At 70.5% G+C, this 230,686-nt stretch carries 205 protein-coding genes, 5 tRNA genes and 1 riboswitch (2 of these 211 only partly in view); of the genes, 65 read left to right on the plus strand and 145 right to left on the minus strand.

Annotation, left to right across the window (positions count from 1 at the left end):
- The 6 genes from ACZ7M7_RS33200 to eccB all read right to left on the minus strand — a co-directional run.
- Positions 1-47: the beginning of a hypothetical protein gene (locus tag ACZ7M7_RS33200; protein WP_472123427.1), read on the minus strand. 1,405 nt of this gene lie to the left of the window's left edge; only the first 47 of its 1,452 coding nucleotides appear in the window; its start codon is at positions 45-47; its stop codon lies beyond the left edge, outside the window.
- Positions 48-86: 39 nt separating this feature from the next.
- Positions 87-437 carry a hypothetical protein gene (locus ACZ7M7_RS33205; RefSeq protein ID WP_406196470.1) on the minus strand — a complete coding sequence of 117 codons (351 nt, stop codon included), beginning with the start codon at positions 435-437 and terminating at the stop codon, positions 87-89.
- A 55-nt stretch (positions 438-492) separates the two neighbouring features.
- Positions 493-1,764 (minus strand): type VII secretion-associated serine protease mycosin, encoded by a 1,272-nt coding sequence (gene mycP / locus ACZ7M7_RS33210; RefSeq protein WP_472123430.1) that lies wholly within the window; start codon positions 1,762-1,764, stop codon positions 493-495.
- Positions 1,765-2,079: 315 nt separating this feature from the next.
- Positions 2,080-2,370, minus strand: a complete 291-nt coding sequence (locus tag ACZ7M7_RS33215; RefSeq protein WP_383607321.1) for a WXG100 family type VII secretion target — start codon at positions 2,368-2,370, stop codon at positions 2,080-2,082.
- Between the two features lie 82 nt (positions 2,371-2,452).
- On the minus strand, positions 2,453-2,764 hold the full coding sequence (locus ACZ7M7_RS33220; protein WP_328422753.1) for a WXG100 family type VII secretion target: 312 nt from the start codon (positions 2,762-2,764) through the stop codon (positions 2,453-2,455).
- A 286-nt stretch (positions 2,765-3,050) separates the two neighbouring features.
- A complete protein-coding gene (gene eccB, locus ACZ7M7_RS33225) occupies positions 3,051-4,637 on the minus strand; it encodes a type VII secretion protein EccB (protein ID WP_472123433.1) in 1,587 nt (528 codons plus the stop codon).
- Between the two features lie 522 nt (positions 4,638-5,159).
- Here eccB and eccE point away from each other — a divergent pair.
- The 3 genes from eccE (at position 5,160) to ACZ7M7_RS33240 (ending at position 11,186) form a co-directional block, all read left to right on the plus strand.
- The gene (gene eccE / locus ACZ7M7_RS33230) at positions 5,160-6,482 is read left to right on the plus strand and encodes a type VII secretion protein EccE (RefSeq protein ID WP_383607323.1); all 1,323 of its coding nucleotides are present in this window, start codon (positions 5,160-5,162) and stop codon (positions 6,480-6,482) included.
- Complete coding sequence (locus ACZ7M7_RS33235; RefSeq protein ID WP_427839669.1) at positions 6,482-7,318, plus strand: hypothetical protein; 837 nt, start codon at positions 6,482-6,484, stop codon at positions 7,316-7,318. Before eccE ends, ACZ7M7_RS33235 begins: the two co-directional genes overlap by 1 nt.
- A 253-nt stretch (positions 7,319-7,571) precedes the next feature.
- On the plus strand, positions 7,572-11,186 hold the full coding sequence (locus tag ACZ7M7_RS33240; RefSeq protein WP_472123436.1) for an SCO5717 family growth-regulating ATPase: 3,615 nt from the start codon (positions 7,572-7,574) through the stop codon (positions 11,184-11,186).
- 67 nt (positions 11,187-11,253) lie between these two features.
- On the opposite strand, the gene ACZ7M7_RS33245 is transcribed toward ACZ7M7_RS33240, so the two are convergent.
- From ACZ7M7_RS33245 to rimP, 9 genes are all read right to left on the minus strand, one after another.
- Positions 11,254-12,201, minus strand: a complete 948-nt coding sequence (locus tag ACZ7M7_RS33245) for a bifunctional riboflavin kinase/FAD synthetase (RefSeq protein WP_470945915.1) — start codon at positions 12,199-12,201, stop codon at positions 11,254-11,256.
- A gap of 145 nt (positions 12,202-12,346) precedes the next feature.
- Positions 12,347-16,171 (minus strand): trypsin-like peptidase domain-containing protein, encoded by a 3,825-nt coding sequence (locus ACZ7M7_RS33250; RefSeq protein WP_472123439.1) that lies wholly within the window; start codon positions 16,169-16,171, stop codon positions 12,347-12,349.
- 288 nt (positions 16,172-16,459) lie between these two features.
- Entirely contained in the window at positions 16,460-17,365 is a 906-nt protein-coding gene (truB, locus tag ACZ7M7_RS33255) for a tRNA pseudouridine(55) synthase TruB (RefSeq protein WP_472123442.1), read from the minus strand.
- The gene (gene rbfA / locus ACZ7M7_RS33260; RefSeq protein WP_453823088.1) at positions 17,362-17,835 is read right to left on the minus strand and encodes a 30S ribosome-binding factor RbfA; all 474 of its coding nucleotides are present in this window, start codon (positions 17,833-17,835) and stop codon (positions 17,362-17,364) included. The genes truB and rbfA overlap by 4 nt, the downstream gene beginning before the upstream one ends.
- A 50-nt stretch (positions 17,836-17,885) precedes the next feature.
- Positions 17,886-18,182 (minus strand): DUF503 domain-containing protein, encoded by a 297-nt coding sequence (locus ACZ7M7_RS33265; protein ID WP_383607558.1) that lies wholly within the window; start codon positions 18,180-18,182, stop codon positions 17,886-17,888.
- 205 nt (positions 18,183-18,387) lie between these two features.
- Entirely contained in the window at positions 18,388-21,540 is a 3,153-nt protein-coding gene (gene infB, locus ACZ7M7_RS33270; RefSeq protein WP_383607330.1) for a translation initiation factor IF-2, read from the minus strand.
- Between the two features lie 147 nt (positions 21,541-21,687).
- Positions 21,688-21,984 (minus strand): YlxR family protein, encoded by a 297-nt coding sequence (locus ACZ7M7_RS33275; RefSeq protein ID WP_328878873.1) that lies wholly within the window; start codon positions 21,982-21,984, stop codon positions 21,688-21,690.
- A gap of 102 nt (positions 21,985-22,086) precedes the next feature.
- Positions 22,087-23,073, minus strand: coding sequence for a transcription termination factor NusA (gene nusA, locus ACZ7M7_RS33280; protein WP_328422777.1), 987 nt, complete (start codon positions 23,071-23,073; stop codon positions 22,087-22,089).
- A gap of 2 nt (positions 23,074-23,075) precedes the next feature.
- Positions 23,076-23,582 carry a ribosome maturation factor RimP gene (rimP, locus tag ACZ7M7_RS33285; protein ID WP_369273750.1) on the minus strand — a complete coding sequence of 169 codons (507 nt, stop codon included), beginning with the start codon at positions 23,580-23,582 and terminating at the stop codon, positions 23,076-23,078.
- Between the two features lie 222 nt (positions 23,583-23,804).
- Between rimP and ACZ7M7_RS33290 the strand changes: the two genes are divergently transcribed.
- Genes ACZ7M7_RS33290 through ACZ7M7_RS33300 form a run of 3 tightly spaced genes read left to right on the plus strand, consistent with a single transcriptional unit; the run spans position 23,805 to position 25,747 of the window.
- On the plus strand, positions 23,805-24,356 hold the full coding sequence (locus ACZ7M7_RS33290; RefSeq protein WP_472123446.1) for a hypothetical protein: 552 nt from the start codon (positions 23,805-23,807) through the stop codon (positions 24,354-24,356).
- Positions 24,353-24,820 (plus strand): ferritin-like domain-containing protein, encoded by a 468-nt coding sequence (locus ACZ7M7_RS33295; RefSeq protein WP_472123449.1) that lies wholly within the window; start codon positions 24,353-24,355, stop codon positions 24,818-24,820. Before ACZ7M7_RS33290 ends, ACZ7M7_RS33295 begins: the two co-directional genes overlap by 4 nt.
- Before the next feature lie 27 nt (positions 24,821-24,847).
- Positions 24,848-25,747 carry an aminoglycoside phosphotransferase family protein gene (locus tag ACZ7M7_RS33300; RefSeq protein ID WP_472123452.1) on the plus strand — a complete coding sequence of 300 codons (900 nt, stop codon included), beginning with the start codon at positions 24,848-24,850 and terminating at the stop codon, positions 25,745-25,747.
- A 154-nt stretch (positions 25,748-25,901) separates the two neighbouring features.
- Here the strand turns inward: ACZ7M7_RS33300 and ACZ7M7_RS33305 are convergent, their stop codons facing one another.
- Genes ACZ7M7_RS33305 through ACZ7M7_RS33320 form a run of 4 tightly spaced genes read right to left on the minus strand, consistent with a single transcriptional unit; the run spans position 25,902 to position 28,552 of the window.
- Positions 25,902-26,477, minus strand: coding sequence for a hypothetical protein (locus ACZ7M7_RS33305; protein ID WP_472123455.1), 576 nt, complete (start codon positions 26,475-26,477; stop codon positions 25,902-25,904).
- A 28-nt stretch (positions 26,478-26,505) separates the two neighbouring features.
- Positions 26,506-27,060 carry a WhiB family transcriptional regulator gene (locus ACZ7M7_RS33310; protein WP_472123458.1) on the minus strand — a complete coding sequence of 185 codons (555 nt, stop codon included), beginning with the start codon at positions 27,058-27,060 and terminating at the stop codon, positions 26,506-26,508.
- Positions 27,057-27,965, minus strand: a complete 909-nt coding sequence (locus tag ACZ7M7_RS33315) for a BN159_2729 family protein (protein WP_472123461.1) — start codon at positions 27,963-27,965, stop codon at positions 27,057-27,059. Before ACZ7M7_RS33315 ends, ACZ7M7_RS33310 begins: the two co-directional genes overlap by 4 nt.
- On the minus strand, positions 27,962-28,552 hold the full coding sequence (locus ACZ7M7_RS33320; protein WP_472123464.1) for a sigma-70 family RNA polymerase sigma factor: 591 nt from the start codon (positions 28,550-28,552) through the stop codon (positions 27,962-27,964). Before ACZ7M7_RS33320 ends, ACZ7M7_RS33315 begins: the two co-directional genes overlap by 4 nt.
- 300 nt (positions 28,553-28,852) lie before the next feature.
- On the opposite strand from ACZ7M7_RS33320, the gene ACZ7M7_RS33325 reads away from it, so the two are divergent.
- Together ACZ7M7_RS33325 and ACZ7M7_RS33330 are read left to right on the plus strand one after the other, a co-directional pair.
- Positions 28,853-29,275: a helix-turn-helix domain-containing protein gene (locus ACZ7M7_RS33325; protein WP_472123467.1), complete on the plus strand. Its 423-nt coding sequence runs from the start codon at positions 28,853-28,855 to the stop codon at positions 29,273-29,275.
- 189 nt (positions 29,276-29,464) lie between these two features.
- Positions 29,465-29,710: a hypothetical protein gene (locus ACZ7M7_RS33330; protein ID WP_369273741.1), complete on the plus strand. Its 246-nt coding sequence runs from the start codon at positions 29,465-29,467 to the stop codon at positions 29,708-29,710.
- A gap of 92 nt (positions 29,711-29,802) precedes the next feature.
- Here ACZ7M7_RS33330 and ACZ7M7_RS33335 read toward each other — a convergent pair whose 3' ends face one another.
- The 7 genes from ACZ7M7_RS33335 to ACZ7M7_RS33365 form a co-directional block, all read right to left on the minus strand.
- Positions 29,803-31,506: a proline--tRNA ligase gene (locus ACZ7M7_RS33335; RefSeq protein WP_472123471.1), complete on the minus strand. Its 1,704-nt coding sequence runs from the start codon at positions 31,504-31,506 to the stop codon at positions 29,803-29,805.
- A gap of 72 nt (positions 31,507-31,578) precedes the next feature.
- Positions 31,579-32,145, minus strand: coding sequence for a GNAT family N-acetyltransferase (locus ACZ7M7_RS33340; protein ID WP_383607340.1), 567 nt, complete (start codon positions 32,143-32,145; stop codon positions 31,579-31,581).
- A gap of 139 nt (positions 32,146-32,284) precedes the next feature.
- Positions 32,285-33,133, minus strand: a complete 849-nt coding sequence (locus ACZ7M7_RS33345) for a GNAT family N-acetyltransferase (RefSeq protein WP_383607341.1) — start codon at positions 33,131-33,133, stop codon at positions 32,285-32,287.
- 298 nt (positions 33,134-33,431) lie between these two features.
- Positions 33,432-34,589 (minus strand): flavodoxin-dependent (E)-4-hydroxy-3-methylbut-2-enyl-diphosphate synthase, encoded by a 1,158-nt coding sequence (gene ispG, locus ACZ7M7_RS33350; protein ID WP_383607342.1) that lies wholly within the window; start codon positions 34,587-34,589, stop codon positions 33,432-33,434.
- A 203-nt stretch (positions 34,590-34,792) separates the two neighbouring features.
- A complete protein-coding gene (locus ACZ7M7_RS33355; protein ID WP_383607559.1) occupies positions 34,793-36,085 on the minus strand; it encodes a M50 family metallopeptidase in 1,293 nt (430 codons plus the stop codon).
- A gap of 8 nt (positions 36,086-36,093) precedes the next feature.
- Positions 36,094-37,350, minus strand: a complete 1,257-nt coding sequence (dxr, locus tag ACZ7M7_RS33360) for a 1-deoxy-D-xylulose-5-phosphate reductoisomerase (RefSeq protein WP_472123475.1) — start codon at positions 37,348-37,350, stop codon at positions 36,094-36,096.
- A gap of 106 nt (positions 37,351-37,456) precedes the next feature.
- Positions 37,457-39,391, minus strand: a complete 1,935-nt coding sequence (locus tag ACZ7M7_RS33365; protein WP_383607344.1) for an acyl-CoA dehydrogenase family protein — start codon at positions 39,389-39,391, stop codon at positions 37,457-37,459.
- Positions 39,392-39,748: 357 nt separating this feature from the next.
- Between ACZ7M7_RS33365 and ACZ7M7_RS33370 the strand changes: the two genes are divergently transcribed.
- From ACZ7M7_RS33370 to ACZ7M7_RS33380, 3 genes are all read left to right on the plus strand, one after another.
- Positions 39,749-40,765 (plus strand): LacI family DNA-binding transcriptional regulator, encoded by a 1,017-nt coding sequence (locus tag ACZ7M7_RS33370; protein WP_427839684.1) that lies wholly within the window; start codon positions 39,749-39,751, stop codon positions 40,763-40,765.
- Between the two features lie 95 nt (positions 40,766-40,860).
- Entirely contained in the window at positions 40,861-42,909 is a 2,049-nt protein-coding gene (locus ACZ7M7_RS33375) for a glycoside hydrolase family 31 protein (RefSeq protein WP_472123478.1), read from the plus strand.
- 107 nt (positions 42,910-43,016) lie between these two features.
- Positions 43,017-44,204 (plus strand): sulfotransferase family protein, encoded by a 1,188-nt coding sequence (locus ACZ7M7_RS33380; RefSeq protein ID WP_472123481.1) that lies wholly within the window; start codon positions 43,017-43,019, stop codon positions 44,202-44,204.
- Between the two features lie 36 nt (positions 44,205-44,240).
- Here ACZ7M7_RS33380 and ACZ7M7_RS33385 read toward each other — a convergent pair whose 3' ends face one another.
- From ACZ7M7_RS33385 to ACZ7M7_RS33415, 7 genes are all read right to left on the minus strand, one after another.
- Positions 44,241-44,957 carry a glycoside hydrolase family 12 protein gene (locus ACZ7M7_RS33385; protein ID WP_472123484.1) on the minus strand — a complete coding sequence of 239 codons (717 nt, stop codon included), beginning with the start codon at positions 44,955-44,957 and terminating at the stop codon, positions 44,241-44,243.
- A 36-nt stretch (positions 44,958-44,993) separates the two neighbouring features.
- Positions 44,994-47,210 carry a glycosyl hydrolase family 95 catalytic domain-containing protein gene (locus ACZ7M7_RS33390; RefSeq protein ID WP_472123487.1) on the minus strand — a complete coding sequence of 739 codons (2,217 nt, stop codon included), beginning with the start codon at positions 47,208-47,210 and terminating at the stop codon, positions 44,994-44,996.
- Positions 47,207-49,186 carry a beta-galactosidase gene (locus ACZ7M7_RS33395; RefSeq protein ID WP_472123490.1) on the minus strand — a complete coding sequence of 660 codons (1,980 nt, stop codon included), beginning with the start codon at positions 49,184-49,186 and terminating at the stop codon, positions 47,207-47,209. Before ACZ7M7_RS33395 ends, ACZ7M7_RS33390 begins: the two co-directional genes overlap by 4 nt.
- On the minus strand, positions 49,174-51,387 hold the full coding sequence (locus ACZ7M7_RS33400; RefSeq protein ID WP_472123492.1) for a 1,4-beta-glucanase: 2,214 nt from the start codon (positions 51,385-51,387) through the stop codon (positions 49,174-49,176). The genes ACZ7M7_RS33395 and ACZ7M7_RS33400 overlap by 13 nt, the downstream gene beginning before the upstream one ends.
- A 76-nt stretch (positions 51,388-51,463) precedes the next feature.
- Positions 51,464-52,417, minus strand: a complete 954-nt coding sequence (locus ACZ7M7_RS33405) for a carbohydrate ABC transporter permease (protein WP_472123495.1) — start codon at positions 52,415-52,417, stop codon at positions 51,464-51,466.
- Positions 52,414-53,466 carry an ABC transporter permease gene (locus tag ACZ7M7_RS33410; RefSeq protein ID WP_383628440.1) on the minus strand — a complete coding sequence of 351 codons (1,053 nt, stop codon included), beginning with the start codon at positions 53,464-53,466 and terminating at the stop codon, positions 52,414-52,416. The genes ACZ7M7_RS33405 and ACZ7M7_RS33410 overlap by 4 nt, the downstream gene beginning before the upstream one ends.
- A 27-nt stretch (positions 53,467-53,493) precedes the next feature.
- Positions 53,494-55,188, minus strand: coding sequence for an extracellular solute-binding protein (locus ACZ7M7_RS33415; protein ID WP_472123498.1), 1,695 nt, complete (start codon positions 55,186-55,188; stop codon positions 53,494-53,496).
- Between the two features lie 345 nt (positions 55,189-55,533).
- Here ACZ7M7_RS33415 and ACZ7M7_RS33420 point away from each other — a divergent pair, with 345 nt between their 5' ends.
- Positions 55,534-58,371, plus strand: coding sequence for a glycoside hydrolase family 3 C-terminal domain-containing protein (locus ACZ7M7_RS33420; RefSeq protein ID WP_472123501.1), 2,838 nt, complete (start codon positions 55,534-55,536; stop codon positions 58,369-58,371).
- A 113-nt stretch (positions 58,372-58,484) separates the two neighbouring features.
- Here ACZ7M7_RS33420 and ACZ7M7_RS33425 read toward each other — a convergent pair whose 3' ends face one another.
- The 3 genes from ACZ7M7_RS33425 to ACZ7M7_RS33435 form a co-directional block, all read right to left on the minus strand.
- A complete protein-coding gene (locus ACZ7M7_RS33425; protein ID WP_383607356.1) occupies positions 58,485-59,930 on the minus strand; it encodes an aldehyde dehydrogenase family protein in 1,446 nt (481 codons plus the stop codon).
- 223 nt (positions 59,931-60,153) lie between these two features.
- The gene (locus ACZ7M7_RS33430) at positions 60,154-61,833 is read right to left on the minus strand and encodes a PucR family transcriptional regulator (protein ID WP_472123504.1); all 1,680 of its coding nucleotides are present in this window, start codon (positions 61,831-61,833) and stop codon (positions 60,154-60,156) included.
- A gap of 142 nt (positions 61,834-61,975) precedes the next feature.
- Entirely contained in the window at positions 61,976-64,075 is a 2,100-nt protein-coding gene (locus ACZ7M7_RS33435; protein WP_472123507.1) for an ATP-binding protein, read from the minus strand.
- 252 nt (positions 64,076-64,327) lie between these two features.
- Between ACZ7M7_RS33435 and gabT the strand changes: the two genes are divergently transcribed.
- A complete protein-coding gene (gene gabT / locus ACZ7M7_RS33440) occupies positions 64,328-65,662 on the plus strand; it encodes a 4-aminobutyrate--2-oxoglutarate transaminase (protein ID WP_472123510.1) in 1,335 nt (444 codons plus the stop codon).
- Positions 65,663-65,884: 222 nt separating this feature from the next.
- On the plus strand, positions 65,885-66,727 hold the full coding sequence (locus ACZ7M7_RS33445) for a phosphatase PAP2 family protein (RefSeq protein ID WP_472123867.1): 843 nt from the start codon (positions 65,885-65,887) through the stop codon (positions 66,725-66,727).
- Here ACZ7M7_RS33445 and ACZ7M7_RS33450 read toward each other — a convergent pair.
- From ACZ7M7_RS33450 to ACZ7M7_RS33485, 8 genes are all read right to left on the minus strand, one after another.
- Positions 66,666-68,459: a chitinase gene (locus ACZ7M7_RS33450; protein ID WP_472123513.1), complete on the minus strand. Its 1,794-nt coding sequence runs from the start codon at positions 68,457-68,459 to the stop codon at positions 66,666-66,668. The genes ACZ7M7_RS33445 and ACZ7M7_RS33450 overlap by 62 nt on opposite strands.
- Before the next feature lie 174 nt (positions 68,460-68,633).
- Positions 68,634-69,077: a hypothetical protein gene (locus ACZ7M7_RS33455; RefSeq protein WP_472123515.1), complete on the minus strand. Its 444-nt coding sequence runs from the start codon at positions 69,075-69,077 to the stop codon at positions 68,634-68,636.
- Positions 69,078-69,204: 127 nt separating this feature from the next.
- Entirely contained in the window at positions 69,205-70,632 is a 1,428-nt protein-coding gene (locus tag ACZ7M7_RS33460) for an NAD(P)/FAD-dependent oxidoreductase (RefSeq protein WP_383607362.1), read from the minus strand.
- A gap of 22 nt (positions 70,633-70,654) precedes the next feature.
- Complete coding sequence (locus tag ACZ7M7_RS33465; RefSeq protein ID WP_383607363.1) at positions 70,655-71,455, minus strand: ABC transporter permease; 801 nt, start codon at positions 71,453-71,455, stop codon at positions 70,655-70,657.
- A 2-nt stretch (positions 71,456-71,457) separates the two neighbouring features.
- Complete coding sequence (locus ACZ7M7_RS33470) at positions 71,458-72,387, minus strand: ABC transporter permease (RefSeq protein ID WP_383628452.1); 930 nt, start codon at positions 72,385-72,387, stop codon at positions 71,458-71,460.
- Positions 72,387-73,532, minus strand: coding sequence for an ABC transporter ATP-binding protein (locus ACZ7M7_RS33475; protein WP_383607365.1), 1,146 nt, complete (start codon positions 73,530-73,532; stop codon positions 72,387-72,389). Before ACZ7M7_RS33475 ends, ACZ7M7_RS33470 begins: the two co-directional genes overlap by 1 nt.
- A 5-nt stretch (positions 73,533-73,537) precedes the next feature.
- Entirely contained in the window at positions 73,538-74,785 is a 1,248-nt protein-coding gene (locus ACZ7M7_RS33480; protein ID WP_328878907.1) for an ABC transporter substrate-binding protein, read from the minus strand.
- Positions 74,786-74,925: 140 nt separating this feature from the next.
- A complete protein-coding gene (locus ACZ7M7_RS33485) occupies positions 74,926-76,461 on the minus strand; it encodes a gamma-aminobutyraldehyde dehydrogenase (protein WP_383607366.1) in 1,536 nt (511 codons plus the stop codon).
- A gap of 221 nt (positions 76,462-76,682) precedes the next feature.
- Between ACZ7M7_RS33485 and ACZ7M7_RS33490 the strand changes: the two genes are divergently transcribed.
- On the plus strand, positions 76,683-77,237 hold the full coding sequence (locus tag ACZ7M7_RS33490) for an NADAR family protein (RefSeq protein WP_472123520.1): 555 nt from the start codon (positions 76,683-76,685) through the stop codon (positions 77,235-77,237).
- Positions 77,238-77,390: 153 nt separating this feature from the next.
- Here the strand turns inward: ACZ7M7_RS33490 and ACZ7M7_RS33495 are convergent, their stop codons facing one another.
- Positions 77,391-77,636 (minus strand): DUF4190 domain-containing protein, encoded by a 246-nt coding sequence (locus tag ACZ7M7_RS33495; RefSeq protein WP_362384096.1) that lies wholly within the window; start codon positions 77,634-77,636, stop codon positions 77,391-77,393.
- Between the two features lie 214 nt (positions 77,637-77,850).
- Between ACZ7M7_RS33495 and ACZ7M7_RS33500 the strand changes: the two genes are divergently transcribed.
- The 3 genes from ACZ7M7_RS33500 to ACZ7M7_RS33510 all read left to right on the plus strand — a co-directional run bounded on the left by ACZ7M7_RS33500 (position 77,851) and on the right by ACZ7M7_RS33510 (position 80,232).
- Complete coding sequence (locus ACZ7M7_RS33500; protein ID WP_383607368.1) at positions 77,851-78,039, plus strand: hypothetical protein; 189 nt, start codon at positions 77,851-77,853, stop codon at positions 78,037-78,039.
- 370 nt (positions 78,040-78,409) lie between these two features.
- Positions 78,410-79,471 (plus strand): adenosine deaminase, encoded by a 1,062-nt coding sequence (locus ACZ7M7_RS33505; protein WP_383607369.1) that lies wholly within the window; start codon positions 78,410-78,412, stop codon positions 79,469-79,471.
- A 65-nt stretch (positions 79,472-79,536) separates the two neighbouring features.
- On the plus strand, positions 79,537-80,232 hold the full coding sequence (locus ACZ7M7_RS33510; protein WP_472123523.1) for a glycerophosphodiester phosphodiesterase: 696 nt from the start codon (positions 79,537-79,539) through the stop codon (positions 80,230-80,232).
- A 5-nt stretch (positions 80,233-80,237) separates the two neighbouring features.
- Here the strand turns inward: ACZ7M7_RS33510 and ACZ7M7_RS33515 are convergent, their stop codons facing one another.
- Both ACZ7M7_RS33515 and ACZ7M7_RS33520 read right to left on the minus strand, forming a co-directional pair.
- The gene (locus ACZ7M7_RS33515) at positions 80,238-81,935 is read right to left on the minus strand and encodes a sigma-70 family RNA polymerase sigma factor (protein WP_472123526.1); all 1,698 of its coding nucleotides are present in this window, start codon (positions 81,933-81,935) and stop codon (positions 80,238-80,240) included.
- 239 nt (positions 81,936-82,174) lie between these two features.
- Positions 82,175-82,711 (minus strand): hypothetical protein, encoded by a 537-nt coding sequence (locus ACZ7M7_RS33520; RefSeq protein WP_383607372.1) that lies wholly within the window; start codon positions 82,709-82,711, stop codon positions 82,175-82,177.
- A 125-nt stretch (positions 82,712-82,836) separates the two neighbouring features.
- On the opposite strand from ACZ7M7_RS33520, the gene ACZ7M7_RS33525 reads away from it, so the two are divergent.
- The gene (locus ACZ7M7_RS33525) at positions 82,837-84,186 is read left to right on the plus strand and encodes a diacylglycerol/lipid kinase family protein (protein WP_472123529.1); all 1,350 of its coding nucleotides are present in this window, start codon (positions 82,837-82,839) and stop codon (positions 84,184-84,186) included.
- Positions 84,187-84,211: 25 nt separating this feature from the next.
- On the opposite strand, the gene ACZ7M7_RS33530 is transcribed toward ACZ7M7_RS33525, so the two are convergent.
- The gene (locus tag ACZ7M7_RS33530) at positions 84,212-85,402 is read right to left on the minus strand and encodes a polyamine ABC transporter substrate-binding protein (protein ID WP_472123531.1); all 1,191 of its coding nucleotides are present in this window, start codon (positions 85,400-85,402) and stop codon (positions 84,212-84,214) included.
- A gap of 182 nt (positions 85,403-85,584) precedes the next feature.
- Entirely contained in the window at positions 85,585-87,024 is a 1,440-nt protein-coding gene (locus ACZ7M7_RS33535) for a gamma-aminobutyraldehyde dehydrogenase (protein ID WP_383607375.1), read from the minus strand.
- Positions 87,025-87,192: 168 nt separating this feature from the next.
- Between ACZ7M7_RS33535 and ACZ7M7_RS33540 the strand changes: the two genes are divergently transcribed.
- The 7 genes from ACZ7M7_RS33540 (at position 87,193) to ACZ7M7_RS33570 (ending at position 93,924) form a co-directional block, all read left to right on the plus strand.
- On the plus strand, positions 87,193-87,708 hold the full coding sequence (locus ACZ7M7_RS33540; protein WP_383607376.1) for an Lrp/AsnC family transcriptional regulator: 516 nt from the start codon (positions 87,193-87,195) through the stop codon (positions 87,706-87,708).
- A gap of 19 nt (positions 87,709-87,727) precedes the next feature.
- Positions 87,728-89,101 (plus strand): aspartate aminotransferase family protein, encoded by a 1,374-nt coding sequence (locus ACZ7M7_RS33545; protein ID WP_472123534.1) that lies wholly within the window; start codon positions 87,728-87,730, stop codon positions 89,099-89,101.
- 184 nt (positions 89,102-89,285) lie between these two features.
- Positions 89,286-90,026: an ABC transporter ATP-binding protein gene (locus tag ACZ7M7_RS33550; RefSeq protein ID WP_383607378.1), complete on the plus strand. Its 741-nt coding sequence runs from the start codon at positions 89,286-89,288 to the stop codon at positions 90,024-90,026.
- Entirely contained in the window at positions 90,008-91,369 is a 1,362-nt protein-coding gene (locus ACZ7M7_RS33555) for a hypothetical protein (RefSeq protein ID WP_472123537.1), read from the plus strand. The genes ACZ7M7_RS33550 and ACZ7M7_RS33555 overlap by 19 nt, the downstream gene beginning before the upstream one ends.
- A 139-nt stretch (positions 91,370-91,508) precedes the next feature.
- A complete protein-coding gene (locus tag ACZ7M7_RS33560; RefSeq protein WP_383628466.1) occupies positions 91,509-91,928 on the plus strand; it encodes a VOC family protein in 420 nt (139 codons plus the stop codon).
- 37 nt (positions 91,929-91,965) lie between these two features.
- Positions 91,966-93,090, plus strand: coding sequence for an LOG family protein (locus ACZ7M7_RS33565; RefSeq protein ID WP_383628467.1), 1,125 nt, complete (start codon positions 91,966-91,968; stop codon positions 93,088-93,090).
- Between the two features lie 177 nt (positions 93,091-93,267).
- Positions 93,268-93,924: an LAETG motif-containing sortase-dependent surface protein gene (locus ACZ7M7_RS33570; protein WP_472123540.1), complete on the plus strand. Its 657-nt coding sequence runs from the start codon at positions 93,268-93,270 to the stop codon at positions 93,922-93,924.
- 93 nt (positions 93,925-94,017) lie between these two features.
- Here the strand turns inward: ACZ7M7_RS33570 and ACZ7M7_RS33575 are convergent, their stop codons facing one another.
- The 11 genes from ACZ7M7_RS33575 to ACZ7M7_RS33625 all read right to left on the minus strand — a co-directional run bounded on the left by ACZ7M7_RS33575 (position 94,018) and on the right by ACZ7M7_RS33625 (position 104,745).
- Positions 94,018-94,815 carry a maleylpyruvate isomerase family mycothiol-dependent enzyme gene (locus tag ACZ7M7_RS33575; RefSeq protein ID WP_472123543.1) on the minus strand — a complete coding sequence of 266 codons (798 nt, stop codon included), beginning with the start codon at positions 94,813-94,815 and terminating at the stop codon, positions 94,018-94,020.
- A gap of 24 nt (positions 94,816-94,839) precedes the next feature.
- Positions 94,840-95,859: an ABC transporter ATP-binding protein gene (locus ACZ7M7_RS33580; RefSeq protein ID WP_472123546.1), complete on the minus strand. Its 1,020-nt coding sequence runs from the start codon at positions 95,857-95,859 to the stop codon at positions 94,840-94,842.
- Positions 95,860-97,461, minus strand: a complete 1,602-nt coding sequence (locus tag ACZ7M7_RS33585; RefSeq protein WP_472123870.1) for an ABC transporter permease — start codon at positions 97,459-97,461, stop codon at positions 95,860-95,862. It abuts the gene before it with no gap.
- A gap of 92 nt (positions 97,462-97,553) precedes the next feature.
- Positions 97,554-98,657, minus strand: a complete 1,104-nt coding sequence (locus tag ACZ7M7_RS33590) for a thiamine ABC transporter substrate-binding protein (protein ID WP_383628473.1) — start codon at positions 98,655-98,657, stop codon at positions 97,554-97,556.
- Between the two features lie 79 nt (positions 98,658-98,736).
- A riboswitch (TPP riboswitch) is annotated at positions 98,737-98,842 on the minus strand.
- Positions 98,843-98,887: 45 nt separating this feature from the next.
- Positions 98,888-99,994 carry a dual-specificity RNA methyltransferase RlmN gene (gene rlmN, locus ACZ7M7_RS33595; protein WP_472123549.1) on the minus strand — a complete coding sequence of 369 codons (1,107 nt, stop codon included), beginning with the start codon at positions 99,992-99,994 and terminating at the stop codon, positions 98,888-98,890.
- Positions 99,995-100,297: 303 nt separating this feature from the next.
- Positions 100,298-100,822: a hypothetical protein gene (locus tag ACZ7M7_RS33600; protein WP_472123552.1), complete on the minus strand. Its 525-nt coding sequence runs from the start codon at positions 100,820-100,822 to the stop codon at positions 100,298-100,300.
- 85 nt (positions 100,823-100,907) lie between these two features.
- On the minus strand, positions 100,908-101,240 hold the full coding sequence (locus ACZ7M7_RS33605; RefSeq protein ID WP_472123555.1) for a PadR family transcriptional regulator: 333 nt from the start codon (positions 101,238-101,240) through the stop codon (positions 100,908-100,910).
- A 729-nt stretch (positions 101,241-101,969) separates the two neighbouring features.
- Positions 101,970-102,404, minus strand: a complete 435-nt coding sequence (locus tag ACZ7M7_RS33610) for an NUDIX hydrolase (RefSeq protein ID WP_472123558.1) — start codon at positions 102,402-102,404, stop codon at positions 101,970-101,972.
- Between the two features lie 16 nt (positions 102,405-102,420).
- On the minus strand, positions 102,421-102,906 hold the full coding sequence (locus ACZ7M7_RS33615) for an NUDIX domain-containing protein (protein WP_472123561.1): 486 nt from the start codon (positions 102,904-102,906) through the stop codon (positions 102,421-102,423).
- An 18-nt stretch (positions 102,907-102,924) separates the two neighbouring features.
- A complete protein-coding gene (locus tag ACZ7M7_RS33620) occupies positions 102,925-104,139 on the minus strand; it encodes a helix-turn-helix domain-containing protein (RefSeq protein ID WP_472123564.1) in 1,215 nt (404 codons plus the stop codon).
- Positions 104,140-104,373: 234 nt separating this feature from the next.
- Positions 104,374-104,745, minus strand: a complete 372-nt coding sequence (locus ACZ7M7_RS33625) for a winged helix-turn-helix domain-containing protein (RefSeq protein ID WP_472123567.1) — start codon at positions 104,743-104,745, stop codon at positions 104,374-104,376.
- Between the two features lie 150 nt (positions 104,746-104,895).
- Here ACZ7M7_RS33625 and ACZ7M7_RS33630 point away from each other — a divergent pair, with 150 nt between their 5' ends.
- From ACZ7M7_RS33630 to ACZ7M7_RS33680, 11 genes are all read left to right on the plus strand, one after another.
- Positions 104,896-105,249, plus strand: coding sequence for an SCO3933 family regulatory protein (locus ACZ7M7_RS33630; protein ID WP_472123570.1), 354 nt, complete (start codon positions 104,896-104,898; stop codon positions 105,247-105,249).
- Positions 105,250-105,251: 2 nt separating this feature from the next.
- Complete coding sequence (locus ACZ7M7_RS33635; RefSeq protein ID WP_472123572.1) at positions 105,252-106,607, plus strand: FtsK/SpoIIIE domain-containing protein; 1,356 nt, start codon at positions 105,252-105,254, stop codon at positions 106,605-106,607.
- Positions 106,608-106,692: 85 nt separating this feature from the next.
- Entirely contained in the window at positions 106,693-107,364 is a 672-nt protein-coding gene (locus tag ACZ7M7_RS33640) for a DUF2637 domain-containing protein (protein WP_472123575.1), read from the plus strand.
- 17 nt (positions 107,365-107,381) lie between these two features.
- Positions 107,382-107,564, plus strand: a complete 183-nt coding sequence (locus tag ACZ7M7_RS33645) for a hypothetical protein (protein WP_472123578.1) — start codon at positions 107,382-107,384, stop codon at positions 107,562-107,564.
- A gap of 5 nt (positions 107,565-107,569) precedes the next feature.
- Complete coding sequence (locus ACZ7M7_RS33650; protein ID WP_093746057.1) at positions 107,570-107,761, plus strand: mobile element transfer protein; 192 nt, start codon at positions 107,570-107,572, stop codon at positions 107,759-107,761.
- A 12-nt stretch (positions 107,762-107,773) separates the two neighbouring features.
- Positions 107,774-107,929, plus strand: coding sequence for a hypothetical protein (locus tag ACZ7M7_RS33655; protein WP_093746058.1), 156 nt, complete (start codon positions 107,774-107,776; stop codon positions 107,927-107,929).
- 24 nt (positions 107,930-107,953) lie between these two features.
- Positions 107,954-108,274, plus strand: coding sequence for a SpdD-like protein (locus ACZ7M7_RS33660; protein WP_472123581.1), 321 nt, complete (start codon positions 107,954-107,956; stop codon positions 108,272-108,274).
- 90 nt (positions 108,275-108,364) lie between these two features.
- Entirely contained in the window at positions 108,365-108,547 is a 183-nt protein-coding gene (locus ACZ7M7_RS33665; RefSeq protein WP_472123583.1) for a hypothetical protein, read from the plus strand.
- Positions 108,540-109,916: a replication initiator protein RepSA gene (repSA, locus tag ACZ7M7_RS33670; RefSeq protein WP_472123586.1), complete on the plus strand. Its 1,377-nt coding sequence runs from the start codon at positions 108,540-108,542 to the stop codon at positions 109,914-109,916. The genes ACZ7M7_RS33665 and repSA overlap by 8 nt, the downstream gene beginning before the upstream one ends.
- A gap of 1 nt (position 109,917) precedes the next feature.
- A complete protein-coding gene (locus ACZ7M7_RS33675) occupies positions 109,918-110,115 on the plus strand; it encodes a helix-turn-helix transcriptional regulator (protein ID WP_472123589.1) in 198 nt (65 codons plus the stop codon).
- Complete coding sequence (locus tag ACZ7M7_RS33680; RefSeq protein WP_472123592.1) at positions 110,115-111,350, plus strand: tyrosine-type recombinase/integrase; 1,236 nt, start codon at positions 110,115-110,117, stop codon at positions 111,348-111,350. Before ACZ7M7_RS33675 ends, ACZ7M7_RS33680 begins: the two co-directional genes overlap by 1 nt.
- A 235-nt stretch (positions 111,351-111,585) precedes the next feature.
- On the opposite strand, the gene ACZ7M7_RS33685 is transcribed toward ACZ7M7_RS33680, so the two are convergent.
- The 5 genes from ACZ7M7_RS33685 to rpsB form a co-directional block, all read right to left on the minus strand.
- Entirely contained in the window at positions 111,586-112,752 is a 1,167-nt protein-coding gene (locus ACZ7M7_RS33685; RefSeq protein ID WP_383628500.1) for a phosphatidate cytidylyltransferase, read from the minus strand.
- Positions 112,752-113,309 carry a ribosome recycling factor gene (frr, locus tag ACZ7M7_RS33690; protein WP_062666818.1) on the minus strand — a complete coding sequence of 186 codons (558 nt, stop codon included), beginning with the start codon at positions 113,307-113,309 and terminating at the stop codon, positions 112,752-112,754. Before frr ends, ACZ7M7_RS33685 begins: the two co-directional genes overlap by 1 nt.
- Before the next feature lie 168 nt (positions 113,310-113,477).
- On the minus strand, positions 113,478-114,236 hold the full coding sequence (gene pyrH, locus ACZ7M7_RS33695) for a UMP kinase (RefSeq protein ID WP_328422897.1): 759 nt from the start codon (positions 114,234-114,236) through the stop codon (positions 113,478-113,480).
- 195 nt (positions 114,237-114,431) lie between these two features.
- The gene (gene tsf / locus ACZ7M7_RS33700; protein ID WP_365057781.1) at positions 114,432-115,268 is read right to left on the minus strand and encodes a translation elongation factor Ts; all 837 of its coding nucleotides are present in this window, start codon (positions 115,266-115,268) and stop codon (positions 114,432-114,434) included.
- A 183-nt stretch (positions 115,269-115,451) separates the two neighbouring features.
- Positions 115,452-116,375: a 30S ribosomal protein S2 gene (rpsB, locus tag ACZ7M7_RS33705; protein WP_383607389.1), complete on the minus strand. Its 924-nt coding sequence runs from the start codon at positions 116,373-116,375 to the stop codon at positions 115,452-115,454.
- 372 nt (positions 116,376-116,747) lie between these two features.
- Here rpsB and ACZ7M7_RS33710 point away from each other — a divergent pair, with 372 nt between their 5' ends.
- Entirely contained in the window at positions 116,748-117,314 is a 567-nt protein-coding gene (locus ACZ7M7_RS33710) for a murein hydrolase activator EnvC family protein (protein WP_472123597.1), read from the plus strand.
- A gap of 440 nt (positions 117,315-117,754) precedes the next feature.
- Here ACZ7M7_RS33710 and ACZ7M7_RS33715 read toward each other — a convergent pair whose 3' ends face one another.
- From ACZ7M7_RS33715 to proS, 18 genes are all read right to left on the minus strand, one after another.
- A complete protein-coding gene (locus ACZ7M7_RS33715; RefSeq protein WP_383628669.1) occupies positions 117,755-118,312 on the minus strand; it encodes a TetR/AcrR family transcriptional regulator in 558 nt (185 codons plus the stop codon).
- 95 nt (positions 118,313-118,407) lie between these two features.
- Entirely contained in the window at positions 118,408-119,250 is an 843-nt protein-coding gene (whiG, locus tag ACZ7M7_RS33720; RefSeq protein ID WP_328422905.1) for an RNA polymerase sigma factor WhiG, read from the minus strand.
- A gap of 293 nt (positions 119,251-119,543) precedes the next feature.
- Positions 119,544-120,704, minus strand: coding sequence for a DNA-processing protein DprA (dprA, locus tag ACZ7M7_RS33725; protein WP_472123600.1), 1,161 nt, complete (start codon positions 120,702-120,704; stop codon positions 119,544-119,546).
- A complete protein-coding gene (locus ACZ7M7_RS33730; protein ID WP_472123603.1) occupies positions 120,701-122,326 on the minus strand; it encodes a YifB family Mg chelatase-like AAA ATPase in 1,626 nt (541 codons plus the stop codon). Before ACZ7M7_RS33730 ends, dprA begins: the two co-directional genes overlap by 4 nt.
- 1 nt (position 122,327) lies before the next feature.
- Positions 122,328-122,705: a YraN family protein gene (locus tag ACZ7M7_RS33735; protein ID WP_451172487.1), complete on the minus strand. Its 378-nt coding sequence runs from the start codon at positions 122,703-122,705 to the stop codon at positions 122,328-122,330.
- A gap of 107 nt (positions 122,706-122,812) precedes the next feature.
- Positions 122,813-123,121: a DUF2469 domain-containing protein gene (locus tag ACZ7M7_RS33740; RefSeq protein WP_003993268.1), complete on the minus strand. Its 309-nt coding sequence runs from the start codon at positions 123,119-123,121 to the stop codon at positions 122,813-122,815.
- A 56-nt stretch (positions 123,122-123,177) separates the two neighbouring features.
- On the minus strand, positions 123,178-123,723 hold the full coding sequence (locus ACZ7M7_RS33745; protein WP_427839723.1) for an NUDIX hydrolase: 546 nt from the start codon (positions 123,721-123,723) through the stop codon (positions 123,178-123,180).
- Positions 123,724-123,733: 10 nt separating this feature from the next.
- The gene (gene lepB, locus ACZ7M7_RS33750; RefSeq protein WP_383628511.1) at positions 123,734-124,510 is read right to left on the minus strand and encodes a signal peptidase I; all 777 of its coding nucleotides are present in this window, start codon (positions 124,508-124,510) and stop codon (positions 123,734-123,736) included.
- Between the two features lie 128 nt (positions 124,511-124,638).
- The gene (gene lepB, locus ACZ7M7_RS33755) at positions 124,639-125,607 is read right to left on the minus strand and encodes a signal peptidase I (protein WP_472123606.1); all 969 of its coding nucleotides are present in this window, start codon (positions 125,605-125,607) and stop codon (positions 124,639-124,641) included.
- Positions 125,495-126,586, minus strand: a complete 1,092-nt coding sequence (gene lepB, locus ACZ7M7_RS33760) for a signal peptidase I (protein WP_383607397.1) — start codon at positions 126,584-126,586, stop codon at positions 125,495-125,497. Before lepB (ACZ7M7_RS33760) ends, lepB (ACZ7M7_RS33755) begins: the two co-directional genes overlap by 113 nt.
- Positions 126,579-127,295: a signal peptidase I gene (gene lepB / locus ACZ7M7_RS33765; protein WP_383607398.1), complete on the minus strand. Its 717-nt coding sequence runs from the start codon at positions 127,293-127,295 to the stop codon at positions 126,579-126,581. Before lepB (ACZ7M7_RS33765) ends, lepB (ACZ7M7_RS33760) begins: the two co-directional genes overlap by 8 nt.
- A 60-nt stretch (positions 127,296-127,355) precedes the next feature.
- The gene (rplS, locus tag ACZ7M7_RS33770; protein WP_004924850.1) at positions 127,356-127,706 is read right to left on the minus strand and encodes a 50S ribosomal protein L19; all 351 of its coding nucleotides are present in this window, start codon (positions 127,704-127,706) and stop codon (positions 127,356-127,358) included.
- Positions 127,707-127,840: 134 nt separating this feature from the next.
- The gene (trmD, locus tag ACZ7M7_RS33775) at positions 127,841-128,674 is read right to left on the minus strand and encodes a tRNA (guanosine(37)-N1)-methyltransferase TrmD (protein ID WP_472123610.1); all 834 of its coding nucleotides are present in this window, start codon (positions 128,672-128,674) and stop codon (positions 127,841-127,843) included.
- Positions 128,674-129,225: a ribosome maturation factor RimM gene (gene rimM / locus ACZ7M7_RS33780; RefSeq protein WP_383607400.1), complete on the minus strand. Its 552-nt coding sequence runs from the start codon at positions 129,223-129,225 to the stop codon at positions 128,674-128,676. Before rimM ends, trmD begins: the two co-directional genes overlap by 1 nt.
- 116 nt (positions 129,226-129,341) lie before the next feature.
- On the minus strand, positions 129,342-129,581 hold the full coding sequence (locus ACZ7M7_RS33785; RefSeq protein ID WP_003973401.1) for an RNA-binding protein: 240 nt from the start codon (positions 129,579-129,581) through the stop codon (positions 129,342-129,344).
- A 2-nt stretch (positions 129,582-129,583) separates the two neighbouring features.
- A complete protein-coding gene (gene rpsP, locus ACZ7M7_RS33790) occupies positions 129,584-130,003 on the minus strand; it encodes a 30S ribosomal protein S16 (RefSeq protein WP_427839728.1) in 420 nt (139 codons plus the stop codon).
- 350 nt (positions 130,004-130,353) lie between these two features.
- Positions 130,354-130,950 carry a hypothetical protein gene (locus ACZ7M7_RS33795; RefSeq protein ID WP_328422929.1) on the minus strand — a complete coding sequence of 199 codons (597 nt, stop codon included), beginning with the start codon at positions 130,948-130,950 and terminating at the stop codon, positions 130,354-130,356.
- A 261-nt stretch (positions 130,951-131,211) separates the two neighbouring features.
- Positions 131,212-132,627, minus strand: a complete 1,416-nt coding sequence (gene proS, locus ACZ7M7_RS33800; protein ID WP_472123613.1) for a proline--tRNA ligase — start codon at positions 132,625-132,627, stop codon at positions 131,212-131,214.
- A 196-nt stretch (positions 132,628-132,823) separates the two neighbouring features.
- On the opposite strand from proS, the gene ACZ7M7_RS33805 reads away from it, so the two are divergent.
- On the plus strand, positions 132,824-133,690 hold the full coding sequence (locus ACZ7M7_RS33805) for a type 1 periplasmic-binding domain-containing protein (protein ID WP_472123616.1): 867 nt from the start codon (positions 132,824-132,826) through the stop codon (positions 133,688-133,690).
- 3 nt (positions 133,691-133,693) lie between these two features.
- On the opposite strand, the gene ftsH is transcribed toward ACZ7M7_RS33805, so the two are convergent.
- The 6 genes from ftsH to nsdA form a co-directional block, all read right to left on the minus strand.
- Positions 133,694-135,631: an ATP-dependent zinc metalloprotease FtsH gene (gene ftsH / locus ACZ7M7_RS33810; RefSeq protein ID WP_383607405.1), complete on the minus strand. Its 1,938-nt coding sequence runs from the start codon at positions 135,629-135,631 to the stop codon at positions 133,694-133,696.
- A 128-nt stretch (positions 135,632-135,759) separates the two neighbouring features.
- Entirely contained in the window at positions 135,760-137,310 is a 1,551-nt protein-coding gene (ffh, locus tag ACZ7M7_RS33815) for a signal recognition particle protein (protein WP_383607406.1), read from the minus strand.
- Positions 137,311-137,394: 84 nt separating this feature from the next.
- Positions 137,395-139,842: a [protein-PII] uridylyltransferase gene (locus ACZ7M7_RS33820; RefSeq protein ID WP_472123619.1), complete on the minus strand. Its 2,448-nt coding sequence runs from the start codon at positions 139,840-139,842 to the stop codon at positions 137,395-137,397.
- Positions 139,843-139,870: 28 nt separating this feature from the next.
- Entirely contained in the window at positions 139,871-140,209 is a 339-nt protein-coding gene (locus ACZ7M7_RS33825; RefSeq protein WP_003997576.1) for a P-II family nitrogen regulator, read from the minus strand.
- Positions 140,206-141,552 (minus strand): ammonium transporter, encoded by a 1,347-nt coding sequence (locus tag ACZ7M7_RS33830; protein ID WP_383607408.1) that lies wholly within the window; start codon positions 141,550-141,552, stop codon positions 140,206-140,208. Before ACZ7M7_RS33830 ends, ACZ7M7_RS33825 begins: the two co-directional genes overlap by 4 nt.
- 338 nt (positions 141,553-141,890) lie before the next feature.
- A complete protein-coding gene (gene nsdA, locus ACZ7M7_RS33835; protein ID WP_472123622.1) occupies positions 141,891-143,384 on the minus strand; it encodes a transcriptional repressor NsdA in 1,494 nt (497 codons plus the stop codon).
- Positions 143,385-143,842: 458 nt separating this feature from the next.
- Here nsdA and ACZ7M7_RS33840 point away from each other — a divergent pair, with 458 nt between their 5' ends.
- The gene (locus ACZ7M7_RS33840) at positions 143,843-144,499 is read left to right on the plus strand and encodes a bifunctional DNA primase/polymerase (protein ID WP_383628521.1); all 657 of its coding nucleotides are present in this window, start codon (positions 143,843-143,845) and stop codon (positions 144,497-144,499) included.
- Between the two features lie 127 nt (positions 144,500-144,626).
- Here ACZ7M7_RS33840 and ftsY read toward each other — a convergent pair whose 3' ends face one another.
- Positions 144,627-145,838 carry a signal recognition particle-docking protein FtsY gene (gene ftsY, locus ACZ7M7_RS33845; protein WP_383607411.1) on the minus strand — a complete coding sequence of 404 codons (1,212 nt, stop codon included), beginning with the start codon at positions 145,836-145,838 and terminating at the stop codon, positions 144,627-144,629.
- Positions 145,839-145,943: 105 nt separating this feature from the next.
- On the opposite strand from ftsY, the gene ACZ7M7_RS33850 reads away from it, so the two are divergent.
- Positions 145,944-146,915, plus strand: a complete 972-nt coding sequence (locus tag ACZ7M7_RS33850) for an LLM class flavin-dependent oxidoreductase (protein ID WP_472123625.1) — start codon at positions 145,944-145,946, stop codon at positions 146,913-146,915.
- A 147-nt stretch (positions 146,916-147,062) separates the two neighbouring features.
- Here the strand turns inward: ACZ7M7_RS33850 and ACZ7M7_RS33855 are convergent, their stop codons facing one another.
- The 4 genes from ACZ7M7_RS33855 to ACZ7M7_RS33870 form a co-directional block, all read right to left on the minus strand.
- Positions 147,063-148,478, minus strand: coding sequence for a sugar porter family MFS transporter (locus ACZ7M7_RS33855; protein ID WP_383628524.1), 1,416 nt, complete (start codon positions 148,476-148,478; stop codon positions 147,063-147,065).
- A gap of 250 nt (positions 148,479-148,728) precedes the next feature.
- Entirely contained in the window at positions 148,729-152,337 is a 3,609-nt protein-coding gene (gene smc, locus ACZ7M7_RS33860) for a chromosome segregation protein SMC (protein WP_472123629.1), read from the minus strand.
- A 274-nt stretch (positions 152,338-152,611) separates the two neighbouring features.
- Positions 152,612-152,815 carry a hypothetical protein gene (locus tag ACZ7M7_RS33865; protein ID WP_030048901.1) on the minus strand — a complete coding sequence of 68 codons (204 nt, stop codon included), beginning with the start codon at positions 152,813-152,815 and terminating at the stop codon, positions 152,612-152,614.
- A gap of 383 nt (positions 152,816-153,198) precedes the next feature.
- Entirely contained in the window at positions 153,199-153,480 is a 282-nt protein-coding gene (locus ACZ7M7_RS33870; protein ID WP_356941691.1) for an acylphosphatase, read from the minus strand.
- A 152-nt stretch (positions 153,481-153,632) separates the two neighbouring features.
- Between ACZ7M7_RS33870 and ACZ7M7_RS33875 the strand changes: the two genes are divergently transcribed.
- A complete protein-coding gene (locus ACZ7M7_RS33875; RefSeq protein WP_472123632.1) occupies positions 153,633-154,814 on the plus strand; it encodes a CAP domain-containing protein in 1,182 nt (393 codons plus the stop codon).
- A gap of 179 nt (positions 154,815-154,993) precedes the next feature.
- Here the strand turns inward: ACZ7M7_RS33875 and ACZ7M7_RS33880 are convergent, their stop codons facing one another.
- The 4 genes from ACZ7M7_RS33880 to ACZ7M7_RS33895 all read right to left on the minus strand — a co-directional run bounded on the left by ACZ7M7_RS33880 (position 154,994) and on the right by ACZ7M7_RS33895 (position 157,809).
- Positions 154,994-155,965 (minus strand): GNAT family N-acetyltransferase, encoded by a 972-nt coding sequence (locus tag ACZ7M7_RS33880; RefSeq protein WP_472123635.1) that lies wholly within the window; start codon positions 155,963-155,965, stop codon positions 154,994-154,996.
- Positions 155,966-156,108: 143 nt separating this feature from the next.
- A complete protein-coding gene (locus ACZ7M7_RS33885) occupies positions 156,109-156,555 on the minus strand; it encodes a DUF7144 family membrane protein (protein WP_383607424.1) in 447 nt (148 codons plus the stop codon).
- A gap of 235 nt (positions 156,556-156,790) precedes the next feature.
- Positions 156,791-157,135, minus strand: coding sequence for a hypothetical protein (locus ACZ7M7_RS33890; RefSeq protein ID WP_383607425.1), 345 nt, complete (start codon positions 157,133-157,135; stop codon positions 156,791-156,793).
- An 89-nt stretch (positions 157,136-157,224) separates the two neighbouring features.
- Positions 157,225-157,809 (minus strand): flavodoxin family protein, encoded by a 585-nt coding sequence (locus ACZ7M7_RS33895; RefSeq protein ID WP_472123638.1) that lies wholly within the window; start codon positions 157,807-157,809, stop codon positions 157,225-157,227.
- A 123-nt stretch (positions 157,810-157,932) separates the two neighbouring features.
- On the opposite strand from ACZ7M7_RS33895, the gene ACZ7M7_RS33900 reads away from it, so the two are divergent.
- Positions 157,933-158,334 (plus strand): winged helix-turn-helix transcriptional regulator, encoded by a 402-nt coding sequence (locus tag ACZ7M7_RS33900; RefSeq protein ID WP_383628529.1) that lies wholly within the window; start codon positions 157,933-157,935, stop codon positions 158,332-158,334.
- Here ACZ7M7_RS33900 and mutM read toward each other — a convergent pair.
- The 8 genes from mutM to recG all read right to left on the minus strand — a co-directional run bounded on the left by mutM (position 158,307) and on the right by recG (position 165,624).
- Entirely contained in the window at positions 158,307-159,167 is an 861-nt protein-coding gene (mutM, locus tag ACZ7M7_RS33905; RefSeq protein ID WP_472123641.1) for a bifunctional DNA-formamidopyrimidine glycosylase/DNA-(apurinic or apyrimidinic site) lyase, read from the minus strand. The genes ACZ7M7_RS33900 and mutM overlap by 28 nt on opposite strands.
- A gap of 99 nt (positions 159,168-159,266) precedes the next feature.
- Positions 159,267-160,100: a ribonuclease III gene (gene rnc / locus ACZ7M7_RS33910; protein WP_328878962.1), complete on the minus strand. Its 834-nt coding sequence runs from the start codon at positions 160,098-160,100 to the stop codon at positions 159,267-159,269.
- 7 nt (positions 160,101-160,107) lie between these two features.
- Positions 160,108-160,281, minus strand: coding sequence for a 50S ribosomal protein L32 (gene rpmF / locus ACZ7M7_RS33915; RefSeq protein WP_015657589.1), 174 nt, complete (start codon positions 160,279-160,281; stop codon positions 160,108-160,110).
- A gap of 2 nt (positions 160,282-160,283) precedes the next feature.
- On the minus strand, positions 160,284-160,922 hold the full coding sequence (locus tag ACZ7M7_RS33920) for a YceD family protein (RefSeq protein WP_472123644.1): 639 nt from the start codon (positions 160,920-160,922) through the stop codon (positions 160,284-160,286).
- Between the two features lie 138 nt (positions 160,923-161,060).
- Positions 161,061-162,158 (minus strand): ATP synthase F0 subunit B, encoded by a 1,098-nt coding sequence (locus tag ACZ7M7_RS33925; RefSeq protein WP_383607429.1) that lies wholly within the window; start codon positions 162,156-162,158, stop codon positions 161,061-161,063.
- 58 nt (positions 162,159-162,216) lie between these two features.
- Positions 162,217-162,696 (minus strand): pantetheine-phosphate adenylyltransferase, encoded by a 480-nt coding sequence (coaD, locus tag ACZ7M7_RS33930; protein ID WP_328422970.1) that lies wholly within the window; start codon positions 162,694-162,696, stop codon positions 162,217-162,219.
- A 26-nt stretch (positions 162,697-162,722) separates the two neighbouring features.
- Positions 162,723-163,310 carry a 16S rRNA (guanine(966)-N(2))-methyltransferase RsmD gene (rsmD, locus tag ACZ7M7_RS33935; RefSeq protein WP_383607430.1) on the minus strand — a complete coding sequence of 196 codons (588 nt, stop codon included), beginning with the start codon at positions 163,308-163,310 and terminating at the stop codon, positions 162,723-162,725.
- Positions 163,311-163,416: 106 nt separating this feature from the next.
- A complete protein-coding gene (recG, locus tag ACZ7M7_RS33940; RefSeq protein ID WP_472123648.1) occupies positions 163,417-165,624 on the minus strand; it encodes an ATP-dependent DNA helicase RecG in 2,208 nt (735 codons plus the stop codon).
- 190 nt (positions 165,625-165,814) lie between these two features.
- Here recG and ACZ7M7_RS33945 point away from each other — a divergent pair, with 190 nt between their 5' ends.
- A complete protein-coding gene (locus ACZ7M7_RS33945) occupies positions 165,815-167,653 on the plus strand; it encodes an HSP90 family protein (protein ID WP_451172543.1) in 1,839 nt (612 codons plus the stop codon).
- Positions 167,650-170,622 carry a tetratricopeptide repeat protein gene (locus ACZ7M7_RS33950; RefSeq protein ID WP_472123651.1) on the plus strand — a complete coding sequence of 991 codons (2,973 nt, stop codon included), beginning with the start codon at positions 167,650-167,652 and terminating at the stop codon, positions 170,620-170,622. Before ACZ7M7_RS33945 ends, ACZ7M7_RS33950 begins: the two co-directional genes overlap by 4 nt.
- Before the next feature lie 31 nt (positions 170,623-170,653).
- Here the strand turns inward: ACZ7M7_RS33950 and ACZ7M7_RS33955 are convergent, their stop codons facing one another.
- On the minus strand, positions 170,654-172,345 hold the full coding sequence (locus ACZ7M7_RS33955) for a DAK2 domain-containing protein (RefSeq protein WP_472123654.1): 1,692 nt from the start codon (positions 172,343-172,345) through the stop codon (positions 170,654-170,656).
- A gap of 256 nt (positions 172,346-172,601) precedes the next feature.
- On the opposite strand from ACZ7M7_RS33955, the gene rpmB reads away from it, so the two are divergent.
- On the plus strand, positions 172,602-172,787 hold the full coding sequence (gene rpmB, locus ACZ7M7_RS33960) for a 50S ribosomal protein L28 (protein ID WP_003993230.1): 186 nt from the start codon (positions 172,602-172,604) through the stop codon (positions 172,785-172,787).
- A gap of 128 nt (positions 172,788-172,915) precedes the next feature.
- On the opposite strand, the gene thiD is transcribed toward rpmB, so the two are convergent.
- Together thiD and ACZ7M7_RS33970 are read right to left on the minus strand one after the other, a co-directional pair.
- On the minus strand, positions 172,916-173,716 hold the full coding sequence (gene thiD / locus ACZ7M7_RS33965) for a bifunctional hydroxymethylpyrimidine kinase/phosphomethylpyrimidine kinase (RefSeq protein WP_451172551.1): 801 nt from the start codon (positions 173,714-173,716) through the stop codon (positions 172,916-172,918).
- Complete coding sequence (locus ACZ7M7_RS33970) at positions 173,713-174,681, minus strand: thiamine-phosphate kinase (protein WP_328422982.1); 969 nt, start codon at positions 174,679-174,681, stop codon at positions 173,713-173,715. The genes thiD and ACZ7M7_RS33970 overlap by 4 nt, the downstream gene beginning before the upstream one ends.
- Before the next feature lie 206 nt (positions 174,682-174,887).
- On the opposite strand from ACZ7M7_RS33970, the gene ACZ7M7_RS33975 reads away from it, so the two are divergent.
- Positions 174,888-175,121: an Lrp/AsnC family transcriptional regulator gene (locus tag ACZ7M7_RS33975; protein WP_383243292.1), complete on the plus strand. Its 234-nt coding sequence runs from the start codon at positions 174,888-174,890 to the stop codon at positions 175,119-175,121.
- Positions 175,122-175,141: 20 nt separating this feature from the next.
- Positions 175,142-175,651: a DUF3515 domain-containing protein gene (locus ACZ7M7_RS33980; protein ID WP_472123657.1), complete on the plus strand. Its 510-nt coding sequence runs from the start codon at positions 175,142-175,144 to the stop codon at positions 175,649-175,651.
- 42 nt (positions 175,652-175,693) lie between these two features.
- Here the strand turns inward: ACZ7M7_RS33980 and ACZ7M7_RS33985 are convergent, their stop codons facing one another.
- The 3 genes from ACZ7M7_RS33985 to ACZ7M7_RS33995 form a co-directional block, all read right to left on the minus strand.
- Positions 175,694-176,851, minus strand: coding sequence for a D-alanine--D-alanine ligase family protein (locus ACZ7M7_RS33985; protein WP_383607437.1), 1,158 nt, complete (start codon positions 176,849-176,851; stop codon positions 175,694-175,696).
- Positions 176,852-177,011: 160 nt separating this feature from the next.
- Entirely contained in the window at positions 177,012-178,022 is a 1,011-nt protein-coding gene (locus ACZ7M7_RS33990) for an NAD(P)H-dependent glycerol-3-phosphate dehydrogenase (RefSeq protein WP_383607438.1), read from the minus strand.
- Positions 178,019-178,810 carry a lysophospholipid acyltransferase family protein gene (locus tag ACZ7M7_RS33995; RefSeq protein WP_383607439.1) on the minus strand — a complete coding sequence of 264 codons (792 nt, stop codon included), beginning with the start codon at positions 178,808-178,810 and terminating at the stop codon, positions 178,019-178,021. Before ACZ7M7_RS33995 ends, ACZ7M7_RS33990 begins: the two co-directional genes overlap by 4 nt.
- Positions 178,811-179,025: 215 nt before the next feature.
- Here ACZ7M7_RS33995 and cofC point away from each other — a divergent pair, with 215 nt between their 5' ends.
- Positions 179,026-179,682, plus strand: coding sequence for a 2-phospho-L-lactate guanylyltransferase (gene cofC / locus ACZ7M7_RS34000; protein WP_472123660.1), 657 nt, complete (start codon positions 179,026-179,028; stop codon positions 179,680-179,682).
- A gap of 10 nt (positions 179,683-179,692) precedes the next feature.
- A complete protein-coding gene (locus ACZ7M7_RS34005; protein WP_369273633.1) occupies positions 179,693-179,896 on the plus strand; it encodes a hypothetical protein in 204 nt (67 codons plus the stop codon).
- 79 nt (positions 179,897-179,975) lie between these two features.
- Here ACZ7M7_RS34005 and ACZ7M7_RS34010 read toward each other — a convergent pair whose 3' ends face one another.
- From ACZ7M7_RS34010 to leuC, 4 genes are all read right to left on the minus strand, one after another.
- Positions 179,976-180,620 (minus strand): HU family DNA-binding protein, encoded by a 645-nt coding sequence (locus ACZ7M7_RS34010; RefSeq protein WP_383607441.1) that lies wholly within the window; start codon positions 180,618-180,620, stop codon positions 179,976-179,978.
- A 137-nt stretch (positions 180,621-180,757) separates the two neighbouring features.
- Entirely contained in the window at positions 180,758-180,988 is a 231-nt protein-coding gene (locus ACZ7M7_RS34015) for an SCO5555 family protein (protein ID WP_328878980.1), read from the minus strand.
- A gap of 291 nt (positions 180,989-181,279) precedes the next feature.
- The gene (gene leuD, locus ACZ7M7_RS34020) at positions 181,280-181,873 is read right to left on the minus strand and encodes a 3-isopropylmalate dehydratase small subunit (protein WP_383607442.1); all 594 of its coding nucleotides are present in this window, start codon (positions 181,871-181,873) and stop codon (positions 181,280-181,282) included.
- A gap of 6 nt (positions 181,874-181,879) precedes the next feature.
- The gene (gene leuC, locus ACZ7M7_RS34025; protein ID WP_383607443.1) at positions 181,880-183,310 is read right to left on the minus strand and encodes a 3-isopropylmalate dehydratase large subunit; all 1,431 of its coding nucleotides are present in this window, start codon (positions 183,308-183,310) and stop codon (positions 181,880-181,882) included.
- Between the two features lie 202 nt (positions 183,311-183,512).
- On the opposite strand from leuC, the gene ndgR reads away from it, so the two are divergent.
- Positions 183,513-184,229, plus strand: a complete 717-nt coding sequence (gene ndgR / locus ACZ7M7_RS34030; RefSeq protein WP_369273628.1) for an IclR family transcriptional regulator NdgR — start codon at positions 183,513-183,515, stop codon at positions 184,227-184,229.
- A 202-nt stretch (positions 184,230-184,431) separates the two neighbouring features.
- Here the strand turns inward: ndgR and ACZ7M7_RS34035 are convergent.
- The 10 genes from ACZ7M7_RS34035 to ACZ7M7_RS34080 form a co-directional block, all read right to left on the minus strand.
- Positions 184,432-184,504, minus strand: a tRNA-Glu gene (locus ACZ7M7_RS34035).
- A 28-nt stretch (positions 184,505-184,532) separates the two neighbouring features.
- A tRNA-Gln gene (locus ACZ7M7_RS34040) sits at positions 184,533-184,604 on the minus strand.
- Between the two features lie 20 nt (positions 184,605-184,624).
- Positions 184,625-184,697: transfer RNA gene (locus ACZ7M7_RS34045), tRNA-Glu, on the minus strand.
- Positions 184,698-184,759: 62 nt separating this feature from the next.
- Positions 184,760-184,832, minus strand: a tRNA-Glu gene (locus ACZ7M7_RS34050).
- Between the two features lie 39 nt (positions 184,833-184,871).
- Positions 184,872-184,943: transfer RNA gene (locus ACZ7M7_RS34055), tRNA-Gln, on the minus strand.
- Between the two features lie 92 nt (positions 184,944-185,035).
- A complete protein-coding gene (locus ACZ7M7_RS34060) occupies positions 185,036-185,767 on the minus strand; it encodes an HAD family hydrolase (RefSeq protein WP_472123665.1) in 732 nt (243 codons plus the stop codon).
- 36 nt (positions 185,768-185,803) lie between these two features.
- Positions 185,804-188,020, minus strand: coding sequence for a FlgD immunoglobulin-like domain containing protein (locus tag ACZ7M7_RS34065; RefSeq protein WP_472123668.1), 2,217 nt, complete (start codon positions 188,018-188,020; stop codon positions 185,804-185,806).
- Between the two features lie 166 nt (positions 188,021-188,186).
- Complete coding sequence (gene gltX / locus ACZ7M7_RS34070; protein WP_472123671.1) at positions 188,187-189,671, minus strand: glutamate--tRNA ligase; 1,485 nt, start codon at positions 189,669-189,671, stop codon at positions 188,187-188,189.
- Complete coding sequence (locus ACZ7M7_RS34075; protein WP_383607447.1) at positions 189,655-190,440, minus strand: fumarylacetoacetate hydrolase family protein; 786 nt, start codon at positions 190,438-190,440, stop codon at positions 189,655-189,657. Before ACZ7M7_RS34075 ends, gltX begins: the two co-directional genes overlap by 17 nt.
- A 127-nt stretch (positions 190,441-190,567) precedes the next feature.
- On the minus strand, positions 190,568-190,753 hold the full coding sequence (locus ACZ7M7_RS34080; RefSeq protein WP_427839762.1) for a hypothetical protein: 186 nt from the start codon (positions 190,751-190,753) through the stop codon (positions 190,568-190,570).
- Positions 190,754-191,353: 600 nt separating this feature from the next.
- On the opposite strand from ACZ7M7_RS34080, the gene ACZ7M7_RS34085 reads away from it, so the two are divergent.
- The 8 genes from ACZ7M7_RS34085 to ACZ7M7_RS34120 all read left to right on the plus strand — a co-directional run bounded on the left by ACZ7M7_RS34085 (position 191,354) and on the right by ACZ7M7_RS34120 (position 201,958).
- On the plus strand, positions 191,354-195,175 hold the full coding sequence (locus ACZ7M7_RS34085; RefSeq protein WP_472123675.1) for a sensor histidine kinase: 3,822 nt from the start codon (positions 191,354-191,356) through the stop codon (positions 195,173-195,175).
- 9 nt (positions 195,176-195,184) lie between these two features.
- Positions 195,185-195,598 carry a roadblock/LC7 domain-containing protein gene (locus ACZ7M7_RS34090; RefSeq protein ID WP_093910158.1) on the plus strand — a complete coding sequence of 138 codons (414 nt, stop codon included), beginning with the start codon at positions 195,185-195,187 and terminating at the stop codon, positions 195,596-195,598.
- A 114-nt stretch (positions 195,599-195,712) separates the two neighbouring features.
- Complete coding sequence (locus tag ACZ7M7_RS34095) at positions 195,713-196,111, plus strand: DUF742 domain-containing protein (RefSeq protein WP_003997626.1); 399 nt, start codon at positions 195,713-195,715, stop codon at positions 196,109-196,111.
- On the plus strand, positions 196,092-196,667 hold the full coding sequence (locus ACZ7M7_RS34100; RefSeq protein WP_030051303.1) for a GTP-binding protein: 576 nt from the start codon (positions 196,092-196,094) through the stop codon (positions 196,665-196,667). Before ACZ7M7_RS34095 ends, ACZ7M7_RS34100 begins: the two co-directional genes overlap by 20 nt.
- Before the next feature lie 388 nt (positions 196,668-197,055).
- Positions 197,056-200,304 carry a nitrate- and nitrite sensing domain-containing protein gene (locus tag ACZ7M7_RS34105; protein ID WP_472123678.1) on the plus strand — a complete coding sequence of 1,083 codons (3,249 nt, stop codon included), beginning with the start codon at positions 197,056-197,058 and terminating at the stop codon, positions 200,302-200,304.
- Positions 200,305-200,314: 10 nt separating this feature from the next.
- Positions 200,315-200,728: a roadblock/LC7 domain-containing protein gene (locus tag ACZ7M7_RS34110; RefSeq protein WP_005479603.1), complete on the plus strand. Its 414-nt coding sequence runs from the start codon at positions 200,315-200,317 to the stop codon at positions 200,726-200,728.
- 95 nt (positions 200,729-200,823) lie between these two features.
- A complete protein-coding gene (locus tag ACZ7M7_RS34115; protein ID WP_383607451.1) occupies positions 200,824-201,396 on the plus strand; it encodes a DUF742 domain-containing protein in 573 nt (190 codons plus the stop codon).
- The gene (locus ACZ7M7_RS34120; RefSeq protein ID WP_026248371.1) at positions 201,377-201,958 is read left to right on the plus strand and encodes a GTP-binding protein; all 582 of its coding nucleotides are present in this window, start codon (positions 201,377-201,379) and stop codon (positions 201,956-201,958) included. The genes ACZ7M7_RS34115 and ACZ7M7_RS34120 overlap by 20 nt, the downstream gene beginning before the upstream one ends.
- Positions 201,959-202,103: 145 nt before the next feature.
- On the opposite strand, the gene ACZ7M7_RS34125 is transcribed toward ACZ7M7_RS34120, so the two are convergent.
- The 3 genes from ACZ7M7_RS34125 to ACZ7M7_RS34135 form a co-directional block, all read right to left on the minus strand.
- Positions 202,104-202,298, minus strand: a complete 195-nt coding sequence (locus tag ACZ7M7_RS34125; protein WP_369273619.1) for an acyl-CoA carboxylase subunit epsilon — start codon at positions 202,296-202,298, stop codon at positions 202,104-202,106.
- Positions 202,299-202,344: 46 nt separating this feature from the next.
- Positions 202,345-203,928 carry an acyl-CoA carboxylase subunit beta gene (locus ACZ7M7_RS34130; protein WP_362384238.1) on the minus strand — a complete coding sequence of 528 codons (1,584 nt, stop codon included), beginning with the start codon at positions 203,926-203,928 and terminating at the stop codon, positions 202,345-202,347.
- Positions 203,929-204,082: 154 nt separating this feature from the next.
- On the minus strand, positions 204,083-206,413 hold the full coding sequence (locus ACZ7M7_RS34135; RefSeq protein ID WP_472123681.1) for a polysaccharide lyase 8 family protein: 2,331 nt from the start codon (positions 206,411-206,413) through the stop codon (positions 204,083-204,085).
- A gap of 153 nt (positions 206,414-206,566) precedes the next feature.
- Between ACZ7M7_RS34135 and ACZ7M7_RS34140 the strand changes: the two genes are divergently transcribed.
- The gene (locus ACZ7M7_RS34140) at positions 206,567-207,121 is read left to right on the plus strand and encodes a YceI family protein (protein WP_472123684.1); all 555 of its coding nucleotides are present in this window, start codon (positions 206,567-206,569) and stop codon (positions 207,119-207,121) included.
- A gap of 56 nt (positions 207,122-207,177) precedes the next feature.
- Here ACZ7M7_RS34140 and ACZ7M7_RS34145 read toward each other — a convergent pair whose 3' ends face one another.
- From ACZ7M7_RS34145 to ACZ7M7_RS34155, 3 genes are all read right to left on the minus strand, one after another.
- Positions 207,178-207,738: a YdeI/OmpD-associated family protein gene (locus ACZ7M7_RS34145; protein WP_472123687.1), complete on the minus strand. Its 561-nt coding sequence runs from the start codon at positions 207,736-207,738 to the stop codon at positions 207,178-207,180.
- 78 nt (positions 207,739-207,816) lie between these two features.
- Entirely contained in the window at positions 207,817-208,500 is a 684-nt protein-coding gene (locus ACZ7M7_RS34150) for a DUF899 family protein (protein ID WP_383628546.1), read from the minus strand.
- Between the two features lie 98 nt (positions 208,501-208,598).
- The gene (locus tag ACZ7M7_RS34155; protein WP_472123690.1) at positions 208,599-209,213 is read right to left on the minus strand and encodes a TetR/AcrR family transcriptional regulator; all 615 of its coding nucleotides are present in this window, start codon (positions 209,211-209,213) and stop codon (positions 208,599-208,601) included.
- Between the two features lie 76 nt (positions 209,214-209,289).
- Between ACZ7M7_RS34155 and ACZ7M7_RS34160 the strand changes: the two genes are divergently transcribed.
- Both ACZ7M7_RS34160 and ACZ7M7_RS34165 read left to right on the plus strand, forming a co-directional pair.
- Positions 209,290-210,288 (plus strand): DMT family transporter, encoded by a 999-nt coding sequence (locus tag ACZ7M7_RS34160; RefSeq protein ID WP_472123694.1) that lies wholly within the window; start codon positions 209,290-209,292, stop codon positions 210,286-210,288.
- A 635-nt stretch (positions 210,289-210,923) separates the two neighbouring features.
- Entirely contained in the window at positions 210,924-211,706 is a 783-nt protein-coding gene (locus ACZ7M7_RS34165) for a S1 family peptidase (protein WP_369273609.1), read from the plus strand.
- Between the two features lie 82 nt (positions 211,707-211,788).
- Here ACZ7M7_RS34165 and ACZ7M7_RS34170 read toward each other — a convergent pair whose 3' ends face one another.
- On the minus strand, positions 211,789-212,805 hold the full coding sequence (locus ACZ7M7_RS34170; RefSeq protein ID WP_472123698.1) for a GlxA family transcriptional regulator: 1,017 nt from the start codon (positions 212,803-212,805) through the stop codon (positions 211,789-211,791).
- A gap of 179 nt (positions 212,806-212,984) precedes the next feature.
- On the opposite strand from ACZ7M7_RS34170, the gene ACZ7M7_RS34175 reads away from it, so the two are divergent.
- Positions 212,985-213,563, plus strand: coding sequence for a cysteine hydrolase family protein (locus ACZ7M7_RS34175; protein ID WP_472123702.1), 579 nt, complete (start codon positions 212,985-212,987; stop codon positions 213,561-213,563).
- Positions 213,564-213,620: 57 nt separating this feature from the next.
- Here ACZ7M7_RS34175 and ACZ7M7_RS34180 read toward each other — a convergent pair whose 3' ends face one another.
- The gene (locus ACZ7M7_RS34180) at positions 213,621-214,967 is read right to left on the minus strand and encodes a hypothetical protein (RefSeq protein WP_472123704.1); all 1,347 of its coding nucleotides are present in this window, start codon (positions 214,965-214,967) and stop codon (positions 213,621-213,623) included.
- 403 nt (positions 214,968-215,370) lie between these two features.
- Here ACZ7M7_RS34180 and ACZ7M7_RS34185 point away from each other — a divergent pair, with 403 nt between their 5' ends.
- Positions 215,371-217,260 carry a ricin-type beta-trefoil lectin domain protein gene (locus tag ACZ7M7_RS34185; protein WP_472123706.1) on the plus strand — a complete coding sequence of 630 codons (1,890 nt, stop codon included), beginning with the start codon at positions 215,371-215,373 and terminating at the stop codon, positions 217,258-217,260.
- A gap of 4 nt (positions 217,261-217,264) precedes the next feature.
- Here the strand turns inward: ACZ7M7_RS34185 and ACZ7M7_RS34190 are convergent, their stop codons facing one another.
- The 9 genes from ACZ7M7_RS34190 to ureA all read right to left on the minus strand — a co-directional run bounded on the left by ACZ7M7_RS34190 (position 217,265) and on the right by ureA (position 227,728).
- Positions 217,265-217,699, minus strand: coding sequence for a VOC family protein (locus tag ACZ7M7_RS34190; RefSeq protein ID WP_383607462.1), 435 nt, complete (start codon positions 217,697-217,699; stop codon positions 217,265-217,267).
- 55 nt (positions 217,700-217,754) lie between these two features.
- Positions 217,755-219,359 carry a citramalate synthase gene (cimA, locus tag ACZ7M7_RS34195; protein ID WP_451172604.1) on the minus strand — a complete coding sequence of 535 codons (1,605 nt, stop codon included), beginning with the start codon at positions 219,357-219,359 and terminating at the stop codon, positions 217,755-217,757.
- Between the two features lie 307 nt (positions 219,360-219,666).
- On the minus strand, positions 219,667-220,917 hold the full coding sequence (locus tag ACZ7M7_RS34200; protein WP_472123709.1) for a TolB family protein: 1,251 nt from the start codon (positions 220,915-220,917) through the stop codon (positions 219,667-219,669).
- Positions 220,918-220,943: 26 nt separating this feature from the next.
- On the minus strand, positions 220,944-223,007 hold the full coding sequence (locus ACZ7M7_RS34205; RefSeq protein ID WP_472123712.1) for a TolB family protein: 2,064 nt from the start codon (positions 223,005-223,007) through the stop codon (positions 220,944-220,946).
- A gap of 122 nt (positions 223,008-223,129) precedes the next feature.
- Positions 223,130-223,735 carry a TetR/AcrR family transcriptional regulator gene (locus tag ACZ7M7_RS34210; RefSeq protein ID WP_472123716.1) on the minus strand — a complete coding sequence of 202 codons (606 nt, stop codon included), beginning with the start codon at positions 223,733-223,735 and terminating at the stop codon, positions 223,130-223,132.
- Positions 223,732-224,223: a hypothetical protein gene (locus tag ACZ7M7_RS34215; protein WP_472123719.1), complete on the minus strand. Its 492-nt coding sequence runs from the start codon at positions 224,221-224,223 to the stop codon at positions 223,732-223,734. Before ACZ7M7_RS34215 ends, ACZ7M7_RS34210 begins: the two co-directional genes overlap by 4 nt.
- Before the next feature lie 9 nt (positions 224,224-224,232).
- Entirely contained in the window at positions 224,233-225,285 is a 1,053-nt protein-coding gene (locus ACZ7M7_RS34220) for an agmatine deiminase family protein (protein WP_472123721.1), read from the minus strand.
- Between the two features lie 20 nt (positions 225,286-225,305).
- Entirely contained in the window at positions 225,306-227,018 is a 1,713-nt protein-coding gene (locus ACZ7M7_RS34225; protein ID WP_472123724.1) for an urease subunit alpha, read from the minus strand.
- Positions 227,015-227,728 carry an urease subunit gamma gene (ureA, locus tag ACZ7M7_RS34230; RefSeq protein ID WP_472123727.1) on the minus strand — a complete coding sequence of 238 codons (714 nt, stop codon included), beginning with the start codon at positions 227,726-227,728 and terminating at the stop codon, positions 227,015-227,017. The genes ACZ7M7_RS34225 and ureA overlap by 4 nt, the downstream gene beginning before the upstream one ends.
- A gap of 129 nt (positions 227,729-227,857) precedes the next feature.
- On the opposite strand from ureA, the gene ACZ7M7_RS34235 reads away from it, so the two are divergent.
- Positions 227,858-229,309, plus strand: a complete 1,452-nt coding sequence (locus tag ACZ7M7_RS34235) for a cytosine permease (protein WP_472123730.1) — start codon at positions 227,858-227,860, stop codon at positions 229,307-229,309.
- Here ACZ7M7_RS34235 and ACZ7M7_RS34240 read toward each other — a convergent pair.
- Both ACZ7M7_RS34240 and ACZ7M7_RS34245 read right to left on the minus strand, forming a co-directional pair.
- Positions 229,306-230,394: a branched-chain amino acid aminotransferase gene (locus ACZ7M7_RS34240; protein WP_451172621.1), complete on the minus strand. Its 1,089-nt coding sequence runs from the start codon at positions 230,392-230,394 to the stop codon at positions 229,306-229,308. The genes ACZ7M7_RS34235 and ACZ7M7_RS34240 overlap by 4 nt on opposite strands.
- Positions 230,395-230,669: 275 nt before the next feature.
- Positions 230,670-230,686: the 3' end of a 3-isopropylmalate dehydrogenase gene (locus ACZ7M7_RS34245; protein ID WP_383607473.1), read on the minus strand. 1,027 nt of this gene lie beyond the right edge of the window; only the last 17 of its 1,044 coding nucleotides appear in the window; the start codon falls outside the window, past its right edge; its stop codon occupies positions 230,670-230,672.

Consider the following 230,686-nt stretch of genomic DNA (forward strand, 5'->3'; position numbering starts at 1 on the left):
GTGTCATTCACGATTTCGGGCTTGGGCAGGTCCTTTTCACCAGCCATTTTTGAACTCCTCCCTCTAACAGGTGATTCTCGATCGGACTACCTTGCAAACGAGCCGCTCGAGCTCCCCGTGTCACCACCCATTTGGTTCTTGTTCGCGTACTCCTGCTCGGTGTACTTGTCCTTGACCTTGGAGGTACTCGTGCCGAACTTATCGATCAGCCCATGCAGACTCTTGATCGCAGTTTCAAGATCGGTCTTCATGGTCCCGTGGGCCGCATGCAGATCCCCGGCCTCCCTGAAGAGGCACGTGTTCCCGAACGCATCCATCGGGATCTCCGTGTTATACCGCGACGTCTGCCCGGCCTTATCCATATCGTCCAGCAAGGTCCAGAGCTTCCGGATGACCTCATCCATCGCGCTCAGGTCAACCCGCATCCCGTTACTCATACCCCGTTGTCCTCTCCCCTGTTCCTCAAGTTGTCAGCACCCACTCGGTGCTCAGTCATCGCCCAAGTCGACCGGCGGGCGCACCGGCCCGGCCGACCCTCCGACTACGCCAGTCCCGCACAGCAACCCCGCTCCCCGCAACCACCAATGCAAGAGCCAGCCCTGTGCCCAACACATAGATGGCCACCCGGCGTTCGCGCTCCGCCTCGGTCTCCCCCATCGTCACTGCCATGGGGATGACGCCACCCGATCCGGCCGTCACCGGCGGATCCGGTGTCGGGGACGTGCCCGGTGTCGATGTCTCCGACAACGCGGCTACCGGGTCGACCACTCCCCAGCCGATGTACTGGTTGGGGCCTCGTCCCGGACGCTGGGCCGTTTCCTCGATGCGGGTGGCGATCTGCGCCGCGGTCCAGTCCGGGTACTTCTGCTTCAGGAGGGCCGCGACGCCCGCGACGTATGGGGCCGCGAAGCTCGTGCCGTCGGCGGTGCACTGGCCGCCCAACGGGACCGTGGAGACCATGCCGACGCCAGGTGCCGCGACGTCAACCATGTCGCCCGCCTGCGAGAAGAAGGCGCGTTCGTCGTTGCGGTCGGAGGCGGCCACCGCCAGGACGCCCGGGTACGAGGCGGGGTACGTGTTCGCCGGCTTGCCGTCCGCTCCGTCGTTGCCGGCGGCCGCCACGATCAGGGCTCCGTCGCCCACCGCGTTGGCCACGGCACGACGCAGACCCTCGTTGTCTTCCTTGTTCGCGGTGTCCGAAGAGATGTTGATGATCTTCGCGCCCGCGGCCACCGCGGCGGCGATCGCCTGGGACATCGTCTCCGAGTTGCCCTGCTTGTCCCCCTCTCCGCCCGTGTAGCGGTAGGAGAGGATCTCGGTGTCCGGCGCAATACCAACGAAGCCCGTGCCCTTGAGCGGGCGGGCGCCGATGATGCCGGCGACCCGGGTGCCGTGGCCCTCAATGTCCTTGGTGGCGGAACCGCCGACGTAGGACTTGCCGCCTGACACGGCACTGCTCAGCTGCTTGTTCGACCTGTCGACGCCCGTGTCGATCACCGCGACCTTGACGTCCTTGCCCGTCGCCTGTTCCCACAGCTGGTCCAGGAGGATCCGCTGGAGTGACCAGGGCGTGGACTTGATGACGTTGCCGCCGAAGGCGCATTCCGTGCTGGCCGACAGGCCGAACTCGGGGGCGTCGGAGGAGCCGGAGCCACCCGAGGCGGAGTCCCGCGAGTCCGCGAGGCGGGTGGGCGTCGTCGTGTCCGTCGGTGCCGACAGCGCGGGCGGCGCCGACGCCACGCAGATCCCCGTCACCGCGAGCACGCCGAAAACCCGCTGCAGTGCGCGGGTTCCACTGGTTCGGCTACGCGTGCGGACTGTGCGGCCCGTCACGTTCAGGCCCCTCATGTTCAGGCCCCCAGGGCTTCCTTGCTTCCTTCGAAGCTGGGTCATGTGTGTGTCACGGGTGTTGCGGTGGGTGTGAAGGTTCGCGGGATTTGCCGTGTGCTCATCCGGAGCGGATCCGTCCGGTTCCGGAGAAGCTGTGTACGACCCCGAAGCAGAGGTCGGCCCAGCGGACGCCGTGGCGTCGGCTGGGCCGATTTCCCTCATCTCAAATCCCTCGGGTCGCCTACGGGCTCAGCCCCAGGTGCCGGCGTTGCTCTTCTCAGTGGCCTGGTAGTTCTCGGCGGCGCTCTGCAGGGCCGTCGAGATCTTCAGCAGGGTCGCGTGCAGGTCCTGGGCGGTCTTGTCCCATTCGCGCTGCTTACGCTGGTAGCCCTCCTGCGCCTCACCTTCCCAGGTGCTGGCGACACGCTTGACCGCGGCCTCGAGGTCGTCGAGCTGCTGCTTGATGCGACCGGCGGTGGACTTCACGTCGGTGGACGCATTGGTGATGGTTGCGTAATTGACGAGGATCGACATCGTCATTCCCTTTCAGGAAGAATCGGAGGAAATCTGTGGAGTCTTGAACAGCACGAACAGCAGAGATGTGCCGACTGAAACGGCTCTATCAGCCGAAGTCGGACATGATCTTGCTGATCTCCGCGTTCTGCTGCTCTTCCGAGGCGGAGTAGTTGCTCCGCGTGGAGTCCACGGCTTCCTTGATGTCGTTGAGGATGTCGCTCATCCTCTTCGCGTCCGCGTTCCAACGATCCTGCAGCTGGCGGTAGGACTGCGCCGCCTGGCCCTTCCAGCCGCCGGCGATCTGGTCGATCACTCCGTTGAGGCGGCGGATCTCGCCCTGCAGCTGACCGTTCGCAGTGCTGATGTCGCCGGAGAGCTTGGTGAGTTCGTCCTCTGTTACCCGGAACTGGCCGGCCATGATGAACCTTCCCCCATGTCGTCGTTATCCGGGGACCAACGCGGGTACCCGGAGGAGCTTCGCACGCTTGAGCGCTGCAAACACTCTATCGTCAGCCTGTCACTCAACCACAGGCAAGACCAATCAGTTACACGGCTCACACACTTGGGCGATCATCTCGTGACTGTCTGGCCGTCTTACTCTCAAGTGCTGTTGCCCGCTTGCCCGTTGGCATATCGCCGGCTCGGGCCGCCGCCAGGGGCCGCGGGACAGTGCCCCCGGGCCCCAAGGCGCGACCATCATCACGTCACTGACTCTGCGGCTGCGCCGCACTCCCCGTGTCCAGCATCGGCCCCTTCGGGATGAAGGTCGCCCACGTCTGCGGCACGATCGCCATGTTGGAGTTGGAGACGGCCTCGTAGCCCAGCCGCGTGCGTGCCTTGTCCGTCTCGCTCGCGTCGCCCTGCGAAGCCCCGCTCGCGGCCGACGCGGCGGAAGCGCTGCCGCTTGACTTCGCACCGCTGTCGTTGTTCGTCGGCAGGGAGTACCGCAGGCCCGTGTCCGTCAGCAGGTACACCGCACCGCCACCGGCCTCCGTGCCGACGATCTCCCGGAAGAGCAGGCCCGAGCCGGACGAGACGTAGGCGCCCAGCGAGTCGGCGATGACCTTCTTCGGGTACGCCGAGCCGGCCCAGGCCGCGAGTTCCGGCTTCCTGTCCGCGCCGATGCCGCCCTTGTAGACGCTGCACGAGGTGGTGCGGGCCTCGCCGCTCGCCGCGTCGGTGGAGTTGGCCTGCGCCAGGACGGTCTGGGGCCAGCCCTTGTCCTGGTAGAAGGTGTCCGCCCGGCCGCCGTTGGCGTCGATGATGTCCGAGGTGCTGACCACGGTGTCGTCGCGGGCGTCCGCCCCGGTCGCCAGCTTGAGCAGGTCGGCCACGAGAGGCGTGATGGCCGCGATCTCGTCCTTGAGGACGACGTAGTACCGCTCGCCTCCCGCGTCGTTCGCCTTGAGCACGCTGCCCACCGTGCTCGCCTCCGCGGGGAGCCCTTGGACCGAGGTGGCGTTCCCGGCGCCAGGAACCGTCGGGAAGGTGAGGACGCCGCCGTCGTTGAAGGTGCTCAGCCACTCCGGGCTCACCGACTGCGGCTCGGCCTCACCACCGATGACGGCGGCGCGCAGCTTCTCCATGGTGGTGACGTCGAGGCCCGGGCGGCCCAGCAGGAAGCGGGTTCCCTTGCCGTCGATCAGGTATTCCTGCTTCGTCTTGGAGTTGGCGACGTACAGGGCCTTGCCCGTGCCGACCTTCCCCGAGTTGTTGACCGACTTTGCGTCGTCGGTGTCGAGGACGAAGACGGCGCGGTCGATGGCGTTGGCCGACCCCGGGGCCGGCCGCTCGCACACCGCCCAGGTCTTCTCCTCCTCGGCGTCGCCCTTGGCGGGCAGCCGGTCGGGGGCGTACGGGATGCCCAGGGTCGCGCCGTGCGGGATGCCGCTCTTGTCGATCTCCTTGCCGGGGACCTCGATGACGCTGCCCTTGCCCTTGTCGAGCAGGAGCTTGGCGGACGCGTAGTTGAGGACCGGGTGCAGCGTCTTCGTCTTGTCGCCGTTGGACGCCTCGTCGTTGAGGATGACGTAGCGCGTCGTGGAGTCGCTGTCGACGATGATGTACTCGCCCGGTGTGTCCCAGCCCTTGGGTGCCGCGGGCTTGATCACGCCCCACGCGATGAAGCCGATGACCAGCACCACGCCCACCGCGAGACTGGGCATCACGGTACGAACGGGACGCGGCGCGCCCTCTTCGGATCCGCCCGGCGACGGCGCCAGGAACGCTGCGACAGTGCGCTTGCGAGCGAACGTGTAGGCGGCGAGCTCATCCCGACGCTGCTTTGCCATGGTCCCCGTATCTCCCGTTTGTGATGCTCGATCGTGATGTGAGATTCGATCGCGGTTGTGTGCTCAAACGCGTCAGTGATGCTCGGTCGTGCTCGAAAGGCCGGTCCCACAAGCCCGGTTCGACCGGTCCCGTACGACCGATTCGGCCGGTCCCACAGGAGCGGTCCGGCTGCCTCGCAAGGCCGGTTCGGCCGCCTCACAAGGCCCGTTCAGCCGCGCAGGCACCCGCGCAGGGACCTACTATGCCTTGCGCCACGCGGCCACGATCCATCAGGTGCGCGGCCGCCCCCGCATCTTCACAGAGCTTCACCGCAGCGCTCCACCATGCGGGGCCGGTCCATGACAGGGTGTCCACCTGGGGTTTGGGTGTCCCCTGTGTCGCCTGGTGTTGTGCAGCGGGTACCGTGAGCCACCCGCATGGATGTTGTGGGCCAACGGTGCCCCTGGCCCGTCGCGGGGATCCCGGACAGCGGATCCCGCCCGACCGACGGCCACTACTTCGCGAAAGGGATGTCCCGGGGGATGACCAGCGCTACGAGCACTCGGCGCGGACGCCGCGCACCGCAGCAACAGGGAGGTCCGGGCGGCAGACGTACGTCCGCTGCCCCGGCCGCGCCCGCCGCCGCGTCGCCGCGCACGCTGCCCCGCCCCGGCGGACTCGGTCCGGTACGGCTGCAGCAGCTCATCCTGGTGGAGCTCGCGGCGGCGGTCATGCTGGCCGCCTGGGTCGCCGACGCCTCCTGGCTGCTGGCCCCGGCCGGTGCCGTGGCGGCGCTGCTGCTGCTCCTGGCCGTACTGCGCCGGGGCCGCCGTCCGCTGCCCGAGTGGTACGAGACGACACGCGCGCTCAGGCAGCGTCGCCGCGACGCCAAGCAGCCCGTGCCGCCCGGAACGGACGCGATGCTGGCGCCGGTCGTGGAGTGCGACCCCGCCCTGCGGACGTACTCGTTCGTGTCCCGCGACGACCGTTCGATCGGCATGATCGGCGACGGGACCTTCCTGACCGCCGTCCTCTTCGTGCAGCCGGCCGACGAGCCGCTGCGCCCCGCCGCCGCCGGACGGCAGCTGCCTCTGCGGCTGATCCAGGATGCCCTGGAGGTCGACGGGATCCGGCTCGCCTCCGTGCAGGTCGTGCAGCACACCCAGCCGGCGCCCGCGCCGCACCTGCCGCAGCAGTCGCTCGCCGCGCGCTCCTACGGCCCCCTCCAGGCGCAGGCCGGTTCCCCAGCGCTCCGGCTCACCTGGGTCGCCCTCAAGCTCGACCCGGAGCTGTGCGCGGAGGCCGTTCAGGCCCGCGGCGACGGTGTCCCCGGTGCGCAGCGCGCGCTGTTGCGCGTGGCCGACCAGCTGGCGAGCCGACTGGCCGGGGCCGGCTTCAAGGCGACGATCCTGGACGAGACCGAGCTGGTGCAGGCGCTGGCGACGTCCAGCTGTCTGAACCCGCGCGCCAACGCGCAGCACGGGCAGGACGGCCGGGCCTCCCAGCGCCGTACGGTCGAGGCGGTCCGCACCTGGCGGGTCGACGACCGGTGGCACACCACGTACTGGGTGTCCCGCTGGCCGCAGTTGGGCAACGGTGGCGTGGCGCTGCCCGAGCTGGTCACACGGCTCACCTCGCTGCCCCTGCTCGCGACGACGTTCAGCATGACCCTGAGCAAGGCCGGCAACCGGGGCGTCTCCCTCACCGGGCACGTCCGCGTCACCGCCCGCGGTGACGATGAACTCGGCCAGGTGGGGCGGGAGTTGGAGCGGGCCGCGAGTACCGCGAAGGTCGGTCTGGTCCGTCTCGACCGGGAGCAGGTTCCCGGCGCCCTCGCCACTCTGCCGCTCGGAGGTACGTACTGATGTCCCACCCCGCCACCATGCCCCCGGGGCAGCAGGGCCGGGCCCCCGGGCGCACTCCGGCACACGTGGCCTCCCCCTCCGACACCGGCATGATCCCGATCATCCGGCAGCCGGAGACGCAGCAGCAACGCCGCATCTTCAGCCCCGGCTTCGGGCTGCGCGGGCCGCGCCGCAACCGTCATGTCGTCAGCGCCGACGAGCTCGCCGCGATCAGCATGCCGCTCGGTGACGACGGTGTGATCATCGGCACCGACCCGGAGTCGCAGCCGGCCGTGCTCGGGCTGTCCCGTCCCACTCCCTTCGACATCGTGCTCGTGGGTGGCCTGTGGCTCGCCCAGGTGCTCGCGCTGCGCGCCGCGGCGACGGGTGCGCGGGTGGGCGTCGAGACCGGACGTCCGCAGGCCTGGCAGCAGTTGGCCCAGGCGGCCGGCGGCGGCCAGCAGTGCGTGACGGTGTACCCGGTGGGCCGCGTGCCCGCGCAGGGTCCGTCCGTGTCCAGTCCGGTCGTATTGTTCCGGGACTGCGGTATCCGCCCGCCGCGCGGTCGGGTGACGTCCGTGCCGTGGCAGGCCGTGGTGACGGTACTGCCCTTCGTCAGCGAGCACGCGCCGCGCTGGCTGTCCCAGGCCCATCTCGTCGGAATCCAGCGCATCTCGCCGTACGAGACCGAGGCCGTGCGGGACACCCTGGGCATCCCGGAGGACCAGCTCCAGCACCTGCCGACCCTGCATGACGGCGTCGCTCTGTGGTGCACTCGTAAGCACCAGAAGTTCGTCATGACCGACCCCACCGACGCGGAGACGGGCCTGCTCGGCGTGGCCCGCCGTATGGACTGACAGGTCGTCGTCCCCTGGGCGCGGCCCAACAAGGCCGAGCCCAGGGGGGTTTCCGTCCGCACCCATGAGGCTCTTCCGCCCACGCACCCGGAGCTATAGCGTCCGCGCCCATGGGGGCTTTTCCGTCCCGCCATGCGAGTGATTAGGCTTCTGGTGGTGCGGTGACGATCGCAGTCGAGTGGGACTCGCCACTCGGTCCGCCCGGCCGCGACGACGACCAGCTCAGCAGCAGTGGCTGACCAGGAGGCAAGCAGTGAACAGGGATCGGTCCGAGTACAACGGCGGGAGCCCTTCCTCGGACGGGGACGATCACGAGGTGGATCTCACCGGCGAGTTCGAAATCGTCTACACACCTCCCGCCTGGTACGCCCAAAGTACGCAAAGCGGTTCCTCGGCCGGTGGTCAGCAGGATTCCGGTCCGCCATCGCCACCACCGCCGACCGGTGCGCCCGTCGGGTCGCCCACCGGCCCGCCCGGCGGGCCCGCTCCCTACGCTCCCGGACCGGCGCAGCCACCGGCCCAGGGCATCCCTCAGCCGCCCGCGCAGCCGGCCCAGCCCTCCCAGCAGACTCCGGCTCAGGGCACGCCCAACACGCACCAGCAGGGCGGCCCCGCCACGGGTGGCTACGGCTTTCCGCAGCAGCAGTCCGCGCCGGACCCCGCGGCCGGCGGATACGGCTATCCCCAGCAGCCGGGCGCCGGTGCGCCTCAGCAGGGTCAAGGCCAGGACACGTCGGGTGGCTTCGGCGTTCCCCAGCAGCAGTCCGCGCCCGGTGACCCCGCGGCCGGCGCGTACGGCTATCCCCAGCAGGCTGGCCCGGGCGCGCCTCAGCAGGGCCAGGGCCAGGACACGTCGAGTGGCTTCGGCATTCCCCAGCAGCAGTCCGCGCCGGGTGACCCGGCGGCCGGCGGATACGGCTATCCGCAACAGGGGCAGGGTCAGGACACGTCCGGCGGCTTCGGCGTACCCCAGCAGCAGTCCGCGCCTGGTGGCCCGGCGGCCGGCGGATACGGCTATCCCCAACAGGGGCAGGGTCAGGACACGTCCGGCGGATTCGGCGTACCCCAGCAGCAGTCCGCGCCGGGTGACCCGGCGGCCAGCGGATACGGCTATCCCCAACAGGGGCAGGGTCAGGACACGTCCGGCGGATTCGGCGTACCCCAGCAGGGACAGAGCCAGGACACCTCCGGCGGCTACGGCGTCCCGCAGCAGGGTCACGACACGTCCGGCGGCTTCGGCGCGCCCCAGCCGGGACAGGGCCAGGACACCTCCGGCGGGTTCGGCGTGCCCCAACAGCACACGCCCGCCCAGCCCCCGGCTGCGGCTCAGCCCCAGACGCCTGCCCAGCCGCCCACCGCGCCCCAACAGCACACGCCCGCCCCGCCCCCCGGCGCCCCCGGCTTCCCCGTGCTGCGCCCGGTCGACCCCGACGCTCAGGGCGGACCGGCCTCGCCGGCCACCCCGGCAGCCGGCGTCCCGGTGGCGCCCGCGCCCGAGCAGCCCACACCCGCAAAGCCGGTGGCGGAGCCCGTGGCTGAGCCGGAGGCCGAGCTCAACCACGCCGCCGCCGACGCCGAGGCCGCGCGACTGTTCGGCGATGCCGACGACGACGTAGAGGCGGACGACGAGCGGAGCGACGAGGTGGAGTCGGCCGACTCCACCGGATCCGCGCCCGTCGCGGAGGTCGACGAGCCGGAGCACCACGCCCAGGCCGACGCCGACTCCCCCACTCAGGCCGCGCCCCAGAACGACCCCCCGGCCACCCCGGAAGCGGAGCCGGACGCAGAGGCCGAGGCGCAGGCCGCCCCCGCGCCCGCTGGTCCCGCACAGCCGCCCGCGGCCCAGGCACCGCAGCCCCAGGCTCAGCCGACCGGCCAGACCCCCATGCCGCCGCAGGCCCAGCCCACCGGCCAGGCCCCGGAGCAGCCGCAGGCCCAGCCCCACCCCAACCAGGCGCTCCCTCCGCTGCCTCAGGGCTTCACACCGGCGCAACCCGTCCAGGGAATGCCGCCGCATGCCGGACAACCTGACCAGCAGGCCGCCGCCGCTGCGCAGGCCGCCGGTTACGGCTACCCGCAGCAGGCCCCGCACGCCGGTCAGCCGCTCCCGGACCAGGCCGGCCACCCCGGTCAGCCCGGCCACCCGGGTCAGCCTCCGCACCAGCCCCCCGCCCAGGGCTCGTTCGGCCCGGCTCAGCCCCAGGCCCAGCCCGGATATCCGGCCCAGGGCGGCCAGCCCGCCCCCGCCGACCCACGGCAGGCGCATCAGCCCGGACAAGCTCAGCCCGGACACCCGCAGGCCGCCGGTTACGGCTACCCGCAGCAGGCCCCGCACGCCGGTCAGCCGCAGCCCGCACAGCCGCAGCCCCAGCCGACGCACCCCCAGGCCGACGGATACGGCTACCCGCAGCAGCCGCAACCCCCCGCGCAGCCCGGCTACGGCTACCCGCCCCAGCAAGGCGGTTACGGCTACCCGCAGGCAGCCCAGCCCCAACAGCCCGCGCCGCAGCAGCCCGCACCCCAGCAGCAGCCCCCGGCCCAGCCCCAGCAGGGCGGCGCCCCGCAGCAGCAACAGCATCCGCAGCAGAACCCCGCCGCCTACGGCCAGCCGGGCAATCAGGGCAACCAGGGCTGGAGCGCCCCGCCCGGACCTCAGGCCGGCCCCGGCGCGCCCCAGCAGCAGCAAGCCGCGCCCGGAACCCCGCTCGGCTACAACGCCGCCGTGGAGCTGTCCTCCGACCGGCTGCTGCGCAACCAGCCCAAGGCGCGCAAGAACAACCAGGGCCCGTCCCGCTTCAAGCTCGGCGCCAAGAAGGAGCAGGCGGAGCGGGAGCGGAAGCTGGGTCTGATCCGGACACCGGTGATGTCCTGCTACCGGATCGCGGTGATCAGCCTCAAGGGCGGCGTCGGCAAGACCACGACGACCATGTCGCTGGGCGCGACCCTCGCCACCGAGCGGCAGGACAAGATCCTGGCGATCGACGCCAACCCGGACGCCGGCACCCTCGGCCGACGGGTGCGGCGTGAGACCGGTGCCACCATCCGTGACCTGGTCCAGGCGATCCCGCAGCTCAACAGCTACATGGACATCCGCCGCTTCACCTCGCAGGCCCCCTCGGGCCTCGAGATCATCGCCAACGACGTGGACCCGGCGGTCTCCACCACCTTCAACGACCAGGACTACCGCAGCGCGCTCGACGTGCTGGGGCGGCAGTACCCGATCATCCTCACGGACTCCGGTACCGGCCTGCTCTACAGCGCCATGCGCGGTGTGCTGGACCTCGCCGACCAGCTCATCATCATCTCGACCCCGTCGGTGGACGGAGCGAGCAGCGCCTCGACGACCCTCGACTGGCTGTCGGCGAACGGCTTTGCCGACCTCGTCCAGCGGTCGGTCACCGTGATCTCCGGTGTCCGCGAGACGGGCAAGATGATCAAGGTGGAAGACATCGTCGCGCACTTCGAGACCCGTTGCCGCGGTGTCGTCGTGATCCCCTTCGACGAGCACCTCTCGGCGGGCGCCGAGGTGGACCTCGAAATGATGCGCCCCAAGACCCGCGAGGCCTACTTCGACCTCGCCGCGCTCATCGCCGAGGACATCGCGCGCACGCAGCAGGGCTTCGGCAACCCGAACATGCAGTACCAGCAGCACCCGCAGCAGGGCGGCTACCCGCCCCCGCAGCAGCAGCCCCAGCAGCCGTACCCCCAGCAGGGCGGTGCTCCGCAGCCGGGTCAGGGCTGGGGGCAGCCCCCGCAGCAGCCCGCGCCGGGCCAGGGCTGGCAGCAGCAGGCACCGCCGCCGCAGGACCCGCAGCAGGGCCAGCAGCCGCAGCAGGGCGCCGTACCGCCCGGCTGGACCCAGCAGTAGCCCGTGCACAACGAAGGGCGGCCGGTACCCCTGAGGTACCGGCCGCCCTTCGGCGTCGTAGGAGCGGCTACTCGGCGGCCGCCACCAGCTCGCGGCAGCGCTTGACGTCCTGGGCCATCTGCTCCAGCAGGCCCTCCAGCGATTCGAACTTCGCCTGGCCGCGGACGAAGGCGAGGAAGTCGACGGCGACGTGCAGGCCGTACAGGTCCAGGCCCACACGGTCGATCGCGTACGCCTCCACCGTGCGCTCGGTCCCGTCGAACTGCGGGTTCGTGCCGACGGAGATCGCCGCCGGCATCACCTCGCCCTGGGCGTGCAGCCAGCCGGCGTACACGCCGTCGGCGGGGATGGCGGTGTGCGGGAGGGTCTCCACGTTGGCGGTGGGGAAGCCCAGCTCCCGCCCCCGCTGCGCCCCGCGTACGACCACGCCCTCCACACGGTGCGGGCGGCCCAGGATCTCGCCGGCGCCCTCGACGTCGCCCTGGGCGACCAGGCGCCGGGTCAGGGTGGAGGAGAAGGGCTCGCCGCCGCCGGCCTCGCCGGTCACGTACAGGTCGACGACCTCGACCTCGTAGTCGTAGATCTTGCCCTGCTCGGCGAGGAACTCGACGTTGCCCGCGGCGCGGTGTCCGAAGCGGAAGTTCGGGCCCTCGACGACCGCCTTGGCGTGCAGCTTGTCGACCAGGACCTTGACGACGAAGTCGGCCGGCGACAGCTTCGAGAACTCGGTCGTGAAGGGGAGGATCAGCACCGCGTCCACGCCCAGCTCGGCCATGAGGTCGGCGCGCCGGTGGTGCGGGGCGAGCAGGGGCGGGTGGCTGCCGGGGCGGACGACCTCGCTGGGGTGCGGGTCGAAGGTGACGACGACCGCGGGGACGCCAAGCTCACGCGCGCGGTCCACGGCATGCCGGATGATCAGCTGGTGCCCGCGGTGCACACCGTCGTAGGAGCCGATGGTGACGACGCTGCGCCCCCAGTCCTGGGGGATGTCCTCCAAGCCACGCCAGCGCTGCACTGTGCCTGCTCCTTGTCGCAAAGTCGTCGAACCCGTGTCCGTCTTCGCTCATACGGTCTTACGCAGGTCTAAGGGTGCCATGCCGGGCCCTTCCGGCCCGCATCGGCATGGGTGCTGTGACCGGGTGCACGTGACAACCCGGGATTCATGCGGGGACTCGGACGCCGGCCAGGTTCTCGATCATCCGGCGGGTGCTCGGGCCCACCACCGCCGCCCAGTCCTGCGGGGTGTCGGTCAACCAGGCGGCGACCTGGGCGGCGAAGCCGGGAACGCGGCGGCCCAGGTCGACCAGGCCGCGGTCGAAGCGGGCCGCGCCGTCCTGGGTGCGGACCAGGAGCATGCCGATGTGGTGGACGAGGTCGCGCAGGCGCTCGCCCGGGCGGTCGCCGCCGCGCCGGACGGCGGCGTGCAGGAGAGCGTCGAGGACGGCCGGGGCGTGTTCGTTGGCGAGGAGGAAATCCAGGAGCTCGCGCCGCAGGGTCCCGGAGTCGGGCGTACCGGGAGTGGCGAGTACGGCGGCCAGGGCGACCCGAACCTGTTCCGTGCCGCCGTCCAGCAGACCGGTGACCAGCGGGAAGAGGATGACGCGGGCACCGGGGCCGTGCTCGAGGCGCAGGTCTACGTACACGGCCACGTCCGCGGCGGTCTCGGGGCACCGCTGCACCGCCTCCCGTACGAGGGCGGTGACCCGGCGGGCGAGGCCTGGCGTGGTGACGTCGGCGAGGGTGCGCAGTGCCTCTCCGGCATCGGGTCGGCTCAGCCGCGCCCGGAAGGCCTCGAGGACCTGGTCGGGGTGGGTCGCGAGGGCGGCGACCAGGGCGCCCGGCGGGAACTGCGGGTCGGCTGCCACGAAGTGCGCCAGCGCCTGCGGGAGATGGATGCCACGGGTGCGGGGATCCCGTACGAGGACGGCGAGCGCCCCGCCGTGCAGGGTGCAGTCGCCGGGCCGGGCGAGCAGGGCGAGGGCGGCGTAGCGGAGCAGCTCGCGGTCGGCCTCGGTGCGCACGTGCGGCGCGACGCGCAGTCCGTACGCCACCGCCGCGACGCGCCGCGCGGGCCGCTCGTCGTGCGCCCAGCGGTCGACGGCCCGGCAGATCGCGGACGGTTCCTCCTCGGCCAGTACGGCGAGGAGTTCGTCGGCCTTGCGGTGCGCGCTGTCGACGAGCGTCTCGGTGAGGTCGTCGAGGGCGCGGTGGCGGTGCGTGTGCAGCAGGGCCTGGGCGGCGTGGGCGACGGTCGCGTGCGGGGTCGCGGGCAGCGGGCGGTCGTCATCGAACCAGCGGGTGAGATGGGGTTGTACGGCGGCGGGGTCGGCGGCGAGGAGCCGCGCCACCGCGTCCAGGTACCGGGGGTGCCGGGCCTGCCCGGGGTTCAGCGCCTCCTCGGCGTCGCTCGGCGGGCCGTCGGCGAGGACTAGGCGGCGCAGCAGGTCGAGGCGCTCCTCGTCCGGGAGCGGCAGCGCGGTCCAGAAGTCGGGGCCGAACTCGGGCGGCGCCCCGCTGTCGTGACCACGCCGCGCGACGATCCGGTCGGTGAGGAGGCGCAGTACGCCCTGGTACGGCGTCGCGTCCGGGACGCGCAGCAGGGTCTCGGTGATGAGCCGGGCGGCCCACCAGCAGTGCGGGTCGGCGTCCAGCGCGTCGGCCAACTCCTCCAGCCGCAGGGCGAGTTGATGGTGACCGTGGTGCCGTGGGAGCAGCAGGAGGGCTTGGACGACGGGGCCGATGCGGTGGTGCGGTACGGGGAGGGGGTGCGCGGCGTCGGGGTGGGTGCGGCTGCGGTGGACCAGGGCGTACAGGGCCTCGTCCAGATCGAGGTGCATGCCCTGGATCCAGTCGGCGACTTCCTCGTGGGCGAAGCGGTAGCCGTTGCCCGCCGGGACCAGGAGGCCCTCCGTGAGGACGGCGGAGGCCCAGCCGGTGGCGGCGCCGAGCCGCGCGGGGGCGGGTCCCCAGGGGAACACCGCCTCGAACGACTCCCGGTCCAGCTCCCCCTGGCCCGGGCCGAGGCTGCGGCGGGCGGCCTCGTGGACCTGGCCGGAGACCTTGGCGGCGAGGCGGCGTACGGCGGTGCCGCGCAGGCCGTTCTCGGCGGCGAGGCGGACGGCGACGCGCAGGCACATGAGGTCGAGGTGGGCGGAGAGAACGTCGACGCGGTCGACCGGGACGGTGGGGGCGTCGGGCAGGGCGGCGCGCACCTCGGACAGGAGGCGGAGGGTGAGCGGGTGTCGGGCATCGGGTGCGGCGAGGATGCCGTCCGGGATGCCGTAGCCGGCGCGGGCCAGGTGGGCCTCGCCAGGGGTGAGGTCGTCGAGCCGCACACAGGGCGGGAACCGCCCGGAACTCCCGCGCTCCGACCCCTCACCGAAGCCGTACAGCAGCTCCTCCGGGAACCCGGCGCCGGCGCCCTCCCAGTACTCCGCCCTGCACGCCACCACCAGCCGCGCCCCCGTCTCCCGCAGCCACTCCGCCGTGCCCTCGGTCCACTCCGTGAGGCCGTGGGCGAGGACGGGGGGCATCTCCTCCGGGCTGTCCAGGAGGAGCAGGAGGGGCCGGCCGGTGGCGCGGGCGAGGCGGGCCAGCCGTTCGGGGCTCGTGTCGCCCAGGGTGCCGGGGTCGGCGGAGTACTGACCCGAGGCGCACGCCGACGCCGATCCCGATCCTGATACCGATGCCGATGCCGATGCCGATGCCGATGCCGCCACGATGCGGGCCGCCCGGTTCAGTGCTCGACGCGCCGCGTCGGCCACCGAGGTGTCGTCGTCCCTCAGATCGGCGCCCCGCAGCCACAGCGTGGGGGCCGGCTGCGGGCCGCGGCTGCGGCGGGCCGCCAGGGCCGCGAGTTCCGTCGTACGGCCGCTGCCGGGACGCCCGACCAGGCCCAGCACGGAGGCCCGGCTCGCTGCGAAGGCGCTGAACTCCGCTGCGGTAGAGGCGCGTTCGACCGGAGCGACTGCCCCCGCTCCCCCGGTGTCATCCCGGCCCACGTGGCCCGCCAGGGCCCCGGGCGGACCGTCCTGCCCGACCGATGTGGCCGTCAGTTCCAGTACGCCCGCGAGGTTGAGGTCGGCCCCGTACGCCGGCACCGTCGCCGCGTTCTCGGCGAGCAGCTCGGCCAGCGGGCCGTCGGACGGGACGCCGGTCTCCCCTGCCCGCGCGCGGACGAGAGCCTGCGGGAGCAGCGGTACCGCGAAGACGGCGTCACGGTGACCGGACTGCAGTGCCGTGCCGAGGACGCCCACGACGGCGCCGGTCCCGGCGTCGAGCACGGGTCCCCCGGCCGCCCCTCCGCCCAGCCGCAGCGCGTCCCGGCCGGCCGTGCCGATCGCCAACTCCAGGGCGCCGTCGAGGAGATGAAGGCGCTCCGTCGCCGGGTACGTCACCGCCACCGCGCCCAGCACCCGGGCCTCGCGCCAGCCGCCGGCCGCGATCCGGACGTACGCGCCGGTCTCGATCCGCTCCCGCACGGTCACGGGCAACGGCTCCACGCCGAGGCCCTCGGTGCGTACGAGAGCCAGGTCCAGGGCGGGCAACCGGGTCACCGCGGTCGCGTCCACCACACAGCTGCGGCCGCCCTCGGCGGCGTACAGGGCCAGCCCGGGCAGACCGTCGACGACCTCATGGCTGGTGACGACCGTGCCGTGGTGGTCGGCCACGAACCCGAGGCCGCGGGGCCGGCCGGCCGGGTCGTGAATGCGGACCAGGATCTCGTCACGGGGACGGGCGCCCCACCCGTCGCCATCCGGGCGTTCGCCGGCGCAGGACCCGTTGCCGTCCGGGCGTCGGGGGTCGGCGTCCGTCTCTGTCAAGCCGATGCCGGGCAGATCGTCCGTGGTGCTCCACGGCCCCGATGCCTCCCCCAGATCCCGAACGCCCCGCAGGGCGTCACGCGTACCCCACGCGTCTCCCGCCGTCCGCGTCCCCTCCGGCATCCGGCGGTCGCCGCCCGCCCCGGGGCCTCGTCCCGCCATCGTCGAACCTCCCCGCCGCGCGTCCACACGCTCATACGCCCTCGCCCTGTTTTTTCGACGGTAGGCGCGAAGTGATCAGCGGGAAAGATCGCTCGGCGAACGCGCCCCCTTCCGCTCCCTCGGTTCACTCCGAGCGCCTGCACGGACGGGTGAACAGGCAGGGGTCGTTGGATACACCCTAGGGGTGGGGGAACCGAGGGGGGACCGTGGAGCGGCGGGCAGAGGACTACCCCGTGACCGCCGCTCCACGGGCAGGCACCGGCAGGCGGCGCCCGTGAGCCCGGCGCCTCAGCCGAAGACGGCCAGGCTCTTGGCCTTGCCCTTGTGCTGCTCCACCAGCGCGAGGAAACGGCCCTCGGGGGCGAAGACGGCCACGGGGCCGACGCCTGCGTACTCGTCGGGCATGTCGAGGCGGACCCCGTTCGTCAGCAGCCGGGCGCGGCGGTCGTCGACGTCCCAGCGCGGGAACGCGGCCGTGGCGGCCTCGGCGATCGGCATCACCGTCAGCTCCTGCTGCAGCTGCTCCAGCGTCCTGGCGGAGTCCAGCTTGTACGGGCCGACGCGGGTGCGGCGCAGCGCCGTGAGGTGGCCGCCGACGCCCAGGTCGGCGCCGAGGTCTCGGGCCAGGGCGCGGATGTAGGTGCCGGAGGAGCAGACCACCGACACGACCAGGTCGAGGACGGCGGTGCCATCCTCGGCGACGGCGTCACGCACGTCGTGGACCGAGAAGGACGAGACGGTGACCGGCCGCGCCGGAATCTCGAAGTCCTCGCCGTCACGCGCCCGCTTGTAGGAGCGCACGCCGTCGATCTTGATGGCGCTGACCTTCGAGGGGACCTGCATGATGTCGCCGGTCAGCTTGGCGATCCCGGCGTCGATGGCCTCGCGGGTGACCTTCGAGGCGTCGGCCGACGCCGAGATCTCGCCCTCGGCGTCGTCGGTGATCGTGCTCTGGCCGAGACGGACGGTGCCGAGGTACTCCTTCTCGGTCAGGGCCAGATGACCGAGCAGCTTGGTCGCCTTCTCGACGCCGAGGACGAGGACGCCCGTCGCCATGGGGTCGAGGGTGCCGGCGTGCCCGACGCGGCGGGTGCGGGCGATGCCGCGCATTTTGGCGACCACGTCGTGCGAAGTGAAGCCCGACGGCTTGTCGACGATGACAAGGCCGTCGGGCGTGGTGTGCTTCTGCGTCATTCCGCGGTGTCGCCGTCCGTCTCGGCAGTGCTGTCCGACTCGCCCTCGGCACCCGGCTTGCGGTACGGGTCCGCCTCACCGGCGTACTTCGCGCCCGCGGACACCTCACGCACCTTCTCGTCGGACTGCCGGGCCTTGTCGAGGAGGTCCTCGATGGTCCGGGCCGTGTCCGGAAGGGCGTCGGCGACGAAGGTGAGGGTCGGCGTGAACTTCACGCCCGCAGCCGCCCCGACGGCCGAGCGGAGCACGCCCTTGGCGCTCTCCAGTCCGGCGGCCGCGGCCTTGCGCTCCTCGTCGTCCCCGTACACGGTGTAGAAGACGGTCGCCTCCCGCAGGTCACCCGTGACGCGGGTGTCCGTGATGGTGACGTGCGAGCCGAGCCGCGGGTCCTTGATCCCGCGCTGCAGCTTCTGGGCCACCACCTCTCGGATGAGGTCCGCCAGCTTTTTCGCCCGCGCGTTGTCGGCCACTGGTCCGTCTCCCGTTCTTTCTTTCTTCTGCGTTCTTTGGCTTGTGGTCGTCAGTCGTCGTGGTCGCCGTGGAACCGCCGCCGTACCGCCAGCAGTTCCACTTCCGGACGGCCGGCGACCAGCCGTTCACACCGGTCCAGTACGTCGGTGAGATGCCCGGCGTCGCCGGACACCACGGCGAGGCCGATCCCGGCCCGCCGGTGGAGGTCCATGTGGTCCACCTCGGCCGCGCTCACCGCGTACTTGCGCTGGAGTTCGGCGACGATCGGGCGGACGACGGAGCGCTTCTCCTTCAGCGACCGTACGTCGCCGAGGAGGAGGTCGAAGGACAGCGTCCCCACATACATGTGTAACCGGTTCACCCGCCGGTACGGGATCGATGGCCCTGCCATCCGTGGGGCAGGGACATCAGAACCGTACAACGAAGGGGCCGCGACGATCGACGGATATTACGCTCCGTAGACCCTCGCCGTCCGCCTTCGGTGCCGGTCGGCAAACGGCGCGCTGGCCGACGGAACCGAAGTCCCGCCGGCCAGCACAAACCGTCGGCTGTTACGCCCGCGGCTTCTCGCGCATCTCGTACGTCGCGATGACGTCGTCGACCTTGATGTCGTTGAAGTTGCCGAGGTTGATACCGCCCTCGAACCCTTCGCGGATCTCGGTGACGTCGTCCTTGAAGCGACGCAGACCGGAGATGTTGAGGCTCTCCGCGATGACCTTGCCGTCGCGGACGAGGCGCGCCTTGGTGTTGCGCTTGACCTCGCCCGAGCGGACCAGGACACCGGCGATGTTGCCCAGCTTGGACGACTTGAAGACCTCGCGGATCTCCGCCGTGCCGAGCTCGACCTCCTCGTACTCCGGCTTGAGCATGCCCTTGAGGGCCGCCTCGATCTCCTCGATGGCCTGGTAGATCACCGAGTAGTACCGGACGTCGACGCCCTCGCGCTCCGCCATCTGCGCCGCGCGGCCCGCAGCGCGGACGTTGAAGCCGATGACGATGGCGTCGGAGCCGGTCGCCAGGTCGATGTCGGACTCGGTGACCGCACCCACACCGCGGTGCAGGACACGGATGTCGACCTCTTCGCCGACGTCGAGCTGGAGCAGCGAGGACTCGAGAGCCTCCACCGAACCGGACGCGTCGCCCTTGATGATGAGGTTGAGTTCCTGCACCAGACCGGCCTTGAGGGCCTCGTCCAGGTTCTCCAGGGAGAACCGGACACCCCGGCGGGCGAAGTTGGCGTTGCGCTCACGCGCCGCGCGCTTCTCGGCGATCTGACGCGCCGTGCGGTCCTCGTCGACGACCAGGAAGTTGTCGCCGGCACCCGGGACGTTGGTGAGACCCAGGACCAGGACGGGGGTCGACGGACCCGCTTCCTCGACGTTGTTGCCGTTGTCGTCGAGCATCGCCCGGACACGGCCGTACGCGTCGCCGACAACCATCGTGTCGCCGATGCGGAGCGTGCCGCGCTGGACCAGGACCGTCGAGACGGCACCACGGCCGCGGTCGAGGTGGGACTCGATCGCAATACCCTGCGCGTCCTGCTCCGGGTTGGCCCGCAGGTCGAGCGAGGCGTCCGCGGTGAGGACCACGGCCTCCAGCAGGCTCTCGATGTTGAGGCCCTGCTTGGCGGAGATGTCGACGAACATCGTGTCGCCGCCGTACTCCTCGGCCACCAGGCCGTACTCGGTCAGCTGACCGCGCACCTTGGTCGGGTCCGCGCCCTCGACGTCGATCTTGTTGACCGCGACGACGATCGGGACGTCGGCCGCCTTGGCGTGGTTGAGCGCCTCGACCGTCTGCGGCATGACGCCGTCGTTGGCCGCGACGACCAGGATCGCGATGTCGGTCGACTTCGCACCACGGGCACGCATGGCGGTGAACGCCTCGTGACCCGGGGTGTCGATGAAGGTGATCCTGCGCTCTTCGTCGTTGACCTGGGTGGCGACCTGGTACGCACCGATGTGCTGCGTGATACCGCCGGCCTCGCCCGCGACGACGTTCGTCTTGCGGATGGTGTCCAGCAGTCGGGTCTTACCGTGGTCGACGTGACCCATGACGGTCACGACCGGCGGACGCGGCATGAGGAATTCCTCGCCGCCCTCGTCCTCGCCGAACTCGATGTCGAAGGACTCGAGCAGCTCGCGGTCCTCCTCCTCCGGGCTGACGATCTCGATGACGTAGTTCATCTCGCCGGCGAGCAGCTGGAGGGTCTCGTCGGAGACGGACTGCGTGGCAGTGACCATCTCGCCGAGGTTCATCATCACGGCGACGAGCGACGCCGGGTTGGCGTTGATCTTCTCCGCGAAGTCGGTGAGGGACGCACCGCGCGACAGGCGGACGGACTGTCCGTTGCCGCGAGGCAGCATCACGCCGCCGACCGACGGGGCCTGCATGGCCTCGTACTCCTGGCGCCTCTGCCGCTTCGACTTACGGCCACGACGCGCGGGACCGCCGGGACGACCGAAGGCACCCTGCGTACCACCACGGCCACCGGGACCGCCGGGACGGCCACCGAAGCCGGGACGGCCACCGCCGCCACCGCCGGGACCACCGGGACGACCGGCGAAACCGCCACCGCCGCCACCGGGACCGCCGGGACGACCGGCGAAGCCGCCGCCACCGCCGCCACCGGGACGACCGGCGAAGCCGCCGCCGCCACCCGGGCGACCGCCGCCGCCACCGGGACGACCGCCGCCACCGGGACCACGGCCACCGGGGCCACCGCCGCCGGGACGCGGGCCGGCAGCAGGACGCTGCGGCATCATGCCGGGGTTCGGACGCGGGCCGCCGGGGCCGCCGCCGCCGGGACGGGGACCGCCGGAGCCGCCGGGACGCGGACCGCCGCCCTGCGGACGGGGCATGCCGCCCGGCGAGGGACGGGCGCCACCCGGAGCCTGGGGACGGGGACCGCCCTGGCCCTGGCCCTGCGGACGCGGGGCACCGCCGGGGGCACCGCCGGGGCCGCCGGGACGCGGGGCGCCGCCCGGACGGGGCGCCTGCGGGCGCGCCATGCCGGTGGAGCCACCAGAGGTGAACGGGTTGTTGCCCGGACGGGGACCGGCCGGACGACCGCCGGGACGCTGGGCGCCGCCACCCGGACGCTGAGCGCCGGGACGGTCGCCGCGGTCACCACGGCCCTGGCCACCCTGGCCGGGGCCACCCGGACGCGGAGCGCCGGGACGCGGCGCCTGGCCGGCCGGACGCGGGGCGCCCGGACGCGGGCCGGAGCCCTGGGCCTGGCCCTGACCACCCTGGCCCTGAGAGGCCGCGGGGGCGGCAGGGGCGGCGGGAGCCGCCGGAGGCGCCGTGAACTCGGGCGTGGTCGGAGCCGGGGACGCCGGGGCGGGCCGCGGCGCGGGCTTCGGGCCCGGGGTGGGACGGGGGCCGGGAGCGGCCGGCGCGGCAGGAGCCGCGGGCTTCTCGGCAGCGGCCGGCTTGGGGGCCGGAGGGCGCGGGGCAGCCGGACGGGCGGCCTGCGCGGGAGAGGGGGCTGCCGGCTTCGCCGGGGCAGCCTTGCGGGCGGGGGCGGACTTGCCGCCTCCGTTGCCCTGCTGGAGGGCGTCCGTCAACTTACGGACGACGGGCGCTTCGATGGTCGAAGACGCCGAACGGACGAATTCACCGAGTTCTTGGAGCTTGGCCATGACGACCTTGCTCTCAACCCCGAACTCCTTGGCGAGTTCGTATACCCGGACCTTAGCCACTTCGCTCCTTTTAGGTCCGGGTTGCGTCCGGACCGTCGCTACTTCATGGGCGTACTCATCGCGTGCTCATCGAGTGCTCATCGCAATCTCGACCTACTTCCAACTCGCGGGGTACCAGGGCCGCGCGGGGGTTCCGCGCGACGCTTCTTACGGTGTTGCCTGCTCAGCAACTGTTGTCTGCTCGACGTACTGGCGCAACGCCTTTGTGTCGAGCGCTCCCGGGGCGCGCAACGCCCGCGTGAACGCCCGGCGGCGCACCGCCTGGTCGAGACAGACCAGAGCGGGGTGTACATACGCACCCCGGCCGGGCAGCGTACCGCGAGGATCAGGGGCACACTCGCCCTTGATCGCCACGATCCGCAGCAGATCAGCCTTGGCCGCTCGCTCCCGGCACCCCACACAGGTGCGTTCAGGGCATGCGCGGACGCGTGTCCGGCCAGACACAGCTAAGTCTACCTCCCCGTAGCGACCTCACCCCTTTGGGGCAGGATTCGAACAGTTGCCGCGCGATAACGTGACGTGATCTGAGCGACCTGCGGCCTGGATCTATTCCCCGGCCTGCTCGGTGTCGGGCCGGATGTCGATCCGCCAGCCGGTCAGCCGGGCCGCGAGACGGGCATTCTGCCCTTCCTTGCCGATCGCCAGTGACAGCTGGTAGTCGGGCACCGTCACGCGCGCGGAGCGGGCTGCCATGTCCACGACCTCCACCTTGGAGACCCGGGCCGGGGACAGCGCGTTCGCCACCATCTCGGCCGGGTCGTCCGACCAGTCGACGATGTCGATCTTCTCGCCGTTCAGCTCACCCATGACATTGCGCACCCGGCCGCCCATGGGGCCGATGCAGGCGCCCTTGGCGTTCAGACCGCTGCGGGTGGACCGGACGGCGATCTTCGTGCGGTGACCGGCCTCACGGGCGATGGCGGCGATCTCGACGGATCCGTCGGCGATCTCCGGCACCTCCAGGGCGAAGAGCTTCTTCACCAGGTTCGGGTGCGTGCGCGAGAGGGTCACGGACGGGCCGCGGACGCCCTTCGCCACTCGTACGACGTACGACCGGATGCGCATGCCGTGCGGATACGTCTCACCGGGGACCTGCTCCTGCACCGGCAGGATGGCCTCCAGCTTGCCGATGTCCACGAGGACGTTCTTCGGGTCGCGGCCCTGCTGGACCACGCCGGTGACGATGTCGCCCTCGCGGCCGGCGTACTCGCCGAGCGTCGCGTCGTCCTCGGCGTCGCGCAGCCGCTGCAGGATGACCTGCTTGGCGGTGGTGGCGGCGATACGGCCGAAGCCGGACGGGGTGTCGTCGAACTCGCGGGCCTCCTGGCCCTCCTCGAGGTCCTCGGGGTCCTCCTTCGCCCACACGGTCACGTGGCCGGTCTCCCGGTTCAGCTCCACGCGCGCATGGCGGCGGCTTCCCTCGGTGCGGTGGTAGGCGATGAGGAGGGCCGACTCGATCGCCTCGACCAGCAGGTCGAAGGAGATCTCCTTCTCCCGTACCAAGCCCCGCAGGGCGCTCATGTCGATGTCCACGGCTACGCCTCCTCTTCCTTCTCGTCCTTGCTGTCCTTGCGATTGAACTCGACCTGCACGCGCGCCTTGTCGATGTCCGCGAAGCCGAGTCTGCGGGAGGTGGCCTTGCGGCCCTTCACTCCCGGCACTTCGAGGTCGAGGCCCTCGTCGTCGACCTTCAGGATCCGGGCCACCAGCTCGCCGCCCTCGGCCAGTTGGAACTTCACCAGCCGGTCGACGGCGCGCACGTAGTGCCGGTGCTCCGTGAGGGGGCGCTCCGCGCCGGGGGTTCCGACCTCGAGGGTGTACTCCCCCTCGCCCATCGCGTCCGTCTCGTCGAGCTTCGCCGAGAGCGCACGGCTCACATCGGCGATCCGGTCCAGGTCGGCACCGGTGTCCGAGTCCACGACGACGCGCAGCACACGCTTGCGTCCGACGGAGTCCACTGCGATCTCTTCGAGGTCCAGGCCCTGAGAGCTGACGAGCGGTTCCAGTAGTTCTCGCAGCCTCTCGCTCTGGGTGGTGCTCATCCGGGTGACTCCTCGGCCGCGTGTGCTGTTGTGGGATGGGTCGCGTGTCTGGTCAAAGGGTATCGGGTCGCGAGGACTGTTGCCGTCCACCTGCGCACGGGCGGTGCCGATGAGTGGTGCCGTCCGCTTGCGCGGGTACGGTGATCACGGGCCTGCGGCCCGTTGGCCTTTGTAACCGCTTTCACAGCCGCCTTCCGTACGAGTTCCCCGAGGACGTCTGCCGTGCCGTACCCCCCGCCGCCGCGGTCCCTGAGGGGACCGCGCAGAAGAACCCTGCTCGCCTCGGCCGCCGGTGCCGCACTGCTGGTGGGCTGCTCCTCCGGCTCCGAGGACTCGGACGGCGGCACCAGTGGCAGCCCGTCGGTCGCCGAGCGGGCACGCGCGCGTGCGGCCGGGGACAGCGAGGGGCTGGTCGAGCGCTACGACGCGGTGCTCGCCGCCCATCCTGTGCTGGCGGAACTGCTGGGGCCGCTGCGGGCGGCGGCCGTACGGCATGCGGAGGCGTTCGGGGGTGGCCGGAAAGCGTCGGACAGCGCGTCGCCCTCCGGGTCGCCGGCATCTTCCGGTTCGCCGTCGCCTTCCGGGGCGCCGCCGGCCGCCGTCCCCGTCGACGAGAGGGCGGCCCTCGCCGAGCTCGCCGCCACGGAGCGGGCGCTCGCGGACCGGCGGGCCAAGGCGTTGCTGGACGTACCGGGCGAACTGGCGCGGCTGCTGGCGTCGGTGGCCGCGGCGGGGGCGGCACACGCGTATCTGCTGAACGAGGGGGCCAAGTGAGCGAGTCCGGCAAGAAGGAGCGGCTGAAGGCCCTGCAGGCGGCCCTCGCCGCCGAGCACGCGGCGGTGTACGGGTACGGCGTCGTCGGCGGCCGGATCAGCCAGGACCGGCGCTCGCAGGCACGCGCGGCCTACGACGCGCACCGGGCGCGGCGGGACGCGCTGGCGCGCGAGGTGCGTGACCTCGGTGCCGAGCCGGCCGCCGCGAGCCCCGCGTACGCGCTGCCGTTCCCCGTGTCGGACTCGCCCGCGGCCGTGCGCTTCGCCGCCGGGCTGGAGGACCGGCTGGCCGGGGTGTACTCCGACCTGGTGCGGGCGGCCGAGGGTGAGCTGCGGGGTACGGCGGCCGAGGCGCTGCGGGAGGCGGCGGTGCGGGCGGTGCGCTGGCGGGGCGAGAGCGTAGCCTTCCCTGGGCTCGCCGAGCGGGCGGCCACGACGTCCGCCTCGCCGATGCCCTCGGCATGACCCGCATCTGAAGGGAACTACTCGCGCATGGCTTTCGAACCGCCGCCGCGTCTGGTCAAGGCGCTCGGTGAGACGGCACCGGACGGTGACGACTGGTTGGTGAAGCTGCCGGAGGCGGCCCACCAGGCCGTCGCGCTACGCGAGTTGACCGTTGAGCGGGTGCAGATGCCGGGTGGGCGCAGCAGCCTGGTGGTGCTCGTGCGGCGCGCCGACGGGACCCCGGCTGTGCTGAAGCTGGCCCCGCCGCGGGCCCGTCCGCAGAGCGAGCGGGCGGCGCTGGCGCACTGGGGCGGGGTGGGGGCCGTACAGCTGCTCGACGGGCCCCTTGTCGAGGGTGTGCTGTTGCTGGAGCGGCTGCATCCGGATGTGTCGGTGCGGTCGTTGCCCGAGGCGAAGGCGCTGCTGGAGGCGGCGGGGACACTGCGGCGGCTGTGGGTCGAGCCGCCCGGCGACCACCCCTTCGAGACCGTCGCCGAACGGACCGGCCGGCAGGCCGACGCGATGCGGGCGACCGCGGCGGCGGATCCCGAGGTGACCCCCCTGGTCGACGCCGCGCTCGCCGCGCGCGAGGAGTTGCTGGCCGCGCCGCCCGAGCGGCGGTTGCTGCACGGGACGTTCCGGCAGAGCAAGGTGCTGGCCGGGGAACGGATGCCGTGGCTGGCGGTGGGGCCGGATCCGGTGGTCGGTGAGTGCGCTTTCGATCTGGCGCGGTTGGTGCGGGACCGGGTGGAGGATCTGATCGCCTCGCCGTCGGGGGCGGCGACGACTCGGCGACGGGTCAAGCGGCTTGCGGAGTCGCTGGACGTGGATCAGGAGCGGTTGCGGGGCTGGACGTTGTTCCGGGCCGTGGAGTCGGGCGTGCGCGCGCGGCGGGTCGGGCGGGCCCAGGACGCGGAGTTGTTGCTGGAGTTCGCGGGCTGGCTGTAGCGGCCCCGTACCCGGCGGCGCCGGGTGCCATGGGCGGGGCCACGCCCCCCTGCCATGGTCGGAGCAGAGGGGCGTGGTGGATCCGATCGACTTGCCTCCCGAGCCTGCCGACCGGAGTCTTCGCGGGGGCACCGGGACGGCCGTCCGGGCGCCTTCAGTGCTCGCCGGGCCGCAGAGGCATCACCTCCGCCCATGTCTCGGCCGTGGCGCCCGACAGGATCCCCTCCATCGCCAGCAGCCGGGTGTGCCGGCGGATGTGGGCGGTCGGGTCCGGGGGCGCGGGACCGTCACCGGTGGCCGGATGCGCGTACGGGACATGTGCGAACAGCGGCAGGTCGGCCGGTGACAGCCGCCATGACAACTGCCGCCCCCCGGCCTCGATACGCAGCAGGTGGGCGCCGTCCGGTCCGCAGCCGACGTCGGGCGTGAGGACGGCGGTCGCCGGGTGCAGCGCCGCCAGCCAGGCCAGGAGATGGGCGCATTCGCGCCGGGCACCGGCCAACTCCCGCTCGTAGGAGCCGGCGTGCCGCTGCCAGCGCTCGCGTTCCTGCCGGCAGTCGTCCAGGTCGCGCTCGAGGCGGTGGCGCGGTCCGGTCCTGCGCATGAGGGGCGTGCCGTGGCACCGCAGGACTCGGAGCAGGGCGGCAGCCGTGCGGCCGAGGGGTCCCGGGCCGCGGGTGTGGCCGGTACCGGGCTCGTCGGGCAGGGGATCCGGCGGGGACGAGGACATGAAGTACTCCGGTTGCGGTGAGGAAGTGTCAGCTCGGGTCGCCGGACGACCCGGCTCGGTGTCGGACGCGGGCGTTCTCGCGCTGGTCGCGGGTGGAGCCGGTACGGCGATAGCGGCCGGCCTCCCGGGCGTTGGCGGCGCGGCACGCCTCGTCGACGGGTTCGCCCCTGCGCAGGTGCCGTTGGTAGGCGGCGCGGGTGCCGCAGGGGGCGCGCCGGGTGCGCGGGGGCCCGTCCGGGGCGAGAAGTGCGGCGCGATCGGCCGGCTCGCCGGGCGGCGGTGCCTGACGGAGCTGCAGGTTCGCGGTGCGCTCCAGGTCATGGCGTTGAGGGCCGGTCAGCCCGGCCACGACGCCCTGGCGACGGCAGCGGGGAAGGCCCCTCTCCCGTTGCAGCACGGCGGACCGGCACGGGTCGAGCACGGGACAGGCCGTGCAGATCGCGACGGCCGTCGGCCAGGAACTGCGCGAGAACCACAGGTCCGCGTCCCGCTCCCCGCATGCCGCCCTCGCCTCCCAGACCCGCGAGCCGCCGTCCTCCCCCGCCTCGCCGCGGATCCACGGACCCGCCCCACGGCGCGTCATACGACCGGCCCGATCGGGCCGCACACCGATCCGGACGGCACTGCCGGCGAGGGAGCCGGCGGGGGTGACGCCCGGCCTGCGTCCCGTGAGCCGGACCGGACCGGTGACAACGGCCCCAGATGAAACGCCACGTTGGCGAGGGAGCATCGCTCGGGCCGGCCGTCCAGGGACATCAGGGGCATCCCGTCATGGCTCCGGCAGCCCTGGAAGTACCAGACGTCACCCTGCGCGTCGCGCTGCGGAAACGCCAGGTCGTAGGTGAGGCCGCCGAACCGGAAGAGACGCGTGCGCGGTCCGGGCGCGGAGGAGGCGGGGGCCGCCGGCGGGGGTGCCTCGGACGGCGACGCCGCCGATAGGGCTGCCGCAGCAGGGGACGCCACCGAGGACGGGCCTGCGGCGGACGCGGGAGCCGCGGACGGTGCTACCGAGGTGGCGCCGTGGGCCACCACAGTCACCCGGACGCCGCCCCGCTCCCCCTCGCCGACCACCGTGTGCGGGCGGGCGCCCGCTGCGACGGCCGTAATGCCCAGGTAAGCGCGCCAGCGGGCCCATGGGAGGGGGCCGTCGACGCGGAGCACGACACGCACCCGGTCGCCGTCCACGTGGACGGCGGAGGGGCCTGCGTGCCCGGCCAGCCGGCCTTCGATGGCGTGCGCGACGGAATGTGCCCGTGCGCAGGAGGCGTCCCAGGCCAGGGCCTTGCGCTCCAGCTCAGTGAGTGGGTGGGGCGCCGGCGACCAGCCGCCGTCCGACGTCCGATGCAGTACGACGCCGAAGGAGCGCCCCGGGTCGACGAGGAGACGGGCGGTGTCGAGCGCGTGCGCGACCGCGGTCGCCCGGTCGGCCCCGGTGGACTCCAGTGCCGCGCGGATCACGCCCACGGCGTGCGGGAAGTTGCTGTTCACACGGACACCGCCCCGACCGGCCGGCGCAGCTTGCGCAGGGCACGGTAGGTCAGCGTCTTGACCGCACCGACGCTCCGGCCCATCGCCAACGCCGTCTCCTGCGGCGTCAGTTCGTGGAGGAAACGAAGCTGCACGCAGTGCCGCTGCTGGGCGTTGAGGGTGTGCAGGGCGGCACGGACCGCCTCGTGGGCCTCGACGGCCTCCAGCGCGCGCAGGGCGAGCGCCTCCGCGTCCCGGCCGGTCCCCCCGGGGTCGTCGAACTCGGCGACCGGGGTCTCCAACCGGGTGCGGCCACGGCCCAGTTCGTCGAGGTAGAGGTTCTTCGCGATGGTGGTCAGCCAGGCGGCGAAGGCCGTGCCCTGCCAGGTGAAGGCGTCGATGCGCCGCAGGGCGCGGGTGAACACCTCCTGGGTCAGGTCCTCGGCCAGATGCCTGTTGTGCGTGCGGACCAGCAGGAACCTGTACACCACCCGGTAGTGCTGGTGGTACAGAGCCGCGAACGCCTCCCGGTCGCCCGTGCGGGCCCGGGCGACGAGGTCGGGTTCCGGGTCGCCCGGAGCGGTGATGGCGTTGTCCGGTAGGGACACGATCGGTTCTCCCGTCGAGTCGTTCTCTCGAATCTTCAATATTCATGTAGATGTAGATTCTCGCGCGCGGCGACGATCCGCGCCAGGAGTCGCGATCCACATCAGAGGCATCTACAGTCTTCATGTAGATGCAGATAGTGTCAAGATACCTACGGAGCGTGAAGAAAGGCGGGGCCGACGGCGGCCGGGGGCGTACGGTTGCGCGGTCGCCCACACAATGCTCCCGTGCGCTCCCGACGCCGTCAGGAGCGATCTGCGATCTACTTGCGCTTGTAGATATTGATGCCGGATCCTCGATGCGTGACGATCCAGCAGAGCAGCCAAGGAGACCCGGATCCCGGCCAGGATCCCCCTCGCCAGGACGACGACCTGGCGGCTCTGCTCGAACGTCTCCTGGCCCAGGTGCCCGACAGAACACAGAAGGACCTGGCTGCCGAGGCAGGCATCTCCTACCCGACGCTGAACGCCTGGATGAACCGCACCCGCGGCACCTCACGCATCGATCCGGAGAAGCTGCGGGCCATGGTCGAGGTGTTCCGGCGCTGGGGCGTACGGACGACACCGAGGGAGTTCTTCGAGGCGGTCGGCCGCCCCGTGCCGGGACCCAGCGGGGACGAGCGTGAGGCCCGACTCCTCAAGCTCTACCGGCAATTGCCGGAGGCACGTCAACGCGCGCTGCTGAAGGACGCCGAGGCGATGCTTCAGGTCAGCCGCATCGGCTGAGGTCAGAGGAACGTTTTCGGCCACCGGGTCGCCCCGCGGGCGTGTGCCGGGTGGGGCGGGCGCTTCCGGTGCGACGGGAGAATATGACGAAACTCCGCACGCACCCGACCGCCGTCGGTACCATCAAACAGCCGCTGACCTCCCGGAGCGGATCACTCCGTGCCGTAGTGCATCCCTGGGGAGACAGTTGTGTGCGTCCACATTTCCGTGACGGACGGTCTGGCGAGCATCGCAGTCTGGGACCCGGACGAGGTCAGCATCCGCGTCGCCAGAGGTGCCCCGGCGCGAGACGTGCTCCGGGAAGTCGCGGACATCCTCCTGATCGACCTGGGCGCCCCCGGCTCACGCGTCGGGCCCCTGCGCTGCTTCTGCGGCATGCACGTCGATCTTCCGCATGAACTCCTCCCCCGCGTGCTCACAGCCGAGGCCGGTTGAACCGGGTTCGCGACCTGACAAGCCGGACCGCCCCCCGCCGTGTGACGCTGTGTCGCACGGCGAAGGACGGTCGGGGGTTCCGCGGGGTCGCGTTACGCCGTCAGGCGCGCGATCGCCTCGTCCACCGTCAGCTCCTCGCGCTCACCGGTCCGGCGGTCCTTGAGCTCGACGACGCCCTCGGCGGCGCGCCGCCCGGCGACCAGGATCTGCGGTACGCCGATCAGTTCCGAGTCCGTGAACTTGACGCCCGGCGAGACACCCGCACGGTCGTCGCACAGGACGCGCAGGCCGGCCGCGGACAGCTTCTCGGAGACGTCGAGGGCGAGTTCGGTCTGCAGGGCCTTGCCGGCGGCGACCACGTGCACGTCGGCCGGGGCGACCTCGGCGGGCCAGCACAGGCCCTTGTCGTCGGCGGTCTGCTCGGCGAGGGCGGCGACGGCGCGGGAGACGCCGATGCCGTAGGAGCCCATGGTCACGCGGACCGGCTTGCCGTTCTGGCCGAGGACGTCGAGCTTGAGGGCGTCGGCGTACTTGCGGCCCAGCTGGAAGATGTGGCCGATCTCGATGGCGCGGTCCAGCTTGAGGCCGGTGCCGCACTTCGGGCAGGGGTCGCCCTCCTGGACGACCACGACGTCGACGTACGCGTCGACCTCGAAGTCACGGCCCGCGACGACGTTCTTCGCGTGCATGCCCTCCTTGTTGGCGCCGGTGATCCAGGAGGTGCCGGGGGCCACGCGCGGGTCGGCGAGGTACTTGACCTTCTCGCCCAGACCCTGCGGGCCGACGTAGCCGCGGACCAGGTCCGGGCGCCCCGCGAAGTCCGCCTCGGTGACCATCTCGACGACGGCCGGGGCGAAGTGCGCCTCGACCTTGTCCATGTCGACCTCGCGGTGACCGGGGACACCGACCGCGACGATCTCGCCGTCGACCTTGACGAGGAGGTTCTTGAGCGTGGCCGAGGCCGGGACGCCGAGGTGGGCGGCGAGGGTCTCGATGGTGGGGGTGTCGGGGGTCGGGATCTCTTCGAGGGCGGGCACGTCGCTCGCGTCCACGGACTTCAGCTCGTACGTGATCGCCTCGGTGTTCGCCGCAAAGTCGCAGTTCGGACAGTCGGCGAAGGTGTCCTCGCCGGCCTCGGCCGGGGCGAGGAACTCCTCGGACTTCGAGCCGCCCATGGCACCCGCGGTGGCGGCGCAGATGCGGTAGTCGAGGCCGAGACGCTCGAAGACGCGCTGGTAGGCCTGGCGGTGCAGGGCGTAGGACTGGCCGAGGCCCTCGTCGTCGGTGTCGAAGGAGTACGAGTCCTTCATCAGGAACTCACGGCCGCGCAGGATGCCGGCCCGCGGACGGGCCTCGTCGCGGTACTTGTGCTGGATCTGGTAGAGGATGACCGGCAGGTCCTTGTAGGAGGACGCCTGGTCCTTCACCAGCAGGGTGAAGATCTCCTCGTGGGTCGGACCGAGCAGGTAGTCGCCGCCCTTGCGGTCCTTCAGCCGGAACAGCTCCTGGCCGTACTCGTCCCAGCGGCCCGTCGCGTCGTACGGCTCACGCGGCAGCAGCGCGGGGAGCAGCACTTCCTGGGCGCCGATGGCGTCCATCTCCTCGCGGACGATGCGTTCCACGTTGGCGAGGACCCGCTTGCCGAGGGGCAGCCACGACCAGATGCCGGCCGCGGTGCGGCGGACGTAGCCGGCGCGGACGAGCAGCTTGTGACTGAGGACCTCGGCGTCCGCCGGGTCGTCGCGCAGCGTCTTCGCCATCAACTGGGACATGCGCTGGACCGGTGCGTTCGCCATGGTTTCCGTACTCCTGCTGGGTAAGGGTTATGGCAGGAGGTTAGCCGGGCGGGACGGGGCGGTGGAAATCGGTTAGCGGCGGCGGAGCGGGAGCGGGGCGCCCATGACGGCGTACGGCTTCGGGGCGCTCGGGAAGAGGACCTGGCGGGCGAGGTCCTGATAGCCGAGGGAGCGGTAGAGGCCGCGGGCCGGGCTCTCCACGTCGATCGCCGAGAGGATCGAGCGGGGTTCGACAGTGCCGTCCGTGATCCTGGTGATCAGGGAACGGCCGACACCGCGGTTCTGGTAGCCCGGGTGGACGTGGAGTTCCGTGATGACGAAGGAGTGGTCGAGCCAGTCGTCGTAGCCCTGGGCCCGGAGGTAGGGCTCCACGACGGTGGACCACCAGTGGGTGCGGTCGTTCGGCATGCCGTAGACGAATCCGATGAGGCGCCCGCCGCTGGTGGCGCCGAGGGCCCTTGCGCCCGGGTAGGTCATGTGGCGCAGGACGATCTGGCGGCGTACGGCCACCTCGTCGGGGCCGAGGCCGAACGCCACGGCTTGGACTGCGAGGGCTTCGTCGACGTGGGTGGCGAGGTCCAGCGGGCCGATCACGATGTCGTCTGGTTGGCGGCGGTGTGCGTGACCGGGAAGGCGCATGCGGGGAGCCTACAGGGGGGTTCGTGCTGAATTCCGGGTGCGGCATCCGTGGTTGCTCGCGCCCCCGCGGCGGAGCCGCACATCGATGGGCCCGCGCCCCTGGGGGCGTTGCCGCGCCGTCCCTCGCCGGGGAACGTCGTCAGAACAGGACGCTCATGAACGCGCCGGTCTCCTGGAAGCCCACCCTGTGGTACGTCCGTCTCGCCGCCGTGTTGAAGTCGTTCACGTAGAGGCTCACGACCGGGGCGACGTCCGCCAGGGCGTAGCGCAGCACCGCGGCCATGCCGGGGGCCGCCAGGCCCTGGCCCCGGTACTCGGGGGCCACCCAGACGCCCTGGATCTGGCAGGCCCTGTTCGTCGCGGCGCCGATCTCGGCCTTGAAGACGACCTTGCCGTTGTGGTCGAGGCGGGCGAAGGAACGGCCGGAGCCGACGAGTTCGGCGACCCGGGCCTGGTAGAGGAGGCCGCCGTCGCCGGCCAGCGGGGAGACACCGACCTCCTCGGTGAACATCGCCACGCACGCCGGCATGATCGTCTCCATCTCGTCCTTGCGGATGCGGCGGACGTACGGATCCGGGGTGATGTCGGTCGGCAGGCGGTCGGTGACCATCAGGGGCTGGTGGGCGCGGACGTCACGGGCCGGGCCCCAGTTGGGTTCCAGCAGGCGCCACAGCTGGGCGGTGGAGTCGGCGGGGCCGACGATGGAGGAGCAGCGGCGGCCTGCCCGCCGGGCCCGGTCGGCGAACGCCCTTACCGCTCGTGGACCCGCGCAGATCGGGACGAGGTTGGCGCCCGCGTAGCACAGGGAGGTGAGCATGCCGCCCTCGTACCAGCCCCACATTTCGCCGCCGAGGCGCCACGGGTCGAGGCCGGCGATCTGGACGCGGGATGTGACGAAGGCGTTCGCGACCGGCTCGCGGTCGAGGACGGCGAGCGCGGCGTCCAGGTCGCTCGGTTCGAGCACCCGTGAGGTGGTCTGGGTCAACACGTACGGGGCCTCACGCTGGGGTTCTGCTGGTCCCCGCACTGTACCTGCGGAAGCTTTGCCGCGCCGCTGCTTGGCTGCGCCGCTGGGACGGGCGCCTATGAGCTCGGCGCGCTGGGGAGAATGGCGACTGCGGGTGAGGTGAGGGCTGGCCGCGCAGTGCCCCGCGCCCCTGGGGCCTGCGGCCCCCAAAGCCCGTCCGGCGTTTGTGGACGAGGCCCGTTCAGGGCCGAAGCGGGGGTCTGGGGGCCGCAGGCCCTCAGGGGCGGGACGGGTAGGGGCGGCGGGGGCGAGAAACCTCTCAGCCCGCCACCGCCACCGACGGCTCGCCGCTCGCCACGCCGTCCGCCTCCATCTGTTCGGCCAGCTTCATGGCCTCCTCGATGAGGGTCTCGACGATCTTGGACTCGGGGACGGTCTTGATGACCTCGCCCTTGACGAAGATCTGGCCCTTGCCGTTGCCGGAGGCGACGCCGAGGTCGGCCTCGCGGGCCTCGCCGGGGCCGTTCACGACGCAGCCCATGACGGCGACGCGGAGGGGGACCTCCATGCCCGTGAGGCCTGCCGTGACCTCCTCGGCGAGCTTGTAGACGTCGACCTGGGCGCGGCCGCAGGACGGGCAGGAGACGATCTCCAGGCCGCGCTGCTTGAGGTTCAGGGACTCCAGGATCTGGATGCCCACCTTGACCTCCTCGACCGGCGGGGCCGAGAGGGAAACGCGGATGGTGTCGCCGATGCCCTGGGAGAGCAGGGCGCCGAAGGCGACGGCCGACTTGATCGTGCCCTGGAAGGCCGGGCCCGCCTCCGTCACACCGAGGTGGAGGGGGTAGTCGCACTGGGCGGCCAGCTGACGGTAGGCCTCGACCATCACGACCGGGTCGTTGTGCTTGACCGAGATCTTGATGTCGCGGAAGTCGTGCTCCTCGAAGAGGGACGCCTCCCACAGGGCCGACTCGGCGAGCGCCTCGGGCGTGGCCTTGCCGTACTTCTGGAGCAGACGGCGGTCCAGTGAGCCCGCGTTGACGCCGATGCGGATCGGGGTGCCGTGGTCCTTCGCGGCCCGCGCGATCTCCTTGACCTTGTCGTCGAACTGCTTGATGTTGCCCGGGTTCACGCGGACCGCCGCGCAGCCGGCCTCGATCGCCGCGAAGACGTACTTCGGCTGGAAGTGGATGTCCGCGATCACCGGGATCTGGGACTTGCGGGCGATGGTCGCGAGGGCGTCCGCGTCGTCCTGCGTCGGACAGGCCACGCGCACGATCTGGCAGCCGGAGGCCGTGAGCTCCGCGATCTGCTGGAGAGTGGCGCCGATGTCGGACGTACGCGTCGTCGTCATCGACTGGACCGAGACCGGCGCGTCTCCGCCGACCGCCACGGTGCCGACCTGGATCTGGCGGCTCCGCCGGCGCTCGGCGAGCCTGGTCGGAACGGACGGCATGCCGAGAGAAATCGCAGTCATCTGCTGTGCAACCCCAAGTCGTGGATCAAGATCCGGTCCCGTCAGCAGCGGGCCCCAGGCTTCGAGATTACGGCACCGGTCCTCACCCCAGCACGCCCCCACCTCGAATGCACTCGGCGGGGGGACCCCCATCGCCCCGTAAACCCACACGATGGAAGGCGGCCCGGGTCATACGATCCCGGGCCGCCTCGAACGCCATGTGACTAGGAGATTCTGACTGGGTTAACCACGTCCGCCACGAGCACGAGCAGCGTGAAGCAGACGAAGATCCCGGCCACCACATAGGCCACCGGCATCAGCTTCGCCACATCGAACGGACCGGGGTCGGGGCGGCGCAGCACCTTCGCCGTGTTGCGGCGCAGCGACTCCCACAGGGCCCCCGCGATATGGCCGCCGTCGAGCGGCAGCAGCGGGAGCATGTTGAAGAGGAAGAGGGAGAGGTTGAAGCCGGCCAGGAGGAAGACGAACGTGGCCAGCTGCTGCGAGGCCGGGATGTCCAGCGTCGCGATCTCGCCGCTCACCCTCGCCGCTCCCACGATGCCCATCGGGGAGTCCGGTTCGCGCTCGCCGTCGCCGAAGGCCGCGTTCCACAGGGCGGGGACCTTGGAGGGCAGGGCGATGAGGGAGTCGACGGCCTCGCCGACCCGGTCGCTCATCCAGGTCACCGAATCGCCGAAGTCCTGTTTGACGACGCCGGTGGCCGAGCTGAAGCCGAGGAAGCCCGCCTTGACGTACTCGCCCTCGACATAGGCGCCGGCGGCGTCCTTCTTCACGACCTGGTTGGTGGCGATCTTCGCCTGCAGGGTGACCTGCTCGCCCTTGCGGTCGACGACGATCGGCACCTCCTTGCCGGCGCTGTCGCGGATGAGGTCGGAGAGGGTGTTCCACTCCTCGGTCGGTACCCCGCCGAAGGAGACGATCTTGTCGCCGGCCTTCATGCCCGCGGCGGCGGCCGGGGACCTGGGGTCGGAGGCCTTGCACTCGTCGCGGTTCTGGGTCTGGGCGATGACGCACGGGGAGACCGAGCTCACGGTGGTCGTCTGCTGCTGGATGCCGAAGCCCATCAGCACGGTGAGGAACAGGACCACCGCGAGGATGAGGTTCATGAAGGGGCCCGCGAACATCACGATGACCCGCTTCCACGGCTTGCGCGTGTAGAAGAGGCGGGTCTCGTCACCCGGCTTGAGCTCTTCGAACGCGGCCGAGCGGGCGTCCTCGATCATGCCGCGCCAGGGGGATGTGGAGCGGGCCTCCAGGCGGCCGTCCGGTCCCGGCGGGAACATGCCGATCATGCGGATGTAGCCGCCGAACGGGATCGCCTTGATGCCGTACTCGGTTTCGCCCTTGTTCCGCGACCAGATGGTGGGGCCGAAGCCGACCATGTACTGCGGCACGCGGATGCCGAACAGCTTGGCCGTGGACAGGTGGCCCAGCTCGTGCCAGGCGATCGAGGCGAGCAGCCCGACCGCGAACAGCACTATGCCGAGGATGAACATCAGGGTCGTCATGCACGGGCCTCCGCCGTGTGTGCCGCCAGTTCCTGTGCCCGCCTGCGGGCCCAGGTCTCCGCTTCGAGGACGTCCGCGACGGTGAGCGAAGTTCCCGCGCGCGGGCTGCCGTGCTCCTCCACCACCCGGGTCACGGTCTCCATGATCCCGTTGAACGGCAGTGCGCCGGCCCGGAAGGCCTCCACGCACTCCTCGTTTGCCGCATTGAACACCGCCGGTGCCGTACCCGCGAGCTCGCCCACGTGACGCGCCAGGTTGACCGAGGGGAACGCGTCGTTGTCGAGCGGGAAGAACTCCCACGTCGACGCCTTGCTCCAGTCGAACGTCGGCGCGGCGTCGGGGATGCGCTCCGGCCAGCCGAGGCCGATGGCGATCGGCCCGCGCATGTCGGGGGGCGTCGCCTGGGCGATCGTGGATCCGTCGGTGAACTCAACCATCGAGTGAACATACGACTGGGGATGCACGACCACCTCAATGCGGTCGAAGGAAATGTCGTAGAGGAGATGCGCCTCGATGACCTCCAGGCCCTTGTTGACGAGGGTCGCGGAGTTGATCGTGATGACCGGGCCCATGGCCCAGGTGGGGTGGGCGAGGGCGTCCTCGACGGTCACCTGGGCCAGGTCCGCCTTCGAGCGGCCCCGGAACGGCCCCCCGGACGCCGTGACGACCAGCTTCCGTACGTCTGCCCTCGTCCCGGACGCCAGCGCCTGGAACAGGGCCGCGTGCTCGGAGTCGACCGGGATGATCTGCCCGGGCTTGGCGAGCGCCTTGACCAGCGGGCCGCCGACGATCAGGGACTCCTTGTTGGCGAGCGCGAGCGTGCGGCCCGCCTCCAGCGCGGCGAGGGTGGGGGCGAGGCCGATGGAGCCGGTGATGCCGTTCAGAACGGTGTGGCAGTCGGAGGCGGCGATCTGGGTGGCCGCCTCCGGTCCGGCGAGGATCTCGGGGAGCGGCTCCCCCGTGCCGTACTGGGCCTTCAGGGCCTCCCGCAGCGCCGGTACGACGTCCTCGCGGGCGACCGCGACGGTCCGCGCCTTCAGCCGGTAGGCCTGCTCGGCGAGGAGGGCGACCCGGCCGCCGTTGGCGGACAGGGCGGTGACCCGGAACCGGTCGGGGTTGCGCAGCACGAGGTCGATGGCCTGGGTGCCGATCGAGCCGGTGGAGCCGAGGATCACCACGTCCTTGGGGCCGTCCCCCGCTACGGGGTCGTAGACCAGATGCGGGTCGGCGAGTGGGGCTGGACTGTCGCTCATTCCCCCATTGTGGCCGCAAGGGCTGACAGGGAGGACAGGGCATCCCCATCCGGCAGGTAACAGGATGGTGAGGGGTCGCTGCGGGCAGTGACCCCTCACCAGGACGTCACCTGATCGGCCGGTGCACGTTCTCCCGCTCGCTCGGGCCCGGCGTGGCGTCGGCGATCCAGGGGGCGCCGTCGTCCGACGGGTCGACGATGCCCTGCTCCAGCCACTCGTACGTGCCCGACATCACGCCCTTGACGACCTTGCGGTCGAGGTCGTCGGTGTTGGACCACAGGCGGCCGAAGAGCTCCTCGATCCGCAGGCGGGACTGCTGGCAGAAGGCGTCGGCGAGCTGGTAGGCCTCGCGGCCGTGCTCGCCCTGGCCGCGCAGGTGCTCGGCGCGGACACAGACGGCGCTCATGGCGAACAGCTCGGCGCCGATGTCGACGACCCGGCCCAGGAAGCCCTGCTTGGTCTCCATGCGGCCCTGCCAGCGGGACATGCCGTAGAAGGTGGAGCGGGCGAGTTTGCGGGACGTGCGTTCGACGTAGCGAAGGTGCGGGGAGAGGTCGACGCCGCGTTTGAACTCACCGTACGAGTACGGCAGTTGCCCCTGGCCGGCGACCAGCTTCGGCAGCCACTTGGCGTAGAAGACGCCAGCGTTCGCGCCCGCCTTCGCCTTGTCCTGGAGGGACTTGTCGGGGTCGATGAGGTCACCGGCGACCGACAGGTGGGCGTCGACGGCCTCGCGGGCGATCAGCAGGTGCATGATCTCCGTCGAGCCCTCGAAGATGCGGTTGATGCGCAGGTCGCGCAGGACCTGCTCGGCGGCGACCGGGCGCTCGCCGCGGGCCCTGAGCGACTCGGCCGTCTCGAAGCCGCGGCCGCCGCGGATCTGGATGAGTTCGTCGGCGATCGTCCAGGCCATCTCGGAGGCGTAGAGCTTGGCGAGGGCGCCTTCGATGCGGATGTCGTTGCGGTCCTCGTCGGCCATCTGCGAGGCGAGGTCGGTGACGGCCTCCAGGGCGAAGGTGGTGGCCGCGATGAAGGAGATCTTGGAGCCGACCGCCTCGTGGGCGGCGAGCGGCTTGCCCCACTGCTCACGCGCCGCCGACCACTCGCGGGCGATCTTCAGGCACCACTTGCCGGCGGCGACACAGGACGCGGGCAGGGACAGCCGTCCGGTGTTGAGGGTCGTCAGTGCGATCTTCAGGCCGGCGCCCTCGGGGCCGATGCGGTTGGCGGCGGGGACGCGGACCTGGTGGAAGCGGGTGACGCCGTTCTCGATGCCGCGCAGGCCCATGAAGGCGTTGCGGTTCTCGACGGTGATGCCCGGCGAGTTGGTCTCCACCACGAAGGCGGTGATGCCGCCCTTGTGGCCCTCGGACTTCGGCACCCGGGCCATGACGACGAGGAGGTCGGCGACCACGCCGTTGGTCGTCCACAGCTTGACCCCGTCGAGGACGTAGTCGTCCCCGTCGGGTACGGCGGAGGTGGCCAGGCGCGCCGGGTCCGAGCCCACGTCGGGCTCGGTCAGCAGGAAGGCGCTGATGTCGGTGCGGGCGCAGCGCGGCAGGAACCGCTCCTTCTGCTCCGGGGTGCCGAACAACTTGAGCGGCTGCGGTACGCCGATCGACTGATGGGCGGAGAGCAGCACGCCGATCGCGGGGGACGCCGAGCCGGCCAGGGTGAGGGCCTTGTTGTAGTAGACCTGGCCGAGGCCGAGTCCGCCGTACTTGGTGTCGATCTTCATGCCGAAGGCGCCGATTTCCTTCAGCCCGTCGATCACGTCGTCGGGGATGCGGGACTCGCGCTCGATGAGGGCGCCGTCGACCTTCGTCTCGACGAAGTCGCGGAGCTTGGCGAGGAACTCCTCGCCGCGCTGGGCGGCATCGTCGGTGGGCATCGGGTGGGGGTGGATGAGGTCGAGGCGGAAGCGGCCCAGGAACAGTTCCTTGGCGAAGCTGGGCTTGCGCCAGTCCTGCTGCCGGGCCTCCTCCGCCACCTGACGTGCCTCACGCTCAGTGACAGTGGGCTTCGTGGGTGCTGCGGACATGGGGCTCACCTCGCCGCGAATCGGGATCATGGGCCGTTTGGTTACCGACGGGTGCTACCCGATCGTATGTACCCGATTACGGGCGGGGCCACCACCCTGCGCGCGTCCGTTCAGCCGATGTTGACGGAGTACGCCACTGTGTCCAGGCGGTGGGTGCACCGGGAACGGGCGCGGTCAGAGATGTTGCGGCGGCAGGGCCGTCCGGGGGACGGTGCCCCTGGAGCGCAAAGCTGTCGAAGCGCTTCGACAACCTATGGACACCCAGCCTCGCCAGAGCTAGTGTCACATCACCCTCACACCCGCCCCTGTACGCTTCGGCGCACTGTCGAAGCGCTTCACAAGAGCTTGGAGAGCTGGATGGTCACCCTCGCCGAGGTCGCCCAGCACGCCGGAGTGTCGGCGAGCACGGTGAGCTATGTCCTCAGTGGCAAGCGGTCCATCTCCACGACCACCCGGCACCGGGTCGAGCAGAGCATCCGCGAACTCGGCTACCACCCGAATGCGGGCGCCCGCGCCCTGGCCAGCAGCAGGTCGAACATCATCGCGCTGATGATCCCGCTGCGCACCGACATGTATGTGCCGGTGATGATGGAGATCGCCATCGCGGTGGCCACCACGGCCCGTACGCACGGCTACGACGTGCTGCTGCTGACCGGCGAGGAGGGCCCCGACGCGGTGCGCCGCGTCACCGGCAGCGGGCTCGCCGACGCGATGATCCTGATGGACGTCCAGCTCGACGACGAGCGGCTGCCACTGCTGCGCGGCACCGACCAGCCGTCCGTGCTGATCGGGCTGCCCGCCGACACCTCCGGGCTGACCTGCGTCGACCTCGACTTCAAGGCGACCGGCGCGCTGTGCGTGGAGCATCTGGCGACGCTGGGGCACCGCGACATCGCTGTCATCGGCGAGGCGCCGGCCGTCTACGAACGGCACACCGGTTTCGCGGAGCGCACGCTCGACGGACTGCGGCTGCGCTCCCAGGAGTTGGGGCTCCGGCTGCTGCACCGGCCGTGCGAGGGCGGATACGACGCGATGGCCGTCACCCTCGCCCGCATCCTCGACGAACGCCCGGGCACCACCGGGTTCGTCGTGCAGAACGAGTCGGCGGTCGAGCCGCTGCTCGCCCTGCTGCGCCAGCAGGGCCGTGCCGTGCCCGAGGACATGTCGGTGGTCGGTATCTGCCCCGACCAGGTGGCCACCCAGGCCTCGGTGCGGCTGACGTCCGTCTCCATCCCCGCGCAGGAGATGGGCCGGCACGCCGTGGAGCAGCTGGTCGCCAAGCTCGACGGGCGCGGCAGCGACGAAGTCCTGCTGATCGCGCCCGAGTTGACGGTCCGGGCCAGCACGGGCCCGGCGCCGTCCGCCGCCCACTGACACATCACCGCCCCGCCGCATTGACCGCTTCACCGCCGTGCCCTCGCCGGGCACCCCCATGTCTGCATTCGCTGCCCTCCTGAGGAGCACACCTCGTGAATCAGCCTGCCGAAAACCAGCCCCAGCCAGGCACGGTCAGCCTCGCGCAGTCGTCCCCGACCGTCGGCACGTTCCGCGAGCGGGACGGCGCGCTGGAGTGGAGCGGCCGCCAGGAGACCGTACGTGTCGAGCCGTGGGGTCCGGACGCGGTCCGGGTGCGTGCCCGGCTCGGTGGGCCGGTCCTCGACGGACTGCCGAACGCCCTTCTCGACGAACCTCCGGCCACGGAGAGCTCGGTCAAGATCGGTGACGGGGAGGCGCAGCTGACCGTGGGCGCACTGACCGTGCACGTCGACGCCGAGGGTCTGATCCGTTTCCTGCGCACCGAGGACGGCGAGGAGGTGCTCGCCGAGGAGCGCGCCCACTTCTGGTGGCCCGGCCCGCGTCTCTACACCGCCGTCGGCAACGGCCACCATCGCCTGGAGCAGCGCTTCGCCGCGTACGACGGCGAGAAGCTGTACGGCCTCGGCCAGCACCAGCACGGGCGGTTCGACCAGAAGGGCCTGGTCCTCGACCTCGTCCAGCGCAACGCCGAGGTCGGCATCCCGGTGCTGTCCTCCAGCCGGGGCTACACCCTGCTGTGGAACAACCCGGCGATCGGCCGCGTGGAGCTCGCGCACAACGGCACCCGGTGGGTCGCCGACTCGGCCCGGCAGATCGACTACTGGATCACCGCGGGCGGCCCGGCCGACGGCCAGCGGCGCTACAGCGCGGTGACGGGCCGTACGCCGATGCTGCCCGAGTGGGCGGCGGGCTTCTGGCAGTGCAAGCTGCGCTATCGCACGCAGGACGAACTCCTCGCGGTGGCGCGGGAGTACAAGCGCCGGGGCCTGCCCCTGTCGGCGATCGTCTGCGACTTCTTCCACTGGACGCACCTCGGCGACTGGAAGTTCGACCCGGCGGAGTGGCCCGACCCGGCGGCCATGGTCCGTGAACTGGACGGGCTGGGCGTGAAGTTGGTGGTGAGCGTCTGGCCGTCGGTGTCGCCGCTGAGCGAGAACCACGCCGTGATGGAGCAGCGCGGCTACTTCATCGGCACCCAGTACGGCCCGATGGCACACGCCGACTGGCCCGACAAGGAGGTGGCCGCCACGGTCCAGGTGGCGTTCTACGACGCCACGAACCCGGACGCGCGTGAGTTCGTGTGGTCGAAGGTGCGCGACAACTACCTCGTCCCGTACGGCATCACGGCCTTCTGGCTGGACGCCTGCGAGCCGGAGCTCAAGCCGGGCTTCCAGGAGAACCTGCGCTACTGGACGGGTCCGGGCCTGGAGGTCGGCAACAGCTACCCGGCCGAGAACTCCCGCACCTTCCACGAGGGCCTGCGGGCGCAGGGCGAGGAGGTCATCACCCTCAACCGCTCGGCGTGGGCGGGCAGCCAGCGCTACGGCGCCGCCCTGTGGTCCGGCGACATCGGCACCGACTTTGCGACCCTGCGCCGCCAGCTCGCGGCCGGCCTCAACACCGCCCTGTCCGGCATCCCCTGGTGGAACACGGACATCGGCGGCTTCCACGGCGGCGACCCGGACGACCCGGCGTACCGCGAGGTCATGGTCCGCTGGTTCCAGTTCGGCGCGCTGTCCCCGCTGATGCGGCTGCACGGCTTCCGCGACCCGGGCACGCCGCTCGGCCCGGAGATGACCGGCGGCCCGAACGAGGTGTGGTCGTACGGCGAGGAGGCCCGCCCGATCCTGGAGAAGTACCTGCGGCTGCGCGAGCGCCTCAAGCCGTACGTCCTGGAGGTCATGCGCGAGGCCCACGAGGAGGGCCTGCCGGTGATGCGGCCGCTGTTCCTGGAGTTCCCGGACGACCCGGCGGCCTGGTCGGTCGACGACGCCTACCTCTTCGGCCGCGACCTGCTGGTCGCCCCGGTGCTGACGGCGGGCGCGACGACGTGGACGACGTATCTCCCGGCCGGAGCACGCTGGACGGACGCGTGGACCGGGGAGACGTACGAGGGCGGTACGACCGTGACGGTCGACTCGCCGCTGGACCGCATCCCGCTGTTTCTGCGGGACGGGGCACGGCTGCCTGTAGCCGAGTAGCCGTGTCGGAGGGGGTGGCCGGGCGGTGGAGGTCTGCCGGTCGCCCCGTCGGTCACGTGCTCAACTTGCCTTCCCAGCACGTCAGTTCATCGGGATAGAGTCACCGCGTGTCCTCGCCTCCGCTCGCCCTCACTCTCGCCAACCAGCTGCTGCGGGCGGGCTTCGGGTCCCGTCGCGGTCCCGGCCGGATCTTTGACCGGATCGTCGTGGAGACGGGAGAGGCGAAGGGGGACCGGCAGTTCGTCGACGACTTCCGATTGCTGCTGGGCTGGTGGGCCGGGGCCGAGAATCTCACGCCGGTCGGCTGGCAGTCCGCGCAGGTCTTCGTGCGCCGGCATCTCGCCAACCGGGCGCGGGTGCGTGGGCTGATCGCCGAGCACCCGGAGATCGAGCGGGAACCGATCGAGAAGCCGGTCTTCGTCGTGGGCCTGCCCCGCACCGCGACCACGGTGACGCACTCCGTGCTGTCGCTCTCGCCCGAGCATCGCGGTCCCCTGCTGTGGGAACTCCTCACCCCCGGCCTGGAGCCCTCGCCCCGCGAGCGCCGGAAGGCGGTCACGGCGGGCCGCCGCATGGTCCAGGGAACCAACCTGTTCGCGCCGCGCTTCCGCGACATCCACGCGATGGCCGCCGAGGGCCCGGAGGAGTGCACCTTCGCCCTGCCGCACGCCCTGATGCCGCTGTCGCAGGTGCTGCTGCCGGAGTACGTGGAGTGGTACCGCGCACGGGACTTCACCGACGACTACCGGTACCTCAAGCAGGTGTTCCAGGTCCTGCAGTACGGCCGTCCGCGGCGCCGCTGGATCCTCAAGTCCCCGCTGCACCTCGGCAACCTCGACGCGCTGCACAAGGTGTTCCCGGACGCCACGATCGTGTGGTGCCACCGCGATCCGGTCACCGCCGTGGCCTCCTTCTGCAGCCTGATCGAGCACGGCATGGCCGTCAGCACCCGCCCCCTCGACCTGCACGGCATCGGCGCCACCTGGTCCGGCCTGCTGAGCCGTGCGATGCGACGCGGCCTCGCGGCCCGTGCCGCCCTCCCCCGCGAGACGGTGGTGGACGCCCCGTACTCCTGGCTCGGCGCCGAGCCCGCCACGGGCGCCCCGAAGCTCTACGACGCGGTCGGCGCCCTCTGGACCGACGCCGAGGCCGCCCGGCTGGCCGGTGCCGTCGCCCGCCCGAAGGGCACCCGACCGCACCGCTACGACCTGGCCCGCTACGGTCTGACCCGCGCCGGGGTCGAGGACGCCTTCGCGGACTACAACGCGCTGCGGGCCGAGGTCGACCGCGCCTGAGGCGAGACGCGGACCGGCCCCGGCCCGGCCGGCAGGTCAGCTGCTGCTGACGGTCAGGTTGTTGGTGGCGAAGTCGAGCCCGCCGGACGACGAGGTGACCTCGTAGCCGAACTGCACATCACCGATGGTCTCGTTGCTGGACATCCAGCCCTTGGTGTTGGCGATCCAGCTGAGGATCGGCTTGATGTCCACGCTGCCCGAGGTGGAGTCGGACGTCCGCAGGAACGAGAAGACCTCGTTCGCGCCGTTGCTGCCCTTGTAGACGGTCCAGGTGTGACCGCCGAGCGTGACATTGCCCTGCGAGGTGCCGAGCGGGCCGACGGCGCCGTTGTAATTGACCCAGAGCATGATCTCGTAGTCGTAGTCGGTGTCCCAGATGTCGTACGACGTGTTGTACGCGCCGGACGACGGGACCGTGACGTTGTAGCTGCTGGTGAGCGAGCCGAGGGAGGCGATCGTCTTGTTGATCACCTTCTTGGAGTTGGGGTAGGACTTGATGCCGCCGGTGTTGGGGTGGTTGGCCCAGACGCCCCAGTTGGTGCCGGAGTTGGCCCAGATGCACTGGCTGCCGGCGCCGGAGCCCCAGATGTTGTTGTAGAGCGTGTAGCCGTTGAGGCTGGTGTTGCCCCACTGGTCGCAGGAGTTCCAGACGGCGGCCGAGGCGGGGGCGGACGCGAGCCCGACGGTGGCGCCGAGAGCCATCGCCGGGGCCAGCACGGCCATGGTGATCTTGCGCAGTGCGGTCTTTGCCATGGTGTCCCTTTCCATGGGTGGGGGGAGTTGCGGGGGTTACCACGCCCCGAGGCCGATGACGTGGTCTTCTCCGGCGACGAGGTCGAGCGGTGGTGCGTCGCCGTTGCCGGAGGAAGTCCGGAGTTCGATACGGACGGTGCGGGACGGCTTCAGGACCGCGGTGGCTCCCTCGGGCGTCCAGGCCAGGTCGACCTCCGCACCGAACCGCGTGCGTACGCCCCGGAGTCGCCCCTCGGGAAGGCCGGCCGGTAGCGCCGGCAGCAGGACCAGCCGGTGCGGGGTCGACTGCACGAGCATCTCGATCAGTACGGCGGGCAGGGTGTGCGCGGCGTCCGCGTTGTAGACGTCGCGGTTCGGGTAGTGGGCGCTCATCAGGGAGGCGTGGAAGAAGTCGCCGCCCAGGACCTGGTCGAGGGCGTGGGCGACCCGCTCGCCGTCCCGGAGCCGGGCCGCGACGAGGGCACGGTGGAGATGGCCGTGCGCGGAGTCGTTCTCGGCGCCGCGCAGTTCGAGGGCGCGGTGGGCGGCCGTCGCGAGGGCCGGGGTGTCGTACGGGGTGATCTCGTCGAGCGGCCAGACGCCGTAGAGGTGGCTGAGGTGGCGGTGGTCGTAGGTGTCTTCGATGCCCGGCCGGGCCCATTCGGCGAGGGCGCCGTCGGCGTTGACCCGGTGCGGCGGGAGGCGGTCGGCGAGGGCGCGCCAGCGGTCGGCATCCGGGGTACCGCAGTGGTAGCCGGCCGCCGTCAGCAGGGCGTGGCGGGCGGCCGAGAGATCCATCGCGGCGTTGAGGGTGCCCCAGCTCGCGTTCGCCGGGCGGTTCTCCGGTGAGTAGGAGGGGACGACGATCACCTGACCGTCGCTGTCGGTGCGGGTGAGGAAGTCCTCGTAGAACCGGGCGGCTTCGGCGAGGGCGACGGCCGTGCGCGGGTCGTGCTCGCCGCGGGTCTGATCGTGGTCGACGAGCGGCGTGAGCAGCCAGTCGGCGCCCGCGGTCCACAGGTGCAGGGGGTATTCGCGGCTGAAGTGGTAGATGTGCCCGGACTCGCCGTCGGTGTGGGCGGGAGCCACGACGCCGCGGGTGCCGAAGATCGCGCGGGCGTTGTCCCGCCAGTGGTCCAACTGGCCGTGGACCAGGGAGGCATGGGCCTCGGTCACCTCCGGGAGCGCTGCCGCGGCGGCCGACGCGGTCTGGAGGTTGAGGTTGGCGTCGGTGGTGAACGCGCCCGCCCAGGCCGTGTCCCAGTCGCCGGTCCACAGGCCGGTCAGCCGGGGTGGCAGAACTCCGGAGGCGGAGAGGAGGTGGTAGCGGCCGGCCGCGAAGAGGCGTTCCAGGAGGGCTGGGCTCTTCGGGCGGCTCACCAGGTCCGAGCCGGGCAGGGCCCGTTCGGCCGCGTCGGCGCCGAGGTCGAGGCCGGCGCGGAGGTAGGCGGGGCGGTGCAGGTCGGTGTGGCGGCCGAGGAGGCGGTCGTACGGGTCCTCGTCGCCGTCGGGCAGCAGGGCGCGCAGGGCATGCGCCGCGGCGAGGGCGTCCAGCTCGCCGGTGTGGCGCCGGACGCGGGTGAGGAGCAGCAGCGAGCGGGCGTTGTTGATGCGCAGGCCCGGCAGCGAGGTGCGGGTGCTGCCGCCCGTGACCACGGCGAGGGTGACGCCCGTGTACGCGCGGTCGCTTCCGGGGTAACGGGCGCGCAGGGTGAGGAGCGCGCCCTCGGGAGTGAGGACAGCGCTGTGTCCGACCGCCAAGCCGTATGGGGCGCCCGGAAGTTGGTGATCCAGGGTGACGTCGACCGTGAGGCCGGCTTCGGTGACGTACTGGACGATGACGTCGTCGGCGCGGGAGACGAAGACCTGGCTACGCCAACCGCCGCTCCCGGCCGTGCAGACCCCGGTGGTGAAGTCGACCTCGCGGCGGTAGTCGCCGCGCTCCTCGACGGCCGGGCGGCGCAGCCGTAGCTGGAAGGCGGGGTGGAAGGGCTGCACCCACTGCAGCTCGCGCCCGTCGGTGAAGTGCTCGGCCGCGGTGACGTCCCCGGCGAGCAGCCGGTCCTGGAGGTGCGGGAGTTCGGCGGCGAGGGCGGGCGGACGCGCGTGTTCGGCCCCGTTGGGGCGGACCAGGGTGTGGTGGTTGACGATGACCCGGTCGGCGTTCGGATCACCGAACACCATGGCGCCGTGTCGGCCGTTCCCGCTCAGGAAGGCGTCCTCCCAGCGGGTGGCGGGAGCGGGCTCCCAGGTGCCGTGCACCGGTCCACTCATGAGGCGGCCTCCAGCACGGCGACCCCGTACCGCCCCAGCTCCACCGAGTCGGTGACGTCCGCGCCGGTCAGCAGGTCGCGGTGGCGGCCGGGCACGGGCACGGTGACCGCGTCGCGCCCGTGGTTCAGAAGGAACAGGAGCCCGCCCCGTCGTACCGCCTCCACTCCTGCCGGAAGCCCCGCGAGAGTCGGTCGTACATCCGCCCCCGTCGCGATGCCGGCAAGCAGAGTGCGCAGCGCGTGCGGCTCGGGGAGGGTGGAGACGTACCAGGCACGCCCCTTGCGCAGGACGGCGGGCAGGCCGTCCAGCTCGCCGCCCTTGTAGGGCGTCACGGCGTCCACGTCGTCCGCCGCCTCGATCTCCTCGGACCACAGCGTCCCGTGGAAGCCTTCGACGTCGGCCTTCTCCCCCGCGTCGAGCGGCCACCATTCGTGCAGCGTGCGGATGCCGAACAGGTCGCGCAGCCGTACGTCCATGCCGCCGGGGCGGACACGGTCGTCCTCGTCGGCGACGCCGGTCTGGAAGCCGGCGACGAGGGTGCCGCCGCTCTCGACGTAGGCCACGAGGTGGTCGATGGCGGCGTCCGTCATCAGGTACAGCTGAGGGACGACGACCAGCTTGTAGGCGGACAGGTCGTGCTCGGGGTGGGCGAAGTCCGTGACGGTGTGCGCCTCCCAGAGGGCGCGGTGCCAGGCGCGGACGACCTGCGGGTAGTCGACCTCGCAGGACAGCCGGCCGTCCTGCCGGCTCGCCCACCAGGCGTTCCAGTCGAGGAGTACGGCGACCTCGGCGGCCTCGACGCGGGTGCCGGCCGCCTTCTCGCTCAGCAGCGCCAGTTCGGCGCCGATCCGCTTGACCTCCTGGTACGTACGGCCGTGCTCGCCCGCGTGGCTGACCATCCCCGAGTGGAACTTCTCCGAGCCCTGCCGGGACTGCCGCCACTGGAAGTAGCAGACGGCGTCGGCGCCGCGGGCCACGGCCTGGAGGGACCACAGGCGGTTGAGGCCGGCGGGCTTGGGGTGGTTGACCCCGCGCCAGTTGACCGGCCCGGCCGCCTGCTCCATGACCATCCAGGGGCCGCCGCGGGCCTGCGAGCGGGTCATGTCATGGATGAGGGCGCCGTACTGCCCGCCGGACGGATCGCGCGGATCCGGGTAGATGTCGACCGAGACGACGTCCTCCCGCTCGACCCACTGCCAGGCGTCCTGTCCCTGCCAGAACGGCATGAAGTTGGTCGTCACCGGGATGTCCGGGCTGTGCCGGGCGACGATGTCGCGCTCGGCGAGGTAGCACTCCAGCAGCGCGTCGGACGTGAACCGCCGGAAGTCGAGAACCTGCGTGGGGTTCTTCATGTAGTGCGCGCGGCGTGGCGGCAGGACCTCGTACCAGTCGCCGTATCCCTGGCTCCAGAAGGCGGTGCCCCAGGCCTCGTTGAGGGCGTCGAGCGTGCCGTACCTGTCCTGGAGCCAGCGGCGGAAGGCGGCCTCGGCCTCGGCGCCCCAGTCGTAGGTGCAGTACTCGTTGTTGATGTGCCACATCCGCAGGGCCGGGTGGCCGGCGTAGCGGGCGGCGAGGTCCTCGGTGATGGCGGCGGCGTAGCGGCGGTACGTCGCGCTGGAGTGGGAGAAGTGCTGGCGGGAGCCCCACCACTCGGTCCGGCCGTCCTCGTCGCGCGGCAGGGTCTCGGGGTGCTGCCTGCCCATCCAGGGCGGGGGCGAGGAGGTGGGGGTGGCAAGGACGACGCCGATGCCGTTGTCGTGCATCAGGTCCATCAGCCGGTCCAGCCAGCCGAAGTCCCGTGCCCCTGGGCGTGGTTCGAGTCTGGCCCAGGAGAACACGCCGAGGGTGACCGAGGTGACCCCGGCCTCCTTCATCAGGCGGACGTCCTCGTGCCAGGTCTGTTCGGGCCACTGTTCGGGGTTGTAGTCGCCGCCGAAGAGGATGCTGCCGCGGGTGGCGTCGCTCATGCCGGGCATCGGACGGGCTCCCCGTACTGGACGCCCCGGCCGTTGGTGGCGAGGTAGACGCGGCCGTGGACGCGTGGGTCGCCGGTGACGGCCGCGCCGATCCAGCCCCATTGGTGCCGGTCGTCGTTGATCCGCACCCAGGTCTTCGCCTCGTCGTCGGAGCGGTACACGGCGGTGGCGCTCTCGGTGGAGCCGACCATGTAGACCGCCGGGTAGGGGGCGCCCTGGGCGGCCTTGCCGAAGCCGAGGGTGTACGAGGCCCAGCAGCTGCCGACCTTGGTGAAGGCCGCACCGCCGTCGGCGGAGCGGTACAGCCCGTTCCACTTGAGGCTCAGCCACAGGTCACCGGACCGGCCGGGCGCCACGGCCAGCTGGAACTCCTTGTCACCGGAGTTCAGCCCGCCGGCCCGCGCGGTGAAGGTCACACCGCCGTCGGTGCTGGCGTGGAGCGTGCCGGTGGCGGTGTCGAAGGCGTAGAAGGCGCTCGGGTCGACGGGGTCCGCGACCGGGGTGGCCCCCTTCGGGAAGGAGGTGACCTCGGCCCAGGTGACGCCGTTGTCGGCGGAGCGCTGGGCCGGGTAGGGGGTGCCGTCCCAGTGCACGAAGGACCACAACAGCACGCTGCCGTCGGCGTTGCTGGCGATCGGTCCCGGCGCGTCCTTGGCGATGGCGGGCTGTGTCGCGAAGGGCGCCCAGGTCTGCCCGCCGTCGTTCGAGTGGGCGCCGTTGCCGTTGTCGCCCCAGCCGGAACGGACGACGTACGACGGCCTGGCCGTGGCCTGCGCGAGCCCGGTGGAGGTGCCGAACACGGGATTGGCGGCCATGCCCCGCGACGGGGAGGCCATGAGCGACTCGTGGTACATCACACCGATGTCCCCGTTGCCGCTGATCAGGTGCGCCCTCCCGGCCGGCGGCGAGATCAGCTGACGGACGGACGTCTCCTCCAGGCCCCGGATCTGCGGGGCCCAGTGCTTCAGGTCGCGCGTGCCGTAGAGGGTCGCGCCGGTGCCGTACACGAGGTGCCGGGAGTCGTACGGGTCCAGCGCGACCGCCTGGATCCACCAGCCGAACTTGGGCTGCTCGGCACCCCACTTGAGGTACGGCGTCTCGGTGACGTCGAGGACGGCCGTGTCCTTCAACGACGTCCAGGCGCGACCGCCGTCGGTGGTCCGGTACACGGTGTCGATGTCGGCCCAGCGGTTGTTGGTGGAGACCACGATCGTGCCGGGGTGGCGTGCGTCGACGGCGACGCCGCCGTAGCCGAAGGTGTCGGTGCCGCCGGGCTTCACCGGCGTGACCTCGGTCCACTTCCCGTCCGTCGTCCGCAGCCTGTGCACGCTGCCGTCGGACTGGCCGTTAGGGCCGGGCGCGTTGGCGTACGTCACGTACAGCTCGTGGCTGTGACGGTCGTACGCGGCCCGGATCGGGACCTTGGCGGCGGTGCCGGTGGGCTGCCCCGGCACGGCCTCCCACTTGCTGCCGTCGACTGTCCGGTACAGGTTCCTGGCGGCTGCCGTGCCGTCGCCGTCGCCCCAACCGGCGTAGAGGGTGCGGCCGGCGGCGACGAGGAGGGTGACGCCTTGTCCGGTGGCACTCGGGGAAGCAGGGAATCCGGTGACGGCCGCCCAGGTGGCGCCCCGGTCGGTGGACTTGAGCAGTCCGTCGTGCCGGGTGCCCAGCCACAGGGCGTCACTGTCCCGCGGATCGACGAGCAGCCGCTCCCCCGTGCCCCGCCCGTCCTCGTTCGCGCCGAGCTTCACGGTGAGGTCGGCGCGGGTCCAGGTGGCGCCGCGGTCGTCGGAGCGCAGGACGGCGCCGTTGGAGGCCCAGGACTGGGCGTAGGTGCCGAGGGCGAGGTAGAGCCGGTCGGGGTGGGCGGGGTCGACGGCGACGGCCTCGACGCCGAGGAGGTTCCAGTCGTCCCAGCCGAGATGGTCGGTCAGCGGGGTCCAGCGGGCGGCGCGGTCGTCCCAGCGGTAGGCACCGCCGATGTCGGTGCGGGCGTAGGCAAGGCCGCGGACGGCAGGGTGGAAGAGAACGCCGGTGACGAAGCCGGTGCCGCCCATGACGGCGTTGCGCCAGCGGTACGCCTGGCCGGCGGCGGGCTCGGCGGCGGACGCCTGCCCCGCGAGGGACGGAAGGGTGGTGAGCGCGGCGGCGGCCGCGGTCCCGGTGAGGACGGTTCGTCTGGACGGGCGGGATGCGCGCATGGACATACCTCGTTCACAACGTGGGGACGGGAGAGACCTCGAGGGGCGCGGGACTGTCTCGAGGTGCGCGCGTCGGTCAGCCCTTCACCGCGCCCGTGAGCATGCCCTTCTTGAAATGCCGCTGGACGAAGGGAGACAGCACGGCGACCGGCAGCAGAGCCATCACCATGACCGCCATCTGCACGGCCAGCCCCGACAGTTGTCCCGTCTTGATGGCCTGTCCGAGTCCGACCGGCGCTTCCTGCTTCTGGACCAGCTGGATCATGACGTTCTGCAGCGGCATCATGTCCTGGTCGTTCAAGTACAGCGACGCGTTGAACCATGCGCTCCAGTACCCGACCGCGTAGAACAACGTGATCACCGCGATGACGGCTCGCGACAACGGCATGACGATCTGCCACAGAATCCGGAAGTCACCGGCGCCGTCGATGCGCGCACTGTCGACGAGCTCCTGCGAGATCCCCGTGAAGAACCCGCGCAGCACAAGGATGTTGAACACGCTCACCGCACTCGGCAGGATCAGCGCCGGATAGGAGTCCGTCAGCCCGAGGGTCTGCACCAGCAGATACGTCGGGATGAGCCCGGCGCTGAAGAACATCGTCGCCAGCAGCGTCATCAGGATCCACCGGTGCCCGAGTGACCCGCTGCGGGACAGTCCGTACGCGCACAGCACGGACACGGCCATCGAGAACAGCGTGCCGATGAGGGTGACGAGGACGCTGATGATCGCCGCGCGGGTGACCTGTCCGCCGCTGAGCAGTTCCTTGTAGGCGATGAAGGTGATGTCCTTCGGCACCATCACCAGCCCGCCCGCCTCGTCGATCGTCCTGCGTGAGGAGAGGCTGGTGACGACCACGATCCACAGCGGGAAGAGGATCCCGAGGCAGGCCAGCGTCAGAGCGAGACCCTTGCCCGCGAGGCCGGCCCTGGAGGGCTCCTCCTCCCAGGTGGGCCGAGGCGGCGCCTCCCACCAGCGGGGCTCGTGGGGCTGCTTGTCGAGCCGCGCGGGCTCGTCGATCACGGCGCTCACTTCTTGTACACCCCCTGCTCGCCCATGAGATGGGCCACCTTGTTCGCGGCGAGGACCAGTCCGAGGCTGACGACGCCCTTGATGAGGCCTGCGGCGGCCGCGTAGCCGAAGTCCTGGTTGCGTACGCCGTTCCACCACACGAAGGTGTCGAGGACCTCAGCTGCGCCCGGCCCCACCATGTCCCGTTGCAGGAGGATCTGTTCGAACCCGACCGTCAGGGCGTCACCGACGCGCAGCACCAGCAGCAGGGCGATCACGGGCCGCAGCGCGGGCAGGGTGACGTGCCACATACGGCGCCGGCGCCCGGCGCCGTCCATCGCGGCGGCCTCGTACAGGTCCGGGCTGACCGAGGCGAGCGCGGCGAGGAAGACGATGATCCCCCAGCCGGCGTCCTTCCATACGCTCTGCGCGGTGATCAGCAGTGGGAAGGTGTTCGGGTCGGTCATGAAGTCGAGGCCGTCGTACCCGTGCTGTCGCAGCAGTTGGGAGAAGATCCCGGCGCCGCCGAACAGTTGCTGGAAGACGGCGACGACCAGCACCCAGGAGAAGAAGTGCGGCAGGTAGAGGATCGCCTGCGAGACCGCCCGGATCCGGGGCCTGACCACGCTGTTGATGAGCAGGGCGAGCAGGATCGGGATCGGGAAGAACAGCACGAGCTGGAGGAAGAAGAGGATCAGCGTGTTCTGGACGGCGTTCCAGAAGGCCGAGTCCTCGAAGATCCGGTGGAAGTTCTCCAGGCCCACGAAGGGGCTGTTCAGGATGGAGACGACGCCGTTGTCGCTGATGTACGGGTCGTACTCCTGGAACGCGACGACGTTGCCGAGGATCGGTACGTAGTTGAACAGCAGCACCAGCACGACGGCCGGCAGCGTCATCAGAAGCAGCAGGCGGTCACGTCTGAACCGGACCCTGAAGCTCAGCTTCCCCGAGGGGGACTTCCCGGTCCGCCCGGCGGGGCCGGTGACGCCGCCGGACGCCGCCGGGGTCTCCTCGCTCGGGGTCTTCCTCTTCGCCTCGGCACTGCTGCGAGGCACCGTGCTGTGGGACACGGCCGTCTCCTTGCCTCGAACCCCGGATCAGTTGGCCGCGCTGCCGTTCTCGTCGAGGATCTTCCGGTACCAGTCGCGCAGCTTGTCGCCGCCCTTGCTCTTCCAGTCGGAGACGGCCTGCTGTACGTCGCTGATCTTCTTGCGGCCGCGCACGACGTCGTCCTCGAGCTGCTCGAAGTCGTTGGAGAGGTTGGTGTAGCGGGTCGGTTCGGTGATCTGCATGCCGTAGAACGGCGTCTTCCTGGTGACGGCGCCCATCCGCTGCTGCCACTCGACCGCGCCCTTGCCGATGTCCGGGAAGTCGGGGCGGGCGATGGTGGGGGCGGGACTGGCGACCATGACGTAGGCGTTGACGACCTCGATGTTGCCCTTGTCGTTCTTGGTCGGCACGCCGTCCTTCACCGTGTAGTGGGTGCCCTCGACCCCGTAGTTGGTGAGCATGTACTCCTTCGTGCCGTACGGCGCCGCGGTCACGTTGGCGACCGCGAGGACATCGCGGATGACGGCCTCGGAGGCGTTCTTGCTGACGAAGGCGAAGATGTTGGCCGGGTTCGTGGCGTAGAGCGTCGGGGCGCCGCCGGCGTGGCCGAAGATGTCCATGCCCCAGATCTCGAAGTCGGGGTTGGAGGCCGCCTGGACGGCCTGCTGCCCCCACCAGCTGGAGATGTCGTTGTTGTAGATCAGGAACTCACCGGCGGCGAACTTGGTGCTGGGGTCGACGGCCTGGCTCTTGCCGAGCTTGAAGTCGGGGTGGACGACCCCGGCGGCGAACAGCTTGCGGGTCCACTCCAGGGCCTCGAGGTACTCCTCGGTCTCCGCGCGGTAGACCAGCTTGCCGTCGACGAGGTTCCAGCCGAGCGCCTTCTCGCTGCCGGACAGCACCCCGAAGGCGTTGAAGGCGGTCCACTTCATGTCGCCGCACGCCCACCGCTTGGCCTTGGCGTTGGTGATGTCCTTGGCCAGCGCCATGAACTCGTCGCCGGAGGTGGGGATCTCGTACCCCTCCTTGTCGAAGATGTCCTTGCGGTAGAAGGGCACGATGTTGACGACGTACGACGCCGGCATGGGCAGACCGCGCAGCTTGCCGCCGAAGATGGACCGCTGCCACGCGTCCGTCGGGATCGCGGCGAGGTTCGGGTACTCCTTGACCGCATCGCCCGACAGGTGGGGTCCGAGGTCGGCGAACTTGCCGATGATGGCGCTGGGTATCTTCCCGCCCATGTTCCAGCCGGGTACGACCACCACGTCGGGGACGTCGCTGGAGGCGAGCACCGCGCCCAGCTTCTGGTCGTAGGTGTTGCCGTCCTGGTTCTGCCAGCGGACGTCGACGCCGGTCAGGTCGTTCATCGCCGTGTAGTAGGCGTTGTCGCCCTTCGGCGGCGAGCCCCAGAACGGCGACATGATGGTGACCTGGCCGCCCTTGCCGAGCTTCTTCGGCACCGAGGTCTTCAGGGTGGCGAGATCCACCTTGCTGGTGAAGCCGACCGCGGAGCCGTTCTTCGCGGGGATGTCGGGCGTCACCACGTTGCCGGCCACGTACGCCGGAAGGATCTTCCTGGCGTCCTTGCCCGACGTGGTCCCCTCGCGCGAGCCGCTGTCCGAACCCCCGCAGGCGGCGAGCAGCGGCATCCCACCGGCCACCGCTGCGGTGGCGACCGCCGTGGAGGCGAGGAAGCTTCTCCGGCTGGGTCCGGAGGAGGCTGAGTCGGCGTTCGGCGTCATTGCGTCAACCCTTCATGGCGCACCTGGACACCCGGCGGTGGGCCGTCGGCTGCGGTGTCGTAAGTGGAACTGGCTGAGCTGAAGCGGTCCTCCGACCATTGCGACGAGATCCGAGAGATCCGATGAGATCCGTCGTCGAAGCGCTTCGATGTTGCTGCGAGGTTAAGTGAACACCCATGGGTGCACAAGGGTCGCTCCCAAGATTCCTCCGAGGTGCCGGGAGGGACCTTTCCTTATGCATTGCTTGAACCAGCGGTGTCGATGTCTTGACACTCACCCCCGAGCCGAATGAGCATCGAAGCGCTTCGAAAGCGTCTGGCCGCTCCATCGCAAGGGGAACCCCACGTGACCGCACAAACGCCGCCTACGCCACCTTTTCGTGATCGGCGAATGCCGTTCGCGAAGCGCATCGACGACCTCCTGTCGCGGCTCACCCTCGACGAAAAGATCGGATTTCTGCACCAGTTCACGCCGGCCGTCGAGCGGCTCGGCATCGCGGCGTTCCGCACCGGACAGGAGGCCCTGCACGGCGTGGCGTGGATGGGCCCGGCCACCGTCTTTTCCCAGGCGGTCGGCCTCGGTGCGACCTGGAACACCGATCTCGTGCGCCGGGTCGGCGAGGCCGTCTCCAAGGAGACCCGCGCGATGCGGGCCCGCGACGACCGCGTGGGCCTGAACGTCTGGTCCCCCACCGTCAACCTGCTGCGCCACCCCCTGTGGGGCCGGAACGAGGAGGGCTACTCCGAGGACCCGAAGCTCACCTCGGCCATCGCCACCGCGTACACCCGCGGCCTGCGCGGCGACCATCCGACGTACTGGCGCACCGCGCCCGTCCTCAAGCACTGGCTGGCCCACAACAACGAGACGGGCCGCGACGTCACGTCCTCGTCGGTGCGCCCGCGCGTCCTCAACGAGTACGACCTGCGCGCCTTCCGCGAGACGGTCGAGGCAGGCGCGACTGCCGGGGTGATGCCGGCCTACAACCTGGTCAACGGCCGCCCCAACCACGTCTCGCCGTATCTGCGCGAGCACCTGCGCACCTGGACCGACGAGGACCTCCTGGTCTGCTCGGATGCCGGCGCGCCCTCCAACCTGGTCGACTCCGAGCACTACTTCGACACCCACGAGGAGGCCACGGCGGCCGCGATCCTCGCCGGCGTCGACAGCTTCACCGACCACGGCACCGACAGCACGAAGATCACCGCGCGGGTCCGCGGGGCCCTGGACCAGGGCCTGCTGACCGAGGCGGACCTCGACACGGCGGTCCGCCGCCAGCTCTCGGTCCGCTTCCGCCTCGGCGAGTTCGACCCGGCGTACGACCCGCACGCGCTCACCAAGGACTTCGACACGCCGGCCCACCGTGCCCTGGCCCAGGAGGCCGCGGAGCAGGCGGTCGTGCTGCTCAAGAACAGCGGTGGCCTGCTGCCGCTCGCACCCGACACCCGGCTCGCGGTGGTCGGCCTGCTCGCCGACGAGTGCAAGCTCGACTGGTACAGCGGCACGCTCATCCACCGCTCCACCCCGCTGGAGGGCCTGTACGAGCGGTTCGGCGCGGAGCGGGTGGAGTTCGCGGAGGGCGTCGACCGCGTCCTGCTGAAGACCTCGGCCGGAACCTTCCTGCGCGTCCCCGAGGCCGCCGCCGACGACGAGGTGCGCGGCGCCGAGGGCGCCCTCGACCCGGCCCTGCTCGCCGGCCGTACCGACCTGGCACCGCTGACCTGCGACCCGACCGGCACCGAACTCGCGCTCGTCGACTGGGGCGAGAGGGTGCTGACGCTGCGCGCGCCCGACGGCCGCTATCTCTCCGTCGCCGAGGACGGATATCTCCGCGCCTCCGCCGACCAGCCCGGAGGCTGGGTCGTCCAGGAGACGTTCCGCCTGGAAACGCATGAGAACGGACACCTCCTGCGGCATCTCGGCACGGGTCACCACGTCTCAGTCGCCGCCGACGGCGTCAGGGTTGCCGCAGCGAATCCGGAAGCCTTCGAGCTCGTCGTCATCGAATCCGGCGATGCCGCCGTGACGCGTGTGACCTCGCAGGCGGACGTGGTCCTGGTGGTCGCCGGCAACGACCCGCACATCAACGGCCGCGAGACCGAGGACCGCACGACACTGGCCCTCCCCGCCCATCAGGAGCGCCTCCTGCGGGCCGCCCGCGCCGCCAACCCGAACACGGTGCTGGCACTGGTGTCGGCGTACCCGTACGCGGTCGACCCGGCCGCGATCCCGGCGATGCTCTGGACGTCCCACGGCGGCCAGGCGGCCGGCACCGCCCTGGCCCGGGTCCTGGCCGGCGACGTCTCCCCCGCGGGCCGCCTCCCGCAGACCTGGTACGCCGACGACGCCGACCTGCCCGGCCTTCTCGACTACGACGTGATCGGCGGCCGCCAGACCTACCTGTACTTCGAAGGCACCCCGCTGTTCCCGTTCGGCCACGGCCTGTCGTACGCGAGCTTCTCGTACGCCGATCTGCGGACGGCGGTGGACGGCGACGCGGTGGCGGTCACCTTCACGGTCACCAACACCGGCGACGTGACGGCCGACGAGGTCGCCCAGCTCTACACCCGTGCCGTGGAGCCGACGGCGCCGCGCCCGCGCCGCGAGCTGGTGGCGCACAGCCGGGTGCGGCTGGCTCCCGGTGAGCGGCAGGAGCTGGGCTTCGAAGTCCCGCTGTCCGCCTTCGACTTCTGGGACGTCGCGCGGAGCGGATGGCGCCGTGAGCCGGGCCCGTACGAGATCCTGGCCGGCGCTTCCAGCGAGGACATCCGGCTGCGTACGACCGTAGTCCTGGACGGCGAGAAATCCGCTCCGCGCCCCGTCCTCCGACGCGGCCTGAATCCGGCCGACTTCGACGAGCAGAGCGGCATCGCGATCGTCGACCGTACGAAGGCGTCGGGCGACGCGGTGACGCCGGCGCAGGGCGAGTCGGGCGAACTGGTCTACCGGCACTGCGACTTCGGGGCCGGCGTCACGCAGGTGACGGCGACGGTCTCCGGCGACGGCGTGGTCGAGGTGTCGCTGGACGGAGGCCCGGTGCTCGCCGTACTGACGTCCCGGACGCCGGAGGCGAGCCCGTACGACTACTCGACGGTGAGCGCCGGCATCACCACCGACGGCGTGCACGACGTCCACCTCGAACTGCGCGGCCCACTGCGGCTCGCGCACGTCGGCTTCTCCGGTTGAGGGTCCGGAACCGGCCGACGCAGGAAGGGGCCCGGCACCGGAAGGCATCGGTGCCGGGCCCCTTCGGAAACCTTATATGAAAATGGTTCCCATTAGCTAGCCTTTTGAGTGACTCAGAGAGCGATGCCGGTGAGGACCATCACGCGCTCGTAGGTGTAGTCGTCCATCGCGAACTTCACGCCCTCACGACCCACACCGGACTGCTTGGCGCCGCCGTACGGCATCTGGTCGGCCCGGTAGGAGGGCACGTCGCCGATGACGACACCGCCGACCTCGAGGGCGCGGTGGGCACGGAAGGCGGTCTGCAGGTCGTGGGTGAACACACCTGCCTGCAGGCCGTACTTGGAGGCGTTGGCGGCGGCGAAGGCGGCGGCCTCCCCGTCGACCTTCTGCACGGTGAGGACGGGCCCGAAGACCTCCTCGCACGCGAGGGTCACGTCGGCCGGTACGTCGGTGAGGACGGTCGGCGCGTAGGAGGCGCCGTCACGCTTGCCTCCGGTGAGCAGGCTGGCCCCGGCGGAGACGGCCTCCTCGACCCACGTCTCGACGCGCTTGGCGGCGTCCTCGCTGACCAGCGGGCCGACGTCGGTGGCGTCGTCGCCCGGGTCACCGGTGACCTGGGCCTCGACGGCGGCGACGATGCGCGGCACGAGCCGGTCGTAGACGGACGCGTCCGCGATCACCCGCTGCACCGAGATGCAGGACTGGCCGCCCTGGTAGTTGGAGAACGTGGCGATGCGGGTCGCGGCCCGGTCGAGGTCCGCGTCAGAGGCGAAGTCGGCGAGCACGACCGCCGCGCCGTTGCCGCCCAGCTCCAGGGTGCAGTGCTTGCGCGGCACCGAGTCCATGATCGCGTAACCGACCTTCTCGGAGCCGGTGAAGGAGATGACCGGCAGGCGCTCGTCCTGGACCAGGGCGGGCATACGGTCGTTCGGCACCGGGAGGATGCTCCAGGAGCCGGCCGGAAGCTCGGTCTCTGCGAGCAGCTCACCGATGATCAGACCGGACAGCGGGGTGGCCGGGGCGGGCTTCAGGATGATCGGCGCGCCGGCAGCGATGGCCGGGGCGATCTTGTGGGCGCACAGGTTGAGCGGGAAGTTGAAGGGCGCGATGCCGAGGACGACACCCTTGGGGAAGCGCCGGGTGAAGGCGAGCCGCCCCTGACCGCCGAGGTCGGTGTCGAGCCGCTGGGCCTCGCCGCCGTTGAACCGCCGGGCCTCCTCGGCCGCGAACCGGAACACGGACACGGCACGGCCGACCTCGCCGCGGGCCCACTTCATGGGCTTGCCGTTCTCGGCGGAGATCAGCCGGGCGATCTCCTCGGTCCGCTCGACGAGCCGCCTGCTGACGTGGTCGAGGGCGGCGGCACGTACGTGGGCCGGGGTCGCGGCGAAGTCCTCGCGGACGGCGTACGCGGCGGCCACGGCCTCCTCGGTCTGCGCGTCCGTCGGCACGCTCACCGTGCCGACGACCCGCCCGTCCCACGGGGAGGTCACATCGAAGCTGTCCTCGCCGCTGACCTGGCGGCCGGCGAGCCAGAAGGCGTGGGTGGAAGTCATATGAATTCCCGGCCCTTCCGCGATTGGGGGTGTCCTGGTGTGTCGTGGTCCACGGTAGGGGCGCGGGGGCGGCGGGGCGTTTGTCCGGGGTGTAGTGGTGAGGGGCCGGGGTTCGACGGATTGGCACAGCGGCGGCAACGGCCGACGCCGGGTCGGATTTCCGGCCCTACCTTTCGGTCCTACGCCCTTCGGCCCCACCCCGGTCGGTCCTACTCGTCCGGTCCTACTCGGTCGACGTCGCCTTCAACGCCAGCCAGAGCTCCATCCGCACGTCCGCGTCGTCCAGCGACCGCCCCAGGATCTCCTCCACCCGCCGCATCCGGTACCGCAGCGTGTGCCGGTGCACCCCGAGATCCGCGGCCGCCGCATCCCACTGCCCGTGCCGCGACAGCCAGGCCCGCAGCGAGGCGACCAGATCCCCCCGCCCCGTCGCGTCGTGCTCGTGCAGCGCCCGCAGCAACCCGTCCGCGAACGCCTTCACCGCGTCGTCCGCGAGCAACGGCAGCACCGACCCCGCCGCCATCTGCTCGTGCTCCACGCACACCCGCCCCCGCCGCCGGGCCACCGACAGCGCCTGCTCGGCCTGCTTGTAGGCCGCCGCCGCGGCGATGGGTCCGGCCGGCGCCGAGAGCCCGACGACCAGTTCGTCCTCGTCGGCACTCCCCGGCGGCTCCGGGACGGTTCCGGTCCGCGCCGCCTCCAACGCCGCCGCGTAGTCCGCACACGCGTCCACCGCCGCACCCCCGTCCGCCGCGAGCACCACCAGCCGTGCCGTGTCTCCCTCCCCCTCCGGCACCACCAGCACCGCTTCCCCGGCCCGGGCCGCCGCCGATTCCACGATCTCGGTGAGGGCACCCAGCGGATCGCCGCTCGCCTCGGAGGCGGCGACCAGCACCGCGGCCGACGCCTTGGTGAGCGCCACCCGGCTCCCGGAGTCCACGACCCGCGCCGCCGACACCGAGGCGGCCTCGGCGACGATCACCCGGAAGGGGGCGTCCAGCAGCCCTCCGTACAGCCCCCCGGCCACCGCCCGCGCATGATCCGGCTCCCCGGCGAGCAGCATGCGCAGCACCGCCGCGCCCACCCGCGCCTCGGCCGCCTGCAGCGAACGCGACCGCTCGGTGGTCAGGGTCAGCAGCGCGATGGCCGAGTGGACGGCGTACCGCTCGGCCGTGCCCAGTGCCGCCGCCGTGCCCACGGCCAGGGCGGCGCGGGGCCGGCGGCCGGTGCCCAGGGTGTGCAGCTCGACCCGGTCCTCGTTCTCCGGCCCGCCCACGACGGACGACGCCGGCGCCGGCCGCTCCCGCAGCCGCTCCACGTCCGCCGTGAGCCGTGCCGCCCGCCGCCCGGCCCACTCCGGCGCGGTCGCGACGACGGCACCGGACGCGTCGTACAGCGCCGCCCAGCCGTCGACCTGCGAGGCCAGCGCGGCCAGCAGCCCTTCCGGCCCGGCGTTCAACGCCTGCTTGGTCAGCTCCCGTTGCGCCGCGAACCCCGCCGTCACCGCCCGGTACTGGTCCGCCGCGATCGCCGCCGACACGGCCTTGCTGATGGCGAGGAAGGGCGTGCGCCGCGGCACCTCCAGCAGCGGCATGCCCTCCTGCGCCGCCGCGTCGACGAGCGCCTCGGGGATGTCCTCGTAGTTGACGCCGACCGCGAAGCCGAGCCCGACCACGCCCGCGCCCGCCAGCCGCCGCACATAGCGCTGCATCGACTCGGGGTTCTCCGCGTCCAGCTTGAGCGCGGTGATCAGCAGCAGTTCCCCGCCCTCCATATAGGGGACCGGGTCGGCGAGCTCACTGGCGTGCACCCAGCGCACGGGCACGTCCAGGCGGTCCTCGCCCGCCCGCACGGTCAGCTTGAGCGCGGAGTGGTGCAGGAGCGAGGCGAGCGTGGGGGGCATGAGGCCTTCAAATCGGTGTGAGCTCTGTGACCGCTGGATCTTCGGTGATCTCTGTGATCATTTGGCCGCCGTGTATGAACGGCCTGTGCCGATTCTGCCTCACCGGAAGGTCACCGCGCGGCCTGCCGCCCGTACCCCCAGGTCATCCCCGCAGATCCACCAGCAACGGCGGCGCGTGCTCGCCCTGCACGCTGGTGAGCGACAGCACCGCATGCCCCGGCGGCACCGCGTGCGCCAGCTCGGACGCCGACCAGCGCTCGCGCTCGACCTGCCGTACGGTCACCGCCCGCGCGGTAGGCGCCTTGCCGGTGATCACCCGCCGCAGCGCGTGCACCGCCTTCCCGGCCGGCGTCTCCGCGATGATCTGCCGGTCGGTGACATCCCGCGCCTCGGTCCACTCCTTGCCCCACACCTCGGCGAAGTCCTGCCCGTCCCAGGGCGTGATCCCGGCCAGCGCCATCCGGCACCCGGCGGCGCCGAGCAGCGGCCCGCGCAGCGGCCTCGGTGCGTCGTCCAGGCTGCGCAGCGTGAGCACCGCGCCCGCGTTGCCCGACCGCAGCCGCTGGATGCCCCGTACGGCCTCGGGCGTCACCACGCCGGTCGCGTCGTCCAGCACCAGGCAGGCGAACAGGGACCGGTCCTCCCGTACCGCGATGCTCGCCGTGAACTGCGCCAGCACCAGCCGCGCCAGCATCCGCGAGGCCTCCGCGTGCCCGCGCGCGGGCAGGTCGATACGGACCCGGACGGGGTGGTCGAGGGCCTTCAGCGAGAACGGCCGCGACTGCCCGGACGTGTCGAAGAACCCGGCGAAGGCAGGCCGGTCGAGCAGCGCCACCCGGTCCGCGAGCACGGCCGCCACATCCCCGGGATGCCCCGACTGCCGCTCCCTGGCGTCGAGTTCACGGATGAGCGACTCCTGCCCGGACCCCTCCAGTGCCGTGCGCAGCGCGCCGAGCGCCCCCGGGGCGCCGTCCAGCAGCTGCCGCAGCTCAGCCACGGACGGGAAGCGGTGATGGACAGCGCGGAACGGCCCGAGCAACTGGGCCAGCACGGTGGTGGAACGGCGGCTGTCGCTGCCGGGGTGCGGGTCGGCGAGATCCCCGACGAGCGCCTCGGCGAGCACGGCCGCGGCCTCGTCGGGGTCGCCGGTGCCGCCGTACAGGTCCAGGTCGTAGACCGAGTCCGGGTTTCCGATCCGTACGACGACGTCGTACGAGTCCTCCGGTCCCAGGCCCGCGCCCGCCGCGCCGACCACGACCACGGCGGCCCGTCCGGCGAGCGCGTGCAGGCACAGCGACTCGGCGAGCGGCCGCACCACGGTCCCCGTCTTGCCGGACCCGGCGGGCCCGACGGCGAGCATGGAGGTGCCGAGCAGGTCGGGTCCGAGGCCCAGTCCCGTCCCGCGGTAGGCGTACGGATTGCGGGGATCGTCGGCGGTCGTGCCGAGCCGCACCTGACCGCTGACGAGGTCGTGCCGCGCGACCCGGGCCGGCACGTCACGCTCACCCGAGGGGTGCAGACAGGCGGCGGCGCCGTCCTTGAGCACGGCACCACTGAAGGTGGCGAGGTCGTGCCGCCCGCTGCGCACGCCCTGCCAGGCGCGGACGATGCGGGCGTAGTCGACGTCACGCATCAGCCCCGACCGCGCGTCGGCGCCCAGCCGCTCGGCGGCATCCGCGGCACCGGCGGTGCGCAGCCCGGGCCACGACGCGGGGTCCTGCTCGGGAGCGGGCGCATGCTCGGGCACCGCTGCCGTGCGCCGCCAGGCGGGCGGACCGTAGCGACGCCAGACCTCGCCCCAGCGGCCCAGTCGGCCGACGGCGAGCATTATGGCGAGGGCGATGAGCGTGTAGTAGCTGTACCAGAGGACGGCGTTGCCGACGGCGTCGTTGTTCTCGCGCCAGGAGTCCGGAGTGAACAGCTCCAGGGGCAGCACCCACCAGCCACCGAGATAGCCGTTCCAGAGCAGCGACCAGATCAGCCACCCGACCAGGAACGCGATCACCGCCCCGCTCAGCAGCTGCCGCCCCGGGATCCGCTCGGGCTCCTCGTCCGGGCGAGGCACGTGCCCGAACCGCCACACGCCGGCCGGCGCCTCCGGTCGCGGCGCCCGCAGCCAGGTCAGGAACGCCGAACCGTCCGGCATCGGCGGCACCGAGGGCCGCGGCGGCACAGCGGAGCGTGATCGCGGCACAGGCGTCGCGTGCGTACCCCGCGCGTCCTGCGTCCCGTCGCTGTCCATCGCCCTTGCCCCCTGACCAGCCGCTCCGTCCACCATCAGCGAGCCAATCTAACGCCCTCCGCCGGGGAGTTCACCGCTTACACGGCCGACCGAACGGATCGAACTGCTCCGGACGCTCGGCGTCGCTATGTCCACCACGGACAACGCGTCCTCCTGACAACGCCCACATGGAGCATGCCCACCCCCCACTCCCCGCCCTAGCCTGCGAGAAAAGAACAAGACAAGCGTCCGCAAAACCCCCAGGAGCCCCTCATGAGCGCACTTCCGCAGGAGCGCCGCCTCGTCACCGCCATCCCCGGCCCGAAGTCGCAGGAGCTGCAGGCCCGCCGTACCGCCGCGGTCGCGCAGGGTGTGGGCTCCGTGCTGCCCGTGTTCACCGCGCGGGCGGGCGGCGGCATCATCGAGGACGTCGACGGGAACCGGCTCATCGACTTCGGTTCGGGCATCGCCGTGACGTCCGTCGGCGCGTCCGCCGAAGCGGTCGTACGCAGGGCGAGCGCGCAGCTCGCCGACTTCACCCACACCTGTTTCATGGTCACGCCGTACGAGGGCTACGTCGCCGTCGCCGAGGCGCTGGCCGAGCTGACGCCGGGTGACCACGCCAAGAAGTCGGCGCTGTTCAACTCGGGCGCCGAGGCCGTCGAGAACGCCGTCAAGATCGCCCGTGCGTACACCAAGCGCCAGGCCGTCGTCGTCTTCGACCACGGCTACCACGGCCGCACGAACCTCACGATGGCGCTGACCGCGAAGAACATGCCGTACAAGCACGGCTTCGGCCCGTTCGCGCCCGAGGTCTACCGTGTGCCGGTCGCCTACGGCTACCGCTGGCCGACCGGTGCGGAGAACGCCGGCCCCGAGGCCGCGGCGCAGGCCATCGACCAGATCAGCAAGCAGGTCGGTCCGGAGAACGTGGCCGCGATCATCATCGAGCCGGTGCTCGGCGAGGGCGGCTTCATCGAGCCCGCCAAGGGCTTCCTGCCGGCGATCAGCAAGTTCGCCTCGGACAACGGCATCGTCTTCGTCGCCGACGAGATCCAGTCCGGCTTCTGCCGCACCGGCCAGTGGTTCGCCTGCGAGGACGAGGGCATCGTCCCGGACCTGATCACCACCGCCAAGGGCATCGCCGGCGGTCTGCCGCTCGCCGCCGTGACCGGTCGCGCGGAGATCATGGACGCCGCGCACTCCGGCGGCCTGGGCGGCACCTACGGCGGCAACCCGGTGGCGTGCGCCGGTGCGCTGGGCTCCATCGAGACCATGAAGGAGCTCGACCTCAACGCCAAGGCGAAGAACATCGAGGCGACCATGAAGGCCCGCCTGACCGCCATGGCCGAGAAGTTCGACATCATCGGCGACATCCGCGGCCGCGGCGCCATGATCGCCATCGAGCTGGTGAAGGACCGCACCACCAAGGAGCCGAACGCGGAGGCGACCGCCGCGCTCGCCAAGGCCTGTCACCAGGAGGGCCTGCTGGTCCTGACCTGTGGCACCTACGGCAACGTGCTGCGCTTCCTGCCCCCGCTGGTGATCGGCGAGGACCTCCTCAACGAGGGCCTCGACATCATCGAACAGGCCTTCACCCGCATCTGAGGTCACAGCGAAACCACTGGTGAGCGACAGGGGCTTCGTCCCACGCGACTCGTCCGCCCCAACCCCGGTGCCTTCCGTGATTCCGGGGCCGCGGCGGCTACCGTCGGAGCGTGTGAAGAAGGTGTGCGAGGTGGATGTCAGGACGCCAATCCGGCTGTCTAACACCATCGCCCTGCCGTAGGTTCTAAGCAGATGAGAGATACACCCCGCCCAGAGGGGACTCTGGGCGACTTCGGGCCGAGGCCTCCCCAGCTTCGACCTGGTCGTGCCCTCGCGCACACACCCGGAGCTTCCGGCTCCGGATCTCCTCACCGATCGGACAGTCGCCCGCCCCAAACCCCCCGGGGCGCGCGACCATCCGATCCGGACGGCCGCCCCGGAACTACCCCCCCTGTTCCGGGGCGGCCGACCTCCCTCTTCGTCCTTCTCGGACTCCTCGGGCTTCCCGCCCTTCTCTTCGCGCTCATCACCTGGCAGGTGGTGGCCGACGGCCCGCTGGTCGACCTCGACGAGGCGGCCAGCCGGGCCCTGGCTCATCCGGACCGCTTCTCCGAACTCCTCGCCGACCTGGGCAATGTGCCGGTCGCGGTGCCCGTGCTGGCCGTGAGTCTGGTGTACGTCGCCTGGCGGGCTCGCAGCACTGGTACACACCGCTGGTGGTTGCCGGCCGCCTCCGCGGCCCTGCTCATGGCACTGGTTCCGGCCCTGGTGATCCCCCTCAAGATCCTGACCGACCGCCCCGGCACCCCGGTCGTGCCGCCCGCGACCGGCTACTACCCGTCCGGCCACACGGCCACGGCCGCCATCGCCTTCGGCGCCGCGACCCTGGTGCTGCTGCCGTGGCTGAGCTCCCTGCTCGCCCGCCGTGCGGTCCTCGTCACGTGCGCCGTCCTCAATCTCGGGGTCGGCTTCGGGCTGGTCCGGCGCGGCTACCACTGGCCACTGGACGTAGTGGCCAGTTGGTGCCTCTGCACGGTGCTTCTCACGCTGCTGTGGCTGCTCCTCAGCCGAAATAGCCGTCGAACGTCCGCTGGAATTCCCAGCTCCCGTACCGGTCCCAGTTGATCGACCACGTCATCAGGCCGCGCAGTGCCGGCCAGGTGCCGTGGGTGGCGTACGAGCCGCAGTTCGTCTTCTTCGTCAGACAGTCGAGGGTCTTGGTGACCTCGGCCGGGGGGACGTGGCCGTTGCCCGCGTTGGTCGAGGCGGGCATGCCGATCGCCACCTGATCGGGGCGCAGCGGCGGGAAGACGTTGCTCGCGTTGCCCGCGACCGGGAAGCCGGTCAGCAGCATGTCGGTCATGGCGATGTGGAAGTCGGCGCCGCCCATGGAGTGGTACTGGTTGTCCAGGCCCATGATCGGGCCCGAGTTGTAGTCCTGGACGTGCAGCAGCGTCAGGTCGTCACGCAGGGCGTGGATGACCGGCAGATACGCGCCTGCCCTCGGGTCCTGGCCGCCCCACTGGCCGGTGCCGTAGTACTGGTAGCCGAGTTGGACGAAGAAGGTCTCCGGGGCCATGGTCAGCACGAAGTCGTCGCCGTACTTGGCCTTCAGGGTCTTCAGGGCGGAGATGAGGTTGACGATCACCGGTGTCTTCGGGTTCTTGAAGTCGGTGTCGTCGGCGTTCAGGGAGAGCGAGTGGCCCTCGAAGTCGATGTCCAGGCCGTCGAGGCCGTACTCGTCGATGATCCTCGAGACCGACGTGACGAAGGTGTCCCGCGCGGCCGTGGTGGTCAGCTGCACCTGGCCGTTCTGACCGCCGATCGAGATCAGCACCTTCTTGCCCGCCGCCTGCTTGGCCTTGATGGCCGCCTTGAAGTCGGCGTCGCTCTCGACGTTCGGGCACTCCGTGACCGGGCAGCGGTCGAAGCGGATGTCGCCCGAGGTGACCGAGGTCGGTTCGCCGAAGGCCAGGTCGATGACGTCCCAGCTGTCGGGGACGTCGGCCATGCGGGTGTAGCCGGAGCCGTTGGCGAAGCTCGCGTGGAGGTAGCCGACCAGGGCGTGGGCCGGGAGGTCCGTGCCGCCGCCGCCCGGTCGGGCCGGGGTCGTGGCCGTCACCGTGGCCGACTTCGCCGACTCGCCCGCGTCGTTCACCGCGGCGACCTGGAAGCCGTACGCCGTGGAGGGTGAGAGCCCGCCGATCGTGGCCGAAGTGCCGGTCGCCGTCCGGACCTTGGCGCCGTCACGGTAGACGGCGTAGCTCGTCGCACCCGGCACCGCCGACCAGGACAAGGCGACGCTGGACGAGGTGACCGTCCCCGTCCTCAGACCGGTCGGGGCGGCCGGCGGCTGACCGGCGTCCACAGCGGGTCCGACGAGGGAGATGTCGTCGGCGTGGTAGGCCCCGGTGCCGTACCAGCCGTGGGTGTAGAGGGTGACGCGGGTGGTGGAGGGGCCCGTCCGGAAGGTCGTCGTGAGCTGCTGCCAGCCGGGGGCGGACTGGGTCCAGGCGGAGACGTCCGTGGTGCCGGTGCCGCTGGCGCCGAGGTAGACGTACGAGCCGCGGACGTATCCGGACAGGGTGTACTGGGAGTCCGGCTTCACGGTGACGGTCTGGGCGCACCGGGCGTTGTCGCTGCCGGCCGGAGTGGCCTGGAGAGCGGAACTGCCGCTGCGTACCGGTGAGTCGACGGTGGTACCGGCCGTGCAGTTCCAGCCGTCGAGGCCGGCTTCGAAGCCGCCGTTGCGGGCCAGGTCCGCGTCGGCCGCACGGGCGGCCGACGAGAGCGCGGTGACGCCGGGCAGGGTCAGTGCCGCGGCGGTCAGGAGGGCGAGAGGTCTGAAGCGATCCACAAGTGCCTCCAGGGCTGGGGGATTTGGAGGGGTGGAGCGCAATCAACTTGGTCCAGACCAATCTGGGTTGTCAAGATGTTCGGCGGCTCCGCAACGCCCCCTAAGGGGCGCGGGGAACTGCGCGACCAGCCACAACACCCTCGCAGCCGACAGACGACCCATCGCGGCAATTCCTCAGTCCTCGGCCAAGCCGGCGGCAGCCTCATGCATGGCCAGTTCGAGAAGCGCCGGGTCGGTGAGGGTGCCGGTGCCGTCCGGTGGGACCAGCCAGCGGGTGCCGCCGGTGGCGCGGCCCGGGTACGGAACGACGATCCAGGTGCCGGCCCCGGCCGTACGGATGCCGGTGCCGAGCCAGCGGGCGGCCGTGCCGGGCGGCACGAAGAAGCCCATGCGCGCGTCACCGAAGTCGACGAGGACCGGGCCCGGTTGGTCGATGACCCGGGTGAGCACATCGAGGGTCGGATAGCCGAGCTCGCCCGGCAGAATGAGTACGTCCCAGGCCTTGCCGGCCGGCAGCAGTGCGACCCCGAGGGGGTTGCGCTCCCACTCCCAGCGGCAGGCTTCGGGATTCGGCGCAACGGATGCCAGCCACTCGACCGCCGTCTTCGCCCCTGTCATGACGGTGACCTCCCTTTTCCTTGTGGACGCCGATCGCGTCACAGGGAAGAGGGAGGTCCACCGCAGGCATTACGCGGGTTCTCACCACCAGTTTCGAGTGCGCTGAGTCACCTGCACTGTGGGGGCATCAGCTGTCGAAGCCGAGGCCCAGCCGGTCCATCGCCTTGAGCCACAGATTGCGCCGCCCGCCCTGCGCGTCGGCCCGGGCCAGCGACCACTTGGTGAGGGCGATACCGGTCCAGGCGAAGGGCTCCGGAGGGAAGGGCAGTGGCTTCCTGCGGACCATTTCGAGCTGCGTGCGCTCCGTCTGCTCCCCCGCCAGCAGGTCCAGCATCACGTCCGCGCCGAACCGCGTCGCGCCGACGCCGAGGCCCGTGAAGCCCGCCGCATACGCCACGTTGCCCTGGTGGGCGGTACCGAAGAACGCCGAGAAGCGCGAGCAGGTGTCGATCGCGCCGCCCCACGCGTGCGTGAAGCGGACGCCCTCCAGCTGCGGGAAGCAGGTGAAGAAGTGCCCGGCGAGCTTGGCGTACGTCTCCGGACGGTCGTCGTACTCGGCCCGTACCCGGCCGCCGTACGGGTAGATGGCGTCGTAGCCGCCCCACAGGATGCGGTTGTCGGCCGAGAGGCGGAAGTAGTGGAACTGGTTGGCCGAGTCGCCGAGGCCCTGGCGGTTCTTCCAGCCGATCGACGCGAGCTGGTCCTCGGTGAGCGGCTCGGTCATCAGGGCGTAGTCGTAGACCGGGACCGTGTACGCGCGGACGCGCTTGACCAGGTTCGGGAAGATGTTCGTGCCGAGGGCGACCTTGCGGGCGCGGACCGAGCCGTACGGAGTGCGTACGGCCATCCCCGCGCCGTACGGCTTCAGGGTGAGGGCGGGGGTGTGCTCGTACACGCGGACGCCGAGGTCGAGGCACGCCTGCTTCAGGCCCCACACCAGCTTGGCCGGGTTGAGCATGGCCACGCCCCGGCGGTCGTGGAACCCGGCCTGGAACGTCGGTGAGTCGACCTGTGCCCGCACCGCCTCGGCGTCCAGGAACTCGATGCCCTCGGCGAGGCCCTTGTCCTGCAACTCCTCGTACCAGTCGCGCAGTTCCCGCGCCTGGTACGTCTCGGTGGCGACGTCGATCTCGCCGGTGCGTTCGAAGTCGCAGTCCAGGGAGTAGCGGGCGACCGCCTTCTCGATCTCGTCGAGGTTGCGGGCGCCCAGCTCCTCCAGCTTGTGGATCTCGTTCGGCCAGCGGGTGAGCCCGTTGGGCAGACCGTGAGTGAGGGAGGCGGCGCAGAAGCCGCCGTTGCGGCCCGAGGCGGCCCAGCCCACCTCGCGGCCTTCGAGCAGCACGACATCCCGCTGCGGGTCGCGCTCCTTGGCGATGAGCGCGCTCCACAGTCCGCTGTACCCGCCGCCGACGACCAGCAGGTCGCAGGTCTCGGCGGTGGTGAGGGCGGGTTCGGGGTGCGGGCGGCCGGGGTCGTCCAGCCAGTACGGGACCGGCTGGGCGTCGGAGAGTGCCTTCGTCCAGTGATTGCCAGAACTCATGGCGCTTGGGGCCATGATTTCAACTCCCTACAGGGGTTTATGCCTTTTGCTTCTTACGGCGGTTTCCGATGGCCATGGAGGCCAGGACGAACAGTACGGCGATGATGAACATGGCCGTACCGATGACATTGATCTGAACGGGCGTTCCGCGCTGGGCCGAGCCCCAGACGAACATCGGGAAGGTGACGGTGGAGCCCGCGTTGAAATTGGTGATGATGAAATCGTCGAAGGAGAGCGCGAAGGCGAGCATCGCGCCCGCCGCGATTCCCGGGGCGGCGATCGGCAGGGTGACCCGGACGAACGTCTGGAAGGGGCCGGCGTACAGGTCCTGCGCGGCCTGTTCCAGCCGCGGGTCCATCGACATCACGCGCGCCTTCACCGCCGTCACGACGAAGCTCAGGCAGAACATGATGTGCGCGATGAGGATCGTCCAGAAGCCGAGCTGAGCGCCCATGTTGAGGAACAGGGTGAGCAGCGAGGCGGCCATGACGACCTCGGGCATCGCCATCGGCAGGAAGATCAGAGAGTTGATGGCGCCCCGCGCGCGGAAGCGGTACCGGACCAGCGCGAAGGCGATCATCGTGCCCAGCAGCGTGGCGCCGATCGTCGCCCAGAGTGCGATCTGGAGGCTGACCGACAGCGAGCCGCACAGGTCGGAGACACCGCACGGGTCCTGCCAGGCGGCCGTGGAGAACTCCTGCCATTCGTAGTTGAAGCGCCCCTTCGGTTTGTTGAAGGAGAAGATCGTCACGATGACGTTGGGCAGGAGCAGATAAGCGAGCGTCAGCAGTCCCGCGATGACGACGAGATTGCGCTTGAGCCAGTTGACGAAGGTCATTTTTAAACCAGATCCTCCGTGCCGGACCTGCGGATGTAGACCGTCACCATGACGAGGATGGCGGCCATGAGGATGAAGGAGAGAGCCGCGGCCGTCGGATAGTCCAGAATCCGCAGGAACTGCGTCTGGATGACGTTTCCTACCATACGGGTGTCCGTGGAGCCGAGCAGGTCCGCGTTGACGTAGTCACCGGCCGCCGGAATGAAGGTCAGCAGCGTGCCGGAGACGACGCCGGGCATCGACAGCGGGAAGGTGACCTTGCGGAAGGTGGTGATCGGCTTGGCGTACAGGTCGTTCGCCGCCTCGTGCAGCCGTGGGTCGATGCGCTCCAGCGAGGTGTAGAGCGGCAGGATCATGAACGGCAGGAAGTTGTACGTCAGACCGCACACCACCGCGAGCGGCGTGGCCAGCACGCGGTCGCCCTCGGTCATGCCGAGCCAGCTGGTGACATCCAGGACGTGCAACGTGTTGAGGGCGCCGACGACCGGGCCGCCGTCCGCGAGGATCGTCTTCCAGGCGAGGGTGCGGATCAGGAAGCTGGTGAAGAACGGCGCGATCACCAGGATCATGATCAGGTTCCGCCAGCGGCCCGCCCTGAAGGCGATGAGGTAGGCGAGCGGGTAGCCGAGGACCAGGCACAGGATCGTCGCCGAGCCGGCGTAGAGCACCGAGCGCAGGAACTGCGGGTAGTAGTCGGTCAGGGCGTCCCAGTAGGTCGCGAAGTGCCAGGTGACCTTGTAGCCCTCCTCCAGCGAGCCCGTCTGCACGGACGTGGAGGCCTGGTAGATCATCGGCAGCGCGAAGAAGACGACCAGCCACAGGATGCCGGGCAGCAGGAGCCAGTACGGCACCAGGCGGCCGCGTCTGCGGGGCGGCTTCTTCTCGGGGGCGGTCGGGGTGAGAGGCGGGGGCGCCTCAGTGAGTGTCGCCATCAGACCGCCGCCTCTTCCTGGATGCCGGCGTCGATGTCCTGGGCCGCGTCGAGCCCGAAAGTGTGCGCCGGGTTCCAGTGCAGGACGACCTCGGCGCCGGGCACGAGCCGGGTGTCGCGGTCGATGTTCTGGGCGTAGACCTCGAACTCGGGACAGACGGGGCTGTCGACGACGTACTGCGTGGAGACGCCGATGAACGAGGAGTCCGCGATCCTGCCGGTGATGCGGTTGCGGCCCTCGGGTATCTCGCCCGCCTCGTCGGCATGCGTGAGGGAGATCTTCTCGGGGCGCACGCCGACCAGCACCTTGCCGCCGGTCGCCGTGGCCGCGCTGCACCGCGCCTCGGGCAGGACGAGCTTGCCGCCGGCGGCCTTCAGCACGATGTCGTCGCCGCTCTTGGAGTCGACCTCGGCCTCGATGAAGTTCGAGGTGCCGAGGAAGTTGGCGACGAACGTCGTGCGCGGGTTCTCGTAGAGGTCGGTCGGCGAGCCGAGCTGCTCGACGCGGCCCGCGTTCATCACGGCGACCGTGTCGGCCATCGTCATGGCCTCCTCCTGGTCGTGCGTGACGTGGACGAAGGTGATGCCGACCTCGGTCTGGATGCGCTTGAGCTCCAGCTGCATCTGGCGGCGCAGCTTGAGGTCGAGGGCGCCGAGGGGCTCGTCGAGGAGGAGCACCTTGGGGTGGTTGATCAGCGCGCGGGCGACGGCCACCCGCTGCTGCTGGCCACCTGACAGCTGGTGCGGCTTCTTGCGGGCCTGCTCGCCGAGCTGGACGAGGTCGAGCATCTCCTCGACCTGCTTCTTCACGCTCTTGATGCCGCGCCGGCGCAGGCCGAAGGCGACGTTCTCGAAGATGTCGAGATGCGGGAAGAGGGCGTAGGACTGGAAGACCGTGTTCACCGGCCGCTTGTACGGCGGGAGCGCGGTCACGTCCTGGTCGCCGAGGTGAACCGTGCCGGAGGAAGGTTCCTCCAGGCCGGCGATCATGCGCAGGGTGGTGGTCTTGCCGCAGCCGGAGGCGCCGAGCAGGGCGAAGAAGGAGCCCTGGGGCACGGTCAGGTCGAGCGGGTGGACGGCATGGAAGGAGCCGTAGGTCTTGCTGATGCCGGAGAGGCGGACGTCGCCGCTGGTGTCGTTCGTCATGGTGGTCACGCCCCTGTGAGCTTCGCGAACTTCTCTTCGTAGGCCGTCTCTTCCTTCGAGCTCAGTGAGCGGAAGGCGCGGGACTGGGCCTGCATGGCCTTGTCGGGGAGGATCAGCGGGTTGTTCGCCGCGTCCTCGTCGATCTTCGCGAGCTCTTCCTTCACGCCGTCCACGGGACAGACGTAATTGATGTAGGCGGCGAGCTCGGCGGCGGGCTTCGGCTCGTAGTAGAAGTCGATGAGCCGCTCGGCGTTCGTCTTGTGACGGGCCTTGTTGGGGATCAGCATGTTGTCGCTGGACGTCATGTAGCCGCTGTCCGGGATGAGGAAGTCGATGTCCGGGCTGTCGGCCTTGAGCTGGACGACGTCACCGGCCCAGGCGAGACAGGCCGCGAAATCTCCGCTGGTGAGGTCGGAGGTGTAGTCGTTGCCGGTGAACCGGCGGATCTGCTTGTTGTCGACGGCCTTCTGGAGCCGGGCGATCGCCGCGTCGTAGTCGTCGTCGGTGAACTTGGCGGGGTCCTTGCCCATGTCGAGCAGGGTCATCCCGATGGTGTCGCGCATCTCGGTCAGGAAACCGACGCGGCCCTTGAGCTTGGGGTTGTCGAGCAGGTCGGAGACCGTCTTCACCTCGACGCCGTCGAGCGCCTTCTTGTTGTAGGCGATGACGGTCGAGATGCCCTGCCACGGGTACGAGTACGCCCGTCCCGGGTCCCAGTCGGGGTTGCGGAACTGCTGGGAGAGGTTGGCGAAGGCGTGCGGCAGGTTGGACGGGTCCAGTTTCTGGACCCATCCCAGGCGTATCAGGCGCCCGGCGAGCCAGTCCGTGAGGACGACGATGTCGCGCCCGGTCTCCTGGCCCGCCGCCAGCTGCGGCTTGATCTTCCCGAAGAACTCGTTGTTGTCGTTGATGTCCTCGGTGTACTTGACCTTGATGCCGGTCCGCTTCGCGAACTGCTCCAGCGTCGGGTGGTGCTTGCCGCTGTCGTCGACGTCCATGTACTCGGTCCAGTTGGAGAAGCTGACCTGCTTCTCCTTCGCCGAGTGGTCCTCGGCGGACGTGCCGCCCTCGGTCTTGCCGGCCGCGGGGATCCCGCAGGCACTGAGCGCCCCAAGTCCGCCCACCGCGAGAGCGCCGCCGGTGGAGGCGCGCAGCAGGGAACGGCGGGTCATGGCGGCCCGGCCGTTGCGCAGGCTGCGCCGCATGGCGGCCACTTGGGCCGGGGACAGGCGGTCGGGCTCGTACTGCTCCATGCGCGTGGTGCCCTTTCGGGAGATCGGGAGGGAGGGGAGGCCGGCCGCGGGAGGGGCGAGGCGGCCGCGCCGATCTGATCCGGTCCGGTCCGGCGTCCCGCCTGGTCCGGTCCGCTCAGGCCGGGGCCGGTCCGGTCCGGCTATCGGTCCCCGAAGACGGTGCGATGCCAGTCCTTCCTGGCAACCGCCGTGTTGTCGAACATGACGTGCTTGATCTGCGTGTACTCCTCGAAGGAGTACGCGGACATGTCCTTGCCGAAGCCGGAGGCCTTGTAGCCGCCGTGCGGCATCTCGCTGATGATCGGGATGTGATCGTTCACCCACACGCAGCCCGCCTGGATCTCGCGGGTGGCGCGGTTCGCCCGGTAGACGTCGCGGCTCCAGGCGGAGGCGGCGAGCCCGTACGGGGTGTCGTTGGCGAGCCGGATCCCGTCATCGTCGCTGTCGAACGGCAGCACGACAAGGACCGGCCCGAAGATCTCGGACTGGACGATCTCGCTGTCCTGGGCGGCGTCGGCGACCAGGGTGGGCCGATAGTACGCACCCTTCTTGAGGTCGCCCTGCGGTGCCTCACCGCCGGTGACCACGCGCGCGTAGGCACGCGCACGGTCGACGAACCCGGCGACACGGTCGCGCTGGACGTGCGAGATGAGGGGCCCCAGATCGGTGCCGGGGCTGAAGGGGTCGCCGAGGCGGACGCTCTCCATGAGGGCGGCGGTGCGCGAGACGAACTCTTCGTAGAGCGGCCTCTGCACGTACACGCGTGTGGCGGCCGTGCAGTCCTGCCCGGTGTTGATGAGCGAGCCCGCGACCGCGCCGTTGGCGGCGGCCTCCACGTCGGCGTCATCGAAGACGACGAAGGGCGCCTTGCCGCCCAGCTCCAGGTGGAGCCGCTTCACCGTGGCCGTGGCGATCTCGGCGACGCGCTTGCCCACGGCGGTGGAGCCGGTGAAGGAGGTCATGGCCACGTCGGGATGGCCGACGAGATGCTCGCCGGCCTCCTTGCCGGTCCCGGTGATGATGTTGATGACACCGTCGGGGATGCCGGCGTCCGTGGCGGCCTGGGCGAAGAGGAGCGAGGTCAACGGGGTGAGCTCGGCGGGCTTGAGCACGATGGTGTTGCCCGCGGCGATCGCCGGCAGGACCTTCCAGGCGGCCATCTGGAGCGGGTAGTTCCAGGGGGCGATGGACCCGACGACGCCGATGGGTTCGCGGCGGACGTATGAGGTGTGGTCGCCGGAGTACTCCCCCGCGGACTGGCCGGCGAGGTGGCGGGCGGCGCCCGCGAAGAAGGACGTGTTGTCGATCGTGCCCGGTACGTCGAACTCACGGGTCAGTTTCAGCGGCTTCCCGCACTGCAGGGACTCCGCGCGGGCGAAGTCCTCGGCGCGCTCGGCGAGGACGGCTGCGAAGCGGTGCAGCGCGTCCGAACGCTCGCCCGGGGTGGCTGCGGCCCAGGCGGGGAACGCCTCACGCGCGGCGGCGACGGCGGCGTCGACGTCCTCGGTGCCGGCCAGGTCGTAGGTGTAGACCTCCTCGCCGGTGGCGGGGTCGACGACCGCGTGCGTGCGACCCGAGGTTCCCTTCACCAGGCGGCCCGCGATGAACTGCGCGCCGTCCGCGAAGCGGTCTTGGGCCGGGAATCGTTCCGGGGTGTCGGTGCCCGGGTTGTGCATGTCGCTCTCCTCCGTGTCCCCCTGGAGGGACCGCAGTGGGGTCGGCGTGGGGTGGCGTGGCTCAGGCTCGATTTGAGTGCCGATCCTGACAGAGCAGGAAGGGTCCAACAAGTGATTCCGTTGTTGCCTTTTGGTTACGCAACGGAATCTGTCGACCAGGTGTCGAGTTGGCCTTGAAAACCCGGGACGGATTGTCGGTGGTGCGTGCCAGACTCGGCCACATGGCGAAGATCGATTCTTGGGACGTCCTGATCAGGGAGGTCCGTGCGGGGACGAGGGTCAAGTATCTGCACTTCTGGGGCCACCGGCCACGACCGGACGGACAGGTGAGCGCGAGTTGCCTGAGCCAGTGGTGGCCGTCGCCGTTCACGGTGGCCGGCGTGTCGTACGCGACCGCCGAGCACTGGATGATGGCCGAGAAGGCCCGGCTCTTCCGGGACGCGGAGGCGGAGCGGCGGGTGCTGGGGGCGGGGCATCCGTCCGAGGCGAAGAAGGCCGGGCGGCTCGTGCGCGGCTTCGATGACGCGGTGTGGGAGCGGGAGCGGTTCCGGATCGTCGTCGAGGGGTCGGTCCACAAGTTCTCGGCGGACGCGGAGCTGCGGGGGTTCTTGCTGGGGACGGGGGATCGGGTGCTGGTGGAGGCCAGTCCGGTGGATCGGGTGTGGGGGATCGGGCTCGCGGCCGGGGATGACGGGGCGGGCGATCCGGAGCGGTGGCGGGGGCCGAATCTGTTGGGGTTCGCGTTGATGGGGGCGCGGGAGCGGTTGCGGGGGTAGGGGCGGCAGGAAGCTGAATTTCCAGCGCCGGTCCAGGCAATCCAGCCCGTCCGGCGTTTGAGGACGAGGCCGTTCAGGCCGACAGCGGGGGTCCGGGGCAGCAGCCCCCAGGTACGGGACGGGTAGGGGCGGCGGGGGCGAAGCCCCCGCTCACTACACCGTCGAGATCAACACCGCCAGCATCCCCAACCCCAGCACCAACCCCACCGCCCCGCAGATCATCCCCGCCAGGGCCTGCCCCGGGTTCGTCGCCTCCCCCCGCCGTGCCTTCCCCCGCCCGATCGAGCCGAAGATCAACGCCAGCGCACCCATCACGATGGCCACCGGCCACAGGCAGAAGATCGCCGCGGAGATGATCCCGAGCACGAGCCCCGCCGTGCCCATCCCATTGCTCGGCATGGGCTGCACCCCGGGCCACCCGTAGTAGCCCCCCGTACCGGGACCCACACCCCCACCCGGCGGCGGGTAACCGTGGACAGGCCCGGGATAGCCGTACGCAACCTGCCCCGGCCCGCCGGGCGCGATGGGCGGCGGCGGAACGGGCTCACCGTGGGCGGCGTAGGGAAGGGACGCCGTCGGAGGCGCGAAGGGCCCGGCCGGCGAGTGGGGCGGCGTGGACCCCGGCGCCGCGAAGGGATTGGGGTTCGACCCGCTCGGCGGCACCGCAGGGTTCGGCCCGGTCGACGGGTTCACCCACGACGGCGGCGTCGGCATGCCCGAGGACGGCATGGACGTCACCGTCTGCTGGTCGTGCACGGATGGTGCGGGCCAGGTCAGCGGGTCGTTCGAGGCGACGGTGTAACCGGCTCCCCCGGGCGCGGCCGGAGCGGCGGGAGCGGGGGCGGAACCCTGCCCGCCCTCGACCGGAGGCGCCCACGGGTCCCGTTCGGCCGAGGACGCGGCACTCCCCGTCTTCTCCAGCGAGGTCCTCGCCCCCGTCTCCGACGCCCCCGGCGAAGCCAACCCCCCAGCCGCCGCATCCTCCGCCGCCCCCGGCGTCTGCGCGTCGTCGGACATGCCCGGCCCCCCTCCGTCGTTTGTGCCGTCATGCTAAGGCCCGGGCATTCCCGGCACGGCCCCGGCATACGATGATCCGGAGTCACCGATCAGCCGATCACCCGCGTCCCGCCGACCACACATCCGGCCGGAGACGCCGTTCCTGGGGAGGAACCTTGACCGACAACCTCGTCGACGCCCGCGTCCCGCGCGATCTGCACGCCTTCATCGCCGGACTGCCCAAGGCCGAACTGCACGTCCACCACGTCGGCTCCGCCTCCCCCCGCATCGTCGCGGAACTCGCGGCCCGCCACCCCGACTCCAAGGTCCCCACCGACCCCGAGGCCCTGGTCGACTACTTCACGTTCACGGACTTCGCGCACTTCATCGACGTGTACCTGTCCGTCGTGGATCTGATCCGCACCCCGGAGGACGTACGGCTGCTGACGTACGAGGTGGCCCGCGAGCTGGCCCGGCAGCAGGTGCGGTACGCCGAGCTGACCATCACCCCGTTCTCCTCCACCCGCCGCGGCATCGACGAGAGCGGCTTCATGGCGGCGATCGAGGACGCCCGCAAGGCGGCCGAGGCCGAGTTCGGGACCGTACTGCGCTGGTGCTTCGACATTCCCGGCGAGGCCGGACTGGAGTCCGCCGCGGAGACCGTGCGGCTCGCCACCGACGACCGGCTGCGCCCGGAGGGCCTGGTCTCCTTCGGGCTCGGCGGGCCCGAGATCGGCGTACCGAGGCCGCAGTTCAAGCCGTACTTCGACCAGGCCATCGCCGCCGGACTGCACTCCGTGCCGCACGCCGGCGAGACCACCGGCCCCGAGACGGTCTGGGACGCCCTCACGCACCTGCGCGCCGAGCGCATCGGGCACGGCACCAGTTCGGCGCAGGACCCGAAGCTGCTCGCGCACCTCGCCGAGCACCGGATCCCGCTGGAGGTGTGCCCGACCTCCAACATCGCCACGCGCGCGGTCCGCACGATCGACGAGCACCCGATCAAGCAGTTCACCGAGGCCGGCGTCATCGTCACCATCAACTCCGACGACCCACCCATGTTCGGCACCGACCTCAACAACGAGTACGCGGTCGCCGCTCGCCTCCTCGACCTCGACGAGCGGGGCCTGGCCGACCTGGCCAGGAACGCCGTGGACGTGTCCTTCCTCGACGAGCCGGGCAAGGCCCGGATCAGGGCCGAGATCGACACGTACACCACCGACTGGCTCGCCTCCTGAGCCGGCGGCGCCCACCACGCCTCGACCCGTCCACGATGGCCCCCGCCCCCGACCGGAATGCCCTCATGCAGAACGTGACCGCCGTGGCCCACCGCGGCGACCCCTACCGCGTCCGCGAGAACACGCTCGCCTCCCTGCGCTCCGCGCTCGAACGGGGCGCGGAAGCGGTGGAGATCGACGTACGGCTCACCAAGGACGGCGTGCCGGTGCTGCTGCACGACGACACGCTGAAGCGGCTGTGGGAGCAGGACCGTCCGCTGCGAGTGCTGTCGGCTGCCGAGGTGCGCGGGCTGACGGCGGGCGGGGTGCCGACGCTGCAGGAGGCGCTGACGGCGTGTGCCGGGAGCCGGGTGCTGCTCGACCTGCCGGGCACGCCCGACGTGCGGGCGGCGCGCCGGGTCGTGGACGTCGTACGCGAGTGCGGGGCGCAGGACCGCGTGTACTACTGCGCGGGCGCCCCGGCCATGCTCGCCGTGCGGGCCGCCGACCCGGCCGCCGAGATCGCCCTGACCTGGACGACGCTGGCCCCGCCGCGCCCCGCCCTGCTGGATGCGGTGCGCCCGCGTTGGCTCAACTACCGTTTCGGCCTGGTCGACCACGCCCTCGCCGAGCGCGTCCACCGTGGCGGTCATCTGCTGTCCGTCTGGACCCCGGACACCCGGCGCTCCATGCGCCGCCTGCTGGACCTGGGCGTCGACTCGATCACGACCAACCGCGTCGACGTCCTCCTCGGCCTGCTCGCCGCCCGGTCCGACGGCTGAGGCCGCTAGACGCGCGAGCGTTGGGACACCGTCGCCGGATCGGCCGGGGTGCCGCGGGTGACGTACTGCGGGACCGGTGCGGTGTCCTTGCCGTTGTCGCGGACCTGGCCGTAGCGGATCGCGCCCTGGTCGGGTCCGGTGCCCACGTCCTTCTCGGCCGCCTCCCAGGTCGACGGGAAGACGATGACACCGTAGTCGGCGCCCCGTTCGTTCTGGTTGAGGGTGACCGAGCCGTCGACGTAGAAGTACTCGTTCTGCCACATCTGCTGGGTGCCGTCCGACAGGACCGTGTAGCCGGTGTCGGGGCCGCCCATGCCGGTGGTGCCGGGGCCGGTGGTGTCGTCCATGCGGCGGCCGCCGCCGGAGGCGACATGGAAGAGCCTGCCCTTGAGGCCGGTCCAGGTCGGCATGACCAGCGCGCCCGGCCGTGACTGCGGGGAGATCTGCCAGCGCACCAGGACGTAACCCTGCCCGCTGAGCGTCACCTTCTCGCCCCGGTGCTGCATGACGGCCTTCGCGCCCCAGGTGCTGGTGACGCCGGACTCACGGCGGTGCGGCAGGGCGGCGGGCTCGGCGTTGGGGTCCGGAGCCTCGTCGACGGCGTCGACGACCGTGCCGTACAGCCCGGTCTTCCGCGACGGTGACGGAGACGGCGAGGGGGAGGATGACGGTGAGAGCGTGGCCGTCGGGGTGACGGGCGGGGTCCGCGCGGGCGGGCGGGCCGTGCTCGCCGCGGTGGGGGCGGCCGCGCGCGGCGGGGCCTGCGGGGTCTGGGTGACGACGTACGCGCCGCCCGCGACGAGTGTCGCCCCGGCCGTCACCGCCACGGCGGGCTGGGTGATCGCGGCCATCATCTTCGCGGACCAGCCGACGGAGGCCGCCGTCGCTGTCGCCGCGACCGCCGTCTTGCCGCCCAGTGCCAGCGACAGCGTGAAGCCGACCGGGATCGGGACGAGCGCGATGCCGACGAGGAGGCGTTCCGCGGGGACGACGGCCTCGTGGGTGTCGCCGCAGTAGCCGCAGCCCCTGATGTGCCGGGCCAGTCGCTTGCGCCAGACGGAGTCCGGGCGTCCGTTCCAGCGGGCGGTCAGTTCGCGCAGGTCGGGGCAGGCGCCGTCGAGTGCGCGGACGATGCCGCGCGCGGTCTCCAGCCGTTCCTTCACCCGCTGGACGCGCACCGCGGCGTGCTGCCGGCTGATCCCGGCCGCGGCGGCCAGTTCGCGCCGGGTCAGCTCGCCCGCGACCTCCAGCCACCACAGCGACAGCAACTGCCGGTCCTCGTCGTCCAGCCAGCGCACCGCCTCCGCGACCTCGCGCCGCTGCCCCTCCAACTGAAGTCGCAGGACCGTGAGTTCGGCGAAGTCGGTGGCCTCGTACGCGGCGGACTCGTCGAGGTGGGCGGGCTGTCTGCGGCGCGCCCGGTCCCGGATCTGCCGCATGGCGATCGCGACGAGCCAGGAGCGGAAGCTGTCCGGGTCCCGCAGCGAGCCGAGGTTGTCGACGGCGCGCAGCATGGTCTCCTGGACGACGTCGTCGACGTCGGCATGGCCGTTCAGGGCACGTCCGACGACGTTGTAGACCAGCGGCAGCCAGCCCTCCACCAGCTCGTCCAGCGCCTGCCGGTCACCGGCCTGCGCCGCCGCGATGGTGGAGCGCCACTGCCTGCCGGCTCCCTCGTCCACGTACGCCCTCTCCCGGCTCATGCGCTGCCCGTACGCACCTTCTCAGCCTGACCGGCACGGTTGGCTATATCGGAGATCACATTCCGGGAGTGGAGACGCAGTGCCGGGGTCGGCGATAACACTTTTTCGCCGACCGGCGCCCCGTGCGGGCGATCCCTCACAACCATCTTGTTCCGCAGGGCACTTGCTCAGGGATCCCCCAGGTTCGCAGCCCGGGGGCGACGGCCTGGCCATCGTCCAGCGCTTCGCCTTCCCGGCGTTCAACCGCTGACGGCGACGGCGGCGGCTGGAGGTGCCGGTGCATCCGTCAGCGCCTCCAGCTGCTTGATCTTCTTCCTCACGAGATACAGCGGGATCACCCCGAAGACGCCGAACGACATGTCGATCACCGACCACCACAAGGGGATGCCGCGGATCGGCCCGCAGATCAGGGCGAGCGGGATGATGCCCGCGCAGGCGATCATCCCGAACTCGACGACCCAGATGTTGCGTACCGGGTCGCGGTAGGGGCCGTAGAAGGCGACGGCGATGACGAGATGGGCGAAGGCGAGCCAGTCCGTGCCGTAAAGCAGGAAGGGGTAGTCGGCGTCGGCGGTGTCGAGACCGCGCCGGACGCGCTCGATCCAGTCCATCAGGCCGGGGAGGTGCTCCGGCACGGACAGGGCGCGCAACAGGTCCTCGGTCCAGCGCAGTTCGTGGACGAGGGGGAAGGCCGTGGCGCCGCTGAGCACCAGGCAGATGACGAAGAGGGCCAGCCAGACGCGAATGCCCTTGAGCAGGGCGGCTCTGTCGCTCATGGGAGCAGCGTACGCTTGGAGTTGAACACGTTCAAAGCGGGTTCCCGTCGTGGAGCCCGAACCGACGGCCGCCATGCGGCCCGCACCGGCCCGGCCCTACGATGTCCGCCGACGAGGGAGGATGCATGGGCCTGGACCTGAGCGAACGGGCTTACCGGGGGCAACGTTGGGCGGCACGGGCCTCGCTTGCCGCAGCGGGGCTCGCGGTGCTCGTCCCGCTCGCCTACGGCGGGGTCGGCGGCGTGCTGCTGCTGGTGGCCGGTGTGGCGGGCCTGGGCATCGGCGCCGTCGCGGTGTGGTGGACGCTGACGCTGCGCGGACCGGTGCGCTGGTTGGCGGGGGTCGTGGCCCTGGCCGTACCGGCCGCCGTGATCACGTTGTTCGCTGCCACCCTGTTCTGGGCGCTGCTGGCGTCCGTGGCGCTGTGGACGGTGGCCGTATGGAGCGGCCGGTACGCGCTGCGGGGCACCGGGAGCTCACGGGTGCGGGTGATGCGGGGGCGCAAGGCGGCGCCACCGCGGCGGGCGATCCTGATCATGAACCCCCGCTCGGGCGGCGGGAAGGTGGAACGCTTCGCGCTCAAGGAGAAGGCCGAACGGCTCGGCGCCGAGGTCGTTCTCCTCGACCCCGAGGAGCATCAGGACGTCACCGCCCTGGCCCGCAAGGCCGTTTCGGACGGTGCGGATCTGCTCGGTGTCGCAGGCGGGGACGGCACCCAGGCACTGGTCGCGGCCGTCGCCGCCGCGTACGACATCCCGTTCCTGGTGATCTGCGCCGGCACCCGCAACCACTTCGCCATGGACCTGGGCCTCGACCGCGAGGATCCCGCCGCCTGCCTCGACGCGCTCGTCGACGGCGTGGAGCTGCGCGTCGACCTCGGCTTCGCCGGCGGCCGGCCCTTCGTCAACAACGCCTCCTTCGGCGCGTACGCGGCCATCGTGCAGAGCCCCGGCTACCGCGACGACAAGATCGGCACCAGCCTGGAACTGCTGCCCGACCTGCTCACCCGCCAGCAGGGCCCGCTGCTGACCGTCCGGGCGGCGGACACGACGCTGCACGCCCCGCATGCCGTGCTGGTCAGCAACAACCCCTACCGCACGGACGATCCCTTCGGGCTCGGCCGCCGCGACCGCCTCGACGCCGCCGTTCTCGGCGTCCTCGGCATCAGGGTGGACAGCGCGGCCGAGGCCGCCGCACTGCTCCTCGACCCCGCGCCGCCCGGCCTGAGCATCCTCAGCGCAACCGAAGTGGTCATCGAGGCCGACCGTGAGGAGATCGAGGCCGGCATCGACGGCGAGGCCCTTGTCCTGCCGGCCCCGGTCCACATCCGCATCACTTCGGGCGCCCTGCGCGTCCGCGTCCCCCGCAAACGCCCCGGCGTCCCCCAGCGCGGCCCCCGCCTGGACTGGCGCCGACTGCGCAAACTGGCGGCGACGGTGGGGCGTACGGCGGTGCACCGGCAGGGTCACTGGTAGGGGGCACAGGCGCCGTGGGGGCCGCCTACAACCCCGCGATCGCGTTCCACCGCCGGGCGAAGTCCACCCGCTCATCCGACGTGATGTCCCGAGCGATCGCGAGACGCCGGCGCATCGCCGTGTCCGGGAAGATCAGCGGATCCTCGGCCAGGGCGGCCGTCTCCTCGTCCTTGGCCGAGGCGAGGACGTCCTGGGCGGCCGGGACCGGGCAGACGTAGTTGACCCAGGCGGCCAGTTCGGCGGCGACCTCCGGGTCGTAGTAGTAGTCGATCAGCCGCTCGGCGTTGGCCTTGTGGCGGGCCAGGTTCGGGACCATCAGGGACTCCGACCACAGCTCGGCCCCCTCCTCGGGGACGACGAAGCGGATATCGGGGTCGTCCGCCTGGAGCTGGATGACGTCGCCCGAGTAGGCCTGGCAGGCCAGGACGTCGCCGCTCGACAGGTCCTTGATGTAGTCGTTGCCGGTGAACCGGCGGATCTGGCCCTTGCGGACCTGCTTGTCGACCTGGTCGCAGACGGTGTGGAAGTCGTCCGCCGTCCAGCGGGTGATGTCGACGCCGTTGCCCTGCATGAGCAGCGCAAACGCCTCGTCCAGACCGGAGAGCAGGGTCACCCGGCCCTTCAGGTCGCTCGCCCACAGCTCGGCGACGCTGTGGATGTCGCGGCCCAGCCGGCGGCGGTTGTACGCGATGCCCGTGATGCCCGACTGCCACGGCACGGTGTACTTGCGTCCGGGGTCGAAGGCCGGTGAACGCAGCAGCGGGTCCAGGTACTTCGTCACGTTCGGCTGGCGCGCCCGGTCCATCTCCTGCACCCAGCCCAGCCGTACGAACCGGGCGCACATCCAGTCGCTGATGACGACGAGGTCGCGGCCCGTGCGCTGATGGTTCATCAGGGCGGGGCTGACCTTGCCGAAGAACTCGTCGTTGTCGTTGATCTCCTCGACGTAGTCGACGGAGATGCCCGTGCGCTTCTCGAACCCCTCGAGGGTCGGCCGGCGGGTCGCGTCCTCGTCGTCCGTGTCGATGTACAGGGGCCAGTTCGCCCACGTCAGCCGCTTGTCGGTGGCGGAGACATCGGTGGCGGCCCGGTCGCCGGGCGACACGTAGGCGGGCCGTACACCGCAGCCGGCGAGCCCTCCCAGCGCAGCGCCCGCACCGAGGGTGCGCAGCAAAGTCCGGCGGGACAGCGGGGAGTTCATCGGTGGGAGGGCCATTGCCGCAGCATGCCGCTGCTGACCGCGGCCGATCAATCGACGCCATGTCGAGCGGCAGCCCCGGACGGTACTCACTCCGTCCGGGGCTGCGACGCCGCGAAGGGCGCGGGGAACTGCGCGACCGGCCACAACGAACCCGCAGCCGTGAGACGGCCACGACCCGCGCGGCGCCTAGCGCAGCGTCACGCGTCCAGGGACGTCATCACGTGCTTGATCCGCGTGTAGTCGTCGAACCCGTACGCCGACAGATCCTTGCCGTACCCGGACTTCTTGAACCCGCCGTGCGGCATCTCCGCAACCAGCGGGATGTGCGTGTTGATCCACACGCACCCGAAGTCCAGCGCCTTGGACATCCGCATCGCACGCCCGTGGTCCTTGGTCCACACCGACGACGCGAGGGCGTACTCGACGCCGTTGGCCCACTCGACGGCCTGCGCCTCGTCCGAGAAGGACTGCACGGTGATGACCGGGCCGAAGACCTCCTTCTGGACGATCTCGTCGTCCTGCTTCAGGCCGGACACCACGGTCGGCGCGAAGAAGTACCCCTTGTCACCGACCCGGTGACCGCCGGCCTCGACCTTGGCGTGGGCGGGCAGCCGCTCGATGAACCCGGAGACCTGCTTGAGCTGGTTCGGGTTGTTGAGCGGGCCGAACAGCACGTCCTCGTCGTCCGGCTGCCCGGTCTTGGTGTCGGCGGCGGCCTTCGCGAGCGCCTGCACGAACTCGTCGTGGATGGCCTCGTGGACGAGGACACGCGTGGCGGCCGTACAGTCCTGCCCGGCGTTGAAGAAGCCCGCGACCGAGATGTCCTCGACGGCCTTGGCGATGTCGGTGTCGGCGAAGACGACGACCGGCGCCTTGCCGCCCAGCTCCAGGTGGACCCGCTTGAGGTCCTTGGAGGCGGACTCGGCGACCGACATACCGGCCCGCACCGAACCGGTGATGGAGGCCATCGCCGGAGTCGGGTGCTCGACCATCAGCCGCCCGGTGTCACGGTCGCCGGTGATGACGTTGAAGACGCCCTTGGGCAGAACGCCTCCGATGATCTCGGCGATCAGGACGGTCGACGCCGGAGTGGTGTCCGACGGCTTCAGGACGACCGTGTTGCCCGCCGCGAGGGCCGGCGCGAACTTCCATACGGCCATCATCATCGGGTAGTTCCAGGGCGCGACCTGCGCGCAGACGCCGATCGGCTCACGGCGGACGATGGAGGTCAGGCCCTCCATGTATTCACCGGCCGAGCGGCCCTCCAGCATCCGCGCCGCGCCCGCGAAGAAGCGGATCTGGTCGACCATCGGCGGGATCTCCTCGGACCGCGTGAGTCCGATCGGCTTGCCCGTGTTCTCCACCTCGGCCGCGATGAGCTCTTCGGCCCGCTCCTCGAACGCGTCGGCGATCTTCAGCAGGGCCTTCTGTCGCTCGGCGGGGGTCGCGTCACGCCACGCGGGGAAGGCGCGCGCGGCGGCCTCCATCGCGGCGTCGACGTCCGCCTGCCCGGACAGCGGTGCGGTTGCGTACGCCTCGCCCGTCGCGGGGTTGACCACCTCGGTGGTCCGTCCGTCGGCGGCGTCCCGGAACTCACCGTCGATGTAGTTGCGCAGACGACGCAGCTCGGTGCTCACTGCCGGCCTCCTGTCAGGTCGAACTGTCCATTCTCTGAGACACCCACCCTAATCGGCTGACCCACGTTTTCAACACCCCCACTAGGGCCCCTTCTGCGAAATCCGCAGGTCTCGGTCGCATAAACAACGAATTTCATCGCATCGACCTTGCGGAACTATCGAGACGTCGTGCAGAGTGACGTCGTGGCCAGTCGAAGCGCAGAGCACAGGGACTCCCGCGAGTCCAGGAACGGCGGTCCCCAGCTGGACGCCGTCTCCCTTGCCATCATCGAACAACTTCAGGAGGACGGCCGCAGGCCGTACGCCGCCATCGGCAAGGCCGTCGGCCTGTCCGAGGCTGCCGTGCGCCAGCGCGTCCAGAAGCTGCTCGACCAGGGCGTCATGCAGATCGTCGCCGTCACGGACCCGCTCACCGTGGGCTTCCGCAGGCAGGCGATGGTCGGCGTGCATGTCGAGGGCGACGTGGAGTCCGTGGCCGACGCACTGACCGCCATGGCCGAATGCGAGTACGTGGTGATGACGGCCGGGTCCTTCGACCTGATGGTGGAAATCGTCTGCGAGGACGACGACCACCTCCTGGATGTCATCAACCGGCGCATCCGCGCCGTCCCCGGAGTGCGCTCGACGGAGAGCTTCGTCTACCTCAAGCTCAAGAAGCAGACCTACATGTGGGGAACCCGATAACCGTGAGGACCCGATAACCGTGAGCACCAACAGCCCTCAGGACCTCAGCAGGACCGCGTACGACCACTTGTGGATGCACTTCACGCGTATGTCCTCGTACGAGAAGGCCCCCGTCCCGACGATCGTCCGGGGCGAGGGCACTTACATCTACGACGACAAGGGCAGGCGCTACCTCGACGGGCTCGCCGGCCTGTTCGTGGTGCAGGCCGGGCACGGCCGCGTCGAACTGGCCGAGACCGCCTTCAAGCAGGCGCAGGAGCTGGCGTTCTTCCCGATCTGGTCCTACGCGCACCCGAAGGCCGTGGAGCTGGCCGAGCGCATCGCGGACCACGCGCCGGGTGACCTCAACAAGGTCTTCTTCACCACCGGCGGCGGCGAGGCGGTGGAGACCGCCTGGAAGCTGGCCAAGCAGTACTTCAAGCTGACCGGCAAGCCCACCAAGCACAAGGTCATCTCGCGCGCGGTCGCCTACCACGGCACCCCGCAGGGCGCCCTGTCCATCACGGGCCTGCCGGCCCTCAAGGCCCCCTTCGAGCCGCTGGTCCCGGGCGCGCACAAGGTGCCGAACACCAACATCTACCGCGCGCCGATCTTCGGTGACGACCCGGAGGCCTTCGGCCGCTGGGCCGCCGACCAGATCGAGCAGCAGATCCTCTTCGAGGGCCCGGAGACCGTCGCCGCGGTCTTCCTGGAGCCGGTCCAGAACGCGGGCGGCTGCTTCCCGCCCCCGCCCGGCTACTTCCAGCGGGTGCGCGAGATCTGCGACCAGTACGACGTCCTGCTGGTGTCGGACGAGGTCATCTGCGCCTTCGGCCGGCTGGGCACGATGTTCGCCTGCGACAAGTTCGGCTACGTCCCGGACATGATCACCTGCGCCAAGGGCATGACCTCGGGCTACTCCCCGATCGGCGCCTGCATCATCTCCGACCGCCTGGCCGAGCCGTTCTACAAGGGCGACAACACCTTCCTGCACGGCTACACCTTCGGCGGTCACCCGGTGTCGGCAGCGGTGGGCATCGCCAACCTCGACCTCTTCGAGCGCGAGAAGCTCAACCAGCACGTCCTCGACAACGAGGCCGCCTTCCGCACGACGCTGGAGAAGCTGCACGACCTTCCGATCGTCGGCGACGTCCGCGGCAACGGCTTCTTCTACGGCATCGAGCTCGTCAAGGACAAGGCGACCAAGGAGTCGTTCAACGACGAGGAGACCGAGAGGGTTCTGTACGGCTTCCTCTCCAAGGCCCTGTTCGACAACGGCCTGTACTGCCGTGCCGACGACCGCGGCGACCCGGTCGTCCAGCTGGCGCCGCCGCTGATCTCCAACCAGGAGACGTTCGACGAGATCGAGCAGATCCTGCGCGCGACGCTCACGGAGGCGTGGACCAAGCTCTAACCTCACGAGGTTCGTGCGACGGCGGGGGTGCACCCGTAGGAGTGAGAAGGGTGCACCCCCGCCGCGTGCTGTCCGTCGTTGCGCCCCCGGATCCTTAGCGTGCCTTGTAACCGATCGGCCCTGTCTTCGTTCCCCCGCACGGGGGAACGGCCCGGGAACTACGGATCTGACGAGGTGTACGCCCATGGAGGCTCCGCCGGACAACGACGTGCTCTGGGCACGCGCGCTGCACTTCACGCACCGCGACGGCTCCCCCGCGCTCGGCGGGGTCTCGCTGGGTGTGCGTGAGGGTGAGATCCTCGCCGTCACCGGTCCCCGCGGCAGCGGCAAGACGGCTCTCCTGCAGTGTCTGTCCGGCCTGGCCCCCGCCCGCAGCGGCGAGGTCTGGTTCAACAGCGTGCCGGTGCACACCATGACCCCGATGGCGCGCGAACGGCTCCGCCGCGACCGCTTCTCCTGGATCGACCCGGCCCCCTCGCTCGTCCCCGAGCTGAACGTCTGGGAGAATGCCGCGCTCCCGCTGATGCTGCGCGGCACCAGCCGTCGCCGCGCCAAGACGACCGCGCTGGAGTGGCTGAACCGCCTGGACGTCGGCGAGGCGGCCCGCAAGCGCCCGCACCAGCTGGTCCAGGCCGAACGCCAGCGCGTGTGTCTCGCCCGTGCCCTGGCCCCCTCCCCCACGGTCCTGTTCGCCGACGAGCCGACGGCCCCGCTGCACCGCGCCGACCGCGCGCACGTCCTGCGCACCCTGACGACAGCGGCCCGCTCGCACGGCATCACCGTCGTCCTGGCCACCCACGACGCGGAGAACGCGGCCTTCGCCGACCGCACCCTCGCCCTGCTCGACGGACGGCGCGTGAACACGGTGCACCTGCCCCCGGTCACCGCGACGGAAGGCCGGGCCGCGTGCTCGCTCTCCGTCTGAGCCGCGGCGCCCAGCCCGCCGTACAGCTGCGCCGCCTGCTCCTGGCCGCGGCGTCGGCGGGCACGGGCTTCCTGCTGCTGTGTGCGCTGGGCTACGCCATGTCCCACGCCGACTCGGCCTCGTCGGCCCTGCGTCTTGCCTGGTGCGTGCCCCCGATGGCCGCGACGATCCACTTCGCGGTGGCGGTGGCCCGCACCGACCCCGGTACCAAGCCGCGCCCGGGCCTGTCGGCGATCGGCCTGGGCCCGGCCCGCCTGATGCTGGTCTCGGCCACCACCACGGCCCTGTCCTGCGCTCTCGGCTCGATGCTCGCCCTGCTCGTCTTCCTCCACCTGCGGGGCGACCTGACCGGCATGCCCTTCGACGGCGCCGCCTCGCAGTTCCTGGCGGCGAACGCCCCCCTCCCCCTGCCGGCCGCCCTGACCCTGCTGACCCTGACCCCGGCCATCGCGTCGACGACGGTGGCGCTGGCCCTGCGCCCGAAGGAACCCGGGCCCACCGGGGCGCGGGGCGCGGGGCGGCCGTTCGGGGGCCAGGTGAGGCGGGGCCGCGCGGCCGCGGAGGACAGCGAGGGCGCTGCCGCGCCGTCTGCGGACAGTCGTGCCGCCGAGGCGGAGCCCGCCCCGGAGGAGGACGGCACCCCACCGGCGCCCGGCCACCCGAGCGACGCCCCGGCCGCCGTCGACGACACCTGGCAGACGCCGGTCCACGCGACCCATCTGCCGGCTCCCGGCAAACCTCCCGTCGGCCTGCCCTGGGGCATCGCGGTACTCGCCGCCGGCATCGCCGTGGAGGCCTACGCCGGCCGCGCCGCCACCCCCACTCCCCTCACCGTCCCTGCCGCCCTCCCCACCGGCCCCGCCGGAGTCCTGGTCGGCTGGCTCCTGACCGCCCTCGGGCTGGCCCTCGCCGCCCCCGGCCTCACCCACCTCTGCGGCCGCGTCCTGCAGGCCGTACGCCCGGGCGCGGTACGCCTCCTCGCGGGCCGCGTCCTGATGGCGGAAGCCACCCGCATCGGCCGCCCCCTCGGCGTCGTCAGCGCCGTGGCCTCGGCGGCGTACGCCATGGCGCCCCTGTCCGCCCCCGCGGCCACCGACGCCATCGGGCCCCTCACGGCCGTCGGCGCCACCGTGGTCACCGGCTGTGCCGTGGCCACCCTCCTCACCGCCGCCGTGGAGGCCAAGCAGGCCCGCGCCGACACCACGGCCGCGCTGCTCCGCCTCGGCGCCCCCACCACGTTGCTCCGCAGTGCGGCAGCCTTGCGCGCCGGCGCGCTGCTGGTCTTCTTCTGCCCGCTCACCCTGATCGTGGCCGAACTGGCCGCGGCGCCCCTGGCCCGCTGAAGCCTCCCGACGGGTCCGGCAGGGCCGGTCGAAAAACTCGTAAGAAAAAATCTCCGCAAGGCGATGACTTCCGCTCGGACCCCCGGTCTATCCCACCGAACAGCAGCGAAAGCAGCAGCCACCCGAGGGAGAGACCACGATGACCGCCCCCGCCTACCAGCAGATGATCTTCCTGAACCTGCCCGTGAACGACCTCGGCGCCTCGAAGAAGTTCTTCACCGAGCTCGGCTTCGCGATCAACGAGCAGTTCAGCGACGACACCACCGCGTCGGTCGTGATCAGCGAGACCATCGTCGCGATGGTGCACACCCACGAGAAGTACGCCCAGTTCACGAAGAAGCAGATCGCGGACGCGACGAAGACGAGCGAGGTGCTGATCGCGCTGAGCTCGGAGAGCCGCGAGAAGGTCGACGAGCTGGTCGAGAAGGCGGTCGCCGCGGGCGGCTCCGTCACCGGCGAGACCCAGGACCACGGCTTCATGTACGGCCGCGCCTTCGACGACCTCGACGGCCACACCTGGGAGGTTGTGTGGATGGACCCGTCGGCCATCGAGGGCTGATCCCCGCCGTCCGTTGCCCGGTGCCTAGCATGGGCGGGTGCAGACGATGCCCGCCCATGCGGCCCACCACAACGACCGTGAGATAGAGACGCTGGAGGAGTTCGACGCGACCGTCTCGGCGCGCGGCTCCCTGGCCGGATTCCGTGTCCAGGCCGTCGACCTGACGGACCGTACGCGCGAGTTGCTCACCACGGACACGGCGGGCGCCGTCTTCCTCGGCTGCCCGATGCGCGAGGACGCGGCCGCGAAGATCCGCACGGACGGCGCCCTGGTCTTCCCGCCGGTCCCCGACCTGCCCTTCGACCCGTACCGGGGTCTGGTCTACTCGCCCGACGATCTCTTCGCGTCGCTGGCGGACGGCTACGAGAACACACCCGACGCCCACGCGTACGCCTGGTTCCAGCGGACCAAGGCGGACCGCGACATCCACGCCTCCATGCTCCGCGCGATCCACGACGACTCCATATCGGACGCGCTCGACGAACTCCTGTCCGGCACCCGGGTGGTGGGCGTCATGGGCGGCCACGCGATGCGGCGCGGCACGGAGGCGTACGAGGGGGCCGCGCGGCTCGGCCGGGAACTCGCCCGCGCCGGCTTCACGGTCGCCACCGGCGGCGGCCCGGGCGCGATGGAAGCGGCGAACCTGGGCGCGTACGCCGCCCCGCACGACGACGAGATGCTCGGCGACGCCCTCCGACTCCTGGCGAAGGCGCCCCTGTTCACGCCCTCGATCACCGACTGGGCGACGGCCGCCTTCGAGGTGCGCGCCCGCTGGCCGCAGGGCGGCCGCTCCGTCGGCATCCCGACCTGGTTCTACGGCCACGAGCCGCCGAACCCCTTCGCCTCCCACATCGCGAAGTACTTCGCCAACGCCACCCGCGAGGACGGCCTCCTGGCCCGCTCGAACGCGGGCGTCGTCTTCCTGCCGGGCGCCGCCGGCACCGTGCAGGAGATCTTCGACAATGCGACGCCCAACTACTACGAGTCGCGCGGCGAGCCCACCCCGATGGTGCTCGTGAACAGGGCGCACTGGACGGAGCAGTTGCCGACCTGGCCGCTGTTGCAGGCCCTCGCCCGGGATCGGTCGATGGAGTCCCGTATCGCCCTGGTCGACCGGATCGAGCAGGCTCCGCAGGCGCTGAAACGCCTCAGCGGGCAATAAGAGGGCAAAGGCAACGTGCGTGGGGGGCGTACGCGTTGACACTGCTTATGCCACGCTTATAAACCTGTGAGACTCCTGGGGACGGTGATGTCGCATCGCCGCCTCGTTCAACCCCCCTCAGTGGTGCAACTCGTAAGGACAAACGTGTCCATAAACCGCCGTACTGTTGCGCGCTCCGTGCGCGCTCTTGGTGTTGCGTCCGCCTCCGCCGCCCTCGCGCTCGGCTTCGCGGGCACCGCCCTCGCCTGCAACATCAGTGAATTCTCAGCCGAAGCCAAGTGCGACGGCAAAAAGGGCGTCATCACGGTCACCGACGTGGACCCCAGCGGCATCCCCGCGACCGTCAGCGTCTACCTGCAGAACAACGGCGCAGACCTGAAGAAGGTCGGCGAGCAGGTGGTCAAGGGCTCCCGCGAGGGTGTCACCATCACCTTCGCCGAGAACTGGAAGCCGGACGCCGAGTACCGCGTCCACGTCAAGGCCGCGGGCTACGTCGACGAGGACATCAAGCCGAACCTGACGACCCCGTCGACGGCCTGCAAGAAGGAAGAGGAGGAGCCGCCGGCTCCGTCGGACACCCCGACCCCGTCCGACTCCGCCTCGACCCCGGCCGAGGAGACGCCGGCCCCGGCGCCCTCGGAGAGCGAGAGCACCGCTCCCGCGGCCACGGCGAGCAGCGCCCCGTCCCCGGCGACCGATGACTCCAACCTCGCCGAGACCGGTGCGAACTCCAACACCGGCCTGATCGCCGGCATCGCGGTCGGCCTGGTCGCCCTCGGTGGCGGCGCGGTCTTCTTCGGACTGCGGCGCCGCGGGACGAGCAGCGACCGCTGACGCGCCCGTAGAGCAACTCCGCTGCGGCCCGTCCCCTTCCCCCGGGGGGCGGGCCACACGCCTGCTCCACAGGACTGCCACGCCCCACGTCTGTCAGCCGAACGTCGCCCGCTCCAGCCAGAACTCCAGCAGCTCCCGCTCGCCGAGGACCTCCAACTCGGGGCTGTCCAGCGGCAGCCGGCGGTAGAAGGCGAGCAGTACGGCGGTGAGCGGGCCGCGGAGCGCGACGGTCGCCTTCTCGTGGCCGCGCCGCCAGGCGACGACTTCCTGGTCGAGGTCGACAAGCCATTCGGCGTTCAGCTCGGCGGTACTGTCCGTGGCGTGCAGATGGATGCTGCTCCCGGGCCGGCACAGCTCCCGCGCCGGGTCGTCCGGCTGCGTCCGCTGCGCCCATTCGACGATCTCCAGCCACTCGTCGATCGCGTCGGCGGCGATGTCGGGCGCCACCTCGTAGGGCAGGCCGGCGGCGAGTGTCGCGTCCGCGCGGTGGATCGTGATCTCGTGGGTCATACGCCGGGCCCAGAATCCGGCGTTCAGCACGCCGGCCCAGCCCCACACCTTGGCGTCGGGACCGGCCTCCCGCAGCGTGCCGACGATCATCTCGCCGGTCTCCGCGAGCCAGGCGTCGAGCGCGGCGGCGTCACCCTCGCCCTCGGGACCCGCGATGCCCGGCACCTGCTCCTCCGGGATCTCCTCCTCGGCCCGCGTCCGCACGGTCAGCTCCACCCAGCGCAGCGCGCCGCCCGTGTGCCGGACGAGCTGTTCCAGCGACCAGTCCGGGCAGGTCGGCACCGTGGCCGTCAGGTCGGCGCCCGAAGTCACGACGGCCCTCAACAGGCCGATCTGGTGGGCGATTTCGTCGCAGTGACGATCGTGCGGGAGTGACGTCATGCCCGCACCCTATGTGCGGGGTGATCAGCCCAGCAGCACAATTTCCGCCGCGTCGAACTCCACGCCGACGGCGTCCCCGACCTCGGGCGCCTCCCGCAGCGCACACGCCGCCTCCAGGCGCGGCGCGTCCTCCGGCTGGAGGTGCACGGCGACGTGCGTGCCCTTGAACGTGCGCGCCGTGACCGTGCAGCGCAGCCCCGAGTCCGGGGCCACCAGCCGCACTCCGGCCGGCCGTACGAGCAGCGTCCGGGTGCCCTGCGGGGCGTCCTCGCCCACGGGCAGCTTGCCCCAGGGGGTGTCCGCGGCCTCGCCCGCGACCGTGCCCTCGACCACGTTCTCGAACCCGAGGAAGCGCGCCACGAACTCGTCCGCCGGACGCTGCCACACCTCGAGCGGCGTACCGGTCTGGGCGATCCGCCCGTCCCGCATCACCACGACCCGGTCGGCGAGCGCGAAGGCCTCGCCCTGGTCGTGCGTCACGGCCAGCACGGTGGTGCCCAACCGGCCGAACAGCTCCCGGAGTTCGACCACGAGCCGCTCCCGCAGCGAGCGGTCGAGCTGACCCAGCGGCTCGTCCAGCATCAGCAACCGCGGCCGCGGCGCGAGCGCACGGGCCAGCGCCACCCGCTGCTGCTCACCGCCGGACAGGGAGGCGACGGCGCGGCGGGCGGCTCCCGGCAGTCCGACCAGATCGAGCAACTCCCGTACCCGATCGGCCTGTTCGGCCTTCGAGGCGCCGTGCATCCGCGCCCCGAAGGCCACATTGCCGCCGACGTCCCGCTGCGGGAAGAGCTGATGGTCCTGGAACATCAGCCCGACCTCCCGCTTGTGCGCGGGCACCCCCTCCTGGTCCCGCCCGTCGAGCAACACCCGGCCCTCGTCCAGCGGCTGGAGCCCGGCCACCACCCGCAGCAACGTCGACTTGCCGCTGCCGCTCGGCCCCAGCACGCACACGATCTCGTGCTCGGCGACGTCGAGGCCGACCGCATCCAGCACGGCACGCCCGCCGAACCGTACCGTCGCGTCCGCAAGGCTCAGCAGCATCTAGAACTCCCCGGTCCGGTCGGTGCGCAGCCGCTCCAGCACCAGCAGCGCCACCGCGCACACGATCATCAGAATCGTCGAAAGGGCCATCGCCTGCCCGTAGTTGAGTTCACCGGCCCGCCCGAGCAGCCTCGCCACGGCCACCGGCAGCGTCGGGTTGTCGGGCCGTGCGATGAACACGGTCGCCCCGAACTCGCCCAGCGACACCGCGAAGGCGAACCCGGCCGCGATCAGCAGCGCCCGCCGCACCATCGGCAGATCCACCTCACGCCAGACCCGCCACGGCGACGCCCCCAGCACCGAAGCCGCCTCGCGCAGTCGCTGGTCCACGGCGCGCAGCACGGGCAGCATGGTCCGCACGACGAAGGGCACGCCGACCAGCGCCTGCGCGAGCGGGACCAGGATCCACGTACTTCTGAGGTCCAGCGGCGGCTCGTCCAGGGCGATCAGGAACCCGAAGCCGACCGTCACCGCGGACACCCCGAGCGGCAGCATCAGCAGCGCGTCGAAGCCCCGTACGAACCGGCCGGCGTCCCGTCGGGTCAGCGCGGCCGCGGCGAGACCGCCGATCAGCACGGCGATGGCGGTGGCGACGACGGCGTACTGCAGCGAATTACCGATCGCCTCGATGGGCGGGACGAGGAAGACACCGCCGTCGGCACTGGTCAGCGCCCGGTAGTAGCCGAAGTCGGGCGCGTCCAGCGACCGCTGCACCAGCACGGCCAGCGGGAGCACCAGGAGTACGGCGATGACGACCAGGACACCGGCCAGCAGCGACCACTGCCCTACCCCGCGCGGCCGCCGCGCGGTCACCGACGCGTCCACCAGGCGCAGGGCGCTCTCCCGCCGCCGTACCGTCCAGGCGTGCACGGCGAGGATCGCGCCGACGGCGAGGAACTGGACGATCGTCAGGACGGCCGCCGTGGACAGGTCGAAAATCTCCGACGTCTGCCGGTAGATCTCGACTTCGAGCGTCGAGAAGGTCGGGCCGCCGAGGATCTGCACCACACCGAAGGAGGTGAAGGTGAACAGGAAGACCATCAGCGCGGCGGCGGCCACGGCGGGCCCGAGCGCCGGGAGGGTGACGGTCCGCCAGGCGGTGAGACGTGACGCGCCCAGCATCCGCGCGGCCTCCTCCTGCCCCGGGTCGAGCTGCGACCAGAGCCCGCCGACCGTCCGTACGACGACGGCGTAGTTGAAGAAGACGTGCGCGAGCAGGATGGCCCACACGGTGGTGTCGAGCCGTACGCCCCACAGCTCGTCGAGGAGTCCGCCACGGCCGACCAGCGCGAGGAAGGCCGTACCGACGACGACCGTCGGCAGCACGAACGGGACGGTCACCACGGCTCGCAGGATCTGCTTGCCGGGGAAGTCGAGGCGGGCGAAGACGTAGGCGCCCGGCAGCGCGATCAGCAGGGTCAGCGCGGTGGAGGCGAGCGCCTGCCAGGTGGTGAACCACAGGACGTGCCGGATGTCGGACTGTCCGAGCACGTCCAGGAGGCGCCCGAACTGCCAGACCCCGTCGACCTTCAGGCCGCGCGCGACGATCGCGGCGACGGGAAGGGCGAAGAAGACCGCGAAGAACGCGACGGGCACGGCGATGAGGCCGAACCGCACCGCCGCGCTCCGCGCGCGTCCCCTGCGGAAGGTGCCCTTGCGGGGGGTGCCCTTGCGGGGGGTGCCCTCGTGGGGGGCTACTTCAGTACGAGCGAGGTCCACGACTTGACCCAGTCGTCACGGTTGTCAGCGATCTTCGCCGGGTCCAGGGTCTCGGGGTCCTTGGCCTGCGGTCCGTACTTCACGAACTCCGGCGGGACCTGGGCGGCCTCGCGCACCGGGTAGACGAACATGTTCAGCGGCATGTCGTCCTGGAACGTCTTGGTCAGCATGAAGTCGAGCAGCGCCTTGCCGCCCTCGGCGTTCCGGGCGTTGCTGAGCAGGCCGGCGTACTCGACCTGGCGGAAGCAGGTGCCCTGGGCGACCCCCGTGGGGGCCGTCGTCGGCTTCGGGTCGGCGTAGATCACCTCGGCGGGCGGTGAGGAGGCGTACGACACGACGAGCGGCCGGTCGGCCTTGGCCTTCTTGCCGCCGGCGGAACCCGAGAACTCCTCGTTGTAGGCCTGCTCCCAGCCGTCGACGACCTTCACGCCGTTGGCCTTCAGCTTCTTCCAGTAGTCCTGCCAGCCGTCGTCGCCGTACTTGGCGGCGGTGCCGAGGAGGAAGCCGAGGCCGGGCGAGGAGGCGGAGGCGTTCTCGGTGACGAGGAGGTTCTTGTACTCGGGCTTGATCAGGTCGTCGAAGGAGGTGGGCGGGTTCAGCTTGTGCTTGCTGAAGTACGCCTTGTCGTAGTTGACGCAGATGTCGCCGGTGTCGATCGGGGTGACCCGGTGCTTGTCCTGGTCGGCCAGGTACTCGGCCTTGATCTTGTCCGAGCCCTTCGGCTCGTACGACTGGAACAGCCCGTTGTCGAGCGCCCTCGAGAGCAGGGTGTTGTCGACGCCGAAGAAGACGTCGCCCTGCGGGTTGTCCTTGGTGAGGATGGCCTTGTTGACGGCCTGCCCGGCGTCGCCGTCCTCCAGGACCCTCACCTTGTAGCCGGACTGCTTCTCGAAGGCGGCGAGGACGCTCTTCGAGACGGCCCACGAGTCGTGGCTGACGAGCGTGACGGTCTTGGATCCGCCGTCGTCGCCGCTGCCGGCATCGGACGACCCGCACGCGGACAGCGCGGGCAGCGCGACGAGGCCCAGCCCGACGGCCAGGGCCATGGTCTTCACCGTGGACTTCTTGGTGATGCTCACTAATTCCTCCTGGGGGTGACCAGGAAGAGACGCGGCCCTGCCCGGAACCCTTGGGAAGGCTCCGGGCAGGGCGCAACAGCTCGAGTGGTGACCGATCTCCCTACCCAGAATGACCTGGGCCAGGTTCGGAGGGTCTGCGGCCGATGCCGCACTCTCAGCGCTGTGGCGCTCCCCTGTCGGAATATGAAGATGTATTTACGCCATATGAAAATGTACCTACGGCGCTCAGACTACCGTTCGGTCGCGGCGAGCTGCCCACACGCCCCGTCGATCTCCTGACCGCGGGTGTCCCGAATCGTCACCGGCACACCATGGGCGGCGATGGCCTCCACGAACGCCTTCTCGTCCTCGGGGCGGGACGCGGTCCACTTGGAGCCCGGAGTCGGGTTCAGCGGGATCAGGTTCACATGCACCGGCTTGCCCTTGAGCAGCCGCCCGAGCCGGTCACCTCGCCAGGCCTGGTCGTTGATGTCCCGGATGAGCGCGTACTCGATGGACAGCCGACGGCCCGACTTGGCGGAGTACTCGAACCCGGCGTCGAGCACCTCACGCACCTTCCACCGCGTGTTCACGGGGACGAGGGTGTCGCGCAGCTCGTCGTCGGGCGCATGCAGCGAGATCGCGAGCCGGCACTTGAAGCCTTCGTCGGCGAACCGGTGGATGGCCGGGACGAGGCCGACGGTCGAGACGGTGATCCCGCGCTGGGACAGCCCGAGCCCGTCCGGCTCCGGATCGGTCAGCCGCCGAATGGAGCCCACGACCCGGTTGTAGTTGGCGAGCGGCTCGCCCATCCCCATGAAGACGATGTTGGACAGCCGGGCGGGCCCGCCGGGCACGTCCCCGTCCCGGAGCGCCCGCATCCCGTCCACGATCTGGTGCACGATCTCGGCGGTCGACAGATTCCGGTCCAGCCCCGCCTGCCCCGTGGCACAGAACGGGCAGTTCATCCCGCATCCCGCCTGGGAACTGATGCACATGGTCACCCGGTCCGGATACCGCATCAGCACCGACTCGACGAGCGTCCCGTCGAACAGCCGCCACAGCGTCTTGCGCGTGGTGCCCTCGTCGGTCGACAGATGCCGTACGACCGTCATCAGCTCCGGGAACAGCTCCTCCCGCAGCCTGGCCCGCGACCCGGCCGGGATGTCGGTCCACTGCTCCGGCTCGTGCGCGTACCGCGCGAAGTAGTGCTGCGACAGTTGCTTGGCACGAAACGGCTTCTCGCCGATCGCAGCGACGACGTCCTTGCGCTCAGCAGGCGTGAGGTCGGCAAGGTGCCGCGGCGGCTTCTTGGCTCCGCGGGGGGCGACGAAAGTGAGTTCTCCGGGTGCAGGCATAACTCCCCCAGTGTCGCAGATCCACTTGGGTGACCTGGGGCTGTCGGTAGCTACGACCTTCGTTAGTGGTCGCCTCCGGTCACCACCGAGCGGCGTCGGACGGCCCAGAGACGGCCCGGCTCTCCGTGCGCTTGTAGGCATCCGCGCTGGTTAACTGCCCGACTGCCCCTCGGCTACTGGTGGTGTGCTCCGAGTAGGAGACCGCCGGGCGGTCCAAAACTGTCCGCTACAAGCCGCAGGCTCTGGGCGACAACGAAGCCGCTCACATAAGTGAGCGGCTTCGCCGGTTTGTGCTTCTACGCGTCAGACGTCGAGACCGTAGCGGTCCCTCCCTACCTTGCGTCGCCAGCGCGTGCAGAAGATCACGCCGACAACCTGGGCCACCGAGAGACACACGATCCAGGGCCACGCGAGGTCGAGCCAAGCGGCGATGAGCCCGATTACTCCTTCCAGGAGCACAGAACCGACGAAGGCGAAGTCGTACAGCCGACCGTGGTAGTAGAACAGCCAGGTCCACGGATGCGGGCACATGGCGTTCGCCGAGGCCCGCGCTCCGTAGAGCGCCAGCGACAAGGCGAACGTCATGCCCTTCCAGTAGCGGACGAGCTTGCTCTTCCTGTGGTCGTCGAGGTGTGCAAGAAGATCAGGCACCCAGACCTCGGAGTACAGGTAGTCCCGTTGGTCGCGAGGGACCCGGAACCTGGCGACGTGCAACAGAAGGTAGGGAAACTGCTGCGTCGCCTTCTGCCTGAACATGGTGAGCCAGCCCAGGATCGGAGGGACGATCATCGCTGCGATGAACGCCGCGACCCATTCGGCCTGGGTCACCCCGAGCACGGTAAGGCCGTGCTCGGATTCCCCAAGGAGGGTGGCTGCGCGATTGATTCCGCTCACCTCGGTGTGCCTCTCGTGATTAGGTTTGCTTTGCGGGCTTGGCCCGCCCGGTAGATCGCGTGGAGACCCGAGCAACTTCGTACAACTCGGCCAGGGCCTGACGGGCAGCGGTACGGCCCGTCTGCGTGAGCAGGTAGTTCTTCCTGCGAGGCCGTCCCTCCGCGGCCGGGTCGATGTCCTCCTCCGACACCTCGAGCCATCCCTCCTTTTGCAGGCGGATCAGGATCGGGTAGAGGGTTCCGCTCGCGAGACCTGTCTGGCCCATCAGGGCCATGCCGTACTGGGGGGCATCCGGGTCGCGAAGGAACGCGGCGAGCGTCTTGGCAACGGTCGTGGTCACGCGGATCGGCATGCGGTCTCACCTCGATCCACGTCACTGAGCTCGAACACGTCGGGGCACATGATGATCTTCTTCCTTGGTCATTTGGAGCCCCCCTGCCACGGCCAAGTGAGTAGGGGGCTCGCTCTGGCGAGTGTCTGTACGAGGCCCCGCCGCCAAGCGGGGCCTCTCGCTGATAGAGACTCTACATAGGGCTATGTAGAGTTGCAAGCAGCCTCGGGCGTCAGGCGGTGACCACGCCGTTCTCCCTGAGGCCCTACGACGACAGGCTCCGGCGCGCACCCACTGTCACCCTGATACGGAGCTGGTTCTACAGACCAGCGAGCGTGCGGTCGGCGGCTACGCGCGCATCGGGCTACACAGGAGACCGAGCCGGTGCCATGCCTGCGGCTTCCGTGCCCTCGCAGATGTCACACGCGGTCGGTGGAGCGGCTTTGGGCTGGAGCTGCTTTGGGGCGAGTGATCATGGCCCCTTAAGCTTCCGGCGAGTCGGGCAGTCTGTGGACCTGCCCGTTAAAGCACGACGTTGGGGCCATGATCTTAGAGGCTCGCCCCAAAGTGGCTGCCTAAAGCCGTGGAGCCGACCGCCCCAGCCACAGAGGGTGTCTCCCACTTCATGCCCGCAGCCGCCGAGCGCGCCGCCTGGCGCGGCCAGCCGGGGCGCAGACAAGAGGCAGGCCGCGCCGCAGAGGCGGCGCGCGCCCGCGCCGTGCGCGGGCTCTTGATGAAGTAGGGAAAGTTCTATCCCGCTGGGATGAGGCGTATGCCGTTGTGGCTCCGTACATGGGGGCCGTTGCCGTCCAAGGCATCCAAGACTCTGACCGCGAAGACCTCCGACATGAGCTCGTGGACTTCGTCGGGTGTGAGCCACTCGACGGCGGAGGACTCATCGGATGTGCGCTCGGTGCCGGCCGATGGCTCGCAACGGAAGACCAAGGCCACGACGCCCAAGGTCATGTTCTTGTAGACGCCGGTGAGTTGGCGGACGTCGACCTTGATACCGGTCTCTTCGAGGACCTCGCGTACGACACCCGTCTGTGGGTCCTCATGGAGTTCTAGTACGCCGCCGGGTGGCTCCCAGGTGCCGTTGTCCGCCCTGCGGATAGCGAGAATCCTGCCGTCGCCGCGAACAGTGATCCCTGCGACAGAGACCGAGTGTCTGGGGCTCTCTGGCACTCCCCGCACTCCCGCTCTACGCGGCTACTTCGCCCGGCGCTTGGCCGTGCTCAAGGTAGACCGGTGCGCTCTCGGCTCGGGCTTCGATCGCCGCGAGGATCCGGCGGGCCAGTCGCGGGATAGTGCGGTCTGCGATCTCGTTCGGGGGAACGAACCTGATGGCCTTCAGCTCGTCGGCCTGGAGGTCGATGCCCTCCACCGTCTCCGGCGTGAGCTCACCGCCGTCGAACAGGTACAGCACTTTGTCGCCCTCCGCGCCGTTGGGCGCCCAGTCGACGGCCAGAAGGCGGCCGAGCACGGGCGCGATCGCCAGCTCTTCGCGCACCTCACGGCTGGCAGCTTGCAGCGGCGATTCGCCGGTCTCGACGTACCCACCAGGGATGTCCCAGTAGTCCTTGTACGTGGGCTCCACCATGAGGACGCGCCCGTCTTCATCAAAGAAGAGCGCACCCGCGGCCATACGCGGATGCGCCATCTTCGCTTCGTGCTCGTTCGCTGCCATGCAGCCGAGCGTACCTACCTAGACCACATGCAGCCGATCCGCCAGCCCAGCCATCTCCTGGCTCGGGCGTCCCCTGTGGTTCCGAACCCACGTAAGGACCAGCTCTCGCGCCAGATAGTGGCTACGCACCTGTTCTGGAGCCCAAGACTCGGCCTCAAGGATCATTGCCAGTGCGTCGTCGATGCGGTTGTGCGCACTGAGAGCGCGAGCGACCTCGATGTTGTGTCGCGTCCGCCGCTCTGTCGGGAGGCTACTGGTATCGATCTGCGGGCCAAGGTCAATAGCGACTTGCATGTCGCCCAGCTCGGCCGCGCTGGCCACACGGTGGATGTCGACATTGGTCGGGCCGAAGGCCGTCCACATGTGGTTCGCATCCCGCCCGAGCTGGCGGGCCGCCTGGTCAGCCTCGGCGAGGAACTCGCGCACGGTCGAGCGGTCGTCTGCTCGTGCCCCTGCCATCGAGCCAGCGAGAAACAGCGTTCCGTAGATCGACAGGAAATCAGGGCTGGCGCCGGTGAGCCCGGGTCGAAGGTAGTCGGCTGCGTCGCCTACCAGCTGTACGGCAGCGTCGAAGCGGCCGGTCGTGAGAAGGCAATGAGCCACGGATCGGAAGAGCGATCCGGTCACCGCCGGGTTGCCGGATTGCTGTGCCGCGCCCAAACCGCGATCGGCTGCAATCCATGCGAGGTCGACCTCGCCCACCTTGCCGAGCACCATGGCGGCGCTCTGATAGGTCAGTGCCAACAGCTCGTTGGCCTGTTCGCGATCGGTGCCCTCGTACGCCTGCGCAGCAATGAGTGCATCCGTAAGCAGCAGCGGCAGGCGACGGGTCGCAAAGCCATAGCGGGAAGCCTGGTAGGCGTCCATCACCTCGGCGACGTTGCTTCGGAGTTCCTCCAGCTGCGTGGGCTCGCCCTCTGTTGGGAGCCCCAACAGCGGTGTGAGTTGGCGGTAGTTCATCAGCGCCGACCGAAGCGCCGGCACCGTGCGCGTGCCGCTGTCCTGGGTCCAGTCCATGAGGGTTGGTTCGGCGAGCAGGTCTCCGAGAGACACGTCAAGCGCGTCCGCCAGGGACTTGATGACCGAGAGGCGGTCCAGCTCAAGGCGGTTGTTCTCGGCCTTGCTCAGCCAGTCGACCGTACGGCCGACGAGCCCCGCCAACACCTCCTGGGGCATGCCGCGCCTGCGGCGGTACCAAGCGACTCGCTCACCGATCGTCAGGTTCGTCGTCATTCCTCGCATGGGAAGAGCGTCCACCCGTCTCTCAGTACGGCCCCGGAGAGTTTTTCCGGGGTGGTGAGTCGGTCCGGTCCTAGCGTTGAAGACAGGCCGAGGGGCTGTCAGATCGAGAGGGCGACGAAAGGGCCGTGATCATGCTGAGCCCGGCAGAGCGACGAGAACTGATCCAGCAGATAAGGGGACTTGGCGATGAGCTGGCAGAGGTCGCACGCCGAGCCGAAGTCCTGGTCATCGCCCTTGCGCCTGCTTCCGAACCAAGTCCTCCAACTGGTCCATCCGCTCCGCAAGACGGCGTACGTCCCGACGAACCTCCGACAGGTACTCCGTGATCTGCTCGAACTCAGGGCTGCGCTTGCTGGGGCCGCCTTCCCCCGGCAGTGCTGCGAAGCTGCCTTTGCCCTGGTGAGAGATCGCGTAGCCGTCTTCGCGGAGCCGCGAGATCGCCTGCCGGGCGACGGTTCGAGACACGGAGTGCTGCGCCATCAACTCAGCCTCAGACGGCAGCTTCTCCCCCGGTGCTAGCTCTCCGTCGCGGATCCGGCGCTTGAACTCGTCAGCGATCTGCAGGTACGCGGCGCGCCCGGCGGTGAAGTCGGCCATAGCCCCTCTCATGGGTTGTCGTACCCAGTGCAGCACATTGCTCGGACAGCCGTCGAGACAATCACTTGACACACCAAGTAGTACAGGTTCATCCTCTAACTCAAGATGACGTACTAAGTACGTCAAGTGCATCGACTCTTGGAGTGCACCATGCGTCAGATTCCCGTCGACACCACCAACGCGACCGTGATGGTCGCCAAGGCCCCGCAGCCCAAGGTCAAGGACCGCCGTACCGGGGAGATCGCCCTCGACAAGGACGGCGTCACGCTGATGACCGTGGAGGTCATGTTCTCCACGCCGGATGAGGTCGAGATCCTCAAGCTCACCGTCCCGCAGCCGGGCGTCTCCGAGGAGCTGACCATGGGTACCCCGGTCGCGCTGACCGGCCTGGTCGCCTCGGCGTGGGAGAACGAGTTCAACGGTCAGAAGCGGCACGGAATCGCCTTCCGCGCGGTGGCCGTGACCTCGCTCGCGGGTACGGCTTCGCAGGCTGAGGCTGCCTGATCATGACGTGGTTCATGGTCGCTCTGGTGCTGGTCGTCGCTGCCGCAGTGTTCCTGCGGTGGCGGCGCCCCGCCTGGTACTGGCTGACCTTCGGGGTCACCCTCGCCACGCTGCGGGTCCTGGTCCGCTACGCCTCGGTCATGGATGCCTGCGGCCTCACCGTGCCGCCCTCCCGCTGGCGCCTGGCCCTGGCCCGGGTCACCAACCGACCCGTCCCCGAGTCCCGTCCGCCGCGCATCCTGCGGATCCGCCCGACCCGCACCGGTCTGGTCCTGCGGCTGGGCCTGCGTCCCGGGCAGGATGCCTTCGACGTCGCGGCGGCCTCGGACCGGCTGCGCCACTCCTTCAACCTGTACGGCGTCACCTCACGTGAACTGCGCTCAGGCGTCGTCGAGTTGCGCATGACGGGCTATGACGTCCTCAAGCGGGTGCAGATACCCGCCAGGACCGACGGCGGTCCCATGCGGGTGCCGGTCGCCCTGCGGGAGGACGGTGCTGTCCACTACCGCGACTACCGGGCGGTTCCGCACGGGCTGACCCTGGGGGCCACGGAGTCGGGGAAGTCCGTCTATCAGCGCAACCTGGTCGCCGGGTTGGCTCCGATGGATGTCGCGCTGGTGGGCATCGACTGCAAGCAGGGAGTGGAACTCTTCCCGCTGGCCCGCCGGTTCTCCGCGCTCGCCGACAACCCGGACACCGCCCTCGACCTCCTGGAAGCCCTCGTCTCCCACATGGCGGAGGTCTACCAGCTCATCCGCGCCCAGCAGCGCATCAGTGTCGCGATACCGGATGCGGAGATCGCCGCCGACATCTGGGACCTGCCCACCGACCTGCGCCCGGTCCCGGTCGTGGTCCTGGTCGACGAGGTCGCCGAACTCGCCCTCTTCGCCACCAAGGACGAGGAGAAGCGCCGGGACCGCATCATCACCGCCCTGGTCCGCCTCGCCCAGCTCGGCCGCGCCGCCGGCATCTACCTGGAGATCTGCGGGCAGCGCTTCGGCGCCGAACTCGGCAAGAGCATCACCATGCTCCGCTCCCAGCTCACCGGCCGTACCGCCCACCGCGTCAACGACGAGACCTCCGCCAACATGGCCTTCGGGGACATCTCCCCTGATGCCGTACTGGCGGCCGTCCAGATCCCCACCGACATGCGCGGCGTCGCCATCGCCGGGGACTCCTCCGGAGGCTGGGCCCGCATCCGCGCCCCGCACACCTCGCTGCGCGAGGCCGTGAACATCTGCAACAAGCACGCGCACCGCGTCCCGGATCTGCCCGCCCTGGCGGCCTTCCGCCCCGCGGTTGCCCCGCCGCTCCCGGCCTGGGCGCCGCTGTCCAAGACAGCCCCCTCCACCGCCTGACCCTCCCCCTGCTCCACCGGTCGGCGCGACCGCTTCGCGCCAGGTCCCTACCCCTGCCATGGCTCATCACCGGAAGGGAGCCGTTATGGCCCGTACCGCCCTCCGTGTCGACGCCGTACTCGTCCAAGCCGTCATCGCCGGAGCTCTCTCCTTCGCCCACCTACACGACCTGGCCGCCGCTGCCGGACAGGACGGCTGGAAGGCGTGGGCCTACCCGGTCTCGGTTGATCTGCTCCTGGTCGCTTCCTGGCGGCGGCTGCGCTCGAACGGGCCGTCCCGGCTGGCCTGGTGCTGGTTCGTGATCGCGCTGGTGGCCTCCCTCGGCGCCAACGTCGCCACCGCCGGACTCCTCGACCTCCAGCAAGTCCCGGCCTGGCTGCGGATCCTGGTCGCCGCCTGGCCCGCCCTGGCCTTCATGGGCGGCACCCTCCTTGCCCACTCCCCCACCGACCACCCGGCACCGGAAGTGCCGGCTGCTGCGCCCGACACCGAATCGGCCGGTTCACCTGAGCCGGAAGCCAAGCCGCCCGCAGTGACCGAGGCCGAGGAAACCCCCGAGCTTCCGGCCGCCGAACCCGTCCCGGCTGCTCCTGCTGTCCCGGCTCCACCGGTCCCGACAGCGCTGGTCGACCACGCCCGCAAGGTCGCCGAGGACCACCAGGCCCGCACCGGCTCGCCGATCGACACCGACACCCTGCGCACCCGCCTCGGCGTCCCGCCCCAGCTCGCCCACGCCATCGCCGCCCAACTCGCCTGATTGGCAGGAAGCCACGGATGACCAGCAACCCCGCCGACCTGACGAGCGCCGACTACCTCGACGGCGCACGAGAGATGCACGCCGCCGGACGCCCCTACCTGGCCCACCTCCTCGCCGAGGAAGCCGCACAGCGCACAACCGACCCGGCCACCGCCGCCGGTATCCGCGCCAGTTTCCCCGCTCCCACCCGGAAGGACTGACCGACATGCCTGCCCGCGACTACTTCCACTCCGTCATGCGGATCGGCCCCGTGCAGATCGGCACCCACCGCGACCGCAACGGCCGCACCCAGCACGCCGCCGTGTGCACCAACGACCGCTGCGGCTGGTCCGCCGACTACTCCAGCCAGAGTGCCGCCCAACTCGCCGCCCGCACCCACCGCTGCACCGTCCGCTAGGAGGCCATGGCCATGGACGTCCCCCTCTGGTTCGCCCTCGCCGCCGTCGGCTACCTCGGCATCAAGCTCATCCGCCCGCCGCTCTGGCTGGTCCTGGTGCTCCTCCTCGGCGGCTACCTCATCGCCGACAGCCTCCTCGCCCCGGTCATCGACACCGCCATCAAGTAACCCGCCCGCGAAAGGAGACCCACCATGATCCGCCCCAATGTCCCGACCATGCCTCAGCCGACCGGCCTGGTCACCCCACCCGCCGTCGTCGAGCCGACCGCCGTCATCCCGCACCAGGACACCGCCCCGGCCCCGGTCACCCCCGCCCCGGCGGCTGCCCGGACCACCGTCCAGCTCACCCCGGGCGCCGTCGTCGCCCTGGTCGGCGGTGGCACGGCCGTGGTCCTGGTCGTCGGCGCCGTCCTGGTCTCGATGCTCCTCGCGGTCGCCATCACCGGCGCATCGGTCGCCATCTGCGCCCTGGTCATCCGCTCGCTCATCAACACCGAGGCCAAACAGCGCTGACCGGCCCCCGGGCGGCCTCAACCGCCAAGTCTCCGCCGCCCGGGAGCCCTGCCCCATTCCGAACCCGAAGGCCCGGAAGGAACCCCCAGCATGACGCACCGCACCACACCGCCACCCCGCATCTGCCCCGACTGCGACGGACACGCCTCCGCCGCCATCACCCTCGGCGGCCGCGACCGGCACGGCCACCTGCGGACCATCACCGCCCACTGCCCGGCCTGCCACGGCACCGGAACCCGCCCCCTCCCCACGCAGGAGGGCGCCCGTGCCTGACCAACTGCTCGACCCGGCCACCCTCGGCGACCTGCTGAGGGTGGCCTCGGCCGACGACTACGACCGCTGGCACGAACAGATCCGCCGCACCGGAGGATGCGCCGACCCCATCCACCTCACCGGCTGGACCCTCACCAAAGACAAGACCACCGGCGAGACCCTCAACCACTACTCCACCGACAACGAGCCCGGCGGACGCCTCCGCCTCGCCTGCGGCAACCGCCGCGCCTCCCGCTGCCCCTCCTGCGCCTTCACCTACGCCGGAGACACCTACCACCTCATCCGCGCAGGCCTCGCCGGAGACGACCACCGCGACATCCCCACCACCGTCCGCGACCACCCCCGCGTCTTCGCCACCCTCACCGCCCCCTCCTTCGGCCCCGTCCACAACCGCCCCGACCACGGCACCTGCCGCTGCGGCACCCACCACCCCACCGACGACCCCGCACTCGGCACCGCCCTAGACCCCACCACCTACGACTACGCAGGCGCCGTCCTCTTCAACAACCACGCAGGCAACCTCTGGCAACGCTTCACCACCCGCCTACGCCGCGAGATCGCCGCCCGCGCCGGACTCTCCCGCCGCGAACTCCCCGACCACGCACGCATTTCGTACGGCAAGGTGGCGGAGTTCCAGAGGCGCGGTGCCCTGCACTTCCACGCGGTGATCCGGCTCGACGGCCCCGAGGGACCTGAGACGGCTCCCCCGGCCTGGGCAACGGTCGAACTGCTCGCGGACTCCATCCGGGCCGCCGCCGTGCACTCGTACACCTCAGTCTCGGTGCCCGCCGTTTCAGACCAGCCCGCCCGCACCTTCCGCTGGGGCACACAGCTCGACGTCCGCCCGGTCAAAGCGTTCGGTGACGGCTCCGACATCACCGAACAGGCCGTGGCGTCCTACGTCGCCAAGTACGCCACCAAGGCCGCCGAGAACACCGGCACCCTCGATCGCCGCATCGGCGAACTATCCGAACTCGACCGCCACCAAGTCCCCGACCACACCCGCCGCCTCATCGAAGCCTGCAAGCTGCTCGACCCGCTCTACCCCGACCGCCGCCTCTGGGCCTGGGCCCACATGCTCGGCTTCCGCGGCCACTTCAGCTCAAAGTCCCGCCGCTACTCCACCACCCTCGGCGAACTCCGCCAGGCCCGCGCCGACTTCCGCGCCGCACAGGAACGCGAAGCCCTCGGCCTGGACGACGTCGAGCCGGACACCGTCCTCGTCCTCGCCGACTGGCAGTACGCCGGACACGGCCACACCCCCGGCGAATCCGCCCTCGCCGCCACCATCGCCCGCGACCTCCAACACAACCGCGAAACCGCCCGCGAAGCCCTACGCGACCAGTCCGCCGACGAAAGGGAGTGGTGACATGACCACCGAGCTGCCGAGCCGCTTCCTGACCCCTGACGACCTGGTGGACATGTTCGAACTGCCCAGCGTCGAAACGGTCTACCAGTGGCGCCGCAAGCGCACCGGCCCCCGCGGCTTCCGCGTCGGCCGGCACCTGCGCTTCGACCCCCACGACGTACGCGCCTGGGTCGACTCCCAGATCGGGGAGGCTGCCTAATGGCCGGGCACATCCAAGACCGCTGGTACAAGACCGAGTCAGGTCCGGACGGCAATCCTGTGAAGGTCAAGACCGACCGCTACGGCAACGGCCTCCGCTACCGGGCCCGGTACGTCGGGCCGGACGGCACGGAGAAGAGCCGATCCTTCCCGGACCGCCAGAAGCGCCGGGCGGAAGAGTGGCTGGCCGAGACGGCTGCCGACATGTCCCGCGGCCAGTACGTCGACCCCAGGGCCGCCCGGACCACCTTCCAGCAGTACGCGGAACGCTGGCTCGCCGGGCAGACGACCGACCTGAACACACGCATCGGAGCGGAAACCCGTCTTCGGCTGCACGCCTTCCCTCGTATCGGGGCGCGTCCGCTCGGGTCCTTCCGTCCGGTCCACATCCGCGAGTTCGTTCGCGACCTGGAGAACGACTCGATAGGCGGCACCTACGCCCGCAACATCTACGCCAACGTCCGCGCGGTGTTGTCGGCCGCCGTGGATGACGGCCACCTTGCCCGGAACCCATGCTCGGCTGCATCGGTCCGCCCACCCGCCGTCTCCACCGCCCGAGTCGCGCCCTGGCTCCCGTCCCAGGTGCGGGCGGTCCGTGACGCCCTGCCTGAGCGCTACCGAGCCATGGTCGACGTCGGCAGCGGATGCGGTCTCCGCCAGGGCGAGATCATCGGTTTGGCCGAGGACACCGCCCAGCTCGACGGTGACACTCTTCGCGTCACCACTCAGGTCAAGCTGGTCCGGGGCGTCGCGGTCTTCGCTCCGCCCAAGGGCAACAAGGAGCGGGACGTACCGCTGCCGTCCTCGGTGGCCTCGGCCCTGCGGCGGCACATAAAGAGCCACCCTCCCGTGGCAATCAAGCTGCCGTGGATCAGGCCAGACGGCCCGCTGACCGAGCGGCACCTGATCTTCACCAACACGGCTGACGGGATCGTCTGGCGAAGCAACTTCAACGTCCACGAGTGGAAGCGCGCCCTCGCGGCGGCCGGTCTCATCCCGACGCCGGAACCCGGCGAGCCGTACGCCTCCGCTCGGCAACACGGGATGCACGCCCTTCGCCACTTCTACGCCTCGGTCCTCCTGGACGCGGGCGAGAGCATCAAGGCCGTGAGCGAATACCTCGGGCACTCCGATCCGGCGATGACGCTGCGCGTATACGCCCACCTGATGCCCAGCAGCAGCAAGCGTGCCCGCCGCGCCCTGGATGGTGTCTTCGGCACGGCCCAGGAGCCCTGACGGCCCAGGGACGGCCCACCGGGCACAAGACAGCCCCCTACTGGCGACAACATCGCTGGTAGGGGGCTTCTTCACGCCCAGAGCACATCAGTTCTCCGGGTGCAGGCATAACTCCCCCAGTGTCGCAGATCCACCGGCGTAGCCCGCCCCACCGTCGACAGGGCAGCCTCTGCCTGCGCCAAAGGGCCCCTGCTCCGACCGAGCAGGGGCCCTTTGGTCAAGCATGTATGGACCCTCAGCCCGAGCCCACGAACAGCACCATCAGCAGCCACACCACCGGCGCCGTGGGCAGCAGCGAGTCCAGTCGGTCCATGATCCCGCCGTGACCCGGCAGCAGCGTGCCCATGTCCTTGATGCCCAGGTCCCGCTTGATCATCGACTCGCCGAGGTCACCCAGCGTGGCGGTGGCCGCGACCGCGAGGCCCAGGAGCAGGCCCTGCCACCAGGTGCCGTCGTCGATGAGGAACTGCATGCACAGCGCGCCCGCCACCATCGCGAAGCTCACCGCGCCGAGCAGGCCCTCGCGGGTCTTGCCGGGGCTGATGCGCGGCGCGAGCTTGTGCGTGCCGAAGCGCCAGCCGACGGCGTATGCGCCGGTGTCGCTGACGACCGTCAGGAGCAGGAACGTCAGGACCCGCCAGGGCCCGTCGTCGGCGGTCAGCATCATCGCGACGAACGTCGCCAGGAACGGCACGTAGAACGCCGCGAAGACGCCCGCGGTGACGTCCTTGAGATAGCCCTCCGGCGGCTCCGTCATCCGCCAGACCAGCACGGCCAGCGAGGTCAGCGCCATCGCCGTCCAGGCGCCTTCGGCACCCCGGGCGTACCCGGCGACCACCATGGCCGCACCGCCGACCGCGAGCGGGACGAGGGGCGCCTTGATGCCCTTGCGCTCCTCGAGCCGCTTGGTCAGTTCCCACAGGCCCACGACCACAGCGACGGCGACCACACCGACGAACACGGCCTTGACGACGAACAGCGAAGCGACGATCACCACGCCGAGCCCGACAGCGACCCCTATGGCCGCACCCAGGTCGCGCCCCGCGCTCTTCTTCTGCGGCGGGGGCGCCGGCTGCGGGGAGTCGTGCATGGGCTCCGGATTCTGCTGCGCCGCCTCGGAGGGCCGCGCCTGCGACGTGTCGTACGGCCGCGCTCGGGGCGGCTGTTCGCGGAACAAGGGGCCGCTCAGCCGAGCGGCCCCCCGATCGTCATCCTGGTCTCCGCCATACGCGGGTACGTCGGGCACGATGGGCATGGGGCGAGTCTGCTGCGCCTCAGGCGCATCGTACGCGGGACCCGCCGGGGCAGCCCCTTGGACAGGTCCACGCGCGGCGGTCCCCCAGTACCCGGCCTGCCCGGCCTGCCCGGCTTGTGGCGGCGCCCCCCAGGAAGAGTCGTTCATCAGACCTCGAGCAGCTCGGCTTCCTTGTGCTTGAGGAGCTCGTCCACCTGAGCGACGTACTTGTGCGTGGTGTCGTCGAGCTCCTTCTCCGCGCGGCGGCCCTCGTCCTCGCCGATCTCGCCGTCCTTGATCAGCTTGTCGATGGCGTCCTTGGCCTTGCGGCGGACGGAGCGGATGGACACCTTGGCGTCCTCGCCCTTGCCCTTGGCGACCTTGATGTAGTCGCGGCGGCGCTCCTCGGTGAGCTCGGGGAACACCACTCGGATGATGTTGCCGTCGTTGCTCGGGTTGACGCCGAGGTCCGAGTCGCGGATCGCCTGCTCGATGTTGCGCAGCGCGCTCTTGTCGAACGGGGTCACGACCGCCATGCGCGGCTCCGGCACGGAGAACGAAGCCAGCTGGTTGATCGGCGTCGGCGCACCGTAGTAGTCGGCCACGATCTTGTTGAACATCGCCGGGTGCGCACGGCCGGTGCGGATCGCGGCGAAGTCCTCCTTGGCGACCACGACGGCCTTCTCCATCTTCTCCTCGGCCTCGAGGAGGGTCTCTTCGATCACCACTTGCTCCTGCGTGTCTTGAGTAAGGCCCGGCTGCGGTTCCTCGGTGAGGCGGTGGCCGGCTGCGTCGCGTCTTCTTCCTGCACGGTTCCCGACCGGCAGGACATTGTCCATCCCCCGGTCAGGGTCCGTCCCGTCCGTCCCCCGGACGGGCTTGTTGTCGGAGCGTCAGCCCCGGCCGCCCTGCTCACCCACAAGCGTGCCGATCTTCTCACCCTTGACGGCGCGCGCGATATTGCCCTCCGCCAGAAGCTCGAAGACGAGGATCGGGAGCTTGTTGTCGCGGCACAGCGTGACGGCGGTCGCGTCGGCGACCTTGAGGTCGCGGGTGATGACCTCGCCGTAGCCGAGGGAGTCGAACTTGACGGCGTCCGGGTTGGTCTTCGGGTCGGAGTCGTAGACCCCGTCCACGCCGTTCTTGCCCATCAGCAGCGCCTCGGCGTCGATCTCCAGGGCGCGCTGCGCGGCGGTGGTGTCGGTGGAGAAGTACGGCATGCCCATACCGGCGCCGAAGATGACCACGCGGCCCTTCTCCAGGTGCCGTACGGCGCGCAGCGGGATGTACGGCTCGGCGACCTGGCCCATGGTGATGGCGGTCTGGACCCGGCTGTCGATGCCCTCCTTCTCCAGGAAGTCCTGGAGGGCGAGGCAGTTCATCACGGTGCCGAGCATGCCCATGTAGTCGGAGCGGGCCCGGTCCATGCCGCGCTGCTGGAGTTCGGCGCCGCGGAAGAAGTTGCCGCCGCCGATGACGACCGCGACCTGCGCGCCGTCGCGCACGACGGCCGCGATCTCGCGGGCGATCTTGTGCACCACGTCCGGGTCGACGCCGAGGCCCCCGCCGCCGGAGAAGGCCTCTCCGGACAGCTTCAGCAGGTACCGGCCGCGTACTTTGCCGTCGTCGCTCTTCTGGGCCTTGGTGGTCATCGAGATCCCGCCTTTGTTACGTGGTGCACATACGAAGAAGGCCATTGCCGGTTGGGGTGTGTTTCGCATCCCATGCGCGGCAATGGCCTCCTCGTCAGATCTGCTGTCGTCCGTCACGCGCGCGTGCGTGGTGACGGCGTCCGCGGACGACTGCCCTCGACCCTATCGGGGTCGGGCGCCGATCGCGGTACGGACTCAGATGCCGACCTTGATGCGCGTGAAGCGCTTCAGGGTGACACCGGCCTCGTCCAGAACCTTCTGGACGGACTTCTTGTTGTCGAGCGCGTACGGCTGACCGAGCAGCGTGGCGTCCTTGAAGAAGCCGTTGAGGCGACCCTCGACGATCTTCGGCAGGGCGGCCTCGGGCTTGCCCTCGGCGCGGGTGGTCTCCTCGGCGACGCGACGCTCCGACTCGACGACCTCGGCCGGCACGTCCTCCTTGGCGAGGTACTTCGGCGCGAAGGCGGCGATGTGCTGGGCGATGCCCTTGGCGATCTCGGCGTTCGGCTTGTCCAGCTCGACGAGGACACCGATCTGCGGGGGCAGGTCGGGCATCGTGCGGTGCATGTACGCGAGCACGAAGCCGTCGCCGTACTGCGCGAAGCGGTCCAGGACGATCTTCTCGCCCAGGTTGGCGTTGGCCTCGTCCACGAACGCCTGGACGGTCTTGCCGGCCTCGATCTCGGAGGCGAGCAGGGCCTCGATGTCGGCCGGGGAGGTCTTCGCGACGTGCTCGGCGATCGCGGTGGCGACGGCCTGGAACTTGTCACCCTTGGCGACGAAGTCCGTCTCGCACTTCAGCTCGACGAGGACACCGGAGGAGTTGTCGTCGGCGATGATCGAGACCACGGCGCCGTTCTCGGCGGAGCGGCCCTCGCGCTTGGCGACGCCCTTCTGGCCCTTGATGCGGAGCGCCTCGACGGCCTTCTCGACGTTGCCCTCGGCCTCGTCCAGCGCCTTCTTGCAGTCCATCATGCCGGCGCCGGTGAGCTCACGGAGCTTCTTGACGTCAGCGGCGGTGTAGTTCGCCATGAGTCTGTGAATCTTTCTCGAAGTCTGGAAGATCGAAGATCTACGGGGTCTGCGGCCCCCATGTAGCCGGGGACCGCTGACCTTTCGTCGACCTACAGGTGAACGGCGGGAGCGGACTTCACCGCGCCGGAGGCGCTATGGGGTGCAGTACCGCTCCCGCCGTCAACCCTGACGCTGACGGTGTCAGGCCTGCTCGCCCTCGGCGGCCGGAGCCTCGGTGGCGGGGGCGTCGGCAGCCGGAGCCTCAGCGGCCGGGGCCTCGGCAGCGGGCGCCTCGGCGGCGGGGGCCTCAGCGGCCGGAGCCTCAGCAGCGGCCGGAGCCTCGTCGGCCTTCTTCTCGCCCTCGAGCAGGTCGCGCTCCCACTCGGCGAGCGGCTCGCCCGCGGCCTTCTCGCCCTTGTCGCCGGTGGCGACGCCGGAGCGGGCGATGAGGCCCTCGGCGACGGCGTCGGCGATCACGCGGGTGAGCAGGGTGACGGAGCGGATCGCGTCGTCGTTGCCCGGGATCTTGTAGTCGACCTCGTCGGGGTCGCAGTTGGTGTCGAGGATCGCGACGACCGGAATGTTGAGCTTCCGGGCCTCACCAACGGCGATGTGCTCCTTCTTGGTGTCCACGATCCAGACGGCGCTGGGCACCTTCTGCATCTCGCGGATACCACCGAGGGTCTTCTCCAGCTTGGCCTTCTCGCGGGAGAGAACCAGCAGCTCCTTCTTGGTGAGGCCGGAGGCGGCCACGTCCTCGAAGTCGATCTGCTCGAGCTCCTTCAGGCGCTGCAGGCGCTTGTAGACGGTCGAGAAGTTGGTGAGCATGCCGCCCAGCCAGCGCTGGTTGACGTAGGGCATGCCGACGCGGGTGGCCTGCTCGGCGATGGCCTCCTGCGCCTGCTTCTTCGTGCCGACGAACATGACCGTGCCGCCGTGGGCGACGGTCTCCTTGACGAACTCGTAGGCGCGGTCGATGTACGACAGCGACTGGAGCAGGTCGATGATGTAGATGCCGTTGCGCTCCGTGAAGATGAAGCGCTTCATCTTCGGGTTCCAACGACGGGTCTGGTGACCGAAGTGGACGCCGCTTTCCAGCAGCTCCCGCATCGTGACGACGGCCATGGCCGTATCTCCTTGAATGTTCTCGGTTGTGCCGCGGATGCCGGACGGCTTCCGCGCCTGACGCCCACATGCGCCGTGCCACAAAGGACCGAGAGGCGCTGATACGGACCGTCTCCGGTTGTCGTATCGGGGCGTGCGAAGTCGACCCGGTGACCCGGATCGCCAGAAGAAGTGTACGGGACCCGCGGGGTACCGGGTGACGCCCCTGTCCACAACCCGGGAGTTATCCACAGATCCCGGCCGAGATCGGCGGGGGTGAGGGACGGTTCTCGCATGCGAGCGAAGCGATGTGCGAGGGCGGCAAGGGCCACGAAGGCCCCGATGAAGGCCAAGACGGCCAGGACGGTTAGGACGGTTAGGACATACGGGCGGATGGTGGTGCTGGTGCTCCTGACCGCGACCGTCCTGCTGTCCCCGGTGCCACGACTGACGCCGACCGCCACGAGCGCCGGCGCGGCGTCGGCCCCGGACCCCACAGTGCCGACGGTCGGCCGAGCATGGCCCGTGGGGTCACCTCCGCCGATCCTGCGCGCCTGGGAACCCCCGGCGACACGGTACGGGCGCGGCCACCGGGGCGTGGACCTCGGCACCCCGGCCGGGACACCGGTACGGGCGGTGGCGGCCGGGCGAGTCTCCTTCGCGGGCCGGGTGGCGGGCAAGGGGGTCGTATCGGTGGAGCTGGCGGGGACCGGGGATCCGCCACTCCGGACGACGTACGAGCCGGTGCGGGCGGTGCTGAAGAAGGGCGCCGAGGTGGCAGCCGGGGACGTCGTGGGGACGGTGGAGGCGACGGGCTCACACTGCACGGGAACGTGCGTGCACTGGGGCCTACGCAGGGGTGACGCCTACCTGGACCCGCTGTCACTCCTGCCACCAGGGCTGCTGCGCAGGGGGCCGTCGAGGTTGCTGCCGGTGTTGGGGGTGCCGCTGCCCTCGTAGTCGACCCGTTCGCCGTAGTCGACTCGTCGTTCGCAGCCGACCCGGCCCCGGAACCGTCCGACGCGCCCCGGCCACACACAGCACCGCCGCACCAGCCGCCCGACCGCGGACGCTCGTTCCGCCCAGGCGCCGGCGCCCGAACGTCGCCCAGCGCGGAGACTCGGGTAGCTGCGGGCACTCGCGCCGATGAGGCTGATCTCGACCGACTGCGGCGGCGCCCCGCCGGTGTCGGACTGCGCCCAATTCCGACCTAGCCCGGGCCCACAGACGCGGCACCCGCCGGACATCCGACCGCACCCAACCCCGACCTCAGCCCAGCCCACAGAGGCGGCACCCCACCGACATCGAGCCGCACCCAACCCCGGCCGCGGCCTCAGCCCCGACGCAGGCCCTTCCAGCACCGCGGTAGCCCGATCACGCCGGCCCCCGCCGGGCCGAACTCAGCCCCGGACACCCCTCAGCGCCATCGAAACAGCCGCCTCCGTGATCGCCGAAGGCTCCTCCGCCGCCCCCAGCTCGATCCGCCGTACGGCCGCGTCCACGACGCCCTGCAACAGCATCGCCGCCAACCGGGGCTCGGCGTGTCCCATCTCCCCCAGCGCCTCGACGATCATCGCGACCAAGCCGCCGTGCGCCGCTCGGATCTTCTCCCGGGCCCCCGCGTCCAGCTCGCTCGCGGAGATCGCCACCACGGCCCGGTGCCGCCGGTCCCCGACCAGCCCGAGCTGCCGCCGGACATACGCCTCGACCTTGCCCTCGGCCGTGGCCTCCCGTTCCATGGCCGCCGAGACCTCCGCGGCCCACACGGGAAAGTCGACCTCGCACAGCTCCTCGACCACGGCGGCCCGCGACCGGAAGTACTCGTACACGGAAGAGCGCGCGAGCCCCGTCCGCTCGGCAAGGGCAGGGAATGTCAGCGCCTCCGTCCCACCCTCGGACAACAGGGATCGAGCCGCGTCCAGCAGGGCGGCTCGCTGCATCGACCGGTGCTCGGCCACGGAGGCCGCTCGAATCCTTGGCACGTCAACCACTTTACGGACGCACCCGCGCCGACGGGAGTCTCTCCGGCCAACCCGACGCCCGTCCCGCCAGGTCAACGACCGAAGCCGGCCAGTTTCGCCCGCAGCTGCAGCACCGACTTGGTGTGGATCTGACTCACCCGGCTCTCGGTCACGCCCAGCACGTTCCCGATCTCCGCCAGCGTGAGCCCCTCGTAGTAGTACAGCGTCACCACGGTCTTCTCCCGCTCGGGCAACGTGTTGATCGCCCGCGCCAGAAACCGCCGCAGCTCCCGGTCCTCGGCGACCTCCACGGGGTTGTCCGCGGCGGTGTCCTCCAGGGTGTCCATGACGCTGAGCCCGTCGCCGCCCTCGCCGCCGACGTGCAGCAACTCCTCCAGCGCCACCACGTTGGCCAGCGACAACTGGCTGAAGACCGAGTGGAGTTCGTCCACCGCGATGCCCATCTCGACGGCCACCTCCGCCTCCGTGGGCGTGCGCCGCAGCCGCGCCTCCAGCGTCGCGTAGGCCCGCTCGACATTGCGCGCCTTCTGCCGCACCGACCGCGGAATCCAGTCCAGCGCTCTGAGCTCGTCGATCATCGCGCCCCGGATCCGCGTGATCGCATACGTCTCGAACTTGATCTCCCGGTCGATGTCGAACTTCTCAATCGCGTCGATCAGCCCGAACACCCCCGACGACACGAAGTCCGCCTGCTCCACATTGGGCGGCAGACCGACGCTCACGCGGCCCGCCACGTACTTGACGAGCGGCGAGTAGTGCAGGATCAGCTGCTCGCGCAGCCGCTCGTCCCCCGTCGCCTTGTACGACCGCCACAGCTCGTCGAGTGTCGAGGGAGCGGGCGGCCGCACGCTGCCACCGTCACGGGCGGCTGGGGGGATCGCCGCCCGGTCGGACCCGGAGGTGTGCTGGGGCATTCGTTGCCTTGTGCCGTTCTGCCGTGAAGTGGGGGCGCCTGGGGGAGCAACCGGTCGGATGTCGTTCTGCTGCCGTTCTGGGGTCGAGGTGCCGGTCTGCGCCGGAATCCTCGTGAGCGTAGCGTGACTGAAGTGTCGCGGTGCGCGAAGGGCGGAGCGCACGCCGTACGCAGATACGTTCCGCTGGACGCCCCGCAGGGTCATACCGGTCGCTCTACGTGATCACCCGAACACCCCAACTGGGGGAATTCTCAAGGGCGTCCGTGTTCCCCCGTACGGCCGAACACGCTCGGTCAGCATCGACTCCGACCGGCGTGAACGGACATCATGGCCTGGCGTGTCAACTTCCAGCTGTCGCCGTGTCGTTCGACGTAACCAAGTGAGCGGAGTTCGTACAGTCTCGCGATCGCGTCATCCTCGGTGGTCTGCGCCCCGCGCGCGACCTCGTCCGCCCTCGCCGCGCGCCCCCCGGGCAGCGCCGCCAGGACTTTGCGCGCCCGAGGCTCCAGCAGGTCGCGGGGCAGGACGGGCCCGCGTCGCTCGGGCGCGAGCTCTCCCATGTCGCCGACGAGTTCGACGACCTCGGCGGCGTCGGTGACCAGGACGGCGTCCCCGCGCAGCAGTTCGTGCGCGCCCGCCGAGAGGCCGCTGGTGGCCGGGCCGGGGACCCCTATCGTGTGACGGCCCAACCGCTGGGCGGCCCGTGCGGTGACCAGTGAGCCGCTCCGATGGGCGGCCTCGACGACGACCGTGCCCCGCGTCAGGGCCGCGATCACCCGGTTCCGGACGATGAACCTGGTGGGCGTCGGATGGTCCCCCGGCGGCAGCTCCCCGATCACGAGCCCCTGCTCCGCGATCCTGTTGATCAGCTGGGTGTGCCCACGCGGGTAGGGCCGGTCGACGCCGCAGGCGAGCACGGCGACGGTGGCTCCACCGGAGCCGAGGGCACCGCGATGAGCGGCACCGTCGACCCCGTAGGCCCCTCCGGACACGACCACCCAGCCTCTCTCGGCGAGCCCGCCGGCGAGGGTGGCCGCCATGTGTGCGCCGTACTCGGTGCAGGCGCGGGCCCCGACGACGGCCACGGATCGCAACGCCCACATCCGCAGACTGGCCCGCCCGCGCACCCACAGCCCGAGGGGCCGGGCATCCCCAAGGTCGTCGAGCTGCCCCGGCCACTCGATGTCCCCGGGGCGCAGGAACCGCACGCCGGCCTCCCGGGCGACGGCGAGATCCCGGTCGGGCTCAGCCCTCAGCCCCCGGGCCCGCAGCCCGTCCCACCGCTTGTAACTCACGCCCGGCAAGGCCTCCGCCCCGTCCCGTAACCGCCGCACCACTTCCCCCACGCCGTACTCCCGCACCCACCGCCCGGCGACCTCGTCCCCCGGCTCGACGACCCGGCTGAGGAAGACCCGGCCGAGCAGTTCGTCGTCCGGATCCTCGGTGCCGTTCACGTCAGCGCCCCGATGGCCATGGGCACGCCGCGCGGCACACCGGTGCGCAGTTGCAGGGCCAGGGCGACGTCCGTCGCGTCGGGCCGGTCGTGGCCGACCAGGTCGGCGACGGTCCAGGCGACCCGCAGCACACGGTCGAGTCCTCGTGCGGTCAGTACGCCGCGTTCCAGGTTCCGTTCCGCCTCGTCCATGGCGCCGATCGCCGCGTACCAGCGGCTGCGCAGCTCCCGTCCGGGGATCTCACTGTTGGTCCGCCACGGGGTACGCGCGAGGCGGTCCGAGGCCCGCTCGCGGGCCGCGCGCACCCGGTCGGCGACGGTGGCCGTGGACTCGCCCCGGGCCCCGCGCTCGGTCAGCTGGGCGCGCGTGACACGGTCCACCTCGACGCGGAGGTCGACCCGGTCGAGCAGCGGCCCCGACAGCCGCGCCTGATAGCGGCGGATCGCCGAGGGCGGGCACTCGCACAGATCGCCCGTCTGGGAGAAACGGCCGCAGGGGCAGGGGTTGGCCGCGAGCACCATCAGGAACTTCGCCGGGAAGCGCACCACGCCGGCGCTGCGCGCGATCACCACATGCCCGGCTTCCAGCGGCTGCCGCAGGGCGTCGAGGGCGTGGCTGTTGAACTCCGGCGTCTCGTCCAGGAAGAGGACCCCCCGGTGGGAGAGTGAAACCGCGCCCGGCCGGGCGATGCCCGCGCCGCCGCCGACGAGCGACTGCATGGTCGCCGAGTGATGCGGTGCGCAGTAGGGGGCCACGTCGATCAGGGGCTTTCCCGGGGGCAGCAACCCCGCCACCGAGTGCACTGCCGTGACCTCCAGCGACTCCTCCCTGCGCAGCCGGGGCAGGATGGCCGGCAGCCGCTCCGCGAGCATCGTCTTGCCCGCGCCGGGCGGCCCCTCGAGGAACAGGTGATGCCCGCCCGCCGCGGCGACCTCCACGGCCGTACGCGCCGAGATCTGACCCACCACGTCGGCGAGGTCGTGCCCGTGGTCGGGCTCGGTGGCACCCATGCTGTGCATGCCCGTGGCCGCCCCGGTGCCCGGCACCCGCAGGCTCGCGAGGAGTGGGTCCGGGCGGCCCTGCTCCTCCGGTTCCTCGTCGGGCACGGGTTCGTCCGCGAGGACGGCGATCAGCTGGCGCAGACTGCGCACGCCGAGTACCGACACGCCCGGCACCAGCGAGGCCTCGGCCGCGGCGCATTCGGGGACGACGACCTGCTCGTAGCCGGCGTCCGCGGCGGCCAGCACCGCGGGCAGGATGCCCCGCACGGGACGCACCCGTCCGTCCAGGCCCAGCTCGCCGATCATCACGATGTCGGCGAGGACCCGTGGATCGATCCGCTCGGCGGCGCCGAGGACGGCACATGCGACGGCCAGGTCGAAGCCGCTGCCCGCCTTGGGCACCGACGCCGGGCTGAGCCCGACGGTGAGCTTCTTCTGCGGCCACTCCCCGCCCGAGTTCACGACGGCCGCCCGTACCCGGTCCCGGCTCTCCGACAGGCTCTTGTCCGGCAGTCCCACCAGGGTGAACGCCGCCACCCCCGGCTCCAGATCCGCCTGGACCTCCACCACAACGCCCTCGACGCCCACCAGAGCGACCGAGCACGTACGCGCGAACCCCATCTCAGGCCACCCCTCGCGCGTGCTCGACCACGGGCGCGCCGCGGCCGGGCAGGATCACGCCGACGAGGTCGATGCGGACGCCTCCGGGTGGAGCCCCGCCGTGGGTGTGGATCCAGTGTTCCGCGAGGCCGCGCAGGCGTTCCGCCTTCTCCGGGGTCACCGCGGCCATCGGATGCTCGAAGGCGCCCGTCCTGCGGGTCTTCACCTCGCATACGACCAGCACATCGCCGTCCCTGGCGACGATGTCGATCTCTCCGGTCCTGCCGCAGCGCCAGTTGCGCTCCAGAACCGTCATCCCGGCCTCGACCAGCCGTCGTGCGGCCAGCGTCTCGCCGTACCTGCCCAGTGCGCTGCGTGCGCTTCCCTTGCTCGTGCTCATGTCGGCACCACCTCCGGCGCCAACGATGAGTGCAGCTCAGCGAGCTATTGGATCTTGGTGGACAAGTCCGCGACTGTGGAAAACTCCGTCACCCCTGCGTGTGAACCTCACCCGCTCGGGAGCTCGAGATCGCTCTTGTTGAGCTCCTCGATGTTCACGTCCTTGAATGTGAGCACTCGGACCTGCTTCACGAACCGGGCCGGCCGGTACATGTCCCACACCCAGGCATCCGCCATGGACACCTCGAAGAACACCTCGCCCTGGACCGAGTGCACCTGCATCTCGTAGTCGTTGGTCAGGTAGAAGCGCCGCTCGGTCTCGATCACGTACTTGAACAGACCGACGACATCGCGGTACTCCCGATAGAGCTTGAGCTCCATCTCGGTCTCGTACTTTTCGAGGTCCTCGGCGCTCATGGCATGTTCCCCTTCAGCCGTGCGATCCCACCATTGTGCGCCAGTCCCGTCCGCACCTAGACAATTTCGGGGTCAAGGGTCACGGGCCCAGCGGGGGGACCTTCGTCGAGCAGTGTGCGCAGTAGCTCGGCGAGTCTGGTCGGATACACCGTCTCATGTGCCTGGGCAAGTTCCCGACACGTCCACCAGCGTGCTCCTGCGACGCTGCGACGCTCCAGTTCGGTGAGGCCCATGGCCCGCGTCGCCGTCTGTGTCGTGCGGGCCAGGTAGTACCACTCGTCCTGGTCCCAGCGGCGGCCGGCGAACGGGAACGAGCACATCCGGTGCCACAGCACGGGGCCGAGCTCGACCTCCGTGATGCCGGTCTCCTCGGCGAGTTCCCGCAGGGCGGCCTGGGCACGGCTCTCGTCGCCCTCGACGCCGCCTCCCGGGGTGAACCACCAGTCGTCGGCCGGATCCTCCGGCTCGTGGCCGTGCAGCAGCAGAATGCGGTCCTGCGGGTCGAGGAGGACGACTCGGGCGACCTTGCGCAGTCCGCCGTCGTACGAGTCGCCGTACGGCCCGTTCCCGAGGCCCGTCCCACCGTACGGACCGTTCCCCACGCCCGTCGCCTCAGCGGGCACCCGCGGGCTCCGTACCGGTCTGGGAGCGCTTGCTCATTCGTTTCGCGATCGGGCCGTAGGCGCCGCCGGCCAGGACGAGCACACCTCCGCCGACGATCAGGGCGACCATCGTCCGCAGCGGCCCCGGCGACGACAGCGAGCCGAGCTGCTCGAAGCTCGCGGCGGGCTCCAGCATGCCGTCCATGGGCCAGACGACGGCGTCCACGCGGGCCGACACGGCACTGCGCGCCACGGTGCCCTTGGCGGCGTCCGTGAGGTGGGCCGTGGAGTCCAGGGAGCCGCTGCGCTCGTCGCCGAGCAGGAAGAGCCTGTCCTTCGGCACCGTCACCGTCGGGAAGTTCTGGATCTCGGCCAAGCCGTCCTTGGCCAGGTAGGGCTCGTCGATCTGCTTGCCGTTGACGGTCAGCTTGCCGTCCGTGCAGCAGGCGACCGTGTCACCGCCGACGGCGACCACGCGCTTGACGACGGGTGCGTTGGTCACCCAGGTCTTGTCGGTGAACACGACCACGTCACCGCGGCGCACCTCACCGCCGTCGACACGCTGGGCCAGCACCCGGTCGCCCGCGCCGATCGTCGGCGCCATCGAACTGGTGGGCACGGTGTACGGCCGGTAGACCACCGCTCCCCAGGCGAACCCGGCCAGGAACAGCACCAGGCCCAGCGCCACGGCCAGTCCGGACAACCGCTCCCCGGTCCGGCTGCCCGCCGGGCCACTGCTCGCGCCACCGCCACGCGGCGCCGTACGTGTCGTGCTCTCGCCACCCATGGGTCCGCACCCTACCCGGCGGTACCGACACCGGGCAGCCCCTCCTGAGCGCCTCGGGCCACGGGCTCGGCAAAGCTTTCCCAAGCTCTCCGCGGCGGGGGCCTCACCCCAGGAAGGGCGTCAGGCGGTCAGCGGGTCTGCTCCGCCTTGATCCGCTGCCGGCGCCACAGCACCAGCGGCACCGCACCTGCGAGCGCAAGGCCTTGCGGGGCGACCGTCAGAGCGGCGGAACGGGCGCTCAGGTTCTGGTCGAAGGTGTCCGGAACCGGCAGGTTGTCCCAGCGGTTGATCGGCCAGGCGATCACGATGGCGCGGCCGACGACCTCGTTGACGGGGACCATGCCGTGGTTCTTGTCGGACTGGTTGTAGCGCGAGTCCCGGGAGTTCTGCCGGTGGTCGCCCATGACCCAGATCTTGCCCTCGGGGACCTTGACCTTGAACTGGCCGCCCTGGTCGTCCTGGCTGCACGGGGTGTTGCCCGGGTAGACGTACGGCTCGTTCAGCGCCTTGCCGTTGACCGTCAGGGGGCCGGTGCCCTCGCACTGGATGGTGTCGCCGCCGACGCCCACGACGCGCTTGATGAGGTCCTTCTCCTCCGCGGACGGCATCAGGCCGATCCAGCTGAGGAAGGTCTGCAGGGCGTTGGGGTCGGGGGTGGGCTCACCGGCCAGCCACTGGTCGGGGTCGTGGAAGACGACGACCTCGCCGCGCTCGGGCTCGGAGCCGAACCAGGGGGTGAGCTTGTCGACCAGGACGCGGTCACCCTGCTGGAGGGTGTTCTGCATCGAGTCGGAGGGGATGGAGAACGCCTGCACCAGGAACGTCTTGATCAGCAGCGCGAGAACGAGCGCGATACCGATCAGGATGGGCAGCTCCTTCCAGAAGGAGCGCTGCTTCTTCGACTGGGGGGATGCCCCGCCCGACCCCTGACCGTCGGTCGGCGGCCGTCCGCCGGACCCATCGCCGTCGCCCGCCGCTCCGGGGTCATTCCCGGAGGTCACGGCGCCGTCCGCGGCCGGGTCGGCTGCGCCCACGGGGCGTCCGCGGTGCTCCTCGCCGTCGTGCCCGGATCGTGCGCCAACCGCCACATCCCCCACGCCAACTCCTCACTCTGTGCCGCTGCCTGCCCGAGAGACGGTGCAGGCCCACCACTCCCATAACGAGCGGGAGTTCCGCAGGGCTCGGGAGCTGAATCGTTCTGATCGATTCGTCGGAAGCAACCCTATGCGACTGCTGGGCGGCCGCGGTCGACCCGGTCGCCGCGTCGGACACCGATGCGTAAGTTTTCGGTTCCTCGAGTGAGTTCCAGTGACCGAAGGGCCAGGCGATGACCATGGCCCGTCCCACGACCTCGCCCTCGGAGACCGTGCCGCCGTAGCCCTGGTTCTGGTGTGCGCGGGAGTCCGCGGAGTTGGCGCGGTGGTCGCCCATCACCCACAGCCGGCCCTGCGGGACGGTGATGTCGAACTTCGAGTCGGAGGGGGCGTTGCCGGGGTAGAGATAGTCCTCGTTCAGGGGAACGCCGTTGACGGTGACTCGCCCTTGCGTGTCACAGCACTTGACGCGGTCGCCGCCGACCCCCACGACGCGCTTGATGAGGTCCTTCTCGTCCTCGGACGGCAGCAGGCCGATGAAGGTGAGCGCCTCCTTGACCTGCTTGATGACGACGGGGTCCTCCTTCTTCACCGTCGTCTGCTCGTCCTGGAGCCAGCCGCCGGGGTCCTTGAAGACGACGACGTCCCCGCGCTGCGGCTCGGAGCCGAACCAAGGGGTGAGCTTGTCGACCAGGACGCGGTCGCCGATCTGGATCGTCTGCTCCATCGAGCCGGACGGGATCACGAAGGCCTGGACGAGAAACGTCTTCAGGACCAGCGCTATGAGGACAGCGACGCCGACGAGGAGGGGTATCTCCTTGATCGCGGAGCGCCTGCGGCGGCGCTTGACCTTGCGCTGGAGCTTGCGCCGCTCCGCGCGTGTACGACCGCCGGCGGGGCTGGCGGCGCGCCGGGAACCGGTGGGCAGCAGATTCTCGGCGGGGCTGCTCGCGACGCCCCGCGGTTTGCCACGGTTACCCATGCGCGCCCTCCGCGGCGGGCACGCGCGCGTAGGCGTCCGGACGGTCCAGGCGGGTCCAGTGGGCGGTCGGCCATACGATCCAGTCGACGCGGCCGATGACGTCGTCGAGCGGGATCATGCCGCCGCCGGGCGAGCCGAGATGGTCGCGGGAGTCACTGGACTCGCTGCGATGGTCGCCGAGGACGAACAGGGTGCCGTCGGGAACGACGACGTCGAAGGGCACCGTGGACGGGCTGTCACCGGGGTACAGGAACGTCGACTCGTCGACAGACCGGCCGTTCACCTGGATCCTCCCCTCCTTGTCACAGCAGACCACGCGGTCTCCCCCCACACCCACAACGCGCTTGACGTAGTCCGCATCCCCGAAGTACCCAGTTCCGTCGAACACGACAACATCGCCGCGTCGCGGCTCGGCACCGAAACGGTACGCCAACTTATTTACGAGAACGCGGTCGCCGATCCTCAATCCGGACTCCATGGATCCGCTGGGAATCTCGAACGGCCGCAGCACGAACGTGTTGAGCAGCAGCAGAAAGACCAGGAAGACCAGCAGGGTCAGGCTGATCCGCCCGCCCGGGACCCATGCGGTGATCCGCGACACCAACGCGAAGCGCGACCGTCCCTCCTGTCCCTCGGTGTCCGAGATCGCCTCGGATTCGGAAGGGCGGGAGGAGCGGTCGCGCTCCGTCGGCTGTGCTTCGGTGTCCATCGGGGCCAGATGTTATCCGGCCCCGCTCGGGACCCCGCGGGGGCTAGCCCCCTGAAGCGCTCAGTTCTCGCGCTTCTCCTTGATCTTCGCCGCCTTGCCGCGCAGCTCACGCAGGTAGTACAGCTTGGCGCGACGCACGTCACCGCGGGTGACGAGCTCGATCTTCTCGACGATCGGGGTGTGCACCGGGAAGGTGCGCTCGACGCCGACGGAGAAGGAGACCTTGCGGACCGTGAAGGTCTCGCGAACGCCGGCGCCCTGGCGGCGGATCACAACGCCCTTGAACTGCTGCACACGGGAGCGGTTGCCCTCGATGACGCGGACGTGGACGTTGACGGTGTCGCCCGGGCGGAAGGCCGGGACGTCGCTGCGCAGCGACGCGGAGTCGACCGAGTCGAGCAGGTGAGACATTTCGTCTGCTTTCTTCGCCCATGCCACAGGTCATAGGCGGGAGATAGGTTTTTCGTGAGGTTGCTGTTCGCGTCGGGGCGGGCGTCGTGTCCCCCTGTGGCAGGGGCGCATGCCGGACGGCGCACAACAGCGACCTATTGTTCCACGCCCTCGGTCCTGCGCCAAAATCGGCCGAACCGCTCCCCCTCCGGGTCGGGCATCCAGCCCAGGATGGAGAGCATCTCGCGGTCCTTCTTGTCGAAGGCCTTGGGGTCGCAGCGCTCGATCAGGTCGGGCCGGTTGGCCGTCGTACGCCTGAGAGCCTCGTCACGCCGCCACCGGGCGATCTTGCCGTGGTGGCCGCTGAGCAGCACGTCGGGGATGTCCCGGCCGCGCCACTCGGGCGGCTTGGTGTAGACGGGGCCCTCCAGGAGGCTCGCCATCGCGCCGGGCGCGAAGGAGTCGTCCCGGTGGGACTCGGCGTTGCCCAGGACGCCGGGCAGCAGGCGTGCCACGGCCTCGGTGATGACCAGTACGGCGGCCTCGCCGCCGGCGAGGACGTAGTCGCCGATGGACACCTCGTGCACCGGCATTCGGGTCGCGTACTCGTCGATGACCCGGCGGTCGATGCCCTCGTAGCGGGCCGGCGTGAAGATCAGCCAGGGCCGCTCGGAGAGTTCGACGGCGAGTTCCTGGGTGAAGGGGCGGCCGCTGGGGGTGGGGACGATCAGACAGGGCCCGCGGGAGCCCGTCTCGTAGCCGTCGGCCAGGACGGAGTCCAGCGCGTCGCCCCAGGGGTCGGTCTTCATGACCATGCCGGGGCCGCCGCCGTACGGGGTGTCGTCGACCGTGTTGTGGCGGTCGTACGTCCAGCTACGCAGGTCGTGCACCTGGACGTTGAGCTGCCCACGCGCGCGTGCCTTGCCGACGAGGGAGACGTTCAGGGGCTCCAGGTACTCGGGAAAGATCGTGACGACGTCGAGCCGCATCAGCCCTCGGCCTCCGCGTCACGCGAGGAAGCGATCTCGGCGGCGTCGTCGATCAGACCCGGCGGCGGGGCGATGACGGCGCGCTGCTCCTCCAGGTCGATCTCGGTGACGATCGCCTCGACGAAGGGGATCATCACCTCGCTCCCGTCGGGCCGCTCCACGATGAAGAGGTCCTGGGACGGCAGGTGCGAGATCTCGGTGATACGACCGACCTCGACCCCGTCCACGGTCACCACGTCGAGGTCCATGAGCTGGTGGTCGTAGTACTCGTCCTCTTCCTCGGGCAGCTCGTCCGGGTCGATCTCCGCGATGAGGAGCGTGTTGCGCAGCGCCTCGGCGCCGGTGCGGTCCTTGACCCCCTCGAAGCGCAGGAGGAGGCGGCCGCTGTGGACGCGGCCCGTCTCGATGGTGAGCGGCCCGGTGGCGGCCGGGTCGGTGGCCAGGACGGCGCCGGGGGCGAGCCGCAGTTCCGGCTCGTCGGTGCGAACCTCGACGGTGACCTCGCCCTTGATGCCATGGGCGCGGCCGATCCGTGCGACTACCAGCTGCACTGTGCTTGCTCTCCTGTCATGCGACTGGCCGTACGGCGGCCATGAACCGCCTTACGACTACGGGCCGGGGACGGCCCAGTGGCCCTCCCCGGCCCGAGCCGGTGCTGCGTTCGGCGTCAGCGGACGTGGTCCACGTCGACTAGGTCGACGCGGACACCGCGGCCGCCGATGGCGCCCACGACGGTGCGCAGAGCGCGTGCGGTACGGCCGTTGCGGCCGATCACCTTACCGAGGTCGTCGGGGTGGACCCGGACCTCCAGCACACGCCCGCGACGCAGGTTGCGCGAGGCGACCTGCACATCGTCCGGGTTGTCGACGATGCCCTTCACGAGGTGCTCGAGAGCCTCCTCGAGCATGCTCAGGCCTCGGCCGACGCGGACTCGGCGTTGGCCTCGTCCTTCTTCTCCGCCTTCTTCTTCTGGGTGATCGCCTCACCCTTGCCCTCGTCCTCGCCGCTGAGGGCCTCGAACGTCGGGCGCGCCTTCTTCGGCTCGGCGACGAGCAGCGGAGCCGGGGCGGGCTCGCCCTTGAACTTCTGCCAGTCGCCGGTCTTCTTCAGAATGGCGAGGACGGGCTCGGTCGGCTGGGCGCCGACGCCGAGCCAGTACGCCACGCGCTCGGCGTCGACCTCCATCACCGACGGGTTGTACGTCGGGTGGTACTTGCCGATCTCCTCGATCGCACGGCCGTCACGGCGGGTGCGGGAGTCGGCGACGACGATGCGGTAGTGAGGCGAACGGATCTTGCCCAGACGCTTCAGCTTGATCTTGACTGCCACGGGAGTGGGTTCTCCTGGTTTTGACGTGGTTGGGCACGGCGAGACTGCCGCGTGGGGTTGCGGTACCCGAGTGCCCGATGGACGCGTCAGCCGGAGGCGAGAGGGTTCCTGTGCGGCTGTCGAGTACAGCTAGCCATTGTGCCACACCCTGCGGAGCGCTTTTGAGCCGAGGGGGCCGGGAGGGTGCCCGGGCATGACTGAGAGGCACCCGGCGACAGGGATGCCGTCGGGTGGGGCGCGCAGGCCGACGCTGCTGGGGTGCCGTCGATACGGCTGCGCAACGGCACCCCGGCGTCCACGCCACGTACTGAACCGGCAGCCACGAGATGCCGGTGTCCGACGAGGCGTCGCTACGCCGCTCCGACCACCTCGGGAATCCGGAACGGCTTCCCGCAGCCGCCGCACACGATCGGCGCCTGCGCCAGCACCGACGGGACGACCCGGACGTTACGGCCGCAGTCGCAGACCGCCTTGACTCGGACGCCGCCCCCGGAGGAACCGTGACGGGCGGCCGGGCCCCGGAAGGTCCTGCTCGTGTCGGCGGAGGTGGCCGCCGTGTGGGCCTTCAGGGCGCGCTGGAGGCGTTCGATGGTCGGGCGGTAGCGGCGCTTGGCCTCGGGGTTGAGCGTGACCAGGGAGAAACCGCTGCTCGGGTGCGGCTCCTCGGGGTGGTCCAGGCCCAGCTCCTCGGCGACGGCGAGGAATCTGCGGTTGTGGTAGCGGCCGGCCCGGGATGTGTCGCGGACGCCGCGTGCGGCGGCGATGCCATGGACTGCCTCGTGAAGCAGTCGCTCGAAGGAGAGCTCGTGACCGCACGCGGACGACGACTCCCCGATCAGGGACTCTGGCGCGGCGAGATCCGGCAGCTCGGGGTGGTACCGCTGAATGTCGGCCCACGCCTGCGCCAGCTCTGCGGCGAGTACAGGTGGTGTCTGTGTCGTGCTCACGTAATGACAACGAGCCGGAGTGCCGCTGTGTTCCGATTCCGGGGCATCCCAAATAATTTGCACGTACCCGTCAGTTGCGAATGATGCGCCCGGACGAGGGCGGGTGCGCTGATCTGCGGAGAAGCCTCACAGCTCATACCAAGCCGGTGCGTAGTCTGACGTACGCCCCGGCGCGTACGCCCCGTCCACGCGCCGGTGCGACTGTGGTCCGCGAATGCGCAAGAGGCGTTTCGGCCGCTCTCGTTCCACACGGGCGTCGTCTCAGTATGCGCGCGCCAGGACGGCGACGTTACCGGGTGCGTCATCGGCGTCCGGCACCGACCCGCCCTCGGCGACCAGACACCGTACGGACACCGCGTGCTCGGCCAGCCTGGCCTCGCCCTCTTCGCCGAGCGTCGCCCACGGGATGCGCGCCCAGCCGCCGGCGACGGCCGCCTCGACGGCCTCCTCGATCGTCGTCACGTCGGTGGTGCGGGACTCGCGGCGCTCGCGGGCCTGGGTCAGCAGCAGCGCCTGGTCCTCCTCCAGGACGGCGGGGAGCAGTCGTACGAGATCCTCGATCGCGATCGGCGTCTTGCCGCCGGGGATGCGGCGGGCCAGCATCGCGGTGCCGTTCTCCAGGTCACGGGGCCCGACCTCGATGCGGACGGGCACGCCCTTGAGCTCCCAGTCGACCGCGCGGCGGCCGAAGGGGGTGTCGGTGCGGTCGTCCACGTGGACGCGGATGCCGGCCGCCTTCAGCCGGTCGCCGATCTCGCGGACCTTGGCCAGAACCGCCTCGTCGCCCTTGATGGCGAGGACGACGGCCTGGATCTGCGCGAGGCGCGGCGGGACCCGCAGGCCGTTGTCGTCGCCGTGCATCATCACCAGGGCGCCGATCATGCGGGTGGTCGAGCCCCAGGAGGTCTGCCAGACCAGTTCCTGGGTGCCGTCCTTCGACAGGTACGAGGTGTTGAAGGCCTTGGCGAAGTTCTGCCCCAGCTCATGGCTGGTGGCCATCTGCAGGGCCTTGCCGTCACCCATCATGCCTTCGAGCGTGAGGGTGTTGACGGCGCCGGCGAAGCGCTCCTTGACGGTCTTGCGGCCGGGGACGACGTCCATCGCGAGGACGTTCACCATGAAGTCCTCGTAGACCGCGCGGTGGATGTGCGCGGCGAAGTCGCGGGCGTCCTCGTAGCCGGCGTGCGCGGTGTGGCCCTCCTGCCACAGGAACTCGGTCGTGCGCAGGAAGAGGCGCGGCCTGAGTTCCCAACGGACCACGTTCGCCCACTGGTTGATCAGCAGGGGCAGGTCGCGGTAGCTCTGCACCCACTTCGAGAAGTAGTCGTTGACGATCATCTCGGAGGTGGGGCGGACGACCGCCGGCTCCTCGAGCTCCTTGCCACCGCCGTGCGTGACGACCGCGAGCTCCGGCGCGAAGCCCTCGACGTGGTCCGCCTCGCGCGTGAGATACGACTGCGGGATGAGGAGCGGGAAGTACGCGTTCTGCGTGCCCGTCTCCTTGATCCGGGAGTCCATCTCGGCCTGCATCCGCTCCCACAGCCCGTACCCGTACGGCCGGATGACCATCGTGCCGCGCACCGGGCCGTTGTCGGCCAGCTCCGCCTTGGCGATCAGATCCTGGTACCAGCGCGGGAAGTCGTCCGCCCGTGGCGTGAGTACGGGTGCCTTTGCCATGGCGCGATGGTACGGGTCCACGTTGCCGGAATGTGAATTTTGGCCACGGACGCAGGGATCTCACAAGCCGGGCTCCGCGACCCCTGGACGCAACGACGGGTGCGGAGTTTCCTGGCATACGGGGGGATGTGAGCGCATGTCACGGGGGCCACGGAATCAGGTACAGCGGCAACTCACGGCGATTGGGGCGCTTTAGATGACACCTACGCTCGTGCGGCAGCACCCACCTCATGCGGGCGCGACGCCCCGCGTGAACCCGAGTGCACGCGCGCGTGACTGGTCCGAGATCCAGGAGCGGATGCTGGTTCCGCTCTACGAGGCCGTCTACGAGCGAGTGGAAGTGGGCGCCGGCACCCGGCTGCTGGGTCTGGGCTGCGGCAGCGGCCTCGCCCTGCTGATGGCGGCGTCCAGAGGCGCGGCCGTCACCGGTGTCGAGTCCTCCTCCCACGAACGGCTGGCCCTCGCGCGGCAGCGGCTGCTGCCCGAGGCGTGGGGCACGCGCGCGCAGGGCGAGGCCCGGCTCGTGGACGGCTCGCCCGGCGACCTGGCCGCCGCGGCCGACGCGCGGACGCCCGCGTACACCCTGGTGACCGCGTTCGAGCCCATCGGGTGCCTGGCGGGTGACTCGGAAGGGCTCGGTGAGGCGCTCGCGGCCGTGACGCCGCTCGCCGAGCGGGGGGCGCCCGTGGTGCTCGCCGGCTGGGGCCCGCCGGAGCGCTGCGCCACGTCGTCCGTGTTGCGGGTGGCCACCAAGCTGGCCGATCCCCTGCGCAGTACGGGCAGTTGGCGCCCCGCCCTGCGCGACGACCTGGAGGAGGTCGCCCAGCGCGCGGGCCTCAGGCCCGACGGTTCCGGGCGGGTGGCCTGCCCGTTCGGGTACGCGGACGTCGACAGTGCCGTACGGGGGCTGCTGTCGACGGGGCTGTTCGACGCGGCGATCGCGGCGACCGACCAGGCTCAGGTGGACAAGGAGGTGACGGAGGCGCTGCATCCGCACCTGCGGCAGGACGGCACGGTATGGATGCCGAACGTGTTCCGGTACCTGATCGCCCGCGTGCCCTGAGCCCTACTGGGCGTCGTCCTTCTTCAGCCGCGTGATCCCGGCGATCCGGTACGCCTCGGCCTCCTCCAGCGTCTCGTTCTCCAGCAGCGCCTCGGCCAGGGCGTTCAACTGCCCGCGGTGGTCCTGGAGTTTGCGGCAGGCCTCCTCGTAGCACTCGTCGACGATCCGGCGCATCTCGGCGTCGATCACGTCGAGGGTCTGCGGGGCTGCCGCGAGCCCGTACGCCTGCTGGGCGTCGCTGGGCAGGGCGGACAGCCGGCCCACGCGCTCGCTCATGCCCCAGCGGGCGACCATGGCGCGCGCGATGTTGCTGACCTGTTCGAGGTCGTTCTCCGCACCCGTGGTGACGACCTCGTAGACCACCTGTTCCGCCGCCATGCCGCCCAGGGCACCGATGATCCGCCCGCGCAGGTACCCCTCCGAGTGCGCGTACCGCTCCACCTCGGGGGTCGACATCGTCACCCCGAGCGCCCGGCCGCGGGGCACGATGGTGATCTTGCGTACGGGGTCGGCGCCCGGCTGCAGCATGCCGAGGAGGGCGTGTCCGCTCTCGTGGTACGCGGTGCGCCGGCGGTCCTCCTCGGGCATCACCAGGGTGCGCTCGGCGCCCAGTTGCACCTTCTCCAGGGCCTCGGACAGGTCCGGCTGGGTCACCTGGTCCTGCTTGCGCTTGACGGCGAGGAGCGCGGCCTCGTTGGCGAGGTTGGCCAGATCCGCGCCTGTCATGCCCGGGGTGGTGCGGGCCAGCTGGGCCAGGTCCACGTCCTCGGCGAGCGGGATCTCGCGGGTGTGGATGCGCAGGATGGCCTCGCGTCCGCCGCGGTCCGGCGGTGCGACGTTGACGACCCGGTCGAAGCGGCCGGGCCGGGTCAGCGCCGGGTCCAGGATGTCGGCCCGGTTCGTCGCCGCGATGACGATCACGCCCTCGGAGCCGGAGAAGCCGTCCATCTCCGTGAGGATCTGGTTCAGCGTCTGCTCGCGCTCGTCGTGGCCGCTCACCGACGCCCCGCCGCCGCGCATCCGTCCGATGGTGTCGATCTCGTCGATGAAGATGATCGACGGTGCCACCTTGCGGGCCTCGGCGAACAGTTCCCGGACGCGGGAGGCGCCGACACCCACGATCATCTCGATGAACTCGGAGGCGGAGGCGGAGAAGAACGGCACGCCCGCCTCGCCCGCCACCGCGCGGGCCAGCAGGGTCTTGCCGGTGCCGGGCGGGCCCGCCAGCAGCACGCCGCGCGGCATCTTCGCTCCCATCCTGCGGTAGGCGTCGGGATGCTCCAGGAAGTCGACGACGTCGTCCAGCTCGCCCTTGACCTCGTCGATGCCGGCGACGTCGGCGAAGGTCGTGCGCTCCGTGCCCGGCTGGAGCTCCACCGGTTTCGGGGGCGCCTTGCGGCCGAGCATGCCGCCCGCGCCGCCGAGGCCGGCGCCCATCCGCCGGGCGACGAAGATCCAGACGGCGAGCAGAAGCACGATCGGGATCAGGGAGAAGAGCAGGTTGGACAGGACGCCGCGCTCCCGCACGACCGGCTCGGCGGTCACCGTCACATCGCGGCTGCTCAGGTCCTGCCAGAGCTCGTCGTCCGCGAAGGCGGGGCGCTGGGTCTTGAACTTGGTGTAGTCGCCGTCTCCGTCGGGGTTGTCCCGGGCGCTCTTGAGTTCGCCCTGGATCGCGTCGCCCTTGGAGTAGATCTTGGAGACGTTGCCGGCGTCGACCTGCCTGCTGAACTCCGTGTACGAGATCGTCGGCTCGTTGCCCCGGTCGAGATAGGTCAGCCCCACGTAGGCGAGCAGGAAGACGATCACCGCGGTGAGGAGCAGGCCCCACCAGCGACCGCGCATCCGTCGACCGCGGGGGCGCCCGGGCGGCTCGTCCGGCGTGCCCTCGGTGCGCCACGGCTGGTCAGGAGCCTTGCGCGGCGGCGCGGCATTGCTCATATCTGGACGTTACGGCAGATACCGAGCCGTGGCATGCGCTGGGGGCGCCCCCCAGAGCGAGGGGCGCCCCCAGTGACGCAGGAGACGGGATGGCCGTACGGGACGAGTCAGCCGTACGAAACGAACCGTCAGCCCATGAACTTCTTGAACTCGTCCGGCAGCTCGAAGTCCTGCCCGGCCTGCTGGCCCGGCAGCCCGAAGGCGCCGCCCTCAGCGGCGGCGGCCCGGCGGGCGGCCTCCTCCTGCTCCTGCTGCTTGCGCTTCATCGGGTTGCCGGAGCGCTGCTTGCCCTTGGCCTTCTTCGGCTGCTTCTTCGTCCGGCCGGGACCGCCACCCATGCCCGGCATCCCCGGCATCCCCGGCATGCCGCCGCCCTGCGCCATGCGGGACATCATCTTGCGGGCCTCGAAGAACCGCTCGACGAGGTTCTTGACCGCGCCGACCTCGACACCGGAACCGCGGGCGATACGGGCGCGCCGCGAGCCGTTGATGATCGTCGGTTCCTGGCGCTCGGCCGGGGTCATCGACTTGATGATCGCGGCCGTGCGGTCGACGTCCCGCTCGTCGAGGTTGTTGATCTGGTCCTTGATCTGGCCCATGCCCGGGAGCATGCCGAGCAGCTTGGAGATGGAGCCCATCTTCCTGACCTGCTCCATCTGGGCCAAGAAGTCGTCGAGGGTGAAGTCCTGGCCCTTCTTGGAGGCCAGCTTCTCGGCCATCTTCTGGGCTTCGGCCTGGTCGAACGTCTTCTCCGCCTGCTCGATCAGGGTGAGCAGGTCACCCATGTCGAGGATGCGGGAGGCCATCCGGTCCGGGTGAAAGGCGTCGAACTCGTCGAGCTTCTCGCCGTTCGACGCGAACATGATCGGCTTGCCGGTGATCTGCCGGATGGACAGGGCCGCGCCACCGCGGGCGTCACCGTCGAGCTTGGAGAGCACCACGCCGTCGAAGCCGACGCCGTCACGGAAGGCCTCGGCGGTGTTGACCGCGTCCTGACCGATCATCGCGTCGACGACGAACAGGATCTCGTCCGGCGAGACCGCGTCCCGGATGTCGGCGGCCTGCTGCATCATCTCCTGGTCGATGCCCAGGCGGCCGGCGGTGTCCACGATCACGATGTCGTGGACCTTGGCCTTGGCGTGCTCGATGGAGTCCTTGGCGACCTTGACCGGGTCACCCACGCCGTTGCCCGGCTCGGGCGCGTAGACCGCGACGCCGGCGCGCTCGGCGACGACGCTCAGCTGGTTCACGGCGTTCGGGCGCTGGAGGTCACAGGCCACGAGCAGCGGCGAGTGGCCCTGCTCCTTCAGCCAGTGGGCGAGCTTGCCCGCGAGGGTGGTCTTACCGGCACCCTGCAGACCGGCCAGCATGATCACGGTGGGCGGCTGCTTGGCGAACCGCAGACGGCGGGTCTCGCCGCCGAGGATCGTCACGAGTTCGTCGTTGACGATCTTCAGGACCTGCTGGGCCGGGTTCAGCGCCTTGGAGACCTCTACGCCGAGCGCGCGCTCCTTGACGTTCTTGATGAACGTGCGGACGACGGGCAGCGCCACGTCCGCTTCGAGGAGGGCGATGCGGATCTCGCGCGCGGTCGCGTCGATGTCCGCCTCGGAGAGCCGTCCCTTGCCGCGCAGGTTCTTGAAAGTCGCTGAGAGGCGATCGGAAAGAGTATCGAACACGGCGCTCGCGGTCCTCGGGGTCGGTGGCGGCTGGCAATCGCCCTCCAGGGTATCCCGGCGGCACAGGTTGCCGGGATCCCCCGTTCAGCCCCGCAATGTCTCCTCCAGCTTGCGGGCCACGGATGCCGCCTCTTCCCTGGGCAGCGGCGCCCCCTCCGGCCCTGTGACATAGAACGCGTCGACGGCGTTGGCGCCCAGGGTGCTGACATGGGCGCTGCGCACCCGCACGCTCGCGTCCTCCAGCGCCCGGCCGATCCGGAACAGCAGCCCGGGGGCGTCCTGGGCCCGTACCTCGATCACCGTGGCCAGCCGGGAGGCGGCCGGGTGGACGGACACCCTCGGTGGCGGCGCCACCACGCCCCGGCGGCGCGGGTACGCCGCGTCCCGCTCGGCGAGACGGCCCGCGATGTCCAGTGAGCCGTCCAGGGCGCGTACGAGGTCGGCGCGCAGTCGGGCGGCCTGCGGCAGGGAGCCGTACTCAGCGGCGACCCGCCAGTTCAGCAGCAGGACGGAGCCCTCGACGCCGACCGGGAGATCCAGAGCGCGCAGTTCCGCGGTGCGGACGGTCAGTCGGTGCATCGCCAGGACGCCCGCCACCGCCGGCAGCACGCCCGGCTGGTCCGGTACGGCGATGAGGAGCTCCACGCCGAGCGGCTCGGGGTCGCCGGCAGGCTGCTCCTCGGTCGGCGGCTCGGTCTGCGCGCGCAGCGCCAGCACCGGGCTTCCGGTGGCGATCGCCTCCAGGGCGAGCCGCTCCTGCTCGGCGGTCGGCGCGGTGGCCTCGGGCTCGTCGGGGTCGTCCCCGGCGAGTACGGCCGCGACCCGTTTCACCAGGTCGGCGACCAGGGATCCGCGCCACGACGACCAGGCCGCCGGACCGGTGGCCATGGCGTCCGCCTCGGTCAGGGCGTGCAGCAGCTCCAGCGTGCCCTGCGAGCCGACGGCCTCGGCGACCGAGCGCACGGTGGCCGGGTCCTCCAGGTCGCGCCGGGTGGCCGTGTCCACGAGGAGCAGGTGATGGCGTACGAGGGTGGCGAGCACGGTCACGTCGTCGCGGTCGAAGCCGATGCGCCCGGCCACGTCCCTGGCGATGATCTCGCCGGCCACCGAGTGGTCGCCGGGCCAGCCCTTGCCGATGTCGTGCAGCAGTGCGGCGACCAGGAGCAGGTCGGGGCGGTGGACGCGGCGGGTGAACTCGGAGGCGCGCACGGCCGTCTCGATCAGATGCCGGTCGACGGTCCAGATGTGCACGGCGTTGCGCTGCGGACGGCAGCGGACCCGCTCCCAGTCGGGCAGCAGGCGGGTGATCAGCCCCTCGGCCTCCAGCGCCTCCCAGACGTCGACGGTGGGGTTGCCGGATCCGAGCAGGGTGACCAGTTGCTCGCGCGCCTCGGCAGGCCAGGGCGTGGGCAGCGGGCGGACGGTGGCAGCCATGCGCCGAACGGCGTGCAGGGAGAGCGGGAGTCCTGCCTGCGCGGCGGCGGCCGCGGCGCGCAGCGGGAGCACGGGGTCGCGTTCGGGGCGCGCGGCGCGGGCGAGCACCACTTCCCCGTCCTGCTCGACCACGCCCTCGGCCAGCGGGGAGCGCTCGGTGGTCGGCTTCCCACTACCCAGCATGGCGCGCAGACGGGGCCGCACGGCGCGCGAGCGCAGTACACGCCCCACTTCACGCCAAGTGACATCACTCGCATACGAGATGACCCGCGCCGCCTCGTACACCTGCCGCAGCAGGGTGTCGGCGTCGAGCAGACCGAGCTCGGCGGCGACCTGATCCTGCTCCTGCAGTGCGAGCCGGTCGGTAGCGCGCCCGGTGGTCAGGTGCAGGGCGTCCCGCACGTCGAGCAGTCGGCGCCGGGCGTCGTCGAGGCCCTCGCGCGGGGCGTCGGCCAGCCAGGAGGCGGCGACGGCGCGCAGGATGGTGGCGTCCCGCAGGCCACCGCGGGCTTCCTTGAGGTCGGGTTCCAGGAGGTACTGCAACTCGCCCTGCCGCTCGGCGCGCTCGGCGGACAGCTCCTGGAGTTCGGGCAGCCGCCTGGGCGCCTGGTTGCGCCAGTCGGCCAGGACCGCCGTCCGCAGCCCGGCCGTGAGTCCCAGGTCGCCCGCGATGTGCCGGGCGTCCAGCAGGCCCAGCTGGACCTTGAGGTCCTCGCCGGCCGTCTTGCGGGCCTCGGCGGGGGTGCGCACGGAGTGGTCGAGGGCGAGGCCGAGGTCCCAGACCGGGTACCAGATGCGGTCGGCCAGCGCGGCCACCGCCGTGCTGTCGCCGCCGTCGTGCAGCAGGAGCAGGTCCAGGTCGCTGCGCGGGGACAGCTCGCCGCGGCCGTAACCGCCGACGGCGATCAGGGAGACCCCGCGCAGCCCCTCGGCGCCGGCGGCGAACAGGCCGGTCAGCCAGTCGTCGGTCAGTTCGGCGAGGGCGGTACGGCGCGGCGGCCCGGACCGCGCCCCCTCGGTGAGGAGGCGCAGCCGGGCCGCCGCATAGCCGCTGGGTCCCGAGTCCTCTGCATCCTTACGAACGTCCGTACCCGTCACCCAGCGACTCCTGTTCTGTTGCCCTGCTTCAGAGCGCGTCCGGGCCGCGCTCGCCGGTGCGGACCCGTACGGCCGTCTCGACCGGGAGGGACCAGACCTTGCCGTCACCGATCTTGCCGGTGCGGGCGGCCTTGACGATGACGTCGATCAGCTGCTCGGCGTCGTCGTCCTCGGCCAGGACCTCGATGCGGATCTTCGGGACCAGGTCGACGGTGTACTCGGCTCCGCGGTAGACCTCGGTGTGGCCCCGCTGACGACCGTAGCCGCTGGCCTCGGTGACCGTCAGGCCGTGCACGCCGAAGGCCTGCAGGGCTTCCTTGATCTCGTCGAGCCGGTGGGGCTTGACGACGGCGGTGATGAGCTTCATGCGTCCACCTTCTTGCTCGCCGCCGCGGCAGCCGGTGCCGGGCCGGCGGCGGTACGGGCGGCACCGCCACCGGCGCCACTGAAGTCGTATGCGGTCTCGGCGTGCTCGGCCTGGTCGATGCCGGCGACCTCGTCGTCCTCGGGGACCCGCATTCCGATGGTCTTGTCGAGGATGAAGGCGAGGAGCGCGGAGACGATCAGCGAGTAGGCCAGGACTGCGAAGACACCGGCGCACTGCTTCCAGAACTGGGTCAGACCGCCGCCGTAGAAGAGGCCCTCGACCGTGGACTGGCCCTTGCCGCTGGCGAAGAGGCCGATCAGCAGGGAGCCGACGACACCGCCGACCAGGTGGACACCGACGACGTCGAGCGAGTCGTCGTAGCCGAGCTTGTACTTCAGGCCCACGGCCATGGCGCACAGCAGACCGGCGATGGCGCCGACGGCGATCGCGCCGAGCGGGCTGACCGCGCCACCGGCGGGAGTGATCGCGACCAGACCGGCGACCGCGCCGGAGGCGGCGCCCAGCGTGGTGAACGCGCCGTGGCGGATCTTCTCGTAGATGAGCCAGGCCAGCATGGCGGCGGCGGTGGCGACCTGCGTGTTGACGAACATCAGCGCGCCGACGCCGTCGTCGTTGCCGAGCCACGAGCCCGCGTTGAAGCCGAACCAGCCGAACCACAGCAGACCGGCGCCGAGCATGACCAGCGGGAGGCTGTGCGGACGCATCGGGTCCTTCTTGAAGCCGACGCGCTTGCCGATGACGAGGATCACGCCGAGCGCCGCGGCACCCGCGTTGATGTGGACCGCCGTACCACCGGCGAAGTCGATCACGCCCAGTTCGAAGGCCCAGCCGCCGGCGCCCCATACCCAGTGCGCGACCGGGAAGTAGACGACCGTGGCCCACAGGGCGATGAACAGCGCCCACGCGGTGAATTTCACGCGGTCGGCCAGCGCGCCGCTGATCAGGGCCGGCGTGATGATCGCGAACATCAGCTGGAAGACCAGGAAGACGAAGATCGGGATGGTGTAACCGTCCCACAGCTGCGTCAGGCCGATGTTGCTGAGGCCGACCCAGTCCGAGTTCCAGCCGATGAGGCTGCCGGAGTCGGTGCCGAACGCCATGGAGAAGCCGTACAGCACCCACAGGATGGTGACGATTCCCAGGCTGATGAAGCTCATCATCAGCATGTTCAGGGTGCTTTTGACGCGGACCATGCCTCCGTAGAAGAAGGCCAGGCCCGGGGTCATGAGCATCACCAGGGCGGAACAGATGAGCATGAAGCCTGTGTTGGCGGACGACAGCGTGGGTGCGTCCGCCGCAAGCGTGATGGCGGCTGATGCCATCGGCGTCTCCTCGTCGATTGGTACGGCCCCGTGCGGGCGAAGCCTGAGCGGAATGAGGGGTGGGCCGGTTATGCGCCATGAGATTGGCGCAGCGCCGTTTCGGTGGAAGCCCCTCATTGTTTCGCCGCCGTGACGAAGGCGCCTTGCGTGTTACGCATCAATGAACTGCCGGATCTCCGGCTGTCGGATCGTTATCGTGGCGCAACCTTCACTGAAGGTACGCAGGACCGGCCGCGGGCGGCCTTCCGATGACCTGGCATGGGGGAGCCGAGTCGGGCAGTTCGGGAGGGCCGGCCGCGGCCGGGGTTCTGGGGTTTCGCGGGATTCGCCCGCGGTCGTCAGACCGCTTCCGCGGTCTCCGGCAGCTCCACGGCGAGCTTGTCCGTCAGGTCCACGACCTCGGCGAGATCCCCGAAATCGCGTACGGCCGTGTCCACCGTCTTTCGAATACGAGTGTTGACGCGCTCGGAGCGCACCTTTTTGGCGATCTGCATGGCGTGCTCGGCGTAGACCGCGCTCTGCTCGGGCTCGCGCCGCAGCAGATGCACCGTGGCCATGCCGATGAGGTTCAGCGCATACGACCGCTGGTGCTCGCCGTCCTTCGCGAACAGGTCCACGGCCTGCTGCATGACCGGCTCGGCCAGCGAGGCGTACGTCGGGCTGCGGCCCGCGACATAGGCGAGGTCGCGGTAGGAGTGGGAGTTCTCGCCGTACAGCTCGGCCTCGGAGAAGAAGCGGATCCAGTCGGGGTCCGGCTCGTCCCACTCGTCGGACTCGGAGAAGGTGTCCTCGGCCATCCGGACCGCCCGCTTGCACTTGCCGGGCTGGCCCATGTTGGCGTAGGCGCGGGCCTCCATCGCATACAGCATCGACTGGGTGCGCGGGCTCGCGCAGTCCCGGCTGCCGTACTGCGCGAGGTGGATCAGCTCGAGGGCGTCGTCGGGCCGGCCGAGGTGGATCATCTGGCGGCTCATGCTGGACAGGATGTACGAGCCGAGCGGCCGGTCACCGGCCTCCTTGGCGGCGTGCAGCGCAAGGACGAAGTACTTCTGGGCGGTGGGCTGGAGTCCCACGTCGTACGACATCCAGCCGGCCAGCTCCGCCAGCTCGGCGGCGACCTTGAACAGCTTCCTGGTGGTGGCCTCGGGCTGGGGCTCCTGGAGCAGGTCGGTCACCTCGTGCAGCTGCCCCACGACCGCCTTGCGGCGCAGGCCGCCGCCGCACTGGGCGTCCCACTGCCGGAACATCACGGTGGTGGACTCCAGCAGGTCCAGCTCGGGCTTGGACAGCCGGCCACGCGCGCGGGAGGACGGGACGGGCCGGGACTCCTGGCGCGGGGCGGACGGCGCGGGGACCAGCCAGCGCTGCATCGGTTCGATGAGGGCCGGGCCCGCAGCAAGGGCCAGCGAACTCCCGAGGAAGCCGCGCCGCGCCAGCATCAGGTCGCTGCGCGAGAACTCGCTGAGCAGGGCCACCGTCTGCGGACCCGTCCAGGGCAGGTCGACCCCGGACACGGAGGGTGACTGGCGGGCGGCGCGCAGGCCGAGGTCCTCGACGGAGACGACGCAGCCGAACCGCTCCGAGAACAGCTCGGACAGGATCCGCGGGATCGGCTCGCGGGGGTTCTCACCGTCGAGCCAGCGGCGTACCCGCGAGGTGTCGGTCGAGATGTGGTTGGCACCCAACTGGCGTGCGCGGCGGTTCACTTGGCGGGCCAGTTCGCCCTTCGACCAGCCGCTGCGCACGAACCAGGACGCGAGCAGCTCGTTCGGGCTCTTGGCAGCGTGCGCTGCGCCACCGGCGCTCGTACCGCTTCCGCTGTTGCCGCTCACTGGAACGCCCCCATCCCTTGGACCACTTGTCACCGAGTGCGCCAAGCCCTATCAGAATGCCGGTAAATACGGTCTCCCGTCCGGCAGTTGTCACCCTTCGAACGGAAAGCCGACTTGCCCCCGGCATACCCACGAGTGCATGTGCCCCGAAGGTCCGTGCACACACGGTAATCCTACGATCACGCCTCCAGCCATGGCGATCCGGGAAACGCCACCATTCGCCACCCCTTCGAATGAACTAACGTACGCCGCCACGCGATTCACTTGACATAGGACGACCGGAAGTGGGCGGAGCGAAGCACCCTGAGGCGCGCGTCGCCGAGTCCACAACCCTGGATGCTTCCAAGCGCCGCGTGAACCGAGCGGCGCCGGAGGGTAACCGGCTTCCCAGGAACACACAGGGTCACGTTCCGATTTCGCGCCGTAACCACCGGCGCGCTGGACCCGTTGGAGGGGGCATGGGCTTCACGATCGGCGGCATCCGGGAGATCCGGTCCGGCACGCGTCGACGCGGCCGCACCTCGGAGTGCACCGCCGTCGCCGAGTTCACCGGGCTGTGGGGCTGGGACGTGGCGCCCGGCGCGCGAGCCGCCGCGGGCGCCTGCTCGTGCGGCCGCTCCGACTGCGGCGCGCCCGGCGCACACCCCCTCGACTTCGCGCCGCAGATCCCGGCCGGGGCCACGCTCGACGAGGTCGCCAAGGCATGGTCGGAGTTCCCGGGTGCCTCGGTGATGCTGCCGGTCGGCCGGGCGTTCGACGTGATCGAGGTGGCCGAGCCGGCCGGACGCCGGGCGCTGGCCCGGCTCGAGCGGATGGGTCTCCCCCTCGGCCCGGTCACCGCCACGCCCGAGGGCCGCGCACAGTTCCTCGTCGCCCCCGGCGCCGCCGCCGAGCTCCCCGAGCTCCTCTACCGCATGGGCTGGGACGACCCGACCCACCTCGACCTGCGTGGCCTCGGCCCCGGCACATCCATCACGGCCCCACCGTCCGACCGGGGCGGACTGGGGCCGGTGCGCTGGCTGCGGGCCCCCCAGCTGGACACGGCCACGAAGCCACCCGCCGCGCGACTGCTGCTCGGGACGCTGGCCTACGTGGCGCATCGGTCGCGGGCCTAGCACGTACCAACGGGCACAACCGTCACAGTCGTACACAGCGAAGCGCCCGTCCCCCAACTGCACCTTGGGAGGCGGGCGCTTCTTCGATTCGAGCAGGTACGAATCGAGCAGGTACGAATCTCGTAGGTCACTCTCCGATAAGGGCATCCACGAACGCCTCCGGCTCGAACGGCGCCAGGTCGTCGGCGCCCTCGCCGAGTCCGACCAGCTTCACCGGCACGCCCAGCTCGCGCTGGACCGCGATCACGATGCCGCCCTTGGCCGTGCCGTCCAGCTTGGTGAGCACGATGCCGGTGATGTCGACGACCTCGGCGAAGACACGGGCCTGGACCAGGCCGTTCTGCCCCGTCGTCGCGTCCAGCACGAGCAGCACCTCGTCGAGCGGCGCGTGCTTCTCGACGACCCGCTTGACCTTGCCGAGCTCGTCCATGAGGCCGGTCTTGGTGTGCAGGCGGCCGGCGGTGTCGATGAGGACGACGTCCGACCCCATCTCCTTGCCCTCCTTCACCGCGTCGAAGGCGACGGAGGCGGGGTCGCCGCCCTCCGGCCCGCGCACGGTGTAGGCGCCGACCCGCTCGCCCCAGGTCTGCAGCTGGTCGGCGGCGGCGGCACGGAAGGTGTCGGCGGCGCCCAGCACAACGCTGCGGCCGTCGGCCACGAGGACGCGGGCGAGCTTGCCCGTGGTGGTGGTCTTGCCGGTGCCGTTGACGCCGACGACCATCACGATGCCGGGCTTGCTGGTTTCCGGCTCGGTCTTGACCACGCGGTCCATGTCCGTGCCGATCAGCTTGAGCAGCTCCTCGCGCAGCAGGCCGCGCAGCTCGTCGGGGGTGCGGGTGCCGAGGACCTTCACCCGCTCGCGCAGCCCCTCGACCAGCTCCTGGGTGGGCTGCACGCCGACGTCGGCGGTGAGCAGCGTGTCCTCGATCTCCTCCCAGGTGTCCTCGTCGAGGTGCTCGCGCGACAGGAGCGTGAGCAGCCCCTTGCCGAGGGCGGTCTGGGAGCGGGAGAGCCGGGCGCGCAGCCGGATCAGGCGGCCGGCGGTGGGCTCCGGTACCTCGATCTCGATCGGCGGGGGCTCTTCGACGACGGGCGGTTCCTCGACGGCGACCCCGGTCGAGCCGTCGGGAAGATCCACCTCCTCTATGGTCCGGCGCTCTTCGTCGCGCGGTGTCTCGGCCTCGTCGCCGACATGCGGCTCGGCCGGAGGGGCGGTGATGTCGGGGGCGGCGGGCGGCGGCGGGGGCAGCTGCTTCTTGCGCCGGCTGCCGATGATGAGCCCGCCGAGCGCGCCGAGCACGACCACGGCGATGACTACAGCAAGGATGACGATGTCCATAACCCGTCCAGTATCGGCCATGGAGCCCGGCGACACCGCTCTGGATGTCTGACACACCGTCAGCTAACGTCCGCCTTCACACCCGCCCGGTGAAGGGGGACCCCCATGCCCGTCACGGTCGTACGCTTCAACCTCGTCGAGCCCGACGCGACCCCCGCCTCACTCGCCGCCCGCTACCGGGCGGCCCTGGAGATGGCCGCGTACGCCGACGAGCACGGCATCACCACCGTGCAGACCGAGGAGCACCACGGCGCCGACAACAACTGGCTGCCGTCACCGTTCGCCTTCGCGGCCGCGGTCTTCGGCGCGACGCGACGCCTCGCCGTCACCGTCTCGGCGATCATCGGCCCCCTGCACGACCCGCTGCGGCTCGCCGAGGAGATCGCCGTACTGGATCTGCTGAGCGGCGGCCGGCTGGTGACGGTCGCCGGGATCGGGTACCGGCCCGAGGAGTACGCCCTGTTCGACGTGGACTGGAAGCGGCGCGGAAAGCTCCAGGACGAACTGCTGGAGACGCTGCTGAAGGCCTGGACCGGCGAGCCCTTCGAGTACCGCGGCCGTACGGTACGGGTCACTCCGCGCCCGTACACCGATCCGCACCCGCTCCTGCTGGTGGGCGGCTCCTCGAAGGCCGCCGCCCGCCGGGCCGCCCGGCTCGGCCTGCCGTTCTTCCCCAGCGCGCATCTGCCGGAGCTGGAGGCGTACTACAAGGAGCGGCTCGTCGAGTACGGCACCGAGGGCTGGACCATGATGCCGGCGGCCGAGACGCCCCTGCTGCACGTGGCCGAGGATCCCGACCGGGCGTGGGCGCAGTACGGGAGGCACTTCCTGCACGAGGCACGGACGTACGCCTCCTGGCAGTCCGGCGACATCCGCTCGGCGGTGAAGTCGGGGGCCTCGACGGTGGAGGAACTGCGCGCGGAGGGCGTGTACCGGATCGTGACGCCCGAGGAGTGCGTGGCGCTGGGCCACGCCAACTACGTGCTGCACCCCTTGTCCGGCGGGATGCCGGTGGAGGAGGGGTGGCGGAGCCTGCGGTTGTTCTGCGAGCGGGTGCTGCCGGGGCTCGACGACTGATCCCGACGCATATGAGGTCGTGTCCCCTCGCACACGACACCGCCGCCCCGGCTCGGGCAGTGGCCGAGCCGGGGCGGCGGCGGGGTTACGGGGAGAGGGGCAGCGGGGATTTGGCCCTTCCCCCCGAGTTCGGGGAGCCCTGGAGGCTCAGCCCATCTCCTCCAGCTTCTTGCCCTTGGTCTCGGGCACGAACTTGAGGATGAAGGGGATGGAGAGGAAGGCGAACACCGCGTACATGACGTAGGTGAGCGACAGGTTCCAGTCCGACAGGTCCGGGAAGGTGATCGTGATCACCCAGTTGGCGATCCACTGGGCCGAAGCGGCCACACCGAGGGCGGCGGCACGGATCTTGTTCGGGAAGACCTCGCCGAGCATGACCCAGACGACCACGCCCCAGGACAGGGCGAAGAAGAGGACGAAGGCGTTGGCGGCGATCAGCGCGACGTAGCCCTGCGCGGTCGGCAGCGGGTCGCTGCCGTTCTGGAAGGAGAAGGCCCAGGCGGCCGCCGCGAGCGAGATGCCCATACCGACGGAGCCGATGAGGGCCAGCGGCTTGCGGCCGATGCGGTCGACGAAGATCATCGCGATCACGGTGCCGATGATGTTGATGATCGAGGTCTCGAACGAGTAGAAGAACGAGCTCGAGGGGTCGACGCCCACCGACTGCCACAGCAGGTTCGAGTAGTAGAAGATGACGTTGATGCCGACCAGCTGCTGGAAGACGGAGAGGCCGATACCCATCCACACGATCGGCAGCAGGCCGAACCGGCCGCCCAGCAGGTCCTTGAACGTCGACTTGTGGTCGCTCTTCATGGCCTGCTCGATCTCGGTGACGCGGCCGTCCAGGTCCACGCCGCCCTCGACGTCGGCGAGCACCTTCTTCGCGTCCTCGGTGCGGCCGACGCTGATCAGGTAGCGCGGGGACTCGGGGATGGCGAACGACAGCAGGCCGTAGACGATGGCGGGCACGAGCATCACGCCGAGCATCCACTGCCAGGCCTCCAGGCCCGCGACGGTCCCGCGCTCCTCGCCGTCGGCCATGTTGAGGATGGCCCAGTTGACGAGCTGCGAGACGGCGATGCCGATGACGATGGCGGCCTGCTGGAAGGAGGCGAGCCTGCCTCGGTACGCGGGCGGGGCGACCTCGGCGATGTAGGCGGGGCCGATGACCGAGGCCATACCGATGGCGATGCCACCGAGGACACGCCAGGCGGCGAGGTCCCACGCGGCGAACGGGAGGCCGGAGCCGACGGCGCTCACAGCGAACAGCACCGCCGCGATCTGCATGACGCGGATGCGGCCGATGCGGTCGGCTATGCGGCCGGCGATTGCGGCGCCGAGGGCGCTGCCGAGCAGGGCACTGGCGGCGACGGTACCGGTGACGCCGGAGCTGAGGTCGAACCGGGCCTGGATGCCGCCGTTGGCTCCGTTGATGACGGAGCTGTCGTAGCCGAACAGGAAGCCGCCCATGGCGGCCGCCGCGGTGATGAAGACGACGTGCCCGAGATGTTCGGGGTGCGCCGTCCTCGCTCCTGACGTGGATGCCTGCGCTGTGCTGGTCACGTGTACTCCTCGGGCGCCGGCAACGCTGCCGGGTGGGGGGGTCAGCCGCTCCAAGTAGTGATACCTGAAGTTAAAAGCAACGTTGCAGAGACTATGCCTTCAAGTATCGAAGTCAATAATCCGGGAAGCTGTGACCTTGGAGACTCGACTAAGTGAGTTGTGTTCACTTCTTGAAGTGAAGGTGAAGGCAAAGGTGGGGGCAAGGTGGAGGCGAAAGTTGAGCGCGCCCGAAGATCGGCAGTGACCGGCGTCAACGCAGTCGCTGGCTGATGACCTTTGACACCCCGTCACCCTGCATGGAGACGCCGTACAGCGCGTCGGCGACCTCCATCGTGCGCTTCTGGTGGGTGATCACGATCAGCTGCGAGGCCTCCTGCAGCTCCTGCATGATGCGGATCAGCCGCTGGAGGTTGGTGTCGTCGAGGGCGGCCTCGACCTCGTCCATGACATAGAACGGGCTCGGGCGGGCCTTGAAGATCGACACCAGCATCGCGACGGCGGTGAGTGAACGCTCACCACCCGAGAGCAGCGACAGCCGCTTGACCTTCTTGCCGGGCGGGCGGGCCTCGACATCGACACCCGTGGTGAGCATGTTGTCGGGATCGGTCAGGATCAGCCGTCCCTCGCCACCGGGGAAGAGCCGGCTGAAGACGCCCTCGAACTCCCGGGCGGTGTCCCGGTAGGCCTCGGTGAAGACCTGCTCGACGCGCTCGTCGACCTCCTTGACGACCTGCAGCAGGTCGGCGCGGGTCTTCTTCAGGTCCTCCAGCTGCTCGCTGAGGAACTTGTGCCGTTCCTCCAGCGCCGCGAACTCCTCCAGCGCGAGCGGATTGACCTTGCCCAGCTGCTGGTAGGCACGCTCGGCGGACTTGAGCCGCTTCTCCTGTTCGCCCCGGACGAAGGGCTTGGGCTGGTTGCGGGGATGCTCGGGGTCCTCGGGGAGCTGCTCGCCCTCGGCGGCCAGGGACGGCGGTACGAGCTGGTGGGGCCCGTACTCGGAGACGAGCCCGGCGGGCTCCACGCCCAGTTCCTCCAGCGCCTTGGTCTCCAGTTGCTCGATCCGCATCCGCTTCTCGGCGCCGAGGACCTCGCCGCGGTGGACGGAGTCGGTCAGCTTGTCGAGCTCGGCCTTGAGGTCGCGGCCCTCGTTACGGGCGACGGTGAGCTCCTGCTCGCGGCGCGCCTTGGCCGCCTCGGCGGCGGTGCGCTCCTCGTCGGCGCGGGTGAGGGAGACCTCGACGTGCGCGAGGAGCTGCCGGGCACCGGAGGCGACGGCTTCCGCGACGGCCGCCTCGTGGCGCAGCCGTGCCCGCCGCTGCTCGGCACGCGCGCGTGCCTCGCGTTCGGCGCGGGCGGCACGGTCGAGGGAGTCGGCCCGTCCGGCGAGCCCCTTGACGCGCTCCTCGTGCGTACGGACCTGGAGCCGGGCCTCCATCTCGGTCTGCCGTGCGTTGGCACCGTCGGCGGCGAGACGGTCCCGTACCGACGTGTCGGGCTCCTCCTCGACCGGCATCTCCTCGGCGACGGCCAGCCGCTCGGCCAGCTCCTCGGCCTCCTGGTGAGCCTTGTCGAGCGAGTCCTGCGCCCGCGCGGCGGCGGCGACGGAGCGCTCCGCTTCGCCGGCCGCGCCCCTTGCCTGGCCTGCGAGCCGGCCGAGCTGCTGGGCGACCGCCGACTTCTCCCGGTCGGCCGCCCGGCGCCGCTCCCCCAGCTCCTCAACCAGCCCGGCGCACTCCTTGCGCCGCTCGGCAGCCGCGTGCTGGGCCTCGGCGAGTTCCTCGCACCGCACTGCCAGCTCTTCCAGCTCGGCGGCGGCCTCGTCCACAGAAGCCTGTACTTCCAGGAGGCTGGGGGCGCCGGCGGAGCCGCCGTGGGCGAAGTGGGCGCCGAGGAGGTCGCCTTCTGCGGTCACGGCAGTGAGGTGGGGGTGGTTGTAGACGAGGTCCTCGGCGTCTTCGAGCGTGCCGACGATGACGATGCCGTGCAGGAGGCGTCGTACTGCCGGCATGAGGTCGGAAGGCCCGCGGACCAGATCTGCCGCGTGTTGTTGTGTGGCGTCCGTGAGCTCGTTGTGGCCGGTCGCGCCCTGCGGCGGAGCCGCGGATTGATACAGCCCCGAGCCCCTTTGGGGCGCCTCCGGTGACCCGGCGAGCAAGAGTGACGCCCTTCCGCCGTCCTGCTTCCGCAGCATGCGGATGGCGTCCGCCGCCGCCGAAGGTGACGTGACCGCCAGCGCGTCCGCCGCCGCGCCGAACGCCGCCGCCAGTGCCACCTCGTGGCCCGGCGTCACTGTCAGCAACTCCGCCGCCGGGCCCAGCAGGCCGGTGAGGCGGTCCCTCGCGCCCAGCAGCGCGCCCGTGCCGTCCTTTCGCCGCAGGCCGAGCGCCAGCGCCTCGTGGCGGGCCTGCGTCGCGGCGCGGCCCCGTTCCGCCACGGTGGCCGCCTCGCGGGCTGCCGTAAGGGCCGCCTCGGCCTCGGCGAGCTGCTGCTTGGCGGCCTCGTGCTGCTCGGCGAGTTCCGCGTCGCCGGCGTCCAGGCCGTCGACCTCGGCCTTCAGCGCCTCGTACTCCTCCTGGGCGGCGAAGGCCCGCTCCTGGGCCTCGTCCCGTGCCGCGGCCAGGCGGTCGATCTCGGCCTGGGCGGAGGCCGCACGGGAACGGGCCGCGTTGACCTGCCCGTTCAGCCGGGCGAGGCCCTCGCGGCGGTCGGCGATGGCGCGGGCGACGTCCTTGAGACGCCGTTCTTCCTGCGTGAGTTCGCGCTCCAGCTCGGCGCGGTGCGCGACCGTGTCCTCCAGGGCTCGCTCGGCCGCCTCCAGGGCCGCTTCGAGCTCGGCCTCCTGCTCGCGGATGCGGGCGGCCTCGCGCTCCATGTCCTCGGGGTCGCGGCCCCGCCGTTCCTCCGGCGGCGCGGAGGTCGCGCTCTTCACGCGTGCGTCGGCCAGCGAGATCGTGCCGCGCACCCGCTCGGCGAGCTGGGACAGTTCGTACCAGGTCTGCTGGGCCCGCTGCAGGCGCGGCGTGAGCTGCCGTACCTCGTCCTCCAGGAGTCCTTCGCGCTGGAGCGCCTTCTTCAGCTCCTGCTCGGCGGCTTCCTTGCGCTCCTTCAGCGCGGCCTCGTCGGCGACCTCGGTCTGGAGCGCCTGCCGGAGCCGTACGAGATCGTCGGCGAGGAGGCGGAGACGGGCGTCGCGCAGATCCGCCTGGATGACGGCGGCCCGGCGCGCCACCGCCGCCTGGCGGCCCAGGGGCTTGAGCTGTCGGCGCAGCTCGTCGGTCAGGTCCTGCACGCGTGCGAGGTTGGCCTGCATCGCGTCCAGCTTGCGGAGCGCCTTCTCCTTGCGCTTGCGGTGCTTGAGGACGCCGGCCGCCTCTTCGATGAAGGCGCGGCGGCCCATGGGGTCGGCATGCAGGACGGAGTCGAGCTGGCCCTGGCCGACGATGACGTGCATCTCGCGGCCGATGCCGGAGTCGGAGAGCAGTTCCTGGATGTCGAGGAGGCGACACGTGTCGCCGTTGATCTGGTACTCGCTGCCGCCGTTGCGGAACATGATCCGCGTGATGGTGACCTCGGCGTACTCGATGGGCAGTGCGCCGTCCGAGTTGTCGATGGTCAGCGAAACCTCGGCTCGGCCAAGTGGCGGACGGCCGGTCGTGCCGGCGAAGATGACGTCCTCCATCTTGCCGCCGCGCAGCGACTTGGCACCCTGCTCACCCATGACCCAGCTGAGTGCGTCCACCACGTTGGACTTGCCCGAGCCGTTCGGTCCGACGACGCACGTGATGCCCGGCTCGAACCGGAGCGTGGTCGCCGAGGCGAACGACTTGAACCCACGGAGGGTCAGGGCCTTGAGGTGCACGCCGCTGGACTCTACCGTCCGCCTGTATCTCGCTCCATGAACCCGCGGTTTCACCGATGAACGTGCAGGGCACACCAGACGTTAAAGAGGGTGAAAGGATGCGCGGGGCAGTAAGCCGGGGGCAAGAAAGATAAGCCGGGGGCAAGAAAGAAGGGACGCCGAAGCGTCCCTTGCAACTTCTGACGACTGGCTGACCAGTCGCCTGACAACTACCTAGCGGTTGGATATGAGCCGCCCAAACCACTGCTTGTGCTGTCGTGGAGCGGTGCAGTGATCAGGTGAGCGCAGGCTCCGCCTGGTGTGCGTCGATGCTCTCCATGATCCTGTCGTGAGAAGCGGCAGCCGTCAGCGCGTCGTTCTCCGCCTGGATCCGTCCGAGCTCGGATTCCAGGTCCTGGACACGCTGCTGGAGCCGTCGCATCTCGGCGAGGAGTCGAGGGTCGGAGCCGCCGACGTAACCGAGAAGCGCCTTTGCCATGATGGATGGTCCTCCACAATGAGTGACCGACCGAAGCGGTGTGGGTCGTGAGGGAATCGCACCCGCGGTTGCTTGGCAGGACCGGAGTTGTGCTGCCGTTCAGCCACGCCAAACAGCTAAGGTGCGCGGGGCTTTCAGCGTCTCACCAAAAAGTTTGACGGTCAACACGATCACGCCCCGTATTGGCGGGCAAACCCGGGGGCACACGGCCTTCAGACGGCTGCGCGGCGACTCCTGCGGGCCCTTCGGGGCGTGGCGATCATCCTTGAGTGCGGAGCCTGCCATCGCGAGCCGTTCTTGGCAACCACCTGCTCATTTCTGCTTGGGGCAGTTGCCGGTGGCAGGTCCCTCCGCTTGCGCCAGGGCTGCTTTACAGAATCGGCTCAGCGGATGGCGAAGCCGTCGTAGCCCCCTCGAGGTGTGTCCCAGATCTCGGTGACACCGTCCACCCGCCCGGGCGTGTCGTCTCCCTGGAGCCAGTCGAGGAGTCCTTCACAACCCTTGCGCGGACCCTCCGCGACCACTTGGACCCGGCCGTCGGCCAAATTGAGAGCAAAACCACTCAGGCCGCCGATCTCTAGGGCCTTGGCCCGCGTGAACCAGCGAAAACCCACACCTTGGACACGTCCACGCACCCAGGCGACCAGCCGTACATCCTCGCTCATGACTGCAACCTAACGGGCCAATGTCTCTCCGGACACTTCCTCCACTGGCGCCATGCGGTACCGTCCCCACCCAATGAATCTCATATGAAACTCACACGATCGAGTGAGTTCTGTGAGGACGTTGAGACCGCAGGGACGAGGAAGGCCAGAACATGGGACGCCACCGACGCTCCGCCGCCGGACGCGCCGCCACCGGCCGCGCCACGGGGGTCACACATACGGACGGCTCCTTCACGGAGCGCCACGACCCGCTCAACTCGTACGACGGCGACCGGCCCACCATGGGCATCGCGCCGTATCTCAACCCGGAGGCGTACGCCGAGGCCTACGCGAAGAGTGACGCGTACCTCTTCGCCGAGGACGACGACTACGACCGGATCACCAACACCGCGACCTTCCCGAGCGACGCCGGCTCCATGGGCGCATCGGCCTCGGGTGTGGACACCGCGGTCTTCCGCAGTGACGGCTTCACGCCCAGCTCCGGCTCCCGTCGCCCCGGGAGTGGCACGCACCGCCGCCGTAAGAAGAAGGCTGTGGCGCCGGTGAAGACCGGTCTGCTCGGCGTCTCCGCGGCGGTCGCCCTGGGCACGGTCGCGGTCGCCACCGGTGTGGTGCCCGGCATCGACAACTACAGGCTCGGCGGGGGCAACGGCGCGGACAAGGTGCAGGCCGCCGACACCCCGACCAACTCCCCCAACGAGCAGGGCGGCACGTCCGGCAACGCCGACAGCCACGACAACGGCTCCTCGACGAGCCGCGACAACGAACGCCCCACCTCGCCGGCCCCGTCGACCTCGTCGGCCGCACCGACGAAGACCCCGTCGAAGAAGCCCTCGGCCACGCCCAGCCAGAAGCCGAAGGACACCCCTTCCCGCACGGCCACGAAGACGCCGGAGAACAAGCCCGAGAAGAAGCCCGAGAAGGAGCAGACCAGCGCTCCCGTGGCGGTGTCCGCGCAGGCCGCCGCCGCGGCCGAGGTGCTGAAGCTCGTCAACGAGGAGCGCGCTCAGGTCGGCTGCAGCGCGGTCGCCGCCAACAGCTCGCTCACCGAGCTGGCCCAGGACTTCAGCGCGGACATGGCCAAGCGGGGCTTCTTCGACCACACCGACCCCGACGGCGCGTCCCCGTGGGACCGGGCCGCAAAGGCCGGCATCACCGACCTCGGCGGCGAGAACATAGCCCGCGGCCAGTCCGATGCGGCCGCCGTGATGGAGGCCTGGATGAACAGCCCGGGCCACAAGGCCAACATCCTGAACTGCGACTTCAAGACCCTCGGCGTGGGCGTGCAGCTCGGCGCCGGCGGCCCTTGGTGGACGCAGGACTTCGGGTACTGAGACAGCCGGCCGCAGTCGCGGCCGGTGGGCGCGCGCTCGGGTCAGGCCGTCCGGCCGTCGCCGGCCTCCCTGTGCCTGCCCGCGCACAGGGCCCGGACGACGAAGAAGTCAAGGATGTCGGCGAGCGCACCCAGCCCGGCCACGAAGACGCCGCTACCCAGCCGAGCGCGGCGGTGGTCTCAGCGCCAGTCGTCGATCACATACGCGTCGGGGTGGCTGTACCCGGGTTCGTTGGGCCTGTGCATGGTCACGCCTTGCAACCAGGTGCGGAAACCGCGGTCGATCATGCGCCGGTAGGCATCCGGGCGGCCCAGGTTCATGCCGGCGTCCAGTTGCCCCAGGCCGCGCTCGGCGGCCAGCAGCTCGCACGCGTCGAGCAGTCGATCGAACCGGTCGGCGGCCCCCGGACCAGGACGTACGGCCCCGAATTTGACGAAGCACACGTCCGCGCCGGCCTCCGACCCGGCTCCGCAGTGGCAGACCGCCAGGCCGTCGAGCTCGGAGGCAGCGCCCTGGAGCAGGATGGTGTCACCGAGTCCCTGCGCGTGCGCGGCCACGATCTCGCGTTCCAGGCTCAGGCCCTCGTACACGGCTCCGGTCAGTGCGCGACAGAGACTCAGCGCGTCAGGCCGCTCGGCAGCGGGCAGTTCGCCGTAGAGAACCCGGCCGGGGACTGCGGCACCGTCTCTGACCTGCTTCTTCATGATGGCTGTGAGGAATCGAGGCCAGAAACCGTACCGGCGGTAGAGCTCAAGATGCTTGGGACTGTGCGCGAAGGTGAACAGGCCGAGGTGGCGGTTCCCCCAGGCGTCGAAGCAGTCCATGACCGGCTCCATCAGACGCCTGCCGATGCCCTGGTCCCACAGATCCGGATGCACGGTCAGCGGTCCGAAAAACCCGATGCTGCCCCAATTGGTGGCGAAGTTCGATCCGACTACTTCGCCCTCGACCGTCGCCGCGAATGCCGCCCGCGGATCGGCCGCCCAACGCGTACGGACATAGTCGACGGTCCCGAAAGGATCAGGGACCCCCAGGAACGTACCGAAAGCGGCCCTGCAGATCTCATCGGCCCGGTCCAGGTCCGCCTCACCCAGCGGGCGGGCTGATACCGGGGCCGCGTCACTCTTGTGCTCCGCTGCTGGTGGGATCATCGCTCTTTCCCTCCGACGCCCCTTTCCATCGCAGCACGGAGGTGCGCTGCAGGCGAGGCGAGCGGTCCGGCGACCGCCGGCGATCACCGGCTGAGGTCGCCATCACCCGGATTCGAACCGGGGGCGCGCCCACCGGCCGCGCGTCAGGCCGTCCGGCCGTCGCCGGCCTCCCTGTGCATGCCCGCGCACAGGGCCCAGACGACGAAGAGGTTGACGGCGACCAGCGTCAGTGCCCATAGGGGGTAGTACGGCACCCACAGGAAGTTGGCGAGCGCGCCCAGCCCGGCCACGAAGACACCGAAGAAGCGTGCCCACAGCGCTCCGCTGAGTACGGAGCAGCCTGCAATGACAAGGAGGATTCCCATAATCAGATGGACCCAGCCCCAGCCCGCCAGGCTGAACTCGAACACATAGTGACGTGTCGCGAGGAACAGGTCGTCCTCAGCAATGGCCGCGATTCCCTCGAAGATCGCCATTGCCCCACCGAAGATCATCAGTGCTGCCGCGAGGACGGTGGTACCGGACGTGGGCGCATGCCAGGGGCGCGGTTCGGCGTTGGCCCATTCGGGTTGGGGGACGTCACGGGCCATGTCGGCCTCCTTGGGTCGCAAAGCCATCCGGCCAGCCGAGCTTCCTGGACTGACTCGATCCCCTGATCTCAGCGTGGCACGACGGCACTCCGTCGGCATTCCGGCGCCGTGGCGCCGACTGCGCGGGAACGGCAGTGGCCGGTGGGCAGCTGACCCCAGGTGCGCCCAGGTAGACGCTGCGCAGGTCAGTGCCGCACCCGCCTGCCCTCGCTGCCAGGCACCCCGGCCCCGGCCCTCAGTCCTCGGCAAGCCCCAAGGGGCGCATGGCCGACCTGTAGTCGCCGGTGGTGACGAGGTTGTCGATGACGTGGACCATGGCGGGGATGCCGGGGTCCCGGACGATGAGGTTGTCCCAGCCGTAGAAGTACCGGCCCCCGAGCGACTCCCCGGTGTCCTTCCAGCGGTCCATCAGGCGGCGCGCCTGGTCGAGGGTGCAGACGGACCCGGACCACCGCTGTCCATCGGCGAACGTCACCCACATGTCGACGTCGCAGACCGCGTCGAGATCCTCCCCCGCGCCCACTACGAAGCAGATTTCGTACCCGTCCCTGCGCACCCGGTAGAACGGGCCGTCCCACATGCTTCCCCCAAGACACCGTCCCCCGCGGCCGGCTCGGTCGGCAGGCTACAGCGAGGACGGCGCCTCGGGCGCGCTCATTGCGGCGTCGCTCAGGCGGCCACGCGACCCCGCGCGAACGCCTTCGCCGTCTCCGCCACCCGGCGCCCCAGGTGCTCGGCGGTCGCCACGTCGGCCTTGTGGACGGCCTCCGGCCCCTGGTCGGCGTTGGTCTGGGCGGCGGCCCCCGTGAAGACGCCCAGGCGGTTGAGGTCGTTCTCCGAGCCGACGCTGCTGTTCCAGCCGGGGAGGAGGCCGAGGTTGATCCAGTGCATGCCGAGCTGGGCGGCCAGGATCTGGAAGAACTGCAGGGTGTGCAGCTTGTCGCCGCTCTTGGAGGCGGAGTTGGTGAAGCCGGCGGCCAGCTTGTCCGTCCAGGCCTGGTCGGCCCAGCGCTTCGAGGTGGCCTCGGCGAAGACGTGGAAGGCGCCGGAGGCGGTGCCCATGTAGGTGGGCGAACCGAACACGATCGCGTCCGAGGCGTCGAGGGTCGCCCACTGCTCCTCGGTGATCTCGTCCACCTTGATCAGATGCACCTCGGCACCGGCCTCGACGGCACCGGAGCGGACGGCCTCGGCGATGACGGCGGTGTGGCCGTAGCCGGAGTGGTAGGCGATGGAGACGACGGGGGTGGTCACTTGGGCACTCCTGAACGTAGGCAGCCCAGCGAGAAGCGGCTCGCTGGCGATGACGAAAGGAAAGCACTAACTTCTGGTTAGTGCAACCTGCCAGTTAGCGCTGCGTTCGAGTACGCTTGAGGGATGGACACCACGCAGGAGCGCACGGAGGCGCAGGACCTCCCGTACAACGTGTTCGCCAAGGCCTGTCCCTCGCGCGGCACGCTGGAGCACGTCACGGGCCGCTGGGGCGGGCTCACGCTCGGCGCTCTGTACGAGGGCTCGCTGCGCTTCAACGAGCTGCGCCGCCGCGTCGACGGCGTCAGCGAGAAGATGCTGTCCCAGACACTGCACGCCCTGGAGCGGGACGGCCTGGTGCACCGCGATGCCCAGCCGACGAACCCGCCCCGCGTCGACTACGAACTGACGCCCCTGGGGCGCGAGGTGGCGGAGCGGCTGCTGAACCTCATCCACTTCGTGGAGGGGCAGATGGACGACGTCCTCGAAGCACGTGTGCGCTACGACGAGACGCGCGGCGCCCTCTGACACTTCGGGCAGAAGTAGCTGGACCGGTTCATCCAGGCCCGCCTGCGCATCGGCGTACCGCACCTCTTGCACGGCAGCCCTTCACGGCCGTACGCGTCGAGCGATCGGTCGAAGTAGCCCGACTCACCGTTGACGTTGACGTAGAGGCTGTCGAAGCTGGTGCCGCCCACCGCGAGGGCGGCGTTCATGACGTCCCTCACGTGGCCCAGGAGTTCGAGGCTGCGCGGGCGGGTGAAGGTGGCGGTCGGGCGGTCGTAGTGGAGGCGGGCGCGCCAAAGGGCCTCGTCCGCGTAGATGTTGCCGACGCCGCTGATCAACGACTGGTCGAGCAGGGCCCGTTTGATGGTCGAGCGCTTGCGGCGCAGGGCCTGGTGGAAGGCCTCGTCGTCGAAGAGCGGGTCGAGGGGGTCGCGGGCGATGTGCGCGATGACGTCGGGCAGGCCGTCGGGGGTGTTGTCGTGCAACGACAGGCCGCCGAAGGTGCGTTGGTCGACGAAGCGCAGTTCGGTGTCGAGGGCGTCCGCGAACCGCACCCGGATCCTGAGGTGCTTCTCGTCGGGCGCGGTGCTCGGCTGGACCAGCAGCTGGCCGCTCATGCCGAGGTGGGCCAGGATCGACTGGTGCGTGTCCTCCAGGGGCAGCCACAGGTACTTGCCGCGGCGGCTCGGCGTGCCGATGCGGTGGCCCTTGAGGCGGTGCGTGAAGTCGTCGCCGCCCGCGATGTGCCGGCGTACGGCACGCGGGTGCAGCACCTCGGCATCGGCGACCGTACGGTGGGCGACCCACCGCTCCAGTCCGCGCCGTACGACCTCGACCTCGGGCAACTCGGGCATGGGGATCCCCCGTAACACCTGGGCGGCCCGGCAGAGCCGCTCAATGGGCCGAGCGCCCGCCCCACGGCGGGGTACGGGCGCTCGGATCGCGCTGTTCGGTCAGGCGGAGGCCGACGACGCATCTGCGTCGGGCTCGGCGGCATCGGCCGCCGACTTGCGGGCGCGCTCGTCCGCGGCGGCCTTGATGGCCCGCCACGCGGATTCCGCGGCCTGCTGCTCCGCCTCCTTCTTGCTGCGGCCGGTGCCGGTGCCGTACGAGACGCCTCCGACGCGGGCGGCAGCAGTAAAGGTCTTCTCGTGGTCGGGGCCGGTCTCCGTGACCAGGTACTCGGGCACGCCGAGCCCCTCGGTCGCGGTGAGCTCCTGGAGACTGGTCTTCCAGTCCAGGCCGGCTCCGAGGTTCGAGGACTTCTCGATCAGGGGATCGAACAGGCGGTGCACCAGCTCCGCCGCCGAGTCCAGGCCCTGGTCGAGATAGACCGCGCCGATCACCGCTTCCAGGGTGTCGGCAAGGATGGACGCCTTGTCCCGGCCGCCCGTGCCCTCTTCACCGCGGCCGAGCCGGATGAAGGAGCCCAGGTCGAGCCCGCGGCTGACCTCCGCCAGTGCGCGCGAGTTGACCACCGCGGCCCGCAGCTTGGCCAGTTGGCCTTCAGGCAGGTCGGGGTGGGTGCGGTACAGCGTGTCCGTGACAACGAGGCCGAGAACGGAGTCCCCGAGGAACTCCAGGCGCTCGTTGGTGGGCAGGCCGCCGTTCTCGTACGCGTACGAACGGTGGGTCAGCGCACGCACCAGAAGGGCGGACTCGAGCTTGTACCCGAGCCGCCCTTCCAACAGCGTGTGGGACGAGGCCTGGTTGTCCGCCTTCTTACGGGCGTGTGGGTCCGCCTTGGCGTCTTCCGCCTTCTTGGCAGTGGACACAGTGCCTCTCACCAGCCGCTCAGACCTCGAGGACCTGGCGCTTGTTGTAGGTGCCGCAAGACGGGCACGCAATGTGCTGCTGCTTGGGCTCGTGGCAGCGCTCGCACGCAACCAGGGGGGTGACCGCAGCCTTCCACTGCGACCGGCGGTGGCGCGTGTTGCTGCGCGACATCTTCCGCTTCGGAACAGCCACGGCTACTTCTCCTGCTTCTCGTCGACGCCCGCTTCGGCGCCGCTCATCTCGTCCTTCTCGCCGTCCGTCATGGTCTCGGCGAGTCCCTGCAGTGCCGCCCAACGGATGTCGACGGCGTCGTGGTGGTGGTCCGGGTCGTCCGCGAGACGTGCTCCGCACTCGGCGCACAGTCCAGGGCAGTCGTCCTGGCACACCGGCTGCATCGGCAGTGCGAGCACCACCGCATCACGCAGCACTGGTTCGAGGTCGAACAAGCCGTCCTCGAGAAAGAGCCTGTCCTCGTCGTCCTCGGCGTCGTCGCCGGGTTCCGTGCTGTGACGGCCCCGGTCGTCGGCGTCAGGGTACGAGAACATCTCCTGGAATTCCGCTTCGACGTCGAGCTGAAGCGGCTCCAGACACCTTACGCACTCCCCCTCGGCCTGTGCACGGCCGGTGCCTGTGACAAGCACACCTTCCATGACCGACTCGAGTCGGAGTTCGAGCTCAACCGGGGCACCTTCCGGCACTCCGATGACCTTCTGGATACCGAGATCCTTGGGGGCGTCGACCGTGCGGGTCAGGCGCTGCAGCGCACCGGGCCGCCGACCCAGCTCGTGCGTGTCGAACACGAGAGGGTTGCGGTGGTCGAGGCGGGCTGTCACGCCATTCCTGCTTTCGATCTGCTGAGCTCAGGGGGTTACTGCCCTTGGATGTTCCCGGGCAGCGTTGATCGCGGACGTACACGCGACCGAAGAGCCAGGATACTGGACCTTTCGCTCACGGCCCAATCCGGTGGCTTCTTACTGTCCGCGCCCCTGCTCGTAGGCCCGCAACTGCTCCGCGCTGATCATGCTCGTGTCGAAGAGACTGGTCTCGTCGAGGGCGTAACCCTGGCCGCCCTGCGCGGCCTGCTGCGGGACCTGCTGCTGGGCGTGCTGGGCCTGGTGCGGGTCGTAGGCCGCCTGCTGGGGGTCGTAGCCCTGGTAGGCGTAGGGATCGGCCTGCTGGTAGCCGTAAGGATCCTGCTGGGCCGCGTACTGCTGCTGATAGCCGGCGTACGGGTCCGCGGTCTGCTGCTGATAGCCGTACGCGGGCTGTACGGCCTGCTGGTCGTACTGCTGCTGTGCCGGTACGGCGGGCTGCTCGGCCGGCGCCGGCGGAGCCGCCGCGGCGTCCTGCTCCGCGAGCGCGGCGAGGTCGGCGAGGTAGTCGGCGTCGCTGGAGTGCTGGACGGTGCTGGTGTCGTCGGAGAGGGCGCCGAGGTCGTCGCTGGCGATACGGCCGTGCAGCTTCTGCCGGCCGCGGCCGACCGCCTCCAGGGTCTTGGCCAGGACCGCCTCGAAGGCGCCCAGCTTCACGTCGACGTATCCGTCGGCGTTGCGGCGCAGGGTCTCCGGGTCGTGGCTGCGCTCGGGGGCGTCCTCGTCCTCGTAGCCGTGCTCGTCGGTGCCGGGTCCGGTGCCGAGGAGCTTCTCGCGGCCCCGGCCGACGGAGCCGAGGGTCTTGGTGAGGACGACCTCGAAGTTGGCGAGCTTGGAGTCGACGTAGTCGTCGGCCTCCGCGCGGATGTCCTCGGCGTCCTTGCGGGCCTCGGCGAGGATGCGGTCGGCCTCGGCCTGGGAGCGGCGGGCGACCTCGGTGTCGGAGATCAGCGAACCGCGCTCGGCGTGCGCGCCCTGGATGATCCGGTCGGCCTCCTGGCGGGCCTGCTCGACCATCTGCTCACGGCCGCCGATCAGCTCCTGGGCCTGGGCGAGGGAGCCGGGCAGGGCCGCACGGACCTCTTCCAGCATCGAGAGCAGATCCGCGCGGTTGACCACGCACGAGGCCGACATGGGCATCGACCGGGCACCCGAGACCGAGGAGACGATCTCGTCGAGCTTCTTCTGCACGTCCACCGTGTGCTCGCCACTCTCTACTGCTGTGATGGAGACGGACGGGACGACTGTAGCCCCATCAGTCCTTGCGCAGGCGCTTGTTGAGGGCCTCCAGAACCACCGGCGGCACGAGGTGGGAGACGTCGCCGCCCCAGGTCGCCACCTCCTTGACCAGGGAGGAGGACAGGAAGCTGTAGGTGGGGTTGGTCGGCACGAAGAGCGTCTCCACGCCCGACAGGCCGATGTTCATCTGGGCCATCTGCAGCTCGTAGTCGAAGTCGCTGACGGCACGCAGGCCCTTGACGATGGCCGGGATGTCGCGCTGCTTGCAGAAGTCGACGAGGAGGCCGTGGAAGGCCTCGACGCGGACATTGCCGTACTCGGCCGTGACCTGGCGGATCAGGTCGAGCCGCTCGTCCACCTCGAGCAGGCCCTTCTTGGCCTTGTTGATCATGACGGCGACGTAGACCTCGTCATACAGCCTTGAGGCGCGGGAAATGATGTCGAGGTGTCCGTTGGTGATCGGGTCGAACGACCCGGGACATACAGCGCGGCGCACTTGTGATCCCTCGCTCTCGGGTCCGGTCATCGTGCGTCTTCGCACGTTGAGGCGGCGCGACCGTACCAAAACGTTCCCTCGCCGTAACGACGGGCCCGGATCCCTTCGAAACCGTCCGGCCACCGGAACTCTCCGCCTCTGGTGCTGCGCTCCACGGTGACGAGCGCTTGGGCCGCGAGCCAGCCCCCCGAGCGGAGTGTGAGGAGAATCTCCCGAAGATCGTCGTCAGAGACGGCGTACGGGGGATCGAGGAAGACGAGGTCGTACGGCTCGGCCGGCGCCGGGGTCTGGATGATCTGTTCGGCTTTGCCCGACCTGACCTCGGCGCCGGGGAGTCCGAGGCTCTTCACGTTCTCGCGGACGACCCTGGCGGCTCGGGCGTCGGCCTCGACCAGGAGGGTGTGCCCGGCGCCGCGGGAGAGCGCCTCCAGGCCGACGGCGCCCGAACCGGCGTAGAGGTCGAGGACGCGTTCGCCTTCCAGCGGGCCGCCGAGGAGGGACTGCCAGGTGGAGAAGAGACCTTCGCGTGCGCGGTCTGATGTTGGCCGGGTTCCCGTGCCTGGCGGCACGGCTAGACGACGTCCGCCGGCTGCGCCGGCGATCACGCGGGTCATCTTTGGTCCTTGGGTGTGAGCGGCTTTGGGTTCAGTGTGGCTGGTCGTGCCCCCGCGGCGGTAGCCGCATGGTCCATACAGCCCCGCGCCCAGGGGTCGGCATCCCTCACCCCTTCTCCAAGTACTGTTCCCTCTCCTCGTCCAGGAGCGCGTCCAAGGCGGTGCGCAGACCCGGGAGGTGCTCCAACTCCGGATCTGCCGCCACCAGCGCCGTCGCCTCGTCCCGTGCCTCGGCGATGATCTCCTCGTCCTCGATGACGGCCAGGACGCGCAGCGAGGAGCGTGCCCCGGACTGGGCCTGGCCCAGGACGTCGCCCTCGCGGCGCTGTTCCAGGTCGATGCGGGAGAGTTCGAAGCCGTCGAGGGTGGCGGCGACGGCGTTGAGGCGCTGGCGGGCCGCGCTGGCCTCCGGCATCTCCGTGACCAGGAGGCAGAGGCCGGGGGCGGTGCCCCGGCCGACCCGGCCGCGCAGCTGGTGGAGCTGAGAGACGCCGAAGCGGTCGGCGTCCATGATCACCATCGCGGTGGCGTTGGGGACGTTCACGCCGACCTCGATGACCGTCGTGGCGACCAGGACGTCGGTCTCGCCGGCGGCGAACCGGCGCATCACGGCGTCCTTGTCGTCGGGGTGCATACGACCGTGCAGGACCTCGACCTCGAGGCCCTGGAGAGGCCCCTTGCCGAGCTGGTCCGCCACGTCCAGGACGGCGAGCGGCGGGCGCTTCTCCGCCTCGTCCTCCGGGGACTTCTTCTTGCCGGCCTTCTTCGGGTCGTCCTCCTCGTCCCCGATGCGGGGGCAGACGACGTACGCCTGATGGCCATTGCCCACCTCCTCGCGCACGCGTTCCCACGCGCGGGCCAGGAAGTGGGGCTTGTCGGCGGCCGGGACGACATGGCTGGCGATCGGAGAGCGGCCGGCCGGGAGCTGGTCGAGGACCGAGGTCTCCAGGTCGCCGAAGACGGTCATGGCGACGGTGCGCGGGATGGGGGTGGCCGTCATGACCAGGAGGTGGGGCGGCTGCTTGCCCTTGCTGCGCAGGGCGTCGCGCTGCTCCACGCCGAACCGGTGCTGTTCGTCGACGACGACCAGGCCCAGGTCGTGGAACTGCACCTTGTCCTCGATCAGCGCGTGTGTGCCGATGACGATCCCGGCCTCGCCGGTGACGAGATCGAGCAGCGCCTGCCGGCGGGCGGCGGCGCCCATGGACCCGGTCAGCACGACCACCTTCGTGGCCTGCTCCGCCCCGCCCAGCATTCCGCCCTCGGCGAGCTCTCCCATCATCTCGACGATCGACCGGTGATGCTGCTGGGCGAGCACTTCGGTGGGCGCGAGCATGGCGGCCTGCCCGCCCGCGTCGACGACGGTGAGCATGGCGCGCAACGCGACCATCGTCTTCCCCGAACCGACCTCTCCCTGAAGCAGCCGGTGCATCGGATGCTCGGTGGCCAAGTCGTCGAAGATCTCCTTCGAGACCTTCTGCTGGCCCTCCGTGAGGGTGAAGGGGAGCCGGTCGTCGAAGGCGGTCAGGAGGCCGTCGGGCTTGGGTTTGCGGGCGACCGCCGGGAGTTGGGCGTCGGCGTGACGGCGGCGGGCCAAGGCCACCTGGAGGACGAAGGCCTCGTCCCACTTGAGGCGGGAGCGGGCGTCCTCGATGTCCGCCTTGGTGTGGGGGCGATGGATCTTGAGGAGCGCTTCGGGGAGGGGAACCAGGCCGCGGCCCTCGCGGAGAGTGGCCGGGACGGGGTCGACCGCCTCCTGGGCGCTGGGCAGGACCGTCTGGATGGCCTTGCCGATCTTCCAGGACTCCAGCTTGGCGGTGGCGGGGTAGATCGGGATGAGGGCGCCGGCCCACGTCTCGACCGCTTCCTCCGAGTCACCGCGCAGCAACTCGTATGCCGGGTGCGCCAGTTGGAGGCGGCGGTTGAAGACGGAGACCTTGCCCGCGAACATCGCGCGGGTGCCCGGCAGGAGCTCCTTGTGGGGCTTGTGAACGCCGTTGCCGAAGAAGACCAGTTGGAGCCGGCCGCTGCCGTCGGTGATCGTGACTTCCAGGCGCTGGCCCTTGCCGCGCGGGGCCTTGCTGGAGGCGAAGGTGTGCAGGCGCGCGTCGGCGACCATGGCGACCACCGTGACGTGCTCGTCCATGGGGAGGTCGGCGAGGTGGGTGAGCTGGCCGCGCTCCTCGTATCTGCGCGGGTAGTGGTGCAGAAGGTCGCCGACGGTGTGCAGGCCGAGGTGCTCGGCCATCACCTTCGCGGTGGGAGGGCCGAGCACCTTCTTCAGTGGTTCTTCCAGTGCGGGCACGAGATCCATTCCACACCACGGCACTGACAATGCCGTAGAGGTCAGCGCGGCAGTCCGGGTAAACGTCCCGGAAAGCCCTGGTCAGACGGTTCGTTTCGGCCCTAGGATGGCGCGCTCCGGCCATCCTTTCGCGGTCACCGCCTCACCGGGACCGCCCGACCCCGCGCCGTCGCGAAGTCCCCCCACCGGCGCAGCGACGATGGACTCCCAGACCTCACAGTCATCCCAGGCACCTCAGCCGTCCCAGTCACCTCATACGTTCCAGGTCGACCTTCGCGGTCTGGTGGACCTGCTCTCTCATCACCTCTACTCCAGCCCGAAGGTCTACCTTCGCGAGCTGCTGCAGAACGCGGTCGACGCCATCACCGCCAGACGCGCCGAAGAGCCGGGCGCACCCGCCAAGGTCCGGCTGTACGCCGAGTCGGGCGCCCTGCGCGTCGAGGACTCCGGAGTCGGGCTGACCGAGGCGGACGTGCACAACCTCCTCGCCACCATCGGCCGTAGCTCCAAGCGTGCCGAGGGGCTTCAGGAGGCCCGGTCCGACTTCCTCGGTCAGTTCGGCATCGGTCTGCTGGCCTGTTTCGTGGTCGCCGAGCGCATCCGGGTGGTCAGCCGCAGCGCCCGTACGCCGGACGCGGCGCCCGTGGAGTGGACGGCGACGGACGACGGTTCGTACACCGTGCGGACGCTGCCGGACGACGCCCGCGCCGAACCGGGCACCACCGTGCACCTGGTGGCGCGCGCAGGGGCCGGCGAGTGGCTGGCGCAGGACCGGGTGCTGGCACTGGCGCGGGACTTCGGCTCGCTGCTGCCGTACGACGTCCGGGTCGGCGACGAGGCGGTCACCGACCTGCCCGCGCCCTGGGACCGGCCCTACCCCTCCCCCGCCAACCGCAGGGTGGCCCTGGCCCGGCACTGTCACGACCTGTTCGGCTTCACGCCGCTGGACTCGATCGAGCTGGACGTGCCGCTCGCGGGGATCCGTGGCGTGGCGTACGTCCTTCCGTCGGCGGTCAGCCCCGCCCAGCGGGCCGGCCATCGCGTCCACCTCAAGGGCATGCTGCTGACCGAGCGCGCCGAACAGCTGCTGCCCGACTGGGCGTTCTTCGTGCGCTGCGTCCTGGACACCGACAGCCTGCGACCGACGGCCTCGCGCGAGTCGCTGTACGAGGACGAGACGCTGGCGGGCGTACGGGAAGCGCTCGGCGAAAGGATTCGGTCCTGGCTGACGGGGCTGGCGGCCGGTGATCCGGAACGGCTGGCGGCGTTCCTGTCCGTGCACCATCTGGGCGTGAAGTCGCTGGCGCGGCACGACAAGGAGATGCTGCGCACGATGCTGCCGTGGCTGCCCTTCGAGACGACCGACGGGCGGCTGTCCCTGGAGGAGTTCGCGCAGCGGCACCCGGTGGTGCACTTCACGCGGACCGTAGAGGAGTACCGGCAGGTCGCGCCGATCGCGTCCGCGCAGGGCGTCGGGGTGATCAACGGCGGTTACACGTATGACAGCGAGCTCGTCGAGGCGCTGCCGTCGGTGCGGCCGGGGACGGTCGTCGCCGAGCTCGACGCGGACACCGTGACCGCCCATCTGGACTCGGTCGACCCGGCCGAGGAGCTGGCCCTCGCGGGCTTCCTGGCGGCCGCGCGGGCGAAGCTCGACCCGCTGGGCTGTGACGTCGTCCTGCGCGCCTTCCATCCGCTGTCCGTGCCCGCGCTGCACCTCGACGACCGGGCGGCCCGGCACGAGCAGGCGCGCGCGGAGGCCGAGGAGCAGGCCGACGACCTGTGGGCGGGCATCCTCGGCTCGCTGCGCGGCAGCGCGCCACGCGCGCGTCTGGTGCTCAACCACCTCAACCCGCTGATCCGGCGGATCAGTTCACTGGGCGATCCGGAGCTGATCGGCACAGCCACCGAGTCCCTCTACGGGCAGGCCCTGCTGATGGCGCAGCGCCCGCTCAGGCCGGCGGACTCCGCACTGCTGAACCGGGCCTTCATCGGCCTGCTGGAGTGGGCCACGAACGGCGAGGAGGGCCGCCGATGAGCGGCGTCACTGACTTCGACTCGCTGCGCCGGGCGATGGCGGAGAACTCCGAGGAGCCGGAGGGTCCCGCCCGCAACGCACGCGCGGAGCAGCTGCTCGCCGAGGCCGAGAAGCTGGGCATCCCGCTCGCCGTGATCGAGGCGCTCGGACACCAGCTGAAGGTCTACAACTACAGCTCCGAGAAGGACAAGATGTTCGTCCCCTTCGCGCGTCTGCTGCGCATGTGGGACGAGCGGCCCGAGGACTTCGACGAGTACGAGACGCACTCGCTGCACTGGGTCTTCAAGTGGATGTCGTCCGGCATGCTCGACCAGCCGCACATCCCGCTCGCCTCGATCGAGAAGTGGCTCGGCGAGATGGAGCACCGCTACCGGCTCGCCGGGCACTCCGAACGGGCCGTGCGCAGCGCCGAGTTCAGTGTGGCCGCGCATGTCGGGGACGTGACGCGGGCCGAGCGGGCCTACGGCGCCTGGCTGGCCGCCGACCGGGACAGCATGGCCGACTGCCACGCGTGCGAGCTGCACGGGCAGGGCTGGTGGCAGTCCGAGCGGGGCCGGGACACGGAAGCGCTGGAGTTGTGGGCGCCGGTCCTGGAGGGCGAGTTCGCCTGCGCCCACGAGCCGCACACGGTCCTCGCGTCCTCCCTGACGCCGCTGCTGCGCCTGGGCCGCGTGGACGAGGCCCGCGCCAACCATCTGCGGGGCTTCAGGCTCGTACGGGCCATGGAGAGCATGCGTGGCGCCTACGCGGACCACGTCGAGTTCTGTGTGCTGACCGGCAACGAGGCGCGCGGCCTGGAGCTGCTCGCGGAGCGGCCCCCCTACTTCACGGACGCCGGACATCCGCGCAGCAAGCTGGAGTTCATGGCGGTCGTGGCCCTGCTCATGGACCGCCTCACCGAGCTGGGGCTGTCCGAGCAGCGGGTTCCGGGGCCGGCGGGCCGCGACTGGACCGCCGGTGAGCTGGCCGCACACGCGCGTGCGCAGGCCCTCGCGCTGGCGGCGGGCTTCGACGGGCGCAACGGCACGGAGCACGTCAGCGAGCGGGCACGCGCGCGTATGGAACAGCGGCCACTGGTGGAGCGGCTGCCGCTGGGGGTGCGTACGGCTGCCCGCCCGAAGGCGGTGGCGATGCCCGCACCGGCTGCGGCCGCCGCACCCGGCGGTTCCGAAGGGGCCGACACGGAGGCCGGCCTGCCCGCGCTGCTCGCCGAGGCACGGCGGCTGTCGGACACCCTGCAGCCCAACGCCATCGAGGCCTGGGCCGCCGTCTCCCGCGCCGCCGAGGGCGTCGAGCTGCACGCCCTCGACCGCGCGGAGATCGTGGACCACCGGGCGATGGACCTGGGCCCCGAGGGCATCCCACTCTTCGAGGAGGCCGCCGAGCTGTACGCGGCGGCGGGCGACCCCGGGGAGGCGCTGGCGGCACGCGCGCGTGGCGCGTACGTAGGCGCTCTCACGGGCGAGGTGCCGCAGGCCCTCACGGCGATCGCCGACCTGTACGACCGGGTTCTCGCGCTGTACGCCGAGGACGGCACGGGCGTACGCCAGACGGCGGCCGTGCTGATGAGCCGGGCGCGGATTCTGATGCGGCGGGTGCACGAGGCGGACGACGCGGTGCCGGAGGCTGTTCTCGCCAACGCGGAGACCGCCGCCCGTGAGGTGCTCGCGCTCGTCGACGGGCGGGCAGGGGACGACGTACGGCTGGCTTCGCGGGCCGCGGAGGCGCAGGCGATGCTCGCGGAGCTGGCGGCGCTCACCGGGGACGTGGAGGGAGCCGCGGAGCTGTTCGCGCGGGCTTCGGCGGAGTTCGTCGGGGCCGGGCTGCCGTGGTTCGCGGTGGAGTACGAGGCCCGGCTGGCCGGACTCGCGCACCATCTCGGCGACACCGCGGAGGCCGAGCGGGCGCTGCGGGCGGCCCTGGAGCACGGCGGGCCGCACCTGGAGGCGACGGGGCGGGCCCAGCTGCATCTTCAGCTGGCCGAGGTGCTCGGCGGCCGTGGGCTGTCCGAGGAGGCTGCCGAACACGCCCTGGAGGCCGCGCACTGGGCCGACGAGGCGGGCGAGAGCCGGACGCTGGGCGCTTGGGCGCGGCAGCAGCTGGGCGGGTTCCTGCTGCGGCAGGGACGGTTCGCCGAGGCCGCCGAGGTGCTGGAGTCGGCGCTGCCCGACCTGACCGCCGAGACCCACGGCGACGGCGCGGTCGTCCAGACGCAGTGGTGGCTCGGCGACTGCCTGAGCGAGCTCGGCGAGCACCGCGAGGCGGCCGAACGCCGGTTGCAGGCGGCCGAGATCGCCCGGCACTGGCCCGAGCAGCACGACCACGCCACGCTGGCCCACCTCGCCGCCGAGTCCCTCGGCCACGCGGGCCTGCACGGCGAGGCGGACCAGGCGTACGCGCGCGCGGGTGCGCTGTGGCGCACCCTCGGCAATGTGCACGGCCTGGTCCGCTCCCTGCGTGCCCGCGCGTGGCTGGCGCTGCGGGTGGAGGACGGGGAGGACGGGGCGGATACCGCGTCCCGGTTGATGGCGAGCGCGGTCGAGGAGTGCGGGGCGGCACTGGAGGCCGTCGAGGACGACGAGGCGCGCGAACGACTGAGCGCCGAACTCGGCCAGACCCACCGGCAGTTCGGTGACCTGCTCGCCCGGTCGGCCACGGAGGACGCCGAGGACGAGTCGATCCGGACCGCGCTGGAGGAGGCCCTGTCCCAGATGACGCGGGCCGTCGCGGTGTTCGGCTTCCTCGGCGAGGACGCCCTGCACAGCCGCACCGGCGCCGAACTCGCCGCGGGCTGGCTGGAGGCCGACCTGAGCCGCCCGGCCGAGGCCGCGGCACGCGCGCGTGCGGTGCTGGTGGCGTACGACGGCCACGACGAGGACGACGAGGCGGCGCAGGAGCGGCGGGCGGAGGCCGGGCAGATGCTCCAGGTGGTGCAGGAGCAGGCCGACGCGGAGCAGGACAGGGCGTAGCCCCGGCCGGGCGGGCCCCTTCGGGCGTGGCCTACTCCACGCCGATGAGCAGCAGCGCTCCCTGCCGCCCGCCCCGGTACACCACGGTGTCGACGGCGAGATACGACTCACGCACGCGTGCTTCGAGGTGCTCGGCGATCGTCTCGGGCGCCTCGTCGCCGAGGACGAGGGTGACGAGTTCACCGCCGGCCGAGAGCATGCGGTCGAGGACCGTCCCGGCGGTGGTCGTGACGTCCGTCCCGATCACGGCCACGTCGCCGTCGATGAGGCCGAGGACGTCGCCGGCCTGGCAGATGCCGGCCATGGTCCAGGACTGGCGCTCGGCGACGGCGACCTCGGCATAGCGGGTCGCGCCGGCCGCCGAGGTCATCGACACGACGTCCTCGTCGAAGCGGCGGTCCGGCTCGTGCACGGCGAGCGCCGCGATGCCCTGGACCGCGGAGCGGGTGGGGATCAGTGCCACGCGGATGCCTTCCGTGCGGGCCTGCTCGGCCGCCGCGGCGGCGGTGTGGCGGAGTTCGGCGTCGTTGGGCAGCAGCACGACCTCACGCGCGTGGGCACGCCGTACGGCCTGCACGAGCTCCCCGCTCGCGGGCGGCTCCCCCGGGCGCGCGAGGACCGTGGTCGCGCCGGCCTCGCTGTACAGCCCGGCCAGGCCCTCGCCGGGCACGACGGCGACGACGGCACGCTGGGCCCGCTCCCGGGGCGGCCGCTCGGCACCGGTGGTGTGCACGTCCCCGGCACCGAAATGGGTGATGCGGATCCGGTACGGCCGCCCCGCCTCGACACCGGCCTCCACAGCGGCCCCGGCGTCGTCGACGTGCACGTGCACGTTCCACAGCCCGTCACCGCCGACGATCACGAGCGAGTCCCCAAGGGCGTCGAGCCGCCCCCGCAGCCGCGCCACGGCCGCGTCCTCGGCCTCCAGCAGGTAGATCACCTCGAATGCGGGCGCGTCCGCCCCGGCGGCGTCGGTGCAGTCCTCGACGTCGGCGAGGGAGGTCTCGTCACCGGGTGAACCGCTCTGCACGCGCGCGTGCATTCCGGAGGCCTGGTGGGCCACCGGGGCCGCCGCCTCACCCGTGAACGTCTCCACCAGCGCGCCCAGCACCGCCAGCAGCCCCCGCCCGCCGGCGTCGACGACCCCCGCCCGCTCCAGGACCGCCAGTTGCCCGGGCGTCTCGGCCAACGCCACGCGCGCGCCCTCGTACGCGGCCCGCGCGACGGCCCCGCAGTCGTCGTGCTCGGCCCCGTCGGCCGCGTCGGCGGCCGCCGAGGCGACCGTGAGGACGGTTCCCTCGACGGGGTGGGCCACGGCCTGGCGGGCGGCGTCCGCGGCCTGCCGCAGGGCGAGGCGGAGACCGGTGCCATCGGTGTGAGCCGACTCACCCTCGGCGGCGAGCACCTGAGCCATGCCACGCAGCAGCTGGGCGAGGATCGTCCCGGAGTTGCCCCGGGCGCCGATCAGGGCCCCGTGCGCCATCGCTCGGGCGGCGTCCGCCAGGGTGGGCTTGCCGACGTCGTACGCGGCGAACACGGCCTCCACCGCCGCGACCGCCGACTCCACCGTCAAGTACAGGTTCGTCCCGGTGTCCCCGTCGGCCACGGGATAGACGTTGATCGCGTCGATCTCCTCACGTGCCCGGCCGAGTGAGTCGAGCGCGAGGCCGCACCAGGTGCGCACCGCGAGAGCATCGAAGAATGTCTGCGGCACCTGCGCCACCTGCGCCTCCTTGAGCTGCCGACCGTGGCACGCAGCGTAGACCCAGGGACGGTGCGCGCCGGAAGCGGGCCGGGAGCGGGCCCCTGATCAGGCATGGTAGTTTCGTTGGACTGGCGCAGTCGTTGTATGCTGCTCCGGTTGCCCGATGAAAATCGGGCCGTTCCCCTGGCAGCGCCACTCAGATCTCTCATCGTAGATCTCGATCCCGGCATGCCGGGATTATCCGTAAGAGCATCTGAAGTCTTTGGAGTGACCCGTGGCTGCCAACTGCGACGTCTGCGGCAAGGGGCCGGGCTTCGGCAACAACATCTCGCACTCGCACCGCCGTACGTCCCGTCGCTGGAACCCGAACATCCAGCGCGTGCGTACCGTGGTCGGCGGGACGCCGAAGCGCGTGAACGCCTGCACCTCGTGCATCAAGGCCGGCAAGGTCTCGCGCTGACGCACAGCTAAAGCGCGCGGCCACAGCTGGTTCGCTGCAGTAAGCCGGTCCACCGCAGGGTGGACCGGCTTTTTGCATGCCCGTGGACCGGCCTTTTCGCCGTACGCGAGGCAAGGTTCCCCGCGGCGTCAACGGGCCGTGGTACCCCGCGTGAGCGCCCAGCCGTGATCCACGGGCCCGATCCCCCCGCCGAGTGCGAACCCGGCGGCGATGGCGCCCGTGACGTACTCCTTGGCGGCCGCCACCGCATCCGGCACCGACAGCCCCTTCGCGAGGTGCGACGCGATCGCGGAGGCGAGGGTGCAGCCCGTGCCGTGGGTGTGGCGGTTGTCGTGGCGCGGAGCCCGCAGCCAGTGCTCCTCGGAGCCGTCGGTGAGGAGGTCCACGGCGTCGCCGGCGAGATGGCCGCCCTTCACCACGACCCACCGCGGCCCGTAGGCCAGCACGGCCGCCGCGGCCCGCCTGAGGTCGTCCTCCGCCTCGACGTGCACTCCGGTGAGTTGAGCCACCTCGTCGAGGTTCGGGGTCGCCACGGTCGCCACCGGCAGCAGCTTCGTGCGTACGGAGTCCAGCGCGGACGCCGCCAGCAGCGAGTCGCCGTGCTTGGACACGCCCACCGGGTCGATCACGGCCGGCACGTCGGTGCCGGCGATCAATTCGGCCACCGTCTCGACGAGTTCGGCCGACGCGAGCATGCCCGTCTTGATCGCCTGTACGCCGATGTCGTCGACGACGCTGCGGTACTGGGCCCGTACCGCCTCCACAGGCAGCTCCCAAGCGCCCTGCACACCAAGGGAGTTCTGGGCGGTGACAGCGGTGATCACGCTCATGCCGTGCACGCCGAGTGCGAGCATCGTCTTCAGGTCGGCCTGGATGCCCGCGCCGCCGCCGGAGTCGGAGCCGGCGACCGTAAGGACGTTGGCGATCATGACTCGATGTCCCCTCCGAAGTGGTCCCAGCCGCCCTTGCGGGTCCACGGTGCCCCGTCCACCGTCACCTGGGGCAGCGCCGAGGGGTTGAGGACCTCGCCGATGACCTTCCAGCGGGCCGGCAGCTTCACATCCGGCGGGAAGGTCGCCACGATCGCGTGGTCCTCTCCCCCGGTCAGCACCCACTGCATGGGATCGACACCGACGGCCTGCCCGATGTCGTTCATCTGGGAGGGGATGTCGATCGCGCCCGAGCGGATGTCGATACGGACCTTGCTGGCCTCGGCGATGTGGCCGAGGTCGGCGATCAGCCCGTCGCTCACGTCGCACATCGCGGTCGCGCCGAGCCCGGCGGCGGCCGGACCCGCGTGATACGGAGGCTCGGGGCGCCGGTGTGCCTCGACGAAGGCGCGCGGCGAGCGGAAACCGCGGGCGAGCACGGCGTATCCGGCCGCGGACCAGCCCAGCCAGCCCGTCACGGCGACGAGGTCGCCGGGCTGCGCGCCCGCCCGGGTCACCGGCTCCTGGTTGCGCAGATCGCCGAGCGCGGTGATCGACACCATGATCGTGTCGCCCCGTACGACGTCCCCGCCGACCACGGAGGCACCCGCGACCTGGCACTCGTCGCGCAGGCCGTCCATCAGCTCGGTCGGCCAGGTCACCGGGAGTTCGGCGGGGACCACCAGGCCGAGCAGCAGGGCCGTCGGCACCGCGCCCATGGCGGCGATGTCCGCGAGGTTCTGCGCGGCGGCCTTGCGGCCCACGTCGTACGCCGTGGACCAGTCGCGGCGGAAGTGCCGCCCCTCCAGCAGGATGTCGGTGCTGGCGACCACCCTGCGGTCGGGCGCGGCCACCACCGCGGCGTCGTCGCCGGGGCCGACCCGGACCGCCGGGGTGGTGGTCAGACGGGAGGTGAGCTCCCTGATGAGCCCGAACTCGCCGAGCTCACCAACAGTGCCCTTCATTGCCCTTACGCCCCTTCTGTCCCTGTTCGCACCCGGTCGCGCGTCACTACTGTCCTCGCTACGGTCGACGTGTACGTCAACTTCTGTCGTGCCTGCACCCCGGCGCGCAAGCCCCGGCCACCGCAGGTCTCCCCGCGGCGAGCGGCGACGCGATACCGTGGCGTTCCTTTTCCCCACATGATCCTCGTGGCCGCCCTGGAGGTTCCGTGGTACAGGCGTACATCCTGATCCAGACGGAGGTCGGCAAAGCGTCGACCGTCGCCGAGACGATCAGCAAGATCCCTGGAGTCATCCAGGCCGAGGACGTCACAGGACCGTACGACGTCATCGTGCGCGCCCAGGCCGACACCGTCGACGAGCTGGGTCGTCTGGTGGTCGCCAAGGTCCAGCAGGTGGACGGCATCACCCGCACCCTGACCTGCCCCGTAGTCCATCTGTAGCCCCCGTCTACCCTTGGCCGGTGAACTCTTTCCGTCACCGGCACATTTCTGTCCTCGGGCTGCCCGCGCTCGTCCTGCTGATCACCGCAGCGGGCTGCTCATCAGCAGACGGCAGCGCGTCGGCGGCGGTTCCCAGCCCCGGCGCGAAGGCCGGGCAACTGTGCCGGAACCTCGACAAGGTGCTGCCGGCCAAGGTGGACGGTGAGAGCCGTGAGGACCCCTCGCCCGCGTCCACGCTGACCGCGGGCTGGGGGGACTCGGCGATCATACTGCGGTGCGGTGTACCGCAGCCGCCGAAGATGGTCGATCCGAAGGTGGCCGAGGGCCGGGATCCGGACGCGGTGGCCGGTGGCGTGGAAGACGTCAAGTGGCTGATGGAGAAGCAGGACGGCGGCGAGTACCGGTTCACGACCGCCAGTCGTCTCGCGTATGTCGAGGTCAGCGTGCCGGAGGGCCGGGACAGCTCGGGTGTGCTGATCGATTTGGCCCCGGCCATCAAGAAGGCGATCCCCGAGGGGATCGCCAACTGAGCTGTACCGGTTTGACGGGAACGGACCGGAACCGTCCGGCTCCTACCGCAGACCCGTCGACCTGCGCAGAGCCGCCTCGATCAGCCGGTCCACCAGGTCCGGGTAGCTGATCCCGCTCGCCTGCCACATCTGCGGGTACATCGAGATCGGCGTGAAACCGGGCATCGTGTTGATCTCGTTGATCACGAACTCCCCGTCCTCGGTGAGGAAGAAGTCCGCCCGCACCAGCCCCTCGCACGAAGCCGCCTCGAAGGCGTCCACCGCCAGGCGCTGGACCTCCGCCGTCTCCTCCGGCGTCAGCGGCGCCGGCACGATCCCCGGCGTCGAGTCGATGTACTTGGCCTCGAAGTCGTAGTACGCGTGCGCGTCCGGCGGCGGGATCTCGGCGGGGACGGAGGCGCGCGGGCCTTCCTCGAACTCCAGCACCCCGCACTCGATCTCACGGCCGCGCAGGGCCGCCTCGACGAGGATCTTCGGGTCGTGCCGCTGGGCCTCGGCGATCGCCTCGTCCAGGCCGGACAGGTCCTCGACCTTGGTGATGCCGATCGACGAACCCGCACGCGCGGGCTTCACGAAGAGGGGCCAGCCGTGCTCGCCGGCGAGGTCGATGATCTTCTTGCGGGCGGCGGACTCGTCCCGCTCCCATTCGCGGGGCCGGATCACCACATACGGGCCCACCTTGAGCCCGAACGAGGTGAACACCCGCTTCATGTACTCCTTGTCCTGGCCGACGGCCGAGGCGAGCACTCCCGCGCCCACGTACGGCACCCCGGAGAGCTCCAGGAGGCCCTGGAGGGTCCCGTCCTCACCGTAGGGCCCGTGGAGCACCGGGAAGACGACGTCGATCTCGCCCAGCGCCTTGGGGACCGATCCGGGCTCGGTGTAGACGACTTCGCGGTTCGCCGGGTCGACGGGGAGCACCACGCCACCCTCGCTCGACTCGGCCAGCTCCTCGACGTTGGGCGTACGGCGCTCGGTGATCGCCATGCGCTCCGGTTCGTCGGCCGTGAGCACCCAGCGGCCGCTCTGCGTGATGCCGATCGGCAGGACGTCGTACTTCGTCCGGTCGATCGCACGCAGTACGGCGCCGGCGGTGACCATGGAGATCCCGTGCTCGGAGCTGCGGCCGCCGAACACGACGGCCACGCGCGGCTTGCGCGGCTGCTGGTCAGGGCTCTGGGGGAGGTTCTCGGTGCTCATATCGCGTTGAGGGTACCCGGTGGTAGGGGCCGGAGTCAGCGTCCGTTGACGGCTGGCGGTTCGCGCAGCGTCCCTTTCTGGGGGCGCGGGGAACTGCGCGACCAGCCCCCACCGGGCCGCACCCGGACAACAAACCCGCCCGGTACCCCCAGCGCAGCGCCTAGCGTCGCTCGGGCTTCGCGCTGCGCGACATGAGCTCCTTCAGGGCGACCACGGGCGGCTTGCCCTCATGCACGATGCCGACGACCGTCTCCGTGATGGGCATGTCGACGCCGTGCCGGCGGGCCAGATCCAGCACAGACTCACAGGACTTGACGCCCTCGGCGGTCTGCTTGGTGACCGCGATGGTCTCCTGCAGGGTCATGCCCTTGCCGAGGTTCGTGCCGAAGGTGTGGTTGCGCGACAGCGGCGAGGAGCAGGTCGCCACCAGGTCGCCGAGGCCGGCGAGTCCGGCGAACGTCATCGGGTCGGCGCCCAGCCGGACTCCGAGCCGCGCGGTCTCGGCGAGGCCGCGCGTGATGAGCGAGCCCTTGGCATTGTCGCCGAGCCCCATGCCGTCCGCGATGCCGACGGCGAGCCCGATGACGTTCTTCACGGCACCGCCCAGCTCACAGCCCACCACGTCGGTCTCGGTGTACGGCCTGAAGTACGGCGTGTGACAGGCGGCCTGGAGGCGCTGGGCGACGGCCTCGTCGGTGCAGGCGACGACGGCCGCGGCGGGCATCCGCGCGGCGATCTCACGGGCGAGGTTCGGTCCCGTGACCACGGCGATCCGGTCCGAACCGACCTTGGCGACATCGTCGATGACCTCGCTCATCCGCATCGCGGAGCCGAGTTCGACACCCTTCATCAGCGAGACGAGGACCGTGCCGGGCGCGAGGAGCGGTGTCCACTCGGCGAGGTTGCCGCGCAGCGTCTGCGAGGGGATCGCGAGAACGGTGAAGTCGGCGCCGTCCGCGGCCTCGGCGGCGTCGGGCGTCGCCCGCAGGTTCTCCGGGAGCTCGACACCGGGGAGGTAGTCGGGGTTCGTACGGGTGGAGTTGACCGCTTCCGCGAGTTCGGGACGGCGGGCCCACAGGGTCACCTCGCAGCCCGCGTCGGCGAGGACCATGCCGAAGGCGGTGCCCCACGATCCGGTGCCCATGACGGCCGCCTTGACGGGCTTGCTCACGTGCCCTGCCCCTCTTCCTGCCCGGCCTTGGGCTGCACCGGCGTCTGCCGGTTCTGCGCGGCGGTCCGGCGCCGCTGGTCGATGCGCTCCTGACGCGGATCGTACGGCGTCTCGGGTGCCTTCTCGCCGCGGATCTCCTCCAGCTGGCGAGTGACGGCGGCCATGATGACCTCGGTCGCCTCCTTCAGCAACTCCGGGGTCATCTCCTTGTCGTAGAAGCGCGCGAGGTCGACCGGCGGACCCGCGAGCACCCGGTGGGTCTTGCGCGGAAAGACATCGGCCTTCTTGGCGTACGGCGGCAGCAACTCGTTGGCGCCCCACTGCGCTACGGGGATCACCGGGCACTTGGTCTGCAGGGCGACGCGGGCGGCACCGGTCTTGCCCGTCATGGGCCACTGGTTCGGGTCCCGGGTGATGGTGCCCTCGGGATAGAACGCCACGCATTCACCGCGCTCCACGGCGTCGATCGCGGCGCGGAAGGCGCTCAGCGCGTCCGTGGTCTCCCGGTAGACGGGGATCTGGCCGGTACCGCGCATCGCGGCGCCGACGAATCCCTTCTTGAAAAGCCCGCTCTTCGCCAGGAATCGCGGAACCCGGCCGGTGTTGTACTGAAAGTGCGCGTACGCGAAGGGATCGATGTGCGAATTGTGGTTCACCGCGGTGATAAATCCGCCCTCGGCCGGAATGTGCTCCATTCCACGCCAGTCCCGCTTGATCAGAACCACCAGCGGCGGTTTGCAGAGCACCGCGGCGAAGCGGTACCAGAAGCCGATTCTGCGGCGGGGCACGCGGAGCACCTTCCTCTAGGAATCAAGGACATCGGACCCGGGAGCCGCACAAGTGTCGCCCCAGGCCGCCAGTCTGTCGAGAACACCGTACGCCCGCCCGTCTCCCGCCCCCACCCTTGCATGGAGCTTCGTACCCCTCCCATTGCCGCGGCTGCCAGATGGCCCCGGTGACGGCTGAGTGACAATGGCCGCGACTAGAGAGGGACGGAACGCGCGTGCAGTGGACCTTGGTCATACCCCTGAAACCCTTGGCGCGGGCGAAGAGCAGGCTCTCGGACACCGCCTCGGACGGGCTGCGCCCCGGCCTGGCCCTCGCATTCGCCCAGGACACCGTGGTGGCGGCGCTGGCCTGCCCGGCGGTGAAGGATGTGGCAGTCGTCACGGGCGACACGCTGGCAGGCCGCGAGCTGGGCGCACTTGGCGCGCACATCGTCCCTGACGAGCCCGGCGGCGGCCTGAACGCGGCACTGGCACACGCGGCGGCAGTCGTACGGTCATCCCGTCCCGAAAGCCCCGTGGCGGCCCTGAACGCCGATCTCCCCGCTCTGCGCCCGCTGGAATTGGCCCGCGTCCTGGACGCGGCGGCGGAATTCCCCCGCGCTTTTCTCCCGGACGCCGCGGCAATCGGCACCACTCTGCTGGCCGCTGCCCCCGGACATGAATTGCGGCCGGCATTCGGCGAGGATTCCCGGGCCCGCCATCGTGAGTCGGGGGCAGCGGAACTGTGCATCGACGAGGTGGATTCCGTACGCCAGGACGTGGACACCGGCGAGGATCTGCGGGCCGCACTGGCCCTGGGCGTGGGCCCGCGAACGACGGCGGCCGCTGCACGTCTGCTCATCGCACCGCACCCGAACCACAACCCGTCGTAGGGTTGCAACCATGCAGGCCACCGCTTACACCTACGACGAAGCCACCCGCTCCGGCAGCGTCCTCCTGGACGACGGCACCCCCGTCCCCTTCGACGCCCCGGCGTTCGACGCGGGCGGCCTGAGGCTGCTGCGCCCCGGGCAGCGGGTCCGCATCGAGACGGAAGGTGACGGCGAGGCCCTGCGGATCACGCTGGTGACGCTGCAGACGCTCTAGAACGCGCCGCGGGCCGGACTCCACTCGGAGTCCGGCCCGGCGCGTGAGTGCCCTGCGGTTCTACCTGTGACCCGCAGTTCTACCTCTTGCGGGCGGTGGCCTTCTTGGCCGTGGTCTTGCGAGCCGTCGACTTCTTTGCGGGCGCCTTCTTGGCCGTCGCCTTCTTCGCCGGGGCCTTCTTGGCCGTCGCCTTCTTGGCCGTGGTCTTCTTCGCCGCGGTGGTCTTCTTGGCGGCAGCCGTGGTCTTCTTGGCCGTCGTCTTCTTCGCGGTGGTCTTCTTGGCGGCAGCCGTGGTCTTCTTGGCCGTCGTCTTCTTCGCGGTCGTCTTCTTCGCCGCCGCCTTGGTGGTCTTCTTCGCGGCGGCCTTCTTGACCGTCGCCGAGGCACCACCGGTCAGGCTGCCCTTGGGCGCCTTCTTGACGGCGACCTCGCCGCCGCGGGGGAGCTTCTTCGAGCCGCTCACCAGGTCCTTGAAGCCCTGACCCGCACGGAAGCGCGGAACGGAGGTCTTCTTGACCCGAACCCGCTCGCCCGTCTGAGGGTTACGGGCGTAGCGAGCAGGCCGGTCGACCTTCTCGAACGAACCGAAGCCGGTGACGGAGACCCGCTCACCCGAGACGACCGCGCGGACGATGGCGTCCAGTACGTGGTCGACAGCCTCGGCGGCCTGCTGGCGGCCGCCCATCTTGTCGGCAATCGCTTCTACGAGCTGCGCCTTGTTCACGTCTTCCCCTTCGGAGACATCGCCAGAACGAAAGTGTTCAAGCTTTTTCGCACGTTAGGCAGATATATACCGCAAATCAAACACGAAACGGGCTAATCACCCTTGTGCCGCAACAGACTCGACAGTCTCGAAGGTGTTCAGCGTTCCTCTTCGGGGAATCGCCCCGCGTCGAGGTCCGCCATGAACCGCTCCAGACGCCTTGTCGCTTCGGCGACGTCGTGCTTGGCCGCGGCCGTAATGACCAGCAGCTTCCGGGTCAGCGCCATCCGTACGCCCTCCGGGACTTGCAGTGCGCGCACCCTTCCATGCGCTTCCTTGAGTTGGTCCGCGACTGCCGCATAGAGCTCGAGTTGGCCGTCGTGTTCCATGCACAGATTGTGCCATCTGGGGCGAGTTGTCGCCTGCCAGGGGTGCAACTCCGGCCTCAAATGGCCTTCCGGGCACTTGCGGAAGCCGCGATGACAACACTCGCGTACCCCTTCAACATCCTTCGTAACGTGGGAAGTTGAGCGCGACCGGCGAGCGGCGCAGGGCCGTTCGGGTGCAGACATGGCAGTACCCCCGATCGGGCTGATCGGGGGTACTGCGGGGGTGTTGTGGTGGCCGAAAGTGGCCTTGTTTCGAAGTCTCGGCTCGCGCCTCGGGGTCAGGCCCTCGGATCAGGACTGAAGGGTGCGCGGCTTGAAGGACGGCCGCTTCGCCTCGTAGGTGGCGATGTCGGCCTCGTTCTGCAGGGTGATCGAGATGTCGTCGAGGCCGTTCAGCAGCCGCCAGCGGGAGTTCTCGTCCAGCTCGAAGGAGGCGGTGATGCCCTCGGCGCGCACCTCACGGGCCTGAAGGTCGACGGTGACCTCGGCCTGCGGGTCCTGCTCGGTGAGCTCCCACAGCGCGTCCACGATCTTCTGCTCCAGAACCACTGTGAGCAGGCCGTTCTTGAGCGAGTTGCCGCGGAAGATGTCCGCGAAACGCGAGGAGATGACGGCCTTGAAGCCGTAGTTCTGCAGCGCCCACACGGCGTGCTCACGGGAGGAACCGGTGCCGAAGTCGGGACCGGCGACCAGCACCGTGGCGCCTTCGCGCTCGGGGCGGTTGAGCACGAACTCCGGGTCCTTGCGCCAGGCCTCGAAAAGCCCGTCCTCGAACCCGTCCCGGGTCACCTTCTTGAGCCAGTGAGCAGGGATGATCTGGTCGGTGTCGACGTTGGAGCGGCGCAGCGGGACGGCCCGGCCGGTGTGCGTGGTGAATGCTTCCATGGCTGATCAGACTCCAGCGGGCGTACGGGTCTCGGCGTCGGACAGGTCGGCCGGGGAGGCCAGGTGGCCCAGGACCGCGGTGGCCGCCGCGACCTGCGGCGACACCAGGTGCGTACGACCGCCCTTGCCCTGCCGGCCCTCGAAGTTGCGGTTGGAGGTGGACGCGGAGCGCTCACCCGGGGCCAGCTGGTCGGGGTTCATGCCCAGACACATCGAGCAGCCCGCGTGCCGCCACTCGGCGCCGGCCTCCTTGAAGACGACGTCCAGACCCTCGGAAACGGCCTGCAGACCCACCCGCGCGGAGCCGGGGACGACCAGCATCCGTACGCCGTCGGCGACTTTGCGGCCCTTCACGAGCTCCGCGGCGGCGCGCAGGTCCTCGATGCGGCCGTTGGTGCACGAGCCTACGAAGACGGTGTCCACCTTGATGGAGCGCAGCGGCTGACCGGCCTCCAACCCCATGTATTCCAGGGCCTTTTCGGCGGCGAAGCGCTCCGAAGCGTCTTCGTACGAAGCCGGATCGGGGACGGCCGCCGAAAGCGGCGCACCCTGGCCGGGGTTGGTGCCCCAGGTGACGAACGGCGACAGTTCGGCGGCCTCGATCACGACCTCGGCGTCGAACTCGGCGCCCTCGTCCGTCTTCAGCGTCTTCCAGTACGCGACGGCCGCGTCCCAGTCCTCGCCCTTGGGGGCGTGCGGACGGCCCTCGAGGTAGTCGAAGGTGGTCTGGTCGGGGGCGATCATGCCCGCGCGGGCGCCGGCCTCGATCGACATGTTGCAGATGGTCATCCGGGCCTCCATCGAGAGCTTCTCGATGGCGGAGCCGCGGTATTCCAGGACATAGCCCTGGCCGCCGCCCGTACCGATCCGGGCGATGATCGCCAGGATCAGGTCCTTGGCGGTGACGCCGTCGGGCAGCTCGCCGTTGACCGTGATGGCCATGGTCTTCGGGCGGACCAGCGGCAGCGTCTGGGTGGCCAGCACATGCTCGACCTGGGAGGTGCCGATACCGAACGCCAGACCGCCGAAGGCCCCGTGCGTGGAGGTGTGCGAGTCACCGCAGACGACGGTCATGCCGGGCTGCGTCAGTCCCAGCTGGGGGCCGACGACGTGCACGACGCCCTGCTCCACGTCGCCCAGCGGGTGCAGGCGCACACCGAAGTCGGCGGCGTTCTTGCGCAGCGTCTCCAGCTGGACGCGGGAGACCGGGTCCGCGATGGGCTTGTCGATGTCGAGGGTCGGGGTGTTGTGGTCCTCGGTGGCGATGGTCAGGTCGAGCCGGCGCACCTGGCGACCGCTCTTGCGGAGGCCGTCGAAGGCCTGCGGGCTGGTCACCTCGTGCAGCAGGTGCAGATCGATGAAGAGGAGGTCGGGCTCGCCCTCGGCGCGCCGGACGACATGGTCGTCCCAGACCTTCTCCGCGAGTGTCCTACCCATCGCTTTCCCTCCGGCCGGCTTACGGTCTGCCGGCCCAACTAGAGATCTTGAGAAGGCGACCTGCGCCCGCGCCCCTGCTTCCGGGCGTCCGCCGCCAGGCCCGCTCAGGTTTACGGGCCGCTCTGCCTTCGTTCTTCCAGAGTGGCGTGTTCCACGGAAAATTGAACTTGCGTTTCACAGAGTGAGACGCGAGTATCGTTTCATGGACAACAGTAGCGGCGTCGGCGTTCTGGACAAGGCAGCCCTTGTCCTGAGCGCCCTGGAGTCCGGTCCGGCCACCCTCGCAGGGCTCGTCTCGGCCACCGGACTGGCACGACCCACGGCCCATCGACTGGCCGTGGCTCTGGAACACCACCGCATGGTGGCGCGTGACATGCAGGGCCGTTTCATTCTCGGCCCGCGCCTTTCGGAACTGGCCGCGGCGGCCGGTGAGGACCGCCTTCTCGCCACGGCGGGCCCGGTCCTCACCCACCTCCGTGACGTGACCGGCGAGAGCGCACAGCTCTATCGCCGCCAGGGCGACATGCGCATCTGCGTCGCCGCGGCGGAGCGTCTGTCCGGCCTGCGGGACACGGTCCCGGTCGGCTCGACGCTCACGATGAAGGCGGGCTCCTCGGCGCAGATCCTCATGGCCTGGGAGGAGCCGGAGCGCCTGCACCGGGGCCTGCAGGGCGCCCGCTTCACGGCGACGGCCCTCTCCGGCGTACGACGCCGAGGCTGGGCCCAGTCGATCGGCGAGCGCGAGCCGGGCGTCGCGTCCGTCTCCGCGCCGGTACGCGGCCCGTCGAACCGCGTGGTGGCCGCCGTGTCGGTCTCCGGCCCCATCGAGCGCCTCACCCGCCACCCCGGCCGTATGCACGCCCAGGCGGTCATCGACGCGGCAGCCCGTCTCTCCGAGGCTCTGCGCCGCTCGGGCTGATCAGTCGCGGGGCGTCGCGTCCCCGCCGGAACAGGACCAGCCTCAACGCCGCGGCAGGTTCTCGACCGACGGGAAGACGACGCCCCGGGCTCGCACACGACCGGGCCCTCAACTGCTGCTGGCGTACGCCCGGTTGAGGGGCGCCGGCAGAGCCTCAGACGCAGCGAAAGGCCCTCCGCCTGAGCGAAGGGCCTTCGTTTTGTACCCCCGACCGGATTCGAACCGGCGCTACCGCCTTGAGAGGGCGGCGTGCTAGGCCGCTACACAACGGGGGCCTGGACACTGCGTTTCCGCAGGTCCGAGCTGGTCTACCTGGACTCGAACCAAGACTAACTGAACCAGAATCAGTCGTGCTGCCAATTACACCATAGACCAATGTGGTTTAGACCAGTCAGTACCCCCGACCGGATTCGAACCGGCGCTACCGCCTTGAGAGGGCGGCGTGCTAGGCCGCTACACAACGGGGGCCCTAGCGATCCTGCATCGAAGTCGGTGGGAGCTACCCGAGCCGTCCTCGCGGGAAGGATCTGTACCCCCGACCGGATTCGAACCGGCGCTACTGCCTTGAGAGGGCAGCGTGCTAGGCCGCTACACAACGGGGGCTTTGCGGATGAGATCCGCGACGCAGATGAGCTCTGCGAGCTGGCCTACCTGGACTCGAACCAAGACTAACTGAACCAGAATCAGTCGTGCTGCCAATTACACCATAGGCCACTGGAACGCAAGCCCCTGAGGGCGATGTCGTTCTAGTTTGCTCCCCCGGATTCCGGCCTTTCGGCCCGCTCTCCGGCGGCGCAGGAAGAACATTACCCGAAGGTGGACGGGGCTCCAAAACGGGTATCCGCGCCGAGGAGCGCGGGGAGTTCACCGAGGGAGGCGATCCGGTGCGGCCCGCCGGGGGCGTCATCGCTGGTGTACACGCCGTCACGGTTGATCCACACCGACAGCAGTCCGGCGTCGGCGGCACCCCGCCCGTCGATCTCCGGGTGATCACCGACATACGCCACCTGGTGCGGGGCCAGCTCCAGTGCCGTGCAGGCGGCGTGGAAGGCGCCGGCCTCCGGTTTCGAGATGCCTAGCTCGGCGGCGCACAGGATCGCCTCGAACCGGTCGTGGACCCCGAGCACCCGCAGCTTGCGGTCCTGGACGACGAGGCTGGAGTTGGACAGGACGGCGTGCCGATGACTGGTCGCGAGGGCGTCCAGGACGGGCAGGACGTCCGGGAACAGGGCCCAGGCGGCCTCGTAGTGCGTGATGTACCGCCGGAACCACGCCTCGGCCTCGGCGTCCGTCAGCTCCTCGCCCAGGAAGACCCGTACGCGATCACGCCGCTGGCCCTCGAAGGTCGCCTCCCCCGCCGAGAACCGTGCCCACTGCTGATCGGTGACCTGCCGCCAGCGCACGAGGGCCTGCTCGACGGTCTCGTACCCGTCGAGCAGGCCCTCGGCCAGCAGGTGCTCGCGCATTCCGGCGCGGTCGGCCGCGGTGTAGTCGAAGATGGTGTCGTCCACGTCCCAGACCACGGCCCGAATGCTCATGATCCGACGGTAACCCGGACGGCAGGAGGCTGTCCGTCAGTTGACCGCGGTAGTGCCGGTGACGGTGAGGGCGGGGCCCACCTCGTCGTGCGCCTGGGCGGTCAGCTTCCAGGTGTACGTGCCGGTGACGCGGCGGCCGTCGGTCCCGAAGCCGTCCCAGGCGGCGCGGACGGCGGCGCCCTCGGTGCCGCCGGTGAGGCTGCGCACGACCGTACCGCCGCTGTTGGTCAGGGTGAGCGTCCAGTCGGCGGGCTTGTTGAGCTGCCACACGGGCTGCCAGGGGCGGGACTTCGTGGGGCCGCCCGGTACCGCGTCGGTCTGGGCCTCCATCTGCGCGAGCGCCGAGGCGGGGACTCCGCTGCGGACGATCGACACCTCGCCGTAGGTGCCGTTGAGGTAGGCGATGTGGCCGCCGAACCGGTCGACGGCCCAGCGGCCGTTGCTGCCTCCGGTGTTCTGGTCCGTGGTGGGCAGCTTGACCAGGGTGCGGGTGGCGGCCGTGCCGGTGTGGAAGTCGGTGAGCAGGAGTTCGTGGGTGGTGCGGTTCTCGCGGAGCAGGAAGCCGTCGGCGAGGCGGGCCGGACCCTGGTCGGCGGGGACCGTGATCCTGCGGTTCGTCGCCCGGTCGTAGACGCCCGCGGTGGAGCCGCAGGACCAGTACAGCCAGGTGTTGACCGCCTGGATGTCGCTCGGGGTGCAGGGCGCGCCGGTGGCCAGGGTGGCCACCGGCTGGCCGGTCTTGAGGTTCTTTCCGACGACCGAGCCCTGGGTGCTGCCGGGGGTCCACATCGTCTGGCCCCAGACGGCGGCTGCCGTGCGGGCTCGGCTGAGGGGGGTCTCGGCGTCGGTCGTGCCGCTCGGGAAGTCGACGACCCTCTGGGTGCCGGAGCCGCCGTTGTAGAGCACGTAGCGGCCGGTGCCGCTCGGGATACGGCCGGCGGAGTCGCCGCCTCTGGGCTCGTTGCGGCTGGTCGTCGTGGCGTCGAGGCCGACGTTGTGGACGAATTCCTGGCCCTCGGCGTTGGTCCACAGGTAGGCGACCCGGCCGTCGCCCAGGGCCTCCAGCTGGGGGCAGGCGGCGTCGCCCGGGAGGCAGGTGACCTGGGTCAGCCCCGGGCTGCGGGGGGTCTGCTCGCCCGTGGGCATGCCTGTGGCGTCCAGCTGGAAGCTGCTGAACCGGGAGGACGCCCCCGGTGTCGAGCCGTACAGGAACAACTCGCCGCCGGCGACGGCCAGTCCCTGCACCCCGACTGCGTACGCCGGGATCTGGGCCACCTTCTTCGTGGTGACCGTGCCGTCCTCGATAGGGGTGATCCGGTGGACGTTCCAGTCGAGGCCGGACCGGCCTGCGGTAGCAAGCGCGCCGCCGTCCAGGGTCGGGCCGATCCCGCCGAAGGACGGGCTGAGCACCGTGGTGTAGGTGCCGGTCGTGAGGGAGTGGGCGATCAGTGCGGGCTGGGTTCCGGCCTCGACGAAGTCCCAGTTGCCGATGAGGAGTTGATCGCCGACCACGGCCGCGGCCTGAGCCCCCCACCGGGGGTGCGTGGTGGGCTCGGTGCCGGGCTCGGAGTCGATCCGTATCGACTTCCAGTCGGCCACGAGCCAGCGGTCGTTGAAGACGACCTCGGGGGCGTCGATCACGCCGGTGACATACGTGCGGAAGGTGCCGTCCGCGAGGTCGATGAGACCGACGGACGTCGTGCCGTCGACCTTGTAGACGACGCCGAGCCGGCGGACCGAGCCGGCCGCCGGGTAGGCGGTGGGCTGGGCGCCCGCCGGGAGGCCGGAGACCGGCAGGTCTGTGGTGGTGCCGTCGGGAGCGGCGCGCAGGACGTGCAGGCCGCCGGAGCCGTCCCGGGTCAGCACGCTCCAGCCCACGGCGCCCTGATAGGTCTGGCCGGACGGAAGTGTGAGGGTGACGCTCACGCCGGTGGAGCGGTGCTGCTGCGTGGCGGTCGCACCGCTCATCGTGGTGACGACGTCGGTGCCGGTGGCGAGGTCGTCCGGACCGGCGTGCGCGGGCGGGACGACGTCCGGGTAGTCCACCCAGGTCGTGGAGCCGCCGCTGACCGTGCGGTACCGGAACCCGGACGCGCCGGCCCAGACGTACCGGATCTCCTGCCGCTTCTCCGTGCTGAGCCGGACGGTCCCCACCGGCGACTCCACGGCCTGCGCGGGCGTGATCGGCAGGGCGCACGTCAGCGCCATCGCCCCGCCGAGCGCCACCGTGGCAAGTCTTCGTGAACGAGTCACGTTCCCCTCCCCCTGTAACAGGGTGCACACGCACCTCATGCGCACAGGGAGCATCCAACGTCCACCACGGAAGCGACGGTTGCCCGGAAGGGTGAACTCCGAGTGACGTCTGGGCGGACACGCGAAGGGCGGCGCCCGAACCGGACGCCGCCCTGTTGTGAACGCGCTATGCGGCCAGCTTGGCCAGCGCCGCGTCGATGCGGGCCAGCGTCTGCTCCTTGCCCAGGACCTCGAGGGACTCGAAGAGGGGCAGGCCGACCGTGCGGCCGGTGACGGCGACGCGGACCGGGGCCTGGGCCTTGCCGAGCTTGAGGCCGTGGGCCTCGCCGGCGGCCAGGACGGCCTCCTTCAGGGACTCGGGGGAGGTCCAGTCGGCCGCGTCCAGCTTTTCGCGGGCGGTCGTCAGGAGCGCGTCGCTGCCCTCCTTCATCGCCTTCGTCCAGCTCGGCTCGTCGAACACCGGCTCCGGGAGGAAGAGGAAGTCGACGTTGTCCGTGATCTCGGAGAGGACCTTCAGACGCGTCTGGGCGTGCGGGGCGATCGCGTGCCACTTGGTCTCGTCGAACTCCTCCGGCGCCCAGGGGGCGAACGGGGCCTTCAGCCAGAGGGCGCAGCGCTCCGTGAAGTCCTTCACGTCGAGCAGGCGGATGTGGTCGCCGTTGATCGACTCGCACTTCTTGAGGTCGAAGCGGGCCGGGTTGGGCTGCACGTCCGCGATGTCGAAGGCCGCGACCATCTCGTCCATCGTGAAGATGTCCTGGTCGGCGGAGAGCGACCAGCCGAGCAGGGAGAGGTAGTTGAGGAGGCCCTCGGGGAGGAAGCCGCGCTCGCGGTAGAGGTTCAGCGACGACTGGGGGTCGCGCTTGGACAGCTTCTTGTTGCCCTCGCCCATCACGTACGGCAGGTGGCCGAACTGCGGGATCTGCTTGGCGATGCCCAGCTCCGTCAGCGCCTTGTACAGGGCGATCTGGCGGGGCGTGGAGGAGAGCAGGTCTTCGCCGCGCAGGACGTGGGTGATCTCCATCAGGGCGTCGTCGACCGGGTTCACCAGGGTGTACAGCGGGGCGCCGTTCGCGCGGACGATGCCGTAGTCCGGGACGTTCTCCGGGGTGAAGGTCAGCTCGCCGCGGACCAGGTCCGTGAAGGTGATCGTCTCGTCGGGCATGCGGAAGCGGACGATGGGCTCGCGGCCCTGGGCCTTGTACTCCGCGACCTGCGCGTCGGTCAGCGCACGGCAGTGGCCGTCGTAGCCGGACGGCTTGCCGGCGGCGCGGGCGGCCTCGCGGCGGCTGTCCAGCTCATCCTGGGAGCAGTAGCAGCGGTAGGCGTACCCGCCGTCCAGGAGCTTCTGGCCGACCTCCTTGTAGAGGTCCATGCGCTGCGACTGGCGGTACGGCGCGTGCGGGCCGCCGACCTCGGGGCCCTCGTCCCAGTCGAAGCCCAGCCAGCGCATCGAGTCGAGCAGCTGGTTGTAGGACTCCTCGGAGTCGCGGGCCGCGTCGGTGTCCTCGATGCGGAAGACGAGCGTGCCCTGGTGGTGCTTGGCGAACGCCCAGTTGAACAGGGCGGTGCGGACCAGGCCCACGTGGGGGTTACCGGTGGGCGAGGGGCAGAAACGTACGCGGACGGGTGCGCTAGCCACGCTTGACAACCTTGTTGGTGAGAGTGCCGATGCCTTCGATGGTGACGGCGACCTCGTCGCCGACGTTGAGGGGGCCGACCCCTGCCGGGGTGCCCGTGAGGATCACGTCGCCGGGGAGCAGCGTCATGGCCTCGGAGATGTTGACGATCAGATCCTCGATCCGGTGGATCATCTCGCTGGTGCGGCCGAGCTGGCGCTGTTCGCCGTTGACGGTGAGCTGGATCGTCAGGTCGGACGCCTTCTCGAGGTCCAGGTCGGTCTCCACCCAGGGGCCGAGCGGGCAGGAGGTGTCGAAGCCCTTGGCCCGTGCCCACTGCTTCTCGCGCTTCTGGACGTCGCGGGCAGTGATGTCGTTGGCGCAGGTGTAGCCGAAGATCACGTCCTTGACGCGTTCGCGCGGGACCTCACGGCACATGCGGCCGATGACGACGGCCAGTTCGGCCTCGTGGTGGAGGTCCTCGGTGAAGGACGGGTACTGGATCTCGTCGCCGGGGCCGATCACCGCGGTGGAGGGCTTGAAGAAGGCGAACGGGGCGTCGGGCACCTCGTGGCCGAGTTCGCGGGCGTGCTCGGCGTAGTTGCGGCCGAAGGCCACGACCTTGTTGGGGAGCACCGGCGGCAGCAGCCTCACCTTGCCGAGCGGGACCTTCGTACCGGAGAGCTCGAAGTCCGCGAACGGGATGCCCTTGATGATGTCGAGGACGAGCTCGTCAGGCTTGTCGCCCTCGACCGCGCCGAAGGCGACGTTCCCGTCGATGGAGAATCTGGCGATGCGCACGGGATCCCTGCGCCCCTCACTTGAGCCGGCTGGAGTCTGACGCTCCAGGCTAACGCGGCAAGGGGCAGGTGCCTCGCGCATTACCTCGGGTGAGGGCGCCTTGAATGATCCGGGGCCGGCGCGCGTACTACTGGGCGACGGAGGCCGTGGCGGGGACCTCCATGAGGATGGTGCGCCTGGGGTTCGCGGTCTGCGCCGGGAGGTCGACGGAGTGCTCCTGCTCCGGGGTCTGCAGGGCGTCGGCGTCCTCGAGGTGCGCCAGCGTCGTGCGCCGCGGGTTGGCTATGTTGTGGAACATCATCGTCGTCTTCACGGTTGTACGTGACCCTGTCGTGTTCGGGCGCCGGTGGAGGCAGGGGGCCTCACGCGGGCGCGGGTTGTCAAAGTCTTACATCATGTAAAGCGCGGGCTAAACCTGGTGTTCCCCTTCACAGGCGCGCAGACCCTGTGTTCCGCATGTGAGTTTGCTCACGACTCTGCGCACGAATCGGGCAATTCAGGCCTGCAATTCACCCCCACGAAACGGACATTGCCCCCCTGAAGCCATCATTCCGCTCCTGATCATGGCGACTGGGACACCTCCCGCGCCCGAGCAGCTCGCGGGCAAAAGTCCGATATGGATGGGATAAGTCTCTACGGCAGGTAATCTCGCCATCACGTGGTGTCACGTATGTCACGGCTCGACATACGGGCCTTGTTGGAGATCCGGCACTGTGCTGGAATCTCACGGACCGCCGCAGGATCGAGCCGGCGCACAGGGGGCGCAATCGAGCGCCGTGCGGCGGCGAGGAGGGGGAGCCAGCGCCGGTCACTCACGACCATCAGGGAGCGTGTTCAGGACGCTCCCCAATACGCCGACACCGTGTCCGTCCGTTCACGCGGAGGGGCGCCTGGTCCAGAGGTTGCGACGCTAGTGCAGGGACGTTTCAAGAGGGATGGCAGCGCTTCGGCGGAGCCGGAGCACGGCGGGACCGACCGAGGTCCCTCGCCCCAGCACGCCCAGAACCCGGGCCCGGCCGTGTCCGTCGACGGCAGCGAGCGCTCCGGGCGCCCCGCCGTGTCGGCCTCCCCGGGGACGACCGGCGCTTCCACGCCCCCACCGCCGAAGAAGGCCCCCAAGTCCGCCACCGGTCCGGGCGCGCGAATAGCCCTGCGCAACTGGCGTATCTCCACGCGTCTGGTGGCGCTGCTGACGCTCCCGGTGGTCGCGGCCACCTCGCTGGGCGCCCTGCGTATCAGCGACAACATGGACGACATCCAGCAGCTCGACAACATGAAGCTGCTGACGGACATGACCAAGCGGGCCACCGAGCTCGCCGCCGCGCTCCAGGAGGAGCGCGACCAGTCCGCCGGTCCCCTCGCGCACGGCGCGAAGGCGACGGACTACACGGTCAAGGGCTACCGGGACAAGACGGACCGGGCCAGGGACAGCTTCATCGAGGCGTCCGAGGAGATCGACGACAGCAGCAAGGACGGCAACCTCAAGGGCGTCCGTGACAACCTCGTCCAGCTCGTCGGCGACCTGAGCGACATCGCGAAGATCCGCAACACCGCCTACCAGGCCAAGCAGAACTCCACGCAGACCGTGGAGGCCTACCACCGCCTGATCACCAACCTGCTCGGTCTCTCGCAGGACATGGCGGAGGCGACCAGCAACCCGGAGATGATCCAGAGCACGCGTGCCCTGGCGGCCTTCTCCACCGCCAAGGAGTACGCGTCCATCCAGCGCGCCGCCCTCGCCGCCGCGCTGCCCGCGAACAACGACACCGCGGGCCGTCTCTCCGAGAACGACCGGCTCTACGCCGAGTCGGCCCTGACGAGCCAGCGCTCCGAGCTGAAGAGCTTCCGGAGCATCTACGGCATCCAGGGCGCAGCCGACCTGCTGCAGTCGATCGAGAAGGGCAACCCGACGATCACGGCGAGCGACAAGTACGCCACCCGTGCCCTCGGCAACCCGAACGCCCTCGACGACCTGGAGAAGCGCTCCTACAAGGACTGGGTGGACGACAGCACCACCAAGATCCAGCAGATGCGGGCCATCGAGACCACGCTGCTGGAGGACATGGAGCAGAAGGCCCGCGAGCTGCGCAACGAGTCGGAGCGCGAGGCGATCATCTCCGGCGCGCTGATCCTGCTCGTGCTCGGTGTCTCGCTGGTCGGCGCCTTCGTGGTGGCCCGCTCCATGATCCGCTCGCTGCGCCGCCTGGAGGAGACCGCCACCAAGGTCGCCCAGGACCGTCTGCCCGAGCTGGTCAAGCAGCTGTCGGAGTCGGACCCGCAGGACGTCGACACCTCCGTCGAGTCGGTCGGTGTGCACTCCCGGGACGAGATCGGCCAGGTGGCCGCGGCCTTCGACGACGTGCACCGCGAGGCGGTCCGCCTGGCCGCCGAGCAGGCCCTGCTGCGGGGCAACGTCAACGCGATGTTCACCAACCTCTCGCGCCGCTCCCAGGGCCTCATCCAGCGCCAGCTCTCGCTGATCTCCGAACTGGAGTCCCGCGAGGCCGACCCGGACCAGCTGTCCTCCCTGTTCAAGCTCGACCACCTCGCGACGCGCATGCGCCGTAACGGTGAGAACCTCCTCGTCCTCGCCGGTGAGGAGCCCGGCCGCCGCTGGACCCGCCCGGTCCCGCTGGTCGACGTGCTCCGCGCCGCCGCGTCCGAGGTGGAGCAGTACGAGCGCATCGAGCTGTCCTCCGTGCCGACCACCGAAGTGGCCGGCCGGGTCGTCAACGACCTCGTGCACCTGCTCGCCGAGCTGCTGGAGAACGCGACGTCGTTCTCCTCCCCGCAGACCAAGGTCAAGGTCACCGGTCACGCGCTGCCCGACGGCCGCGTCCTGATCGAGATCCACGACACCGGCATCGGCCTCTCCCCCGAGGACCTCGCCGCGATCAACGAGCGGCTCGCCTCGCCGCCCACCGTGGACGTCTCCGTCTCCCGCCGCATGGGCCTCTTCGTGGTCGGTCGGCTGTCGCAGCGGCACGGCATCCGCATCCAGCTGCGCCCCTCCGACTCCGGTGGTACGACCGCGCTGGTCATGCTGCCCGTCGATGTCGCCCAGGGCGGCAAGAAGCCCGCTCCGGGCAAGCCCGGCCCGGGCGGTCCCGGTGCCTCCGGTGGCCCGGCCGCAGCGGCTGCCGCCGCCGGTGCGGCTGCCGCCCGTCGTCAGGCCGGCGGCGGCTCCCTCGGCGCGGGCGCGCCGGGTGGCGGTGCGCTCGGTGCCGGTGCGTCCGGCGGAGGCCGGCTCGGTGCCGGTCAGGGACCGCGGGCCGCACTGCCGGGGCGTGACGGTGGCGGACTTCCGGGTGGCCCCGGCGCACCGCGTGGACCCCAGGGTCCGGGCGCGCCGTCGCAGGGCCGGCCGGCTCCCGCCGGTGCGGGTGCCGGGTTCGGCGGCCAGGCTCCGGGTGCTCCGCAGGGACTGCAGGCCGCGGGCACGGGTCAGGATCCGTTCGGTGGCGGCCAGGACGCCTTCGGCGGCTCCCGCGGCGGCTCCCCTCGTGAGCAGTCCCGTCCGGGCGGTTCGTCGCAGCAGAACCCGCCCGCCGAGAAGGGCCGTCGTGGCCGTCAGCCGCAGCTGCCGCCGCGCGGTGGCCCGCGTGCCGAGCTGCCGGGCGGCAGCCAGCCCTCGCGCCCCAGCTGGAGCGACGAGAACGCGCAGCCGCCGGTGCCGCGCGCCTCGCTCGACACCCCGCGCGGGCACGACGAGGACTCCGCACAGACCTCCCGGATGCCGCGGATCGACGACCGTCAGGGCGCGGGCTCGGCCTCCGAGTTCCCCCGCCCGGACTTCGACGCCACCTCGCCGGGTTCGTACAACCCGCAGAGCACGGGTCAGTTCGTCCGCTCGGACGTCTTCGGCTCCTCGGGTGCCGGGCAGAACAACGCGTCGCAGACGGGCCAGTACCAGGCCCCGCAGGCCTACGACAACAGCTCGACCGGCCAGCACGCCCTGCCCGGCCGCCAGAACCCGGACTCCACCGGACAGTTCCAGCGGCCCCAGGGCAACCCGCAGGGCGGGCAGAACAACGCGTCGCAGACGGGCCAGTACCAGGCCCCGCAGGCCTACGACAACAGCTCCACGGGCCAGCACGCCCTGCCCGGCCGCCAGAACCCGGACTCCACCGGACAGTTCGAGCGGCCGCAGGTCAACGGCACGTACGGCGGCGGTTCCGGCTACGGCGCCACGCAGCCCCCGGCCCCGCAGCGTCCGCAGCAGCGGCCCACGCGGCAGGAGCCCGAGGCGCTGCCGCCGGCGACGGGTCCCGGTGACGGGCGTACCCCGCTGTACGACACGCTGGAGACCAACTGGTTCCACGGCGGTCCGCAGGGGCAGCAGCCCGAGGCGGGCGGCCAGGCTCCGGCGTCCGCTCCGCGGGAATCCCAGGCTCCTGCGGCGCCTCCTCAGCCGTCCTCCGCTCCCCAGCGGAGCGCATCGACCGCCTGGCGCAGCTCGCCGAACGACGACCTCGTCCGGCAGGCAGAACGCGTCCGGCAGCCCGCCGCGGGCGGGGTCACCACCTCCGGCCTGCCGCGCCGGGTCCCCAGGGCGAACCTCGTCCCGGGTACGGCTCAGCAGCAACAGCACCAAGCCGGTCCGCAGGTCTCGCGTGCGCCTGATGACGTACGCGGTCGGCTGACCAATCTCCGTCGGGGTATCGCGCAAGGTCGCCAGGTCAACAACGGCCAGACCGGCAGCTTCCCGAACCCCACTCACCAGCAGGAGCGTTAGTTGAGCCAGATGAGCCAGGCGGCACAGAACCTCAACTGGTTGATCACCAACTTCGTGGACAACACCCCGGGTGTGTCCCACACCGTCGTCGTGTCCGCGGACGGTCTGCTGCTGGCGATGTCGGAGGGCTTCCCGCGCGACCGAGCCGACCAGCTGGCGGCCGTCGCGTCGGGCCTGACCTCACTGACGGCGGGGGCGTCGCGGATCTTCGACGGCGGCAGCGTGGCCCAGACCGTCGTGGAGATGGAACGAGGATTCCTCTTCCTCATGTCCGTCTCGGACGGTTCATCCCTCGCCGTCCTGGCGCACCCCGAATGCGACATCGGCCTCGTCGGCTACGAGATGGCGCTGCTGGTCGACCGCGCGGGCGCGGTACTCACCCCGGACCTGCGTGCCGAGCTCCAAGGCAGTCTGCTCCACTGATCGCCCCCGGATCCACCCGTCTCACCAAATCACCGTCCGGCCGCCACAATCCCCCCACTGGCCCCTTACCAGACGGCTTGACTGACCGACTTGCTGTCCCAGCCCGGAGGATTCATGACCCCGCCCACCGCCTCTCATGATCCGTACGCGGAGCCGTACGAGGATGAGGGCGACCAGCCGCTGGTTCGTCCGTACGCGATGACCGGCGGCCGGACCCGGCCGCGCTACCAGCTGGCCATCGAGGCTCTGATCAGCACCACGGCCGACCCGGCAGCCCTCATGGGACTCCTCCCGGAGCACCAGCGCATCTGCCACCTGTGCCGTGAGGTGAAGTCGGTCGCCGAGGTGTCCGCGCTCCTCTCCATGCCGCTGGGCGTGGCCAGGATCCTCGTCGCGGACCTCGCGGAGGCCGGCCTGGTCGCCATTCACCAGCCGGGTGGCGACGAGAACAACGGTGGCGCTCCGGACGTGACGCTGCTCGAAAGGGTGCTCAGTGGACTTCGCAAGCTCTGAACCGGGTCGGGCGACCACCTCCGCCAAGATCGTGGTGGCGGGTGGCTTCGGCGTGGGCAAGACCACGTTCGTCGGCGCCGTCTCGGAGATCAACCCGCTGCGCACCGAGGCCGTCATGACGTCCGCTTCCGCGGGCATCGACGACCTCACGCACACCGGGGACAAGACCACCACCACGGTGGCGATGGACTTCGGTCGTATCACCCTCGACCAGGACCTGATCCTGTACCTCTTCGGTACGCCCGGCCAGGACCGCTTCTGGTTCATGTGGGACGACCTGGTGCGCGGCGCCATCGGCGCCGTCGTCCTGGTGGACACCCGCCGTCTCGCCGACTGCTTCCCCGCGGTCGACTACTTCGAGAACAGCGGGCTCCCGTTCGTCATAGCCCTGAACGGCTTCGACGGACACCAGCCCTACACGCCCGACGAGGTGCGCGAGGCGCTGCAGATCGGCCCGGACGCGCCGATCATCACCACCGACGCCCGGCATCGTGCCGATGCCAAGAGCGCGCTGATCACGCTGGTGGAGCACGCCCTGATGGCCCGGCTGCGGTAGCGCAAGTCGGGAGCTTCATACGGCAGTTGTCGTAGATGTACCGGAGCCGGCTGTGGCCTTTGACACGGTCGGCTTCGTTGTTCATAACGTTTCGGCAGAGGAATCGGGTGGTACGGCCACTCGTCGCGGTCAAGCGGTGTCGCTGCGCGCACAAACGCCCCGTCTTTTGGCGGGGCTCGCTCTTTATGACCGTTTTATCTAGGGCTTACATCATGCGGAATCCTCGACTTCCACTGTTTGGAAGAGCGCAGGCCGACGTGCTGGAATGCGAGAACTGCCTAATAGTCAAAGACGTACTCAGCGGTACTGCGTACTCGATGGCGAACTGGGCTCTGAGACACAGCGGCACATACGTAGGTGCCGACCCCGCCGGAAGGTTGTTGGTCGAGTGAGGCGAAGCAAGAGCAGTCCCGAGCCGTCGGCCCGGGGCAACTTCACCCCGCCGCCGCGCGGAGCGGCGCCCGCCCATGTGCCCGGATCGGAACCAACGGCCACGCCGGCCCCGAGCGGCGGCCGTCTCTCCCCGCGCAACTGGCGCGTGCCGACCCGGCTGAACGCGATCCTGCTCATACCCGTGATGGTCGGCCTCGTCATGGGCGGCTTCCAGGTGAAGAGCTCGATCGACACCTGGCAGGAGGCCGAGGACGCGGAGAACACCGCGCGCCTGGTCGCCGCCGCCCTGACCTACGGCGACGCTCTGCTGGAGGAGCGCGACCAGACCGCGGCGCCCCTGCTGGCGGGCAAGGGCGAGGACGACCCGACGGTCGTCAAGGCCCGCGCCACCACCGACAAGGCCGCCGACGCCTTCGACGAGGCCGCCCAGAACATGCCGGACCGGCCCAACCTGGTCCGCCGTCTGGACCGCTTCCGTGAGGTCGAGCCCGACCTGACCAAGCTCCGCGCGGCCGCCTACACGAGCAAGCTCAAGGGCGTGGAGACCGAAGAGGGCTACGTCGGGGTCGAGCACCGACTGCTGGAGTTCTCCAACGAGCTGGGCCTCGGCACCGGAAACATCACCAGCTACGGCCGTACGGTCTACGCCATCTCACTCACCAAGGGCGCGCTCTCGCTGCAGCGCTCCATCGGTATGCACATGCTGACCCAGCCGGGTCCCAAGGCCGAAGACCTCGCCAAGCAGCGCGTCGCCCTGTCGTCGTACGCCTACCTGGAGGGCATCGCCATCCAGGAGTACCAGAGCGGTGGCACCGAGGCGGACAACGCCAAGCTGGTGCAGGCCTCGAAGGACATCAAGGCCGAGGGCGCGGCCCTGGCGGCGGCGGCCAAGCAGAAGAACCCGGACTACGTCCCGCCGCCCACCAAGGACAACGCGATGGTCTCGGCCATCGCGCAGCTGTCCTCCACGGACCCCAGTGACCGCCAGGCCCTCGCCACGCAGGGCGTCACCAGGGACAACTGGTGGGCGGTGAACACCCTCAAGTACAACGCGTACCGCGACATCGAGAACGACCTCGCGAACACCGCGGTGAACGAGGCCGCCGCCATCTCGGACGACGCCAAGCGCGACGCTCTGATCACCGGTGCCGTCGTCGTGGTCGCCCTGCTCGCCGCGTTCATCCTGGCCGGGATGGTCGCCCGCCAGATGAGCCGTGCGATGCGCCAGCTGCGCAACGCCGCCTTCGGTATCGCCGAGCAGCGGCTGCCGATGCTGGTCGACCAGCTCTCGCGCACCGACCCGGGCCGCGTGGACACCCGCGTCCAGCCCATCCCGATCAACACCCGCGACGAGATCGGCGAAGTCGCCCGCGCCTTCGACCAGGTCCACCGCGAGGCCGTCCGGCTCGCCGCCGAGCAGGCCCTGCTGCGGGGCAACATCAACGCGATCTTCACCAACCTGTCGCGCCGCAACCAGTCGCTGATCGAGGGCCAGCTGACCCTGATCACCGACCTGGAGAACAACGAGGCCGACCCGGACCAGCTGGAGAACCTCTTCCGCCTGGACCACCTCGCGACCCGTATGCGCCGCAACGGCGAGAACCTCCTGGTCCTCGCCGGCGAGGAGCCCGGCCGTCGCTGGGACCAGCCAGTCCCCCTCGTCGACGTGCTGCGCGCCGCCTCCTCCGAGGTGGAGCAGTACGAGCGCATCGAGCTCTCGGGCGTCCCGGAGGCCGAGATCCACGGCCGTGCTGTGACCGACCTCGTGCACCTGCTCGCCGAGCTGCTGGAGAACGCGACGACGTTCTCCTCCCCGCAGACCAAGGTTCGCGTGACCGCCACCCGTCTCCCCGACGGTCGGGTCATGATCGAGATCCACGACAAGGGCATCGGCCTCACCGCCGAGGACTTCGCGGACATCAACCACAAGCTGGCCAACCCGCCGACCGTCGACGCCGCGATATCCCAGCGCATGGGCCTGTTCGTGGTCGGCCGGCTGTCCGACCGGCACGGCATCCGCGTCCAGCTGCGCCCCTCCGGCGAGCAGGCCGGCACGACCTCGCTGGTCATGCTGCCCGACGCCATCACGCACGGCGGCGGCGGCGAGCACCAGCCGTCCCAGGACGAGTTCACCGTCTCGCAGATCATCCCGGAGCAGAACTTCCAGGGTGGCGAGAGCTTCGGCCCGCCGATGCGCACGGCCGCCGAGCTGGGCTTCGACGACAGCCGCTACACCGAGGTCCCGGACGACCTGCGCGACCTGGACCCGGTGGGCCGCTCCCTGATGCGCGAGGAGCGCCGCGCGGCCCTGGAGGCCCAGAACCACGGCCCGGACAACCCCGAGGCGTCCGGGTACGACGACTTCACCGGTCAGCCGGCCTACGACGGCCACAACGGCTTCCCCGAGCAGCCGGCCGGGTACGACCCGCAGCCGTCGTACGAGGAGCAGCGGCAGACGTCGTACGAGGAGCAGCAGCGGTCTGCGTACGAGGAGCCCCAGCGGGCGTCGTACGACGACACGTACTACGCGCCGAACGGTGGCCTGCAGCAGAACGACACCTTCTCGTCCGGCGGCGGCTACCCCGAGACCTCCTATGCGGAGCCGGTCCGCGAGGAGCCCGCAGCTCCGAGCGCACCCGCCCCGGAGTCCTTCCCAGCCTTCGAGCAGCGGCGCCACCAGGACGACTGGCCGCAGCAGAACGGCTACCGCAACGGCTACCAGGACCAGTACGCTCCGGAAACGGAATCTGCGCAGGCCGATGACTCGAACGAGCGCGACCGCGTAGGCTTCGACCGTCCGGGACCGGCCTCCTCCGCGGCCCACGCAATGACCGACGCCGGGCTCCCCCGCCGCGGATCCGGCGCGAGCGGCAGCAACGGCGGACGGCCCGCGCGGCAGGAACCGTCGGCCCCCACGCCGGAGAGCAACGGCGACAGCAGCTGGCGTTCGGCCAACGACGACCGCTGGCAGCAGGCCTCGCAGCTCCGGAAGCCCAAGGCGGGCGGGGTCACCTCCTCCGGCCTGCCGAGGCGGGTTCCCAAGGCCAACCTGGTCGAGGGAGCCGCTGAGACCACCCCTCAGGGAGGTCCACAGATCTCCCGTGCTCCCGAGGACGTCCGGGGCAGGCTGAGCAACCTGCGCCGCGGTGTCCAGCGGGGACGCAGCGCGGGAAGCGAAACGAACGGCCAGGCCACTAGGAATCACCACAGTGGTCCTGACAGCACCTACAACCAGGAGCGTTAGTGTGAGCCCGATGAGCCAGGCGGCACAGAACCTGAACTGGTTGATCACCAACTTCGTGGACAACACCCCCGGGGTGTCGCACACGGTGGTGGTCTCCGCCGACGGACTCCTTCTGGCGATGTCCGAAGGCTTCCCGCGCGACCGCGCCGACCAGCTCGCGGCCGTCGCCTCCGGTCTGACGTCTCTGACGGCAGGCGCCTCCCGCATCTTCGAGGGTGGCAGCGTGAACCAGACGGTTGTGGAGATGGAGCGGGGATTCCTCTTCATCATGTCCGTCTCCGACGGTTCCTCACTCGCAGTTCTCGCACATCCGGAGGCGGACATCGGCCTCATCGGGTACGAGATGGCGCTTCTGGTGGACCGTGCCGGTACGGTCCTGACGCCGGATCTGCGTGCGGAGCTCCAAGGCAGCCTGCTCAACTAACAGACAGTCGGTGCGTTTTGGCGTCCCGTGGCCGTAAGGTTTCGGGACGCGGCTCCACAAGATGGGTGCCAGGCACGGTCGGAGGAGGAGAGAAAGTGGCAACACCCCCAGACGGTTCGTCATCGGGCAACTGGTCGTACGGCCCTGGCCAGGGGCATGGCGACGGTTCCCGGAACCGGTACAACTTCCCCTCCACGCCCAGCCAGCGGCAGCCGTACCCCCCGCAGGGCCCCGGGCCCTCTCCGTACGACCAGCCGCCGGCGCCGCGCATCCAGCCGGTGCAGCCGCAGCGCCGCGCCCCTGAGCCGGCACCGGCAGGGTCGTCGTCCAACCCCTTGGTTCGCCCGTACGCCATGACCGGCGGCCGGACGCGCCCGCGCTACCAGCTCGCCATCGAGGCGCTGGTGCACACCACCGCGCAGCCGCACCAGATGCAGGGCCAGTTGCCCGAGCATCAGCGGATCTGCAACCTCTGCCGTGAGATCAAGTCGGTCGCCGAGGTCTCGGCCCTCCTGACGATCCCTCTCGGCGTGGCCAGGATCCTCGTCGCCGACTTGGCGGAGGCGGGCCTGGTCGCCATTCATCAGCCCGGCGGCGACGAGAACGCCGGCGGCCAGCCAGACGTGACACTGCTCGAAAGGGTGCTCAGTGGACTTCGCAAGCTCTAGCGGCGGTCCTTCCCGCTCCACCACCTCGGCGAAGATCGTGGTGGCGGGTGGCTTCGGCGTGGGCAAGACCACGTTCGTCGGGGCCGTCTCGGAGATCAACCCGCTGCGTACCGAGGCCGTCATGACGTCCGCTTCCGCGGGCATCGACGACCTCACCCACACCGGAGACAAGACGACCACGACGGTCGCCATGGACTTCGGTCGTATCACCCTCGACCAGGACCTGATCCTGTACCTCTTCGGTACGCCCGGCCAGGACCGCTTCTGGTTCATGTGGGACGACCTGGTGCGCGGCGCCATCGGCGCGATCGTCCTGGTGGACACCCGCCGTCTCGCCGACTGCTTCCCCGCGGTCGACTACTTCGAGAACTCGGGTCTGCCCTTCGTGATCGCCCTCAACGGCTTCGACGGCAACCAGCCGTACAACCCGGACGAGGTCCGTGAGGCCCTCCAGATCGGCCCCGACACCCCGATCATCACGACGGACGCCCGGCACCGGGCGGACGCGAAGTCGGCGCTGATCACCCTGGTCGAGCACGCGCTGATGGCACGCCTGCGCTAGCACTGCCGCACGCACGACAGCAGAAGGGGCCCTCTCCGCATCGGAGGGGCCCCTTCTGCTGTCGCCTGCGTCCCCTCTGCGGGGACGGCAGACGAAAGGGGGCCCACCCGGGCGGGTGGGCCCCCTTTCGAGGTCCTACGGGCCGTCAGCGCCAGCTGTGCGGGGCGCGGAAGCCCGGCTCGCGCTCCAGGCGGCGCCAGCCGGCCTTGGCGCGGCCGCGGTGGGCCGGGGCGGCGTCGGTCGGCTGGGCGGCGGCACGCGCGAGCAGGATCGCCGTGATGGCGGCGACTTCCTCGGGCTCGGCGTGGCCCTTCTCGACGCGGATATCAGGGAGGTTCATGGGTGTCAGTCTCCGTGAGAGAGGTTTCCGCAGGGGTACCGGTGGGTTACTGCGGGGGGTTGCCGTGCTTGCGGGACGGCAGGTCGGCGTGCTTGGTGTGGAGCATCGCCAGGGACTTGACGAGCACCTCGCGGGTCTCCGCGGGGTCGATCACGTCGTCCACCAGGCCACGCTCGGCCGCGTAGTAGGGGTGCATGAGCTCGGACTTGTACTCCTTGACCATGCGGGCCCGCATGACCTCGGGGTCCTCGGCCTCGGCGATCTGGCGGCGGAAGATGACGTTGGCCGCACCCTCCGCGCCCATCACGGCGATCTCGTTCGTCGGCCAGGCATAGGTGAGGTCGGCGCCGATGGACTGGCTGTCCATGACGATGTACGCGCCTCCGTAGGCCTTGCGCAGGATCAGCGAGATCCGCGGCACGGTCGCGTTGCAGTAGGCGTAGAGGAGCTTCGCGCCGTGCCGGATGATTCCGCCGTGCTCCTGGTCGACACCCGGAAGGAACCCGGGAACGTCCAGGAAGGTGACGATCGGGATGTTAAAAGCGTCACACATCTGGACAAAGCGCGCAGCTTTTTCCGATGCCTCGATGTCCAGCACACCGGCGAGGGACTGCGGCTGGTTGGCCACGATGCCGACCACCTGGCCGTCGAGGCGGGCCAGCGCGCAGATGATGTTCCGCGCCCAGCGCTCGTGGACCTCCAGGTACTCGCCGTCGTCGACGATCTCCTCGATGACCTTGGCCATGTCGTACGGCCGGTTGCCGTCCGCCGGGACCAGGTCCAGCAGCACGTCGCTGCGGCGGTCCGGCGCGTCCGTGGACTCCGCACGGGGCGGGTTCTCACGGTTGTTCTGGGGCAGCAGCGAGAGCAGGTAGCGCACCTCGGCGATGCACGTCTCCTCGTCGTCGTACGCGAAGTGGCACACGCCGGAGGTCTCGGCGTGCACGTCCGCGCCGCCGAGGCCGTTCTGGGTGATCTCCTCGCCCGTCACCGCCTTGACCACGTCCGGGCCGGTGATGAACATCTGGGACGTCTCGCGGACCATGAACACGAAGTCCGTCAGGGCGGGCGAGTAGGCCGCGCCACCCGCGCACGGGCCGAGCATCACGCTGATCTGCGGGATGACGCCGGACGCCTTGGTGTTGCGCTGGAAGATGCCGCCGTAGCCGGCGAGCGCCGAGACGCCCTCCTGGATTCGGGCGCCCGCGCCGTCGTTCAGCGAGACGAGCGGAGCACCCGCCGCGATGGCCATGTCCATGATCTTGTGGATCTTGGTGGCGTGGGCCTCGCCCAGGGCGCCGCCGAAGATGCGGAAGTCATGGGCGTAGACGAAGACCGTGCGGCCCTCCACCGTGCCCCAGCCGGTGATGACACCGTCGGTGTACGGCTTCTTGGACTCCAGGCCGAAGCCCTGGGCCCGGTGCCGGCGCAGTTGCTCGACCTCCCGGAAGGAACCCGGGTCCAGGAGCAGCTCGATGCGCTCCCGGGCGGTCAGCTTGCCCTTGGCGTGCTGCGCCGTGGTCGCCTTCTCGCTCGGGCCGGCCAGCGCCTGCGCACGGATCTCGTGCAGCTCGGCGGTCCGCCCGCGGGCGTCGATCGGCTCACCCGGTGCCTCATCCAAAACGGTCATGTAGTGACCTTACGAAGGACACCGAGGAAAGCGAGCCGTTGACTCCGTACAGTCTCCGGAGCCATTTCCTGGTACCACTGAACAGAACCGTCGTGGCATGCAGCCCTTCTGACTGCTCAGAGGGCGTGCGGGTTGTTGGGGTCGTACAAAGCCATCAGGCGAGAGCCACCTCACATCGATGGGTCGCGCATACCATCCCCGGAGTGACACGGACGCCCAGTCGGCGTCCCGTCGAGAGGATCTCGACCGAGTCGTCCTTGCGCAGGACCCGGCGTACCGGGTGGTCCCAGGTGATCTCCAGCGGCTCGCCCGAGCGCGGCGGCTCACTCACGCAGAGCGTAGCGGTACGGCCCCGGCGGCGGAGCAGCACGCTCGCGCCGGCGCCGGCGGTGAGCGGGCCCGCCGTACCCGGCTGCCAGAAGTTGGCGGCGGTGAGGCCCAGGGAGCGGACGTGGACGGCCTGGCATGCGCTGTCGTTGGCGAGGACCGACAGCCAGCGGGTGCCCAGGGCGGCCCGGGCCGCCACCTGATGCCGGCCGGCGCCGGGCATGAGGACGTAGACGTAGGTCGCGTCCGTCGGGTCCGTGCCGTGGTCGAGCCAGAGGGTCTGCCAGCGGCGGGTGCGGCGCTCCGTCGTGCTGGTGGTGTTGATGTCGGCCCAGGCGCCGGTGCGGTCCTCGCGCAGGGTGCGCAGTTCGCCGTACGGCACCACCCAGCCGCCGTGGCCCTCCAGGTGGGCCCAGCCGGGGCCGCGTACGAAGGTCCGGGTGCCGCCCTCCCCCAGGTTGCGGTTGTCGACGACGGTCTCGACGGGGACCGCGTCGGCGCAGGTGATCCCGGCTCCGAGGCAGATCACGGCGTCCGCGGTGCAGAACCACGACTTGCGGGCCTCCAGGGTCGAGCCGAGGCCCTTCAGGTGCTGCCCGATCGCCGCGTACTCGCCGTCCGTAGCGCCGCCGACCCACCGCACGTCGGGCCTGGGCTCGCCCCACTCGCCGCCGGCCTTGTCGGGAAGGCGCCTGGTGGAGACCGTCGTACCGGGGAGGCGGTACCAGTCCACGGTCGGCCAGTACCAGTCCGTGTACTGATCGCCGAGGCCCGGCGCCCACCAGGAGAGCATCCCGGCACCGGTGTGCCAGCCGCGCGGGTTCTCGCCGTTGCCGCACTCGTAGTGGGCGATGCGGTCACTGGCCATGGCGATGTTCGCGACGAAGCCCGGGCGGCGGTGGACGGCCCGGTCCATGGCGGCGAACAGGTGGTGGCCGACCGGGTCGGGGGCTGCGGCGACCGGCGACTCGGTGACGGTGTGCAGCCGGGCGAGGTCGGCCACCCCGAATTGACGGGCTGTCAGGATCGGTGTGACCGCGTCCCGTTCGATCCAGCCCTTGACGCGGCCGTACCAGCGCTCCCGCTCCGCCGCGCTCGCGCCGCCCGCGAGCAGGGCGATGGCGGCGATGATGCCCTGACCGTGGAAGTGGTCGCTGCGCATCACGTGCCGGTCGTCGCTCTTGAGGTAACCCCGGCTGATGGCACGGCCGTTGACGCTGTCCATCATCAACCCGTCGTGGATGAGCGGGGCGTAGGCGTGCTCGACGCTGTCGAGGACGATCTGCCTGTTCGGGTCGGTCACCTGCCACTCGGATCCGGCGAGCAGGGCGAAGAGGCGGCCGAGGCCGTCGAGGAGGACCTGCCCGTAGGTGCCGGAGTAGGCGACCCAGGTGTGCTGGACGAACGACCCGTCGACGTAGAGGCCGTCGCCCTTCGTGACGTACGGGAAGACCGGGGAGAGCGCGTCACGGGCGAGCGCGATCTTCGCCGGGGCCCGGCCGAGGATGCCGCGCAGGGCGACGCTGCGGCACAGGTCGACGCGGTTGGCGCCGGTGGAGGTGCCGGAGTAGTCGGTGAGCATCGCGTCCGGAATGAAGTGGTCGACGGCCGCGCAGGCGGCACCGATCCGGGCCTCGCCGAGGTGGTCGTACAGGGCGGCCGTGATGTCCGTCAGCAGGCGCGGACTGCCGATCTGCCATTCCCACCAGTTGCCGTAGCGGGTGGTGGAGGGGTTGTAGACGGTGGCGGAGAGGTGGTCGAGGCCGCGCAGGATGTCGGCGAGGAGGGCGGGGTCGGCGGTGGAGCCGGTGCCCTGCTGGACGTAGGCCTGGGTCATGGTCCACAGGCGGCCGTAGCTCTGGGTGATGCCGGCGGGCGGGTCGTAGGGGTGGCCGGGCCACAGGGAGGTGGGGGTGGGGGCCATGGTGACCCGGAAGCCGCGGGCGAGGGTGCCGGTTTCGGCCAGGCGCGCGGCGTACGGCTCCGCCGCGGGGTCGTAGCCCGTACCGAGGGCGATGTCGAGCCAGCGGAGGCGGAGGGTGTCGTAGGCGTCGGCCGAGGCGGTGCGGGCGGCGGGAGCGGCGGTGGCCAGGAGCGCCGCAGCGAGCAGGACGGCTCGGCGGGTGGGTCTGGTGAGCCCGGTGCGCTGAGAGGTCATGTCATGGGCATCTACCACCTCAGGGTAATCACGCCAACACTTTGCGGATGATGTTGAATCTCGAACGGAATAGGTCTACGGTCGGTCGCGTTGATGTAGTTCAAGATTCAACATTGGCGGCCGCGAGGCCTCCTCACCCCTAAGGAGCACATCATGGCGAACCCCGACCTGACCGCCCTGACCGGCGAGTACACGATCGACGCGGCCCACTCCACCATCGGCTTCACCGTGCGGCACGCCATGGTCACCAACGTCAAGGGCAAGTTCCTCGACTTCAGCGGCTCGCTGCAGCTGGACGGCGCCGACCCGGCCGCGTCCAAGGCGTCGATCGACGTCAAGATGGACAGCATCGACACCGGGTCCGCGGACCGCGACGGGCACCTCAAGAGCGCGGACTTCTTCAAGATCGAGGAATTCCCCACGATGACCTTCCGCTCCACCAAGGCGGAGTCCCTCGGCGGCGACGACTACCGCATCACCGGTGACCTGGAGATCCTCGGCACCACCAAATCGATCACCATCGACCTGGAGTTCAACGGCGCCGCGAAGGACCCCTTCGGCAACGAGCGCGTCGGCTTCGAGGGCAAGGCGGAGATCCTGCGCTCGGAGTGGGGTCTCACGTGGAACGCGGCGTTGGAGACGGGTGGCGTGCTGGTCTCCGACAAGATCAAGCTGCACTTCGACATTTCGGCGATCAAGAACGCGTGACCCTTCCCTGAGGTGACCCGATGGCACAGCGCCGGTGAGTCCGTCACTCACCGGCGCTATGTCAGTTGCCGCAGGATCGCGGCGACCTGAGCCGCTCGGCTCTGCGGGGTCCGGGCGCGCAGGAGCCCGAGCATGAGCTGGTAGCGCTCGGTCCTGCCCAGCTGCTCGAAGGCCGCCAAGGCCCGGGGGTCCTCCGCCAGCGCCGCGGCCAGCTCGTCCGGGACCTGGGCGTTGCGCTGCGACTCGTACGCCCCCTCCCACCGCCCGTCCGCCTTCGCGGCGTCCACTTCGGCGAGACCCGACGGGCGCATCCTCCCCTCGGCGGACAGTTCCGCCACCCGCCGGACATTGACCATCGACCAGAGGCTGCCGGGCCGGCGCGGGGTGATCCGCTGTACGTAGTACGACGCGTCGAGTCCCTTGCGCTGCCCCGTGATCCATCCGTGGCACAGGGCCACGTCGTTGACCTCGGCGGCTGTGACGGAGGGAATGCCGGAGTCCTTCTTGGCGACCCTGACCCAGAGGCCGGGGTGCGGGGCCGGGTGCTCCGCCAGCCAGGTGTCGAGGGCGTCGGCGGAGGCGAAGGCGCGGGGTTGCGGGTCGCGGTGCGGGCTCATGACGCAAACGTAGGGGCGAAGTAGGTCAGGAAGTGTCCGCCATCACCGTGCTGTCGGGCCGGCGGCCCGGATCCCAGGTCAGTAGACGACGCTCGGGTACCAGTCGCCGCGTCCCTTCGGCAGCAGGTCGAGGAGGGGCCAGACGGGGGCCAGCAGGTCGATGCCCCGCTCGCCGATGTCGTCGGACATGCGCGGGTGCGCTGAGTAGAAGTGGCGCATCGTGCCGTCGGCGTCGCGGGTGAACACGGAGACGGTGGAGTCCTGAGCGCCGTCCTTGTCCTCGCTGCCCGTGTCGTACTTGAACGTGCTGTCGCCGCAACTGAGCAGCCGCAGCCGGTGCCAGCCACGGTCGCGCGCGTGCTGCCGCAGGACGGGCGGGTCGGCGGCCGCCGCGATGACGAAGTCGGCATTGCGCGTGACGTGGTGGCGGATGTTGCTGAAGCCGTCGATCCACATGGTGCACATCGGGCAGGGGTCGGTATCCGCCTTGCCGTACATGAACTGGTACATGAGCAGCGGCCGTTCGGGGGCGGTGAACAGCTCGCTCAGCCTCACCTCGCGGACGGGTTCGTCGCCGGCGTCGAGGTCGGCGGGGCCTTCCAGGAAGACGTAGTCGTCGACCGGCGGCCCGGGCGGGAGCGCGCGTCGGCGGGCGGCGACCTCCTCGCCCTGACGCATCAACTCGATCTCGGCGAGGCGCAGTTCCTCGCGGGCGGCGAGGTACTCGGCGGATTCTCCTGGCAGTCGGGTGTGCCGGAACATCGCGTCCTCCCGGGTCGGCTCCCGTCCCCCGTGCCACCTTCAGTCTAGGTCGGGGGCCTTGATCGCTCACCTTCGCAGCGGCCCCCGGAGCGACGGGCTCACGGCTGCCCTTCCGGTGCCTGGAGGAGGGCCGCGGCCTGGTCACGGGCGTGTGCGATCGGGTCCGGGAAGGTGTTCAGACCGTGGGCGACGAGCGCTCCCTCGTGAAGCAGCATCAGTGTCCGGCCCAGGCGGTCCGCGTCGTCCGGGGCGACGTCTCGCGCGAGACGGGTGAACAGGGCGAGCATCCACTCCTTCTGCCCGGCGATCACCGGATGGGCCGGGTGGGCGGGGTCGCTGATCTCGGCATGCGCGTTGACCATGCTGCATCCCTTGGAGCCGTACTCCGCCGACCACGCGCGTGAGGCGTCGAACACCGCCAGGACGCGCGCCTGCGGTGTCGTGTGCGCCGTGTCGAGGTGGTCGTCGAGGTACTGCGCGAGGAAGGCCCGCCAGCGCTCGTCGCGGCCGGTCAGGTACTCCACGACGATCCGCTCCTTGGAGCCGAAGCGGTCGTAGAGGGTCTTCTTGGTCACCCCCGCCTCCGCGGCGATGAGGTCCACGCCCACGGCGTGGATGCCGCGCTCGTAGAACAGCCGCTCGGCGGCTTCCAGGACGCGTCGTGCGGCGCGCGTCATCGTGACGCGCTGCGGCTGCTGCTCTGCGGTGCCCATGGCATCCGAGTATACCGATCTGTATACTTTCCGGTGCGAGCAAGGTATACCGATCTGTTTACTGGAAGTGGTTGGCGTGAACGCCCTGCTGTCCATCGCCTTCGTCCTCAGCTGGAGCTCCGGGTTCATCGGGGCCAAGCTCGGCGCCGGGAGCGCGTCCGCGGTGACGATCCTGATGTGGCGGTTCCTGCCGCTCGCCGTGATCCTCGCCGTCGTGGCCGCTGTACTGGGTCGCGCGTCGTGGCGGGGTCTGACCCGGCGGGACATCACGCGCCAGGCCGTGATCGGCACGCTCTCGCAGAGCGGCTATCTGCTCACCGTCTACTACGCCATCCAGCTCGGCGTCTCCAGTGGCACCACGGCCCTGATCGACGGCGTCCAGCCCCTGGTCGCCGGTGCGCTGGCCGGGCCACTGCTGCGGCAGTACGTCTCAGGCCGGCAGTGGCTGGGGCTGTGCCTGGGGGTGAGCGGCGTCGTCATCGTCACCATGGCCGACGCCACGGCGGCGACCGGCGTTGCCGCGTGGGCCTATCTCATCCCGTTCCTCGGCATGCTCTCGCTGGTGGCGGCCACGTTCCTCGAGAGCCGCTCCCGGACGCCCGTTCCGCCCGCGGTGGCGCTCACCGTCCACTGCGCCGCCAGCGCCGTACTGTTCACGGCGTTCGCGATGAGCACCGGAGCGGCCGTGCCGCCCGCCGAGGCCGGTTTCTGGGCCGCGATCGGCTGGCTCGTCGCGCTGTCCACGTTCGGCGGGTACGGGCTGTACTGGATGATCCTGCGGCGCTCCGGAGTCACCAAGGTCAACACCCTCATGTTCCTCATGGCGCCGGTCACGGCGGTGTGGGGAGCGTTCATGTTCGACGAGCCGTTCGGTGCGCAGACCGCGATCGGCCTGGTCGTCGGCCTTGCCGCCGTCGTCGTCGTGTATCGCGGGAGCGGCACATCCCGTGCGCGTGCCATCCGGCCGCGCCCGAAAACCGGTGACTCTCCTCGGCAGGGCCCGCATGGCCTGCCCGCGTGTCCAGCGCCGAAGCCTCCAGACTCCGGCCACCGGCTCTCCGGTGGCTGCTCGTGATGTCCCTCTGATCAGCGTTCGCTTCCGCTTCCGGGCTCACTCCGCTGCCGGACGGCCGTTCGACGTGCCGTTCCGTCTTCACCTTCTACTTCGAGTTGCGGAGTTTCTTCATGCCGTTCGCTCTCTTTCTGCTGGGCGTCGCCGTGTTCGCGCGGGCCTGGCTGCGGGAGCGCGGCATCGATTGGATGCCGTTCGAGGCCGGTGAGGTCCGCTGGGATCGCGTGTGCGCGCCGGGGGCCGACGGGCGGCGGGCGGCGGCGGGCGTGGATCACGGTCCATGTCGCCGCCGGTGCCCTGTGGCGGCTCGGGTTGCACCCCGGTCAGCCGACCTCCGTCGCCAACGGGCCGTCCCCGCCCGGCTGGTGGCATGCCGCCGGGGAGCGGTACGCGCACGCGACGCGGGCTCGGGCGGGAGGCACGGGGCCTGAGCAGGCGTGGCCGGAACGGGACGAGGCCTGAACCCGGCGTGGCTGGAATTGGCCCCTTGTGGGGGCGGTCACAGGATTCCCATAATCCAGCAAAGGAATTGACCGGCGCATGTCAGCAGAAGGTCACTCCCCCTTGCTTGGCATGCCCCCTACATTTCAGTGCTCTCTCCACGTTCGTATGTCCAACCCCCCACGGAAGGCATCACGTTGAAGAAGCTCCTCACCGCCCTCAAGAGATGCGCGGTCCTCGGCGCCGCCGCTCTCGCGATCGTCAGCCTTCAGCCCGTCTCGGCCGCGCAGGCCGCAGACTCGCGCGTCGTCGGCGGAACCCGTGCCTCGCAGGGCGAGTTCCCGTTCATGGTCCGGCTCTCCATGGGCTGTGGCGGCGCGCTCTACACCCAGCAGATCGTGCTCACCGCCGCGCACTGTGTGGGCGCGACCGGCCCCAACACCAGCATCACCGCCACCGCCGGCGTCGTGGACCTGCAGTCCACCAGCGGCCGCGTCCAGGTCCGCTCCACGTACGTGTACCGCGCCCCCGGCTACAACGGCGACGGCAAGGACTGGGCGCTCATCAAGCTCGCCCAGCCGATCAACCTGCCGACGCTGAAGATCGCCACGACCACGCAGTACAACACCGGCACCTTCACCGTGGCCGGCTGGGGCGCGGCCCGTGAAGGCGGTGCCCAGCAGCGCTACATGCTCAAGGCCAACGTGCCGTTCGTCAGCGACGCCCAGTGCCGCTCCTACAGCGGCTACAGCGGCCTCATCGCCAACGAGGAGATCTGCGCCGGCTTCCCGTCCGGTGGTGTCGACACCTGCCAGGGCGACTCCGGCGGCCCGATGTTCCGCCGCGACGCGAGCAACGCCTGGATCCAGGTCGGCATCGTCAGCTGGGGCATAGGCTGCGCCCGCCCGAACGCCCCCGGTGTCTACACCGAGGTCTCCACCTTCGCGTCGGCGATCGCCTCCGCGGCGTCGTCCCTGTGACGTCCCTGCACGTCTGAGCTTGCTGTACCACGGGCCCGGTGTCCTCGGACGCCGGGCCCGTGCCGCGCCGCAGGTACCTCGCTCACCCCGTTTCGGCCGTCACCCGGACCGGAGCGGCCCGGAACCTCGCCCGGTACTCGCTCGGCGTCGTGGCGTGCCGGCGGCGGAACGCCCGGATGAGGGTGTCGACCGTGCCGAACCCGCAGACGGTGGCGACCCGCTCCAGCGTGGCGTCGGTGGTCTCCAGCAGGTTGCCGGCCAACTCGACCCGCGCCGACTCGATGTAGGCGTGCGGCGTCATGCCGAGTTCGGACTTGAAGATGCGGGTCAGCTGGCGGTCACTGACATGCGCGTACGCGGCCAGGTCCGGGACCGTGAGGCGCTGGTCGATGTTGTTCAGGATGTGATGCCGGAGGTCCTCGATGCGCCGGGTCGTGGACACCGGCTCCAACGGCACGCTGAACTGGGACTGGCCGCCGGGCCGCTTGAGGTACATCACGAGCTGGCGGGCGACGCGCAGCGCGACCTGCTCGCCGAAGTCCTCCGCGACCAGGGCCAGGGACAGGTCCAGGCAGGCACTGATCCCCGCGCCGGTCCAGATCTCGCCCTCCTCGCGGATGAAGATCGGATCCGGGTCGACCCGCACCGCCGGATGGTCGGCGGCGAGCCGCTGAGCGGTCGACCAGTGCGTGGTGGCGCGCTTGCCGTCGAGGAGCCCCGCGGCGGCGAGGATGTGCGCGCCGACGCACACCGAGGCCACCCGTCGGGCACGGCCGGCCAGCTCCTTCACCCGGGCCACCGTGCCGGGCTCGGTGACGGGGTGGATGCGGCGCTCGCCGTCCATCTCGACGGAACCGGGGACCAGGAGCGTGTCGATGGCCCGTACGGCGACTTCGTCGAAGGTGGCATCGGGCAGGATCCGCACGCCCGCCGCCGTCGTCACCGGCGCGGTCGTCTCGGCGGCCAGGACGATCTCGTAGCCGACGCCCTCGGTGGTTTCGTGCGGGACGAGGGAGAACACCTCCGGCGGGCCGGTGACGTCGAGAAGGTCGACGCCCTCGAACAGCACGATCACGATCAACCGGTTCACGGTCCCCACCCTGTCCCCCCTGCCTCGCTCGCGGACGCGGGTGTCGGTTTCTGCGAACAGCGCGTCATTGCCGACAGTCCGGTGCGGGCCATAGCGTCGCATACGTGTTCAACAGGCTGTTGAGCAACGGTTCGACTCGTTCGACGAGTCCTCGGAACCTCAAGTCCCCCAACCCCTGGAGAAGTCCTGTGGCCAGCAAGACGCTGCGCGAACTCGGCGGTGCCGACGACACCCCTGCGGCCCTCGCGTCCTCGACGCTGATCCTCGTCGATTACCAGAACACCTACACCCGCGGTGCGATGGAACTCGACGGCTGGAAGCCGGCCCTCGAAGCGGGGTCGGATCTGCTGTCCCGGGCCCGCGAGGCGGGAGCCGCGGTCATCCACGTCCAGCACGACGACGGCGAGGGTTCGCTGTACGACATCCGCACGGAGATCGGCCGGATACACCCCGCCGTCGCACCCATCGAGGGCGAGTCCGTGGTCGTCAAGCGGGCCCCGGACTCCTTCCACGGGACCGACCTCGGCAAGCTCGTGGATGAAGCAGGGAACGACTCCGTGATCGTCGCGGGGTTCATGACCCACATGTGCATCGCGTACACGACGGCGTCCGCGGCCCTGCGCGGCAACAAGCCGACCGTGCCGGCGGACGCGTGCGCCACCCGTTCGATCGTGGATGTCTCCGCCGACGAGCTGCACCGCAGTGCGCTGGCGGCCATCGCCGACGCGTACGGCGTCGTCGTCACGTCCGGAAGGGAGCTGGCCTGACACGGTGCCGACCGGGCGCGCGTCCGGCCCCTTGATCGCGGCGGAAGGCGAGGCTCCTCAGAACCCGCCGCCGTCGAACCCTCCTCCTCCACCGAAGTCCCCGCCGCCGAATCCGCCACCGAAGTCCCCGCTGTCGAAGTCCGCGCCGGAGACGTCACCGCCCTCGTAGCCGCCACCGCCGTAGCCGTAGCCCGCTCCGTAGTCGGCGGCGTAGGCGGGCGTGGCCATCATGCTGCCGAGCAGGGTGCCGATGAGGAGGCCGGGCAGGATGCCGCCGCCGAAGTAGCCGCCTGCCCAGGGTCCGTAGGCCGGGCCGGCGTCCCAGTACGGGCGGCGGCCGTACTCGGTGTCGACCTCGCGGATCACGGGGTCGCGGCCCTCGGAGAGGCGGGTGCGGTCGGCCGCGCAGACCGGGACCTCACGGGCGGTGCCGCCGGACGGGGTCCAGGTCTCGTCGGCCACCGCCGGGCCGTGCCGCGGGTCGAAGAAGCACGGCGGCCGGCGTTCCGGAAGAGGCCGGTGCTCCCGGCGGGCGGCCAGCTGGGTGAGGGAGAAGCGGCCGTCCGCCAGGGCCTGGGTGACTGCCTTGACGTCCTCCGGTTTGCGGGCGGAGTCCATCAGCCGTTTCGCCTTTTCGTAGGCGTCCAGGGCGCTCTCGTAGTCCGCGCGCATCGCGTCGTCGGCACCGGCCTCGCCCGGGTGGAAGTCCAGCCGGTCCAGTTCCTCACCGAAGGCGGTGATGTCCTCGTCGACCACGACCCGCAGCTTCTCCAGCGCCGCCCGCTGCTCCGTCTCGTGGCGCCGCCGGTTGCGCTTGACGAGCGCGTACGCGCCCGCACCGCCGGCCGCCAGCACCACGCCGATGGCGATCAGACCGCCGGCGTCCACACCGTCGCCGCCCCCGCCGTCGCTCCAACTGGCCGGTGCCGTGCCGTTCACGTTGCGCAGGGCCGAGTCGACGAAGTCGTTCAGCTGGGCCTTGGGGTCACCGGCGCTCTGCACCGAGGAGACCAGGTTGTCCACCGCTTGCCTGGACATCACCGAGGAGTCGGCCGCCGCGTCGAACCGGTCACCGACACGGACGCCGTACAGGCCCGTCACACCGGTTTCCGTGCGCAGGTTCAGCAGTAGGTTCCTGGTCGGCTGGTCGGCCGGCAGGACGGCGATGAAGACCGGCTTGTCGGCATCCTTGATCTTGTCGGCGAGCGCTTCCGCATCGGCCGACGACAGCTGGTCCGAGGCTGCGGGATCCACGTAGACGGGATCATCGCGCAGCGCCTCGGCAACCCGGGAAACATCCGTGGCCGCATGTGCGCCGGGCGGGCCGGCCACGAGCACCGCCGCGGTCGCGGCGACCGGCACGATCAGCAAGCGCATGAGTCCCCGGAAGAGCGGAGTCCTCATACTCTCGACGCTACCTGATGGGACGGGCAAAGGCGCCGGTCCAGGTGGCTGGATTCCCACGGGGACCGGCGCCCCACGGCAGCCGCCGCGTACCGTACGGCGGCTCAGGCCGCGCGGTACGCCGCGTTCCGCCTCGCCACCGCCTCGCCCCCGCCTCTCCACCGCCTCGGTGATCCCCGCGCCGACGGGCCCGCTTATGACTTACCTCACGCCTTGAGTTAACTGCGGGGTGCCGATTGGCGTCAAGACTTCACGTCAGAGCCGGTGCGCACTCAACTCCCGCCCGGAGCAGTGCCGTTGTCCCTTCACCTCATGAACGCGCGACCCCTTGACGCGCATACGAAGCCGTCATTTACTCACGCCTCGCACGCCCCATCCCCCACCGACAGAAGGGCGGCGCTCCATGAGGAGATCCACTCGATCCACGCCATCCTCTCGGTCCACCCGGACGCTCGGACTGCTTCTCGCCGGGCTCCTCACCACGGCCGGCTTCACGGCGGCCACACCCGCGCAGGCCGCCGGCGAACAGGTCACCGCCTGGCTGACCACGACGGACGACACCGGCGGACGCCATGTGACCCGCGGGCTCCAGCCGCAGACTCCGTTCGCCTTCCAGGCCGGCTCCGGCGGCAGCGGGGAGAACATCACCGTCGACGAGAACACCCGCTACCAGTCCTTCACCGGCGGCGGCGCGTCCTTCACGGACACCGCGGCCTGGCTGATGGACGGCAGCGGCGCGCTGTCGCAGGCCACGAAGGACGAGACGATGCGCAAGCTGTTCTCCCCGACGGAGGGCATCGGGCTGTCGTTCCTGCGCAATCCCATGGGCGGCTCGGACCTCGCCCGCTTCGGTTACACCTACGACGACATGCCGGCCGGGCAGACCGATCCGGATCTGTCCGAGTTCTCGATCGCCCACGATCTCCAGGACGTCGTACCGCTGACGAAGCAGGCACGTCAGCTCAACCCCTCGCTCACCGTGATGGCCTCGCCGTGGACGGCGCCCGCCTGGATGAAGGACAACGGGCAGCTCAACGGCGGCTGGCTGAAGGCGGAGCACTACGGGGCGTACGCCTCGTACTTCGTGAAGTACGTGCAGGCCTACCAGGCCCAGGGCATCCCGATCTCGTACGTCACCGCGCAGAACGAGCCGACCTGCTGCTCGGGCTATCCGTCGATGAGCTGGAACGCGAGCGGGCTCGCGTACTTCACGAAGAACGAGCTGCTGCCGAAGCTCCAGAACGCCGGGCTGTCGACGAAGGTCATGGCGCACGACTGGAACTGGGACACCTACGACGCCTACGCCGCGCAGACGGTCGACGACGCGGCGGTCCGCAACCACCCGAACTTCGGCGGGATCGCCTGGCACGGCTACGGCGGTGACGTGGCCGAGCAGACCCAGGTGCACAACCGGTATCCGCAGCTGGACGCGTTCGGCACCGAGCACTCGGGTGGCACCTGGATCGCGAACCAGCAGCGCGAGGACATGATGAACATCATCGACTACACCCGGAACTGGGCGAAGTCGGTGACCAAGTGGTCACTCGCGCTGGACCAGAACCGGGGTCCGCACAACGGCGGCTGCGGGACCTGCGACGGCCTGATCACCGTCCACAACGGGGACTCCCGGCACGGGCAGGTCGACTACACCGTCGAGTACTACACGATGGGCCATCTGACGAAGTTCGTGAAGCCGGGCGCGCAGCGCATCGCGTCCACGGCGTCGTCGTCGGTGCCGAACGTGGCGTGGCGCAACACGGACGGGTCCAAGGCGCTGATCGCGTACAACGATGCGTCGAATGCGAGGACGGTGACGATCAACTGGGGTTCGCAGCACGCCACTTACTCGCTGCCCGGCAAGACGTCGGCGACGTTCACCTGGTCGGGCACTCAGACCGAGGGCCCGTCGCAGTCGGGGTCGCTGGTGGGCCTTGCCGGCAAGTGCCTCGATGTGGCGGGCGGTTCGTCGGCCGACGGTACGGCGGTGCAGCTCCACGACTGCAACGGCTCGACCGCCCAGCGGTGGACCGTGCAGGCGGACGGGTCGGTGCGGGCGCTGGGCAAGTGCCTGGACGTCACGTCCGGCGCGACCGCGAACGGCGCGAAGGTCCAGCTGTACGGCTGCAACGGATCGGGTGCGCAGCAGTGGTCGTACAACGCGACGACGGGCGATCTGGTCAACCGCGCCGCGGACAAGTGCCTCGACGTGACGGACAACTCCTCGGCGAACGGGGCCCGCGCGCAGATCTGGAGCTGCACGGGCGCCGCGAACCAGAAGTGGCGTCTGCAGTAGCGGTTCAGGCGTAGGGCTGACCGATGCCCAGCAGGTTGCCCTCACTGTCGTGGAACCAGGCGGCGCGCTCTCCTCGGAAGCCCTTGCTGGGGTAGTGCCCCTCGACGTCGGCGACGCCGTCGACCGTCCGCAGGCCCGGCACGTCGACGTCCTCGAACTCGACGCCGCGCCGCCTGAGTTCCGCCACGACGGCGTCCACGTCCTCGACCTGCCAGCCCATCTGGGTGAAGGTTCCGGGAGCTGCTCCGGTGGACTGGAACAGGGCGAACTCCGTGCCGCCGCAGCGGTACAGCAGCCCGCCCGGCCGTTCGTCGACCGGGTCCAGACCGAGCTTCTCGGAGTAGAAGCGCCGGGCCCGCTCCAGGTCCTGGGCGGGCAGCCGGGTCGCCACCTGCCCCCGGGCGAGGAAGTGCCGGGCGTCGGTGTCCTTGTCGTCCATGGCTCCACTGTGCCGTGGACGGCCGGCCCGGGGGAGGCGACGAGGTCCGTTCGGCCTACTCCGCCGGGATCACCCCGGCCCGCAGGAGCCCGTACGTGTACGCGTCCTCCAGCGCCTGCCAGGACGCCGCGATGACGTTCTCGGCGACGCCGACCGTGGACCACTCCCCCGCCCCGTCGGTCGTGGAGATCAGGACGCGGGTCGTGGACTGGGTGCCGTGCACGCCCTCCAGGATGCGGACCTTGTAGTCGACGAGGTCCAGCTTGGCGAGCTGCGGGTAGATCTTCTCCAGGGCCACCCGCAGGGCGCGGTCGAGGGCGTTGACCGGGCCGTTGCCCTCCGCCGTGGCGACGATGCGCTCGCCCTTGGCGAAGAGTTTGACCGTGGCCTCGTTGGCGTGGCTGCCGTCGGGGCGGTCCTCGACGATCGCGCGCCAGGACTCGACCTGGAAGTACGTCAGCGGCTTGCCCTCGACCTCGGTGCGGAGCAGGAGTTCGAAGCTGGCGTCGGCGGCCTCGTACGTGTAGCCCTTGAGCTCGCGCTCCTTCACCCGCTCGACCACCCGGCCGACCAGCTCCCGGTCGCCGCCGAGGTCGATGCCGAGTTCCTTGCCCTTGAGCTCGATCGAGGCGCGGCCGGCCATGTCGGAGACCAGCATCCGCATGGTGTTGCCGACCTGCTCGGGGTCGATGTGCTGGTACAGGTCCGGGTCGACCTTGATCGCGGAGGCGTGCAGGCCGGCCTTGTGCGCGAAGGCGGAGACGCCGACGTACGGCTGATGGGTGGACGGGGTGAGGTTCACGACCTCGGCGATGGCGTGCGAGATGCGGGTCATCTCGCGGAGGTGGCCGTCGGGCAGGACCTTCTTGCCGTACTTCAGCTCCAGGGCGGCCACGACGGGGAACAGGTTGGCGTTGCCGACGCGCTCGCCGTAGCCGTTGGCCGTGCACTGGACGTGGGTGGCGCCCGCGTCGACGGCCGCGAGGGTGTTGGCGACCGCGCAGCCGGTGTCGTCCTGGGCGTGGATGCCGAGCCGGGCGCCGGTGTCGGCGAGGACGGTGGAGACGACCGCCTGGACCTGGGCCGGGAGCATGCCGCCGTTGGTGTCGCAGAGGATCACGACGTCGGCGCCGGCCTCGGAGGCGGTGCGTACGACGGATTTCGCGTACTCGGGGTTGGCGCGGTAGCCGTCGAAGAAGTGCTCGCAGTCGACGAAGACGCGCCGGCCCTGCTCGCGCAGGTACGACACGGTGTCGCGGACCATCTCCAGGTTCTCGTCCAGGGTGGTACGCAGGGCGAGCTCGACGTGCCGGTCGTGGGACTTGGCGACGAGGGTGATCACCGGGGCGCCGGAGTCCAGGAGCGCGTTGACCTGCGGGTCCTCGGACGCCTTGCCGCCCGCGCGGCGGGTGGCGCCGAAGGCGACCAGCTGGGCGTGCCTGAAGGAGATCTCCTGCTGGGCGCGCGCGAAGAACTCGGTGTCGCGGGGGTTGGCGCCCGGCCAGCCGCCCTCGATGAAGCCCACGCCGAAGTCGTCCAGGTGACGGGCGATGGCCAGCTTGTCGGCGACGGTGAGGTTGATGCCCTCCCGCTGGGCGCCGTCGCGCAGAGTGGTGTCGAAGACGTGGAACGAGTCGTCGAGCTCGCTGGTTACCGACATGGTCGTAAGGCTCCTGTATTGGATCTCGGTCTACCGGAATGACCGGCTCCACCGCCCCCACCTATGGTCCCTCACGCTCTCCGCCCGGCTGCGGGTGGGCCGGGAAACAGAAAAACCTCTCGCGGGTGCGAGAGGTCTGCGCGCGGGTCGAGGACGACGGTGTCCACCCGTACCTGGTCGTACGTGGTGGTCACTGCGGACCGGCGCGCCTGCTGCCAATAATCATGGCGAACGAGAGCACGGGGGCAGTCTGGCACAAGTCACCCCCGTGCTCACCGTCCGTCTCAGGATGCGAGCACTGTGCTGATCACCGCAGGTGGCGGACGTAGACGTGCGTGGTGTCGGCGGTGTCGTCCGGCACCAGGTCGGCGCCCCGGCTGCCGAAGGCGACCGTGCGGCCGTGCCGGTCGATCACCGGGTACTCCGCGTAGTCGGCGCTCGGGCCGCCCTGTGCCGCGGCACTGACGAGCTCCGTGCGTCCGGTGCGCAGGTCGCGCACGTACACCTGACGTGCGGTGTTCGGGGCTGCCGAGCCGAACGCGAGGTACCTGCTGTCGGCACTCAGCCGGGCAGAGCCGGTGTAGGCGGCCGGGTCGGCGGCGTCGATGCGGCGCAGGTCCCCCGTCTTCAGGTCACGGACGAAGGCGTTGTGGGTGCCGTTGGTGTCACCCGGCGTCAGCTTCGAGTCCAGCGAGTTGAACACCGCGTACCGGCCGTCGGCGCTGACCTGCGGGTACTCGGTGTGCCCGTCGGACGCCGCGCCGTCCGGCGCCTTGTCGACGTGGGTCAGCTCGCCGCTGCGCACGTCACGGACGTAGGCGTCGCTCCAGTCGCCCCGGGTGGGGTACGGCACGAAGAACTGGTAGCCGACCTTGTTGCCGTCGGCGCTGATGGTCGGCTGGGTGGCGGCGGACTTCCAGGCGCCCTCGCCGGGGACCTGGCTGATGCGGACCCGCTCGCCGGTGACGCGGTCGACGCGGTAGACCCGGTTGGAGCCGTCGCCCGCCTGCCCCGTGTCACCGGTGCGCAGGGCGACGAAGGCGACGTAGCGGCCGTCGGCGCTGAGGGCGGGCATGCTGCCGGCGGTGTAGCCCGAGTCGACGGTGTCGTCGATGCGCTGCAGGGCGCCGGTCCTCAGGTCCTTGACGAAGATGTGGTTGTCGGCGGTGTTGTAGGTGGGGTTGGAGGTGAACGCCAGGTACCGGCCGTCGGCAGTCAGCGATACGTCCAGGACGTTGGCGTCCCCCGGGGCGCCGTCCGCCGAGGTGCTCGCCAGGCGGGTGACGCCGGTCCTCAGGTCGCGCACGAACGCGTCGGCGACGCCGTTGGAGTCGCCCGCGACGAGGTTGTCGGCGTCGGAGACGAAGGCAAGATGGCGGCCGTCGGCGCTCAGGCTCTGCCCGTCGGAGCCACGGTTGCCGTCCGTGCCGTCCGGGGCCACGCTCGCCTTCTCGGTGTACGGCGCCCTGTGCGCGGCGCCCGCCGACGTCCCCGACAGCGTCGCCGTCGCGGCGGCCAGGGCGATGGCGAGCGCGACAACTCGCTTGGTGCTGTGCATGGTTGTTCCCCCGTTGATGGTTGCTGTCATTGAACTGTCCTCAGGAAGACGTCCGACACCCCGTTGGTGTCCCCCTCCACCAGATCGGGTGACGCCGACTCGAAAGCGACGACAGTGCCGTCGGCGTTGACGGAGGGGTGCCGGGCCGGCAGGTCGTTGCGGCCGCCCCAGCGGTCGACACTGACCAACTGCTTCTCCCCGGTGGCGAGTTCGAGCAGGTACACGGCGTCTCGCGAGGTGTACGCGAGGTGCGTACCGCTGCCGGAGAGCGAGGGCTCGGCGCCCCTGACCCGCGTGGTGGTGCCCGCGTCGAGGTCCCGGACGTGGATCTCGTCGCCCTGCCGGAAGGCGACCCGGCGGCCGTCCTCGCTCAGGGAAGGAGCGACGGCACCGCCGGCTCCGGCCTGGTCCAGGACGCCGGTGTCCAGGTCGCGGACCTGGATGGCGCCGCCCTGCTCGAAGGCGACGTACCGGCCGTCGTAGCTGATGGACGGGTTGCCCGCCGCCTCGCCCGTGGGCGCGCTGACGACGTCGGTGGTGCCGCCGTTGAAGCGGAAGCGGTAGACGCGGGGGTGCGGATGCGGGTCGGCGTCGGTCGCGGGCAGCGTGGCGGCGTAGGTGATCCACTGGCAGCCGGGGTCCACCGCGGGCTGTCCCATCCAGGTGAAGCGGACGCCCTGGTAGGAGCCCAGGCTGGTCAGCTTGCCGACCGAGCGGTTACGGATGTGGACGCCCGGACCGCCGTCGGGGTCGTAAGGGGCCGCATAGCCGACCATGCGTCCGCTGGAGCAGGGCGTGCCCTCGGACGACGGCTTCTGTGCACTGGAGTTGACCTGGCCGATGCCGCCGGCCGCGTTGACGAACACGTCGTCGTCCGACGTGAAGGCGACGACCTTGTCCGCCCCCATCACCGGGTCGTACGACGCCCCGGGCCGCTGCTGTCCGTCCCGCGTCATGCTGATCCGCTCGGTGACGGACGGCATCGGGGCAGGGTTGTGCCGGAGTTCGCCCGCGAAGACGAACACGTCCGACTCCGCGTTGGTGTCGCCCGGCACCAGGTGGGACGCCGTCGAACCGAACGCCACCGCACGCCCCTTGTCGGCCAGCGCACCCTCGGTCAGCTGGGCGCTCGGCGGGAGGGCGGCGCCGCGCGCTCCCGTCCGCAGATCGCGCACACGGTTGCCGTCCGCGCCCGAGACGACGGCATACCGGCCGTCCGCCGTGGCGGAGGACGTCGCCCCCTCGGCCACCCGCCGCGAGGCGCCCGTGCGGAGGTCGTGGACGTAGAGGCCACCCTCCGCTTCGAGGAGGACGCGACGGCCGTCCGCCGTGATGCGGACCAGGAACGCGGCGCCGAGGCCCGTGTCGACCTGGGTCCGCTCGCCCGTCGCCCGGTCCTTGACGAAGACGTCGGCCGGGTCCTCCTCGGAGTCGCTGCGGACGGAGTAGGCGACCCGTTCGCCGTCGCCGCTGACCGACGCCCCGGGCTTGTCGCCCTCCGCGGCCGGTGAGATCAGCTCGTCGGTGCCGGTGGCCGTGTCGCGGACGTACAGCAGCCGGAAGTTCTCCGAGCCGTTGCGGTTGCCGATCGTGTAAGCGACATGCGTGCCGTCCGGGCTGATGGACTGCACGCGCCCCAACTCGTTGGAGCCGGGCGGGTTCTCGGGCCACAGCCGCTCCGAGCGGCCGGTGGCGCGGTCGTACAGGTAGGGCGCGAGGAACCGGGTGCCCGCCGAGAAGGCGATACGGCTCCCGTCCGCACTCGGCATCGGCGAGCCGTAGGTGTAGCCGCTGCCGAGGTCGATCCTGGTGACCCCGGCTCCGGCCAGGTCCTTCACGAGCAGGCACGGGGTGAAGTGCGCGCAGCCGAAGCTCGGCGCGGTGGAGACGAACGCGGCATGGCGGCCGTCGGCGCTGAGCGCGGCGTCGTTCGAGGGGCCGTCGGCCTGGGTGCCGTCGGCGGCCGTGCTGACGCGTTCGACGCGCGGTGGGTGTGGCGCCGCGCCGGCGCTCGGGGCCGCCGTCCCGGCGAGCGCGAGCAGCAGCGCCGCGCCTAACGAGGCTCTGGACACACGTGCGACTCCGGACATGTTCCCCCCTGTGGTCCCCGCCGACGCTTCACCCCCGGCCCCCGCCGGGAGTTCGCAACGAGGCAAACGCATCACCGGCCACAGGGTCAATCGGTCTTATTGCGTACAACCCGGGCGGGAGGTCAGGCGTCCGCGAGGAGGCCCTCGTCCAGGAACTCCCGTACGTGGCCGAGAATCGTCCCCCGGTCCGTGCCCCGCAGCCCGATGGCCACATGGATGGAGAAGCCGTCCAGCAGGGCCCGCAGGCGGGCGGCGAAGCGGTCCGGGTCGACCGCTCGGAACTCGCCCCTCGACACCCCCTCCGCCAGCAGCGCCACCAGGTCCCGGTGCCAGGCCCCCTCGATCGCGGCCTGGCGGTCGCGGGCGTCGTCGTCGGCGTTCTGCGAACGGTTCCAGACCTCCAGCCACAGCGTCCAGTGGGGGTCGCGGTGGCCGTCGGGGACGTACAGGTCGACGTACGCGTCCAGGCGCTCACGGGTGGAGGCGGTCCGGGTGAGCAGCCGCCCGCGCTCGGCGCCGAGCCGGCCCTCGCTCCACTCCAGGGTCCGCAGCAGCAGCTCGTCCTTGGAGTGGAAGTAGTAGAGGAGATGGCCGCTGCTCATGCCGACCTCACGGCCGAGGGCGGCCATGGTGAGCTTCTCCAGGCCGCGTTCGGCGATCATCTCCATGGCGGCGGCGAGAACGTCCTCGCGGGGAGGGGCGGGCGTACGGCGCCGGGCGGGGGTCATGCGACGGCCTCCACGCGGACGGCGTCCGGGACGAGGCGGGTCTCGTAGCCGCTCGTGCAGTCCGCGGCGACGATCGCCACCTCCGCCCCGCAGCCGCAGACGTGGTTGACCCCGGCCTCACCGTCCGGCCCGCAGCAGCCGATGAGCCGGTACGGGTCGGGGTGCGGGGCGATGTCCACGACGTCGTCCGGGTGCAGGACATAGGTGCCGCACGGCCCGGCGGAGACCAGGAAGCCCCGCTCGTCGGACTTCCACCTGCCGCCGGGCACGACCCCGTCGTACTCCTCGTCGGGACCGATCGGCTCGAACGGCGCCCCGAACGGCAGCGGGTCGACGACGAACGTCCCGCGCGGCAGGCTGGGCGGGCCGTGCCGCCGGCCGTCCGGGCCCGGGAGCCCGTCCCAGCCGGGATACGGAGGCATCGCAGCGAGCTGCCGGACCGGCTCGGTCAGCCGGGTTCCGCAGGAGGCGCAGAGCAGTACGTTCACCCGTACGTTCTACCTGACCCCGGCCCTCGGCTGCTGCTGGGTGATGCAGTGGATGCCCCCGCCACCGGCGAAGATCGTCCGGGCGTCCACCAGCGTCACCGTCCGCTCCGGGAACAGCCGGCGGAAGATGCCGGCCGCCATCTCGTCACGCGGGTCGTCGAAGCCGCACAGCACCACGCCGCCGTTGCAGAGGTAGTGGTTGATGTAGGAGTAGTCGGCCCAGTGGCCGTCCGCCTCCAGGACGGTCGGGGCGGGCACCTCGACGACCTCCAGGCGGCGGCCGCGCGCGTCCGTCTGCGACTTCAGCAGGCCGACGATCTCCTTGGTCACCTCGTGGTCGGGGTGGGCGGGGTCCGGCTGCACATGGGCGACGACCACGCCGGGCCGGGCGAACGCGGCGACGATGTCGACGTGGCCGAGGGTGCCGAAGCCGTACGGGGGATAGTCGCCGGTCAGGCCGCGCGGCAGCCAGATCGCCTTGCGGGTGCCGAGGTGGGCGTGGATCTCGGCCTCCACCTGCTCGCGCGTCCAGTGCGGGTTGCGCTCCGGGCCGAGCTGGACCGTCTCCGTGAGCAGGACGGTGCCCTCGCCGTCGACGTGGATCGCTCCGCCTTCGTTGACCAGCTTCGAGGCGTACGTCTTGACCGACCCCGCCAGGTCGGAGACGTGCGCGGCGACCTTCGCGTCGTGCTCCCAGCGGGCCCAGTCCTGGGCGCCCCAGCCGTTGAACGTCCAGTCGACGGCGGCGAGTTCGCCCTTGGCACCGGTGAGGAAGGTCGGGCCGATGTCACGCATCCAGGCGTCGTCGAGGTCCCGCTCGACCGTCTCGACGCCAGGGCCGAGCAGCTCACGGGCCTCGGCCGACCGGCCGGGGCCGCACACCACCGTCACCGGCTCGAAGCGGCGGACCGCACGGGCGACGGACGCCCAGGCGATCCGGGAGGCCGCGAGGTCGTCCGGGTCCTCGAAGGTCGGGTTGGGTCCCGGCCAGGCCATCCAGGTGCGCTCGTGCGGGGCCCACTCGGCGGGCATGCGGAAGCCGTCGGCGGCGGGGGTCGTCATGGCAGGTCCTTGTCTGAACGTCACAGGAAATAGAGGCGGTTGAGGGAGACCGAGTCGGCCGGCTCGGAGCGCAGCGGCTCGCCGTCGAGGGTGACCAGGCCGGTGCGCTGGTTGACGTCGACCGCTCCGGTACGGGAGTTGAGGCGCAGATCGGCCGGCCCGATGCCGCGCGTGCCGCGCACGGCGACCCGGCGGCGCCGGGTCGGCATGGAGTCGTTGCCCTGGTCGACGGCGGCCTGCGCGACGAAGGCGACGGAGATGTCGGCGGGCGTGTCGCCGTACGCCCCGAACTGCGGCCCCAGGACGAGGGGTTCGCAGGTGTCGGTGGCCGCGTTGGGGTCGCCGACGACGCCGTAGGCGGGGAAGCCGGACTTCAGCACCAGCTGCGGCTTGGCTCCGAAGTACTCGGGCCGCCACAGCACGATGTCGGCGAGCTTGCCGGCCTCGATCGACCCCACCTCGTGCGCGAGGCCGTGCGCGATGGCCGGGTTGATGGTCAGCTTGGCCATGTAGCGCAGGACGCGCTCGTTGTCGTCGCCGTCGTCCGGGGCGCCGAACTCGGCCTTCATCTTCCCGGCCATCGCGAAGGTACGGCGGACGGTCTCACCCGCGCGCCCCATGCCCTGCGCGTCCGACGAGGTGATGCCGATCGCGCCCAGGTCGTGCAGCACGTCCTCGGCGCCCATCGTCCCGGCGCGGATGCGGTCGCGGGCCATGGCGGCGTCGCCGGGCAGGTCGGTCTTGAGGTCGTGGACGGAGACGATCATGCCGTAGTGCTCGGCGACCGCGTCCCGGCCGAAGGGCAGGGTCGGGTTGGTGGAGGAGCCGATGACGTTCGGGACGCCGGCCATCTTCAGCACGTTCGGGACGTGTCCGCCGCCGCAGCCCTCGATGTGGAAGGCGTGGATGGTGCGGCCCTCCAGCACACGCAGGGTGTCCTCGACCGAGAGACACTCGTTCAGGCCGTCGCTGTGCAGGGCGACCTGGACGTCGTGCTCCTCGGCGACGCGCAGGGCCGTGTCCAGCGCCCGGGTGTGGGCGCCCATGTCCTCGTGGACCTTGAAGCCGGAGGCGCCACCCTCGGCCAGGGCCTCGACCAGCGGGGCCCCGTCCGACGAGGAACCGCGGCCCAGGAAGCCGATGTTGACGGGCCAGGCGTCGAAGGCGTTGAACGCGTGCCGCAGCGCCCACGGCGAGTTGACGCCGACGCCCCACACCGGCCCGAACTCCTGCCCGATGATCGTGGTCACGCCGGAGGCCAGCGACGCCTCCATGACGCGCGGCGACAGCAGGTGCACATGCGTGTCGACGGCCCCGGCGGTGGCGATGAGCCCCTCGCCGGACACGATCGACGTGCCCGTGCCGACCACGACGTCGACACCGTCGAGGGTGTCGGGGTTCCCGGCCCGCCCGATCGAGCAGATCCGGCCCTCCCTGATGCCGATGGAGACCTTCCGGATCCCCAGCGCCGCGTCGATCACGACGACGTTGCTGATCACCACGTCACAGGTCTCCCGCACGGCGGCGGCCTTGAGGTGCAGCCCGTCCCGGGCGGTCTTGCCGAACCCGGCGAGGAACTCGTCACCGTAGCGCTGGGAGTCCGACTCGACGCGGATGGTCAGGCCGGAGTCGCCGAGGCGGATGCGGTCGCCGGCGCGGGGGCCGTGGGTGGCGGCGTACTCGTACGGGGTGAGGCGGCGGGCCTGTGCGGGGTGCCCTCCGGGACGGCTCATCGTTCGGCCTCCTGCTCCTGATCGGGTATTTCCGTCACGCCGAGATAGCCGCAGGCGGCGGCGCGGCGCAGTGCCTCCTCGCGGGCGCCCGGCGCGTCCAGCGCCCCGTCGACGAGCCCCGCGAACCCGATCGCGATCCGCTCGCCGCCGATCGGGAGAAGCCCGACCTCGACGCTCTCCCCCGGCCCGAAGCGCGTCGACGACCCGGCCGGAACGGCGAGCCGCATGCCGTAGGCCGCGCCGCGGTCGAAGTCGAGGCGCGGGTTGGCCTCGAAGAAGTGGAAGTGGGAGGTGACGGAGACCGGCACGGTGGCGGTGTTCGTCACGATCACCCGCAGGACCGCCTCGGGCTCGGCGTGCTCGGGCGCCGGCAGCAGCGCTCCCGGGCCCTGGTCCGCGAGCCCGCCGCCACCGATGGGGTCGGACACGACCGCCAGCCGCGACCCGTCGTCGAAGACGGCCTCGACATGCACCTCGGTGACGACGTCCGCCACGCCCGGCAGCACGTCGTCCGGCCCGAGCACGGACCGGGCACGCTCGATCGCCTCGGCGAGCCGGGCTCCGTCCCGGGCGGCCTCGCAGACGGTGTCCGCGATGAGCGCGGTCGCCTCGGGCACGTTCAGCCTGAGCCCTCTGGCCCGGCGGGCCCGGGCCAGTTCGGCGGCTCCGAAGAGCAGCAGCCGGTCACGTTCCGTCGGGGTCAGTCTCACGACGCGGCACCTCCTTGTCTTCCTCAATTTAGAGCATCACTCTAAACACCGGATTGATGCAACCGAAAGCTTGACGGCAGAGGTTAGGACACATCACATTGAACGTCGTTCTAACCGAGGGAGACCAATATGCCGATGGAACAGCGCGGAGTCGACACCATCCCCGACGGGGAACGCACGAGCGGGCCCCGGGATCTCGTCTCGATCCTGCTGGGGTCCAACCTCTGTCTCGGAGTGATCGTCTTCGGCTGGCTGCCGCCGTCGTTCGGCCTGGACTGGTGGGCGTCGGTGAGCTCGATCGTGGTCGGCACGGTGGCCGGCACGGCCCTGACCGCCCCGCTCGCCCTGATCTCGCTGCGCACGGCGACGAACCTGTCCACGTCCTCGGGCGCCCAGTTCGGCGTGCGCGGCCGCCTGGTCGGCTCGGTGGTCGGCCTGCTGCTGGCCCTCGGATACACCGCCCTGACCGTGTGGATCGGCGGCGATGTGATGGTCGGCGTACTGGGCCGGCTGGTCGGACTGCCGGCGAGCGGGATCTCCTACGGCGTGGTCTACGCGCTGCTGGCCGCGGCGACCGTCGCGGGCGCGGTGTACGGCTACCGCGTGCTGCTCGCCATGTCCCGCGTCCTCGCGATCGGCATGACGGCCCTGCTGGTCCTCGGCGTGATCGCCTACGCCCCGCACTTCACGACCGGCGCGCTGCCGGAGGCGGGCGGATATCTGCTGGGCGGCTTCTGGCCCACCTGGTTCCTGGCGACGGTGGCCGCGGGCCTGTCCGGGCCGATCGCCTTCATCACGCTGCTCGGCGACTACACCCGCTACATCTCCCCGGCCCGCCACTCCTCACGCCGGGTGCTGCACGCGACCTGGCTCGGCCTCTCCCTCGGCCTGCTGATCCCCCAGCTCTTCGGCACCTTCACGGCGTACGCGGCGGGGGCCGCCCTCGACTACGCCGGACCGCTGGTCTCCGCCTCCCCCGGCTGGTACCTGGTCCCCCTGCTGCTGGCCGCGTCCGCCGGGTCGGTCGGCAACGCGGGCCTGATGCTCTACTCCATGGGCCTCGACCTGGACGCCATCCTGCCGCGCGCCTCCCGGGCGACGGCCACGTACACGGTCGCCGTGATCGCCACCGCCTGCGTCTTCGTCGGCCACTACTACTCGTCCGCGCAGGACGCTATGACGTCCTTCGTCCTGCTGCTGACGGCGATCGGCACCCCGTGGGCGGTCATCACCCTGATCGGCTTCGCCCGGTGCCGTGGCCTGTACGACGCGGAGGCCCTCCAGGTCTTCAACCGCCGGGCGCGGGGCGGGATCTACTGGTACCGGGCCGGCTGGAACATCCCGGCGACGGTGGCGTGGGCACTGGGGGCGACGGTCGGCCTGCTGGCCGTCTCCCTCCCGTCGTACGAGGGGCCACTGCTGTCCCTGACCGGCGGGGTGGACTGCAGTTTCCTGCTGTCGGGGCTGGTGGGGGGTGTGGCGTACGTGCTGCTGACGATCGCCGACGCCGCTCTCGTACGTGAAAGGGCCGCCGCGGACTCGGAGGCCACGGCGGCCCTGACGGTCAAGGCCGAGAGTTAACCCAGCCTGTGCATCCAGCTGTGCTTGTCCTCGGCCTTGCCCCGCTGGACGTCGAGAAGAGCCTGGCGCAGCTTCATCGTGACCTCGCCGGGCTCCCCGTCGCCCTGCTGCCACTGGGCGCCGGTGCGCTTCACGGTGCCGACCGGGGTGATGACGGCGGCCGTACCGCAGGCGAAGACCTCCGTGAGGGTGCCGTTCTCCGAGTCGCGCTGCCACTGGTCGACGGAGATGCGGCCCTCCTCGGCCTCGTAGCCGAGGTCACGGGCGACGGCCAGGAGGGAGTCGCGGGTGACGCCCTCCAGGATCGAGCCGGTGAGGGACGGAGTGACGATCTTGTCGCCGTACACGAAGTACAGGTTCATGCCGCCGAGTTCCTCGACCCACTTGCGCTCGACCGCGTCCAGGTAGCAGACCTGGGCGCAGCCCTCGGCGGCGGCCTCGGCCTGGGCCAGCAGGGAGGCGGCGTAGTTGCCGCCCGTCTTGGCGTCGCCCATGCCGCCGGGCACCGCGCGGACGTGGTCCTCGGAGACCCAGATGGACACCGGCTTGACGCCGCCCGGGAAGTAGGCGCCGGCCGGGGAGGCGATGACGATGAAGAGGTACTCGCTCGCGGGCTTCACGCCCAGACCGACCTCCGTCGCGAACATGAACGGACGCAGGTAGAGGGACTCCTCGCCACCGTGCGTCGGCACCCACGCCCGGTCCTGGCTCACCAGCGCGTCGCACGCCTCGATGAACGTCTCGACCGGCAGCTCGGGCATGCCGAGCCGGCGGGCGGAGGACTGGAAGCGCTGGGCGTTCTTCTCGGGACGGAACGTGGCGACGGACCCGTCGGGCTGCCGGTAGGCCTTGAGGCCCTCGAAGATCTCCTGCGCGTAGTGCAGGACCATCGTGGCCGGGTCGAGGGAGAGCGGCGCGTACGGCACGAGCTGGCCGTCGTGCCAGCCGCGGCCCTCGGTCCACTTGATCGTCACCATGTGGTCGGTGAAGTGGCGGCCGAACCCGGGGTTGGCCAGTATCGCCTCGCGGTCTGCGGCGGCGAGCGGGCTGGCGGACGGCTTGAGCTCGATCGTGGGCGTCGTCATGAGTAGATGTCCTTCACCGGTTTCGTTGTGGCGGGCCGCGATCACGCCAGTACTGCCTGTGGCCAGTGCTAGGACGTCCGAGCATTCCTTCGTATCGCGGCTCCGCGTTCGATTATCTCAAGCGGGTGCCGTGGAAGAAATCGGCCTGTTCGACGTGATCGGCGCGAAATCGCGATCCAGGGGTTGATGGTGTCACCCGGCGGCGGACATGGGGAAGCCGCCGGGTGCGAGTGACCCGGCGGCTTCGAAAGTTGTTTCGAGTAGCGCGACGGGTGTCAGCCGGCTACTCGTA

It is taken from the genome of Streptomyces sp. NPDC111606, assembly GCF_055656945.1.

Coding starts and splice junctions, on each gene's coding strand:
- ACZ7M7_RS33890 (WP_383607425.1), bottom strand. CDS start 157,135: ATGTGGGACGGCCCGTTCTACCGGGTGCGCAGGGACGGGTACGAAATC.
- ACZ7M7_RS33205 (WP_406196470.1), bottom strand. CDS start 437: ATGAGTAACGGGATGCGGGTTGACCTGAGCGCGATGGATGAGGTCATC.
- ACZ7M7_RS33400 (WP_472123492.1), bottom strand. CDS start 51,387: ATGCGCGCATCCCGCCCGTCCAGACGAACCGTCCTCACCGGGACCGCG.
- rlmN (WP_472123549.1), bottom strand. CDS start 99,994: ATGCCTGCACCCGGAGAACTCACTTTCGTCGCCCCCCGCGGAGCCAAG.
- whiG (WP_328422905.1), bottom strand. CDS start 119,250: ATGCCCCAGCACACCTCCGGGTCCGACCGGGCGGCGATCCCCCCAGCC.
- ACZ7M7_RS33650 (WP_093746057.1), top strand. CDS start 107,570: ATGCCTGCCCGCGACTACTTCCACTCCGTCATGCGGATCGGCCCCGTG.
- ACZ7M7_RS33785 (WP_003973401.1), bottom strand. CDS start 129,581: ATGCTCGAGGAGGCTCTCGAGCACCTCGTGAAGGGCATCGTCGACAAC.
- thiD (WP_451172551.1), bottom strand. CDS start 173,716: ATGATCGCCAACGTCCTTACGGTCGCCGGCTCCGACTCCGGCGGCGGC.
- ACZ7M7_RS34130 (WP_362384238.1), bottom strand. CDS start 203,928: ATGACCGTTTTGGATGAGGCACCGGGTGAGCCGATCGACGCCCGCGGG.
- ACZ7M7_RS33730 (WP_472123603.1), bottom strand. CDS start 122,326: ATGGGGTTCGCGCGTACGTGCTCGGTCGCTCTGGTGGGCGTCGAGGGC.
- ACZ7M7_RS33495 (WP_362384096.1), bottom strand. CDS start 77,636: ATGCCGAGCAATGGGATGGGCACGGCGGGGCTCGTGCTCGGGATCATC.
- proS (WP_472123613.1), bottom strand. CDS start 132,627: ATGGCAAAGGCACCCGTACTCACGCCACGGGCGGACGACTTCCCGCGC.
- gabT (WP_472123510.1), top strand. CDS start 64,328: ATGAGCGCACTTCCGCAGGAGCGCCGCCTCGTCACCGCCATCCCCGGC.
- ACZ7M7_RS33550 (WP_383607378.1), top strand. CDS start 89,286: ATGGAGGCTCCGCCGGACAACGACGTGCTCTGGGCACGCGCGCTGCAC.
- ACZ7M7_RS34095 (WP_003997626.1), top strand. CDS start 195,713: ATGACCCCGCCCACCGCCTCTCATGATCCGTACGCGGAGCCGTACGAG.
- recG (WP_472123648.1), bottom strand. CDS start 165,624: ATGGATCTCGTGCCCGCACTGGAAGAACCACTGAAGAAGGTGCTCGGC.
- ACZ7M7_RS34240 (WP_451172621.1), bottom strand. CDS start 230,394: ATGACGACGCCCACGATCGAGCTCAAGCCGTCCGCCAGCCCGCTCGCC.
- ACZ7M7_RS33710 (WP_472123597.1), top strand. CDS start 116,748: ATGGTGGTGCTGGTGCTCCTGACCGCGACCGTCCTGCTGTCCCCGGTG.
- ACZ7M7_RS34060 (WP_472123665.1), bottom strand. CDS start 185,767: ATGAGCATTCGGGCCGTGGTCTGGGACGTGGACGACACCATCTTCGAC.
- ACZ7M7_RS33365 (WP_383607344.1), bottom strand. CDS start 39,391: ATGTCCGCAGCACCCACGAAGCCCACTGTCACTGAGCGTGAGGCACGT.
- lepB (WP_383607398.1), bottom strand. CDS start 127,295: ATGGACACCGAAGCACAGCCGACGGAGCGCGACCGCTCCTCCCGCCCT.
- ispG (WP_383607342.1), bottom strand. CDS start 34,589: ATGACTGCGATTTCTCTCGGCATGCCGTCCGTTCCGACCAGGCTCGCC.
- ACZ7M7_RS33490 (WP_472123520.1), top strand. CDS start 76,683: ATGGCGAAGATCGATTCTTGGGACGTCCTGATCAGGGAGGTCCGTGCG.
- rsmD (WP_383607430.1), bottom strand. CDS start 163,310: ATGACCCGCGTGATCGCCGGCGCAGCCGGCGGACGTCGTCTAGCCGTG.
- ACZ7M7_RS34200 (WP_472123709.1), bottom strand. CDS start 220,917: ATGCACAGCACCAAGCGAGTTGTCGCGCTCGCCATCGCCCTGGCCGCC.
- dxr (WP_472123475.1), bottom strand. CDS start 37,350: ATGAGCGACAGTCCAGCCCCACTCGCCGACCCGCATCTGGTCTACGAC.
- ACZ7M7_RS33305 (WP_472123455.1), bottom strand. CDS start 26,477: ATGTCCTCGTCCCCGCCGGATCCCCTGCCCGACGAGCCCGGTACCGGC.
- ACZ7M7_RS34235 (WP_472123730.1), top strand. CDS start 227,858: ATGCCGATGGAACAGCGCGGAGTCGACACCATCCCCGACGGGGAACGC.
- ACZ7M7_RS34185 (WP_472123706.1), top strand. CDS start 215,371: ATGAGGAGATCCACTCGATCCACGCCATCCTCTCGGTCCACCCGGACG.
- ndgR (WP_369273628.1), top strand. CDS start 183,513: ATGGACAACAGTAGCGGCGTCGGCGTTCTGGACAAGGCAGCCCTTGTC.
- ACZ7M7_RS33805 (WP_472123616.1), top strand. CDS start 132,824: ATGACACCTACGCTCGTGCGGCAGCACCCACCTCATGCGGGCGCGACG.
- leuC (WP_383607443.1), bottom strand. CDS start 183,310: ATGGGTAGGACACTCGCGGAGAAGGTCTGGGACGACCATGTCGTCCGG.
- ACZ7M7_RS33640 (WP_472123575.1), top strand. CDS start 106,693: ATGGCCCGTACCGCCCTCCGTGTCGACGCCGTACTCGTCCAAGCCGTC.
- ACZ7M7_RS34210 (WP_472123716.1), bottom strand. CDS start 223,735: ATGACCCCCGCCCGGCGCCGTACGCCCGCCCCTCCCCGCGAGGACGTT.
- pyrH (WP_328422897.1), bottom strand. CDS start 114,236: ATGACCACCAAGGCCCAGAAGAGCGACGACGGCAAAGTACGCGGCCGG.
- ACZ7M7_RS34225 (WP_472123724.1), bottom strand. CDS start 227,018: ATGAGCCGTCCCGGAGGGCACCCCGCACAGGCCCGCCGCCTCACCCCG.
- ACZ7M7_RS33395 (WP_472123490.1), bottom strand. CDS start 49,186: ATGCCCGGCATGAGCGACGCCACCCGCGGCAGCATCCTCTTCGGCGGC.
- lepB (WP_383628511.1), bottom strand. CDS start 124,510: ATGGGTGGCGAGAGCACGACACGTACGGCGCCGCGTGGCGGTGGCGCG.
- truB (WP_472123442.1), bottom strand. CDS start 17,365: ATGACGCAGAAGCACACCACGCCCGACGGCCTTGTCATCGTCGACAAG.
- ACZ7M7_RS33470 (WP_383628452.1), bottom strand. CDS start 72,387: ATGGCGACACTCACTGAGGCGCCCCCGCCTCTCACCCCGACCGCCCCC.
- ACZ7M7_RS33385 (WP_472123484.1), bottom strand. CDS start 44,957: ATGGCAAAGACCGCACTGCGCAAGATCACCATGGCCGTGCTGGCCCCG.
- ACZ7M7_RS34135 (WP_472123681.1), bottom strand. CDS start 206,413: ATGACCTCTCAGCGCACCGGGCTCACCAGACCCACCCGCCGAGCCGTC.
- lepB (WP_383607397.1), bottom strand. CDS start 126,586: ATGGGTAACCGTGGCAAACCGCGGGGCGTCGCGAGCAGCCCCGCCGAG.
- ACZ7M7_RS33335 (WP_472123471.1), bottom strand. CDS start 31,506: ATGGCGAACGCACCGGTCCAGCGCATGTCCCAGTTGATGGCGAAGACG.
- ACZ7M7_RS33510 (WP_472123523.1), top strand. CDS start 79,537: ATGCAGAACGTGACCGCCGTGGCCCACCGCGGCGACCCCTACCGCGTC.
- ACZ7M7_RS33455 (WP_472123515.1), bottom strand. CDS start 69,077: ATGACAGGGGCGAAGACGGCGGTCGAGTGGCTGGCATCCGTTGCGCCG.
- ACZ7M7_RS33630 (WP_472123570.1), top strand. CDS start 104,896: ATGCGTCAGATTCCCGTCGACACCACCAACGCGACCGTGATGGTCGCC.
- ACZ7M7_RS33605 (WP_472123555.1), bottom strand. CDS start 101,240: ATGCCGATCCGCGTGACCACGACCGTTGCCAAGACGCTCGCCGCGTTC.
- ACZ7M7_RS33340 (WP_383607340.1), bottom strand. CDS start 32,145: ATGCGCCTTCCCGGTCACGCACACCGCCGCCAACCAGACGACATCGTG.
- ACZ7M7_RS33645 (WP_472123578.1), top strand. CDS start 107,382: ATGACCAGCAACCCCGCCGACCTGACGAGCGCCGACTACCTCGACGGC.
- ACZ7M7_RS33620 (WP_472123564.1), bottom strand. CDS start 104,139: ATGACGACGAACCTGACGATCGGTGAGCGAGTCGCTTGGTACCGCCGC.
- ACZ7M7_RS33615 (WP_472123561.1), bottom strand. CDS start 102,906: ATGGCAGCGAACGAGCACGAAGCGAAGATGGCGCATCCGCGTATGGCC.
- ACZ7M7_RS33435 (WP_472123507.1), bottom strand. CDS start 64,075: ATGGACAGCGACGGGACGCAGGACGCGCGGGGTACGCACGCGACGCCT.
- ACZ7M7_RS33525 (WP_472123529.1), top strand. CDS start 82,837: ATGGGCCTGGACCTGAGCGAACGGGCTTACCGGGGGCAACGTTGGGCG.
- ACZ7M7_RS34110 (WP_005479603.1), top strand. CDS start 200,315: ATGAGCCAGGCGGCACAGAACCTGAACTGGTTGATCACCAACTTCGTG.
- ACZ7M7_RS33685 (WP_383628500.1), bottom strand. CDS start 112,752: ATGAACGACTCTTCCTGGGGGGCGCCGCCACAAGCCGGGCAGGCCGGG.
- ACZ7M7_RS33950 (WP_472123651.1), top strand. CDS start 167,650: ATGAGCGGCGTCACTGACTTCGACTCGCTGCGCCGGGCGATGGCGGAG.
- ACZ7M7_RS33680 (WP_472123592.1), top strand. CDS start 110,115: ATGGCCGGGCACATCCAAGACCGCTGGTACAAGACCGAGTCAGGTCCG.
- ACZ7M7_RS33575 (WP_472123543.1), bottom strand. CDS start 94,815: ATGACGTCACTCCCGCACGATCGTCACTGCGACGAAATCGCCCACCAG.
- ACZ7M7_RS33870 (WP_356941691.1), bottom strand. CDS start 153,480: ATGAGCGAGGATGTACGGCTGGTCGCCTGGGTGCGTGGACGTGTCCAA.
- ACZ7M7_RS33220 (WP_328422753.1), bottom strand. CDS start 2,764: ATGGCCGGCCAGTTCCGGGTAACAGAGGACGAACTCACCAAGCTCTCC.
- ACZ7M7_RS33530 (WP_472123531.1), bottom strand. CDS start 85,402: ATGGCCCTCCCACCGATGAACTCCCCGCTGTCCCGCCGGACTTTGCTG.
- ACZ7M7_RS33635 (WP_472123572.1), top strand. CDS start 105,252: ATGACGTGGTTCATGGTCGCTCTGGTGCTGGTCGTCGCTGCCGCAGTG.
- ACZ7M7_RS34190 (WP_383607462.1), bottom strand. CDS start 217,699: ATGGACGACAAGGACACCGACGCCCGGCACTTCCTCGCCCGGGGGCAG.
- ACZ7M7_RS34150 (WP_383628546.1), bottom strand. CDS start 208,500: ATGTTCCGGCACACCCGACTGCCAGGAGAATCCGCCGAGTACCTCGCC.
- tsf (WP_365057781.1), bottom strand. CDS start 115,268: ATGGCGAACTACACCGCCGCTGACGTCAAGAAGCTCCGTGAGCTCACC.
- ACZ7M7_RS33885 (WP_383607424.1), bottom strand. CDS start 156,555: ATGGCCCGTGACGTCCCCCAACCCGAATGGGCCAACGCCGAACCGCGC.
- ACZ7M7_RS33900 (WP_383628529.1), top strand. CDS start 157,933: ATGGACACCACGCAGGAGCGCACGGAGGCGCAGGACCTCCCGTACAAC.
- ACZ7M7_RS33850 (WP_472123625.1), top strand. CDS start 145,944: ATGCCCGTCACGGTCGTACGCTTCAACCTCGTCGAGCCCGACGCGACC.
- ACZ7M7_RS33430 (WP_472123504.1), bottom strand. CDS start 61,833: ATGCCCCCCACGCTCGCCTCGCTCCTGCACCACTCCGCGCTCAAGCTG.
- ACZ7M7_RS34155 (WP_472123690.1), bottom strand. CDS start 209,213: ATGGGCACCGCAGAGCAGCAGCCGCAGCGCGTCACGATGACGCGCGCC.
- ACZ7M7_RS33830 (WP_383607408.1), bottom strand. CDS start 141,552: ATGGCATCAGCCGCCATCACGCTTGCGGCGGACGCACCCACGCTGTCG.
- ACZ7M7_RS33825 (WP_003997576.1), bottom strand. CDS start 140,209: ATGAAGCTCATCACCGCCGTCGTCAAGCCCCACCGGCTCGACGAGATC.
- ftsH (WP_383607405.1), bottom strand. CDS start 135,631: ATGAGCAATGCCGCGCCGCCGCGCAAGGCTCCTGACCAGCCGTGGCGC.
- ACZ7M7_RS33875 (WP_472123632.1), top strand. CDS start 153,633: ATGGGACGCCACCGACGCTCCGCCGCCGGACGCGCCGCCACCGGCCGC.
- ACZ7M7_RS34220 (WP_472123721.1), bottom strand. CDS start 225,285: ATGACGACCCCCGCCGCCGACGGCTTCCGCATGCCCGCCGAGTGGGCC.
- ACZ7M7_RS33665 (WP_472123583.1), top strand. CDS start 108,365: ATGACGCACCGCACCACACCGCCACCCCGCATCTGCCCCGACTGCGAC.
- ACZ7M7_RS33415 (WP_472123498.1), bottom strand. CDS start 55,188: ATGACGCCGAACGCCGACTCAGCCTCCTCCGGACCCAGCCGGAGAAGC.
- rplS (WP_004924850.1), bottom strand. CDS start 127,706: ATGTCTCACCTGCTCGACTCGGTCGACTCCGCGTCGCTGCGCAGCGAC.
- ACZ7M7_RS33865 (WP_030048901.1), bottom strand. CDS start 152,815: ATGGCAAAGGCGCTTCTCGGTTACGTCGGCGGCTCCGACCCTCGACTC.
- ACZ7M7_RS33675 (WP_472123589.1), top strand. CDS start 109,918: ATGACCACCGAGCTGCCGAGCCGCTTCCTGACCCCTGACGACCTGGTG.
- ACZ7M7_RS33985 (WP_383607437.1), bottom strand. CDS start 176,851: ATGAGCACCGAGAACCTCCCCCAGAGCCCTGACCAGCAGCCGCGCAAG.
- ACZ7M7_RS33310 (WP_472123458.1), bottom strand. CDS start 27,060: ATGACGCGCCGTGGGGCGGGTCCGTGGATCCGCGGCGAGGCGGGGGAG.
- rpsB (WP_383607389.1), bottom strand. CDS start 116,375: ATGGCCGTCGTCACGATGCGGGAGCTGCTGGAAAGCGGCGTCCACTTC.
- ACZ7M7_RS33460 (WP_383607362.1), bottom strand. CDS start 70,632: ATGGCCCCAAGCGCCATGAGTTCTGGCAATCACTGGACGAAGGCACTC.
- ACZ7M7_RS33480 (WP_328878907.1), bottom strand. CDS start 74,785: ATGGAGCAGTACGAGCCCGACCGCCTGTCCCCGGCCCAAGTGGCCGCC.
- ACZ7M7_RS33300 (WP_472123452.1), top strand. CDS start 24,848: ATGGCTTTCGAACCGCCGCCGCGTCTGGTCAAGGCGCTCGGTGAGACG.
- ACZ7M7_RS33390 (WP_472123487.1), bottom strand. CDS start 47,210: ATGAGTGGACCGGTGCACGGCACCTGGGAGCCCGCTCCCGCCACCCGC.
- ftsY (WP_383607411.1), bottom strand. CDS start 145,838: ATGGACATCGTCATCCTTGCTGTAGTCATCGCCGTGGTCGTGCTCGGC.
- ACZ7M7_RS34125 (WP_369273619.1), bottom strand. CDS start 202,298: ATGAACCTCCCTGATATCCGCGTCGAGAAGGGCCACGCCGAGCCCGAG.
- ACZ7M7_RS33735 (WP_451172487.1), bottom strand. CDS start 122,705: ATGAGCACGAGCAAGGGAAGCGCACGCAGCGCACTGGGCAGGTACGGC.
- ACZ7M7_RS34015 (WP_328878980.1), bottom strand. CDS start 180,988: ATGGAACACGACGGCCAACTCGAGCTCTATGCGGCAGTCGCGGACCAA.
- ACZ7M7_RS34205 (WP_472123712.1), bottom strand. CDS start 223,007: ATGTCCGGAGTCGCACGTGTGTCCAGAGCCTCGTTAGGCGCGGCGCTG.
- ACZ7M7_RS33970 (WP_328422982.1), bottom strand. CDS start 174,681: ATGAAGGGCACTGTTGGTGAGCTCGGCGAGTTCGGGCTCATCAGGGAG.
- ACZ7M7_RS33515 (WP_472123526.1), bottom strand. CDS start 81,935: ATGAGCCGGGAGAGGGCGTACGTGGACGAGGGAGCCGGCAGGCAGTGG.
- ACZ7M7_RS33475 (WP_383607365.1), bottom strand. CDS start 73,532: ATGACGAACGACACCAGCGGCGACGTCCGCCTCTCCGGCATCAGCAAG.
- ACZ7M7_RS33355 (WP_383607559.1), bottom strand. CDS start 36,085: ATGTTCATCCTCGGCATAGTGCTGTTCGCGGTCGGGCTGCTCGCCTCG.
- ACZ7M7_RS34140 (WP_472123684.1), top strand. CDS start 206,567: ATGGCGAACCCCGACCTGACCGCCCTGACCGGCGAGTACACGATCGAC.
- ACZ7M7_RS33840 (WP_383628521.1), top strand. CDS start 143,843: ATGGGCTTCACGATCGGCGGCATCCGGGAGATCCGGTCCGGCACGCGT.
- ACZ7M7_RS33580 (WP_472123546.1), bottom strand. CDS start 95,859: ATGCTGCTGAGCCTTGCGGACGCGACGGTACGGTTCGGCGGGCGTGCC.
- ACZ7M7_RS33215 (WP_383607321.1), bottom strand. CDS start 2,370: ATGACGATGTCGATCCTCGTCAATTACGCAACCATCACCAATGCGTCC.
- ACZ7M7_RS33655 (WP_093746058.1), top strand. CDS start 107,774: ATGGACGTCCCCCTCTGGTTCGCCCTCGCCGCCGTCGGCTACCTCGGC.
- ACZ7M7_RS33740 (WP_003993268.1), bottom strand. CDS start 123,121: ATGAGCGCCGAGGACCTCGAAAAGTACGAGACCGAGATGGAGCTCAAG.
- ACZ7M7_RS33370 (WP_427839684.1), top strand. CDS start 39,749: ATGGTCACCCTCGCCGAGGTCGCCCAGCACGCCGGAGTGTCGGCGAGC.
- rimP (WP_369273750.1), bottom strand. CDS start 23,582: ATGAGCACCACCCAGAGCGAGAGGCTGCGAGAACTACTGGAACCGCTC.
- eccE (WP_383607323.1), top strand. CDS start 5,160: ATGACCAGCGCTACGAGCACTCGGCGCGGACGCCGCGCACCGCAGCAA.
- eccB (WP_472123433.1), bottom strand. CDS start 4,637: ATGGCAAAGCAGCGTCGGGATGAGCTCGCCGCCTACACGTTCGCTCGC.
- ACZ7M7_RS33880 (WP_472123635.1), bottom strand. CDS start 155,965: ATGATCCCACCAGCAGCGGAGCACAAGAGTGACGCGGCCCCGGTATCA.
- ACZ7M7_RS34145 (WP_472123687.1), bottom strand. CDS start 207,738: ATGAGCCCGCACCGCGACCCGCAACCCCGCGCCTTCGCCTCCGCCGAC.
- ACZ7M7_RS33235 (WP_427839669.1), top strand. CDS start 6,482: ATGTCCCACCCCGCCACCATGCCCCCGGGGCAGCAGGGCCGGGCCCCC.
- trmD (WP_472123610.1), bottom strand. CDS start 128,674: ATGCGGCTCGACGTCGTCACGATCTTTCCCGAGTACCTGGAGCCCCTG.
- ACZ7M7_RS33265 (WP_383607558.1), bottom strand. CDS start 18,182: ATGTATGTGGGGACGCTGTCCTTCGACCTCCTCCTCGGCGACGTACGG.
- ACZ7M7_RS34180 (WP_472123704.1), bottom strand. CDS start 214,967: ATGAGGACTCCGCTCTTCCGGGGACTCATGCGCTTGCTGATCGTGCCG.
- ACZ7M7_RS33485 (WP_383607366.1), bottom strand. CDS start 76,461: ATGCACAACCCGGGCACCGACACCCCGGAACGATTCCCGGCCCAAGAC.
- ACZ7M7_RS33250 (WP_472123439.1), bottom strand. CDS start 16,171: ATGGCGGGACGAGGCCCCGGGGCGGGCGGCGACCGCCGGATGCCGGAG.
- ACZ7M7_RS33520 (WP_383607372.1), bottom strand. CDS start 82,711: ATGAGCGACAGAGCCGCCCTGCTCAAGGGCATTCGCGTCTGGCTGGCC.
- cimA (WP_451172604.1), bottom strand. CDS start 219,359: ATGTCGGTAACCAGCGAGCTCGACGACTCGTTCCACGTCTTCGACACC.
- ACZ7M7_RS33660 (WP_472123581.1), top strand. CDS start 107,954: ATGATCCGCCCCAATGTCCCGACCATGCCTCAGCCGACCGGCCTGGTC.
- ACZ7M7_RS33625 (WP_472123567.1), bottom strand. CDS start 104,745: ATGGCCGACTTCACCGCCGGGCGCGCCGCGTACCTGCAGATCGCTGAC.
- ACZ7M7_RS33560 (WP_383628466.1), top strand. CDS start 91,509: ATGACCGCCCCCGCCTACCAGCAGATGATCTTCCTGAACCTGCCCGTG.
- ACZ7M7_RS34005 (WP_369273633.1), top strand. CDS start 179,693: ATGCAGGCCACCGCTTACACCTACGACGAAGCCACCCGCTCCGGCAGC.
- ACZ7M7_RS33465 (WP_383607363.1), bottom strand. CDS start 71,455: ATGACCTTCGTCAACTGGCTCAAGCGCAATCTCGTCGTCATCGCGGGA.
- mutM (WP_472123641.1), bottom strand. CDS start 159,167: ATGCCCGAGTTGCCCGAGGTCGAGGTCGTACGGCGCGGACTGGAGCGG.
- ACZ7M7_RS33945 (WP_451172543.1), top strand. CDS start 165,815: ATGGACTCCCAGACCTCACAGTCATCCCAGGCACCTCAGCCGTCCCAG.
- ACZ7M7_RS33425 (WP_383607356.1), bottom strand. CDS start 59,930: ATGACTTCCACCCACGCCTTCTGGCTCGCCGGCCGCCAGGTCAGCGGC.
- ACZ7M7_RS34090 (WP_093910158.1), top strand. CDS start 195,185: ATGAGCCAGGCGGCACAGAACCTCAACTGGTTGATCACCAACTTCGTG.
- leuD (WP_383607442.1), bottom strand. CDS start 181,873: ATGGAAGCATTCACCACGCACACCGGCCGGGCCGTCCCGCTGCGCCGC.